The 222795-nt window shown below is 66.5% G+C and carries 214 protein-coding genes, 1 tRNA gene and 4 pseudogenes (2 of these 219 running past the window's edge); 127 read left to right on the top strand and 92 right to left on the bottom strand.

The window, feature by feature from the left end; translation table 11 throughout:
* The 9 genes from WMC41_RS05330 to WMC41_RS05370 form a co-directional block, all read left to right on the top strand.
* A protein-coding gene (locus WMC41_RS05330; protein ID WP_244769930.1) for a Na(+)/H(+) antiporter subunit B crosses the window boundary here: on the top strand, positions 1–291 show its 3' portion. 129 nt of this gene lie to the left of the window's left edge; the window shows 291 of its 420 coding nt (coding positions 130–420); its start codon lies beyond the left edge, outside the window; it ends in the stop codon at positions 289–291.
* Entirely contained in the window at positions 291–668 is a 378-nt protein-coding gene (locus tag WMC41_RS05335) for a Na+/H+ antiporter subunit C (RefSeq protein WP_133033142.1), read from the top strand. The genes WMC41_RS05330 and WMC41_RS05335 overlap by 1 nt, the downstream gene beginning before the upstream one ends.
* Positions 669–685: 17 nt before the next feature.
* Positions 686–2227: a Na+/H+ antiporter subunit D gene (locus WMC41_RS05340; protein WP_432347241.1), complete on the top strand. Its 1542-nt coding sequence runs from the start codon at positions 686–688 to the stop codon at positions 2225–2227.
* Between the two features lies 1 nt (position 2228).
* A complete protein-coding gene (locus WMC41_RS05345; protein ID WP_432347242.1) occupies positions 2229–2702 on the top strand; it encodes a Na+/H+ antiporter subunit E in 474 nt (157 codons plus the stop codon).
* Entirely contained in the window at positions 2702–3067 is a 366-nt protein-coding gene (locus WMC41_RS05350; RefSeq protein ID WP_432347243.1) for a cation:proton antiporter, read from the top strand. The genes WMC41_RS05345 and WMC41_RS05350 overlap by 1 nt, the downstream gene beginning before the upstream one ends.
* Positions 3067–3423: a monovalent cation/H(+) antiporter subunit G gene (gene mnhG / locus WMC41_RS05355; protein ID WP_432347244.1), complete on the top strand. Its 357-nt coding sequence runs from the start codon at positions 3067–3069 to the stop codon at positions 3421–3423. Before WMC41_RS05350 ends, mnhG begins: the two co-directional genes overlap by 1 nt.
* A gap of 411 nt (positions 3424–3834) precedes the next feature.
* Positions 3835–4269: a MucR family transcriptional regulator gene (locus tag WMC41_RS05360; RefSeq protein ID WP_244769936.1), complete on the top strand. Its 435-nt coding sequence runs from the start codon at positions 3835–3837 to the stop codon at positions 4267–4269.
* A gap of 230 nt (positions 4270–4499) precedes the next feature.
* Positions 4500–4943: a helix-turn-helix domain-containing protein gene (locus WMC41_RS05365; RefSeq protein WP_432347245.1), complete on the top strand. Its 444-nt coding sequence runs from the start codon at positions 4500–4502 to the stop codon at positions 4941–4943.
* Positions 4936–5733 carry a DUF6456 domain-containing protein gene (locus WMC41_RS05370; protein ID WP_432347246.1) on the top strand — a complete coding sequence of 266 codons (798 nt, stop codon included), beginning with the start codon at positions 4936–4938 and terminating at the stop codon, positions 5731–5733. The genes WMC41_RS05365 and WMC41_RS05370 overlap by 8 nt, the downstream gene beginning before the upstream one ends.
* 301 nt (positions 5734–6034) lie before the next feature.
* Here the strand turns inward: WMC41_RS05370 and WMC41_RS05375 are convergent, their stop codons facing one another.
* Together WMC41_RS05375 and WMC41_RS05380 are read right to left on the bottom strand one after the other, a co-directional pair.
* Positions 6035–6454 (bottom strand): SufE family protein, encoded by a 420-nt coding sequence (locus WMC41_RS05375; protein ID WP_432347247.1) that lies wholly within the window; start codon positions 6452–6454, stop codon positions 6035–6037.
* 153 nt (positions 6455–6607) lie between these two features.
* Positions 6608–7033 (bottom strand): DUF5330 domain-containing protein, encoded by a 426-nt coding sequence (locus WMC41_RS05380; protein WP_272804867.1) that lies wholly within the window; start codon positions 7031–7033, stop codon positions 6608–6610.
* 512 nt (positions 7034–7545) lie between these two features.
* On the opposite strand from WMC41_RS05380, the gene WMC41_RS05385 reads away from it, so the two are divergent.
* From WMC41_RS05385 to WMC41_RS05410, 6 genes are all read left to right on the top strand, one after another.
* Positions 7546–9087: a sensor histidine kinase gene (locus tag WMC41_RS05385; RefSeq protein ID WP_432347248.1), complete on the top strand. Its 1542-nt coding sequence runs from the start codon at positions 7546–7548 to the stop codon at positions 9085–9087.
* On the top strand, positions 9059–9772 hold the full coding sequence (locus tag WMC41_RS05390; RefSeq protein ID WP_432347249.1) for a peptidoglycan-binding domain-containing protein: 714 nt from the start codon (positions 9059–9061) through the stop codon (positions 9770–9772). Before WMC41_RS05385 ends, WMC41_RS05390 begins: the two co-directional genes overlap by 29 nt.
* Positions 9773–9894: 122 nt before the next feature.
* A complete protein-coding gene (locus WMC41_RS05395; protein WP_288083617.1) occupies positions 9895–11346 on the top strand; it encodes a methyl-accepting chemotaxis protein in 1452 nt (483 codons plus the stop codon).
* Positions 11347–11590: 244 nt separating this feature from the next.
* On the top strand, positions 11591–11962 hold the full coding sequence (locus WMC41_RS05400) for a DUF1491 family protein (RefSeq protein ID WP_432347251.1): 372 nt from the start codon (positions 11591–11593) through the stop codon (positions 11960–11962).
* Positions 11963–12160: 198 nt separating this feature from the next.
* Positions 12161–13813 (top strand): beta strand repeat-containing protein, encoded by a 1653-nt coding sequence (locus WMC41_RS05405; RefSeq protein WP_432347252.1) that lies wholly within the window; start codon positions 12161–12163, stop codon positions 13811–13813.
* A 94-nt stretch (positions 13814–13907) separates the two neighbouring features.
* Positions 13908–14039 (top strand): hypothetical protein, encoded by a 132-nt coding sequence (locus WMC41_RS05410; RefSeq protein WP_256388502.1) that lies wholly within the window; start codon positions 13908–13910, stop codon positions 14037–14039.
* A gap of 9 nt (positions 14040–14048) precedes the next feature.
* Here WMC41_RS05410 and WMC41_RS05415 read toward each other — a convergent pair whose 3' ends face one another.
* Entirely contained in the window at positions 14049–15026 is a 978-nt protein-coding gene (locus WMC41_RS05415) for a DUF2336 domain-containing protein (protein WP_432347253.1), read from the bottom strand.
* A gap of 603 nt (positions 15027–15629) precedes the next feature.
* On the opposite strand from WMC41_RS05415, the gene WMC41_RS05420 reads away from it, so the two are divergent.
* Positions 15630–15818, top strand: a complete 189-nt coding sequence (locus WMC41_RS05420; RefSeq protein ID WP_272804874.1) for a hypothetical protein — start codon at positions 15630–15632, stop codon at positions 15816–15818.
* 174 nt (positions 15819–15992) lie between these two features.
* Here the strand turns inward: WMC41_RS05420 and WMC41_RS05425 are convergent, their stop codons facing one another.
* From WMC41_RS05425 to WMC41_RS05435, 3 genes are read right to left on the bottom strand one after another with little or no spacing between them, the layout of a single operon-like run.
* Complete coding sequence (locus WMC41_RS05425; protein WP_272804875.1) at positions 15993–16544, bottom strand: DUF1254 domain-containing protein; 552 nt, start codon at positions 16542–16544, stop codon at positions 15993–15995.
* Positions 16537–17130 (bottom strand): DUF1214 domain-containing protein, encoded by a 594-nt coding sequence (locus tag WMC41_RS05430; protein WP_272804876.1) that lies wholly within the window; start codon positions 17128–17130, stop codon positions 16537–16539. Before WMC41_RS05430 ends, WMC41_RS05425 begins: the two co-directional genes overlap by 8 nt.
* A gap of 29 nt (positions 17131–17159) precedes the next feature.
* Positions 17160–19343 carry a transglycosylase domain-containing protein gene (locus WMC41_RS05435; RefSeq protein WP_432347254.1) on the bottom strand — a complete coding sequence of 728 codons (2184 nt, stop codon included), beginning with the start codon at positions 19341–19343 and terminating at the stop codon, positions 17160–17162.
* A 178-nt stretch (positions 19344–19521) separates the two neighbouring features.
* Between WMC41_RS05435 and WMC41_RS05440 the strand changes: the two genes are divergently transcribed.
* On the top strand, positions 19522–20007 hold the full coding sequence (locus WMC41_RS05440) for a YcgN family cysteine cluster protein (protein WP_432347255.1): 486 nt from the start codon (positions 19522–19524) through the stop codon (positions 20005–20007).
* A 7-nt stretch (positions 20008–20014) separates the two neighbouring features.
* Here WMC41_RS05440 and WMC41_RS05445 read toward each other — a convergent pair whose 3' ends face one another.
* A complete protein-coding gene (locus tag WMC41_RS05445) occupies positions 20015–20347 on the bottom strand; it encodes an MmcQ/YjbR family DNA-binding protein (protein ID WP_244769952.1) in 333 nt (110 codons plus the stop codon).
* A 262-nt stretch (positions 20348–20609) separates the two neighbouring features.
* Here WMC41_RS05445 and WMC41_RS05450 point away from each other — a divergent pair, with 262 nt between their 5' ends.
* The 31 genes from WMC41_RS05450 (at position 20610) to WMC41_RS05600 (ending at position 51458) form a co-directional block, all read left to right on the top strand.
* Positions 20610–21152, top strand: coding sequence for a hypothetical protein (locus tag WMC41_RS05450; RefSeq protein WP_432347256.1), 543 nt, complete (start codon positions 20610–20612; stop codon positions 21150–21152).
* 403 nt (positions 21153–21555) lie between these two features.
* Positions 21556–22758: a DNA-packaging protein gene (locus WMC41_RS05455; protein WP_432348272.1), complete on the top strand. Its 1203-nt coding sequence runs from the start codon at positions 21556–21558 to the stop codon at positions 22756–22758.
* 1 nt (position 22759) lies between these two features.
* Entirely contained in the window at positions 22760–23368 is a 609-nt protein-coding gene (locus WMC41_RS05460) for a glycoside hydrolase family 19 protein (RefSeq protein ID WP_432347257.1), read from the top strand.
* 215 nt (positions 23369–23583) lie between these two features.
* Positions 23584–24720 (top strand): phage portal protein, encoded by a 1137-nt coding sequence (locus WMC41_RS05465; protein ID WP_432347258.1) that lies wholly within the window; start codon positions 23584–23586, stop codon positions 24718–24720.
* A 382-nt stretch (positions 24721–25102) separates the two neighbouring features.
* Positions 25103–25411, top strand: coding sequence for a DUF6107 family protein (locus tag WMC41_RS05470; RefSeq protein ID WP_244769956.1), 309 nt, complete (start codon positions 25103–25105; stop codon positions 25409–25411).
* Positions 25412–25559: 148 nt separating this feature from the next.
* Entirely contained in the window at positions 25560–26117 is a 558-nt protein-coding gene (locus WMC41_RS05475; RefSeq protein WP_244769957.1) for an HK97 family phage prohead protease, read from the top strand.
* A 72-nt stretch (positions 26118–26189) separates the two neighbouring features.
* On the top strand, positions 26190–27434 hold the full coding sequence (locus tag WMC41_RS05480) for a phage major capsid protein (RefSeq protein ID WP_432347259.1): 1245 nt from the start codon (positions 26190–26192) through the stop codon (positions 27432–27434).
* Positions 27435–27630: 196 nt separating this feature from the next.
* A complete protein-coding gene (locus WMC41_RS05485; RefSeq protein WP_432347260.1) occupies positions 27631–28200 on the top strand; it encodes a head-tail connector protein in 570 nt (189 codons plus the stop codon).
* Positions 28200–28538 carry a phage head closure protein gene (locus tag WMC41_RS05490; RefSeq protein ID WP_272804885.1) on the top strand — a complete coding sequence of 113 codons (339 nt, stop codon included), beginning with the start codon at positions 28200–28202 and terminating at the stop codon, positions 28536–28538. The genes WMC41_RS05485 and WMC41_RS05490 overlap by 1 nt, the downstream gene beginning before the upstream one ends.
* Positions 28535–28942 (top strand): DUF3168 domain-containing protein, encoded by a 408-nt coding sequence (locus tag WMC41_RS05495; protein ID WP_432347261.1) that lies wholly within the window; start codon positions 28535–28537, stop codon positions 28940–28942. Before WMC41_RS05490 ends, WMC41_RS05495 begins: the two co-directional genes overlap by 4 nt.
* Before the next feature lie 27 nt (positions 28943–28969).
* Positions 28970–29377: a phage major tail protein, TP901-1 family gene (locus tag WMC41_RS05500; RefSeq protein ID WP_272804887.1), complete on the top strand. Its 408-nt coding sequence runs from the start codon at positions 28970–28972 to the stop codon at positions 29375–29377.
* Entirely contained in the window at positions 29377–29739 is a 363-nt protein-coding gene (locus WMC41_RS05505) for a gene transfer agent family protein (protein WP_272804888.1), read from the top strand. Before WMC41_RS05500 ends, WMC41_RS05505 begins: the two co-directional genes overlap by 1 nt.
* A 56-nt stretch (positions 29740–29795) precedes the next feature.
* Positions 29796–29939, top strand: coding sequence for a phage tail assembly chaperone (locus WMC41_RS05510; RefSeq protein WP_432347262.1), 144 nt, complete (start codon positions 29796–29798; stop codon positions 29937–29939).
* A gap of 3 nt (positions 29940–29942) precedes the next feature.
* Positions 29943–30476 (top strand): phage tail tape measure protein, encoded by a 534-nt coding sequence (locus WMC41_RS05515; protein ID WP_432347263.1) that lies wholly within the window; start codon positions 29943–29945, stop codon positions 30474–30476.
* A 402-nt stretch (positions 30477–30878) separates the two neighbouring features.
* The gene (locus WMC41_RS05520) at positions 30879–31514 is read left to right on the top strand and encodes a phage distal tail protein, Rcc01695 family (RefSeq protein ID WP_432347264.1); all 636 of its coding nucleotides are present in this window, start codon (positions 30879–30881) and stop codon (positions 31512–31514) included.
* The gene (locus WMC41_RS05525; protein WP_432347265.1) at positions 31511–32401 is read left to right on the top strand and encodes a DUF2163 domain-containing protein; all 891 of its coding nucleotides are present in this window, start codon (positions 31511–31513) and stop codon (positions 32399–32401) included. The genes WMC41_RS05520 and WMC41_RS05525 overlap by 4 nt, the downstream gene beginning before the upstream one ends.
* A 208-nt stretch (positions 32402–32609) precedes the next feature.
* The gene (locus WMC41_RS05530) at positions 32610–33017 is read left to right on the top strand and encodes an NlpC/P60 family protein (RefSeq protein ID WP_432348273.1); all 408 of its coding nucleotides are present in this window, start codon (positions 32610–32612) and stop codon (positions 33015–33017) included.
* A gap of 3 nt (positions 33018–33020) precedes the next feature.
* A complete protein-coding gene (locus tag WMC41_RS05535) occupies positions 33021–36854 on the top strand; it encodes a baseplate multidomain protein megatron (RefSeq protein WP_432347266.1) in 3834 nt (1277 codons plus the stop codon).
* A 15-nt stretch (positions 36855–36869) separates the two neighbouring features.
* The gene (locus WMC41_RS05540; protein WP_432347267.1) at positions 36870–37079 is read left to right on the top strand and encodes a hypothetical protein; all 210 of its coding nucleotides are present in this window, start codon (positions 36870–36872) and stop codon (positions 37077–37079) included.
* A 92-nt stretch (positions 37080–37171) separates the two neighbouring features.
* The gene (locus tag WMC41_RS05545) at positions 37172–37423 is read left to right on the top strand and encodes a hypothetical protein (RefSeq protein WP_244769969.1); all 252 of its coding nucleotides are present in this window, start codon (positions 37172–37174) and stop codon (positions 37421–37423) included.
* A 48-nt stretch (positions 37424–37471) separates the two neighbouring features.
* On the top strand, positions 37472–38143 hold the full coding sequence (locus WMC41_RS05550) for a response regulator transcription factor (protein WP_244769970.1): 672 nt from the start codon (positions 37472–37474) through the stop codon (positions 38141–38143).
* Positions 38133–39551 (top strand): ATP-binding protein, encoded by a 1419-nt coding sequence (locus WMC41_RS05555; RefSeq protein ID WP_432347268.1) that lies wholly within the window; start codon positions 38133–38135, stop codon positions 39549–39551. Before WMC41_RS05550 ends, WMC41_RS05555 begins: the two co-directional genes overlap by 11 nt.
* A gap of 268 nt (positions 39552–39819) precedes the next feature.
* Positions 39820–40251, top strand: coding sequence for a hypothetical protein (locus tag WMC41_RS05560; protein ID WP_244769972.1), 432 nt, complete (start codon positions 39820–39822; stop codon positions 40249–40251).
* 156 nt (positions 40252–40407) lie between these two features.
* Positions 40408–41544, top strand: a complete 1137-nt coding sequence (gene ccmI / locus WMC41_RS05565; protein ID WP_432347269.1) for a c-type cytochrome biogenesis protein CcmI — start codon at positions 40408–40410, stop codon at positions 41542–41544.
* Positions 41541–41990 carry a cytochrome c maturation protein CcmE gene (gene ccmE, locus WMC41_RS05570; protein ID WP_244769974.1) on the top strand — a complete coding sequence of 150 codons (450 nt, stop codon included), beginning with the start codon at positions 41541–41543 and terminating at the stop codon, positions 41988–41990. The genes ccmI and ccmE overlap by 4 nt, the downstream gene beginning before the upstream one ends.
* Positions 41987–43972 carry a heme lyase CcmF/NrfE family subunit gene (locus WMC41_RS05575; protein WP_272804896.1) on the top strand — a complete coding sequence of 662 codons (1986 nt, stop codon included), beginning with the start codon at positions 41987–41989 and terminating at the stop codon, positions 43970–43972. Before ccmE ends, WMC41_RS05575 begins: the two co-directional genes overlap by 4 nt.
* Positions 43969–44421: a cytochrome c-type biogenesis protein gene (locus WMC41_RS05580; RefSeq protein ID WP_244769976.1), complete on the top strand. Its 453-nt coding sequence runs from the start codon at positions 43969–43971 to the stop codon at positions 44419–44421. Before WMC41_RS05575 ends, WMC41_RS05580 begins: the two co-directional genes overlap by 4 nt.
* Positions 44422–44653: 232 nt before the next feature.
* Positions 44654–46228 carry a Do family serine endopeptidase gene (locus tag WMC41_RS05585; RefSeq protein WP_244769977.1) on the top strand — a complete coding sequence of 525 codons (1575 nt, stop codon included), beginning with the start codon at positions 44654–44656 and terminating at the stop codon, positions 46226–46228.
* A 114-nt stretch (positions 46229–46342) separates the two neighbouring features.
* On the top strand, positions 46343–47026 hold the full coding sequence (locus WMC41_RS05590) for a response regulator transcription factor (protein WP_064329523.1): 684 nt from the start codon (positions 46343–46345) through the stop codon (positions 47024–47026).
* Positions 47027–47039: 13 nt separating this feature from the next.
* Positions 47040–48455 (top strand): ATP-binding protein, encoded by a 1416-nt coding sequence (locus WMC41_RS05595; RefSeq protein ID WP_432348275.1) that lies wholly within the window; start codon positions 47040–47042, stop codon positions 48453–48455.
* A 51-nt stretch (positions 48456–48506) separates the two neighbouring features.
* Complete coding sequence (locus tag WMC41_RS05600; protein ID WP_432347270.1) at positions 48507–51458, top strand: bifunctional [glutamine synthetase] adenylyltransferase/[glutamine synthetase]-adenylyl-L-tyrosine phosphorylase; 2952 nt, start codon at positions 48507–48509, stop codon at positions 51456–51458.
* Between the two features lie 294 nt (positions 51459–51752).
* Here the strand turns inward: WMC41_RS05600 and WMC41_RS05605 are convergent, their stop codons facing one another.
* Both WMC41_RS05605 and pepN read right to left on the bottom strand, forming a co-directional pair.
* The gene (locus WMC41_RS05605; protein ID WP_432347271.1) at positions 51753–54101 is read right to left on the bottom strand and encodes a PAS domain-containing sensor histidine kinase; all 2349 of its coding nucleotides are present in this window, start codon (positions 54099–54101) and stop codon (positions 51753–51755) included.
* A 333-nt stretch (positions 54102–54434) separates the two neighbouring features.
* Positions 54435–57083 (bottom strand): aminopeptidase N, encoded by a 2649-nt coding sequence (gene pepN, locus WMC41_RS05610; RefSeq protein WP_432347272.1) that lies wholly within the window; start codon positions 57081–57083, stop codon positions 54435–54437.
* Positions 57084–57406: 323 nt separating this feature from the next.
* Between pepN and WMC41_RS05615 the strand changes: the two genes are divergently transcribed.
* Positions 57407–58345, top strand: coding sequence for a DMT family transporter (locus tag WMC41_RS05615; protein WP_432347273.1), 939 nt, complete (start codon positions 57407–57409; stop codon positions 58343–58345).
* Positions 58346–58348: 3 nt separating this feature from the next.
* Here WMC41_RS05615 and WMC41_RS05620 read toward each other — a convergent pair whose 3' ends face one another.
* The 7 genes from WMC41_RS05620 to WMC41_RS05650 form a co-directional block, all read right to left on the bottom strand.
* Positions 58349–59629, bottom strand: a complete 1281-nt coding sequence (locus tag WMC41_RS05620) for an MFS transporter (RefSeq protein WP_244769982.1) — start codon at positions 59627–59629, stop codon at positions 58349–58351.
* Positions 59630–59999: 370 nt separating this feature from the next.
* A complete protein-coding gene (locus tag WMC41_RS05625) occupies positions 60000–60143 on the bottom strand; it encodes a hypothetical protein (RefSeq protein ID WP_244769983.1) in 144 nt (47 codons plus the stop codon).
* Between the two features lie 58 nt (positions 60144–60201).
* On the bottom strand, positions 60202–60378 hold the full coding sequence (locus tag WMC41_RS05630) for a hypothetical protein (protein ID WP_023517454.1): 177 nt from the start codon (positions 60376–60378) through the stop codon (positions 60202–60204).
* Positions 60379–60590: 212 nt separating this feature from the next.
* On the bottom strand, positions 60591–61463 hold the full coding sequence (locus tag WMC41_RS05635) for a uracil-DNA glycosylase (RefSeq protein ID WP_432347274.1): 873 nt from the start codon (positions 61461–61463) through the stop codon (positions 60591–60593).
* 50 nt (positions 61464–61513) lie between these two features.
* The gene (locus WMC41_RS05640) at positions 61514–62806 is read right to left on the bottom strand and encodes an Hsp70 family protein (protein ID WP_432347275.1); all 1293 of its coding nucleotides are present in this window, start codon (positions 62804–62806) and stop codon (positions 61514–61516) included.
* A gap of 395 nt (positions 62807–63201) precedes the next feature.
* Complete coding sequence (locus WMC41_RS05645; protein WP_432347276.1) at positions 63202–63990, bottom strand: SDR family oxidoreductase; 789 nt, start codon at positions 63988–63990, stop codon at positions 63202–63204.
* Between the two features lie 11 nt (positions 63991–64001).
* Positions 64002–65417 (bottom strand): FAD-binding oxidoreductase, encoded by a 1416-nt coding sequence (locus WMC41_RS05650; protein ID WP_432347277.1) that lies wholly within the window; start codon positions 65415–65417, stop codon positions 64002–64004.
* Between the two features lie 263 nt (positions 65418–65680).
* Here WMC41_RS05650 and WMC41_RS05655 point away from each other — a divergent pair, with 263 nt between their 5' ends.
* From WMC41_RS05655 to WMC41_RS05690, 8 genes and pseudogenes are all read left to right on the top strand, one after another.
* Entirely contained in the window at positions 65681–67345 is a 1665-nt protein-coding gene (locus WMC41_RS05655) for an electron transfer flavoprotein-ubiquinone oxidoreductase (RefSeq protein ID WP_432347278.1), read from the top strand.
* A gap of 438 nt (positions 67346–67783) precedes the next feature.
* Positions 67784–68266, top strand: coding sequence for a DUF3592 domain-containing protein (locus WMC41_RS05660; RefSeq protein ID WP_432347279.1), 483 nt, complete (start codon positions 67784–67786; stop codon positions 68264–68266).
* Between the two features lie 78 nt (positions 68267–68344).
* Positions 68345–68974, top strand: coding sequence for a L,D-transpeptidase (locus tag WMC41_RS05665; RefSeq protein ID WP_288081512.1), 630 nt, complete (start codon positions 68345–68347; stop codon positions 68972–68974).
* Positions 68975–69346: 372 nt separating this feature from the next.
* A pseudogene (locus WMC41_RS05670) lies at positions 69347–69856 on the top strand (glycine betaine ABC transporter substrate-binding protein); the annotation flags it as partial.
* Positions 69857–69951: 95 nt separating this feature from the next.
* The gene (locus WMC41_RS05675) at positions 69952–71307 is read left to right on the top strand and encodes an IS1380-like element ISPme1 family transposase (protein WP_012112698.1); all 1356 of its coding nucleotides are present in this window, start codon (positions 69952–69954) and stop codon (positions 71305–71307) included.
* A gap of 246 nt (positions 71308–71553) precedes the next feature.
* Positions 71554–72021: pseudogene (locus WMC41_RS05680) on the top strand (glycine betaine ABC transporter substrate-binding protein); the annotation flags it as partial.
* 145 nt (positions 72022–72166) lie between these two features.
* Positions 72167–73054: an ABC transporter permease gene (locus tag WMC41_RS05685; RefSeq protein ID WP_244769992.1), complete on the top strand. Its 888-nt coding sequence runs from the start codon at positions 72167–72169 to the stop codon at positions 73052–73054.
* A 76-nt stretch (positions 73055–73130) separates the two neighbouring features.
* Positions 73131–73715 (top strand): methyltransferase domain-containing protein, encoded by a 585-nt coding sequence (locus tag WMC41_RS05690; protein ID WP_432347280.1) that lies wholly within the window; start codon positions 73131–73133, stop codon positions 73713–73715.
* A gap of 3 nt (positions 73716–73718) precedes the next feature.
* Here WMC41_RS05690 and WMC41_RS05695 read toward each other — a convergent pair whose 3' ends face one another.
* The gene (locus tag WMC41_RS05695; protein ID WP_432347281.1) at positions 73719–74627 is read right to left on the bottom strand and encodes a DMT family transporter; all 909 of its coding nucleotides are present in this window, start codon (positions 74625–74627) and stop codon (positions 73719–73721) included.
* A 140-nt stretch (positions 74628–74767) separates the two neighbouring features.
* On the opposite strand from WMC41_RS05695, the gene WMC41_RS05700 reads away from it, so the two are divergent.
* Positions 74768–75238, top strand: a complete 471-nt coding sequence (locus tag WMC41_RS05700) for an Lrp/AsnC family transcriptional regulator (protein ID WP_244769995.1) — start codon at positions 74768–74770, stop codon at positions 75236–75238.
* A 108-nt stretch (positions 75239–75346) separates the two neighbouring features.
* Here WMC41_RS05700 and WMC41_RS05705 read toward each other — a convergent pair whose 3' ends face one another.
* A complete protein-coding gene (locus WMC41_RS05705; protein ID WP_432347282.1) occupies positions 75347–75763 on the bottom strand; it encodes a DoxX family protein in 417 nt (138 codons plus the stop codon).
* Positions 75764–75974: 211 nt separating this feature from the next.
* Complete coding sequence (locus tag WMC41_RS05710; protein ID WP_244769997.1) at positions 75975–77213, bottom strand: MFS transporter; 1239 nt, start codon at positions 77211–77213, stop codon at positions 75975–75977.
* 354 nt (positions 77214–77567) lie between these two features.
* Here WMC41_RS05710 and WMC41_RS05715 point away from each other — a divergent pair, with 354 nt between their 5' ends.
* Complete coding sequence (locus tag WMC41_RS05715; protein ID WP_244769998.1) at positions 77568–78506, top strand: diacylglycerol/lipid kinase family protein; 939 nt, start codon at positions 77568–77570, stop codon at positions 78504–78506.
* Positions 78507–78677: 171 nt separating this feature from the next.
* Here WMC41_RS05715 and WMC41_RS05720 read toward each other — a convergent pair whose 3' ends face one another.
* The gene (locus WMC41_RS05720) at positions 78678–80036 is read right to left on the bottom strand and encodes a glutamine synthetase family protein (RefSeq protein ID WP_244769999.1); all 1359 of its coding nucleotides are present in this window, start codon (positions 80034–80036) and stop codon (positions 78678–78680) included.
* Between the two features lie 147 nt (positions 80037–80183).
* On the opposite strand from WMC41_RS05720, the gene WMC41_RS05725 reads away from it, so the two are divergent.
* The gene (locus WMC41_RS05725) at positions 80184–81557 is read left to right on the top strand and encodes an aspartate aminotransferase family protein (protein WP_432347283.1); all 1374 of its coding nucleotides are present in this window, start codon (positions 80184–80186) and stop codon (positions 81555–81557) included.
* A gap of 5 nt (positions 81558–81562) precedes the next feature.
* Here the strand turns inward: WMC41_RS05725 and vapC are convergent, their stop codons facing one another.
* From vapC to WMC41_RS05760, 7 genes are all read right to left on the bottom strand, one after another.
* Positions 81563–81952, bottom strand: a complete 390-nt coding sequence (vapC, locus tag WMC41_RS05730; protein ID WP_244770001.1) for a type II toxin-antitoxin system VapC family toxin — start codon at positions 81950–81952, stop codon at positions 81563–81565.
* On the bottom strand, positions 81949–82179 hold the full coding sequence (locus tag WMC41_RS05735; RefSeq protein ID WP_244770002.1) for a type II toxin-antitoxin system VapB family antitoxin: 231 nt from the start codon (positions 82177–82179) through the stop codon (positions 81949–81951). The genes vapC and WMC41_RS05735 overlap by 4 nt, the downstream gene beginning before the upstream one ends.
* Before the next feature lie 64 nt (positions 82180–82243).
* Complete coding sequence (locus tag WMC41_RS05740) at positions 82244–83746, bottom strand: AMP nucleosidase (RefSeq protein ID WP_244770003.1); 1503 nt, start codon at positions 83744–83746, stop codon at positions 82244–82246.
* Between the two features lie 114 nt (positions 83747–83860).
* Complete coding sequence (locus WMC41_RS05745) at positions 83861–84181, bottom strand: YnfA family protein (RefSeq protein WP_244770004.1); 321 nt, start codon at positions 84179–84181, stop codon at positions 83861–83863.
* 121 nt (positions 84182–84302) lie between these two features.
* Positions 84303–84479 (bottom strand): hypothetical protein, encoded by a 177-nt coding sequence (locus WMC41_RS05750; protein WP_244770005.1) that lies wholly within the window; start codon positions 84477–84479, stop codon positions 84303–84305.
* A gap of 31 nt (positions 84480–84510) precedes the next feature.
* A complete protein-coding gene (locus WMC41_RS05755) occupies positions 84511–84675 on the bottom strand; it encodes a hypothetical protein (RefSeq protein ID WP_244770006.1) in 165 nt (54 codons plus the stop codon).
* 349 nt (positions 84676–85024) lie between these two features.
* Entirely contained in the window at positions 85025–85363 is a 339-nt protein-coding gene (locus WMC41_RS05760; protein ID WP_244770007.1) for a DUF2147 domain-containing protein, read from the bottom strand.
* A 466-nt stretch (positions 85364–85829) separates the two neighbouring features.
* Here WMC41_RS05760 and WMC41_RS05765 point away from each other — a divergent pair, with 466 nt between their 5' ends.
* Complete coding sequence (locus WMC41_RS05765) at positions 85830–86099, top strand: SEL1-like repeat protein (protein WP_432347284.1); 270 nt, start codon at positions 85830–85832, stop codon at positions 86097–86099.
* A 76-nt stretch (positions 86100–86175) separates the two neighbouring features.
* Here WMC41_RS05765 and WMC41_RS05770 read toward each other — a convergent pair whose 3' ends face one another.
* The 4 genes from WMC41_RS05770 to WMC41_RS05785 form a co-directional block, all read right to left on the bottom strand.
* Positions 86176–87297, bottom strand: a complete 1122-nt coding sequence (locus WMC41_RS05770; RefSeq protein ID WP_432347285.1) for a pyridoxal phosphate-dependent aminotransferase — start codon at positions 87295–87297, stop codon at positions 86176–86178.
* A gap of 125 nt (positions 87298–87422) precedes the next feature.
* Positions 87423–87851, bottom strand: a complete 429-nt coding sequence (locus WMC41_RS05775) for a PilZ domain-containing protein (RefSeq protein WP_272804915.1) — start codon at positions 87849–87851, stop codon at positions 87423–87425.
* A gap of 126 nt (positions 87852–87977) precedes the next feature.
* A complete protein-coding gene (locus tag WMC41_RS05780) occupies positions 87978–88334 on the bottom strand; it encodes a hypothetical protein (protein WP_432347286.1) in 357 nt (118 codons plus the stop codon).
* Between the two features lie 116 nt (positions 88335–88450).
* Positions 88451–89674, bottom strand: coding sequence for an acyl-CoA dehydrogenase (locus WMC41_RS05785; protein WP_064329552.1), 1224 nt, complete (start codon positions 89672–89674; stop codon positions 88451–88453).
* 229 nt (positions 89675–89903) lie between these two features.
* On the opposite strand from WMC41_RS05785, the gene WMC41_RS05790 reads away from it, so the two are divergent.
* The gene (locus tag WMC41_RS05790; RefSeq protein WP_432347287.1) at positions 89904–90932 is read left to right on the top strand and encodes an extracellular catalytic domain type 1 short-chain-length polyhydroxyalkanoate depolymerase; all 1029 of its coding nucleotides are present in this window, start codon (positions 89904–89906) and stop codon (positions 90930–90932) included.
* A gap of 7 nt (positions 90933–90939) precedes the next feature.
* Here the strand turns inward: WMC41_RS05790 and iolB are convergent, their stop codons facing one another.
* The 5 genes from iolB to WMC41_RS05815 form a co-directional block, all read right to left on the bottom strand.
* The gene (iolB, locus tag WMC41_RS05795) at positions 90940–91734 is read right to left on the bottom strand and encodes a 5-deoxy-glucuronate isomerase (RefSeq protein WP_432347288.1); all 795 of its coding nucleotides are present in this window, start codon (positions 91732–91734) and stop codon (positions 90940–90942) included.
* A 34-nt stretch (positions 91735–91768) separates the two neighbouring features.
* Entirely contained in the window at positions 91769–92686 is a 918-nt protein-coding gene (iolE, locus tag WMC41_RS05800) for a myo-inosose-2 dehydratase (RefSeq protein WP_432347289.1), read from the bottom strand.
* Between the two features lie 216 nt (positions 92687–92902).
* Complete coding sequence (iolD, locus tag WMC41_RS05805; RefSeq protein WP_432347290.1) at positions 92903–94753, bottom strand: 3D-(3,5/4)-trihydroxycyclohexane-1,2-dione acylhydrolase (decyclizing); 1851 nt, start codon at positions 94751–94753, stop codon at positions 92903–92905.
* Positions 94754–94834: 81 nt separating this feature from the next.
* Positions 94835–96769 carry a bifunctional 5-dehydro-2-deoxygluconokinase/5-dehydro-2-deoxyphosphogluconate aldolase gene (locus WMC41_RS05810; RefSeq protein WP_432347291.1) on the bottom strand — a complete coding sequence of 645 codons (1935 nt, stop codon included), beginning with the start codon at positions 96767–96769 and terminating at the stop codon, positions 94835–94837.
* A gap of 121 nt (positions 96770–96890) precedes the next feature.
* The gene (locus WMC41_RS05815) at positions 96891–97748 is read right to left on the bottom strand and encodes a MurR/RpiR family transcriptional regulator (RefSeq protein ID WP_244770017.1); all 858 of its coding nucleotides are present in this window, start codon (positions 97746–97748) and stop codon (positions 96891–96893) included.
* A gap of 213 nt (positions 97749–97961) precedes the next feature.
* Between WMC41_RS05815 and WMC41_RS05820 the strand changes: the two genes are divergently transcribed.
* Both WMC41_RS05820 and WMC41_RS05825 read left to right on the top strand, forming a co-directional pair.
* Entirely contained in the window at positions 97962–99083 is a 1122-nt protein-coding gene (locus WMC41_RS05820; protein WP_432347292.1) for a Gfo/Idh/MocA family protein, read from the top strand.
* Positions 99084–99181: 98 nt separating this feature from the next.
* The gene (locus WMC41_RS05825) at positions 99182–102535 is read left to right on the top strand and encodes a caspase family protein (RefSeq protein WP_244770019.1); all 3354 of its coding nucleotides are present in this window, start codon (positions 99182–99184) and stop codon (positions 102533–102535) included.
* Between the two features lie 372 nt (positions 102536–102907).
* On the opposite strand, the gene WMC41_RS05830 is transcribed toward WMC41_RS05825, so the two are convergent.
* The gene (locus tag WMC41_RS05830; RefSeq protein WP_432347293.1) at positions 102908–104020 is read right to left on the bottom strand and encodes a calcium-binding protein; all 1113 of its coding nucleotides are present in this window, start codon (positions 104018–104020) and stop codon (positions 102908–102910) included.
* A gap of 246 nt (positions 104021–104266) precedes the next feature.
* On the opposite strand from WMC41_RS05830, the gene WMC41_RS05835 reads away from it, so the two are divergent.
* Positions 104267–104356: transfer RNA gene (locus WMC41_RS05835), tRNA-Ser, on the top strand.
* 45 nt (positions 104357–104401) lie between these two features.
* Here the strand turns inward: WMC41_RS05835 and WMC41_RS05840 are convergent.
* Together WMC41_RS05840 and WMC41_RS05845 are read right to left on the bottom strand one after the other, a co-directional pair.
* Positions 104402–105340 (bottom strand): tyrosine-type recombinase/integrase, encoded by a 939-nt coding sequence (locus tag WMC41_RS05840; protein WP_432348277.1) that lies wholly within the window; start codon positions 105338–105340, stop codon positions 104402–104404.
* 113 nt (positions 105341–105453) lie between these two features.
* Complete coding sequence (locus WMC41_RS05845) at positions 105454–106521, bottom strand: porin (protein WP_432347294.1); 1068 nt, start codon at positions 106519–106521, stop codon at positions 105454–105456.
* 659 nt (positions 106522–107180) lie between these two features.
* Here WMC41_RS05845 and WMC41_RS05850 point away from each other — a divergent pair.
* Positions 107181–108221 (top strand): porin, encoded by a 1041-nt coding sequence (locus tag WMC41_RS05850; protein WP_244770060.1) that lies wholly within the window; start codon positions 107181–107183, stop codon positions 108219–108221.
* 123 nt (positions 108222–108344) lie between these two features.
* Here the strand turns inward: WMC41_RS05850 and WMC41_RS05855 are convergent, their stop codons facing one another.
* Both WMC41_RS05855 and WMC41_RS05860 read right to left on the bottom strand, forming a co-directional pair.
* On the bottom strand, positions 108345–109223 hold the full coding sequence (locus WMC41_RS05855) for an alpha/beta fold hydrolase (RefSeq protein ID WP_432347295.1): 879 nt from the start codon (positions 109221–109223) through the stop codon (positions 108345–108347).
* A gap of 198 nt (positions 109224–109421) precedes the next feature.
* The gene (locus WMC41_RS05860; protein ID WP_432348278.1) at positions 109422–111488 is read right to left on the bottom strand and encodes a transglycosylase SLT domain-containing protein; all 2067 of its coding nucleotides are present in this window, start codon (positions 111486–111488) and stop codon (positions 109422–109424) included.
* A 327-nt stretch (positions 111489–111815) separates the two neighbouring features.
* Here WMC41_RS05860 and dapA point away from each other — a divergent pair, with 327 nt between their 5' ends.
* Positions 111816–112700, top strand: a complete 885-nt coding sequence (dapA, locus tag WMC41_RS05865) for a 4-hydroxy-tetrahydrodipicolinate synthase (RefSeq protein WP_432347296.1) — start codon at positions 111816–111818, stop codon at positions 112698–112700.
* A gap of 1 nt (position 112701) precedes the next feature.
* The gene (smpB, locus tag WMC41_RS05870; protein ID WP_244770064.1) at positions 112702–113181 is read left to right on the top strand and encodes an SsrA-binding protein SmpB; all 480 of its coding nucleotides are present in this window, start codon (positions 112702–112704) and stop codon (positions 113179–113181) included.
* Positions 113182–113208: 27 nt separating this feature from the next.
* On the opposite strand, the gene WMC41_RS05875 is transcribed toward smpB, so the two are convergent.
* On the bottom strand, positions 113209–113679 hold the full coding sequence (locus tag WMC41_RS05875) for a hypothetical protein (protein ID WP_432347297.1): 471 nt from the start codon (positions 113677–113679) through the stop codon (positions 113209–113211).
* Positions 113680–113900: 221 nt separating this feature from the next.
* Positions 113901–114476 (bottom strand): NYN domain-containing protein, encoded by a 576-nt coding sequence (locus WMC41_RS05880; protein ID WP_244770066.1) that lies wholly within the window; start codon positions 114474–114476, stop codon positions 113901–113903.
* Positions 114477–114887: 411 nt separating this feature from the next.
* On the opposite strand from WMC41_RS05880, the gene rpoZ reads away from it, so the two are divergent.
* The 8 genes from rpoZ (at position 114888) to era (ending at position 121809) form a co-directional block, all read left to right on the top strand.
* The gene (rpoZ, locus tag WMC41_RS05885; RefSeq protein ID WP_432347298.1) at positions 114888–115292 is read left to right on the top strand and encodes a DNA-directed RNA polymerase subunit omega; all 405 of its coding nucleotides are present in this window, start codon (positions 114888–114890) and stop codon (positions 115290–115292) included.
* Between the two features lie 189 nt (positions 115293–115481).
* Positions 115482–117713, top strand: coding sequence for a RelA/SpoT family protein (locus WMC41_RS05890; RefSeq protein ID WP_432347299.1), 2232 nt, complete (start codon positions 115482–115484; stop codon positions 117711–117713).
* 171 nt (positions 117714–117884) lie between these two features.
* The gene (locus tag WMC41_RS05895; protein ID WP_244770069.1) at positions 117885–118037 is read left to right on the top strand and encodes a DUF3563 family protein; all 153 of its coding nucleotides are present in this window, start codon (positions 117885–117887) and stop codon (positions 118035–118037) included.
* 105 nt (positions 118038–118142) lie between these two features.
* On the top strand, positions 118143–118736 hold the full coding sequence (locus WMC41_RS05900; protein WP_244770070.1) for a DUF2062 domain-containing protein: 594 nt from the start codon (positions 118143–118145) through the stop codon (positions 118734–118736).
* Complete coding sequence (gene acpS / locus WMC41_RS05905; RefSeq protein WP_244770071.1) at positions 118733–119143, top strand: holo-ACP synthase; 411 nt, start codon at positions 118733–118735, stop codon at positions 119141–119143. The genes WMC41_RS05900 and acpS overlap by 4 nt, the downstream gene beginning before the upstream one ends.
* Before the next feature lie 226 nt (positions 119144–119369).
* Entirely contained in the window at positions 119370–120140 is a 771-nt protein-coding gene (gene lepB / locus WMC41_RS05910) for a signal peptidase I (protein WP_280531173.1), read from the top strand.
* Positions 120137–120856 carry a ribonuclease III gene (rnc, locus tag WMC41_RS05915; protein WP_244770073.1) on the top strand — a complete coding sequence of 240 codons (720 nt, stop codon included), beginning with the start codon at positions 120137–120139 and terminating at the stop codon, positions 120854–120856. The genes lepB and rnc overlap by 4 nt, the downstream gene beginning before the upstream one ends.
* Before the next feature lie 8 nt (positions 120857–120864).
* Positions 120865–121809 carry a GTPase Era gene (era, locus tag WMC41_RS05920; protein WP_244770074.1) on the top strand — a complete coding sequence of 315 codons (945 nt, stop codon included), beginning with the start codon at positions 120865–120867 and terminating at the stop codon, positions 121807–121809.
* Positions 121810–121813: 4 nt separating this feature from the next.
* On the opposite strand, the gene WMC41_RS05925 is transcribed toward era, so the two are convergent.
* The 3 genes from WMC41_RS05925 to WMC41_RS05935 form a co-directional block, all read right to left on the bottom strand.
* On the bottom strand, positions 121814–122779 hold the full coding sequence (locus WMC41_RS05925) for a glycerophosphodiester phosphodiesterase family protein (protein WP_432347300.1): 966 nt from the start codon (positions 122777–122779) through the stop codon (positions 121814–121816).
* Between the two features lie 69 nt (positions 122780–122848).
* Positions 122849–125212: a putative bifunctional diguanylate cyclase/phosphodiesterase gene (locus tag WMC41_RS05930; RefSeq protein WP_244770076.1), complete on the bottom strand. Its 2364-nt coding sequence runs from the start codon at positions 125210–125212 to the stop codon at positions 122849–122851.
* Positions 125199–126248: a polyamine ABC transporter substrate-binding protein gene (locus WMC41_RS05935; protein WP_244770077.1), complete on the bottom strand. Its 1050-nt coding sequence runs from the start codon at positions 126246–126248 to the stop codon at positions 125199–125201. Before WMC41_RS05935 ends, WMC41_RS05930 begins: the two co-directional genes overlap by 14 nt.
* A gap of 228 nt (positions 126249–126476) precedes the next feature.
* Here WMC41_RS05935 and WMC41_RS05940 point away from each other — a divergent pair, with 228 nt between their 5' ends.
* Together WMC41_RS05940 and bla are read left to right on the top strand one after the other, a co-directional pair.
* Positions 126477–128786 carry a Tex family protein gene (locus WMC41_RS05940; protein WP_432347301.1) on the top strand — a complete coding sequence of 770 codons (2310 nt, stop codon included), beginning with the start codon at positions 126477–126479 and terminating at the stop codon, positions 128784–128786.
* 146 nt (positions 128787–128932) lie between these two features.
* Positions 128933–129826, top strand: a complete 894-nt coding sequence (gene bla, locus WMC41_RS05945) for a BKC/GPC family carbapenem-hydrolyzing class A beta-lactamase (RefSeq protein ID WP_432347302.1) — start codon at positions 128933–128935, stop codon at positions 129824–129826.
* Between the two features lie 26 nt (positions 129827–129852).
* Here the strand turns inward: bla and WMC41_RS05950 are convergent, their stop codons facing one another.
* Positions 129853–130176 carry an ArsR/SmtB family transcription factor gene (locus WMC41_RS05950; RefSeq protein ID WP_272804938.1) on the bottom strand — a complete coding sequence of 108 codons (324 nt, stop codon included), beginning with the start codon at positions 130174–130176 and terminating at the stop codon, positions 129853–129855.
* A 71-nt stretch (positions 130177–130247) separates the two neighbouring features.
* Between WMC41_RS05950 and WMC41_RS05955 the strand changes: the two genes are divergently transcribed.
* Together WMC41_RS05955 and WMC41_RS05960 are read left to right on the top strand one after the other, a co-directional pair.
* Positions 130248–130736, top strand: coding sequence for an SRPBCC domain-containing protein (locus tag WMC41_RS05955; RefSeq protein ID WP_288081569.1), 489 nt, complete (start codon positions 130248–130250; stop codon positions 130734–130736).
* A gap of 14 nt (positions 130737–130750) precedes the next feature.
* Positions 130751–131113 (top strand): hypothetical protein, encoded by a 363-nt coding sequence (locus WMC41_RS05960; protein WP_432347303.1) that lies wholly within the window; start codon positions 130751–130753, stop codon positions 131111–131113.
* A gap of 46 nt (positions 131114–131159) precedes the next feature.
* On the opposite strand, the gene WMC41_RS05965 is transcribed toward WMC41_RS05960, so the two are convergent.
* On the bottom strand, positions 131160–131891 hold the full coding sequence (locus WMC41_RS05965; RefSeq protein WP_432347304.1) for a L,D-transpeptidase: 732 nt from the start codon (positions 131889–131891) through the stop codon (positions 131160–131162).
* A gap of 204 nt (positions 131892–132095) precedes the next feature.
* On the opposite strand from WMC41_RS05965, the gene recO reads away from it, so the two are divergent.
* Both recO and WMC41_RS05975 read left to right on the top strand, forming a co-directional pair.
* Positions 132096–132860, top strand: coding sequence for a DNA repair protein RecO (gene recO / locus WMC41_RS05970; protein WP_244770084.1), 765 nt, complete (start codon positions 132096–132098; stop codon positions 132858–132860).
* Positions 132857–133366 (top strand): PaaI family thioesterase, encoded by a 510-nt coding sequence (locus WMC41_RS05975; protein ID WP_244770085.1) that lies wholly within the window; start codon positions 132857–132859, stop codon positions 133364–133366. The genes recO and WMC41_RS05975 overlap by 4 nt, the downstream gene beginning before the upstream one ends.
* Before the next feature lie 101 nt (positions 133367–133467).
* On the opposite strand, the gene WMC41_RS05980 is transcribed toward WMC41_RS05975, so the two are convergent.
* Positions 133468–134373 carry a PhoX family protein gene (locus WMC41_RS05980; RefSeq protein WP_432347305.1) on the bottom strand — a complete coding sequence of 302 codons (906 nt, stop codon included), beginning with the start codon at positions 134371–134373 and terminating at the stop codon, positions 133468–133470.
* Between the two features lie 163 nt (positions 134374–134536).
* On the opposite strand from WMC41_RS05980, the gene WMC41_RS05985 reads away from it, so the two are divergent.
* The 3 genes from WMC41_RS05985 (at position 134537) to WMC41_RS05995 (ending at position 139004) form a co-directional block, all read left to right on the top strand.
* Positions 134537–137389 (top strand): DUF2339 domain-containing protein, encoded by a 2853-nt coding sequence (locus WMC41_RS05985; protein WP_432347306.1) that lies wholly within the window; start codon positions 134537–134539, stop codon positions 137387–137389.
* 36 nt (positions 137390–137425) lie between these two features.
* Entirely contained in the window at positions 137426–138079 is a 654-nt protein-coding gene (locus WMC41_RS05990; RefSeq protein ID WP_432347307.1) for an HD domain-containing protein, read from the top strand.
* 79 nt (positions 138080–138158) lie between these two features.
* Positions 138159–139004 carry an MOSC domain-containing protein gene (locus WMC41_RS05995; protein ID WP_432347308.1) on the top strand — a complete coding sequence of 282 codons (846 nt, stop codon included), beginning with the start codon at positions 138159–138161 and terminating at the stop codon, positions 139002–139004.
* Here the strand turns inward: WMC41_RS05995 and WMC41_RS06000 are convergent.
* The gene (locus WMC41_RS06000; RefSeq protein WP_432347309.1) at positions 139001–139993 is read right to left on the bottom strand and encodes a magnesium transporter CorA family protein; all 993 of its coding nucleotides are present in this window, start codon (positions 139991–139993) and stop codon (positions 139001–139003) included. The two genes, WMC41_RS05995 and WMC41_RS06000, sit on opposite strands and share 4 nt — an antisense overlap.
* Positions 139994–140294: 301 nt before the next feature.
* On the opposite strand from WMC41_RS06000, the gene WMC41_RS06005 reads away from it, so the two are divergent.
* The 3 genes from WMC41_RS06005 (at position 140295) to WMC41_RS06015 (ending at position 144594) form a co-directional block, all read left to right on the top strand.
* Positions 140295–141530, top strand: a complete 1236-nt coding sequence (locus WMC41_RS06005; protein ID WP_244770091.1) for an MFS transporter — start codon at positions 140295–140297, stop codon at positions 141528–141530.
* A 165-nt stretch (positions 141531–141695) separates the two neighbouring features.
* Positions 141696–142775 (top strand): quinolinate synthase NadA, encoded by a 1080-nt coding sequence (nadA, locus tag WMC41_RS06010; protein ID WP_432347310.1) that lies wholly within the window; start codon positions 141696–141698, stop codon positions 142773–142775.
* Between the two features lie 220 nt (positions 142776–142995).
* Positions 142996–144594, top strand: coding sequence for an L-aspartate oxidase (locus WMC41_RS06015; protein WP_432347311.1), 1599 nt, complete (start codon positions 142996–142998; stop codon positions 144592–144594).
* A gap of 5 nt (positions 144595–144599) precedes the next feature.
* Here the strand turns inward: WMC41_RS06015 and WMC41_RS06020 are convergent.
* Positions 144600–144754, bottom strand: a pseudogene (locus tag WMC41_RS06020) (bifunctional diaminohydroxyphosphoribosylaminopyrimidine deaminase/5-amino-6-(5-phosphoribosylamino)uracil reductase RibD); the annotation flags it as partial.
* A gap of 26 nt (positions 144755–144780) precedes the next feature.
* Between WMC41_RS06020 and WMC41_RS06025 the strand changes: the two are divergent.
* From WMC41_RS06025 to WMC41_RS06035, 3 genes are all read left to right on the top strand, one after another.
* Positions 144781–145185 carry an endonuclease domain-containing protein gene (locus tag WMC41_RS06025; RefSeq protein WP_244770094.1) on the top strand — a complete coding sequence of 135 codons (405 nt, stop codon included), beginning with the start codon at positions 144781–144783 and terminating at the stop codon, positions 145183–145185.
* Positions 145182–146087, top strand: a complete 906-nt coding sequence (gene nadC, locus WMC41_RS06030) for a carboxylating nicotinate-nucleotide diphosphorylase (protein ID WP_432347312.1) — start codon at positions 145182–145184, stop codon at positions 146085–146087. The genes WMC41_RS06025 and nadC overlap by 4 nt, the downstream gene beginning before the upstream one ends.
* 69 nt (positions 146088–146156) lie before the next feature.
* Complete coding sequence (locus tag WMC41_RS06035; RefSeq protein ID WP_133033221.1) at positions 146157–146672, top strand: superoxide dismutase family protein; 516 nt, start codon at positions 146157–146159, stop codon at positions 146670–146672.
* Positions 146673–146675: 3 nt separating this feature from the next.
* Here the strand turns inward: WMC41_RS06035 and WMC41_RS06040 are convergent, their stop codons facing one another.
* The 5 genes from WMC41_RS06040 to WMC41_RS06060 all read right to left on the bottom strand — a co-directional run bounded on the left by WMC41_RS06040 (position 146676) and on the right by WMC41_RS06060 (position 150554).
* Positions 146676–147506 carry a mechanosensitive ion channel family protein gene (locus WMC41_RS06040; protein WP_432347313.1) on the bottom strand — a complete coding sequence of 277 codons (831 nt, stop codon included), beginning with the start codon at positions 147504–147506 and terminating at the stop codon, positions 146676–146678.
* A gap of 67 nt (positions 147507–147573) precedes the next feature.
* Positions 147574–148548, bottom strand: coding sequence for an NUDIX hydrolase (locus WMC41_RS06045; RefSeq protein WP_432347314.1), 975 nt, complete (start codon positions 148546–148548; stop codon positions 147574–147576).
* Positions 148545–149078: a tyrosine phosphatase family protein gene (locus tag WMC41_RS06050; protein ID WP_432347315.1), complete on the bottom strand. Its 534-nt coding sequence runs from the start codon at positions 149076–149078 to the stop codon at positions 148545–148547. The genes WMC41_RS06045 and WMC41_RS06050 overlap by 4 nt, the downstream gene beginning before the upstream one ends.
* A 4-nt stretch (positions 149079–149082) precedes the next feature.
* Positions 149083–149712: a YfbR-like 5'-deoxynucleotidase gene (locus WMC41_RS06055; RefSeq protein WP_133033223.1), complete on the bottom strand. Its 630-nt coding sequence runs from the start codon at positions 149710–149712 to the stop codon at positions 149083–149085.
* Positions 149709–150554, bottom strand: a complete 846-nt coding sequence (locus tag WMC41_RS06060) for a YgfZ/GcvT domain-containing protein (protein ID WP_432347316.1) — start codon at positions 150552–150554, stop codon at positions 149709–149711. Before WMC41_RS06060 ends, WMC41_RS06055 begins: the two co-directional genes overlap by 4 nt.
* Before the next feature lie 171 nt (positions 150555–150725).
* Between WMC41_RS06060 and WMC41_RS06065 the strand changes: the two genes are divergently transcribed.
* A complete protein-coding gene (locus WMC41_RS06065; protein WP_432347317.1) occupies positions 150726–151331 on the top strand; it encodes a nucleotidyltransferase domain-containing protein in 606 nt (201 codons plus the stop codon).
* Between the two features lie 3 nt (positions 151332–151334).
* On the opposite strand, the gene WMC41_RS06070 is transcribed toward WMC41_RS06065, so the two are convergent.
* From WMC41_RS06070 to WMC41_RS06085, 4 genes are all read right to left on the bottom strand, one after another.
* On the bottom strand, positions 151335–152117 hold the full coding sequence (locus WMC41_RS06070; RefSeq protein ID WP_245082705.1) for a hypothetical protein: 783 nt from the start codon (positions 152115–152117) through the stop codon (positions 151335–151337).
* 16 nt (positions 152118–152133) lie between these two features.
* Entirely contained in the window at positions 152134–152403 is a 270-nt protein-coding gene (locus tag WMC41_RS06075; protein WP_245082708.1) for a hypothetical protein, read from the bottom strand.
* Positions 152404–152495: 92 nt separating this feature from the next.
* Positions 152496–152918 carry a TIGR02301 family protein gene (locus WMC41_RS06080; protein ID WP_432348280.1) on the bottom strand — a complete coding sequence of 141 codons (423 nt, stop codon included), beginning with the start codon at positions 152916–152918 and terminating at the stop codon, positions 152496–152498.
* On the bottom strand, positions 152915–153349 hold the full coding sequence (locus tag WMC41_RS06085) for an NUDIX hydrolase (RefSeq protein ID WP_432347318.1): 435 nt from the start codon (positions 153347–153349) through the stop codon (positions 152915–152917). Before WMC41_RS06085 ends, WMC41_RS06080 begins: the two co-directional genes overlap by 4 nt.
* Before the next feature lie 60 nt (positions 153350–153409).
* Between WMC41_RS06085 and WMC41_RS06090 the strand changes: the two genes are divergently transcribed.
* Positions 153410–154189: an SOS response-associated peptidase gene (locus WMC41_RS06090; protein ID WP_432347319.1), complete on the top strand. Its 780-nt coding sequence runs from the start codon at positions 153410–153412 to the stop codon at positions 154187–154189.
* A 31-nt stretch (positions 154190–154220) separates the two neighbouring features.
* Here the strand turns inward: WMC41_RS06090 and WMC41_RS06095 are convergent, their stop codons facing one another.
* Together WMC41_RS06095 and WMC41_RS06100 are read right to left on the bottom strand one after the other, a co-directional pair.
* Entirely contained in the window at positions 154221–154403 is a 183-nt protein-coding gene (locus WMC41_RS06095; RefSeq protein ID WP_245082718.1) for a hypothetical protein, read from the bottom strand.
* A gap of 175 nt (positions 154404–154578) precedes the next feature.
* Positions 154579–154704, bottom strand: a complete 126-nt coding sequence (locus WMC41_RS06100; RefSeq protein WP_432347320.1) for a hypothetical protein — start codon at positions 154702–154704, stop codon at positions 154579–154581.
* Positions 154705–155007: 303 nt separating this feature from the next.
* Here WMC41_RS06100 and cysS point away from each other — a divergent pair, with 303 nt between their 5' ends.
* The 9 genes from cysS (at position 155008) to WMC41_RS06145 (ending at position 162932) form a co-directional block, all read left to right on the top strand.
* Positions 155008–156441, top strand: a complete 1434-nt coding sequence (gene cysS / locus WMC41_RS06105) for a cysteine--tRNA ligase (protein ID WP_432347321.1) — start codon at positions 155008–155010, stop codon at positions 156439–156441.
* A gap of 224 nt (positions 156442–156665) precedes the next feature.
* Positions 156666–157004 (top strand): endonuclease domain-containing protein, encoded by a 339-nt coding sequence (locus WMC41_RS06110; RefSeq protein ID WP_432347322.1) that lies wholly within the window; start codon positions 156666–156668, stop codon positions 157002–157004.
* Positions 157001–157483, top strand: a complete 483-nt coding sequence (locus WMC41_RS06115; RefSeq protein ID WP_432347323.1) for a GFA family protein — start codon at positions 157001–157003, stop codon at positions 157481–157483. Before WMC41_RS06110 ends, WMC41_RS06115 begins: the two co-directional genes overlap by 4 nt.
* Positions 157480–157977: a GFA family protein gene (locus WMC41_RS06120; RefSeq protein ID WP_432347324.1), complete on the top strand. Its 498-nt coding sequence runs from the start codon at positions 157480–157482 to the stop codon at positions 157975–157977. Before WMC41_RS06115 ends, WMC41_RS06120 begins: the two co-directional genes overlap by 4 nt.
* 126 nt (positions 157978–158103) lie before the next feature.
* Complete coding sequence (locus WMC41_RS06125; protein WP_245082733.1) at positions 158104–158586, top strand: GFA family protein; 483 nt, start codon at positions 158104–158106, stop codon at positions 158584–158586.
* Positions 158583–159542 carry a prolyl aminopeptidase gene (gene pip, locus WMC41_RS06130; protein WP_432347325.1) on the top strand — a complete coding sequence of 320 codons (960 nt, stop codon included), beginning with the start codon at positions 158583–158585 and terminating at the stop codon, positions 159540–159542. Before WMC41_RS06125 ends, pip begins: the two co-directional genes overlap by 4 nt.
* Before the next feature lie 183 nt (positions 159543–159725).
* Positions 159726–161342 (top strand): citramalate synthase, encoded by a 1617-nt coding sequence (cimA, locus tag WMC41_RS06135; RefSeq protein ID WP_432347326.1) that lies wholly within the window; start codon positions 159726–159728, stop codon positions 161340–161342.
* 108 nt (positions 161343–161450) lie between these two features.
* Positions 161451–162395, top strand: a complete 945-nt coding sequence (rarD, locus tag WMC41_RS06140) for an EamA family transporter RarD (protein WP_432347327.1) — start codon at positions 161451–161453, stop codon at positions 162393–162395.
* Positions 162396–162398: 3 nt separating this feature from the next.
* Positions 162399–162932 (top strand): GNAT family N-acetyltransferase, encoded by a 534-nt coding sequence (locus tag WMC41_RS06145; protein ID WP_432347328.1) that lies wholly within the window; start codon positions 162399–162401, stop codon positions 162930–162932.
* Between the two features lie 36 nt (positions 162933–162968).
* Here the strand turns inward: WMC41_RS06145 and WMC41_RS06150 are convergent, their stop codons facing one another.
* Positions 162969–163589 (bottom strand): TIGR00730 family Rossman fold protein, encoded by a 621-nt coding sequence (locus WMC41_RS06150; protein WP_432347329.1) that lies wholly within the window; start codon positions 163587–163589, stop codon positions 162969–162971.
* A gap of 159 nt (positions 163590–163748) precedes the next feature.
* Here WMC41_RS06150 and WMC41_RS06155 point away from each other — a divergent pair, with 159 nt between their 5' ends.
* Together WMC41_RS06155 and WMC41_RS06160 are read left to right on the top strand one after the other, a co-directional pair.
* A complete protein-coding gene (locus tag WMC41_RS06155; RefSeq protein ID WP_432347330.1) occupies positions 163749–166163 on the top strand; it encodes a LysM peptidoglycan-binding domain-containing protein in 2415 nt (804 codons plus the stop codon).
* 190 nt (positions 166164–166353) lie between these two features.
* Positions 166354–168249, top strand: a complete 1896-nt coding sequence (locus tag WMC41_RS06160; protein ID WP_288081621.1) for an ABCB family ABC transporter ATP-binding protein/permease — start codon at positions 166354–166356, stop codon at positions 168247–168249.
* On the opposite strand, the gene WMC41_RS06165 is transcribed toward WMC41_RS06160, so the two are convergent.
* Positions 168250–168897, bottom strand: coding sequence for a VOC family protein (locus WMC41_RS06165; protein WP_432348282.1), 648 nt, complete (start codon positions 168895–168897; stop codon positions 168250–168252).
* A 274-nt stretch (positions 168898–169171) separates the two neighbouring features.
* On the opposite strand from WMC41_RS06165, the gene WMC41_RS06170 reads away from it, so the two are divergent.
* The 5 genes from WMC41_RS06170 (at position 169172) to WMC41_RS06190 (ending at position 174159) form a co-directional block, all read left to right on the top strand.
* A complete protein-coding gene (locus WMC41_RS06170) occupies positions 169172–169870 on the top strand; it encodes a phosphatidylserine decarboxylase (RefSeq protein ID WP_245082755.1) in 699 nt (232 codons plus the stop codon).
* 100 nt (positions 169871–169970) lie between these two features.
* Positions 169971–170822, top strand: a complete 852-nt coding sequence (pssA, locus tag WMC41_RS06175) for a CDP-diacylglycerol--serine O-phosphatidyltransferase (protein WP_245082758.1) — start codon at positions 169971–169973, stop codon at positions 170820–170822.
* A 138-nt stretch (positions 170823–170960) separates the two neighbouring features.
* Positions 170961–171416, top strand: coding sequence for a MarR family winged helix-turn-helix transcriptional regulator (locus WMC41_RS06180; protein WP_245082762.1), 456 nt, complete (start codon positions 170961–170963; stop codon positions 171414–171416).
* Positions 171417–171541: 125 nt separating this feature from the next.
* Positions 171542–173116, top strand: coding sequence for an MFS transporter (locus WMC41_RS06185; protein WP_432348284.1), 1575 nt, complete (start codon positions 171542–171544; stop codon positions 173114–173116).
* Positions 173117–173121: 5 nt separating this feature from the next.
* The gene (locus WMC41_RS06190; protein ID WP_432347331.1) at positions 173122–174159 is read left to right on the top strand and encodes an HlyD family secretion protein; all 1038 of its coding nucleotides are present in this window, start codon (positions 173122–173124) and stop codon (positions 174157–174159) included.
* A gap of 188 nt (positions 174160–174347) precedes the next feature.
* Here WMC41_RS06190 and WMC41_RS06195 read toward each other — a convergent pair whose 3' ends face one another.
* The 5 genes from WMC41_RS06195 to alr all read right to left on the bottom strand — a co-directional run bounded on the left by WMC41_RS06195 (position 174348) and on the right by alr (position 180235).
* Positions 174348–175088, bottom strand: a complete 741-nt coding sequence (locus WMC41_RS06195; RefSeq protein ID WP_245082768.1) for an SDR family NAD(P)-dependent oxidoreductase — start codon at positions 175086–175088, stop codon at positions 174348–174350.
* An 11-nt stretch (positions 175089–175099) separates the two neighbouring features.
* Entirely contained in the window at positions 175100–176593 is a 1494-nt protein-coding gene (gene purF / locus WMC41_RS06200; RefSeq protein ID WP_245082771.1) for an amidophosphoribosyltransferase, read from the bottom strand.
* 194 nt (positions 176594–176787) lie between these two features.
* On the bottom strand, positions 176788–177396 hold the full coding sequence (locus WMC41_RS06205; protein WP_245082774.1) for a CvpA family protein: 609 nt from the start codon (positions 177394–177396) through the stop codon (positions 176788–176790).
* 143 nt (positions 177397–177539) lie between these two features.
* Positions 177540–178943, bottom strand: a complete 1404-nt coding sequence (gene radA / locus WMC41_RS06210) for a DNA repair protein RadA (protein WP_245082781.1) — start codon at positions 178941–178943, stop codon at positions 177540–177542.
* Between the two features lie 122 nt (positions 178944–179065).
* Entirely contained in the window at positions 179066–180235 is a 1170-nt protein-coding gene (alr, locus tag WMC41_RS06215; protein WP_432348285.1) for an alanine racemase, read from the bottom strand.
* A 104-nt stretch (positions 180236–180339) separates the two neighbouring features.
* On the opposite strand from alr, the gene WMC41_RS06220 reads away from it, so the two are divergent.
* Positions 180340–180942, top strand: a complete 603-nt coding sequence (locus tag WMC41_RS06220; RefSeq protein ID WP_432347332.1) for a hypothetical protein — start codon at positions 180340–180342, stop codon at positions 180940–180942.
* 158 nt (positions 180943–181100) lie between these two features.
* On the opposite strand, the gene WMC41_RS06225 is transcribed toward WMC41_RS06220, so the two are convergent.
* From WMC41_RS06225 to rpsF, 6 genes are all read right to left on the bottom strand, one after another.
* Positions 181101–182600, bottom strand: a complete 1500-nt coding sequence (locus WMC41_RS06225) for a replicative DNA helicase (RefSeq protein WP_245082787.1) — start codon at positions 182598–182600, stop codon at positions 181101–181103.
* A gap of 187 nt (positions 182601–182787) precedes the next feature.
* Complete coding sequence (locus WMC41_RS06230) at positions 182788–184074, bottom strand: SAM-dependent methyltransferase (RefSeq protein ID WP_245082789.1); 1287 nt, start codon at positions 184072–184074, stop codon at positions 182788–182790.
* A gap of 224 nt (positions 184075–184298) precedes the next feature.
* On the bottom strand, positions 184299–184874 hold the full coding sequence (gene rplI, locus WMC41_RS06235) for a 50S ribosomal protein L9 (protein WP_245082791.1): 576 nt from the start codon (positions 184872–184874) through the stop codon (positions 184299–184301).
* 20 nt (positions 184875–184894) lie between these two features.
* A complete protein-coding gene (locus WMC41_RS06240) occupies positions 184895–185869 on the bottom strand; it encodes a YybS family protein (RefSeq protein WP_245082793.1) in 975 nt (324 codons plus the stop codon).
* A gap of 212 nt (positions 185870–186081) precedes the next feature.
* Positions 186082–186330 carry a 30S ribosomal protein S18 gene (gene rpsR / locus WMC41_RS06245; protein WP_023515801.1) on the bottom strand — a complete coding sequence of 83 codons (249 nt, stop codon included), beginning with the start codon at positions 186328–186330 and terminating at the stop codon, positions 186082–186084.
* 24 nt (positions 186331–186354) lie between these two features.
* Complete coding sequence (rpsF, locus tag WMC41_RS06250) at positions 186355–186807, bottom strand: 30S ribosomal protein S6 (protein ID WP_023515802.1); 453 nt, start codon at positions 186805–186807, stop codon at positions 186355–186357.
* 424 nt (positions 186808–187231) lie between these two features.
* On the opposite strand from rpsF, the gene WMC41_RS06255 reads away from it, so the two are divergent.
* On the top strand, positions 187232–187534 hold the full coding sequence (locus WMC41_RS06255) for a hypothetical protein (protein WP_432347333.1): 303 nt from the start codon (positions 187232–187234) through the stop codon (positions 187532–187534).
* Positions 187535–187651: 117 nt separating this feature from the next.
* On the opposite strand, the gene WMC41_RS06260 is transcribed toward WMC41_RS06255, so the two are convergent.
* Complete coding sequence (locus WMC41_RS06260) at positions 187652–188695, bottom strand: aldo/keto reductase (RefSeq protein ID WP_432347334.1); 1044 nt, start codon at positions 188693–188695, stop codon at positions 187652–187654.
* A 193-nt stretch (positions 188696–188888) separates the two neighbouring features.
* Between WMC41_RS06260 and fabD the strand changes: the two genes are divergently transcribed.
* The 7 genes from fabD (at position 188889) to gmk (ending at position 195800) form a co-directional block, all read left to right on the top strand.
* A complete protein-coding gene (fabD, locus tag WMC41_RS06265; RefSeq protein WP_432347335.1) occupies positions 188889–189833 on the top strand; it encodes an ACP S-malonyltransferase in 945 nt (314 codons plus the stop codon).
* Between the two features lie 112 nt (positions 189834–189945).
* Positions 189946–190683 (top strand): 3-oxoacyl-[acyl-carrier-protein] reductase, encoded by a 738-nt coding sequence (fabG, locus tag WMC41_RS06270; protein ID WP_244765977.1) that lies wholly within the window; start codon positions 189946–189948, stop codon positions 190681–190683.
* Positions 190684–190990: 307 nt separating this feature from the next.
* Entirely contained in the window at positions 190991–191227 is a 237-nt protein-coding gene (locus tag WMC41_RS06275; RefSeq protein ID WP_003531676.1) for an acyl carrier protein, read from the top strand.
* A 106-nt stretch (positions 191228–191333) separates the two neighbouring features.
* Positions 191334–192593: a beta-ketoacyl-ACP synthase II gene (gene fabF / locus WMC41_RS06280; protein ID WP_432347336.1), complete on the top strand. Its 1260-nt coding sequence runs from the start codon at positions 191334–191336 to the stop codon at positions 192591–192593.
* Between the two features lie 234 nt (positions 192594–192827).
* Entirely contained in the window at positions 192828–194009 is a 1182-nt protein-coding gene (gene mltG / locus WMC41_RS06285; protein ID WP_244765975.1) for an endolytic transglycosylase MltG, read from the top strand.
* Between the two features lie 240 nt (positions 194010–194249).
* Entirely contained in the window at positions 194250–195137 is an 888-nt protein-coding gene (locus WMC41_RS06290; protein WP_432347337.1) for a YicC/YloC family endoribonuclease, read from the top strand.
* A 3-nt stretch (positions 195138–195140) separates the two neighbouring features.
* A complete protein-coding gene (gmk, locus tag WMC41_RS06295; protein WP_244765973.1) occupies positions 195141–195800 on the top strand; it encodes a guanylate kinase in 660 nt (219 codons plus the stop codon).
* 183 nt (positions 195801–195983) lie between these two features.
* Here the strand turns inward: gmk and rsmA are convergent, their stop codons facing one another.
* The 6 genes from rsmA to lptF all read right to left on the bottom strand — a co-directional run bounded on the left by rsmA (position 195984) and on the right by lptF (position 203611).
* Positions 195984–196811 carry a 16S rRNA (adenine(1518)-N(6)/adenine(1519)-N(6))-dimethyltransferase RsmA gene (gene rsmA / locus WMC41_RS06300; RefSeq protein WP_432347338.1) on the bottom strand — a complete coding sequence of 276 codons (828 nt, stop codon included), beginning with the start codon at positions 196809–196811 and terminating at the stop codon, positions 195984–195986.
* The gene (gene pdxA, locus WMC41_RS06305) at positions 196811–197845 is read right to left on the bottom strand and encodes a 4-hydroxythreonine-4-phosphate dehydrogenase PdxA (RefSeq protein ID WP_432347339.1); all 1035 of its coding nucleotides are present in this window, start codon (positions 197843–197845) and stop codon (positions 196811–196813) included. Before pdxA ends, rsmA begins: the two co-directional genes overlap by 1 nt.
* Positions 197846–197927: 82 nt before the next feature.
* Positions 197928–198866 (bottom strand): SurA N-terminal domain-containing protein, encoded by a 939-nt coding sequence (locus tag WMC41_RS06310; RefSeq protein WP_432347340.1) that lies wholly within the window; start codon positions 198864–198866, stop codon positions 197928–197930.
* A gap of 145 nt (positions 198867–199011) precedes the next feature.
* Positions 199012–201348, bottom strand: coding sequence for an LPS-assembly protein LptD (locus WMC41_RS06315; protein ID WP_432347342.1), 2337 nt, complete (start codon positions 201346–201348; stop codon positions 199012–199014).
* Complete coding sequence (gene lptG / locus WMC41_RS06320) at positions 201348–202430, bottom strand: LPS export ABC transporter permease LptG (protein ID WP_272804985.1); 1083 nt, start codon at positions 202428–202430, stop codon at positions 201348–201350. Before lptG ends, WMC41_RS06315 begins: the two co-directional genes overlap by 1 nt.
* The gene (lptF, locus tag WMC41_RS06325) at positions 202427–203611 is read right to left on the bottom strand and encodes an LPS export ABC transporter permease LptF (RefSeq protein ID WP_244765967.1); all 1185 of its coding nucleotides are present in this window, start codon (positions 203609–203611) and stop codon (positions 202427–202429) included. The genes lptG and lptF overlap by 4 nt, the downstream gene beginning before the upstream one ends.
* 267 nt (positions 203612–203878) lie before the next feature.
* Here lptF and WMC41_RS06330 point away from each other — a divergent pair, with 267 nt between their 5' ends.
* On the top strand, positions 203879–205369 hold the full coding sequence (locus WMC41_RS06330) for a leucyl aminopeptidase (RefSeq protein WP_432347343.1): 1491 nt from the start codon (positions 203879–203881) through the stop codon (positions 205367–205369).
* A 7-nt stretch (positions 205370–205376) separates the two neighbouring features.
* Positions 205377–205826, top strand: coding sequence for a DNA polymerase III subunit chi (locus WMC41_RS06335; RefSeq protein ID WP_288081741.1), 450 nt, complete (start codon positions 205377–205379; stop codon positions 205824–205826).
* Between the two features lie 161 nt (positions 205827–205987).
* Here WMC41_RS06335 and WMC41_RS06340 read toward each other — a convergent pair whose 3' ends face one another.
* Positions 205988–206914 (bottom strand): Gfo/Idh/MocA family protein, encoded by a 927-nt coding sequence (locus tag WMC41_RS06340; RefSeq protein WP_432347344.1) that lies wholly within the window; start codon positions 206912–206914, stop codon positions 205988–205990.
* 247 nt (positions 206915–207161) lie between these two features.
* Between WMC41_RS06340 and WMC41_RS06345 the strand changes: the two genes are divergently transcribed.
* From WMC41_RS06345 to WMC41_RS06360, 4 genes and pseudogenes are all read left to right on the top strand, one after another.
* A complete protein-coding gene (locus WMC41_RS06345) occupies positions 207162–207737 on the top strand; it encodes a TRAP transporter small permease subunit (RefSeq protein WP_272804990.1) in 576 nt (191 codons plus the stop codon).
* Between the two features lie 134 nt (positions 207738–207871).
* Positions 207872–209227 carry an IS1380-like element ISPme1 family transposase gene (locus WMC41_RS06350; protein WP_012112698.1) on the top strand — a complete coding sequence of 452 codons (1356 nt, stop codon included), beginning with the start codon at positions 207872–207874 and terminating at the stop codon, positions 209225–209227.
* Positions 209228–209473: 246 nt separating this feature from the next.
* A pseudogene (locus WMC41_RS06355) lies at positions 209474–209773 on the top strand (glycine betaine ABC transporter substrate-binding protein); the annotation flags it as partial.
* 5 nt (positions 209774–209778) lie between these two features.
* Positions 209779–211509, top strand: coding sequence for a TRAP transporter large permease (locus WMC41_RS06360; protein WP_432347345.1), 1731 nt, complete (start codon positions 209779–209781; stop codon positions 211507–211509).
* 241 nt (positions 211510–211750) lie between these two features.
* Here WMC41_RS06360 and WMC41_RS06365 read toward each other — a convergent pair whose 3' ends face one another.
* Complete coding sequence (locus WMC41_RS06365; protein ID WP_244765961.1) at positions 211751–212857, bottom strand: TRAP transporter substrate-binding protein; 1107 nt, start codon at positions 212855–212857, stop codon at positions 211751–211753.
* Positions 212858–213106: 249 nt separating this feature from the next.
* Here WMC41_RS06365 and WMC41_RS06370 point away from each other — a divergent pair, with 249 nt between their 5' ends.
* Positions 213107–213949 (top strand): GNAT family N-acetyltransferase, encoded by an 843-nt coding sequence (locus tag WMC41_RS06370; RefSeq protein WP_244765960.1) that lies wholly within the window; start codon positions 213107–213109, stop codon positions 213947–213949.
* Positions 213950–213955: 6 nt separating this feature from the next.
* Here the strand turns inward: WMC41_RS06370 and WMC41_RS06375 are convergent, their stop codons facing one another.
* The 5 genes from WMC41_RS06375 to WMC41_RS06395 all read right to left on the bottom strand — a co-directional run bounded on the left by WMC41_RS06375 (position 213956) and on the right by WMC41_RS06395 (position 219112).
* A complete protein-coding gene (locus WMC41_RS06375; protein ID WP_288081747.1) occupies positions 213956–214783 on the bottom strand; it encodes a polysaccharide deacetylase family protein in 828 nt (275 codons plus the stop codon).
* 88 nt (positions 214784–214871) lie between these two features.
* Positions 214872–216758, bottom strand: a complete 1887-nt coding sequence (locus WMC41_RS06380) for an ABC-F family ATP-binding cassette domain-containing protein (RefSeq protein WP_432347348.1) — start codon at positions 216756–216758, stop codon at positions 214872–214874.
* A gap of 89 nt (positions 216759–216847) precedes the next feature.
* Complete coding sequence (locus tag WMC41_RS06385) at positions 216848–217930, bottom strand: GGDEF domain-containing protein (protein WP_244765957.1); 1083 nt, start codon at positions 217928–217930, stop codon at positions 216848–216850.
* A 189-nt stretch (positions 217931–218119) separates the two neighbouring features.
* Complete coding sequence (locus WMC41_RS06390; protein WP_244765956.1) at positions 218120–218404, bottom strand: hypothetical protein; 285 nt, start codon at positions 218402–218404, stop codon at positions 218120–218122.
* 198 nt (positions 218405–218602) lie between these two features.
* A complete protein-coding gene (locus WMC41_RS06395) occupies positions 218603–219112 on the bottom strand; it encodes a DinB family protein (protein ID WP_432347349.1) in 510 nt (169 codons plus the stop codon).
* A 132-nt stretch (positions 219113–219244) separates the two neighbouring features.
* On the opposite strand from WMC41_RS06395, the gene WMC41_RS06400 reads away from it, so the two are divergent.
* Complete coding sequence (locus WMC41_RS06400; protein ID WP_432347351.1) at positions 219245–219934, top strand: glutathione S-transferase family protein; 690 nt, start codon at positions 219245–219247, stop codon at positions 219932–219934.
* A gap of 105 nt (positions 219935–220039) precedes the next feature.
* Positions 220040–220462, top strand: coding sequence for a nucleoside-diphosphate kinase (gene ndk / locus WMC41_RS06405; protein ID WP_064329673.1), 423 nt, complete (start codon positions 220040–220042; stop codon positions 220460–220462).
* 70 nt (positions 220463–220532) lie between these two features.
* Here the strand turns inward: ndk and WMC41_RS06410 are convergent, their stop codons facing one another.
* The 3 genes in view from WMC41_RS06410 to WMC41_RS06420 are tightly spaced (at most 58 nt apart) and all read right to left on the bottom strand, a layout consistent with a single transcriptional unit that may run on beyond the window.
* Positions 220533–221942: a hypothetical protein gene (locus WMC41_RS06410; protein WP_432347353.1), complete on the bottom strand. Its 1410-nt coding sequence runs from the start codon at positions 221940–221942 to the stop codon at positions 220533–220535.
* A 58-nt stretch (positions 221943–222000) separates the two neighbouring features.
* The gene (locus WMC41_RS06415) at positions 222001–222507 is read right to left on the bottom strand and encodes a hypothetical protein (RefSeq protein WP_244765952.1); all 507 of its coding nucleotides are present in this window, start codon (positions 222505–222507) and stop codon (positions 222001–222003) included.
* On the bottom strand, positions 222504–222795 hold the 3' portion of the coding sequence (locus WMC41_RS06420) for a CGNR zinc finger domain-containing protein (RefSeq protein ID WP_272804999.1). Its footprint extends 263 nt past the window's final position; 292 of the gene's 555 nt are visible here — the last part of the coding sequence; its start codon lies off the right edge, out of view — the gene reads right to left on this strand; it ends in the stop codon at positions 222504–222506. The genes WMC41_RS06415 and WMC41_RS06420 overlap by 4 nt, the downstream gene beginning before the upstream one ends.

Genomic DNA, 222795 nt, shown 5'->3' on the forward strand with positions numbered 1-222795 from the left:
TCGGCCTTCGCGATCTACGGCATCGCCAACGGCATTGCCGCCGTGCGCAGGGCGCTGTGGTTCCATCCGATGGCGATCTCGGCCTTCGGGCTCTTCATCGCGGCGATCGCCGGCCTGATGTCGATCTTTTTCGCCGTGCCCTTCATGACGGGGCTCTGGGTCTATCCGGTCATCCTCGGCGTCGAGATTCCGCTTTCCAGCGTCATGCTGTTCGATACCGGCGTCTATCTCGTGGTGGTGGGCGCGATCACCTCGATCGCCCTGGCGCTGGAAGCAGAGGAGGACGCCTGATGGAAGTGCCCTTCGTCCTCCTCATCGGCCTGTTCTTTTCCGCAGCCGTCTATCTGATGCTGTCGAAGTTCCTGGTGCGCGTGCTGCTCGGCGTCGTGCTGCTCGGCAATGCGGTGAACCTCCTCATCTTCACCAACGGCCGCATCCTGCGCGAGGTGCCGCCGATCATCCCGGCCGGCCATGACGTGCCGCAGGCGCTCACCGCCAATCCGCTGCCGCAGGCGCTCATCCTGACGGCGATCGTGATTTCCTTCTCCTTCTTCGCCTTCCTGCTGGTGCTCGTCTACCGCGCCTACCAGGACCTCGGCACCGACAACGGCAACGAGATGCGCCTGGCGGAGCCGGAAAACGACCCCCTTCCGCCGACCGGCTACTGACAGGAACCGACCCGCCAATGGCCGCAACGCCGACCGATCTTACCGCAGCCCTCGTCATGACCCCGGTCGCCCCTGCCGACTGGCTGGTCGTGCTGCCGCCCGCCTGGTGCATCCTGGCCGGCGCGGTGCTCCTGATGGCCCGCAAGTCGCTGCACCTGCAGGGCGTCCTCGCGGTCCCCGCGCTCGCCGTGCTGGTGCTGCTCGATGCGCTGCTGCTTGCCCACGTCGCGGCAAACGGCCCCATGACGATGGTCATGGGCCGCTGGCTGCCGCCCTTCGGCATCGCGTTCACGGCGGACCTGACGGGCGTGCTCTTCGCCCTTGCGGGCGCCGTCGTGGCGCTTGCCGGCGCCGTGCACGCGCTCACCGATATCGACGGCAGCGGCCGGCGCTACGGCTTCTATCCGTTCCTGCTGCTGCTGATGGCCGGCGTTTCCGGCGCCTTCCTGACGGGCGACATCTTCAACCTCTATGTCTGGTTCGAGGTGTTGCTGATCTCGTCCTTCGGCCTCATCACGCTCGGCTCGGAGCCGCGGCAGATCGACGGCGCCATCAAGTATGCCTTCCTCAACCTCATCGCGACCACGCTGTTCCTGATCACGACCGGCTATCTCTACGGCATCTTCGGCACGCTCAACATGGCCGACATCGCCACGAAGGCGGCGGCGGGCCGCGCCGAGCTGCCGCTGATGACGCTCGCCATGCTCTACCTCACCGCCTTCGGCATGAAGGCCGCGGCCTTCCCGGTGAATTTCTGGCTGCCGGCCTCCTACCACACGCCGCGCATCGTGGTGTCCGCGCTGTTCGCGGGCCTCCTCACCAAGGTCGGCATCTATGCGCTGCTGCGCACGCTGATCATGCTCTTCCCGGTCGAGCGGGAGGAGCTGAGCTTCGTCATCGCGCTCACGGGCGCGGCCACCATGCTCCTCGGCGCGCTCGGCGCGCTCGGGCAGAACGACATCCGCCGGCTGCTCGGCTATCTCGTCATCTCGGGCATCGGCATCATGCTGGCCGGCCTGTCGCTCGGCAGCCCGGGCGGCACCGGTGGGGCGATCTTCTATGCGCTGCATTCCATGGTCGTGATGACGGGGCTCTACATGGCGGCGGGGCTTGCCGGGCGGCTTTCCGGCACGTTCGATCTTTCCCGCCTCGGCGGGCTCTATGCGCGCTCGGCGCTGTTCTCCGCACTGTCGCTGGTGCTGTTCTTCGCCGTCTCCGGCCTGCCGCCGTTCTCCGGCTTCTGGCCGAAGGTCATGGTGGCCAAGGCGGCCATGGATATCGGCGCCTGGTGGCTGGCGGCGGTGGTCTTCCTCAGCGGCTTCCTGACGACCATCGCGGTCGGCCGGGTGTTCCTCTTGGCCTACTGGCGCCCGGCGGACGGGGCCCTTGCGGCAGAGGCCATTCCGGCAAGCGCGCTGCTGCCGCTTGCCGTGCTCACCGTGCTGACGGTGGTCTTCGGCCTCTTTCCGGATGCGCTGCTCTCGACCATCCAGCTCGCCGCGCAGGGGCTGGCCGATCCGCGGGCCTATGTCGGCTCCGTCTTTCCGGGAGGCAACTGACATGCGGCCCGCCTTCACCGTCGCCCTGTTCGCGCTCGCCTGGCTTGCCGTCTCCGGCAGCTTCACCATTCCCAACCTCTTGCTCGGCATCGTCGCGGGTGCCCTGTCGCTCGCGCTGATCCGCGATCACATCCGGCCGGACGGAAGGCGCATCCGGCCGCTGAAGCTGCTGTCGCTGCTCCTGCTGTTCATCAAGGAACTGGCGCTCTCCGCCTGGAAGGTGGCGGTGCTGGTGGCGAGCCCGAAAATGGCGCTGAAGCCCGGCATCTTCGCCTTTCCGCTGACGGTCGACCGGGATTTCGAGATCACGCTGCTCGCCAATCTCATCACGCTGACGCCGGGCACGCTCTCCGTCGACGTCTCCGCCGACCGCAAGGTGCTCTACGTGCACGCGCTCGACTGCTCCGATGCCGTCGGCACGCGACGGGAGATCGCGAACGGCTTCGAGAAGAAGATTCTGGAGGCCTTCCGCTGATGGATGCCGAAACCGTCATCTCCGCCGCCGCCGCGATCGCGCTCTTCCTGATGTGCGCAGCCTTCTTCCTGACGGCCTACCGGGTCGTCAAGGGGCCGACGCTGCCGGACCGCATCGTCGCGCTCGACATGCTGGTGGCCATCGCCATCGGCTTCATCGCCGTCCTCGCCATCAGGACCGGCTTCAACCTCTATATCGACATCGCCATCGCGCTCGGCCTCGTCGGCTTCCTCGCCACCGTCGCCTTCGCGCGTTTCGTGCTGCGCCAGGGCATGGAGGCGGACGAACCGGCGGCAGGCGGCGAAAGCCCCGTCCGCAAGGGCGTGCGGCAGGGCAAAACGGCCAAGGCAAGGAGGCGGCGCTGATGCTGGATCTCGTTCTCGCGGTCATCGTCGCCGTCATGCTGGTCGCCGGCGGCATCTTCACCTTCCTGGCGGCCCTCGGCATTGTGCGCCTGCCGGATGTCTATACCCGCATGCACGCCGCCTCGAAGGCCGGCACGGTCGGCTCCGGCCTCATGCTCTTTGCCGCCGGCTTCCATTCGCTCGATGCGGCGATCTTCACGCGGGCGCTCGCCGGCTTCGTCTTCTTCGTGCTGACGGCGCCGATCGCCGCCCATCTCGTCGCCAGGGCGGCCCACGAGGCCGGCTATCGCCTCTCGCGCCATACTGTGCTTGACGAGATGCGCGATGCGCGCGAACGCGGCAACAAGAAGCGTTGATAAAGGGTTGAACGCCCAGTCCTCAGAAATTGTAGTATCCACTAACTTTTAGTGGCTTGCCTTTTCTATTGAAAGCTTCCGCTTTGTCTTCACAAAATAATACTGGACAATGAATTGTGGAATGGTATTTCAGACGAAGTAAAGCATCCGGGTTGAATAGGCTTGTATGCGGTTTTCCTGTTTAAGTTGAGTTCGAGCCGTATCTATGCCCATGAGGTATATGCCGGCAGGAGCTGGCGCATGACACGGCGGCCGCTATAGTGGAAGTTATATTGACGAAAATGTCTGCATTTCGACGGGCGAGCATTATTCTGCCACAGGATCACCCGACAAGGACGCTTTACGCCGAATTCATTGTCCAGGTCGATGGGTAGGGCCATCGACCTGCGTGTTGTCCGACAGGAGAAAGAAATGACCGAAACAAACCCTGCCGCCGGCTCCAATCTGCTTGTGGAATTGACCGCCGATATCGTCGCCGCCTATGTGGGCAATCACGTCGTTCCCGTCGCGGAGCTGCCGGGCCTGATCGCCGACGTGCATGCCGCGCTCAACAACACGACGCAGCCTGCCGCCGCCGTCGAGGCCCCCGTCGTCGCCGAAAAGCCGAAGCCGCCGGTGCCGGTGAAGAAATCCGTGCAGAACGACTACATCATCTGCCTGGAAGACGGCCAGAAGTTCAAGTCGCTGAAGCGCCACCTGATGACCCATTACGGCATGACCCCGGAAGAATACCGCGAGAAGTGGGACCTGCCGGCCGACTACCCGATGGTCGCGCCCGCCTATGCGGAAGCCCGCTCGCGCCTCGCCAAGGAAATGGGCCTCGGCCAGCGCCGCAAGGGCAAGTAAGCCCCGCATTCCGCTTGCATTTCGAAGGCCGGTCCCGCAAGGGGCCGGCCTTTTGCGTGCCGGCGGTTCGGGCGCATATCAGCAAGGGATTAAGGAATAAAAACCTATATGGGGATGTTCGTCATAAATTTATGAAGAAATTCAAGGAAAGGTTGCGGTGATACGCTTCATTCGTCCCCACTCATCCTCTAGGGTGTATGAATAAATTCCTATCAACGGAGTGGCCAGTCATGCACCAGTTCATCGTTCCCCACCGGCGGTCGTCGCTCGAAATCCCGTCCTGCCCCGGTCCGGCGCCGGAAACCAAGGGGGCCGTGCCGGGTGGGGCGGCGCCGCCGGTGCCGGTCGTGCCGGCCGGCGTCGCCTGCCGCATCGTGCGCCAGCTGGTGCTGGAAATGACGGCGATGGCGGGCGAGCGGCCGCTCTGGCGGCGCGACGGCCGGCGCACCACCTGCCATGTGCGCCAGATCGCCATGTATGTCTGCCATGTCGTGCTGCGCCTGTCGCAGTCCGATATCGGCGCCGCCTTCGGGCGCGACCGCACGACGGTCGGCCATGCCTGCAACGTGGTGGAGGACCGCCGCGACGATGCCGCCTTCGACGCCTTCGTCTCGGCGATCGAGCGTGTCGTGCTTTCGGTCTTCGGCCCGGCGGGGATCGGCAGCCATGGGTGAGGGCGGGGACACGACGAACGATGCGGCGCTTGCGAAGGTCCTGCGCCTCCTGCTGGCGGCCGGCGAGGCGAGGGTAGCCGGGGAGGCGGCGCTTGCGGCCGACGGGCGCCGGCAGCCGCTTGCCCCGGCGCTTCTCGCCGCGGCGCTGCGCCGCGGGCTCGTCAGGCGCGAGGGCGACCGGCTCTTTGCGACGGCGGAGGCGCGGGCCTATCTGAAGCGCAGGCTCTGCACGGCAGAGACGCCCTTCGCCGACCAGCACCGGGACCTCGCCGAGGTGACGGTGCTGCGCGACGGGGCGCGGGAGCGGGCGCTCGCCAACCGGCTGGAATCGCCGCTGGCGAGCCTGACCCGGCTGAAGGAGAAGACGGGCGAGGCCTTCCTGCCGGACACCGCCCTTGCCGCCGGCGAGCGGCTGCATGCGGATTTCACCCGCGGCGGCCTGCAGCCGCGTTTGACCATGTCCTGGGAGCCGCGCATCGCCGGCCGCCAGAAGGGCGAGGCGGGCGCGGCGCGCGAGCTTACCGACACCGCGCTTGCCGCCCGCCTGCGCGTGGCGCGGGCCATCACGGCGATCGGGCCGGAACTGTCGGGCGTCGCGCTCGATGTCTGCTGCTTCATGAAGGGGCTGGAGACGGTGGAGCGCGAGCGGCAATGGCCCGCCCGCTCGGCCAAGCTGATGCTGCGCGCCGCCCTGATGGCGCTCGCCCGCCACTATGCCCCGCCGGTCCCGGCCGGCCGGCAGGCCCATGCCTGGGGCGCGGAGGGCTATCGGCCGGAATGGACGGGGTGAGGGGGAAAGGGCGCGTTGCCGCGATTGGCTATGACCCTCTCCGCCTGCCGGTATCTATCCTTCATAAGCGGCGAGACCATCGCCTATGGCGTTCGACGTTGCTCCATCCCCTTCTCCCCCGCGGGGAGAAGGTGCCGGCAGGCGGATGAGGGGGATGGTGAAAACGCAAACGATCCGTCCGAGCCACCCCCTCATCCGACCCTTCGGGCCACCTTCTCCCCGCGGGGGAGAAGGGGAAACGGCACCGTCGAACGCCATAGGCGATGGTCTCGCCGCTTGTGGGGAAAGGCCTTCCGGCCCCCTACGCCGCCACCCGCATCGCCGCCTCTTCCCGTATGCGCCGCACCATCGAGCGCAGGCCGTTGGCGCGCTGGGAGGAGAGGTGCTCGACGAGGCCGATGGCGTTGAAGGTGTCGATGGCGTCGAGGGCGGCGATCTCGGAGGCGCGCTTGCCGGAATAGATGGCGAGCACGATGGCGACGAGGCCGCGCACGATATGCGCGTCCGAATCGCCCTCGAAGGTCATCACCGGATCGGCGCCCGCGCCGGCCTTGCTGACGAGCCAGACCTGGCTGGCGCAGCCCTGTACCTTGTTGGCGGCCGTGCGCTGTTCCTCCGGCAGGTCCGGCAGCGCCTTGCCGAGCTCGATGACGTAGCGGTAACGGTCCTCCCACTCGTCGAGGAAGGCGAAGTCGTCGATGATCTCTTGCAGCGTGGCCATGGTTCTTCCGTGTGCGGGGACTGCCTTCATATAGGCGAGGCCGGCCGGAATTTGAACCGCAAAGCGTGCGGGCAAAAAGAAACGCCGCAGGGAACGGGTCCATGCGGCGGTTGCAGGGCAACGAGTGAGGCAGGCAGAAAATCGGGGGCGGTCTCAGCCCTTGTGGTCGGGACGGCGGGTCGGGATGGCGACGGTGCCGGTGATGACCTCGTCGTCGGCATCGATCGTGGCGACGGCCGGAAGCGGCTGGTCGAGCGCTTCCTTGGCGGCCGGATCGGCCTTGGCGACGGCGGTGCCCTCTTCGGCGAACTGGGTGTCGAGGAACTGGTAGGCGATGCGGGCGCCTTCGCGGGCCCGGTGGCCGAGGGCGACGAAGGTCTCCGCGCCCTTCTCGCAGACGTCGGGCTTTTCCAGGCACATGGCGGTGACGTAATGCAGCGCTTCACTGGCGGCGGTGAACGTGTCGCCGATCTCGACCGCCGGGCCCTTCTCCAGCTTGGCGGAGGATTCCGCGTCCAGGAAGGGGAGCAGGACGAGAACCAGTGAGAACCAGAACGTTCCCTTGATCAGAAACCACATCGCTTGCCATCCTCGTTGTCGCCTCGGCTCTTTGCGGCCTTCGGCTCGTTTGGTCCTTGGCGAACCGTTGATGCGAGAATAGGGGCGGGAAGGAAATTCCCCTTTGCAGGAATCATTCGGGTTTTGCCCAGTTTTGATTAAAATGCGACCTATCGGCCCTCCGACGGCACTTTAAACGCATTTGAGGCAGATTTTAGCGATCGCCGTTAAGGATCGTGGCGGGCCGCGCCGCGGCAAGGCGCCGGAATGCCGGGAGCGTCTCTTCCGGCCCCTTGCCCCAGAAGTTAATATGAACAGAAAAATGCCGCAAAATGAGGCGCTTACGCCCCGTTAACCACGCCGGACGAATGGCCGTTGGATTGCCCCGAAATGGGACTTTTGGGCCTTTTTGCCCCGCTTTCCGCCCCCGCCGTTTATTCTTTCCTTAAGTCGCCGATGCGATTTTGGGCGCACCAAAAGAAGATAAATGGCAGGGTATCGCGTTGCGCCAATTGACCACCATCGCTGACAGAATGGCAGCCCGCCTGGGCGCCGTTGCTGGCGTTGCTGGCGCGTCCGCTACCGATCAGCGCCCGTCCGCGTCCCTGCGCGCCACCACGCTGGCGCTGCTGGCGGCCGTTCCCGGCCTGCCGCTCGTCCTTTCCGCCGTCATGCCCGCCTCCGCCGCGCTGCCGGCCGGCGTGGCGCTTGCCGGCGCCGGCGCGCTGCTGGCGGCCGCGGCCTCCTCCACCCTCGAGGCGAGGCCCGCGCCGCAGAAGACCTTCGCCGAGGAACTGGCCGCCGCAACCCCGCCGGCCGCCTCGCCCTACGATCTCTTCGCCGGCCTCGTGACGCTGCACGATGCGCGCGGCTTCGTCACCGCCGTGCATGGCCGCGACCGCGCCGACATGCTCGCCTGGATGCGCGATCCTGCCGGCCGCGGCTATCTCGACCAGATCCATGTGTCCGACCGGCTCGGCTTTCTTGCCGCGATCGACCGCCTGCGCCAGGGCGGCACGCGCGAGACCGTCGAGATCCGCATCGACCGCCCGCGCACCGAGGCCGATGCCGAGCAGTTCACCCATATGCGCGTGGAGATGACGGCGCTTGCCGGCCCGGACGGCGCGCTTGCCGCCGTCGTCGCCCAGTCGCGCGACATGTCCGACGAGGCGAAGCTGCGCGGCGAGAGCGCGCGCAAGGCGGCCGAGGCCGAATCGGCCAACGACGCCAAGACGCGGTTCCTGGCCGCCGTCAGCCACGAGCTGCGCACGCCGCTGAACGCCATCCTCGGCTTTTCCGACATCCTCGCCGGCGAATATTTCGGCAGGCTGGAGAACGACCGGCAGCGCGAATATGTCACGCTGATCCACCAGTCGGGCTCGCATCTCCTGTCGGTCGTCAACACGATGCTCGACGTCTCGAAGATCGAGGCCGGCCGCTACGAGCTCCTGACCGAGCCGTTCCCCGTCGCCGACAGCGTCCGGGCCTGCGAGCAGATGCTCGGCCTCCAGGCGCGCGAGAAGGGCATCAAGCTGACGAGCCGCGTGCCGCGCGCCATTGGCGAGGCCATCGCCGACCAGCGGGCGATCCAGCAGGTGCTCATCAACCTCGTCGGCAATGCGATCAAGTTCACCGACCGCGGCGGCATCGTCACCATCGATGCGGCGCGCGAGGGGCGGGACCTCGTCCTGACCGTCAGCGACACCGGCATCGGCATTCCCGCCGACAAGCTGGCGCTGATCGGCCAGCCCTTCATGCAGGTGCAGAACGAATATACCCGCAAATACGAGGGCACCGGCCTCGGCCTGTCGCTGGTCAAGGGGCTCGTGGCGCTGCATGGCGGCAGCTTCGTCATCCAGAGCCGGCCGGGCGAGGGTACGGTCATCACCGTGCGCGTGCCGGCGGACGGCTCCGGCGTCGCGCCGGACAGCGAGCTGCGGCCCGGCTGCGCGCCCAACGCCGCATCCACCGTCGAATTCCCGCCGCGCCTTGCGGCCATGGTCGAGACCGTTTACGAGCCGTCGCAGGATGGCAAGGACACGAACGATGAACGCGCACGTCAGAAGACAGCCTGAGCGGCGGCCCCAGGGCCAGGCCCGCAAGGGCCGGTCCGGCACCCGCGTGGAGCCGCGCCGGCCGAATATCGTGATCGCCGGGCTGATGGCGCTCGGCCGCCTTGCCGCGCGCCACCCGACCGCGCTCGGCGGCACCTGCGCCTTCGTCGTGGTCTTCTCCTTCGTCGCCACCAATGCGCTGTGGTACCAGCCGGGCGGCCATCCGGCGCCCTTCCTGAAGATGCGCTCGGCCGACAATTCCCTCGGCTTCACCGCCACGAAGCCCGAGCCGCATGACGTGACGACCTTCGTCATCGAGCGCATGGAGGAGGGCGAGCCCCTGCCCGAGGTCACCGACGTGACGCCGGCCGAGCGGCCCTTCGACGAGGTGGCCAAGGTCATCGAGGGCAAGCCGGCCAGGACGCATGCGGCCGTCGAGGAGGACCCTGTCGCGGCGGCCATCCTGCAGGCCGAGGCCGACCCGGCCGTGACCTCCGCCGTCGCGCGGCCGGTGCCGAGCGAACTGGTGATGAAGATCCAGAAGGGCCTCAGCAACATCGCCTATACGGATATCGCCGTCGACGGGCTGATCGGCGAGAAGACCCGCACGGCGATCCGCCATTTCGAAAAGCACTATCGCCTGCCGGTCACCGGCGAGCCGAACGAGCAGGTGCTCGCCAAGCTGAAGGACATCGGCGCGCTCTGAGGCGCGCCGTCCATGCGACGAAAGTCGTATGCCGCAACTGGCACATCTACCGGTTGCTTCTAAAGGATGCGTTAACCATGTCTGCCGGATGATCCATCGATCATCTGGAGGATCGACGAACCATGTCCAACGCTGCCTTGCGTGAGACTGCGCATACCCGGGAAGAGGACGAGGGGCGGGCGCCGGCCGATGGCGCGGCGTTGCGCCGGGTCGTCGGGGCGCTGGCCGTCGAGGCGTCGGATCTCGGCCTCCATCTCGTCGACATCGCCGGCTCCATCCAGGACACGGCCGCCCAGTCGCGCGAGCACGCGGCGCTCTTCACCCGGCTGACCCGGTCGGCGACCGCGATCGCCAGCGCCAACGGCGACATCGCCCGCGCGCTCGGCGAGACGGATCAGCTGGCCGCGAGCGCCCGCCAGGTGCTCGGCGAGCAGGCGGTGCAGCTCGACGGCTCGATTGCCGCGATCGACCACATGGTGACGGCCTCCAACGAGATCGGCACCGAAATCTCGGCCTTTTCCGGGGCGCTCGCCGATGTCGGCCGGCTGGCCGACGCCATCGGCACCATCGCCCGGCAGACGAATCTCCTGGCGCTGAACGCGGCCATCGAGGCGGCGCGCGCGGGCGAGGCGGGCAAGGGCTTCGCGGTCGTGGCGGCGGAGGTGCGGGCGCTGTCGCTCGAGACCTCCAGCACGACGGCCTCCATCCAGAAGACGCTGCAGGCGCTGCGCGCCCGCATCGACCGGCTGGAGGCGGCGGGCGAGGGCGCGCGCGTCTCCGCCGAGGGCGTCAAGGCGACGGCCTCGGCGGTGCAGGGCTCGTTTGCCGGCGTCGAGCAGGTGATGTCGAAGATCCTCGACAGCGCCTCGGCGCTTGCCGCGACGACGGGCGCGGTGGACCGGGAATGCAGCGACTTCGCGCGCGCGATCGGCGCGGCCTCGGCGGAGATCATCCGCTCGAACGAGGTGCTGCAGGGCGCCTCCGGCAAGGTCGGCGAGGTGGTGGCCATTTCCGAGCGCATCATCCAGGCGACGGCGAGCGCGGGGATCGAGACGCCGGACAGCCCCTATATCCGCCTCGTGCAGCGGCTGGCCGGCGAGGTCTCGGCACGCTTCTCGGCGGCCGTCGGCAGCGGCGAGATGGGCATGGAGGCGCTGTTCGACCGGCAGTACCGGCCGATCCCGGGCACCGATCCGGTGCAGATGACGACGCGCTTCACCGATTTCACCGACCGCGTGCTGCCGGCGATCCAGGAGCCGGTACTGGCCGCCGACGCGCGCATCGCCTTCTGCGCGGCGATCGACGACCAGGGCTACCTGCCGACGCACAACCGCAAATTCTCCGAGCCGCAGCGTCCGGGCGATCCGGCCTGGAACACCGCCAACTGCCGCAACCGCCGGATCTTCGATGACCGGGTGGGGCTGGCCGCCGGGCGCAGCACCGAACCCTTCCTCGTGCAGACCTATCGCCGCGACATGGGCGGCGGCCAGTTCGTGCTGATGAAGGACATCTCCGCCCCCATCACCGTCAACGGCCGTCACTGGGGCGGGCTGCGGCTGGCGATCCGGGTGTGAGGCGGGGGGCCTGGCCGCGGTGATGGCGGCGCTGCCCCTCATCCCGCTGCCGCGACCTTCTCCCCGCTTGCGGGGAGAAGGGGAATGGTGAACCGGTTTCCCCAGACAATGACCGTGATGGACTCGGGAAAACGCTGCATCCTCGCCTTCGCCCCGCCTGCGGGGAGAAGGTCGCGGCAGCGGGATGAGGGGGTCGCCAGGCTTCGCCATTGCCCGATCGCGCCGCGCCGTGTATGCCGCCGCCATGCGCCTTCGTTCCGATATCTTCGTGTCCGCCCTGATGCGCCGCGTCTTCGCCCGCGGCGATTTTGCGGCCGTCGAGGTGAAGGGCGCGGAGGAGGCGGGGGCGGTGTTCGTGCGGCAGGTGTTCCGCGACGGGTCGGAAAGCCTCCATGCGCCGGCGCCGCAGAGTGTCTTCGAGGCGGAGGAGAGCGGGCTCAGGCGCTTCGAGACGCGGCTGGAGCGGGCAAGGGCGGAGGCGGTGGCCGATGCGCTCGCCCGGGAGCGACGTTTCGATGGCGACCTCTGGGTGGTGTCGATCGAGATGGACGATCTTGGCGATCTCATCGACTTCGCCGCGGCCGAACCGAAGGACGACGGGTTCTTCCGGCGTTAACCCTGCCGACCGAAACCCGCAGCATCGATCCGGCCGGAACGGATTTCTGCCGGAAAGGCACCATAGCCAATCCGGCGGCACGGCGTGGCGGCCCGCGTCGGGCGCCGCGGGGAAACAGGGATATGGGCATTCTGCCGTTCGACGTGAAGCGGAAATGCTCCGGAATGTGGCAACGTCGATGATGGACGCCGGAAAGACATGAGCAAATACGACATTCTCACGGACCGGGCATCGACGCTCGTCGCCCGCGAGGCGGACAGCCAGTGGATCGTCGCGCCCGGCATTTCCATCGCCACGACGGGCCTTGCCGTCGATGCGGGCGGGGCCATTGCCGGCCGCACGCTTGTCGTCGACGGGACGATCCGGTCTTCGGCCGGAAATGCGGTCGTGCTCGGCGCGGGCACGCTCGGCAGCAATGCGGGAACGGTCGCGATCAAGCCGGACGGGGTGATCTCCGCCGCGCTGACCGGCCTTTCCGCCAGCGGCGGCGGACTGGTCCTCTCCAACCAGGGCACGCTTTCGGGCGATGCGGCGGCCGGCAATTTCAGCGGCGCGGGCGCAAACATCACCAACCGCGGCTCGGTGCTGTCCTCCGGCGGGACGGGGCTCAAGGTGACCGGCGGCGACGCGCTGGTGACGAACCACGGCACGGTGAAGAGCGCGGGCGATGCCGTCACGGTATCGGGCGCCAAGGCGATCATCACCAATTACGGCATGATCCAGTCGACGGCCGATGACGGCATCAGGAGCGCCGGCCGGGCGGCGATCGTGACCAACAGCGGCACGGTGGATGCGCAGCGCGACGGGCTGACCGTGACCGGTGCCGGCGCCATCGTCACCAACAACGGCAAGATCGTCTCGCGTGCCGACGAGGGCGTCGTGATCACCGGCGGCGGCGCGGTGATGGCCAACAACGGCACGATCACCGCGGCGAAGGACGGCGTGCGGCTCGACGGGGCGAAGGTCAATTTCGCCAATCACAAGACGATCACCGCGACGACCGGCGAGGCCATCGATATCGGCGGCACCCAGGCGCAGGTGACGAACAACGGCACGCTGAAGGGGGCTGCCGGCATCCTCAGCGACGGGGCCGGCGCGACGGTGACGAACAACGGCGCGATAACGGCGACGAAGGGCATCGCGGTGGCGCTGCTCGGCAAGGGGCTCAACACCTTTTCCAACAACGGCTCGCTGAAGGCGGAGGGCCTGGCGCTGAAGGGCGGCAGCGGCAGCGAGATCGTCACCAACAACGGCACGATCCGCGGCAATGTCGATCTCGGCGCGGGCAACGACACGTTCGACACGCGCGGCGGCAAGGTGACCGGCACCGTGGCGGGCGGCAAGGGGAACGATACCTATATCGTCGGCGATGCCCGCCTGAAGCTTGTCGAGAAGGCGGGCGGCGGCACCGACACGGTGCAGTCCACGGTCAGCTATACGCTCGGTGCGAATCTCGAAAAGCTGGTCCTGCTCGGCAAGGCCGGCATGAGCGGCACGGGCAACGAGCTCGCCAACGTGCTCATCGGCAACAGCGGCGGCAACACGCTCTCGGGCGGCGGCGGCAACGACATTCTCGACGGCGGCAAGGGCAATGACAGGCTGATCGGCGGCAGCGGGGCGGATGTCTTCCTGTTCGCCAAGGGCTCCGGGCGCGACACGGTGGCGGATTTCACGCCGGGCACGGACCGGGTCGACCTTTCCGGCCATGCCGACATTACCGGCTTTACCGACCTCATGGCGAACCATGCCGTTCAACGCGGCGACGACGTGGTGATCCGCGCCGGCAACGACATGCTGACGCTGGAGCATGTCACGCTCCGCGCGCTCGACAAGGGCGATTTCCTCTTCTGAGACCCTGTTCCCGCGGGAACATCACGGCGGCGTCCGGCATGGCAAAAGGGAGGCACGCAGGCATCGGCCTGCGTCGAACCCTCGGAGAAACGCCATGTTCATCGTGCTGCCCGCTCTTGCACTGCTGATTTCGGGAATGTTCGTCGTGACCACGCTCGCCGCGCTCTCGGCCGAGCGGAACGAAGGCGCGACGATTCGCGTACCGGCCAGGCGCCGGATTTTCTAATAGAAACGATCAGCCGGCGGCGCGGTGCCGTGCGGCTTCGGAGGACCTGTCGTGGTTATCCTGCCCATTCGACTTCGCGTCGTCGCCGTTGGCCGCCTTCGGCAGGCCATTGCCATTCGTGTAGCTGTCCGCCCGCTGCCAGCTTTCGACACGGTCGATCGCCTCGGCCGGGTCTAGCGCCGAAAGCAGCGCCGCAGCGCCCCCTTCGGCCAGATGGGGATAGATCTTCGTCAGCACGAACAGGCTGTCCGCGTCCGGAACGTCGAGCGCCAGCAGCGTCTCGGCGAGCTGCCGCCCGGACACATCGAGAAGGATGCGCTCGGACAGCCACTGGCTGGAACCGAGCGCGTCGGCGAGCGTGACGGCCAGCATGCCGGCCTCGCCCGCGCGGGCAAACCGCACGAACAGCGCCTGGTGGGCCTCCGTTGCCGGTTCGAGCCCGGGGGGCGCTTGGACGGCGGGCGTTGCGGCGCGCACCAGGGCGCGCAACTCCTCGCGGATCTGTTCTTCCCGCTCCAGCCTTGCCGCTTCCTTCAGCGACGCCTCGCGATCCTCGCCGGCCCTGCGGCTGGCATGGTCCTGATGGCTTGCGACCAGCGCCTCGACCATGGCGGGCGAGAGGTCGTCCCGCCGGCCGATGGCGCGGGCATGCTCCGGGCCGGCGGCGCGCAGCACGTGCATCAGCGTGTGCTCGGCAATGGCCTTCGAGCCCATGAGGAAGATGGCGGCGATGCCGATCGGCTGGGTGGCGATGAAGAGGGCGGTTTCGTCCGGCACCTGCGGGCAGCGCGAGAGCGCGGCGACGGCCTGCCGGCGGGCTTCCTCGGTGGAGGCGTTATAGAGCGGCTCGAAGAGCTCACCGAACTGGTGCAGGTCCGAGCGCGAGGGAAAACGCAGGCTCTCGAAGCTGGAGACCGTGGCCATCAGCACGATGTCCTTCGGCCGCCCTGCCTGCGGTCTCTCCAGTTCGCGAAACCTGTCCGCCACAAAACACCTGCTCAGTCCCCGGAACGGCAGCCCCCCGCCGCTTCCCAATCGTTCACGAAAAGTAGAGGAAAAGCGTTAGCAAGGCGTTAACCCTGCTCGCGCGGAAACCGCAATGTTTACAAGGCGGTGCCGCAAGGGTTGCGGCGGCAGGGCCGGCGGATGCGGACCGTATCGGCACAGGCCCCGCCGGCCCCGGCGGGCGCTCCCGCCTGTACCGCAGGGAACAGCGAACACGCGCGCTTCACGCTAGTGTTAACAGCATGTTAACCCGATAGTCGCTAGTTTTAGGGGCAAGGATCGGCTCGTCTATTGCGATGGACGTGTTATGATTCGATCATGTGAGCGGTGGATCTGCCGAAAGGCACCCGCCGTTCCGCGAGGGAAAGGTGCGATGTTCCGGATGCCGGACGGTCGCCAGACACATTCCCGTGAATGGGAAACTTCTGGTCCCGTATCGCCGTTTTCCACCCGTATGCGACTGGGGAGACATCGATCTCATGTCGCGTCCGGGGGTGACGGAACCGGATGCACCGGCCCGTTGAAACGGGCAGGGTGAGATTGTAGGAGTGCTTCATCCGTCTCGATTCTTCTTTGGAGGCGAGAATGGCAGACGTGGTACGATTGAAGGAATGGCTCGCGCGAACGCCGCGCCGCGACACCCTGCGCCGGGAGGCTCCGGCCCAGGTTCTTCTTTTCACCGGCGTGAGATATGAACGCCTGACGCCCGCCATGCTGGCGGCCCGCGGCAAGGCGGCAAAGCAGGGCGCGCAGGACACCGCCCGCCGGCCCTGAAGCGTTTTTGATCGCCGCGCGCAGTGCGGCGACCTCTCCTCCGTCATGGTCGGGCTTGACCCGACCATCCACAGCAGCGCGTGCCGCGTGGACCCTCGGGTCAAAGCCCGAGGATGACGACGAAGGGAGAGGCGGAGTTGTCGTCAAGCAAGGCTCCTTTCGGAGCGATCCTTCCTATTGTTCCGCCGTGAAGGGCTCGCAGCTTGCATCCGCCAGAAAGGCGGTTGCCGCTTCCTCGCGGCTTTGCGTCGGCACGAAGGTGCGCAGCACGGCGTAGCCTTCCTCCCCGCGCATTTCCACGAGGATCGACTGTTCCAGCTCCGCCGGCACGGCCTTGCGGATGCCGATGAGCTGGATGGGCGTGGCGACCAGCGTGTCGAGCGCGCCGCTGACCGAGGTGCGGTCGTTCATGCTGAACACCTCGTTGGACGCGCTGTCATAGACGGCGAGCGACCAGAACGGTACCTCGCCCTCGGCAAACAGCCGGATCGGGCCGTTCTCCACGGAAAAGGCGCAGACCGCCGTCTTCATCGCCGGGTCGTCGTTGATCGGCACCAGCGTATCGCCGGCATCGGCCAGGGGGAAGAAGCGGTTCGTCTCGCCGAAGGCCTGCACGCGCGTATAGGCGTCGCGGCCGGTGAAACTCGGCAGCGAGAGGATGATGACGATGTGCAGCAGCGCCGCGCCGACAAGGCCGACGGCGATGGCGTAGAGGAAGCTACGCATCGGCACAGTCCAGCCTGACGATGCCGGGCATGGCAAGGTCGATGACGCCGGAGCTGCCGGCGGTCGGCGTATCGAGCAGCGTCATGACCAGCAGGAACGGCGCCCTGCCTTCCGGCACGGCCAGCCAGTTGCCGGGCGTCGCCGAAGAGGCGATGCGGATGGAGAAATTGCTGTCGGTGCCGCGCAGCACCGACCAGGCGTTGAGGCCCGTCGGCAGGCCGGCGCGGGCGCCCTCCAGCGGATTGCCGTTACGGTCCGCCGCATGCAGCGTCCACAGGCGGGCGGGGGGCGTGATGCCGCGGATCTCGTAGCGGCAGTTTTCCACGAGCGTGCGGTTCGCGCTGTCCGTGGCGGCGGTGAAGGTGAGGCCTTCCGCGCCGCCGAGCAGCAGCTTGCCGTCGCGGGCGCGGTGGGCCTTGGCGTAGGGGTCGGCGTCGATCGTCTGGGCGGTCGGGAAGGCGGTCCAGGGCCCGAGCGCGATGGCGCCGAAGCCGACCGTCGCGCGCAGCGCATAGATCGAGCTCAGGATGCCGAGGCCGAAGGCGACGGCGAGCGCTGTGGCGATGACGAGGGGCGTACGGAGCAAGGCGATCGACCGTTGGAATCAGGTTGCCGTCACTCTGTCCGCTTCGCGCGAGCAAGGTCAAGCGCCCCGTCGAGCGCGGCGACCCGGCCATCGGCCTTCAGCGCCGGCGCCGCGCCGAGCTCACGGGCGACGTCCTTCAGGAGCTTCGTCACGTCCGCCGAGAGCGAGCGCGGGCGCACGAGCGCGGGCAGCGCGCTCTCGTCGCTCGATGTCGCGGCCACCTCGTTCGCCTTCTTGCCGTCGGGCAGGGGGTTCTCGATGCCGGGGATGGGGCGCAGCTCGATGCCCTGATGGGCATAGTCCATCAGGCGCTTGAAGGTCATGGCGGGCAGCGAGCCGCCGGTCATGTTGTTGGTCGAGGTATAGTCGTCGTTGCCGAACCAGACGGCGGTCGTGTAGTTGCCGGTGAAGCCGACATACCAGGCGTCGCGATAGGCCTGGGTGGTGCCCGTCTTGCCGCCCGACACGATGCCGCGGTCGAGTGCACCGCGCCGCGCCGTGCCGCTCACCGGGATGGTGACGAGGATGCGGTTCATCGAGGACATGGCCTGCTCGGACAGCACCTCCTTCGCCGGCGGCTCGTCGCGGCCGAAATCGTAGAGGATGTCGCCGTCGTAGTTGAGGATCTGGCTGATGCCGTGGCGGCGCGCCGAGACGCCGCCGGCGGGGAAGACGGCATAGGCCGTCGCCTGGTCGAGCACGGTGACCTCGGAGGTGCCGAGCGGCATGGTCTTGTCGGTGCGGATCGGCGTCTCGACGCCCATGGCCTTGGCCATCTCGGCGATGCGCTTGGTGCCGAGCTTGTCCTTGGCAAGGCGCACGGGCACGGTGTTGATGGACTTGGCGAGCGCCGTCATCAGCGTCATGCGGCCGGCATAGCTGCGGCCGTAGTTCTGCGGCGACCAGCCGCTCCAGCTGATCGGCGCGTCGACGATGGTCGTCTCCGGCGTCATGCCGGATTCCATCGCGGCCGAATAGGTATAGACCTTGAAGGAGGAGCCCGGCTGGCGCAGCGCGCGCGTGGCGCGGTTGAACTGGCTTTCGCCATAGTCGCGCCCGCCGACCATGGCGCGCACGGCGCCGCCGTTCTCCACCATGACCAGCGCGCCCTGCCGGACGCGATAGCTCTCGCCGTACTGGCGAAGGCTGCTTTCCACCGCCTCCTCGGCGGCGGCCTGCAGGCCCATGTCGATGGTCGTGCGCACGACGAGGGAATGCTGGGCGAAGGGCCTGGCGATGCGCTGCACCTCCTCGAAGGCCCAGTCGAGGAAGAAGTCGGGCGCCGCCTTCTCGTTGCGGTCGATGACGGTGGCGGGGTTGCGCCGCGCGGCGATCACCTGGCCCTCGGTCATCAGCCCGCCCTGCACGAGGTTGGTCAGCACCTCGTTGGCGCGGGCGCGGGCGGCGGGCAGGTTGACGTGCGGGGCGTAGCGGGCGGGGGCCTTGAAGAGGCCGGCGAGCATGGCGGATTCGGCAAGGTTCACGTCGGTGACGTTCTTGCCGAAATAGAACTGCGCCGCCGCGGCCGCGCCGAACGTGCCGCCGCCCATATAGGCGCGGTCGAGATAGAGGCGCAGGATCTCCTTCTTGGAGAGGTTGGCTTCCAGCCAGAGGGCGAGGAAGGCCTCCTTGATCTTGCGCTCGATGGTGCGCTCGTTGGACAGGAACAGGTTCTTGGCGAGCTGCTGGGTGAGCGTCGAGCCGCCCTGCACGACGCCGCCGGCCCGGGCGTTCTCGTTCATGGCGCGGGCAAGGCCGAGGAAATCGATGCCGAAATGGCTGAAGAAACGGCGATCCTCCGTCGCCAGCACCGCCTTGATCAGGTGGTCGGGCAGTTCGTCGATCGGCGCGGAATCCTCGTGGATGATGCCGCGATGGCCGATCTCGTTGCCGTAGCGATCGAGGAAGGTGACGGCGAAATCGCTCTGGGCGCGCCAGTTGCCCTTGGTCTCCTCGAAGGCGGGGAGCGCGAGGGCGAGCAGCAGCACGAAGCCGGCGGCGCCGAGGTTCATGCCCTCGCCGGCGACCTCGAAGACCGCCTTCTTCCAGCCTTTGACGTGGAAGCGGCGGGAGAAGATGGTGATCTCCTCCCAGATCTCGGCCGCGCGAAAACCGGCGTTCCAGACCGTGGAATCGATCCAGGAATCGATGCGCAGGAGGATGTGCCGCTTGCGGCGGCGGGGTTTTGTCGGCGTCTGGCTGTCGTCTTCCACGGTTCGCATACCTTTGGCGGGGGCGGGTCGCAGCCTGCCTGCGTTGGGTTAACGTCCTCTCACCACCGGTTTATTCAGTGAGGATATCAGTCTTTTGAAGGCAACAGAACGGATTTCGCCGATTGGTCCTGGCAGCCGGCCCCTTGACCTTTGCGCCCAAGGGGTTCAGGGGTCGGAGATGACGATCAAGAGTGCCGAAAAGCCGGACGACCTGCCGTTCTGGAAGACCAAGACTCTCGCCGAGATGACCAATCCGGAATGGGAGAGCCTGTGCGACGGCTGCGGGCTCTGTTGCCTCAACAAGCTGGAGGACTGGGACACGGGCGAGATCGCCTGGACCTCGATCCGCTGCGTGCTGCTCGACGGGGAAAGCTGTCGGTGCTCCGACTACGAGAACCGGCAGGCGACCGTGCCGGACTGCATCCGCCTGACGGTGGAGAGTGTGGAAAAGATCTCCTGGCTGCCGCCGACCTGCGGCTATCGCCTCATCCGCGACGGCGAGGACCTCTACTGGTGGCATCCGCTGGTGTCCGGCGATCCCGACACCGTGCACCAGGCCGGCATTTCCGCGCGCGGCCGCACGGTGAGCGAGGAGGGCCTCGATGTCGACGACTACGAGGACTATCTGGTGACCTGGCCGCTGGAAGTGGGAAAGGGCAAGTAGCGGCGCTTCAGGGGAGGCTTGCCGCGACGAGCTTCTTCGGCGCCACGTTGCGCCAGGCGGTATCGATGAGTTCGCGCACCCGCGCGGCGTCCGCGCCGTCGAAATAAAGCGACGTCCAGCCCTTCGACCCCCAGCCGCCCGGTACCGGCGCGCACAGGCCCGGATCGGTCTCCAGGACCAGCGCCTGCTGGTCCGGCGTGAACTTCAGGACGGCACGGCCGGCCTCCGGCAGGGTCATGAAAACCTTCTCGCCCACCCGGAAGTCGCGCTTGCCGAAATGAGCACTTTCCCGCGCCCCCGGCATGCCGAGCGCAATGGTCACGAGATCGTCGGATATCATGGGCGGAAAGGTAGCACCCTTTCCTGCGGCCGAAAAGTTTTTGCAGAAAATAGGAAAATAGTCCTTGACGGCGTCACGGTCGTCTGGTAGGGTCATGGCATAGTCGGAAAGGTGCGGGTGGAGGGAGCCAGCCCGGTTTTCCCGGAGGCCGGGACAGGGGCGGCCTTCGCCCGCGGCCGGCTTTCCGCATCTGGACGCAGGAATTTATTGACAGGCGCTCGTTCCCTTCGGACCGGGCGCCTTTTCATTTGGAGGACCGAGAATGGATGCGATCGATCTCGATCTTTTCGGCGTCTCGCCGACGCCGGCGGTCTATGACGGGCTGGCGGGGCGGCCGGCGCTCTTCGAGGGCGGCGCGGCGCCGCTGCTCGACATCAAGGCGCAGGCGCCGCTCGATCCGTTTCTCGACATGCAGGCGATGCTTCTGGAGATGACCAAGGAACTGCGCGAGCGCTTCCAGCGCTTCCAGAGCCAGAAGGCGCTGGCCGAGGAGGATGCGGATGCCGCACAGGACGAGGCCTTCCGCAAGCAGGCGCAGGCGGACGCCAAGGCGGCCATCGAGGCCGTCTCGCTGATCGTGCGCACGCTGGAGAAGATCGACAGCCTGCAGCGCACGCTTCTCAATGCACGGGCCGAGGCGGACGCGGCCGCCGACGGCGCCGAGGACGAGGCGGCGCTGGCGGCGGAGTTCGACCGGCTTGTCGAGGATCGCGTGAAGGAACGGCTGAATGCGGCGAAGGAAGACTGGATGCGCGGGCTCGGGCCTGGCGGCGATGCTGCCGCGCGCGCGGAAAGCGGGCCGTAGAGAGCGGCGCGCCTGCCGGGCGATCGGGAAGACAATCGATGCGGATATGCGGACGGCGGCTGCGGGCTTGAGGATGATCGAGGAAGAACGGGGGCGGACGGCGTTTAGCGTTGAAGCCGATGCGCTGGAGGCGGGGATGTCGCGGCGGAGGAGCGGTGAAGCCTGCCTCTCGTCTGAGGCTTGCCCCTCATCCCCCTGCCGGGACCTTCTCCCCGCAAGCGGGGAGAAGGGGATGAGGCCCGGGTCTCCTTCCCATCGGGAGCAAGAGGACTGGAACAATCGAGCGCCTGTTCCCCCTTCTCCCCGCAGCCAAGGAGAAGGTCCCGGCAGCGGGATGAGGGGCCAGGCCGAAGGAATCGAGCCTGCCCGCACGACACCGATAACGCCGACCAGCCTGCGCCAGATGCGCGGCTGGCACTTCCACCACCGCCTTGCCCAGATGCCGCCCGACGGCGACTGGCGGGTGTGGCTGCTGATGGGCGGGCGCGGCTCGGGCAAGACGCGGGCTGGCGCCGAATGGGTGCATGCGATCGCCAGCCTGAAGGCGGACCTGCGCATCGCGCTGGTGGCCGAGACGCTGGGCGATGCGCGCGAGGTGATGATCGACGGCGTATCGGGCATCTGCCGGATCGCCGGGCGGGCGCGGCCGGACTTCGAGGCCTCGCGCCGCCGGCTCGTCTGGCCGAACGGCTCGATCGCGCAGATCTTCTCCTCCGAGGACCCGGAGAGCCTGCGCGGGCCGCAGTTCCACCTCGCCTGGTGCGACGAGCTCGGCAAGTGGAAACATGCGCAGGAGACCTGGGACATGCTGCAATTCGGCCTGCGCCTCGGGGACGATCCGCGCGTGCTGGTGACGACGACGCCCCGGCCGGTGCCGCTCTTGCGGGCGCTGGCGGGCGATCCGAAGACCGCGGTGCGGCGCATCCGCACCGACGACAATGCCGGCAACCTGGCGCCGGGCTTCCTTGCGGCGATGGCCGAGCGCTATGGCGGCACGCGGCTGGGGCGGCAGGAGCTGGACGGCGAGCTGATCGCCGACCGCGAGGATGCGCTGTGGAACCGGGCGCGGCTGGAGGGGATCCGCCAGCGCAATCCCGGGCCGCTCTCGCGCATCGTCGTGGCGGTCGATCCGCCGGCGACGGCCTCGGCGGCCTCCGTCTGCGGCATCGTCGTGGCGGGGCTGGACGGGGCGGGGCGGGCGGTGGTGCTCGCCGACTGCTCGGTGACGGGCGCAAGCCCTGCGGGCTGGGCGGGCGCCGTGGTGCGCGCCTTCCGGCGCTTCGACGCGGACCGGGTGGTCGCCGAGGTGAACCAGGGCGGCGACATGGTGACGGCGATGCTGAAAAGCGTCGACGCGAACCTGCCGGTCGCGACCGTGCGGGCGACGCGCGGAAAATTCCTGCGCGCCGAGCCGGTGGCCGCACTTTACGAGCAGGGGCGGGTGGTCCATGCGGCCGCCTTTGCCGAGCTGGAGGACCAGATGTGCGATTTCGGGCCGGACGGGCTCTCCTCCGGCCGCTCGCCGGACCGGCTCGATGCGCTGGTCTGGGCGCTGACGGCGCTGGTGCTGGAGCGGGCGGGCGAACCGCGGGTTAGGGGGATTTGAGATGGCAATCGATCGCAAGGCGTTTTTCGATGCGGTGCGCGGCACGCTGTATGGCGGCCGGCTGGCAAGCGCACAGGTCGCGGGGCTGGCGGCGCTGCTCGACCGCTTCGAGCGCGGCGAGGTCGAGGACCGGCGTTTCCTCGCCTACATGCTGGCGACGGCCCATCACGAGACGGGCGGGCGCCTGCAGCCGGTGCGCGAGACCTTCGCGGCGACGGATGCGGCGGCGATCGCCCGGCTCGACCGGGCCTTCGCGGCCGGACGGCTGCCGCAGGTTTCCGCGCCCTACTGGCGGCGCGATGCGGCGGGGAAGAGCTGGCTCGGGCGCGGGCTCGTGCAGATCACCCACCGGCGCAACTATGCGCGGCTGGCCGGGCTGACGGGCATCGATCTCGTCGGCCGGCCGGAGCTTGCGATGGAGATGGCGGTGTCGGTCGAGATCCTCTTCACCGGCATGCTGCGCGGCGCCTTCACCGGACGGCGGCTGGCCGATCATTTCTCCGGCACGCGGGCCGACTGGGTCGGCGCGCGGCGGATCATCAACGGGCTCGACCGGGCGGAAAAGGTGGCGGGCTACGGGCGGGCGTTTTTCGCCGCGCTGGGCGGGTAGCGGGCGGCGTGCCGTGCGGGTGGATCCTCGGGTCGAGCCCGAGGATGACGGAGGGGAGGATCGGGTTTCCATCCCATGGAACGATGCGGCATGCGGATCCGGTGCGGTGGCCCTTCATGCTTTTCTTCTGTCGTCATCCTCGGGCTCGACCCGAGGATCCACCCGCACGGCACACCGCCCGGACCATCGGCGAATCGATACAATCGGAGGGCACCATGAAATTACCATCCTTCCTCGCGCGGCAGCGCCGGGCGGCCGAGACCAAGGCGTCGGGCTTCTTCGCGCTGACGGCCGAGGGGCGGGCGCACTGGTCGTCCCGCTCCTATGCCTCGCTGTCGCGCGAGGGGTTCATGAAGAACCCGGTGGCGCACCGTGCGGTGCGCATGATCGCGGAAGCGGCGGCCTCCGTGCCCTGGCTTGCCTATCAGGGCGAGGCGGAGCGGCCGGACGACCCCTTGCTTTCGCTCTTGTCGCGGCCGAACGCGCGCCAGGCAGGCGCGGATTTCTTCGAGACGCTCTACGGGCATCTTCTGCTTTCCGGCAATGCCTTCGTGGAGGGGGTGCGGGTGGGCGACGACCTGCGCGAACTCCATCTGCTGAGGCCCGACCGGGTGCGCATCGTCGAGGGGCGGGACGGCTGGGCGGAGGCCTATGAATATCGCGTCGGCGGCCATGTGCGCCGGCACCCCGCGGGCGAGGGGCAGGCGATCCTGCATCTGCGCCTCTTTCATCCGCTCGACGACCAGCTCGGTTTCGCGCCGCTGGAGGCGGCGTCCATGGCGCTCGACCTCTCCAATGCGGCCGCCATCTGGAACAAGGCGCTGCTCGACAATTCGGCGCGGCCCTCCGGCGCGCTCGTCTACCAGCCGAAGGAGGGCGGCAACCTGACGCCCGACCAGTACGGCCGGCTGAAATCGGAGCTGGAGGAGGGCTATTCCGGACCGGCGCGGGCCGGGCGGCCGATGCTGCTGGAAGGCGGGCTCGACTGGAAGGCGATGGGGCTTTCCCCGCGCGAGATGGATTTCGTCGAGGCCAAGAACGGCGCGGCGCGCGACATCGCGCTCGCCTTCGGCGTGCCGCCGATGCTGATCGGCATTCCGGGCGATGCCACCTATGCCAATTACCAGGAGGCCAACCGGGCCTTCTGGCGGCTCACCGTGCTGCCGCTGGTGCAGCGCACGGCGGCGGCCTTCGCGGGGTGGTTTTCCGAAGGGTCGGATGACGGGCTGCGGCTGGTGCCGGATCTCGACCAGGTGAGCGGGCTGGCGGACGAGCGCTCGGAGCTCTGGGCCCGGGTGGGCGCGGCGGGGTTCTTGACGGACGAGGAGAAGCGGCGGGCGGTGGGGTATTGAGGGGGCGGGGATGCCTGCCCCTCATCCCGCTGCCGCGACCTTCTCCCCGTAAACGGGGAGAAGGGATATGCCGTGGCGGTTTCCCCAATCACTACCGTTCGTGAGGCAAGTCCCCTCTCCCCGCTTGCGGGGAGAGGGTTAGGGTGAGGGGCCGGGATTGCTGCTTTCTCCAGGAAAATTAACTGGTTGCGCTGCACATGTGAATCACTTTGCAGAGTACCGCACCCGACTTGTGAAAACCTTGAATCGGTTTTCCAGCAAAGCGCCGCAAGGGATTCAAAAGACTCGCTGATCGGCCCGGCTTCCTTGGCGGAAAGCCGGCGCTTTCGGCCGCGTGCGGCCCGCTATCTCAGATTTCCATAATAATCTGAAAGGCTTAACAATGGCTGACTTCGGAAACGACAGCGGGCTTTGGACGGCCCGGCTGATCGGCGCGTCGGCGGGCGCGGCCGTCTCGCTCATCTATCTCCTGCCGAGGAGCCGCCGCGAGGCGGCGTGCCGGTTCCTCACGGGGCTTGCCTGCGGCCTCGTCTTCGGCGGGCCGGCGGGGCTGTGGATCGCGGTGCGGCTCGGCATTGCCGGCTATCTCGGGCCGGCGGAGATGCTCCTGACCGGCTCGGCGGCGGCCAGCCTTTCGGCCTGGTGGGGGCTGGGGGTGCTGGCGCGGCTGGCGGAGCGGATGAGGGAATAGGCGGTAGGCAATAGCCAATAGGCAGTAGGGAATAGGGAATTGGTGGTTGGGGCTGCGCTGCGCCGATCCCTACTGCCTACTGCCTACTGCCTATTGGCTACCGCCTATTGGCTACCGCCTATCCCCCTTCACATCATCGGAGAAGACCATGATCACCGACGACCTGCCGGTCTGGCGGACGAAGAAATATGCCGATCTGACGCTTTCGGGCGTTTCCGGCGACGGGCTGTTTTCCGGCTATGCGAGCCTCTTCGGCGAGGTGGACCTTGGCAAGGACACGATCGCGCCGGGCGCCTTTTCCCGCTCGCTGGAAAAGCGCGGGGCCTCCGGCGTGCGCATGCTGTTTCAGCACGATCCGGCCGAGCCGCTCGGGCGCTGGCGGACGATCCGCGAGGACGGGCGGGGGCTCTATGTCGAGGGCGTGCTTTCGCCCGGCGTGGCGCGGGCCCGCGAGGTGCTGAACCTCATGAAGTCGGGCGCGCTCGACGGGCTTTCCATCGGCTTCCAGACCGTGCGCTCGAAGACCGACCGGACGAGCGGCGTGCGCCGCATCCTGGAGGCCGACCTCTGGGAGATCTCGATCGTCACCTTTCCCATGCTGCCCTCGGCGCGGGTGTCGAACGTGAAGAATGCGCGGTGGTTCCGCGACCGGGAGACCGAGCTCGTGCGCCTCATGCGCCGGGCGGCCCGGATGATGAAACGCTAGGCTTTTGTTTTACCCGACGCCGAAGCGGTTTCGCTTCGGCTGGAAATGCCAACCGAAGAAGAGGAAGACAGCATGGAGAGCCACAAGACCGCGCCGGAAATCAAGGCCGTGCCGGAAACGATGACCGCCGCCTTCGACGATTTCATGGAGGCCTTCGAGGCCTTCAAGGAGACGAACGACCGCCGGCTCGGCGAGATCGAGCAGAAGCTGACCGCCGACGTGGTGACGCGCGACAAGATGGAACGCATCAACCGCGCGATGGACGAGCACAAGCGCGTCATCGACCAGCTGGCGCTGAAGAAGGCGCGCCCGGCGCTCGGCGGCGGCGAGGGCGGCTTCGAGGCGGCCGAGCACAAGGCGGCCTTCTCCGCCTATATGCGCCGCGGCGACGAGAGCGCGCTGCGGGCGCTGGAGGGCAAGGCCATGTCGGTCGGCTCGGCGGCGGATGGCGGCTATCTCGTGCCGCCGGAGACCGACACGGAGATCGGCCGCCGGCTTTCCGCCGTCTCGCCGATCCGGGCGCTGGCGACCGTGCGCCAGGTCTCCGGCACGGTGCTGAAGAAGCCGTTCGCGACGGGCGGCATGGCGGCGGGCTGGGTGGCGGAAACCGCCGCGCGGCCGCAGACGGGCAATGCGCAGCTTGCCGAACTCTCCTTCCCGACCATGGAGCTCTACGCCATGCCGGCGGCGACGGCCGCGCTGCTCGACGACGCGGCGGTGGACGTGGAGGGCTGGATCGCCTCGGAGATCGACATGGTCTTCGCCGAGCAGGAGGGCACCGCCTTCGTCTCTGGCGACGGCACCAACAAGCCGAAGGGCTTCCTCGGCTACACGGCCGTCGCCGACGCGAGCTGGAGCTGGGGCAATATCGGCTATATCGCGACGGGCGCGGCCGGGGCCTTCAAGGCCGCAAGCCCCTCCGACACGCTGTTCGACACGGTCTATTCGCTGAAGGCGGGGCACCGGCAGAACGGCACCTTCGTGATGAACCGCAAGACGCAGGGGCAGATCCGCAAGTTCAAGGATGCGGACGGCAACTATCTCTGGCGCCCGCCGGCCTCGGCGGGGCAGGCGGCCTCGCTGCTCGGCTTCGCCATCGCGGAGGCCGAGGACATGCCGGACGTGGCGGCCGACAGCTTCTCCATCGCCTTCGGCGACTTCCGCTCCGGCTACCTCGTCGTCGACCGCACGGGCGTGCGCGTGCTGCGCGATCCCTATTCGGCCAAGCCCTATGTGCTGTTCTACACGACCAAGCGCGTCGGCGGCGGGGTGCAGAATTTCGAGGCGATCAAGCTGGTGAAGTTCGCGGCGAGCTGAGCGACCCCGTCCAACAGCGCCGTCATGGTCGGGCTTGACCCGACCATCCACCCGCCGTCGCGCGGCTGTGGAACCTCGGGTCAAGCCCGAGGATGACGCAAAGTGTGCACCCGCGGCGTTCCCTGGCGCCGGTGCCGGCGGGCGCGGTTTCCTCCCGGCCGCGCCCGCATTCCTTTCTCCATCGCGAAGGACGATCATGACCATTGCGGAACTGTTGCCGCCGGCCGTGGAGCCGGTGACGCTTGCCGAGGCGAAGGCGCATCTGCGCCTCGATGCGGCCGACGAGGATGCGCTGCTGTCTGCGCTGGTCCGCGTGGCGCGCGAACATCTGGAGGCCGCGACGGGGCTTTGCCTGATCACGCGCCCCTTGCGCCTCTATCTCGACGACTGGCCCGAAACGCGGGTGATTCAGATTGCCAGGGGGCCGGTGCAAACCATTGAGATGGTGACGGTTTATGACGCCGCCGGACTGCCGGTCGCGGTCGATGCGAGTGGCTATCTGCTCGACGGCACGGCGCGGCCGGCCCGGCTGCTGCTTCCGGCGCGCCCGGCGAGCGGGCGGGCGCTCAACGGCATCGAGATCGATTTCACCGCCGGCTTCGGCGAGAGCGGCGCGGATGTGCCGGACGGGCTGAAGCGGGCGCTGCTCTTGCATGTGGCGGCCATGTTCGAGCTGCGCGGGGTGCTTTCGCCTCAGGACCAGCCGGGCACGGTGCCGGCGGGCTACGACCGGCTGGTGGCGCCCTACCGGCTGCGGAGGCTGTGATGGCGAAGGCGAGGATCATCGATCCCGGCGCATTCTCCGCGCGGCTGACGCTGGAAGGGCCGGTCGAGACGCCGGACGGGCAGGGCGGCGTGGAGCGCGGCTTTGCGGCGCTGGCAACGCTCTGGGCGGCGATCGAGCCGGTGGCGGCGCGGGCGGACGAGGCGGCGGGCACGCTGCCGGTGACGGTGACGCACCGCATCTGGCTGCGGCGGCGGGGCGACCTTGCCGGCGGCATGCGGCTGCGCAAGGGCGCGCGGATCTTCGCCATCCGCGCCTTTCGCGATCCGGACGAGACGGGGCGCTATACGCTCTGCGACTGCGAGGAGATCCAGCCATGAGCGCGGCATCGGCCCTGCAGAAGGCGATCTTCGCCAGGCTTTCGGGCGATGCGGCGCTGACGGCGCTGGTCGGCGCGAACGGCATCACCGACCGAAGGCCCGACGGGCCGGCGGCGCCGCTGCTCGTGATCGCGGGCATCGACAGTATCGACCATTCGACGGCGAGCGAGACGGGCGAGGAACATGTGGTGACGCTGGAGGCCTGGTCCGAGGCGGCGGGGCACCGGCAGGTGCAGGCGATGGCCGTCGCCGTGCGCGCGGCGCTCGACGACGCGGCGCTGGTGCTGGCCGGGCACCATCTCGTCCTGCTCTTCCATCGCGACACGCGGCTTCGCCGCGACGGCAAGTCCCGCTTCCACCGCGCGGAAATGCGCTTCCGGGCGGTGACGGAGCCGCATGCCTGACACCTCTCTTTCGGAAAGGACCTTGCCATGGTGGCACAGAAGGGGCGCGAGCTCCTCATCAAGATCGACAACGGGGCGGGTTTCGTCACCGTTGCGGGGCTGCGTTCGAAGCGGCTGTCGTTCAATGCGCAGCTCGTCGATGTGACGGATGCGGAATCGGCGGGGCGCTGGCGCGAACTGCTGGGTGGGGCGGGCGTGCAGCGCGCGGCGGTGTCCGGCGCCGGCATCTTCAAGGACCAGGCGTCGGACGCGCTGGTGCGCTCGCTGTTCTTCGCCGGCACGATCCTCGCCTGGCAGATCGTGATCCCGGATTTCGGCACGGTCGCGGGGCCGTTCCAGATTGCAGCGCTGGACTATTCCGGCGCGCATGACGGCGAGGTGGTCTTCGAGATCGCGCTGGAATCGGCCGGGCTGCTCACCTTCGGGGCGCTCTGATGGGCGCGCGGGCGAACCGGCACCGCGGCGAGATCGAGGCGGTCCTCGACGGCGAGCGGCGGGTGCTGTGCCTGACGCTCGGGGCGCTGGCGGAGCTGGAGACGGCCTTTGCCGTCGACAGCCTGACGGGGCTTGCCGAGCGCTTCTCCTCCGGGCGGCTGAAGGCGGGCGATCTCATCCGCATCATCGGCGCGGGGCTGCGCGGCGGCGGCAACCTCTTTTCCGACGAGGACGTGGCGGCGATGGCGGTGGCGGACGGCCTCTCCGGCTTTGCGCGCATTGCGGCGGAGCTGTTGCAGGCGACCTTCGGGCCGGGCGCGGAGGCGCGGCCGGAAAACCCTCCGGGGCCGCATCCGGGCTGAACGGGAGGAGGGCGGCCTTTCCCTGGGAGGCGGCGCTTCATGCCGGGCTCTGCCGGATGCGGCTTTCGGCGACGGATTTCTGGGCGATGACGCCGCGCGAGCTGGCCTTCGCGCTCGGCGTGCTGCGGCCTGTGCCGCCGGCGCCCGGGCGCGATGCGCTTGCCGCGCTGATGCGCGCCTTTCCCGACCACAAGGAGTGAACGATGGCGGATACGGATGACAGACCGCTTGCCGGCACGCTCGACGATGCCGGGCAGCTTTCGGCGATCTTCGACGACCTGGAGGCGCGCTCGCGCTCCTTCGGCGCGGCGTTGACGAACGCGCTGAAGGGTGCGGTCGTCGACGGCAAGGGGCTGGAGAGCGTGTTGCGCGGGCTGGCGCTGCGCATGAGCGACATTGCGCTTTCCGTTGGGCTGAAGCCGCTGGAAGGGTTTTTGTCGTCGGGCTTTTCCGGCCTGCTCGGCGGCGCCACGCCCTTCGCCAAGGGCGGGGTCGTGGCCTCGCCGACCTATTTCGGGACCGGCGGCGGGCTCGGGCTGATGGGCGAAGCGGGGGCGGAGGCGATCCTGCCCCTGAAGCGCGGGCCGGATGGGGCGCTGGGTGTCGCCGGCGAGGGCGGCGGGACGCGCATCGTCTTCAACGTGACGGCGCAGGATGCGGCGAGTTTCCGCAAGTCCGAGGGGCAGATCGCGGCCATGCTGACGCGCGCCGTGGGGCGCGGGCAGCGCAGTTTGTGAGGGCGAACGCTCCTCATCCCGCTGCTGCGACCCTCACCCCGAGGCGCAGGAGTATCGCTTGTGGAAGGAAACCGTTGCCCCATCCCCTTCTCCCCCGCGGGGAGAAGGTGCCGGCAGGCGGATGAGGGGGATGGCGACGGTGCAAAGGCTCGATCCGAGCCACCCCCTCATCCGACCCTTCGGGCCACCTTCTCCCCGCGGGGGAGAAGGGGAGAGCGGCACCGTCGAACGCCGTAGGCGATCGCCCTGCCGCGGGCGGGGAGAAGGGAATCGGGGTGAGGGTTTCGCGATAAGTGGCTCGGGCGATTCGGGAAAACCGCGCTCCATGTTCCTTCTCCCCGCTTGCGGGGAGAAGGTCGCGGCAGCGGGATGAGGGGCCGGAGCATTTTCGGAGAGATGGGCATGGCAGGATTTCATGAGGTGCGGTTTCCGCTGCGTGTCGCGCTCGGCACCAGCGGCGGGCCGGTGCGGCGGACGGATATCGTCAGCCTTTCCAACGGGCGGGAGAACCGCAATCGCCGCTGGCACGATGCGCGGCGGCGCTACGATGCGGGTTCGGGCGTGCGATCGGTCGAGGATCTCTATGCGGTGCTCGCCTTCTTCGAGGCGCGGGCCGGGCAGTTTTACGGCTTCCGCTTCCATGATCCGGTGGACCACAAGTCCTGTGCGCCGGGCGGGGCGGTCAGCGCCACGGACCAGCAGATCGGCACGGGGGACGGTGCGACGGCGGCCTTCCAACTCGTCAAGCGCTATGCGGATGCCGGCGGGGAGACCGTGCGCACCATCGAAAAGCCGGTCATGGGCACGGTGGTCGTCTCGGTGGCGGGCAGCACGCGGCCGGCGGCGGACTATACGGTGGACCATGCGACGGGTGTCGTCACCTTCAAGCCGGGCAAGATACCGGCTTCGGGCGCGATCCGGGCGGGCTACGCGTTCGACGTGCCGGTGCGCTTCGACACGGACCGCATCGACATCGACCTCGCGCAGTTCGATGCCGGGCGCATTCCCTCCATTCCGCTGGTGGAGATTCGGCCATGAGGACGATCCCGGGCGGATTGCAGGCGCATCTCGACGGCGAGGCGACGACGCTGTGCCATGCCTGGCGGGTGACGCGGCGCGACGGCGCGGTGATGGGCTTTACCGACCACGACCGCGACCTTTCCTTCGGTGGGCTCGCCTACCTGGCGGCGAGCGGCTTCGAAGCGAGCGAGACGGAGGACGGCAACGGGCTTTCGGCCGAGGGCGGCGATCTCGCGGGCGGGTTTTCGGCGGAGGCGATCCGCACCGAGGACCTTTCGGCGGGGCGCTACGACGGGGCGAAGGTCGAGGTCTATCGGGTCAACTGGCAGAACCCCGCGCAGCGTCTGCTGCTGCGCACGGCCGAGCTTGGCGAGGTGCGCCGCGAGGGCGGGCTTTTTCGCGCCGAGCTGCGGCGGCTGACGCACCGGCTCGACCAGGTGCGCGGGCGTATCTACGGACATCGCTGCGATGCGGTGCTGGGCGACGGCCGGTGCGGCGTGAACGCGGCGGCGCCGGCCTTCCGGGCGACGGCGACGGTAGGCGCGGTGCTGGACGACATGCGGCTGCGGGTGAGCGGGCTCTCCGGCTTTGCCGAGCGGTTCTTCCGCTATGGCGTGCTCACCTTCACGAGCGGCGCGGCGGAGGGGCTGGCGGCGGATATCGAGGACCAGCGCAAGGTGGCGGGCGGCGACGAGCTGACCTTCTGGCTGCCGGTGCCGGCAGGGGTGGCCGCGGGCGATGCGATGCAGGTGACGGCAGGGTGCGACAAGCGCTTTGCGACCTGCAAGGCCAAGTTCTCCAACGGGCTGAATTTCCGCGGTTTTCCGCACATGCCGGGCAGCGACTTCACCTATGGCTATGCCGACGGCGAGACGGTGCATGACGGGAGGCCGCTCTATGAGTGAGATGCTGCGGGGTGCCCCTCATCCGGCCTGCCGGCCACCTTCTCCCCGTGAACGAGGAGAAGGGGACATGCCGAACCGCCTTCTTCCACCGCGGCAATGTCATGCGGGAAACCTTGGCGGCAAATCCCTTCTCCCCGCAGCCAAGGAGAAGGTGGCCGGCAGGCCGGATGAGGGGCCGGGACAGGATACCGGCGGCCGGGTCGTCGCGATCGCCCGCAGTTTCATCGGCACGCCCTACCGGCATCAGGGCGCGCTGAAGGGCGTCGGGTGCGATTGCCTCGGGCTGGTGCGCGGCGTGTGGCGGGAGCTTTACGGGGCGGAGCCGGAGATGCCGGGCGCCTACGCCGCGGACTGGGCGGAGCGGGCGGGCGCGGAGCGGCTGCTGGAGGCGGCGGCGCGGCATTGCGGCGCGGCGCTGCCGGTCGCGGCGCTGCGGCCGGGCGATATCCTCATCTTTCGCTGGCGGGCGGGGGTGGCGGCGAAACATGCCGGCATCGCGGCGCCAGACGCGCATTTCATCCATGCCTATGAGCAGGCGGCGGTGACCGAATCGCCGCTCGTGCCCGCATGGCGCCGGCGGATCGCCGGCGTCTTCCGTTTTCCGGAGATTTCCTGAGCCATGGCGACACTTCTCTTCCAGGCGGCGGGTGCGACGCTCGGCGGCCTCTTCGGGCCGTTCGGCGCCATGCTCGGCCGGGCCGTCGGGGCGCTGGCGGGCTCGGCGGTCGACCGTTCGCTGATCAACGGCATGACGAAGATTCCCGGCGCGCGGCTCAATGACGGGCGCGTGCCGGGGGCGGAGGAAGGCACGGCGATGAGCCGCGTCTACGGCACGGCGCGTGTCGGCGGCACGCTGATCTGGGCGACGCGCTTCGAGGAGGACGTCTCCGTCGAGCGCAGCGGCGGCAAGGCGAGCGGGCCGCGGGTCGAGACCTTCAGCTATTTCGCCAACTTCGCCGTCGGCGTGTGCGAAGGGCCGATCGCCGGCATCAGGCGCGTCTTCGCGGACGGGCGGGAGATCGACCTGACCGGCATCGAGATGCGCGTCCATCGCGGCACTGCCGACCAGGCGCCCGATCCGCTGATCCTCGCCAAGCAGGGAGCGGGCAACGCGCCGGCCTATCGCGGGCTTGCCTATGTCGTCTTCGAGCGGCTGCCGCTCGACACGTTCGGCAACCGCATCCCCATCCTGCAGTTCGAGGTGCTGAAGCCGGTCGGCTCGCTGGAGGGCAAGGTCCGGGCGGTGACGGTCATTCCGGGATCGAGCGAGCATGGCTATGACCCCGAACTGGTGACGGAGAAGATCTCCGAAGGCAAGGCGCGCAACCTGAACCGCAACACGCTGGTGGCGGCAACGGACTGGGTGGCCTCGATCGACGAATTGCAGGCGCTGTGCCCCGGCCTCGAACGGGTGGGGCTGGTGGTCGCCTGGTTCGGCACGGACCTTCGGGCGGGCCAGTGCCGTATCCTGCCGGGGGTGGAGGTGTCCGAGCGGCTGGAGGAGAGCCGGCCGTGGAAGGTCTGCGGCATCGCGCGCGCGGACGCCTATGTGGTGAGCCGCGTCGAGGGCCGGCCGGCCTATGGCGGCACGCCCTCGGACGCGAGCGTGATCGCGGCCATCCGCGACCTGAGGGCGCGCGGGATCGAGGTCTATCTCTACCCTTTCCTGATGATGGACGTGCCGGCCGACAACGCGCTGCCGGACCCCTATGGCGACGTGCGGCAGGCGCCCTATCCCTGGCGCGGGCGCATCACCTGCCATCCACAATCCGCCGAGGGAACCGCTTCGGCGCGCGGCCAGGTGAACGCCTTTGTCGGCGCGGCCGGGGCGGGGAGCTTTTCCGTTTCGGGCGAGGAGATCGCCGGCCCCGCCGGCGACGAGGGGTTCCGGCGGCTGATCCTGCATTATGCGCTGCTGGCGAAGGCGGCGGGCGGGGTGGACGGCTTCCTGATCGGCTCGGAAATGCGCGGGCTGACCTGGCTGCGCGACGGGAGCGGGGCCTTTCCCTTCGTCGAGGCGCTTGGCGCGCTTGCGGGCGACGTGCGGGCGATCCTCGGGCCGGGCACGAAGATCACCTACGGGGCCGACTGGAGCGAATATTTCGGCTACCAGCCGCCCGGCGGCAGCGGCGAGGTGCGCTATCATCTCGACCCGCTCTGGGCCTCCCCGGCGATCGATGCGGTGGGCATCGACAATTACATGCCGCTCTCCGACTGGCAGAATGCCGATACGCTGGCCGGCAATCCGGACGCGTTTCGCCATTCCGAGGACATGGCGGCCATGCGCGCCATGATCACCGGCGGCGAGGGGTTCGACTGGTATTATCCCGACGCGGCGGCGCGGGTGGCGCGCGAGCGCGTGCCCATCACCGACGGCATGGCGGGAAAGCCCTGGGTGTTCCGCTACAAGGACCTCGAGAACTGGTGGGGCAATCGCCACTACGAGCGCGGGCCGGGCGGGGCGGAGCTTTCCGGCCACACCGCCTGGGTGCCGCGCTCCAAGCCGATCTGGTTCACCGAACTCGGCTGCCCGGCGGTCGACAAGGGGGCGAACCAGCCGAACGTCTTCGTCGATCCGAAAAGCTCGGAGAACGCGCTGCCCTATCATTCCGGCGGGGCGCGCAACGATGCGGTGCAGCGGCGCTTCCTCGACGCGCACCACGGCTGGTGGCAGGGCAGCGGGCCGGAGGCCGGCATGGTCGATCCGGGCCATGTCTTCCTCTGGACCTGGGATGCGCGGCCCTATCCGGCCTTTCCCGAGGATACCGCGCTCTGGTCGGACGGGCTCAACTGGCAGCGCGGGCACTGGCTGAACGCGCGGCTCGGGGCCGGGACGGTGGCGGATGTCATCGCGGCGATCCTGAAGGATCACGGGTTCCACGATTTCGACGTCTCGGGCGTTGCCGGCGATCTCTCCGGTTTCGTGCAGGCGGACCAGACCTCGGCGCGTGCGCTGATCGAGCCGCTGATGGAAGCCTTCCAGATCGATGCGCTGGAGGCGAACGGCAGGCTCGTCTTCCGATCGCGGCTGAAATCCGCGCTGCCGCCGGCGGAGATCGGCCTTCTTGCCGAGCGGCCGGAGGAGGCGCTGTTCGAGGAGAGCCGCGGGCATATCAGCGATCTCGCGGGCGAGGCGATCCTCGACCATTTCGACGATTCGGGCACCTATTCGCGCGTTACGGCGCGCTCGCGCCGCATGGCAGGGGAGAACGACCGCGTGCTGCGGCTGGCGCTGCCGGCGGTGCTGCATGCGGGGGCGGCCGCGGCGAGCGTCGAGACGGCGCTGCGCGACCAGCGGGCGGGGCAGCGCCGGCTCACCTTCCGCCTGCCGCCGACCGCGATGGGCGTGACGCCGGGCGACATCGTGCGGCTGGCCGACGGGCCGGAGGGGCGCTTTCTCATCACCGGCATCACCGACGGGCTGGTGCGGGAGGTGGAGGCGCGGGCGATCGCGGCGGGGGACAGCCCGGCGCCGTTGCTGCCGGACGGCCGGCCGCGGCCGGCGAGCGGGGTGGGCGACGCCTTTGCGCCGGACGTCGTTTTCCTCGACCTGCCGGTCCTCGGGTCGGGCGGGGCGCAGGATTTTGCGCGTGTCGCGGCCTATGCGCATCCCTGGCGCTCCATGATCGTGTCGAGTTCGGAGGGCAGCGAAGGTTATCGCAGCCGCGTGCGGCTCGACCGGCCGGCGCGGATCGGCACGCTGGTCGAGCCGCTGGAGGCGGGCGTCGCCGGGCGGTTCGATCCGGGGCGGGCGATCGTGCTCGACCTGCCCTTCGGCGGGCTTTCCGCGGTGGACACGCTGGCCATGCTGAACGGCGCCAACCGCCTTGCGCTCAGAGCCGGCAGCGGGGCCTGGGAAATCGTCGGTTTTGCCGGGGCGAGCGAGATCGCGCCGGGACGCTGGCGGCTCACCCGGCTGCTGCGCGCCCTGCATGGCACCGAGGATGCCATGGCGTCCGGCCATGCGGCCGGGACGCGGGCGGTGGTGCTTGACGATGCGGTGCTGCCGCTCGGTCTCGACGTGGAGGAGGTGGGGCGGCTCTCCAACTGGCTCGTCGAGCCTGTCGGCATGACGCCGGGACAGGCGGGTCCCTTCGCCTTTGCCGGCGGCGAGCGGGCGCTGACGCCCCTGGCGCCGGTGCATCTGCGCGGCCGGCGGGACGTCGACGGCGCCGTGCGCTTGTCGTGGATCCGGCGGGGGCGGATCGATTCGGACAGCTGGCTTGCCGCCGAGATCCCGCTCGACGAGCCGGCGGAGGCCTATCGCCTCGACATCCTCTCCGGCGCGGTGCCGGTGCGCAGCGTCGAGACCGCGGCGCCGGCCTTCACCTATCCCGCCGACCAGGAGCTTGCCGATTTCGGCGCGCCGCAGGCCGCGCTCTCCATCCGCGTGCGCCAGCTCGGCCGGGCCATCCCGCTCGGCCTGCCGGCGCGGGCGACGATCCTTCTCTGACAGAAAGGAAAACCGATGAATGACGAAACGAAAGCCTGGTACCGGTCGCGCACCGTCTGGGGCGCGCTGGTCGCGATCCTCGCCTCGCTCGCCAATGCGGCGGGCGTCGAGGTGACGGCGGGTGACGAAGGGGAACTGGCCGATCTCCTCGTGGCGGCGGTGGGCACGCTGGGCGGGTTCGTCGCGCTTTACGGGCGGATTTCCGCGTGCCGGCGGGTGCGGTGAGGCGGCTTGACGATCCACAAGGCATTCATTTGCCATTCAGCGTGGATCGTTTATTGCTTGCATCACACTGATCCGCACCTGAAAGTACATTCATGGCCTCGCCACTTCTCATAACCGCGCTTGCGGCCAGCCTGATCCTGCCGGGGCCCGTCGAGACGGGCACCGCGCGGGATGTCGTCGCGGTCGCCGGCGACTGCAGCGACGCGGCTGCGCAGGTGGTTGCCCAGACGGGGGGCGAACTGCTCTCGGCGCAGCCGAAGGGCGATACCTGCGTGGTGACGGTGCTCGTGCCCGGCAAGGGCAATGCCCGGCCGCGCAAGGTGACCGTGCGCGTGCCGATGTAGGGCCGCCGGCCGTTCGTGATGGGACGAGAGAGATAGGAAAGAGGGCGAATGCGTATCCTGGTGGTCGAGGACGACGTCAATCTGAGCCGGCAGCTCAGCGAGGCCTTGAAGGAATCAGGCTATGTTGTGGACCAGGCCTTCGATGGCGAGGAAGGCCACTATCTCGGCGACACCGAGCCCTATGACGCCATCATCCTCGACATCGGCCTGCCGGAAATGGACGGCATCACCGTCCTCGAAAAATGGCGCGCCGACGGCAAGGCCATGCCCGTCCTCATCCTGACCGCCCGCGACCGCTGGAGCGACAAGGTGGCCGGCATCGACGCCGGCGCCGACGACTATGTGGCAAAGCCCTTCCATGTCGAGGAGGTGCTGGCGCGCATCCGGGCGCTGATCCGCCGCGCGGCGGGCCATGCGAGCCCCGACATCGTCTGCGGGCCGGTGCGGCTCGACACGAAGGGCTCCAAGGCGACGGTCAACGGCGAGACGCTGAAGCTGACCTCGCACGAATACCGGCTGCTTTCCTACCTGATGCATCACATGGGCGAGGTGGTCTCGCGCACCGAGCTGGTCGAACATATGTACGATCAGGATTTCGACCGCGATTCCAACACGATCGAGGTTTTCGTCGGGCGCCTGCGCAAGAAGATCGGCGTCGACCTGATCGAGACCGTGCGCGGCCTCGGCTACCGGATGCAAGCCCCCGCCAATGGCAAATAACGCCAGGCACTCCCGCTCGCTCACCTTTCGCGTTCTTCTTCTCGCCTCGCTCTGGGCGGCGGTCGCGCTCATCGTCATCGCCGTCGTCATCTCGACGCTCTACCGCCAGAGCGCGGAGAAGAGCTTTCGCGATCTCCTGCGCGCGCAGCTCTACAACGTCATCAACTCCGTTTCGGCGGACGAGGAGACGCGGCTGACCGGCACGCCGCAGCTCGGGGACCTGCGCTTCTTCCAGCCGCAATCGGGCTGGTACTGGGTGGTCGAGCCGATCGGCGGGGCGCTGGCAAGCGAGACGCTGACCTCGTCCTCGCTCGGAACGGGGAGCATTCCGATCCCCGATACCGACAGCATTCCCTTCGACACGCGCTACGAGCGCTTCTACACGACCATCGATTCCTTCGGCAACGAGGTGGAGGTGGGCGAGACGGAAGTGGTGCTCGACGACGAGGGACGCACGGCGCGTTTTCGCGTCGTCGGCAACCGCGACGTGCTGGAGGGCGATATCGACGACTTTTCCGGCAGCCTCTATCTGGCGCTGGCCGGCTTCGGCGTCGGCAGCCTGCTTCTCAACGCGGCGGCGATCCTCATCGGCCTGAAGCCGCTCGACCGGGCGCGCAAGGCGCTGGAGAAGATCCGCGCGGGGGAGAGCGAGCAGCTCGACGGCGATTTTCCAAGGGAAATCCTGCCTTTGGCGAGCGAAGTGAATGCGCTGATCGACAGCAACCGGCGCATCGTCGAGCGGGCGCGCATGCAGGTCGGCAACCTTGCGCACTCCCTGAAGACGCCGATCGCGGTTCTCCTCAACGAATCGCGGCTGCTCGCCGCCCCGCAGGGCGATCTCGTGCGCACGCAGGCCGAAGCCATGCAGAGCCAGGTGCAATCCTATCTCAACCGTGCCCGCATCGCCGCCCAGCGCGAATCCGTACTCGCACGCACCGAGGCGCAGGCCGTGCTGGAGCGGCTGGTGCGCGTGATGCGGCGGCTCAACGCCGAATGCCAGTTTCCGCTGACCGTCGATCCGCCGGGTCTCGTGCTGGCGATGGAGCAGCAGGATGTCGAGGAGACGGTCGGCAACCTCCTGGAAAACGCCGCGCGTTATGCCCGCACGACCGTGGCCGTACGCGCCCTGATGGCGCCGGCCGAGGTGCGTGGCAATGACGATGCGCGCAAGAACTGGATCGTCATCGAGGTGGAGGACGACGGGCCGGGGCTGGAGCCGGACGAGATCCGCGAGGCGATGAAGCGCGGCAAGCGGCTCGACGAGAGCAAGCCGGGCACCGGGCTCGGCCTTTCCATCGTCAGCGAGATCGCCTCGGAATACCAGGGAACCTTCGGGCTTTCGCGCGGGCCGCGCGGCGGGCTGCTGGCCCGGCTCGTCCTGCCGGCCGTCACAAAGGATGTTGCCTGAGACGGCGGACAATGCAACAAGGGAGGGGCTCGCGACGATGAGGATCGCGGGATGGACGACGTGCCGGGCGGGCGTATCGCTTCCGGGACGAGACCAACAGGAGCGCGAGGCGGTTTTGCAGCCGCAGTCGCGTGGAAACGGAAAGCGAGAGCAGTTCCGGCAAAAGCGCGAAGCGGTTTTGCACCCGGAATTGCGGCAGAACACAAGATCAGAGCGTTTTCGCCGGCGGGTGAAAGCGCTCTCTCATGAAGAGAGACGGTCCCAGCGGATGAAGACGGGTTTGCGCGGCGCCTTTTTCCCCCTCCTTCTGGCAACAGCGACGGTTTCGGGATGCACGACCACATCGGGCGGCGCTGCCGGGACCGCCGGCACGGCCGTTCCGACCGGAGCGGGCGTCTATATCACCGCGCTGCAGGGCGGGCTCGTCAGCCGCAATGCCGGCGGCGCGCAGCTCTCCAAGGCGGACATGCAGCGGGCGCTGGAAGCCGAGTACCGTGCGCTGGAAGCCGCGCCCGGCGGCCAGCCGGTCGTCTGGCAGGGCAGGGGCGTCAGCGGATCGGTGGTGGCGGCCGCGCCCTACCAGGTCGGCTCGCAGAACTGCCGGCAGTACAGCCACACGCTGACCGTGGACGGCCGGGACACCGCAACGCGCGGGGCGGCCTGCCGCAACGCGGACGGGGCCTGGGCGCCGCTGTCCTAGCATTGTTGTTTCCGGCGCCATCCGGTTCACCGAAAAGGGGCGGGCATGCGTTGGCGCAAGCCTGACCGTTCGACGGTTGCGGCGAAACGCCTCAAATTCACGTCATTGTTCCCTGGGGAATTGGAAACGGTCGCGCGTTCCAGTATTTGAACGGTCATGTTCTTCTGGATTCTCGTCGCCATCCTGACGGCCGCCGTTGCCGCCGTTCTGTTTCTCCCCCTGCTGCGCCGCCCTCCGGCGGCAGCGGGTGACGCCGGTCATGACGTCGAGGTCTACCGCGACCAGCTCGAGGAGTTGAAGCGCGACGAGGCGAGCGGCCTCATCGGCGCGAACGAGGCCGAGCTTGCTAGGGCGGAGGTCGCGCGCCGGCTGATCGCGGCCAGCAAGGCCGAGGCGAAGGGCGGGGCGGGCCCGGCCGGGCGCCGCAACCGGCTGGCGCAGGTCTTCGTGATCGTGCTGCTGCCGACCATCGGCCTCTGTCTTTACGTCGCGACCGGCCGGCCGGATCTTCCGGCCCAGCCGCTCGCAGAGCGCCTTGCCAATCCCGGAAACGACATCTCCATCCTCATTGCCAAGGCGGAGAACCATCTGGCGCGCAATCCGGACGACGGCGCGGGCTGGGACCTCCTGGCGCCGATCTACTATCGCAGCGGCCGGGTGGAGGATGCGGCGAACGCCTTCTCCCAAGCGATCCGCCTGCTCGGGCCGACGCCGGAGCGGCTGGACGGCTATGCGGAAACGCTGATCGCCCAGTCGAACGGCATCGTGACCGCCGAGGCGCGCGCCCGGCTGGAACAGTCGCTGGCGCTGAAGGCGGACAATCCGCGCGCCGAATACTATCTGGCGCTGGCGCTGGAGCAGGAAGGCAAGCGCGCCGAGGCGCGCGCAGCCTTCGAGGCCCTGGCGAAGCAAGCGCCGGCCGATGCGCCCTGGCTGCCGCTCGTCAACCGGCATATTGCCGGGCTTGCCGAAGGGCAGGGCGGCGGCGGTGGCGCGCTCGGCAATCCGACGGCGGACGACATGGCGGCCGCCCAGGACATGTCGGCGGACGACCGCCAGCAGATGATATCGGGCATGGTCGAGAGCCTTGCGGCGAAGCTTGAGGAAAATCCCGACAATATCGAAGGATGGATGCGCATCATCCGTTCCTATGTTGTGCTGGATCAAAGGCCGAAGGCCGAAGCCGCGCTAGAGACGGCGCTGAAGACCTTCCCGGCCGACAGCGACAACGGCAAACAGCTTCTGGCGCTTGCCCGGGACCTATCGATTTCGGCTGAGGGCAGCGGACCATGACACGCAAGCAGAAACGTCTGGCAGTGATCGGCGGCGGCATCGCCTTCCTGGTGGCGGCGGTGCTGCTCGTCATGTTCGCCTTCAGCCAGTCGATCGCCTATTTCTACGTTCCGGGCGATCTCGCCAAGGCCGACGTGCCGCCGGGAACGCGCATCCGCCTCGGCGGGCTCGTGGAGTCCGGCACGGTCAAGCGCGGCGAGGGCTCGACCATCACCTTCACGGTGACGGACACGCTTGCGACGGTGCCGGTGACCTATACCGGCATCCTGCCCGACCTCTTCCGGGAGGGGCAGGGCGTGGTGGCGGAAGGCGCGTTCGGCACGGACGGGCTGTTCCTGGCCGACACGGTGCTCGCCAAGCACGACGAGACCTATATGCCCAAGGACGTCGCGGATCGCCTGAAGGCGCAGGGCGTCGAACTATCCGGCAAGGAAACGATCAAATGATCATCGAGCTCGGACACTATGCCCTGATCCTGGCGCTGGCGACCGTCATCGTCCAGTCGATCCTGCCGCTGGTCGGCACGATCCGGGGCGACCGCGCGCTGATGGCCGTGGCGCCCGCCGCGGCGCTGGCCGGTTTCCTGCTCGTGCTCTTCTCCTTCTCGGTGCTGACCTTCGCCTATGTCGTCTCCGATTTCTCGGTGGGCAATGTCTGGCAGAACTCGCATTCGCTGAAGCCGATGATCTACAAGATCACCGGGGTCTGGGGGAACCATGAGGGCTCGATGCTGCTCTGGCTCCTCATCCTCGTCTTCTTCAGCGCGCTCGTCGCCACCTTCGGCGCCAACCTGCCCGAGCGGCTGCGCGCCAACGTGCTGGCCGTGCAGGGCTTCATCTCGACGGCCTTCGCGCTGTTCATCCTGCTCACCTCCAATCCATTCCTGCGGCTCCAGCCGGCGCCGGCCGAGGGTCAGGACCTCAATCCCGTTCTGCAGGACATCGGCCTCGCGATCCATCCGCCGCTGCTCTATCTCGGTTATGTCGGCTTCTCCGTCAGTTTCTCCTTCGCCATCGCGGCGCTGATCGACGGGCGGATCGATGCGGCCTGGGCGCGCTGGGTGCGGCCGTGGACGCTGGCGGCCTGGAGCTTCCTCACCGCCGGCATCGCCATGGGCTCCTACTGGGCCTATTACGAACTCGGCTGGGGCGGCTGGTGGTTCTGGGATCCGGTGGAGAACGCCTCCTTCATTCCCTGGCTCGCCGGCACGGCGCTGCTGCATTCGGCGCTCGTCATGGAAAAGCGCGAGGCGCTGAAGATCTGGACGGTGCTGCTCGCGATCCTCACCTTCTCCATGTCGCTGCTCGGCACCTTCCTGGTGCGCTCGGGCGTGCTGACCTCGGTGCATGCGTTTGCCACCGACCCGACGCGCGGCGTCTTCATCCTCGCCATCCTTGTCTTCTTCATCGGCGGCGCGCTGTCGCTCTTCGCCTTCCGGGCGGCGACGCTGAAAGCCGGCGGGCTTTTCGCGCCGATCTCGCGCGAGGGCGCGCTCGTCCTCAACAACCTGATCCTGACGACGGCGGCCGCCACGGTGCTGACCGGCACGCTCTATCCGCTGGTCCTGGAAGCGCTGACGGGCGAGAAGATCTCCGTCGGCCCGCCCTTCTTCAACCTCACCTTCGGCCTCTTGATGCTGCCGCTGCTGCTGGCGGTGCCGTTCGGCCCGCTGCTCGCCTGGAAGCGGGGTGATGTGCTCGCCGCCGGCCAGCGCCTCTTTGCGGCGGCGGGCATCGGCCTCGTTTGCGCGGCGGTGGTCCTCTACATCCAGAACGGCGGGCCGGTGCTCGCCTATTTCGGCCTTGCCATCGGCTTCTACATGATCGCGGGCGCGATCACCGACCTGTGGCTGCGCGCCGGCATCGGCAAGGTGGCGCGCAACGTCGCCGTCCGCCGCTTCATCGGCCTGCCGGGCTCGGCCTTCGGCACGGCGCTCGCCCATATCGGCATCGGCGTGACGGTGATCGGCGTCATCGCGGTGACGGCGTTCGAGACCGAGCATGTCGTCGAAATGAAGCCCGGCATGCAGGTGGAGGCCGGCGGCTACACGCTGACCTTCGACGGCATGCGCCGCGGGCAGGGGCCGAACTATTCCGAGGAATCCGGCCACTTCACCGTGGCGCGCGGCGGCGTGATCGTCACCGACGTCTGGTCCTCCAAGCGGCTCTATTCCGCCCGCCGCATGCCGACGACGGAGGCGGGCATCCGCACCTTCGGGCTCAGCCAGCTCTATGTCTCGCTCGGCGATGCAATGGCCGACGGCGGCATCGTCGTGCGCGTCTGGTGGAAGCCGATGATCCTCTGTATCTGGATCGGCACGCTGATCATGATGGCGGGCGGCATCGTGTCGCTGTGCGACCGGCGGCTGCGCGTCGGGGCGCCGCAGAAGGTTCGCAAGGTCAAGCCGGCGCTGGAGGCGGCGGAATGATGCGCCGCCTGCTCCTCGCCTCGGCCTTCCTGCTTGCCGCTTTTCCGGCCTTCGCGGTCAATCCGGACGAGGTGCTGGCCGATCCGGCGCTGGAGGCGCGGGCGCGGGCGCTGTCGGCCGAGCTGCGTTGCATGGTCTGCCAGAACCAGTCGATCGACGATTCCAATGCCGAGCTTGCCCGCGACCTCAGGCTTCTCGTGCGCGAGCGGCTGAAGAACGGCGACAGCGACGAGGCGGTGATCGAATACGTCGTCTCGCGCTATGGCGAATTCGTGCTGCTGAACCCGCGCCTGCGCGGCGAGACGCTGCTCCTGTGGGGCGCGCCGATCGTGCTCTTCCTCGCGGGCGCGGCGGCGATGGTGCTTTTCGTGCGCAAGCGCAGCGGCAAGCCGACGGGAACGCCGCTTTCGGAGGCGGAGAAGGCCGAGCTGGAAAAGGCTCTGGAGTGAGGAAATGGGGATGAGGAATTAGGCAGTAGCCAATAGGCAGTAGGGAAGGAGATATTTCTACTGCCTACTGCCTACTGCCTACTGCCTACTGCCTACTGCCTACTGCCTAATTCCTTCTTCCCAACATTACCAAAAATTCATGCCGCGGATAGTGCGCTGTAATGTGCACGCGCCTATCTCTTGCTCATCGGCTGCCGCACGCAGCCATGAAGTGAGAGAAAAGGTGCAAAGAATGTCCAAGATTTCAGCATTCCGTCCAGGCCTCAAGACCGTCCTGAAGACGACCACCGTCGCCGGGCTTGCGGCCGTCATGCTTGCGACCGGCATTCCCGCGCGCGTCACCGAGAGTTTTGCAGAAGCCGTGTCGGTGCAGGGCCCGCAGGTTGCGAGCTTTGCCGACGTCGTGGAGGCCGTCTCGCCGGCCGTCGTTTCCGTTCGCGTCCAGTCCGATGTCAAGCCGGCCAATGACGAGAGCAACTTCAGCTTCAACTTCGGCGGCCGCGGCTTCGACGAGCTTCCCGACGATCATCCGCTGAAGCGCTTCTTCCGTGAGTTCGGCGGCCCCGACCAGTTCCGGGGCGACCGCGGGCCGGATCGCCGCTTCGGTGAACGCGGCGATCGCCGCGGTCGTGACCGCAAGCCGCATCTGCGCCCGACCTCGCAGGGTTCCGGCTTCTTCATCTCGGAAGACGGCTACATCGTCACCAACAACCACGTCGTCAATGACGGCACCGCCTTCACGGTCGTGATGAACGACGGCACGGAGCTCGACGCCAAGCTCGTCGGCAAGGACAGCCGCACGGACCTCGCCGTCCTGAAGGTCGAGGAGAAGGACAAGCGCAAGTTCACCTATGTGAGCTTCGCCGATGACAGCCAGATCCGCGTCGGTGACTGGGTCGTCGCCGTCGGCAACCCGTTCGGCCTCGGCGGCACGGTGACGGCTGGCATCATCTCGGCCCGCGGCCGCGACATCGGCTCCGGCCCCTATGACGACTACCTGCAGGTGGATGCCGCCGTGAACCGCGGCAATTCCGGTGGCCCGACCTTCAACCTCAACGGCCAGGTCGTCGGCATCAACACCGCGATCTTCTCGCCGTCCGGCGGCAATGTCGGCATCGCCTTCGCGATTCCCGCCTCCGTCGCCAAGGGCGTCGTCGCCGACCTGATGAAGGACGGCAAGGTCGACCGCGGCTGGCTCGGCGTGCAGATCCAGCCGGTGAGCCGCGACATCGCCGATTCGCTCGGCCTGGCGGACGCCGCCGGTGCCCTCGTCGTCGAACCGCAGGCCGATTCGCCCGGTGCCAAGGCCGGCATCAAGAAGGGCGACGTGATCACGGCGCTCGATGGCGAGCCGATCAAGAACCCGCGTGACCTTGCCCGCCGCGTGGCCGACATCGCACCCGGCAAGACGGTGGAGCTTTCGGTCTGGCGTGACGGCAAGTCCGAGACGATCGCGGTCGAGATCGGCACGCTTGCCGGCGAGCAGATCCAGGCCGCGACGGGCACGGACGAAGTCGAGCCGGAAGCGCCCGCCAGCGAGCAGGCGCTTGCCGATCTCGGCATCTCGGTCACGCCGGGCGACGACGGCCTGACGGTCTCTTCCGTCGATCCGGACTCCGACGCCAGCGATCGCGGCCTCAAGGAAGGCGACCGCATCACCTCCGTCAACAACCAGGCCGTGAAGTCTGCCGACGACGTGGTGAAGGTCATCAACAATGCCCGCAAGGACGGCCGCTCCAAGGCGCTGTTCCAGATCGAGACCAATGACGGCAGCCGCTTCCTGGCCCTGCCGATCGACCAGGGCTGAGCGGCTCCGTAATCCGCTTTTCGGCGCCGCGAAATCGCAAGGTTTCGCGGCGCTGCCATATCGGGACACGGCACTCTGGCCAAGTCCCGCCGAACATGCTGTAAGGTCCGCACGATGAAGATATTGATTGTGGAAGACGATCTGGAGGCGGCCGCCTATCTCTCGAAGGCCTTTCGCGAGGCGGGCATCGTGCTCGACCATGCGAGCGACGGCGAAAGCGGCCTCTTCCTCGCCACCGAGAACAGCTACGACGTCCTGGTCATCGACCGCATGCTGCCGCGCCGCGACGGCCTGTCGCTGATCTCGGAGCTGCGCCGCCGCAACATCCACACCCCCGTGCTCATCCTCTCCGCGCTCGGCCAGGTCGACGACCGCGTGACGGGGCTTCGCGCCGGCGGCGACGACTACCTGCCGAAACCCTATGCCTTCAGCGAGCTGCTGGCGCGCGTGGAGGTGCTCGGGCGGCGCAAGGGCACGCCGGAGCAGGACATGGTCTACCGCGTCGGCGACCTCGAGCTCGATCGGCTGTCCCACACGGTCAAGCGCGCCGGCAAGGAGATCCTGCTTCAGCCGCGCGAGTTCCGCCTGCTCGAATATCTGATGAAGAATGCCGGCCAGGTCGTGACGCGCACCATGCTGCTGGAGAATGTCTGGGACTATCATTTCGACCCGCAGACCAATGTCATCGACGTCCATGTCTCGCGGCTGCGCTCGAAGATCGAGAAGGACTTCGACCAGCCTTTGCTGCGCACCGTGCGCGGCGCGGGATACATGATGAAGGACGAGGCGGCGGGCTGACCCCATGCATCGAATGCTCGGCAGGCTGACCGCCCTCTATCGCACGACCGCGGTGCGGCTTTCCGCCGTCTATCTGCTGCTGTTCGCCCTGTGCGCGGCCTTCCTCGTCTTCTACGTCTCCTCCATGTCGGAACGGCTGCTGCGCCAGCAGATGCGCGAGGCGGTGGCGCAGGAGGTCGAGCAGATCGAGCGCGTCTTCGAAGGCAACGGCATGAACGGCCTCCTGCGCACGCTGGAACGGCGCTCGCGCCAGCCGGGCGCCAATCTCTACATCATCGCAAGCCCGACGGGCGAGGTGCTGGCCGGCAACGTGGCGTCGCTGCAGCCCGGCGTGCTCGATACCGAGGGCTGGACGGAGACGCCCTTCCGCTACCAGCGCTTCCAGGAGGAGGCGCGCGGCAACAGTCGCCCCATGGCCTATGCGCAGGTCATCGTGCTCTCCAACGGCCTGCGCGTGCTTGTCGGCCGCGATCTCGGCGAGCCGGAGAATTTCCGCTATCTGGTGCGCCAGGCGCTGATGGTGGCGCTGGGCGTCATGGGCTTCGGCGCGCTCGCCATCTGGTACCTGATCGGGCGCAATGCGCTGAAACGCATGGACCGCATGTCCGGCGCCAGCCAGCGCATCATGGCGGGCGACCTCTCGCAGCGCCTGCCGACCAGCGGCTCCGGCGACGAGTTCGACCGCCTGTCGGAATCGCTCAACACCATGCTCGGCCGCATCGAGAAGCTCGACGAGGGCCTGAAGCAGGTCTCCGACAATATCGCGCATGACCTCAAGACGCCGCTCACCCGGCTGCGCAACAAGGCGGAGGCGGCGCTTGCCGGCGGCGATAGGGCCGACTACCGCACGGCGCTGGAGGAGATGATCGGGGAATCCGACCAGCTCATCCGCACCTTCAACGCGCTCCTGATGATTTCCCGCGTCGAGGCGGGACAAGCGCCGGCCGAGATGAGCGCGATCGACATCAGCGGCATCGCCCAGGACAGCGCCGAGCTCTACGAGCCGGTGGCCGAGGACAGCGGCCTCACGCTGGTGACCGCCATCGCCGACGGCGTCGAGGTCAAGGGCAACCGCGAGCTCGTCGGCCAGGCGCTCGGCAACCTCATCGACAATGCGATCAAATATGCCGAGGGCAGCGGGGGCGAACCCGAGATCCGCATTTCCCTCGAACGGCGGGAGGGCGAGGTCGTGCTTTCGGTCGCCGACAGCGGCCCGGGCGTGCCCGACGACAAGCGCGAGGACGTGGTGAAGCGCTTCGTGCGGCTCGATGCCAGCCGCTCCAAGCCCGGCACGGGCCTAGGCCTCTCGCTGGCCGGCGCCGTCATGGAAATGCATCACGGCCGCCTGGAGATCGACGCGACCCATCCGGAGCGGGAAAACAATCGGGGGCTGACGGTCAGGATGGTTTTCCCCGTCGTTGCGGACTGATACACCTTTTCGCGCCGGCCTTTCATCGGCCGGATGCGGTGAGGAGGCATCATGAGCGCAGCGGAAACGACGCGGTTTTCCGATCTTTCGGCAAGCCCCGTACGGGCTCTCAGCCAGGCGGAGGTCAAGTCTGTCCTGTCCGATCTCAAGGACTGGGGCAGGGAGCACGCCGCCATCGCCCGGCTCCTCGGCGAGGAGGGGCCGCTCAAGGATTTCATCGTCGCCACCCTGTCGCTCTCGCCCTATCTGCGCGACACGGCCCGCATCGATCCCGGCCTGCTCGCCCGCGCGCTCGAAGAGCCGATCCTGCCCGCGGTGCAAGCCGCTATCGACGGCGCCCGCAAGGCCTGGCGGACGGAGGACGGCGAGGTGACGGAGGCCGTGCTGATGACGCGGCTGCGCCGCGCCAAGCGCGAGGTCGCCTTCTTCACCGCCCTTGCCGACCTTGCCCGCATTTTCGACGCGCGGCGCACCACGGCGCTGCTGACGGATCTCGCCGAGGCGACGACGTCCGCGGCCATCGACCACCTGCTTTTATCGGCGCATGAGAGCGGCAAGCTGACGCTGCCCGATCCCGCCCGCCCGAGCGAGGGCTCCGGCCTCATCGTGCTCGGCATGGGCAAGCTGGGCGCGGCGGAGCTCAACTATTCCTCCGATATCGACCTCGTCGTCTTCTTCGATCCGATGGCCGGCATCGCCGTCGATCCGAGCGAGGCCGTCGAGACCTTTTCCCGCCTCGTGCGCCGGCTGATCCGCATCATGCAGGAGCGGACGGCGGACGGCTATGTCTTCCGCACGGACCTGCGGCTGCGGCCCGATCCCGGCGCCACGCCGCTCGCCATCTCGGTCGATTCGGCGATGCTCTATTACGAGGGCAGGGGGCAGAACTGGGAGCGGGCCGCCTTCATCAAGGCAAAGCCCATTGCCGGCGACCTCAGGGCCGGCGAGGCCTTCCTCAAGGAGCTCACGCCCTTCGTCTTCCGCAAGTACCTCGATTATGCGGCCATCGCCGACATCCATTCGATCAAGCGGCAGATCCATGTGCACAAGGGCCATGGCGAGATCGCGGTGAAGGGCCACAACGTCAAGCTCGGCCGCGGCGGCATCCGCGAGATCGAGTTCTTCGTGCAGACCCAGCAGCTGATCGCCGGCGGGCGCGTCCCGGCGCTGCGCCTGCGCGCCACCGAGCCGATGCTGGCGGAACTTGCCAGGGCGAGCTGGATCGACGCGGCGACGGCCGAGGAACTGACGCAGGCCTACTGGTTCCTGCGCGATGTCGAGCATCGCATCCAGATGGTGCGCGACGAGCAGACCCATGTGCTGCCGGAAACCGAGGCCGAACTGAAGCGCATCGCCTACATGCTGGGCTTTGCGGATACGGCTGCCTTTTCCGCCCGGCTGGTCGAGGTGCTGAAGACCGTGGAGCGGCGCTATGCGGCGCTCTTCGAGCAGGAGGCGAAGCTCTCCTCGGAGACCGGCAATCTCGTCTTCACCGGCCAGAAGGACGATCCGGACACGCTGGAGACGCTGAAGCGCCTGGGCTTCGAGCGCCCCGCCGACATTTCCCGCACCATCCGCACCTGGCACTACGGCCGCTACCGCGCCACGCAGTCCGTCGAGGCGCGCGAGCGGCTGACGGAGCTGACGCCGGAGCTGCTGCGCGTCTTCGGCGAGAGCAAGCGGGCGGACGAGGCGCTGTTGCGCTTCGACAATTTCATCTCCGGCCTGCCGGCGGGCATCCAGCTCTTCTCGCTGCTCGGCAACAATCCGGCGCTGCTTTCCCTCATCGTCAACATCATGTCGTCGGCGCCGCGCCTTGCCGAGGTGATCGCGGCAAAGCCCCACGTCTTCGACGGCATGCTCGATCCGGGGCTTCTCGCCGAACTGCCGACCCGCGCCTATCTCTCCGAGCGCATCGACGGCTTCGTCTCCGGCGCGCGGCATTACGAGGAGATCCTCGACCGCCTGCGCATCATCGCCGCCGAACAGCGCTTCCTCATCGGCATCCGCCTTCTGACCGGCGCGATCACCGGAAAGCAGGCCGCCCGCGCCTTCACCCATGTCGCCGATCTCATCGTCCGTGCGGCCTTCAAGGCGGTGCTGGAGGAGGTCGAGGCGGCGCATGGCAGGTTTCCCGGCGGGCGCGTCGCGCTGGTCGGCATGGGCAAGCTCGGCAGTTTCGAGCTGACGGCGGGCTCGGACATCGACCTCATCCTGCTCTACGACCACGACGGCGACGCCTTCGAATCGGACGGCGCCAAGCCGCTGGACAACGTCAAGTATTTCACCCGCATCACGCAGCGGCTGATCGCGGCGCTCTCCGCCCCGACGGCCGAAGGCGTGCTCTACGAGGTCGACATGCGGCTCCGCCCCTCCGGCAACAAGGGGCCGGTCGCCACCCGCATCACCGCCTTCGCCAAGTACCAGGCGGAGGAGGCCTGGACCTGGGAGCACATGGCGCTGACCCGTGCCCGCGTGCTCTGCGGCGACGAGAGCCTGATGCGGCAGGCGGAGGAGATCTTCCGCGCGGTGCTCGCCCGCAAGCGCGATGCGGGCAAGATCGCCAAGGATGTGCTCGAGATGCGGACGCTGATCGACGAGGAGAAGCCGCCGAAGGACATCTGGGACCTGAAGCTGATTGCCGGCGGGCTGATCGACATCGAGTTCATCGCCCAGTTCCTCGCGCTGGTGGCGCCGGCGCGGGGCGCCGCGCAGCCGGAAAGGGCGCTGCCGACGGGCGATGCGCTGGCGCTGTTCGGACAGAGCATGATGGACCCGAACGATCTCGACACGGTGCAGCGGGCACTCACCCTCTATACGGAGATCTCCCAGATCGTGCGCCTCAGCGTCGATGGCGGCTTCGACCCGAAGGAGGCCCCCGCCGGCCTCGTCGACCTCGTCTGCCGCGCCGGCGACTGCCCGGATGTGCGCGCGCTGGAGGCGGATATAAGGCGCGTCTCCAAGGCGGTGCGGAAGATCTTTCAGGGGGTGGTGAAAGGATAAGCGCTACCTCCCTCTGCCCTGCCCGGCATTTCCGCCACAAGGACGGGGCAATCGTCTATGGAGTTCGACGGTGCCACTCTTCCCTTCTCCCCCGCGGGGAGAAGGTGGCCCGAAGGGTCGGATGAGGGGGGGGCTCGGACGGATCGGTTACGCCTTCGCCATCCCCCTCATCCGCCTGGCGGCACCTTCTCCCCGCGGGGGAGAAGGGGATGGGGCGACGGTTTCCTTCCATAGGTGATGGTTCTGCGGTCAGGGGACGGCTTGGCAGAGAGGAGCGTCCTCGCGCCGTCGCCCTCAGGCCGCCGCCAGATGCAGCGCCGCCAGCCGTTCCCGGTCGGGGATGCGCACGGAGATGATCGTGCCCTTGCCCTCGACGGAGTGGATGCGCATGGCCCCGCCATGCAGGTGGGCGAGCGAGCGGGAGATGGCGAGGCCGAGGCCGGAGCCGCCCTTGCTCTTGGCATACTGGCTCTGCACCTGCTCGAAGGGCTGGCCGATCTTCTGCAGCGCGGATTTCGGGATGCCGATGCCGGTGTCGGCGATCGTCAGCGTGACGGCGCCGTCCACCCTGCGTGCCCGCACCTCCACCCTGCCGCCGGGATTGGTGAACTTCATGGCGTTCGACAGGAGGTTCAGCAGGATCTGCTTCATGGCACGGCGGTCGGCAACCGTCAGCAGGTTGCCCGGGCAGGCCTGCCGCACCTCGATGTGCTTCTTCTCCGCCTGCAGCATGGTAAGGCGCAGCGTCTCCTCGATCAGCGGCGACAGGTCGACCGTCTCGCAGCTGATGCGCATGTGGCCGGCCTCGATCTTCGACATGTCGAGGATATCGCTGATGACGTTGAGCAGGTGCTTGCCGCTCTCGTGGATGTCGCGGGAATATTCGCGGTACTTGTCGGAGCCGAGCGGGCCGAACATCTGATTCTGCAGGATCTCGGAAAAGCCGAGGATGGCGTTGAGCGGCGTGCGCAGCTCATGCGACATGTTGGCGAGGAATTCGGACTTGGCCCGGTTGGCCGCCTCCGCACGGTCCTTTTCCGCCTGGTAGTTGGCATTGGCGAGCGAAAGCTCGGCCTTCTGCCGCTCCAGCTTGGCGCGGGAGGCGGAGAGGTCGCCGATCGTCGCCATCAGGCGGCGTTCGGATTCGCGCAGGCGCACCTGGTGGCGCTTCATCATGGTGATGTCGGTGCCGACGGAGACGAGGCCGCCGTCGCGGGTGCGCCGCTCGTTGATCTGCAGCCAGCGCTCGTCGGCAAGCTGTACCTCGCTGGTCTGCGAGACGCCCGCGCCGTCCGCATCCGCGATGCGCCGCTCGATGACCGGCCGGGCCGCGGCGGCATGCACCGTCGCCCGGTCCGTGCCCGGAACGAGCACGTCGTCGGGAAGGCCGTAGGCCTGCTGGTAGTGCGCATTGCACATGACGAGCCGGTCGCTCTTGTCCCACAGCACGAAGGCCTCGGAGGTGCATTCGATGGCGTCGGCGAGCCGCTGGTCGGCTTCCTGGTAGCGCTGGGCGAGCCGGTGCTGCTCGGTCACGTCCATGGCGATGCCGATCATGTGCATGCGGCCGGAGGCCATGCGGATGAGCTGGGCGCGGGCGCGCAGCCACACATAGTGGCCTTCGGCATGGCGCATGCGGAACACCTGGTCCACCTGCCTGGCCTCGCTGCGCGCGACGGCGCGGGCGACCTGGTAGATGCCGTCGTCGTCGGGGTGCATCAGCCGGGCGGCATCGCCGAAGGAGAGCACGCTGTCGCGCGCCGGCATGCCGAGCATTTCATACATGGAGCGCGACCAGAACAGCCGCCGGCTCGAGAGGTCGAAATCCCAGAGGCCGCAGCGGCCGCGGGCGAGCGCCGTCTCCACGCGCAGGTTCGATTCGGCGAAGATCGCGTCCGCGTCGCGCGCCCGCTTCGCCTGGATGTAGTAGGCATAGAGGATGACGAGCAGGATCGCCGAAATGCCGGAAAACAGCGTGACGTTCAGCGCCACCTCGTCGCGCCAGAATGTCGCGAGCTGCCCGAGCGGGTTGGCGACGATGATGAAGCCGCCCTTCTTCGGCATCTGCACGAGCGAGGCGTAGTAGTCCTCATCGCCGATGCGGGCGCGGAAGACGCCGGCCGGATCGCCGAAATACTGGATCGCCGCCAGCTCCGGAGAGAACCGCGCGAGCGACAGGCCGACATAGCGCGCCGCGCCCAGCGAGGCGCCGAAGACCTGGCCCTTCTCCGCCACGAAGAGAACAAGCCCGCCCGGCTGCATGCGATCCTGCGGCAGATGCAGGGAAAGCGCCGCCTCGACCGCCATGCGGTCGGATTTCGCCAGGCTCTCGGCCATCGGGCCGGAGAACACCGCCTCGGCGGCCATTGCCGTCAGCGACGTCGTGTCCTTGACGCTGGTCTCCATCCGGTCGTGCTCGACCAGGATGCCGGCCATGCGCGAGATGGCCACAACGAACAGAAAGGCGATGATCAGGATCGGTATCGACCGCTTCAGCACGGGCTCGGCCCGTGTCAGATGCCGCGCGGCAGGCCCGGCGAAAATCTTCGCCTGTCCCGTCAGCTCGCTTTCCCAGGCCGCCATTCCCGGAAAATTGAGGTGAGTCCACCCGCCGGCTGCGCGTCCTCGTTGCGCGTCCGTCATAGTCTTAAACCTTGTACCCTCTCGTGATTCGGCGCGCCGCTCGCCCGAATCTGCCTTAATGAATCAATTGTGATTCGGCTTGTCCAGCGGAAAAGGTAACCAAGTCTTAACCATTTCTTATGGTTGGGAAATTGGGGGGGGCGGTCCGGCGTGGTGCCGCTACCCCCCTCTGCCCTGCCGGGCATCTCCCCCTCAAGGGGGGAGATTGGATGGGGCGACGTTTCGCTCATCATAAACGTCGCGGCTTGAGCAATGTCCCAGCGTCCTGCTGATCTCCCCCCTTGAGGGGGAGATGCCCGGCAGGGCAGAGGGGGGAAGCCATCCGCGCGCCACTTAGCCCTTCAGCATGCGCTCCACGATGTCCGAAACGTCGGAAGACAGCTTTTCGCCCGCCGCGATCGTGCGCAGCGCGTTGCGCGCATGGTCCGAACGGCCGTCCTCGAGCGCCCGCCAGGAGCGCATGGAGGTGAGGATACGGGCGGCGAGCTGCGGGTTCTTCGGGTCGATCTCAAGAATCTGCTCGGCGAGGAAGCGGTAGCCGGCGCCGTCCGCCCGGTTGAAGCCGGTCGGGTTCGAGAAGGCGAAGGTGCCGACGAGCGCGCGCACGCGGTTCGGGTTCGCCCTGTTGAAGTGCGGGCTTTCCATCAGCGCCCTGACGCGGTCCAGCGCGCCGTCGCCCGGAATGGTCGACTGGATGGAGAACCACTTGTCGATGACCAGCGCATTGTCGGCAAAGCGGGCGCGGAAGGTTTCGAGCGCGGCCGACGCCTCCGGCGCGTCCGGGAAGCGATGGGCGAGCACGGTGAGCGCGGCGCTGAGATCGGTCATGTTGTCGGCGGCCGCGAAGGCCTCCGCGGCGCGGGCCGGCGTGCCGTCGGCGACGGCGAGATAGGCGAGTGCCGCATTGCGCAGCGCCCGCCGGCCGGCGCTCATCGCATCCGGCGTGAAGGTGCCGGCGGTGCGGTGACCTTCGAAGAGCGCGGCGAAGACGGCGGGGTCGCGGTTCGCCACGAAGGCGAGCACGGCTTCGCGGCCGGCGCGGATGGCGTCCGGATCGTTGTTGCTGCCGAGTTCGCGGGCGATGTCGGATTCGGAGGGGAGCGCCAGCGCCTGCGCGCGGAAGGCCGGCTCCAGCGTCTCGTCGCCAGCAATGGCGATCAGCGTGTCGGCGAGCACCGCATTGGTCTCGACCGGCTCGCCGGCCCGCGCCTTTTGCGCGGCCTCGACGAGGTTCGGCAGGGCGAGGTCGTTCAGCGCCTGCCAGCGGGCGAAGAGATCGCTGTCGTGGCGGGCGATATGGGCAAGGTCGGCGGGCGCCTGCTCGAAATGCAGGTTGATCGGCGCGGAGAAGCCGCGGTTGAGCGAGACGACCGGGCGCGAGGCGATACCGGAGAAGGTCACCGTCTGGCGGCGCTCCCGGAGATGCAGCACGTCGCCGGTCACGTCGGCGCCGCTGACGGCGCTCGGCAGCGCTTCCGTGCCATCGGCGGAGAGGAGGCCGAAGCGCAGCGGAATATGCATCGGTTCCTTCGCGGCCTGGCCAGGCGTCGGCGGGATCATCTGCTCCAGCGACAGCGTGAACGCACCCTTCGCCTGGTCGTAGCTCGACGAGACGCTGACGAGCGGCGTGCCGGCCTGATGGTACCAGAGCGAGAACTGCGAGAGGTCGACGTCGTTCGCCGCCTCGAAGCATTTGACGAAATCCTCGATCGTCGCGGCATCGCCGTCGTGCCGCTCGAAATAGAGGTCCATGCCCTTCTTGAAGCCGTCCTTGCCGACGATGGTCGCGATCATGCGCGTCACCTCGGAGCCTTTTTCATAGACGGTCGTCGTGTAGAAATTGTTGATCTCGCGGTATTTCGTCGGGCGCACCGGATGGGCGAGGGGGCCGGCATCCTCCGGGAACTGCTCGGACTTCAGGTGCCGTACCTCGGCGATGCGCTTGACCGCGCGCGAGCGCTGGTCGGCGGAGAATTCGTGGTCGCGATAGACCGTCAGGCCTTCCTTGAGGCAGAGCTGGAACCAGTCGCGGCAGGTGACGCGGTTGCCGGTCCAGTTGTGGAAATATTCGTGGGCGATGATCGCCTCGATATTCGCATAGTCCTGGTCGGTGGCGCTCTCGGGGTCGGCGAGCACGTATTTGTCGTTGAAGACGTTGAGCCCCTTGTTCTCCATGGCGCCCATGTTGAAGTCGGAGACGGCGACGATCATGAAGATGTCGAGGTCGTATTCGCGGCCGAACACCTCCTCGTCCCACTTCATCGAGCGCTTCAGCGCGTCCATGGCATAGGCCGCGCGCGGCTCCTTGCCGTGCTCGACATAGATCTTCAGCGTCACCTCGCGGCCGGACATGGTGGTGAACGTGTCCTCCACGACGCCGAGATCGCCGGCAACCAGCGCGAAGAGATAGGAGGGCTTCGGATGCGGGTCGAACCAGGCGGCGAAATGCCTGCCTTCGCCGTAGCCGGCGCCGCCCAAAAAGTTGCCGTTGGACAGCAGCAGCGGGCAGCTCGCCTTGTCGGCGATGATGTTGACCGTATAGACGGCGAGCACGTCCGGCCGGTCGGGGAAATAGGTGATGCGGCGGAAGCCTTCGGCCTCGCACTGGGTGCAGTAGACGCCGTTGGTGCGGTAGAGGCCCATCAGCTGGGTGTTGGCCTCCGGGTTGATCATCGTGGTGATGGTGATCTCGAAGGGGTCCGTCGCTGGCAGCTCGCGGATCGTCAGGCTGTCGGGCGTGGCGTCGTAGCGCGCCTTGTCCATCTCCATCTGGTCGAAGAGCAGGCTGGTCATGACCAGTTCGTCGCCGTCGAGCACCAGCGGCGCGGCGGGATCGGCGCCTTCGCGGCGGTGGAAGATCAGCCGCGCCTCGACCTTGGTTTCCGTCGGGTCCAGTTCGAAGGTCAGGTCGACGCGCTCGAGAACGAAGTCGGTCTGGCGATAGTCTGCCAGATGGATGATCCGGCCGTTCTCTGTCCGCATGATATGTCCTGCTCCTTGCCGTCCGGGCCGTATCGTTTTGGTGCAACGCTACGGGCGATACCGACGGTCTGCCCCCGAATTCCCTGGATTGATAGGCTTATTGGCTTAACATCTCATTTCCACGCTCCTCCGAAAACCGTAAATTTGCGTTTTGCCGGGACGGCATCCCTCCCGCGGATCCGATCAAAATTATCCGTGACGCATCACCAGAATTGATCCCATCCGCCGGCCGATCCGGATAGACTTGCCGCCAGCCTGAATCGGTTCTCCGGTCTCTCCTCAACCGCCTGATGCCACGGCCCGCCGGCCGTGACGAGTTCTCCATGGACATGCCGTACCCCAACCCCATGCGGGGCATTTCACTCAAGGTCTTCTCGGTGGTGATCTTCCTCTGCATGTCCGCGCTCATCAAGGCGGCCGGCAAGGATATTCCGGCGGGACAGATCACGTTTTTGCGTTCGGCCTTCGCCATGGTGCCGATCATCTTCTTCCTCGCCGTGCAGGGCCAGCTGCGCGACGCCTTCCGCACCAACGACATCTTCGGCCATTTCAAGCGGGGTTTTGTCGGTATCCTCTCCATGGGCTTCGGCTTCTACGGCCTCGTGCACCTGCCGCTGCCGGAATCGATCGCACTCGGTTACGCGCTGCCGCTCGTCACCGTCGTCGTCGCCGCGGTGTTCCTCAAGGAGAGGGTCGGCATCTATCGCTGGACGGCGGTGCTGGTGGGGCTTCTCGGCGTCGCCATCATCAGCTGGCCGCGCCTGACGCTGTTCCGGGAAGGCGGATTCGGTTCCTCGGAGGCGATGGGCGCGCTCGCCATGCTGGCCTTCGCCGTGCTCGGCTCCTTTGCCATGGTTCTGGTGCGCAAGCTGGTGCAGACGGAGCGCACGCCGACCATCGTGCTCTATTTCTCGCTGTTCGCCTCGGTCTTCTCGCTGGGTACGCTGCCTTTCGGCTGGATCGCGCTCGGCTGGCCCTCGCTCGCCCTGATGGCGCTGGCCGGCTTCTGCGGCGGCATCGCGCAACTGCTGCTGACGGCGAGCTATCGCTACGCCGACGTCTCCACCATCGCGCCGTTCGAGTATATCTCGATCGTGCTCGGCCTCATCATCGGCTATGTCGTGTTCGGCGATGTGCCGACTGAGACCATGCTCGTGGGTACGGCCATCGTCGTCGCCGCCGGCATCTTCGTCATCCTGCGCGAGCACCAGCTCGAATTGAAGCGCCGGGCGGCCATGCGCCACCAGACCCTCCAGGGGTAGGCGTCAACGCCATTCCGGCGTCGTCGTGTCCTCGATGCGCTCATCCGTCGCCGCATCGGGCTGGAGCGCGGCCGCGGCGACATCGGCGCCCAGCGGCTGCACCGCCATTGCCTGGTAATCGGTCTTGACCACGAGGCCGTCGTTCTCCTCGCGCCGGCTGATGCGCCAAGCGGCATAGGCGCCGTAGAGCACGAAATAGGCGGCCAGCACGACGAAGAGCGAACCCGGCCCGAACCGGTCCATGATCGGGCCGACCATGATAGGGCCGGAAATGGTGCCGACGCCGTAGACGATCATCATGCCGGAGGAGACCTCGACATATTCGTCGGGCTGCGCGCGGTCGTTGGCATGGGCGACGTTCAGCGCATAGATCGGGAAGATGACCGAGCCGACGAAGGCGGCGACGACATAGAGCAGCACCGGCGGCCCGCCGGCGACGGCGGCCATGGCAAGGCACGAGAGCGTGCCGACCGCGCCGCAGGCCACCATGACGAGGCGGCGGTCCATCCGGTCGGAGGCCCGGCCGATCGGGATCTGCGAGAGCGCGCTGCCGAGGAGCACGCAGGCAAGCAGCGTCGCACCTTCCGCCGTGGAAAGCCCGCTGCGCTGCGTGAACACGCCGCCGAGGTTCAGCCAGGCGCCGGACATCGCCCCGGCGAGGAAGGCGCCGACGACGGCGACCGGCGAGCGCCGGTAGAGTTTGGCGACATCGAAGCGCGCCTGCGTCGGCGGGGCCGGCAGCGGCGAGGAGGTCAGCGCCGTCGGCAGCAGGGCGACGGAGAAGATGATGCCGCAGAGAATGAAGAGCGAGGTGTTGGACGGGTCGCCGAGCGGCACGAGATATTGCCCGCCGATCGTGCCGACCATGGTGGTGATCAGGTAGACGGAGAAGATCGAGCCGCGGTTCTCGTTGGTCACGCGCTCGTTCAGCCAGCTTTCGATGATGAGGTAGCTGCCGGAAATGGCAAAACCCGACATGGCGCGAAACGCCATCCAGGCGCGCCAGTCGACGACGAGGGCGCAGAGCAGGATGCCGATGGCGAGCAGAGTGATCAGCGCCACGAAGACGCGCACATGCCCGACCAGCAGCACGAATTTCGGCGTGACGATGCAGGAGAGCGTGAAGCCGATCGTATAGCCAGTCGCGATCATCGAGATCGTCTGCGTCGACCAGCCCTCCGCGACCGCGCGCACCGGCACGACATAACTCTGCAGCCCGAAGGCGACCATCATCAGGAGGGTGGACAGCATCAGGCTGAGAATGGAGACGAGGCTCGCCAGCATGGGGGCTCCGGGGAAGGCGCGTTCGGTGTCGGAGTGTCGCTCTATTGCGGCGGCCGCGCGCTGTCCACTGCGACAATGGCTGGCGTAAAACAAGAAGATTATCTGGGGAGTTCGGGAGGTGAGGGAATTCCCGACAAGGTTGTGCTGGAGAGAATTGCCGGGGTGAACCTTGGCATCATGAAAGGAGGTGAGACGTTTGCGAATCCGGCTTACGCTGACGATCAGGTTCAGGACTTGGCGGTTCACCCTGACGATCAGCTAAGAAACGGGATCGGGCTTCGGCCCGGTCTCCACCGGAAGAAAGGGCGTCTCACCTCCTCACGATGAAGACAATAGCACAGCGCCGGCCGGCTTCAAGGCCAGGGTCGGCTCAGTTCGGCAGGAAGGCCTTGAGCGGGTCGCGGCGCTGCGCGGCGTCGCGCGGCAGGGAAGCCAGCACGGAATATTCCCGGGCGGCGTTCACGGCGGCGCGGATATCGGCGATGTCGGACATCAGCTTGCGAAAGGTAGCCATGGTCTGCTCCTGGGGTCGGTCTGCATCGGAAGGCGCCGGCCGGGCGCCTTGCATCGGCTCAGCGCTGGATGAACTCGGCGAAGAGCTGGACGGGGCGGTTGATACGGGCGAAACCGGAGGCGGTGAGCTGCTCGTTGGCCGGGGCCGCGATGCCGCCGAAGCCGCGGCCGGTGCGCAGACCGGAATGGCGGAGCGTCTCGAAGCTCGAATGGATGGGCCGAAAGCGGGCGGTCATGGGTCGATTCCTTAAATCCTGTCCCTCCCGTCCTGTTATATTGCGCCGCAACATTGATTTTGCAATGCGACATTCTGCCCGGCAGATATGTTCAAATCGCATGACTGATGAAACATTTTGTTCATGCTTGCGGCAGTTTTTCGGCAGGCACGCAGATGATTCACAGGTCTCGAAGGCCAAGCCATTGAAAACTATGAAGGTAGCCTTTGTGATCAGGCTTTGAGCCCTGCACGAAAAGCAAGCAAATCCTGCCAGACGAGCCGCTTGCTGACCGGCGCCGTCACCAGATCCTGCGGGTGCAGCGTCGCAAAAGCCGGGATGGTGCGGCCGGAAATCGCAACCTCCCGCCATTCTCCCCGCAACTGGTGGATCGTGTCGTTCGAACGCAGCAGGAATCGCGCGGCGAAATTGCCGAGGATCAGCAGGTGATTCGGCTCGGCGAGCGCGATCTGCCGCTCGATGAACGGCCGGCAGATATCGGCCTCGCGCTGTGAGGGCGGGCGGTTGCCGGGCGGCCGCCACGGCACGACATTGCTCAGCAGAAGATCGGCCCGGTCGAGCCCGATGCCGGCCAGCATGCGGTCGAGCATCGCGCCCTGCCGGCCGGAGAAGGGCTGGCCGTCGCGGTCGTCGTCGGCATTCGGCATGGCGCCGATCACCATGACCGGCGGCTTCGCATTGCCCGCGGCAAAGACGAGGCAGCGGGCGCTGGTCTTCAGGTTGCAGCCGTTGAAGGCCTCCATCGCCGTGCGCAATTCCTCCAGCGAACGGGCGCTGCCCGCCGTGAACTCGGCCTCGGCCACCGCCTGGCTGTCCGGTATCGCGACATTGGGCAGGACGTTCGGCTGGGGCGCAGCGGCCGCGGCGCGCGGTTGCTCCTGCCGGGCCGGTGCCGGGCGGGCGGCCTGCTGCGGGGCAGGGGCGGTTTCCCGCGGCGCCCGCATGCCGCGCGCCGCGCGCATCGCCTCGAATTCGGCGATGCGATCGACGGCCTCTTCCTCCAGCAGCCATTCGACGCCGGCATCCGCATAGAAATGCAGGAGCGATCGGAGCTGTGCGGGATTGAGGTCGTTCGCGGCGTTCATGGCTGCACCTTAGCGAAGCGGCTTGCCGGAGGAAAGCGCCGCCGTCATCGTCACGCCGCCCATTGCGCCACGTCGTCGCCTTCGCCGATCAGCGCGAGACCGTGGGCGATCGACAGCAGCTCGCCGCCGCTCTCGATGCGGTCCGCATCGAAGCGGCGGGTGAAGATGCGCCTGACGGCCGGCACGAAGGAGGTGCCGCCGGTCAGGAACACCTTGTCGATGGCGCCGGGCGCGGTGCCGGTCTTCTCCAGCACCTCGTCCAGCGCGCCCTCGATGCGCGCAAGGTCCGGCGCGATCCAGTCCTCGAAATCGGAGCGCCTGACCATCCTGCGGCCCGCGGCGCCGAGCGGGGCGAAGTGGAATTCGGCCTCGTCCGCCGCCGACAGCGCCATCTTGGTGGTCGAGATCGCCTGGTAGAGCGGATAGCCCTCGTCATGCTCGACGAGATCGATGAACAGTTCGAGCTTTTCCGGCTCGAGCGACGAACGGACCAGCGACTTGAGGTCGGCGAATTCGCGCGTCGTCTTGAAGATCGAGAGCTGGTTCCAGCGGGCGAAGTTGGCATAATAGCCGGACGGTACCTCCAGGACCTTGTCGAAGCTCTTGAAGAAGCTGCCCTTGCCGATCTCCGGCGCGACGAGGCGCTCGATCATGCGGGCATCGAAATGGTCGCCCGCGATGCCGACGCCCGAATGGCCGATCGGCTGTGCCGCCAGCCGGCCGGCCTGCCGCTCGAAGCGGATCAGCGAATAGTCCGTCGTGCCGCCGCCGAAATCGGCGACCAGCACGGTGGCGTCGCTCTTCAGCGTCTGGGCGAAGTAGTAGGCCGCCGCGACGGGCTCGTAGACATAGTGGATCTCCGGGAAGCCGAGCCGCGTCAGCGCCGCGTTGTAGCGTTCGAGCGCGAGCGCCGGGTCGGGGCTTGCACCGGCGAACTGCACCGGCCGGCCCGCGATGACGCGCGAGACGTCCGCTGGCCACCCGTCGCCCGCATAGGCCTTCAGGCGGCGCAGGAACACCTCCATCAGGTCGTCGAAGGCATGGCGGCGGGCAAAGACCAGCGTGCCCTGGAAGAGGGCGCTTGCAGCAAAGGTCTTGATCGACTGCAGGAAGCGGCTATCGCCGGGATTGTCGATGAACTGGCGGATCGCGGCCTGTCCGGCCTCCACCTTCAGCGCCTGCGCACCGACGACCGGATCCTTCATGAAGGACAGCGCCGTGCGCATCGTGTCGGTGACGCCGACGCTGCTGTTGAAGGTCATGGACCGTGTCGCGCCGGCCCCTTCGGAAAGCGCCAGAACCGTGTTCGTCGTGCCGAAATCAAGCCCGAGTGCCCGTGCCATCGCCGTGCCCCTTCGATCGTCGAAAATGTGTTGGAGCGGAGCGAAAGCCCCGCGCGAAAGGCGCGTCGGCGCGCCCGGAAATGGGAGAGCGCGCCAGATGGCACAGGCGGGCTGGGAAGGCAAGGGGGGGAGGTATGATTGCCCCTCAGCCTGATCTTCTCCCCGAGGTGGGAGGCCTATTGCCTATGCAGTTCGGCGTTGCCCCATCCCCTTCTCCCCCGCGGGGAGAAGGTGCCGGCAGGCGGATGAGGGGGATGGCGAAGGCGCAAACGATACGTCCGAGCCACCCCCTCATCCGACCCTTCGGGCCACCTTCTCCCCGCGGGGGAGAAGGGGAGAGCGGCAACGGTTTCCTTCCATGTGCGGTGGGCTGCCGGATGAGGGGCCCCGACGCCTCAGACCGAACGTGCCGCGCCGCCGTCGCAGCGGATGAGGCTGCCGGTGACGTAGCTGGCCGGCGCGCTGCACAGGAAGGCGGCGGTCGCCGCGAATTCCTCCACGGCGCCGTAGCGCCGGGCCGGGATCGCCCGTTCGGAGGCCGCGCGCACCTCGGCGACGCTCCTGCCGCTGCGCTCGGCGGCGGCGGCGTCGAGGCTCTTCAGCCGGTCGGTCAGGATGCTGCCGGGCAGGAGCATGTTGCTGGTGATGCCGTATTCGGCGACCTCGCTCGCCAGCGTCTTGGACCAGCCGGCCAGCGCCGGGCGCAGCGTGTTGGACAGCGCCAGGCCCGGGATCGGCTCGATGACGCCGGAGGAGGCGACCGTCAGGATGCGGCCCCAGCGCTGTTCCTTCATGACGGGCAGCAGCCGGTTGGTGAGCGTGATGATCCGCAGCACCATGGACTGGAAATAGGTGGCCAGCTTTTCCTCGCTCATGTCCTCGGTGGAGCCGGGCGTCGGCCCGCCGGAATTGTTGACGAGGATATCGACCCCGCCGAGCTTTTCCCGCGTCGCCTTCACGAGCGTCTCGACGACGTCCTCGTCGCCGAGATCGGCCTGCACCCAGTCGGCGCGGCCGGGGCCTGCCGCGTTGATGGCCGCGCAATTGGCCGCAAGCGTCTCGGTGCTGCGCCCGCACAGGAGGACATGCGCTCCCTCGCGGGCGAGCGCTTCGGCAATGCCCTTGCCGAGGCCGCGGGAGGAGGCGAGGACGAGGGCGCGCTTGCCAGCAATTCCAAGATCCATCGTGGTCTGTCCTATGTTCGGGGCGCGTCGGCGCTATAGGGCACCTTGCCCGGATTGAAGAGGTTTTTCGGGTCGAGCGCGGCCTTGATGGCCTGCGCCACGGCGCGGCGCGATGCATTGCCGTAGCTGAGATAGGCGCGGCGCTTCTCCGTTCCCACCCCGTGCTCGGCGGAAAAGCTGCCGCCGAGCTCCGCGACGCCGGTATAGACGGCGTCCTCGATCGGTTCCTTGACGCCCGGGGCCGCCACGCCGTTGCCGATGACGGAAATATGCAGGTTGCCGTCCGCGACATGGCCGTAGACATAGGCGTCGAAACCCGGATCGACGGCCTTCAGCCGCTGCCGCAGGCCGTCGACATATCCGTCGAGCGCGCCCGGCGGCACGGAGACGTCGAAGGAGGGCGCGGCGGGGAAATGCCGGTACATGAAGTCGCCGTCCTCGCGCAGCGCCCAGAAGCGCCGGGCCTGGTCGAGCGAGGCGGCGACGATGCCGCTGGTCAGACCGTGCTCCTCCCAGAGGGCGGCAAGGCCCTCTTCCAGCGCCTCGCGGGCCTCCGCCTCGCTGCCGGCGGACACTTCCATCAGGAGGATCGCGGGCGTATCGGCCTCCAGCCAGCCGAAGTCGAAACCCTTGTCCGCCGCGCTGTCGCGCAGATAGCGCTGCCACATCAATTCGGCGCCCTCCAGCTGCAGGGCCGGCCGGCTGCGGAAATGGGCGATGAGCGCGAGGGCGGCCCTGGCGTCGGGCACGCCGACGAGCGCGGTGGCGCGCATCGGGTTGAAGCTTTCGAGCTTCAGCACGGCGCGGGTGACGAAACCGTAGGCGCCTTCCGAGCCGATGAGCAGCTGCTTGATGTCCGGCCCGGCGCTGACCTTCAGCACGCGCGTCAGGTCGCTGACGAGGCTGCCGTCCGGCATCACCGCCTCGATGCCGAGCACCTGGTGGCGCATCACGCCGTTGCGGAAGGCGAGGATGCCGCCGGCATTGGTGGCGACCATGCCGCCGATGGTGGCGCTGCCGCGCGCGGCAAGGTCGATGCCGGGAATGAGGCCGACCCCTGCCGTTGCCTCCTGCAGGGCCTGCAGCGTGACGCCGGCGCCGACCGTGACGGTGCGGGCGAGGGGATCGATGGCCTCGATGCGGTCGAGACGGGCGGTGGAGAGAATGAGCTCGCCCGGCCGGCTGATGCCGCCGCCGACAAGGCCGGTGCGCCCGCCCTGCGGCACGATGGGCACGTCGTTTTCGAAGCACCAGCGCACCACGGCGGCCGCCGCCTCGGGCGTCGCCGGCTCGGCCATGGCGCCCGCGCCGAAATTGCCGGCATGTTCGCCGGGATGCCGGTTCGCCAGCCGGTCGCCTCCGATAAGGTGGAGCGTGTCGCCGAAATCGTGCAAGTCGCGTTCGAGCGATTGGATAATCTCGGACATGTTCCTGTTTCCTCTGCCGATGGGCCGGCTCGAATGCGTAGTGCGGCGGAGAGGCGGAATCAAGCGCGCACCGGCTGATACGGGCGGCAATCGGTTGACGTTTACGTTAAAGTCAATAAACTTTCGACCCTGTCATGATGTCATGCGCAAATGCAGGGAAAGTCTGTCGCAGAACGGCTCGACAAGGCTTTCGGCATTTGCCATGACAGGCTAACCAGAGGGAATTGCCGCGGCTTTTGAGGGGTTGCGGGGTGGAGAGGCGAATGAGCGACGAAATGGAACTCCCCGAACGCGAGAGCATGGAATTCGACGTTGTGATCGTGGGTGCGGGTCCGGCGGGCCTTTCCGCGGCGATCCGGCTGAAGCAGGTGAACCCGGAGCTTTCCGTCGTCGTGCTGGAGAAGGGCGCGGAAGTCGGCGCGCATATCCTGTCGGGCGCCGTCGTCGATCCCATCGGCATCGACCGCTTGCTGCCCGGCTGGCGCGGGGATGCCGGCCATCCCTTCAAGACCGAGGTGACCGACGACCACTTCCTCTTCCTCGGCCCGGCCGGCTCGATCCGCCTGCCGAACGCCTTCATGCCGCCGCTGATGAACAACCACGGCAACTACATCGTCTCGCTCGGAAACGTCTGTCGGTGGCTGGCGACCAAGGCGGAAGAACTCGGCGTCGAGATCTATCCCGGCTTTGCCGCAACGGAAGTGCTCTACAACGACGAGGGCGCCGTCATCGGCGTCGCCACCGGCGACATGGGCATCGAGCGCAGCGGCGAGCCCGGCCCGAACTATACCCGCGGCATGGCCCTTCTCGGCAAGTACACGCTGATCTCGGAAGGCGTGCGCGGCTCGCTCGCCAAGCAGCTGATCCAGAAATTCGATCTCCAGAAGGACCGCGAGCCGCAGAAATTCGGCATCGGCCTCAAGGAGCTCTGGCAGGTGAAGCCGGAGAACCACAGGCCCGGCCTCGTGCAGCACTCCTTCGGCTGGCCGCTCGGCATGAAGACCGGCGGCGGTTCCTTCCTCTATCACCTGGAGGACAACCTCGTCGCCGTCGGCTTCGTGGTGCATCTCAACTACAAGAACCCCTATCTCTATCCCTTCGAGGAATTCCAGCGCTTCAAGACGCACCCTGCCATCAGGGGCACCTTCGAGGGCGGCAAGCGCCTCTCCTACGGCGCGCGTGCCATCACCGAAGGCGGCTGGCAGTCGGTGCCGAAGCTGTCGTTCCCGGGCGGCGCGCTGATCGGCTGCTCGGCCGGCTTCGTCAACGTGCCGCGTATCAAGGGCAGCCACAATGCGGTGCTCTCCGGCATCCTCGCCGCCGAGAAGCTGGCGGATGCCATCGCGGCCGGCCGGGCCAATGACGAGCCCATTGAAATAGAACAGGGCTGGCGCGACAGCGCCATCGGCTCGGACCTGAAGAAGGTGCGAAACGTCAAGCCGCTGTGGTCGCAGTTCGGCACGGCGATCGGCGTCGCCCTCGGCGGCCTCGACATGTGGACGAACACCCTGTTCGGCTTCTCCGTCTTCGGCACGCTGAAGCACGGCAAGACGGACGCGCAGAGCCTGGAGCCGGCGGCAAAGCACAACAAGATCGACTACCCGAAGCCGGACGGGGTGCTCACCTTCGACCGCCTCTCCTCGGTGTTCCTGTCGAACACCAACCACGAGGAGGACCAGCCGATCCACCTCCAGCTCAAGAACCCGGAGCTGCAGAAGACCTCCGAGCTCGACGTCTATGCCGGCCCGTCCACCCGCTACTGTCCCGCCGGCGTCTACGAATGGGTCGAGAAGGACGGCAAGGACGTCTTCGTCATCAACGCGCAGAACTGCGTCCACTGCAAGACATGCGACATCAAGGACCCAAACCAGAACATCAACTGGGTCCCACCCCAAGGCGGAGAGGGGCCTGTCTATCCGAATATGTGAGGCGTGGAGAGGCCGGGCCGCACGAAAGAGCGCGGCAAGGGCCGGTCTGTCCTGTTATGTGATCTTCGGTCGGCCGCAAGGGTGCGCGCCGGAGGCATCGGCGAAGGTCCGGTCCATCCGGCCGGGGGGCAGGGCAACCGCATGTGGAGTGCGACGATGCCGCTCCTCCCTTCTCCCCCGCGGGGAGAAGGTGGCCCGAAGGGTCGGATGAGGGGGGCGGCTCGGACGGATCGTTTGCGTCTTCACCATCCCCCTCATCCGCCTGCCGGCACCTTCTCCCCGCGGGGGAGAAGGGGGATGTGGCAGCGGTTTCGTTCCATAGGCGATTACCCTGCGGCCGGGAGCGGCGCTGAGGCGCCTGCCTGTCCCTTTCCGGCAGCTTCAAGTTGCCGGGCCGGCCCTGTATAGTCCCACCCGAACGGGGGAGGGATCGGCGACATGCAGGCCGGGCCGGTATTCGCAAGGGCTGGGCGCGGGTGGCGAACCGGCATCACGGCCATCATTGGCGCCGTGCTCGTCGTCGTCGGGCTGCTGGCGGCCTGGGGGCTGTGGTCGGTGCATGGCATCTACCGGGATCTCGCCTCGTCCGGCCACACCGTCGAGGCGGAGATGACGGGCTTCGAGGCCGCCTGGGTGGGAAGCCGCGGCAGCCGCCGCGAGGTCTATTACCCGATCCTCGAATTCACGACGGCCGAGGGACAGCGGGTCCGCACCACCTCCTACACCGCCATCGACCCCGCCGATTACACGCCGGCCGCCCGGGTGACGGCCGTATATTCGGCAGCGGATCCGGCGCTTGCCATGCCGGTCTCGGCCCTTTCGGCCTGGCCCGATGGCACGGCCTGGGCGATCGGTGCTTTCAGCTTGTTGTGCCTCCTGGTGGGCGGCATCCTGCTGAGGGCCGGCCTGATGCGGCCGTGAATGCCCGCGCTTAACCTGCCATTAACCATAAACGCATAATTTTCAGCCCCATAGACGAAGTGTTAGGGGCTTTTGAACATGTCGATTTCCCGCCGCGGATTCCTGCTCGGCGCATCCGCATTGCTTGCCGGCTGCGCGACGAACGGCACCAGCGACCGTGCCAATTACGGCGACAGGCTGGACGAGAAATTTCCGCTGAAGGCGATCCCGCTCGACAAGATCAAGCCCGAGCTGCGCCGCCAGGAAGTCGCCTATGACACGGGCCATGCCGCCGGCACCATCGTGGTCGACACGCCGGCCCGCCGGCTCTACTACGTGCTCGGCAACGGCCGGGCGATGCGCTACGGCATCGGCGTCGGCCGCCAGGGCTATTCGCTGGCCGGCAGCGCCTATATCGGCCGCAAGGCGGAATGGCCGAGCTGGACGCCGACGCCGAACATGATCCGTCGCGATCCCGGGAAGAACCTGAAATATGCTGGCGGCGTGCCCGGCGGCCTCAACAACCCGCTCGGCGCCCGCGCCATCTACCTCTACCAGAACGGCAACGACACGATGTTCCGCATCCATGGCACCAACCAGCCGTGGTCGATCGGCGAGGCCATGTCGAGCGGCTGCGTGCGCATGCTCAACCAGGACGTGATCGACCTCTACGACCGGGTGAAGACCGGCGGGCGCGTCCATGTCATCCAGGGCCGGCGCATGGCCTGACGGCGGCACAGTCGCGACATCGCGCCGGTGGCGCGCGGCAGGAGGGTCGGCTTTCGCCGACCCTTTTGGCGTTTTCATTCTTTGAAAAAACTGAATTGCATCATAACATTGCCATTGCGACGCCAAGCTTGGACAAAGTCGGGGCAGTCTTGCGAATTTGGCCTTTCCATGACGCATAGGGGTCAATGGCAGACGCATTCGTGCCGGCATTCGACTCCGTAGCTGCAAAAGTCGAGGCTGCGGCATCGTGGAAAGAGAAGGCCCCCGACTGGCCCTGTCCAAGATGGATCCGCAGAGGGATCACGGGCCCGGCGCCGGCGGTGCAGCGGGTTCCTGTCGGCACAATGACACCGCCGAAATGAGGGAACGGATATGAAACATCTTCTAGCTTCCACCTGCCTCGTCGCCGGCCTTCTGGCCATGACGGGCGCGGCACGCGCCGAATGCGGCGACGTGACCATTGCCAGCATGAACTGGCAGAGCGCCGAGGTTCTCGCCGCGCTCGACAAGTTCATCCTGACCGAGGGCTATGGCTGCAATGCCGAGGTCATCGTCGGCGACACGGTTCCGACCATCACCTCGATGATCGAGAAGGGCGCGCCGGACCTGGCGCCCGAAGGCTGGGTCGACCTCCTGCCGGACGTCGTCAACCGCGGCATCGAGGAAGGCAAGCTGATCGGCGCCGCCGTCGCCCTTTCCGACGCCGCCGTGCAGGGCTGGTGGATTCCGAAATACATCGCCGACGCCAACCCCGACATCAAGACGATCGACGACGCGCTGAAGCACCCCGAACTGTTCCCGGATCCGGAGGACAAGTCGAAGGGCGCCGTGCACAACGGCCCGCAGGGCTGGGGCGGTACGGTCGTGACCAGCCAGCTCTACACCCACATTCTCCAAGTAAGTCGCTGATTTCGCTGTCGTAATCGTGATATTTCGCATATAAATCATGGCGTTGACGGCTGCGAGGGGCGCGTTTCATGGATCACCTGGAGGGTGCGGGCTTGGCGCGGGGAGATCGGGTTGATTTCGACCGCCGTGTGCGTCTGGAGTTCCGTGGTGCGCAGATCAGTTCAGACGGTGGCCTGCTGGTGATGCGCGAGCTTGATGACGTGCTCGGCCTGTCCAATCTGGCGTCGGAGGCGCTGCGAGACAGCCGCACCGGGAAGAACACGCTCCATCGGCTTGACGGATTGTTCCGGCAATCGGTGTTCGGACGACTGGCCGGATACGAGGATGTGAACGATGCCGACCGCTTGGCCCTCGATCCCGTGATGCGTCAGGTCGTTGGCGGCAGGGCCGTCGAGGCGCAAGCTGCTTCGGCATCGCAGATGGGACGGTTCGAGACCGAGACGCTGGCTCTGGCCGCGAACCGGGCGGCGCTGGCCGATCTGAACGGCCAATGGATCGACCGGTTTCATGACCGCAACGGGTTGAAATACATCGTGCTGGACATGGACAGCTCGGTCAGCCCCACCCACGGCGATCAGGAAGGTGCTGCCTGGAACGGGCATTTCGACTGCACCTGCTATCACCCCATCTTCTTGTTCAACCAGTTTGGCATGCTGGAGCGCTGCGCCCTGCGTAACGGCAATGTCCACAGCGCCGATGGCTGGCGGGATGTCCTTGATCCCGTCATTGCCCGATATGCTGGCCGCGACCTTGGTGGACGCTTCTTCCGGGCCGACGCTGCCTACGCGATCCCCGCGATCTATATGCGGCTGGAAGAAGCCAGGTTCTTCTACGCCATCCGTCTGCCCGCCAACGCCGTCTTGCGCGAGAAGATCGCGCATCGGCTGACACGGCCCGTGGGACGGCCTTCGCTGACCAAGGTCAAACGGTTCTTCGAGGACTTCGAGTATCAGGCGGCGTCCTGGGACAAGCCGCGCCGCGTCATCGCCAAGATCGAATGGCATCCGGGCGAGCTGTTCCCCAAAGTCGGCTTCATCGTCACCAACCTGCCGATGGAGCCAGACTGGGTGGTGAGGTTCTACAACCAGCGCGGCACCGCAGAGCAGCACATCAAGGAAGGCAAATATGCCTTTCGCTGGACGCGGCTGTCATGCCGGAAGTTCCGGCACAACGAGGTGCGGCTGCAACTGCACGCGCTGGCCTACAACCTGGCAACCTTCCTGCGCTGCATCGAACTGCCCGAGGCCATGGCGGACTGGTCGTTGACCAGCCTGCAACTCAAGCTGATCAAGATCGGCGCCCGCGTCGTCCGCCACGCCCGCGCCATTACCTTCCAGTTGGCCGAGGTCGCCGTCACCGGCCCGATGGTGCGGGCCGTCCTTGCCGCCATCCGCCGTCTTCGAACGCCTCCGTCATGCGCATGACCACGATCCATGCCCAAGCTGAACGAAAGCGGCAGGACAGGTCCGTCTGCCGCGCGGAAAAGCGGCTCTGCCGGGCCAGAATGCTGCGGGTTCGAGGCTTGATCCACCCGACTTCGGCCGTTTGCGCGACGACAGACACCGCTCGGGGCGAAAAACGCTTGCCCAGCGAGCAAAATCAGGCGATCTTGAAGTCAAGCGGCAGGCCACTTGGGGAATGTCGGCTACAAGGCCTATGGCGGGGAAGCGGCGAACTTCACGCTGGTCGACACCGGCTCGGCCGCCGGCCTCGACGGCTCGATCGCGAAGGCCTACGAGCGCAAGGAAGGCTGGGTCGGCTACTACTGGGCGCCGACGGCCCTTCTCGGCAAGTACGAGATGGTGAAGCTCGAGCACGGCGTGCCCTATGACGCCGCCGAGTGGAAGCGCTGCAACACGGTCGCCGATTGCCCGGACCCGAAGAAGAACGACTGGCCGAAGGACAAGGTCCAGACGCTGGTGACCAAGACCTTCTCCGACCGCGCCGGCGCCGATGTCATGGGCTATCTCAACAAGCGCGCCTGGTCGAACGACACGGTCAACAAGCTGATGGCGTGGATGACCGACAACCAGGCGAGCGGCGACGATGGCGCCAAGCATTTCCTGGAGGAGAACGAAGCCCTCTGGAAGGAATGGGTCTCGCCGGAAGCGGCCGAGAAGATCAAGGCCGCGCTCTGACCGGCTGATCAAACCGGGCGGCGCGTCCTCGGGCGCGCCGCTCCATCTTCGTTTCATCACATGCCGCCGGCGCCTGTTCGGGCGGCATCTATCAGGGTTGGCTTGAAGACCGACGCAGATCGGTCGGAGCCGGAAGGGGATCGACATGGAATGGTTCACGAAATTTCCGACGATGGACGCGAATACCCTGCGCGATCTCAAGAAGACGATCGATGAGGGCTTCCGCACCTTCACCCGCGCCTACGGCGACGGCATCGAATCGATCTTCGAGCCGCTGCAGCACTTTCTGATCTGGTCCGAGCGCTTCATGACGCGCACGCCCTGGCCGATCATCCTGCTATTGATCGCGCTCGTCGCCTGGTTCGCCAGCCGCAACTGGAAGATCGTCGCCGGCGCGGTCGGCACGCTGCTGGTCATCGGCTATTTCGACATGTGGGACGACACGATGAAGACGGTCTCGATGATCTTCGTCTGTACCGTGCTTTCCATCGTCATCGGCATCCCGATCGGCATCCTCATGTCGCGCTCGGACCGGGTGCAGAACGTCATCAACCCGGTCCTCGACGTCATGCAGACCATGCCGAGCTTCGTTTATCTCATCCCGGTCGTCATGCTGCTCGGCATCGGCAAGGTGCCGGGGCTCATCGCGGTGGTCATCTACGCCATCCCGCCGATGATTCGCCTCACCAATCTCGGCATCCGCCTCGTCGACAAGGACGTCCTGGAGGCGGCGGACGCCTTCGGTTCGTCGAGCTGGCAGAAGCTGAAGAACGTGCAGATGCCGCTGGCGCTGCCCACCATCATGGCCGGCATCAACCAGACGATCATGATGGCGCTCGCCATGGTGGTCATCGCCTCGATGATCGGCGTGCAGGGCCTCGGCCAGCCGGTGCTGAAGGCGATCTCCAACCAGTATTTCACGCTCGGCATCTTCAACGGCCTCGCCATCGTCGGCATCGCGATCATCTTCGACCGCGTCAGCCAGGCCTTCGGCAAGCGCCTGCAGAAGCACCGCGAGATCATTCACGGTTGATCGCACGCGCGATGTCGCAATATCCTGCGGCCCGGTGGCCGCAGGATTCTCCGGCCGGAACAGCGAGCGCCGGTCGATGCAAGGCAGCACCCTCGACTTCTACAACTCCCATGCGGCCGCCTTTGCCGCGGATGGGAACAGGCCAAACCCGAAACTCTTCCCGTTCCTGCAGCGCTGCAAGGCCGGCGGCAGGATCCTCGAACTGGGCACCGGCGGCGGCGTCGATGCCGCGGCCATCCTTGCCGCGGGCTTTGCGCTGGATGCGACGGATGGATCGGCGGAACTCGCCGCCATCGCCTCGCGGCGGCTCGGCCAGCCGGTCCGCACCATGCTGTTCCAGGAACTGGACGTGGAGGAGGTCTATAACGGGGTCTATGCCTGTGCATCCCTGACTCATGTTGCCCGCGACGAGCTTGCCGGCGTGATCGGCAAGGTGCACACGGCCCTCGTGAAAGGCGGCGTCGCCTGGGCCAGCTTCAAGGCGGGATCCGCCGAAAGCGCCGACGCCCTCGGCCGCCACTACAACTATCTGTCGGTGAAGGAACTGACGGCCTGCTGGCGGGACAGCGGTCCGTGGGCTTCGCTGGAAGTGGAAAGCTGGAGCGGCGGTGCCTATGACCGCCGCCCCACCGACTGGATCGCCGTTACCGCGATCCGCTAGATGTCAGCGTTTCGGCGAGAGGACGCCGGTGGAGAGGGCGACGCCTGCCCCGACGACCAGCGCCGCCGTGATCTCCGCCGCGCCGAAGCTCTCGCCGAGGAACACCGCGCCGCCGAGCGTCGCCAGCACCGGCGTGATGGCGGTGAAGGCGGCGGCCTGGCTGCCGCCAAGCGTGCGGATGGCGGTGCCATAGGCGAAGGTGGCGATGAGGCCGGACAGGATGCCCTGGCTGGTGACCTGCAGCGCGAGGTCGGGCAGGGAGGCCTCGCCAAGATGCGTGCCGAAGAGCGCGGCCAAGACGAGATGGATCAGGAAGGACCAGACGGCGATGAGGGCCGCGCCTTCGAGGGCGGAAAGGCCCGAGCGGCGGAAGGCATGGGTGAAGCCGGCCCAGAGCACGGCGCCGAGCGGCAGCAGCAGGAAGCCGGTCATGGTCATGCCGCTCTTCTGCAGGCTGGCGGCAAGCAGGATGACGACGCCGGCGACGATGGCCGCAAGCCCGGCAAGCCGCATGCGATCCGGCCGCTCGCCGAACAGCGTGATGCCGATGAGGGCCGTCGCGAGCGGCATGGACCCGCCGAGCAGGATGCCGCCGGGCGCGGCGGGCGTGGTGTGCAGTGCCGCCGCCGTCACCTGGAAGAACAGGGCGCCGGCGCCCGCCACCATCACGACGACGAGCCTTGCCGGCACAGGATTCGGCAGCAGCCCGGTCCTTAGCCAGACCGGCGCGAGGAGGAGGGCGGGCACGCCGTAGCGGATGAGGCCGATATCGATCGTGCCGAGCGGGGTCGCCGCCGTGTGGCGCGTCGCGAGCACCCAGGTCGCCCAGATCAGGACCGTGACGACCGCGCCGGCATAACCGGCGACGAGGGGATTGGTCTTCCCCTCGGAAGAAAGCGAGACCATGGCCATGGCGATGTCCTTTCTGCGCTGTGGCTCAATTCATGGTCAGACTCTAGCGCCGAAGGCCGGGGCATGTCCTTGCGTGTTGTGCCTTCAGAAATGTAGGATGCGCACGATCATGCCAAAAACTATCGAAAAAGTTCTCGAATATGCCAAATCTTGATAAATTCGACATCGCCATCCTCAAGGTGCTGCAGGAGGATGCGCGCGCGACCAATGTGGAGATCGCCGAGCGGGTGAACCTGTCGCCGTCGCCCTGCCTGCGCCGCATCCGCAACCTGGAGAAATCCGGCGTGCTGCGCGGCTATCGCGCCGATATCGACCGCAAGGAGGTCGGCCTCGGCCTCACCGTCTTCGTGGAGATCAAGGTGGGGCAGCACAGCCGGGAGAATGCGGCCGCCCAGCAGCAGGCGCTGCTCGCCATTCCCGAGGTCGTCTCCTGCTTCCTCATTTCCGGCAATGCGGATTTTCTGGCGGAAGTGGTGGTGGAGGACCTGTCGGCCTATGAGACGCTGCTGACCGAAACCCTGCTCGCTTTGCCCGGCGTCACCGACATCCGCTCCAATTTCGCGATCCGCAGCATCAAGACGGGCGGCCCGCTGAAGCTGCCGACGCTGTGATACGGAAAACCGCCCCGACGAGCGGCGTCGGGGCGGTTGGGACGGCCGGAGAGGCAGGGCCGTCCAGGGCGTGCCCCCGGAGAGAGGGGGGCGCCGCCCGGCCTGTCGTCACTGCGCAGGGACGACAGGCGCTTTCGAGGATTTCCAGGCGACGACCATCAGCGCGCCGATGACGGTGATGTGCTCCATGACGACATGGAATTCGATCGTGCGCATCGGCTCCTGCATGGTCCAGAACGTGTGCGCGATCGGGATGGTGAGGGCGGTGAAGACGGCGAGCATGCCGGCGCCGAGCCAGGTCCAGCGGTTGGCGATGATCAGCACCGATCCGACGATCTGGGTGACGGCGGTGGCGATGTTGAAGAGGGCGGGGGGCTCCAGCCCGAAATGCGCCATTTCGGCGATGCCGGCGTTGAAATCGGCGAGTTTCGCGATGCCCGAGAGCCAGAACATCGAGGTGAGGATCGTGCGGGCAAGCAAGCCGAAGGCGCGGCTGCCGGTGATGCTGTCGATAAGGGCGGACATGCAATGTCTCCAGGGGCGTTCATGGGCCTGCGGAGTGTCTTTCGACCGTTCTCCGATTGCAACCCGCCGTTTCATTCGAGGCGTTCGGCGGGTTGCGATGACCTATGTCTACCAGAGTTCCGGCCCGGCCCTGTCACCCTGGTAACAGGACGCACAAACGAAAGCGGCGCCCGAAGCGGGCGCCGCGCAGATCGTTTCCGGTCGTGGCGGATCACTCGGCCGGGCAGGCCGGCGTTGCCGCCCGCTCGGTCTTTTCAAGCGCCAGGGAGACGAGGAAGACCCCGAAGCCGACGACGGCGGTCGCCGCCCCCACGAAGCCCATCGCGCCGTAGCCGTAGCCGGCGCTGATCGCCATGCCGCCGAAGAGCGCGCCGAGCGCGTTGGCGACGTTGAAGGCGGAGTGGTTGAGCGCGGCGGCGAGGGTCTGCGCATCGCCGGCCACATCCATAAGCCGCGTCTGCAGCGCCGGGCCGACGACGAAGCTGCAGCCGATGAGGAAGCAGCAGATGCCGAGCAGGACCGGGTTCTCCGCCGTCAGCGACAGGCTGACCAGCACGAAGAAATAGAGCGCCAGCGACCAGCCGATGGTGCGCATCAGCGAGAGGTCGGCCAGCTTGGCGCCGAAAATGTTGCCGACGATCATGCCGCAGCCGAAGATCGCCATGATGACCGGCACCATGCCGACATGGAGCCCCGCGACCTCGGTGACGATCGGCGAGATGTAGGAGAAGACCGCGAACATGCCGCAGAAGCCGCTCGCGGCGATGCCGAGCGTCAGCCAGACCTGCTTGCGCTTCAGCGCGCCGAGCTCGGTGAGCGCGTTGATGCCCTTCGGTGCCTTGTCGCGCGGCAGGAAGATGGCGATGAGCGCGACCGTCAGCAGGCCGGTGATGCCGACGGCGACGAACATGAACTGCCAGTCGAATACCTGGCCGAAGAAGGCGGCGAGCGGCGTACCGATCAGCGTGGCGACGGTGAGCCCCAGCATGACCTTGCCGACTGCCTGCGTGCGCCTGTTGACCGGCACCATGGAGGCGGCGACGAGCGCGGCGACGCCGAAATAGGCGCCGTGCGGCAGGCCGGAAAGGAAACGGAAGAGGATGAAGCTCTCGAAGGTGGGCGCGACGGCGCTGGCAAGGTTGCCGGCGGCAAACAGGCCCATCAGCACGAGCAGCAGGTCGCGCCGGCGGAACCGCGCGCCGACGACGGCGATGACCGGCGCGCCGACCACCACGCCGAAGGCATAGGCGCTGATGACATAACCGGCCTCGGCCGTCGTCACGCCGAAAGTGGTGCCGACATCCGGCAGGAGGCCCATGATGGCGAATTCGCCGGTGCCGATGCCGAAGCTGCCGACGGCGAGCGCCAGGATGATGAGGGTGACGGTGAGCGCCGAAAGCGGCGGCTGCCCGGAGGAGAGGGCGGCATGGGGCAAGGCATGTTCGGACACGGGATGGCTCCGCAGGGATTGCCCAGGCGCGACAAACCGGTGACAGACCCTGCACGGGCGGCCACTCCTCCTGGCTGCTGATGCGGTATGGTCCGGCCGGAAGGGCCACGATGGGGAAGGTACAGTCCGGCCGGCATGCGTACTCCCGACGCAGGCGACCGGCCGGCAATATATCAGAGCCGGGCGTGCTGCCTACTGCGATTTTTCACCCGTCCCGCATTTGGCCGGGGCATGCGCGCTCACGAATTATTGCACCCTGTTGCGCGATCGCCTGTTAATCGCCGCTTTCTCGCTTATCTAATGGGATCCACAATCACCCATCAGGCGTTCTCGGCCAAGACGCGGAGTATGCGAATGAGAGTACAGGCGATATTCAACAGGGACGGGGGGACGTTCCGCACCACCGACATGGAGGCCTATGCGCGCCACGCGGAGAAGGTCTTCTACGAGGCGGGGCACCACCTCGACTGCGATATCGTCGAGGGAGCCGATATCGAGATGGCGCTGCGCCGCTGCTCGGACCGCACGGATCTCGACGCGATGCTGGCCGGCGGCGGCGACGGCACGGTTTCGGCCGCGGCCGGCCTTGCCTGGCAGAACAGGATGCCGCTCGGCATCATCCCGGCCGGCACCATGAACCTCTTTGCCCGCTCGCTGAACATCCCGCTCGACATCTGGCAGGCGATCGACGCGCTTGCGGACGGCGACATCGCGGCGGCCGACATCGGCACGGCGGACGACCGGGCCTTCGTGCACCAGTTCTCCGCCGGGCTGCACGCCCGCATGGTGCGCCTGCGCAACGCCATGACCTACCGCTCGCGCATGGGCAAGATCGCCGCCAACACCCGTGCTGCCGTCGGCGTCATCTTCGACCCGCCGGAATTCGAGGTGCAGTTCACCGTCGATGGCGCCGAGGAGCACCGCAAGGTCTCCGCCATCAACGTCTCGAACAACCGCTTCGGCGAGAACGGCCTGCTCTATGCCGATGACCTCACCGGCGGCCATCTCGGCTTCTACACGACGAATCCGCTGAAGCCGGCGGGTGTCGCCAAGCTCGCCTTCGACATCCTGCGCGGCAAGCTGCGGGAGAATGCCGACGTCACCGAGATGACCGGCACCGCCGTCGACCTGCATTTCCCCAAGGTCGACCGGGCGATCAACTGCGTCATCGACGGCGAACTGCTGCCGATGGACCGTGACGTCTCGATCCGGCTGCATCCGGGCGAACTGAAGGTCATGGTGCCGAAGGTGCAGGCGAAGAACATGGCGACGACCGAGCCGGCCGCGGCTTGAGGCCGTGTCACGGGCTGCCCCTTATCCTAACCCTCTCCCCGCAAGCGGGGAGAGGGGACTTGCCTCACGAACGGTCATTGGCCGGGGAAACCGGCGCGGCATATCCCCTTCGCCCCGCTTGCGGGGAGAAGGTGGCCGGCAGGCCGGATGAGGGGCGGGGTGCCGCCTTCGTCAAATCCGCGGCAGATAGGTCTGGTAGTCGAAATCCGAGACCGTGCGCAGATAGACGATCGCCTCCTTGCGCTTCGTATCGCCGTAGAGCTTCTGGTATTCGGCGCCAAAGGCATCCCGGATGAAGGGCGAGGCTGAAAATTCCTCGACCGCCGTCAGGAAATCGTGCGTCAGGCGCTTGGCGTCCGGCGCGTCCTTGCCCGGCTCCGTCACGGGGCCCGGATCGAGATTCTCATCGAGGCCGAGCAGGATGCCGCCGAGGATCGCGGTCAAGAGCAGGTACGGGTTGACGTCGGCGCCCGCCACGCGATGCTCGACGCGCGCCGCCGGGCCGTCCTTGTCCGGAATGCGGATGGCGGTGCCGCGATGGCCGAACCCCCAGGTGAGATCGACCGGCGCGAAGGAGCCGGGCTGGAAGCGCCGGTAGGAATTGGCGAAGGGCGCGAAGACGAGCTGCGCATCGCGCATCGTCTGCAGCATGCCGGCGCAGACGGATTTCAGCTTCGCCGGTTCGCCGCCCCTGGCGTCGAGGATGTTCTTGCCGTCCCGGTCGATGACGCTGCAATGCACATGCAGGCCGGAACCCGCCTGGTCGGCATAGGGCTTCGCCATGCAGGTGGATTTGAGGCCGAAGCGGCGCGCGGCCTGCTCGGCGATGCGCTTCAGGTAGATGCAGTCGTCGGCGGCGGCAAGCGCGTCCGGCCGGTGCAGGAGGTTGATCTCGAACTGGCCGGGGCCGAATTCCGCCGTCGTCGCATCGGCGGGCAGGTCCATGGCCTTGGCCCAGGCCCGCACCGTCTGGAGATAGTCGTCGAGCGCATCCGTCGCGCGCATGTCGTAGAGCTGGAAACCGTTCGGCTGGTCGCGGTACATCAGCGCCGCCGGCGGGCGGGGCTTGCCGGTCACGCGAAAATCGTCCTCCACCACGTAGAATTCCAGCTCCGTCGCGACGACGGGCGTCAAACCCCTGTCGTCGAAGCGCTTCAGCATGCGGGCGAGGATGGCGCGCGGGTCCATGAAGGAGGGCGAGCCGTCGAATTCGTGCATGGTGGCGAGCACCTGCCGGGAGCCTTCCGGGGCCCAGGGCATGGCCGTCAGCGAGCGGCGGTCGGGAATGCACACACCGTCCGGGTCGCCGACGGAAAGGGACAAGCCCGTGATGTCGTCATTGTCGTCGCCCCAGATGTCGAGCGACTGGGTGGAGGAGGGCAGGCGCACCGAACCGTCCCAGATCTTCTTCTCGCCTTCCGGCGGAACCTGCTTGCCGCGCAGGTCCCCGTTCATGCCGACGAGGAGGATTTCGATACGGGGCGGGGTATTGGCGGGCGGCGAACCGGCTGCCTTGGTGTCGTTTGTCATGGTGCCTGCTTCGGTTTGGCGGGAAGCATGGACAAGAAATTTGCTTTCGCTCGATCTCTTGCCAAATGCCTGTTGTATGGGCATTTTCGTAACCCATTCTGTCCCGCCGTTCAATAAGGCGGGATCTACCCCCAAGGATGTAGTCAAATGTCGAACAGCAGTGCAGCAGCCGTTTCCAACCTCGGTGCCCTCGATGCCGCCCATCATCTTCATCCCTTCTCGGACATGAAGAAGCTGAACGCGGCCGGCACGCGCATCATCGAGCGCGGCGAAGGGTGCTACATCTTCGACAACCACGGCAAGCGCTATCTCGACGGCTTCGCCGGCCTCTGGTGCGTGAACATCGGCTATGGCCGCAAGGAGATCGCCGAGGCCGTCATGCGCCAGATGAACGAGCTGCCCTACTACAACACCTTCTTCGGCACGACGACGCCGCCGGCCGTGCTGCTCGCCCAGAAGATCACCTCCCATGCCGGCCCGAACATCAACCGCGTCTTCTTCACGGGCTCCGGCTCGGAGGCCAACGACACCTGGTTCCGCATGGCCCGCGTCTATTGGGGCGCCATGGGCAAGCCGACCAAGAAGGCGATCATCGCCCGCAAGAACGGCTATCACGGCTCCACCGTCGCCGGCGCCTCGCTCGGCGGCATGAAGTGGATGCACGAGCAGGGCGACCTGCCGATCGAGGGCATCCACCACATCGACCAGCCCTTCTGGTACGCCGAGGGCGGCGACCTCTCGCCGGAGGAATTCGGCCTGAAGATGGCCCGCCAGCTGGAGGAGAAGATCGACGAGCTCGGCGAGGACAATGTCGCCGCCTTCGTCGCCGAGCCGATCCAGGGCGCGGGCGGCGTCATCGTGCCGCCGGCCACCTACTGGCCGGAGATCGCCCGCATCTGCAAGGCGAAGAACATCCTGCTCGTCGCCGACGAGGTGATCTGCGGCTTCGGCCGCACCGGCCACTGGTTCGGCCACCAGCATTTCGGCGTGGAGCCTGACCTCGCGCCGATCGCCAAGGGCCTTTCCTCCGGATATCTGCCGATCGGCGGCGTCATGGTGTCCGACCGCGTCGGCAATGTGCTGGTGGAAGAAGTCGGCGATTTCAACCACGGCTTCACCTATTCCGGCCACCCGGTCTGCGCCGCCGCGGCGCTGGAGAACCTGCGCATCATCGAGGACGAAAAGCTCGTCGAGCGCGTGCACGACGACATCGGCCCCTATCTCGCCGCAGGCCTCAAATCGCTGGAGAACCTGCCGATCGTCGGTCAGGTCCAGCAGGTCGGCCTGATGGCCGCCGTCCAGCTCGCCGAGGACAAGGCGACACGCAAACGCTTCGAGGACAAGGAAAAGGCCGGCGTCACCGTGCGCAACCATTGCCTGGAAAACGGCCTCGTGCTGCGCGCCACCGGCGACCGCATGCTCTTCTCCCCGCCGCTCGTCATCACCCACGCGGAAGTCGACCAGATGATCGACATCACCCGCAAGGGGCTGGAGCATGCGTGGAAAGTGCTGACGGCCTGAGAAGTTCAGGCGATCCGAAGGCCGAGATGCTCGGCCATCGGATCGAAATCCCTGTCTGCATGGAGCAGGCTGTAGCCATGCTCCATGCAATAGGTGCCGATGATGAGGTCGGCGGTCTTGCGGATGGTGATGCCCTTTGAACGGAGAAGGCGGAAATTCGCGGCGGCTTTTACTGCAATTTCTGGCGAAAGCATCGCGGCTTGCGCGAAGGCCGCCAACTCTTTCTGCAGGTCGGTCGCATGCTTATCGCTACGAGCGCCGCGCAGAACTTCCAATAAGACGATATCGCCAACGATGATTTGTGCCGGGTTCGAAATTGCCCTGAGCCGCATGACCTCGGGCGTATCGCGGTCGTGGATCAGCGCGATCCAGACAGAACTATCGACAGCGATCATTCCGCAGCGTCTGGAAGCAATTCTTCGTCCGGATCGATATCCGTGCGCATCTCGTCGAGGTCGCCCTCCCAGCCCATGCCGCGAAGGTTTTCGAGAGCTTCGCGGCGCTGGCAATTTTGCACGAGTTCACGAAGCGCCAGATCCACGATAGCCTTCTTCGTGGGCAGGCCGGTGAATTCTTTTGCTTTCGCAATCAAATCGTCATCGAGATCGATGTTTGTGCGCATGGCAACCTCGCATGTGTATGAAACAGGAAGATCATACACCAAGGCGAGGTCCCTTACAACAAAGTCACTGAAACGCCGTCTCGAAGAAGCTCCTCAGCTTGCGCGAATGCAGCTTCTCCGTCGGCATGCCCGCGAGCTTTTCCAGCGCCCGGATCCCGATCCGCAGATGCTGGTTCACCTGCGTCCGGTAGAAGGCCGTCGCCATGCCCGGCAGCTTCAATTCGCCGTGCAGCGGCTTGTCGGAAACGCACAGCAGCGTGCCGTAAGGCACGCGGAAGCGGAAGCCGTTGGCGGCGATGGTGGCCGATTCCATGTCGAGCGCGATGGCGCGGGACTGGGAGAGGCGTTTGACGGGGCCGCGCTGGTCGCGCAGTTCCCAGTTGCGGTTGTCGATCGTCGCCACGGTGCCGGTGCGCATGATGCGTTTCAGGTCATAACCTTCGAGGCCCGTCACCTCCTCGACGGCGCTTTCCAGCGCCACCTGCACCTCGGCGAGCGCCGGAATCGGCACCCAGACCGGCAGGTCGTCGTCGAGCACATGGTCCTCGCGTACATAGGCGTGGGCCAGCACGTAGTCGCCGAGCGTCTGGCTGTTCCTGAGGCCCGCGCAATGGCCGAGCATCAGCCAGGCATGCGGACGCAGCACGGCGATATGGTCGGTGATCGTCTTGGCATTGGAGGGGCCGACGCCGATATTGACCAGCGTGATGCCGCCATGGCCCTTCTTCTTGATGTGGTAGGCCGGCATCTGCGGCAGGCGGGCGAGCGTCAGGTCGGTCTCCGGCATGTCGGCGCCGGCGGGTGTGATGATGTTGCCGGGCTCGACGAAGGCCGTATAGCCGTTGCCTCCCTCGGCCATCTGCAGGCGCGCCCAGGCGCAGAATTCGTCGACATAGAACTGGTAGTTCGTAAAGAGCACAAAATTCTGGAAATGGTTGGCGCTCGTCGCCGTGTAGTGGCTGAGGCGGGCGAGCGAATAATCGATGCGCTGCGCGGTGAAGGGCGCGAGCGGCGAGGGTTCGCCGGGACCGGGCTCATAGGCGCCGTTGGCGATCTCGTCGTCGGTGGTGGTGAGGTCCGGCGCATCGAAGAGATCGCGCAGCGGAAGCTCGATGCCCTCGGCGATCTCCGCCTCCACATAGGCGCCTTCGCCGAAGGCGAAGTGCAGCGGGATCGGCGTCGTCGATTCCGACACGATGACGCGAACGCCGTGGTTGCGCATCAAAAGGCCGAGCTGTTCCTTGAGATAGTGCCGGAAGAGTTTCGGCCGCGTGATGGTGGTCGTGTAGACGCCGGGCGAGGCGACGTAACCGTAGGACAGGCGGGAATCGACATGGCCGAAGCTGGTCGTCTCGATGGAGACCTGGGGGTAGCAGGCGCGGAAGCGCTTGTCCGGCGTGCCGTTCCTGCCGAGCGAAACGAAGGCGTCGGTCAGGAAGGTCGTGTTGCGGTCGTAGAGGGCCTGCAGGGCATCGACGGCGGCCGTGGAATCCTCGAAGGATTGCGGCTCGTAGGGCTCGGGTGTCGCGAAGGAAAGAGGCTTGGGGGAGAAGATTCGTTTGCTCATGAATCACTATAGGTGTTGTTTTTTGACAAGCAAACGACAAGTTCGGCGCGCCCGCAAGCCCCGGGACCAATCGCCCTTCAGCCGAGGCCGGACGGGGCTGAAGGGCGATTGATCCTAGCGCGGGGCCGCGAGGACGACGCCGGCACCGACGAGCGCCAGCGCCGCGCCGGCCACGTCGAAGCGGTCGGGGCGAAGCCCTTCGGCAAACCAGAGCCAGAGGAGGGAGGCGGCGATATAGACCCCGCCATAGGCCGCATAGGCGCGCCCGGCAAAGGCGCTGTCGACCTGCGCCAGCAGCCAGCCGAAAAGCGCGAGCGAGGCCATGCCGGGAACGAGCCACAGGATGGACTTGTCGAGCCGCCACCAGGCCCAGAAGGCAAAGCACCCGGCGATCTCGGCAAGGGCCGCGAGGGAAAAGACAAGGAGGGATTTCATCCGCGGCTCCGGGCTCAGGCGTGTCGACTTGCGCCTGCCCGTTTCGGATCGGTGACGACGGGAAAGGGGAAGCGCTGGCCTGACCCGTTTAGCACGGATGGCGGGAGGGCAAAGCGTATTCTCAGCTCATCGACTGGCGCTGGAGCGTGACGAAGAGGACGAGGCCCGCCCCCTGCTTCTCGATGCCGAGGCCGCCGGCATTGCTCCAGGCGAGCGCACCGACCGGGGCGATCATCATCGCCGAGAGGGCGAGGATGCGCATGGCGGTGGCGCAGGTATGGGCAAGGGCGGTCGTCATCTCGGCGTGTCCAGGTGTCTTGGAAGAAGTGTCAGAGCGAGGCGCGGCACATGTCCGGCGTCGCGCAGGCGACGAACTTGCCGGTCGTGTTGTGCGTGCTGCGGCGGTAGTCGGTCTCGACGGCGGCGGCGAGCATGATCGCGAAAATGGCCATCAGCAGGGTGATGATCGTCAGACGGCGTGCGAGGATGTCCATGGTGTCGTCCCTCATTGACATGTTTCAGTGTGACCCTTGTCGCATTGCGGGACTGAACGCTCCCTGAGAGGCCGGTTCATCTCCCGTTCAGGAAAGCTGTGATCGGCCCTCGGGAGGGCGTTGAGCGGGGGCAGGCGGGCATGCCGGGAGCGGCCCTGATCGGGGGGCGGGGGAATTGGCCAGCCCGGGCGGCTGTGAGCCCGGCATGCGGCCGGGGAGCCGGTACTTTCATGTGGAGATGCGGATTGGCCCGGGCAAGGGCAGGCAGGCCCTGACGGCGCGCTGAAAGTCGCGCGGACAGCCGAATGCCGGCGCCCGGGCGCCGGCCGGTTTCCTCAATCCTTGCCGTTCAAAGCCGCGACCAGGTCTGCGACTTGCAGAGCACCTTCAGGACGCAGCCCTTCATCTTCAGCGAATTGCCGCTCACCGAGCCGGAGCCGCTATAGGTCTTGTCGGCCGCCGGATCGGTGATCGAACCGGTATAGTCCGCGCCGGCGCCCTCCAGCTTGCCGATGCGCTTGCCGGCGAATTTCCCGGTTTTCAGCGTGATGCAGAAGCTGCCGCCGCATTTGGCGATCGCCGCGGTCTCGCCGCTGGCGGTCTTCCAGGTGCCCTCGATCGGCTCGGCGGCAAGGGCCGCGCCCGGGACAATGAGCAGGGCGGCGGCGATCCATGTCTTCAGGTTCATTCTCTTCCTCCTCCAGAATGCGCGCCGACAATATCTTACGCGAACGTAAAGGTAAATATGCGCGGAGAATGGATCTGCATGCGTTTTTCCGGCGTCGGCGACCCGAAGAATTGCATTGCGGAAAAACCCGACCGGTTTGCGTGGTTAGCGAAAGGTTGAAATCGCCGGTTGAACAATCGGTAAATTTTGAAGCGAATGCGGCGGTTTCCAGCGCCTCTGATGTTTAACGAAAACCCAATTTTACCAAGCGTTTGGACTTTGTTTGTCTCAAATTAAGCATGCATTTTAAGCGCATTTTGAAAGGCCCGCGGCATAGTGGAGCCATAAGACGAGCAGGGAAAACCCGCCGGCAAAACTCCGAAGGAAGACCAAGGCCGCTGAAGACGGCAGGCGCCCAAGGAGGCCCGAAAGGGCAGGTAAAACAGGACAATACGAGCAGAAAACCAGGTAGACAGGGACAATCGAAATGGCACGCTTTGACTTTCAGAACACCGAAACGGCCGCCATGACGGGCGGCGAGAACCGCGCCGAGATCTTCTGCGACATGGGCCTCATGTATGCCACCGGCCGCGGCTGCGCCGTCGACGTGGTGCAGGCGCACAAATGGCTCAACATCGCCGCCATCAAGGGTTGCGAACGCGCCGCGGAGCTGCGCGCCGACCTTGCCGCGACGATGACGAAGACCGACCTCGTCCTGGCGCTGCGTGCAGCGCGCGAGTGGATGACGGTTCATTGATGGGCGAATGGCGAATGGGGAGTAGCGAATAGGGAAGCGTAAAGAAGACCGTGGAGACGGCACCGCCCCCAATTCGCTATTCACTATTCGCTATTCGCTTCAAAACCAGCGGCAACGCCTCCTCCAGCAACGCCATATCGTCATCCGGCCCGACGCTGATGCGGATGCATCGGCTGAGGGGGGCGACGCCCGGCATGCGGATGAAGACGCCATGTTCCATCAGGCCGTCGACAATGGCGCGGGCGTGGGTGCCGTCCCGGCCGCAATCGATGGTGACGAAATTGGTGGCGGAGGCGAGGGGAGCAAGGCCGTTGGACCGCGCGATCTGCGAGATGCGCTCGCGGGAGGCGCCGATACGGGCGATGACGTCCGCAAGATAAGCCTGGTCCTTCAGCGCGGCGAGCGCCGCCTGGACCGAGATCCGGGCCATGCCGAAATGATTTCGGATCTTGTCGAAGGCCTGCGCATTGCCGAGCGTGCCGATCGCATAGCCGATCCGCGCGCCGGCAAGGCCGTAGGCCTTCGAGAAGGTGCGCATGCGCAGGATGTTCGGCTGGCCGATCAGCGCGCCGATCGGGGGGATGGTGCCCGCCGGCGCCGTCTCGCCATAGGCCTCGTCGAGAATGAGCAGCGTCGTTTCCGGCAGCGCCCGCGCGAAGGAGACGACGCTGTCGGCATCCCACCAGCTCCCCATCGGATTGTCCGGGTTGGCGAAATAGACGAGCGGCGCATTCTCCCGCCGCACGGCGTCGAGAAGGCCGTCGAGGTCCTCCCGGTCCTTGACATAGGGCACGGTGACGAGCCGGCCGCCGAACCCGTTCACATGGTAGTTGAAGGTCGGATAGCCGCCGAGCGAGGTGACGACCGGCGTGCCCGGCTCGATGACCAGCCGCGCGATTTCGCCGAGCAGCCCGTCGATGCCGCCGCCGATGGCGATGTTGTCGCGCGAAATGCCGTGATGGAGGGCAAGCGCCTCCCGCAGGTCGAAATTCTCCGGATCGGCATACATCCAGGTCGTGCCGGCGGCAGCGCTGATCGCCGCCAGGACGGACGGCGCCGGGCCGAAGCCGCTCTCGTTCGCGCCGATGCGGGCGCGCACGGCAAGGCCGCGGTTGCGCTCGATGGCTTCCGGCCCGACGAAGGGCACCGTTGCGGGCAGGGACTGGGCGAGGGCGGTGAAGCGGGAAAATGCGGACATGGGGCCTGCCTGGGATCGATCGACACGGATGCGGGACGCCGCCGCGGCCGATGCGCCGGGAAGGCGCGGCGCCGGAATCGGTTCCCGGCGGGCAGCCTAGCCAATAATGTCGTGGCGCGAAACGATCAGTTGGTGGCCGAGCCGACGCCGCCCTTCTCGATGCCCACCATGTAGCGCCGTTCCGGCTGTTTGAGGCGGCCGGTGATGCCGCCGGTGAAATAATCGGACCGTACGATCATGCGCAGGAGCTCCTCGTCGATCTCCTTGATGAACTGGACGCCGATACGGTTGTCGTTGCGATAGACCTCCGCACAGCCGATGCGCGAGGCGACGCCGACGATGGAGAGGTAATAGTGCAGCGGCAGGCCGATCGTCGTGCCGACGGTGAAACTCGCGCCGCCGAGCGATATGTCGATCAGCTTGCAGTGGCGCGTCTTGGGCGCCATCAGGTCGAAACCGACGGTCATCAGCATGCCCTGCCGGTTGACAGCGAACCGCTCCCATTTCCGCTCGTAGAGGCCTGCGCCGGAGCGCTTCTTGGCGTCGTCACTCATTGCCGCTTTCTCCCAAAGGGGACGTCATGTCCGACAGAGACGGGCAGAGTGTCGCAGGCGAGTATTTTGTTTCATTAAAACAAATACTTAAAAGTTTAGGCGTTCGATCTTCCGCAAGGGCGCCGCTCAGGCGTGGTGGTCCTGGGGCGCACGGCCGAGCACGAGGTCGAGGAAGTCCGTGTCGAGGAACATGTTGAAGCGCACCACCAGCTCCTCGCCGTCGCGCTTGAATTCCGTGCAGGGGATTTCGTCGCGGATGCCGTGGATCTCCAGGTAGAAGTTTTCCGGCAGGGTTAGCGTCTTGTTGATGGAGAGCACCGCGCCGGCGCTGGAAATGCTGCGGATGAGGCAGGTATAGCGCATCGCAGTGCTGAGATGGTGGCCGATCGGCGTGACGAAGCCCGGCCTGTCGATGCGATACTGGACGAAACTGCGCTTGGGGTGGCGCAGGCGAAGCTGGTCGTGGACGTGTTCGAGGGGCATGGCTCCCTCCCGCTCCTGTGGCTCGCTGCCGATTGTATCGAAACGGGATGGAGGAAAGGTGAAGACGGCCGCTCGCATTTGAACGAGCGGCCGTCGGACGGGTATGGGGCTGCGGCTTACTGGAAGGCCTGGAGGCCCGTCTGGGCGCGGCCGAGGATGAGGGCGTGGATGTCGTGCGTGCCCTCGTAGGTGTTGACCGCCTCGAGGTTCATGACGTGGCGGATGACGCCGTATTCGTCGGACACGCCGTTGCCGCCATGCATGTCGCGCGAGACGCGGGCGATGTCGAGCGCCTTGCCGCAATTGTTGCGCTTCATCAGCGAGATGAGCTCGGCCGGGGCGCGGTGCTCGTCGAAGAGGCGGCCGAGGCGCAGCGCCCCCTGCAGGCCGAGGGCGATCTCGGTCTCCATGTCGGCGAGCTTCTTCTGGATGAGCTGCGTGGCGGCGAGCGGCTTGCCGAACTGCTTGCGGTCGAGCGTGTACTGGCGGGCGGCATGCCAGCAGAACTCGGCGGCGCCCATGGCGCCCCAGGCGATGCCGTAGCGGGCGCGGTTGAGGCAGCCGAAGGGACCGGCAAGGCCGGCGACCTCGGGCAGCAGGTTCTCCTCGGGCACGAAGACGTCCTGCATCATGATCATGCCCGTCACCGAGGCGCGCAGCGAGAACTTGCCCTCGATCTTCGGCGTCTCAAAGCCCTTCATGCCGCGTTCCAGCACGAAGCCCTTGATCTTGTTGTCATGCGCGTCGGATTTCGCCCAGACGACGGCGACATCGGCGATCGGCGAATTGGTGATCCAGTTCTTCGCGCCGGAGACGAGGTAGCCGCCGTCGACCTTCTTGGCGCGGGTGATCATGGAGGAGGGGTCCGAGCCGTGGTCGGGTTCGGTGAGACCGAAGCAGCCGACCCATTCGCCGGAGGCGAGCTTGGGCAAGTACTTCTTGCGGGTCTCTTCCGTGCCGTAGGCGAAGATCGGGTGCATGACGAGCGAGGACTGCACGGACATGGCCGAGCGGTAGCCCGAATCGACGCGCTCGACTTCGCGGGCGACGAGGCCGTAGGAGACGTAGTTGGCACCGACGCCGCCATATTCTTCCGGGATCGTCGGGCCGAGCAGGCCGAGTTCGCCCATCTCGCTCATGATCTCGCGGTGGAAGATCTCGTGGCGGTTGGCCTCGGTGACGCGCGCGGCGAGCTTGTCCTGGCAATAGGCGCGGGCCGTGTCGCGGATCATGCGCTCTTCGTCGGTGAGCTGGTCTTCCAGGAGGAAGGGGTCTGCCCAGTCGAAGGGCGCCATCTTGGCGCGGGCCTGCTGCGGGGTGGCGCTGTGATGCTCGCTCATGGATTTCCTCCTGTCGCGGTTTTGTCGTTGCAGAAGTGCTACATCAGCTCGCCCCTCTTCGAAAGGCCGGGAACGAAAGGGATGACCAAACCCTTTGGCTATTTGTGAATGCCCTCATGAGCCTGGAGAATGAGCCATCCCCCGCATTTTTCCCGTTCCGCCTTGATCCTGCCGTGCCGGATGAGCAAATAACCTGACGATGAGCAATTCCACGAAAGAGAGGCCAAGCATGCGGGACCGTTTCAAGCGATCGGTCGAACGGCTGTTGCCGACCGACGCGCGCCTGGGTGACCTGTTCTGGCCGTTTCACCGCAACCCGAAACGCAAGGCGCCCACCGCCCGGCGGCGCCCGGCCGGCGCCTCCAGGCTTGCCGAAGTCGCCGGCTTCGGCAGCAATCCGGGCTGCCTTCTGATGTTCGAGCATATTCCGGAGGACCTTCCGGCCGGCCGGCCGCTCGTTCTGGTGCTGCACGGCTGCCGGCAGGATGCCGAAAGCTATGATCGTGGGGCCGGCTGGGCGTCGCTGGCGGAAGAGCGCGGCTTTTCGGTCGTCTATGCCCAGCAGCGCGAGGCGAACAATCCGCGGCGCTGTTTCACCTGGTTCCGGCCGAGCGAGGTGACGCGCGACCGGGGCGAGTTGATGTCGATCCGCCAGATGGTGGCCCATACGGCCGAGCGTGCGGCAAGCGACCCGGAGCGCGTGTTCATCACCGGCCTTTCGGCGGGCGGCGCGATGACGGCGGCGATGCTTGCCAACTATCCCGAGCTCTTTGCCGGCGGCGCGATCATTGCGGGCCTGCCCTTCGGCGCCGCGCGCGACGCCACCCGCGCCTTCGACGCGATGGGCGAGGCGCCGGAGAAGAGCCCGCGCGAATGGAGCGAGCTGGTGCGCACCGTCTCCCCGCGCATCTCGCGCAAGCCGGCCATCTCCATCTGGCACGGCACGGCGGATGAAACCGTCGCCCTGTCGAACGGCCTCGCCCTGGTCGAGCAATGGCGCGACCTCTATCGCCTGCCGCAGGAGGCCTTCGTGGAAAAGCGCATGAAGGGCCGCCGCACGCGCATCTGGCCGGACAGGGAGGGCAAGCCCCTCGTCACCTTCCATGAAATCGACGGCATGGGCCACGGCACGCCGGTGGAGCGCGGCGAGGGCGGCGGATACGCCGCCACCGTCGAGCCCTTCATGCTGGAGGCCGGCTTTTCCTCGACGCTGGAGATCGCCAGGACCTGGGGCCTGACGCGCAGGTGGAAGCGGTAGCCGGCGCTCACGCCAGCAGCCACTCGTGCTCCTTGGCGTTGTGGAACTTCCACACGCGCTTCGGCCCGGCCATCACGTTGAGATAATAGAGATCGTAGCCGTGGATGGTGGCGCAGGGGTGGTAGCCCTTCGGCACCAGCGTCACGTCGCCGTCCTCCACCGCCATCGCCACGTCGAGCGCACGGTCGTCCGTATAGACGCGCTGGAAGGCGAAGCCCTGCGGCGGGTTGAGACGGTGGTAGTAGGTCTCCTCCAGGAAACTTTCGTGCGGCAGGTTGTCCTGGTCGTGCTTGTGCGAGGGATAGGACGAGGTGTTGCCGCTCGGCGTGATCACCTCCACGACGAGCAGCGAATGGGCCGAACTGTCGTCTTCCGGCATGATGTTGTGGACATGCCGGACATTCGAGCCCTTGCCGCGGCTGATCTTCGGATGCGTGCCCGGCGGAATGGCCTTGGCCCTGTAGTCGCCGCCGCCCGGGGCCGAGCAGACGGCGAGCTCCAGGTCCGTCTCCGCCGTCACCGACCAGTTGGAATCGGCCGGGATGTAAAGCGCATGCGGGGCGCCGTCGAAGGGGCTCATGCGCTCGCCGAGGATGCCGAAATCCTTGCCCGCCGCCGTCGCCTTGCCCTTGCCGGAGATCCACACGAGGCAGACCTCGCGGCTTCCCGTCTCGGCCGCCAGGATCTCGCCCGGCTTCATGCGGTGCAGGTCGAAGCCGACATAGGTCCAGCCGGCGCTTTCGGGTGTCACATGGCTGACGCGGCCATGGTTGCCTTCGGGTTTGATGATGAGGGTCGACATGGGCTTCTTCCTTTCAGTCGGCATCGGGGGAGGATTATCCTTTCGGAAACCCTTCCGTCTCCACGGTATAGCCCGCCGCCGTCATGACGCGCATCAATTCCGCATGACCGACCTCGGCCATCTTCTGCGGCGGCGCTTCACGCGGATCCTGCTCGGCCTCGACGACGAACCAGCCTTCATAGCCATGATCGGCGAAACGCTGCACGATGGCGCCGAAATCGAGCGAGCCGTCGCCCGGAACGGTGAAGGCGCCGAGCGCCACGGCGTCGAGGAAGGACTGTTTCGTGCGGTCGAGCCCGTCGACCACGGACCGGCGGATGTCCTTGACGTGCACATGGTTGATGCGGGCGTGGTGGTTGTCGATGGCGCGCAGCACGTCGCCGCCGGCAAAGGCGAGATGGCCGGCATCGAGCAGCAGCGGAATGCCTTCGCCCGAATTCTTCATGAAGGCGTCGAGCTCCGGTTCGGTCTCCACGACGGCGGCCATGTGGTGGTGATAGGACAGCGGCATGCCCTGGTCCGCGCACCATTCGCCGAATTCGGTGAGGCGGCGGCCATAGGCCTTCATCTCGTCGTCGGAAAGGCGCGGCTTGGTGGCGAGCGGCCTGGAGCGGTCACCCTGGATGGACCGGCCGACTTCGCCATAGACGATGCAGGGCGCGTTGACCGCCTTGAACAGCTCGATCATCGGGAGGATGCGGTCCTTGTTGACCGTAAGCTCCTCGTCGACCAGCGTGCCGGAGAACCAGCCGCCGCACAGCGTCACGTCGGCCGCGCGCAGGATGGGCAGCATGACCGCCGGATCCTCGGGGAAGCGGCGGCCCTTTTCCATGCCGGTGAAGCCGGCGCTGCGGGATTGCCGCAGGCATTCCTCCAGGGACACGTCGTCGCTGAGTTCCGGAAGGTCGTCGTTCCACCACGCGATGGGCGACATGCCGAGTTTGGCTTTCATCGAAAAATCTCCTTGGAAGGAAGAGCTAAATATTTGGTTGGGATACCCCCCTCTGCCCTGCCGGGCATCTCCCCCTCAAGGGGGGAGATTTGGATGGGGTAACCGTTTCGCCGATCATTGACGTCTAAGTTTGAGCGATGCTTCTCCCCTTGCCGATCTCCCCCCCTTGAGGGGGAGATGCCCGGCAGGGCAGAGGGGGGTGTTCCACGGCATTGCCTAGCCGATCCGCTGGGCTTCGAGCGCCTTCACATAGGCCTCGCGCGCCGTGTTGACCTCGTCGCGCGCGCTGACTTCCGGAACCGCGACATCCCACCAGTGACCGCCGTCCTTCGTGGTGATCAGCGGGTCCGTGTCGATGACGATGACAGAGGTGCGGTCGTTGCCCTTGCTTCTCTCGATAGCGGTTTCGAGGTCGGCGATCGACGACACCTTCACCGCGACCGCGCCCATGCTCTCGGCATGCGCCCTGAAGTCGATGTCCGGCATCGTCTCGATCATCGAGTCCTTCAGCAGGTTGTTGAAGTTCGCGCCGCCGGTCGCCATCTGCAGCCGGTTGATGCAGCCGTAGCCGCGGTTGTCGAGCACGACGATCGTCAGCTTCTGGCCGAGCATGATGGAGGTCGACAACTCGGAGTTCATCATCATGTAGGAGCCGTCGCCGACCATGACGACGACATCGGCCTCCGGCCGCGCCAGCTTGACGCCGAGGCCGCCGGCGATCTCGTAGCCCATGCAGGAGAAGCCGTATTCCATGTGGTAGCCGCCGGGCCTGTTGGCCCGCCACAGCTTGTGCAGCTCGCCCGGCAGGCCGCCGGCGGCGCAGACGAGAACCGAATTGTCGCCGCCGATCGCGCGCTGCACCGCGCCGATGACCTGCGCATCGGAGGGCAGGGCCGCATTGGTGGCGGCGGTCGCCCGGTTGGCGGCGGCCATCCATTCGTCCTTGCGGGACTTTGCGGCCGCCTCCACCGCGGCCGGCGCCTTCCAGCCGCCGAGCGCCTCGGAAAGCAGCGTCAGGCCCTCGCGCGCATCGGCGACGAGCGGCTGGCTGTTGTGCTTGGCGGCATCGAAGGCGGCGGTGTTGAGGCCGATCATCGTTACGGCGTCATTCTTGAAGAGCGACCAGGAGCCGGTGGTGAAGTCCTGCATGCGGGTGCCGACGGCGAGGATGACGTCCGCCTCCTCGGCAAACGCATTGGCGGCCGAGGTGCCGGTGACGCCGATCGAGCCCATGCAGAGCGGATGGTCGTCCGGCAGCGCCGATTTGCCGGCCTGGGTGACGGCGACCGGAATGCCGTGCATGCCGGCAAAGGCCTTCAGCTCGGCGGTCGCCTGCGAATAGAGCACGCCGCCGCCGGCGATGATCAGCGGCTTTTCCGCCTTGCGCAGCGTGGCGATGGCGGCGGCGAGCTCGTCGCTGTCCGGGCGCGGCCGGCGGTGCGTCCAGACCTTCTCTTCGAAGAGGCTCGCCGGATAGTCATAGGCTTCGGCCTGCACGTCCTGGCAGAGCGAGAGCGTCACCGGCCCGCAATCGACCGGATCGGTCAGCACCTGCATGGTGCGCTTCAGCGCGGGGATGATCTGCTCCGGCCGGGTGATGCGGTCGAAATAGCGCGAGACGCAGCGGAAGGCGTCGTTGACGGAGACGGTGCCGTCGCCGAAATTCTCGATCTGCTGGAGGACCGGGTCGGGAATGCGGTTGGCGAAGACGTCGCCGGGCAGGAACAGTACGGGCAGGCGGTTGACATGGGCGACGCCCGCCGCGGTGATCATGTTCAGCGCGCCGGGGCCGATCGAGGTCGTGCAGGCCATGAAGCGCTGGCGGAAGCTCGCCTTGGCGAAGGCGACGGCGGCATGCGCCATGCCCTGCTCGTTGTGGGCGCGCAGCGTCGGCAGATCCTCGCGCACCTGGTAGAGCGCCTCGCCCATGCCGGCGACGTTGCCGTGGCCGAAAATGCCCCAGACGCCCGCGAAGATCGGCACCTTCCTGCCGCCCTCGACCGTCATCTGCGCCTTCAGGAAATGCGCGACGGCCTGCGCCATCGTCAGCCGGATCGTCTTTGCCATGGTCTTCCTCCCGAATTCTCTTGCTTGCCGCAATCCCTGACCGGGCGAACCGCCTCACGTCTTGCGGGATTGCCCTGTCCCTTAAAGGCCGCGCGTCCGCAGCCAGGCGTCGGTCAGCGCGCGGAAGCGGCCGGCCATGTCCGATATCGCCGCCTCGTCGTCCATCTTTCCGGCCATCCAGGCACGGGCGGCGTCGACGAAGATCGTGCGGCCGACGGCAAAGCCCTTGACGGCCGGCGCCACCCTGGTCGCCTCGAAGGCTTTCACCAGCTCCTCGGTCGGCGCTTCGAGGCCGAGCAGCACGATGCCGCGGCAATAGGCGTCGTTCCTCGCGATGACGGCCTCGATGTTCTCCCACGCGCCGCTGGAGGCCTGCGGCTCCAGCTTCCACCAGTCCGGCTTGATGCCGAGGTCGTAGAGCTCCTGCAGCGCCATCGACACCGTATCATCCTTGAGCGGCCCGTTCTTGCCCGCGATGATCTCGATCAACAGTTCGCGTCCGACGCGGCGCGCGGCTTCGAAGAGCGCGCGCAGCTTCTCCTGCTGCTCCGTCTTGAGCGCGGCCGGATCGTCGGGATGATAGAAGCACAGGCACTTGATGCAATGGTCGAGCGGCCATTCGACGAGCTGCGAGCCGATATCCTGGCTGAACTCGAAGCGCAGCGGCCTGGAGCCCGGCAGCTCGACCGGCCGGCCGAGCCAGGAGAAATTCTGTGTCGCGGCGTCGAAGAAGGCGTCGCGGCCGAAGCGCTCGTCGATCAGCATGCCATAGCCGGGGCGGCCGTCCGCGACCCGCGCGGCGGCCTTGACGGTCAGGCGCTTGAATTCGGAAATCTTCTCGTGCGGTACCTTCAGCTCGTCGGCGACGTCGACGAGCTGCATGCGGTGGTCGCAGGCAAGCGCCATCAGCAGCGGTATGTCGTCCTGCTTGCGGTTAGTCGCCCAGTGGATGTGGTTGATCGCCTCGTCCTTGCGCAGCGCCCGGTGCTTGCTGCCGTTCGCGAGGAAGAAGGCGAGTTCGTCCCAGCTCGGATATTCCGGCGAGCAGAGCAGGCGGGAGACGGCGAAGGCGCCGCAGGCATTGGCCCAGGTGGCGGAGGTCCTGTGGTCCTCGCCCTTCAGCCAGCCGCGCAGGAAGCCCGACATGAAGGCGTCGCCCGCGCCGAGCACGTTGTAGACCTCGATGGGGAAACCCTGCCCGACGACGCCGTCCTCCAGGTCGTCGGAGATCGGGCCGTCATAGACGATGCAGCCCATGGCGCCGCGCTTCAGCACGATCGTCGCCGCCGAGACGGCGCGGATCGCCTTCAGCGAGGAGAGCACGTCGTCGGCGCCCGAGGCGATCATGATCTCCTCCTCGGTGCCGACGATGAGGTCGCAATCCGGCAGCACGGATTTCATGATGGCGGAGACGCGGTCGGATTTCACGTAGCGCTCGAACCCTTCCGCATGGCCGGCAAGACCCCAGAGGTTCGGGCGGTAGTCGATGTCGAAGATGACCTTGCCGCCGCTCTCCCTGGCGATGCGGATCGCCTTGCGCTGGGCGGCCTCGGTGTTGGGGCGGGAAAAATGCGTGCCGGAAACGAGCACGGCGCGGGAGGAGCGCACGAAGGCCTCGTCCACGTCGCCCTCGTCGAGCGCCATGTCGGCGCAGTCGGTGCGCACGAAGATCATCGGCGAGACGCCTTCGGATTCGATGGCGAGCAGCACGAGCGCCGTCAGCCGCTCCCTGTCGGTCCTGATGCCCTCCACATTCACGCCTTCGCGGGCGCATTGCTCGCGGATGAAGCGGCCCATCTGCTCGTCGCCGACGCGGGTGATCAGCGCGGACCTGAGGCCGAGGCGGGCGGTGCCGATGGCGATGTTGGCCGGGCAGCCGCCGACGGATTTGGCGAAGGAGGCGGTATCTTCCAGCCGCGTGCCGAGCTGCTGGCCGTAGAGATCGACGGATGAGCGGCCGATCGTGATGACGTCGAGCGTCTTGTCCTGGCTCTGGCCCTGGTCAGTGTGCGGCATGTCTTCCTCCCGGTCTCGCGGCGCCGTCATTCAAGGTGCGGCGGTCCCTGCGGAAAATGAAACATGAATTCCATTATTATGTCAATTCGGAATATACATTCCGTTTTTATTCCACAGCATTTCACTTCGCGGCGCGCTTGAGGCTGCGTCGCTTTTCGGCGATGGCGACCGGCAGCGCCATGGCGAGCGCCATGGAGGCCGAGAGCGAGCGGAAGCCGGCATAGTCCGCCTCGGAAACCTCGAACCAGTGGGTGGCGGAGGCGGCCAGCGGCGAGAAGACCGAGTCGGTGATGGCGACGATCGGCACGCCGCGGGCGGCCAGTTCCTGCGCCTGCGTCAGGCTTTCGGCGGCATAGGGGGCGAAGCTGGCGGCGATCACCGCATCCTTGGCGGTGGCGAACTGCGTCATCTCGGCGTCGATGCCGTTCGGCGAGGCGATGATCTGGTGGCGGATGCCGAGCTTGCCGAGGGCATAGGCCATGTGCGCCGTCAGCGGATAGGAGCGGCGCTTGGCGACGAGATAGATCGTCTCGGCCCGCGCCAGAAGCTCGACGGACCTGGAGAAGGTCTCGCCGTCGATGGTGCTGGCAAGCCGCGCGACGGACTGGCTGGCGGCGGTGAGAAAGCCGGAAAGCAGCTCCGTGTCGCTGTTGGACGCCGGCCCGGCCTCGAGGGAGAGCAGGCGCTCCTCATAGGAGAGCGTGCGGTCGCGCAGCCGGGCGCGAAAAACGTTCTGCAGGTCGGAAAAGCCTTCATAGCCGAGGTGGTGGGCAAGGCGCACCAATGTCGAGGGCTGCACGTCGGCGGCCGTCGCGATGCTCGCCGCCGTGCCGAAGGCCATCTCGTCCGGATTGGAAAGCGCATAGGCCGCCACCTGCGCCAGGCGCTTCGGCATGCTCACCTTGCGCTCGATGATGACGCTGCGCAGGCTGTCGAAATCACGGGGCACGCGTGTAAGGGCCGCTTCGGTGCTGTTCATGGTTCTGTCCTCCCTCGTGCGGCCATTCTGCGACAAACGAAATAAATATTCCATATTCTAAGAAAAGATAGTTTTCGTTCCAAATCTTTCCCGCTATGCATGGTGCCGAAGACGCATATACGGCGAGGTATAGAGCAAATCCGGCGCGAATGCGTAGCGGTTTTGCGGCTGCATGCGCATGGAAATGGAACCCCGGCAGATGGAGGAGGCGGCATGAAGGCCTTGGGAATAGGACTGATCGGTACCGGCTACATGGGCAAGTGCCATGCGCTTGCCTGGAACAATGTCAGCGCGGTCTTCGGCGACGTGGAGCGTCCGCGCCTCGTGCATCTGGCCGAGGCCAATGCGGAGCTTGCCGCCAGCCGCGCCCGCGAATTCGGCTTTGCCCGATCGACCGCGGACTGGCGCGATCTCCTCGCCGATCCCGAGGTCGACGTGATCTCGGTGACGACGCCGAACCAGTTCCACGCCGAGATGGCGATTGCCGCGCTGGAAGCGGGAAAACACGTCTGGTGCGAAAAGCCGATGGCGCCGGCGCTGGCCGATGCCGAGCGCATGCTCGCCGCCCAGCGCTCCTCCGGCAAGGTCGCGGTCATGGGCTACAACTATATCCAGAACCCGGTCATGCGGCACATCCGTTCCCTCATCGACGAGGGCGCGATCGGCACGGTCAACCATGTCCGCGTCGAGATGGACGAGGATTTCATGGCCGATCCGGAAGCGCCGTTCTACTGGAAGAGCGAGGCCGCTTCCGGTTACGGCGCGCTCGACGATTTCTCCGTTCACCCGCTCTCGCTGCTCTGGAGCCTGTTCGGCCATGTCGAGGCGGTGATCGCCTCGCTGGCAAAGCCCTATGCCGACCGCCCGCTGAAGGAGGGCGGCCGCCGCGCCGTGGAGAACCACGACATCGCCAGCGTGCTGATGCGCCTTCCCGGCGGCATTTCCGGCGTGCTGATGGCCAACCGTTCCGCCTGGGGCCGCAAGGGCCGCATCGCGCTGCAGATCTACGGCTCGAAGGGCTCGATCCTCTTCGACCAGGAGCGCATGAACGAGTTCCAGCTCTATACGGTGGCGGGCCGTGCGAGCGAGCAGGGCTTTTCCACAATTCTGACGGCCCCGCATCACAAGCCCTATGACCGGTTCATTCCCGCCCCCGGCCACGGCCTCGGCTTCAACGATCTCAAGGTCATCGAATGCCGCGAGCTGATCGCCGCCATCGCCGGCATGGCCTCGCATTCCATCGATTTCAACCATGGCCTGCGCATCGAGAAATCGGTGCACGCCATGGCGCAATCTTTCCGCGAGGGCCGCTGGGTCGAGATCGCCCCCGCATGACGTTCTCGCCGGCCGGGTCAAAAAAATCCGGCCGGCCGCACATTGAAACGGCAGGGGCCATACGTAATACTCTCGGCAATAATGCCGGAGGGAAGGGCATGATCAAGCAAATGCAGAGACGCTGGGCGCCGGTCCTCTTCGTCTCGGTTGCCGTCGTCGTGTTCAATGCGGGCGCCGCAGAGGCGAAACGCGTTGCACTGCTGATAGGCAATCAGAAATACGAAGAGACCGCCCAGCTCAACAACCCTGCGAACGATGTCGAGCTGATGCGCGCCTCGTTCGAAAACGCAGGTTTCGATTCCGTCAAGACCGTCCACGATCTCGACCGCGCCGCCATGGTGAAGGCGCTGCGCGAGTTCGAGGACGATTCGATGGATGCCGAAATGGCGGTGGTCTACTATTCCGGCCACGCCATGGAGATGAACGGGGTCAACTACCTCATCCCCGTCGACGCGGCGCTGAGGAGCGACCGCGACGTCGAGGACGAGAGCGTCGCCATCGACCGTGTGCAGCGCTCGCTGGAAGGCGCCAAGAGGCTGAAGCTCTTCATCCTCGATGCCTGCCGCAACAATCCGTTCTCCGCCTCGATGACGCGGTCGATCGGCACGCGCGCCGTCACGCGCGGCCTTGCCCGCGTCGAGCCGGAATCGGCCGACACGCTGATCGCCTTCGCCTCGAAGGCCGGCACCGTGGCGCTGGACGGCGAGGGCAGGAACAGCCCGTTCGCCTCCGCCCTCTCGAAATACCTGACGGAGCCCGGCCTCGACGTGCGCATCGCGCTCGGCAAGGTGCGCGACGAGGTGGTGGAAGTCACCAACCGCGAGCAGGAGCCCTTCGTTTACGGTTCGCTCGGCGGCGCGCAGATCTTCCTGAACATCAAGGAAGTGAACATCAACGTCAACAACAGCGGCAACACGCAGGAAATCTCGCCGAACGGCCAGTCGGAAGCGGCCGCCGACTGGCAGAACATCCGCGACCTCGCCGACGAGGACCTGATCAACGCCTTCATCGAGAAGCACGGCAAGGATCCGGTCTACAAGATGCTGGCGGAAAAGAAGCTCGCCAGCCTCAAGGAAGCCACCCAGAACGACGGGCAGGATGCAGCCGGCATCGCATGGGAGGCCCTGAAGGGCTCGACCGACGCGGCCGCGCTCCAGCGCTTCATCGAGCGCTATCCGGACAGCCAGCACCGCAGCGATGCCGAACAGCTCATCGCCGCGCTGGAGCCCAAGAAGGGCCTCAGCGTCGACGTCACCGGCAAGGAGACGCCGGCCTCGCGCGACTGCTTCCTGCTCGCCGGCGAGCCGCAGTCGCTGCCCGGCTTCATGGGCGTCAACTTCCTGAAGATCGATGCCAAGCGGGCGCTCACCGCCTGCGCGCAGGCCGTCAACGAGAACCCGTCCGACGGCATGCTCGTCAACCTGCTCGGCCGCGCGCACGACGCCGACCGCAACTATGTCGAAGCCCGCCGCAACTACGAGAAGGCGATCGAGCTCGGCAACATGTACGCCCTGACGAACCTTGCCTGGTTCTCCGTCTACGGCACGGATGGCCCGGTCGATGTCGCCAAGGGCCTGTCGATGTTCGAGAAGGCCTCGATCGCCGGCAACTCCTATGCCCAGGCCTCGCTCGGCTGGCTCTACCGCGAAGGCTACGGCGGCACGCGCCAGGACTACAACGAGGCGGTGAAGTGGTACCAGCAGTCGGCCAACCAGGGCTATGCCAACGCCATGGCGACCATGGGCTGGTTCTACCGCGAAGGCCTCGGCGTCTCGCAGGATTACGTCCAGTCGCTCAACTGGTACCGCAAGGCGGCCGATGCCGGCGACGCCAACGCCATGTCCTCGCTCGGCTGGGCCTACCAGAACGGCCTCGGCACGGCGCAGAACTATGCGGAGGCCAAGGTCTGGTACGAGAAGGCCGCCAATATCGGCGATTCCTACTCGATGGCCTCGCTCGCCTGGCTCTATGACGTCGGCAACGGCGTGAAGCAGGACTATGTCGAAGCCCGCTACTGGTACGAGAAGGCCGCCAATGCCGGCAGCGCCTATGCCATGGGCAACCTGTCGCGCCTCTACGACCAGGGTCTCGGCACGCCGGCCGACGCCAAGGAAGCCGTCCGCTGGGCGGCCGCCTCGGTCGAAAGCGGCGATGCCAACAAGCTGAAGGAGCTCAAGGACAATCCGGGCAACTTCACGGTCGCCTTCCGCAAGGAGATGCAGAACCTCCTGAAGGAACGCGGCTACTACAGCGGTTCGGCCGATGGCGAATTCGGCGCGGCGACGCTCGCCGCCATCGACAAGCTCGCAACGGGCCGCAACGACAGCACCACCACCTCGCTGACGAACAGCAACACGACCACCACCGACAACAGCCAGTCGACGGTGACCCTCGGCGGTTCGGATGCCGACCAGTGCTACGAGCTTGCCGGCGAACCGAACCTGCGCCCGGGCTTCCTCGGCAAGCTCTTCGCGCAGATCGACTACGGCCGCGCGATCCCGGTCTGCGAGGCGGCGCTCAACGCCAATCCGTCGGACAACTCGATCCGCAACATGCTGGGCCGCGCCCACGACGCGGCACGCAACTTCCCGAAGGCGCGCGAGCTGTACCAGAAGGCCGCCGACGAGGGGAACCTCTACGCGCTGACCAACCTTGCCTGGTACTCGATCTACGGCACGGATGGCCCGGTCGACATGGCCAAGGGCACCCGCATGTTCGAGCAGGCCTCGAATGCCGGCAATCCCTATGCCCAGGCCTCGCTCGGCTGGCTCTACCGCGAAGGCTACAACGGCACGCGCAAGGACTATGACGAGGCCATCAAGTGGTATCGCAAGGCCGCCGAGCAGGGCTATGCCAATGCGCAGGCCACGATGGGCTGGTTCTACCGCGAGGGCCTCGGCACGGCACGCGACTACAATGCCTCGCTCGACTGGTACCTCAAGGGTGCCGAGGGCGGCGACGTCAACGCCATGTCCTCCGTCGGCTATGCCTACCAGTCCGGCCTCGGCGTCGCGGTCGATTATGTCGAGGCGCGCAAGTGGTACGAGAAGGCCGCGGCCTTCAACGACTACTATTCGATGGCCTCGATCGGCTGGCTCTACGACGTCGGCAACGGCGTGAAGCAGGACTATGCCGAAGCCCGCAACTGGTACGAGAAGGCGGCGAACGGTGGCAACACCTATGCCATGGGCAATCTCTCCCGCCTCTACGACCAGGGCCTCGGCACGCGCGCCAACGCCAAGGAGGCCGCCCGCTGGGCCGCCGCCAGCGTCGAGGGCGGCGACCAGGGCAAGCTGCAGGAGCTCAAGGGCTCGCCGGCGAACTTCACGCCGCAGTTCCGCAAGGAGTTCCAGCAGATCCTCAAGGATCGTGGCTACTATAGCGGCCCGATCGACGGCGACTTCGGCACCTCGACGCAGAACGCGATCGACCGCCTGGCTGCCCGCACCTGAGGCATGTCCCGCCGAAGCGGCAACGCTTCGGCGGCGGACGGACAAGGTGCCAGCGCAATTCCGGTGGACCGGATTTCAGAACCGCCAGCGACCAGAAGGGTCGCTGGCGGTTCTCGTTTTGTGGGGAAAAGTCCATGAAGGCCGAAACGGCGCGTCGGATTGCGCTGTCCCGGGGTGAAGGCCGGGTTGCCGCAGGGCGCCATGTCGTCGCCTGTCCGCAGGCCTGATTCGGCGGGCCTGGCCGTGGCTGACCCTTCCCGAACGGCGCGCCGCGCGCTTTTTCACAAGGATTACAACGAGAAATGCCGCACGCGTTGCTGGCGCGTGCGGCATGACAAGCTCGGAGGCGCCCCCTGGTGCCGGGGGCGGAGCTTAGAGCAGGAAGTCGCTCGAATAGTAGCGCGTGAGGCCGGCGTCAATCTCGAAATCGGCACGGCCGTCGCCGTTGACGTCGCCGGAGATGATCGTGCCCGAGTAGCGCAGTTCCCCGGCGGTGCCGGAGAAGGCGTCCTTGCCGATGAAGGTGAAGGCGTTGTTGCCGCCCCGGCCCGTATCGGCGTCGATGTCGCGCAGGTCGATGACGTCGCCCTGGCTCTCCGGCTTGAAGTCGTCGATCACGTCGCGCTGCGAGCCGACCTTGCTGTCGGAGGTGCGCACGAAGCGGAACGTATCGGCACCGGAGCCGCCGACAAGGAAGTCGTTGCCGCTGCCGCCGACCAGGAGGTCGTTGCCCGCGCCGCCGACGAGGTCGTCATTGCCGGAGCCGCCGTAGAGCCGGTCGTTGCCGCCGCCGCCGTAAAGGTCGTCATTGCCGTTGTCGCCGTAGAGGACGTCCTTGCCGGAGCCGCCATAGAGCTTGTCGTTGCCGCCGAGCCCTTCCAGCTGGTCGTTGCCGTTGCCGCCGCGCAGCGTGTTGTTGCCGCCGGTGCCGATCAGCGTGTCGTTGGCGCGGGTGCCCGTGGCATTCTCGATGCTGCTCAGCTTCTCGGTGCGCCCTTCGACGGCCTTCGCAAAGCCCTTGTCAAGGTCGACATAGATGCCGCGGCCCCTCTCGCTGGAGGAATCCTGCAGCGAGTAGTTGATTGTGTCGTTGCCGGAGCCGCCGTTGAACGAGTTGCGGTAGCCGACCGAATAGAAGGTGTCGTTGCCGCTGTCGCCCTTGTAGACGCTGGCGAGCGTCTTCACCTCGAACCGGTCATTGCCGTCGCCGCCGCGGACGATGTCGTATTCGCCGCTGGCCTTGGCCGAGCCGTCGTGCTTGTAGACGTCGTTGCCGGAGCCCAGGAAGATGTCGTTGCCGCCCTCGAAACTGTTGCGCACGAGATCGTTGCCGCTGCCGGCTTCGACATAGTTGAGGCCGCCCCGGCTGTCGGTCCGGTTCAGAACGATTTCGTCATCGCCGCCATAGGTGTAGATCTCGACCTCGGTGCGCGAGTTCTGGACGACGTAGTCGTCTCCGTTCGTGCCCTTGTATACATAGGCCATGTCCTCGTTCCTTTCTGCAACCATGTGCTGTTGTCCGACTTCTAGCGCCGGCAAGCTGAACCGCTGTTGAACAAAGTGGGGAGACAGAAGGCATTTTCGAGGCCGGCCGGCAAAAATTCCGCAGGCGGAAGCGGGGAGGGCGCAGTCGCGGTTCCGGCCCGAAGGCGCGGCACCGTCATCAAAATGTGGGTGAAAACCAAAAAAGCCTTGCAATCGCAAGCGCTGCCGCATAGTGAGACCGCGAGCGGAGAGGTGGCCGAGTGGTCGAAGGCGCTCCCCTGCTAAGGGAGTATACCGGAAACGGTATCGAGGGTTCGAATCCCTTCTTCTCCGCCAGTTCCTCGTGCTTCGGCAAGGCTCCCAGAAACGTCCGGAAAATCGTCAGCCTGCCTTGCGGCGCGCCGCGCGTTCCAGAATGGGCACGCAGATGTCCAGGTCGCTGGAGGCGAGATGCGCGTAGCGCATGGTCATCTGCAGGGTCTGGTGGCCCAGCCAGGTCTGGACGCGTCGGATATCGATGCCGCCCTGGACAAGCCGGGAAGCGCAGGTGTGGCGCAGGATATGCGGTACGACGTCGGGATCCGAGCCCAGCCCCACCGTCTGCTTCGCCTCGTTCCAGGCCGCGCGGAATTTTGGCTGGGCGATGCCCGCGAAGGGGCCGCGTTTTCGCCTGTCCGAAGCGTGGATGGCGGCGGCCGCGCGTTCGGTAAGCGGCACGGAACGGCTTTTGCCGCTCTTGGTCAGCCAGAAGGTGACGCGCTCGCCCTGGATGTCCTGCCATCGAAGGCCGATGCCTTCGCCGAGCCGCGCGCCGGTATCGACGAGGAAGATGCAGAGGCGACCGTAAAGATCGGATATTTCAAGGATCCTTGCAAAAAGCCGCGCCTCCTCGTCGGGATCGAGAAAGCGGATACGGCCAGCCTTTTCCCGCTGGCGCTTGAATTCCGGGAGGCTCTCGATGTCGCCCATCCGGTATGCCTTGCGCAGGAGCTTGCTGAGCGCAGCCATCTTCCGGTTGATCGTGGCATTGCTGTTGCCGCGCTTGCGCAACGCCGCGATCAGGCTGTCCACCATCTCGTCGGTGAAGTCCGTAAAGGTTGTGCCGAGAAGGATTTCGTCGAGCTCCCCGACGAAGGACAGGACATTATATTTGTGAGATCCCGGCTCCCAAAGCACGTCGCTATAGCGATCAAGCAGCCAGCGCAATGTAACACGCTTTGATAATTTTGGCTGAATTAATGAAGAAAAATTATAGTTCAGGTTGTAGTTGCCAAAATTTGGGGCAACTTTTTGCATTTGGGGACCCCGCGGCGCATGCATCGCGCAGTGGTTGCACAAAATGATTGCTGGATTCCTGCTAAAACATCCCCTAAATTAGCAGAAAACAAAAACCCGGCTTGCAGCCGGGTTTTCTATTTTCGGTCGCTATTCTATCAGAACGAGCGCTCCAAGCGGACGAAGCCGGACCAGTCGTCCATGCCGCTCTTCTTGCCATCGAAGCGCGGGCCGTCGACGTCGGTGTACTGCAGGCTGACCTTGGCGGTCAGGTCGGTCACGATCGTGTAGTCGAGCGTGACGCCGGCGCGCCATGCATCGCGGTCGCCGACATAGTCGCCGCTCAGATCGTAGTCGATCGTGCCCCAGTACTGGAAGCCAGGGGTGATGGCCAGCTTGTCGGTCAGGTTGGCCTTGTACGAGGCAGCGACCGACCATTCGGAAGCGTCCCAGTAACGGTTTGCGCCCGACGACCAGACGGCTGCGCCCTGCAGGGTGCCCGGGCCGACGTCAGCGGAGATGAGGCCGCGGATGTTGCCGTTTTCAGCGTCGAAGTCGTAGGAGCCGAGCAGGTCAGCGCTGACAGCGCCGAACGAGCCGGTGACAACGCCCGAGATGCCGAGGTTGTCGGAGAACTCCGACCAGGTGTTGGTTGCGAAGGTCTCGAGCGAAGCCGTGGCGGAGAAGGCGCCGCCTTCGTACTTGTACGAGATGGCGTTCAGCAGCGTGTTGCCGCCGATGACGTTCAGGAAGCCGCCGTCGAGAGCGTCGGTTTCGCCGTTGATGCCCTTATCCCACTCCGTGTAGAAGTAGCCGGCCTTGAAGCCGCCGAGCTGGATCCATGCGCCGTCCAGGAAGGTGTCGGCACCAGAGTCGCTCTGGAGGTCGATGTGGCCGGTCAGCGTGCCGAGCTCGGTGTCGCTCTTGGCGTCGATGGAGAGATAACCACGGGTATTGGTCTTGTAAGCAGCGTCATTCGTCAGCCAGGCACCGGTGGAGCCGCTGCGGCCATGCTCAGCGAAGTCAACCTGGAAACGGACATAGCCGCTGATCCGCAGGCAGGTTTCGGTGCCCGGAATGTAGAAGTAACCCGTGCCGAATGCGTCGCAAACGCGAACGTATTCCATCGGCTCCGGCTCGGCGGCAACGATAGCGTCGGCGGCCTGAGCGCCGGAGACTGCTGCGAGAGCAGCAGCGGAGCCGATGAGAAGGCTCTTGATGTTCATTTTCTGACCTCCAGTCAGAAAAAGCACCATCGCGCGCCGCCGGCCCCTGGCGTGCCGGGGGCAGGCCTCTTTTCTGCGTGCTGAAATGCGTCCTGCTCGACATTATATATATGACGGGCGGGCGGCATCCCGTCGCCGGCGTGAACGAACGCCGTTTCGTTCGCTGCGCGCGCCCTGTCCATATCCTCGTAAAGTCCGCCGCCTGATTCTCCCGAACACCCCCCGAAACGGGCCGTGCCGATTCCCGTTTCCGGTCCTGCCGGGGCGCTGACGATGGGGAGCGGCGGCGGGAAAAATGCCCGCCCGCCACGTTAAAGCGCAGGCTTCGCCCTCTTTTTGCCCGGTCTATGGCGGGAGGATTCGGAAAAACCGCCCGGCTAAGTGCCCGCTTCATAAGGCCTTTTGTTAAGGATCCATAAACTTTTAGCGATCTGCCCCGCCATTTTGTGTCCTTTCCGCAACAGCGCGGGGCGAAGGCTGACACAAACCCTGCCTCCTTTCAGTTTGGAGATTGCTTACGGAGGCGCGTCTTGTATTTTCACCTTCGGAAGCAGGGGCGGTTGATCGTCCGCTTCCTGAACTTGGGGATGGGGCAGGGAACGCTGTCCTTCAGCAAAAAACCCAGACCCGTTTGAAACTTTTTGACTGGAGGTCAGAAAATGAACATCAAGAGCCTTCTCATCGGCTCCGCTGCTGCTCTCGCAGCAGTCTCCGGCGCTCAGGCCGCCGACGCTATCGTTGCCGCCGAGCCGGAGCCGATGGAATACGTTCGCGTTTGCGACGCATTCGGCACGGGTTACTTCTACATTCCGGGCACCGAAACCTGCCTGCAGATCAGCGGTTACGTCCGTTTCCAGGTTGACTTCGCTGAAAACGCTGTCGGCAACGACGCTGGCTACCGCGTTGGTACGCGTGGTTACATCTCGCTCGACGCCAAGAGCGACACCGAGCTCGGCACGCTGACCGGCCACATCGACCTTCAGGCTGACTCCCACCAGGACACCTTCCTGGACGGCGCATGGATCCAGCTCGGCGGCTTCAAGGCCGGCTACTTCTACACGGAGTGGGATAAGGGCATCAACGGCGAAACCGACGCTCTCGACGGCGGCTTCCTGAACGTCATCGGCGGCAACACGCTGCTGAACGCCATCTCGTACAAGTACGAAGGCGGCGCCTTCTCCGCCACGGTCGCTCTCGAATCGTTCGCCAACAAGGCTTGGTCGCGCTTCGAAGACAACCTCGGCATCTCGGGCGTTGTAACCGGCTCGTTCGGCGCTGTCAGCGCTGACCTGCTCGGCTCCTACGACTTCGACGCTGAAAACGGCAACATCCGCGGCCTCATCTCCGCTGACGTCGGCCCGGGCACCCTGCAGGGCGCAGCCGTCTGGTCGTCGGGCGCAAACCGTTACTGGGACGCTTCCGAATGGTCGGTCGCTGCCTCGTACAAGGCCAACCTGACCGACAAGCTGGCCATCACCCCCGGCTTCCAGTACTGGGGCACGATCGACTACGATCTGAGCGGCGACTATGTCGGCGACCGCGATGCATGGCGCGCCGGCGTCACGCTCGACTACACGATCGTGACCGACCTGACCGCCAAGGTCAGCCTGCAGTACACCGACGTCGACGGCCCGCGCGGCGGTGCCAAGGGCGGCCAGGACGACTGGTCCGGCTTCGTCCGCCTGCAGCGTTCGTTCTAATCTGATCTGACCTCTGTCAGTGATGGGAGACCCGGCTTTCGAGCCGGGTCTTTTCGTTTTGGAGTACCCATCGGACCGCGCCTTGCGGGAGGCGCGGGCGGAACACCGGGTATGGCGCGGGGTTCAGCCGTCCAGGCCGGCGAGGAACGCCTTGACCGACGGGAAGACGTCGGCATGGTGCAGGAGCGGGGCATGGCCCTGTCCCGGCGCGGTCACCGTGCGGACGGTGGCGGCATGGGCCGCCATGCGGGCGAGCGTCTGCCGGGAAAACAGCCGGGACTGTTCGCCGCGCACCACGAGCAGCGGCTTTTGCGCCAGCAGCTCGAATTGCGGCCAGAGCGTCGGAAGCGGCTTTGAAAAGTCGATGGCCTGCAGCTGGTCCGTCAGCCCGGGATCGAAGTCGGCGACGATCCGGCCGTCCCGCTCGGCATAGATCGCTTCGGCCATGTCGTGCCAGTCGGCGTCCGAAAGGGCAGGGAAGGTGGCGCCGTGCAGCGCCCTCAGCCCCTCGGCCGCCGCCGCGAAACTGGCGGGAAAGGTCGCGCGGGAAAGATAGTCGCGAATCTCCTTGAGGCCGTCCGCCTCGATTTCCGGTCCGATATCGTTGAGGATCGCGCCCGCAATGCAGTCGGGCCGCACGGCCGCCATGACATGCAGGATCAGCCCGCCGCGCGAGGTCCCCGCAAAAAGCGCACGGGAGAGGCCGAAGGCGGACAGGGCGGTGAGGACGTCCCGGCATTCCACCGCGACAGTGTAGTTGGCCGCATTGCCGTCACGGGCCGAAAGCCCGCGCCCGCGGTAATCGAGCGCGATGACGCGGCGCGGCGCGGCGGGATCCTGCGCGAGGCGCAGGGCGAGCGGGTGGAAGTCGCGCCCGTTGCGGCTGAGGCCGGGCAGGCAGACGAGCGGCAGCCGGCCGTCGGCCGCGACTGGTGCGTAATCGCGGGCATGCAGCATCAGTCCGTCTTCGGCTGGGAAGAAGCGGCTTTCGAATCCGTCCATGTCTGTGCATCCGCCTGACTGTTGGGGAAGGACGTTCGGGCCGGGACACACCGAACGGGTAGAGACGGCCAGCCTAGAGCAATTCCGGCAAAAGTGCGAAGCGGTTTTGCGTCCGCACATAGTGTGAAAGGCCGGGCGCGCGATCTGGGGGAAAGCGGAAACGCTCCGGCCGGCCTGCGCACCGGGAGCAGGGCCGTCTCAGCGGCCGACGCTGAGGTCGTGCACGATGTCGGCCTTCTGGCCAAGACGGGTCTTGTAGACCTGGTAGTTCTCCATCACGCGCTGCACGTAGCTGCGGGTTTCGGAGAAGGGGATGCGCTCGATCCAGTCGACGACCTCGTCGATCGGCTTGCCGCGCGGGTCGCCATAGCGCGCGATCCACTGCGGCACGCGGCGGGGACCCGCATTGTAGGCGATGAAGGTCAGCACATAGGAGCCGCCGAAATCGCTGATCTGCTCGCCGAGATAGTGGGCGCCGAGCGTGGCGTTGTAGGCGGCGTCCGTCGTCAGCCGCTCCTTGGAATAGGCAAGGCCATAGCGTTTCGCCACGCCCTGCGCCGTGCCGGGCATGAGCTGCAGCAGGCCCTGCGCATTGGCGGGAGAGACGGCAGCCGGGTTGAAGGCGCTTTCCTGCCGGGCGATGGCATAGGCGAGCGCCTTGCCGGAGCCGGCAATGTCGGCATCGTCGGGAATGACGCCGATCGGGAAGGCCAGCGCCGCCACATCGATGCCGCGCCCGAAGGCGATCTTGCCGATCTGCAGCGAGAGCTGGTGATTGCCACCCTTCTCGGCCTGCGCGGCGAGAAGCGCGAGCTCGCCCGGGCTCATCAGCTCGCCGGCGAGCGCCCGATAGAGGCTGTCGCCGCGCCAGCCGTGCCCGGCCGCCTGCAGGCGGGCGATCGCCTGCACGGCCTCGCGCTGGTTGAAGCGGGCGCGTTCCTCCTCGGTCGGCTTCGGATAGGCGACGTTCAGCGCCGTGCGGCCGAGCCGCGCGGCGGCAAGCTGGCCGTAGAAGGTGCCGGGGAAGTTCGCCGCCTTGGCGAAATAGTCCTTTGCCTCCTCCGGATTGCCCTTTTCCGCCGTCCGTCCCAGCCAGTACCAGGCGCGGGAGACGGAGAGCGGCCGGTCGGAGGCCTGCAGGATGCGCCGGAAATGGCCGGCCGCGGTCTTCGGGTCGTCGAGATCGCGCAGCGCATACCAGCCGGCGTGGAACTCCGCCTCGACGATATCCGTCGGGTCGTCCGCACCGTGGCGGGCCGCGACGCGATAGGCATCGCGAAAGTCGCCGAGATCGGCAAGGCCGCGGCTGACGATGCGCTGCTCGTTCCACCAGGCGCCGGGATTGACCAGCCGCGCCGGATCCTCCGGCATGGCGGAGAAGAGCTTTCCGGCTGCGCGGTATTCCTCGTTGTTGCGCAGATGGCGGATGCGCAGGAACGTATAGGCGGGGTCCTTCTGCCAGCTCGCATCGACGGCCTTGATCAGGGTGCCGGCCGTCTTGTTCTTGCGAATGACCGCCGCCCAGGCGCGATAGAGCGACTGCGCCTTGCCGAGATCGCCGAACCGCTGCGCCTGGTCGACGCGGTCGCGATAGAGCAGCATCTCCATGCGCATCTTGTGGTCGGCGACGGTCAAGAGCGCGCCGAATTCGCCGAGGATCCTGCTTTCGAGTTCCTTGGAAAGCGTTTCCTTCTGCCAGAAGGACCGCAGGACCTCGCCGGCGCGCGCCGCATTGCCGGTCGCAACGAGCGCGCGGCAGAGCGCGACCGCGCCTTCCGCCGTTTCCGGGCGGGTCGTGCCGAAGGCGGCGAGCACATCGGCCGCCGGCGGATTTTCACGGGAAAGCGCCCGCTCGGAGTTGGCACGCAGCGCCTTCAGGCCCGGCCAGCCCTTCAGCTCCTTCTGGGCGGCGGCGATCTCCCAGGACGGAACGCCGCGCTGGCCGGAGACGGCGATCGCCCAGGTCAGGATATGCCGGTCGAGGCTGTCGGGCGGCAGGCGGTTGCGCGCTGCAATGGCAAGGGCCGCATCCCGATTGGAAAGCGCGTCGAGCCCCTCGCGCAGCTCCGCGCTCGCCGGCTGCAGGCTGTCCGTGCGCGGAATGGCACTGGTGATGATGTCCTTCGACGGCATGTCCGCGGCAAAGCCGAGCGGCTTTATCACCGGCACCGTGGTGTTTTCCGCCTCGACCGGCGAAGAGCGCAGCGCAAGGCCGGCCGCACCGGCAAGCAGCAAGGCACAAAGGATGAAACTGTTTCTCGAGATCATGCTACATCCCGGATGCCTGACCGGCGGCGCGTCCAGAACGTCATTTTCCGCCGGAACCTTGACAATCAATTAACCCTTTGTTGCCTTAACGAAGCCTTAACCGCAGCCCTCACTAAGCCGTGAACGGGCCCGCTTTCCAAGCGACGGATCAGGGGGAGCGAATATTCGCGCATCCGCCGCCCTTCCGCCTTGATCATGCATGAAAAACGCCCGTCGCGCCGCTTGCCGCAGGACTGTCACATGATTATTGTGCGGGCGTTTTTAACCACGGAATACGGCCAAAGCATGTAAGCCCAAGGGCGGCTCTGGCCTCAGGAGTTCTCGATGTTCAAGGGATCCATTCCCGCTCTCGTCACCCCGTTCACCGATGCCGGCGCCGTCGATGAAGACGCCTTCGCCGCGCATGTCGAATGGCAGATCGGCGAAGGCAGCCACGGCCTCGTCCCGGTCGGCACCACCGGCGAATCGCCGACGCTGTCGCATGACGAGCACAAACGGGTGGTGGAACTCTGCATCAAGGTCTCGGCCGGCCGCGTGCCGGTGATCGCCGGTGCGGGCTCGAACAACACGAAGGAAGCGATCGACCTCGCCCAGCACGCCGAAAAGGCGGGCGCGGACGCCATCCTCGTCGTCACGCCCTATTACAACAAGCCGACGCAGAAGGGGCTCTTCACGCATTTCGCGGCGATCGCCGAAAGCGTGAAGCTGCCGATCGTCATCTACAACATTCCCGGCCGCTCGGTGGTCGACATGTCGCCCGAGACGATGGGCGCCCTCGCCAAGGCGTATGCCTCGATCGTCGGCGTCAAGGACGCGACCGGCAAGATCGAGCGCGTTTCCGAACAGCGCATCGCCTGCGGCAAGGATTTCGTCCAGCTTTCCGGCGAGGACGCCACCGCGCTCGGCTTCAACGCCCATGGCGGCGTGGGCTGCATTTCGGTGACGGCGAATGTCGCGCCGCGGCTCTGTGCGGAATTCCAGATGGCGACGCTCGCCGGCGACTACGCCAGCGCGCTGGAATACCAGGACAAGCTGATGCCGCTGCACAAGGCGATCTTCCTCGAGCCGGGCCTGTGTGGCGCGAAATACGCGCTGAACCGCACGCGCGGCATGAACCGCACCGTCCGCTCGCCGCTGCTCTCCACCCTGGAGCCGGCCACGGAGGCGGCCATCGACGCGGCGCTGCGCCACGCCGGCCTGCTGAACTGACATGGCGACGAAAGCGCGTCCGACGACGGTCAAGAAGATTGTGGCGGAGAACCGCAAGGCCCGCTTCAACTACGAGATCATCGATACCTACGAGGCCGGTCTCGTCCTGACCGGCACGGAGGTCAAGTCGCTGCGCGAAGGCAAGGCGAACATCGCGGAATCCTATGCTTCGGACGAGGGCGGCGAGATCTGGCTGATCAATTCCTACCTGCCGGAATATCTCCAGGCCAACCGCTTCAACCACGAGACCCGCCGGCGGCGCAAGCTTCTGCTGTCCCGGCGGGAAATCCATCGCCTGCGAAACGCGATCAATCGCGAGGGCATGACGCTGGTGCCGCTCAAGATCTACTTCAACGATGTCGGCCGGGCAAAGCTCGAACTCGCGCTCGCCAAGGGCAAGAAGCTGCACGACAAGCGCGAGACCGAGAAGGAGCGCGACTGGAATCGCCAGAAGGGCCGCCTGCTGCGCGAGCGCGGCTGAGGCGCCCTTCTTCCTCGCTTCTCTTGCTTAGAACTGGCTGTAAAGCTGCGCGATGACCGACTGGCGCGCAAGCTGCTCGCTGCCGGCATCCGCCGGCACGTCCGGCGAGGCGGCCGGGTTGGCGCTCGGGGTGCGGGCCGTCAGGAAGCTCGACATCAGGCTGTTGAGGTCGTTGCTCTCGATGGCGAGGCGGGCGGTCGGGTTGCGGCTGTTGTTGGCGACCTGCTCGTCCGCCGCCGCCTGGGAGGGCGGCACGGCGTAGGCGGGCAGGGCGGAGATGCCCGGCAGCCCGTTCGGCGCATAGAGGAAGCTGAGGTCGCCGATCTCCCCGGCGATGTCGGACGGGGTCGAAACCTGGGTGACCGGCTGCGGCGCGGCAAGCGCGGCGAGGGCGGAGACCGCGGGGCGGGTTTCCGCCGCCATGGCCGGCGCGCGCATGTCGAGCGCGCTCGATGCTGCCCGGTAGCTGTTTGCCGAAAGCGATACTGCGTCCACCATCGTCCCGATGTCCCAATGCGAAATGGCTGTCCGATATCGGGAATAGCAGGGGAGTCTTGAAGAAGCTTGAGACCCCGCAAGGGAATTTGATTCAATGTTTAAGGAAAGCTTGAAAAGGCCGGTTTCCGGCGCTTTTCCCGCATCGGAGCATGCACGAAGTTGGGGAGGGGAGCCTCGCCCCGCCCACTGCCGTCAGTCATCCTCGGTCCGATCCGCTTGCCTCAGTCGCTGACGGTCTCCACCGGTTCGGTGGCGCGCTGCGGGCGTTCGGAAGGGTCGCGGCCGATCTCGGCCTTCAGCGAGCCGAGATCGATGAAGTAGTCGGCCTGGCGGCGCAGGTCGTCGGCGATCATCGGCGGCTGCGTCTGCATGGTCGAGACGACGGAGACCTTGCGGCCCCGGCGCTGCAGCGCCTCGACGAGCGTGGTGAAATCGCCGTCGCCGGAGAAGATGACGAGGTGGTCGACGGTCTCGGACTGCTCCATCGCGTCGATGGCCAGCTCGATGTCCATGTTGCCCTTGATCTTGCGGCGGCCGAGCGAGTCGGTGAATTCCTTGGCCGGCTTGGTGACGACCTTGTAGCCGTTATAGTCGAGCCAGTCGATCAGCGGGCGGATCGAGGAATATTCCTGGTCCTCGATGAGGGCGGTATAGTAATAGGCGCGCAGAAGATAGCCGCGCTTCTGGAAGGCCTTCAGGAGCTTTCTGTAATCGATGTCGAACCCGAGTGTCCTGGAAGCCGCATAGAGATTTGCACCGTCGATGAAGAGGGCGATTTTCTCGCGGGGGTCGAACATACTGCGAAATCCTTTTAAATAGAAGTTGATGTAAACGGTCGCGTTTTGGCCAAGTGCCGAGGTGGCCGGATGCACTATCCGGTTGAATTAACTGTTTTTCATATAATCTTCATTTAGGGCAGAGGGCCCGGCTTTCCAAGCAAATCTAGGTTGCGAAGGCGATTTTTCCGGCCGGTATCGTTTCAGCAAATTCAAGGGCTTCGGAATTGGGGAATAGTTCCCGCACTTTACCTCATTTGTCCGATCTTTCAGCTTTTTACTTCCCGTAACGTGAGGCACCAATCAGAAGTTATATGGGCTGCCTTACGACACGCGCGCCAGCGGCAAGGGGAAGGAAAAACTTGAATTTGCCTTCCATTGCCTGTATCGGGCATGCAAACTCCTGAAATTCATGACCGCAAAGGACAGGCAATGGCCCGTGTCACCGTTGAAGATTGCATTGACAAGGTAGACAACCGCTTCGAGCTGGTTCTTCTTGCAAGCCATCGCGCCCGCCTCATCTCGCAGGGCGCCGCCATCACCATCGACCGCGACCACGACAAGAACCCCGTCGTCGCGCTGCGCGAGATCGCCGACGAGACGCTTTCGCCCGACGACCTCAAGGAAGACCTGATCCACTCGCTGCAGAAGCATGTGGAAGTGGACGAGCCCGAGCCCGACCCGGCAAGCCTGGTCGCCGATGCCGCGTCCGGCGTCGTCGCGATCGAAGAGGACGAGGACCAGCCGGAGACCATCGCCTTCGACCGCATGTCGGAAGAAGAGCTGCTGGCCGGCATCGAAGGCCTCGTGCCGCCGGAAAAGAGCGACGATTACTGATTTGAAGAGGCAGTAGGGGCGAATAGGGAGTAGCGAATAGCGAATAGAAGATTATCATTATTCGCTACTCCCTATTCGCTATTCGCCCCATTCCTACTGCCTTTTCTGTTGCGGATGCCGGTGCGCCCCTCTTAAGGTCGGGGCGCACTTTTTTTTGCCCCCGCGCGGCGGGGAGGGAGCCGACCGAGGATGATGCGTCAATATGAACTCGTCGAACGGGTTCAGAAATACAAGCCGGATGCCAACGAGGCCCTGCTGAACAAGGCCTATGTCTATGCCATGCAGAAGCACGGGCAGCAGAAGCGGGCGAGCGGCGATCCCTACATTTCGCATCCCCTCGAAGTCGCGGCCATTCTCACCGAGATGCGTCTGGACGAATCGACCATCGCCGTCGCGCTGCTGCACGACACGATCGAGGACACGAGCGCGACGCGCGCCGAGATCGACGAACTGTTCGGCGAGGACATCGGCGCCCTGGTCGAAGGCCTCACCAAGATCAAGAAGCTCGACCTCGTCTCCAAGAAGGCCAAGCAGGCGGAAAACCTGCGCAAGCTCCTGCTCGCCATTTCCGACGACGTGCGCGTGCTCCTGGTCAAGCTCGCCGACCGCCTGCACAACATGCGCACGCTCGATCACATGTCGCCGGAAAAGCGCGCCCGCATCTCCGAGGAGACGATGGACATCTATGCGCCGCTCGCCGGCCGCATGGGCATGCAGGACATGCGCGAGGAGCTGGAAAACCTCTCCTTCCGCCACATCAACCCGGAAGCCTTCGACACCGTCACCCGCAAGCTGGAGGACCTTTCCCGCCGCAACGAGGGGCTGATCCGCAAGATCGAGGACGAACTGCGCGAACTGCTCGTGGTGAACGGCCTGCCGGACGCCCTCGTCAAGGGCCGGCAGAAGACGCCCTATTCAGTCTTCCGCAAGATGCAGTCGAAGTCGCTCTCCTTCGAGCAGCTTTCCGACGTCTATGCCTTCCGCATCCTCGTCGACGACATTCCCGCCTGTTACGCCGCGCTCGGCATCGTGCACACGCGCTGGCGCGTCGTGCCCGGCCGCTTCAAGGACTACATTTCGACGCCGAAGCAGAACGACTACCAGTCGATCCACACGACCATCGTCGGCCCGTCGCGCCAGCGCATCGAGCTGCAGATCCGCACCAAGCGCATGCACGAGATCGCCGAATACGGTATCGCCGCGCACTCGCTCTACAAGGACAAGGAAGTGGTGAACGGCGACGAGCGCACGCGCTCGCCCCGCTCCAACGCCTATGCCCTGCTGCGCCGGACGATCGAATCGCTCGCCGAAGGCGACAACCCGGAGGAATTCCTCGAGCACACCAAGCTCGAGCTCTTCCAGGACCAGGTGTTCACCTTCACCCCGAAGGGCCAGCTCATCACCCTGCCGCGCGGGGCGACGCCGATCGATTTCGCCTATGCGGTCCACACCAATATCGGCGATACCTGTGTCGGCGCCAAGATCAACGGCCGCATCATGCCGCTCGTCACCCGCCTCAGCAACGGCGACGAGGTGGAGATCATCCGCTCGGGCATCCAGGTGCCGCCGCCGGCCTGGGAGGAGATCGTCGTCACCGGCAAGGCGCGCGCCGCCATCCGCCGGGCCACCCGCGCCGCCGTGCGCAAGCAATATTCCGGCCTCGGCTACCGCATCCTGGAGCGCACCTTCGACCGTGCCGGCAAATCCTTCTCGCGCGACGGCCTGAAACCGGTGCTGCACCGTCTCGGCCAGAAGGATGTGGAAGACGCCATCGCCGCCGTCGGCCGCGGCGAGCTCTCCTCGCTCGACGTGCTGCGCGCCGTCTTCCCGGATTACCAGGACGAGCGCGTGACGGTGAAGCCGAGCTCGGACGACGGCTGGTTCAACATGCGCAGCGCCGCCGGCATGGTGTTCAAGCTGCCGGGCAAGGCGAAGACGACGCTGGAAGAGGGGGCGACCGAAACCGGCCCCGAGGCGCTGCCGATCCGCGGCCTCTCCGGCAATGCCGAGGTGCATTTCTCCGCCGGCGGCGCCGTGCCGGGCGATCGCATCGTCGGCATCATGGAGAAGGACAAGGGCATCACCATCTATCCGATCCAGTCGCCGGCCCTGCAGAAGTTCGACGACGAGCCCGAGCGCTGGATCGACGTGCGCTGGGACCTCGACGAGGCCAACAACACGCGCTTCATGGCGCGCATCATGATCAATGCGCTGAACGAGCCGGGCACGCTCGCGGAAGTCACCCAGACGATCGCTACCAGCGACGTCAACATCCGCTCCATGTCGATGGCGCGGGTGGCGGCGGATTTCACCGAGGTGCATATCGATCTGGAGGTCTGGGACCTGCGCCAGCTCAACCAGCTGATGGGCCAGCTCAAGGAACTTCAGTGCGTCTCGACGATCAGTCGGGTCTTCACATGACGGTTCCTATGCAAAAATGTGGCATCCTGCCCTGAATAGGGCAGGTTTGCCCAAGTTTTGACCAGTCATTATGCGCCTTTTGCATGGCTGTATTGGCATAGTGTCGCTGGTGCCTTTGGGGTGAAGATCCTATCTTCTGCGTCGGGAGGTCAAACCGAAAGAGGTTTACCAATGTTGAAGCAGATCAAGAATTTCACCCGCGCCCTGCGCATCCCGACCGCCGAAGACCGCGAACTGGCCTACCTCAACGGCGCCATCGACCGGATCGACCTGGAATACCGCCAGCGTCAGATCGACCGCGGCCTCTTCCGCAAGTCCTACTGAAGACAAGCCGGTACGTGTGGCGCATTCCGTGCGCCACGGCGACCGCCGCGTGGCGCCATACGGGCGCCATTGAAATGCCACTAACGGATCGGCTATGTCTGGGCCATGTTGTTCCGACGCCGAAAGAAGGCCGGCTGGCTTGACCGATTGCGCGAATTCTTCTGGCCGCGCAAGGGGTTCACGCGTCCCGCGCGCTATCTCGCCAAGCGGATCCTCCGCCTGTCCGCCTCGCCGCATGCCGTGGCTGCCGGTGTCGCCGCCGGCACTTTTTCCGCCTTCACGCCGCTCCTCGGCTTTCATGTGATCCTGGCGCTGGCGCTCGCCTATCTGATGGCCGGCAACCTGCTTGCCGCCGCGCTCGCCACCACCATCGCCAATCCGCTGACCATTCCGCTCATCGCGCTTGCGACCTTTCGCGTCGGAGAAGCGCTTCTCGGCATGAAGTCCGCCGAAATGGTGACGGCCGCCGAACTCTTTCACCGGCTGGAGCACCTGGAACTGTCCGAACTGTGGCAGCCGGTGCTGAAGCCCATGCTGGCCGGCGCCGGCCTTCTCGGCATCGCGGCCGCCGCGCTCGCCTATGGCGTCACGCGCCTTGCCGTGCGCTCCTTCAAGGCCCGCCGCCATGCGCGCCTTCTCGAGCGCGCCGGCCTCGCAACGACCCATCCCGCCCTTTCCCGTGGAGACAAATCCCTATGATCATCGGCATCGGCAGCGACCTCATCGACATCCGCCGGGTGGAGAAGTCGCTGGAACGGTTCGGCGAGCGCTTCACCCAGCGCTGCTTCACCGAGATCGAGCGGGCGAAGTCCGACGGGCGCAGGAACCGCGCGGCCTCTTATGCCAAGCGTTTCGCCGCCAAGGAGGCCTGCTCCAAGGCGCTCGGCACGGGGCTGGCGCAGGGGGTGTTCTGGAAGGACATGGGCGTCGTCAACCTGCCGGGCGGCAAGCCGACCATGAAGCTCACCGGCGGCGCGCTGGAGCGGCTGGGGCGGCTTCTTCCCGAGGGCCACGAGGCGCGCATCCACATCACCATCACGGACGATTTTCCCCTGGCGCAAGCTTTCGTGATCATCGAGGCGCTGCCGGCCGGAACGCCGGGATAAGGGGCGCGGTTTGCTGACGAACCTCGCCCCACTCACCGACGTCATCCTCGGGCTTGACCCGGGGATCCGCGCGGCACCCGCGGCCGCGAATGGTCGCGTCAAGCTTGACCATGACGGAGGAGGGGTTGGCGGCTTTTGCCGGCAGCGGGAGCTCGCACAACCGGCGCCAGCGTCTTTTTGACCGACACGATTTCCAACAGGCAACCTTTCCTCTATAGAGGGCCCCATGTTTGCAGATAAGGACAGATCCGGCGTGGCAGAGAAGACTGAGAAGGCCGAAAGCGGCCTGTGGGAAAACGTCAAGGTAATCATCCAGGCGCTGCTGCTCGCCGTCGTGATCCGCACCGTGCTTTTCCAGCCCTTCACCATCCCTTCCGGATCGATGATGCCGACCCTGCTCGTCGGCGATTATCTCTTCGTCAACAAGTTCTCCTACGGCTATTCGAAATATTCGCTGCCGTTCTCGCCGAACCTGTTCTCCGGCCGCATTTTCGCGAGCGAGCCGACGCGCGGCGACATCGTCGTCTTCCGCTTCCCGCCGAACCCCGACATCGACTACATCAAGCGCCTCGTCGGCCTGCCGGGCGACCGCATCCAGGTGCGCGACAGCGAGCTCTTCGTGAACGGCGTGCCGGTCAAGCGCGAGCACAACGGCTTCTTCCGCGCCGACGACCAGTACGACACCGGCGAGGACGTGCCGGTCTTCCGCGAGACCATGGACAACGGCGTCGCCTACGACACGCTGGACACGCGTCCCGGCACGGTCGGCGACAACACGCGCGAGTTCATCGTGCCGGAAGGCCACTATTTCATGATGGGCGACAACCGCGACAACTCGGCCGACAGCCGCTTCGACGTCGGCTTCGTTCCGGCTGAAAACCTGATCGGCCGCGCCAGCCTGATCTTCTTCTCGCTCGGCAACGACACGTCCTTCAGCGAAGTCTGGAAATGGCCGACGAACCTGCGCTGGGATCGCCTGTTCAAGGTCGTTGAATGAAGGGCGCCATTCCGCTGAACGACGTCAACCGCAAGGCTCTCGAAGAGCTGATCGGCTATGTCTTCACCGACAAGGATCGTCTCGACCGGGCGATCACCCATGCCAGCGCGCGCCCCGGCAAGGGCAGCAATTACGAGCGGCTGGAATTCCTCGGCGACCGCGTGCTGGGCCTGTGCGTCGCCGAGATGCTGTTCCGCACGTTTCGCGAGGCGAAGGAGGGCGAGCTTTCGGTCCGCCTGAACCAGCTCGTCAGCGCGGAAAGCTGTGCGGCAGTCTCCGACGATCTCGGCCTGCACCGCTTCATCCGCACCGGCGCGGACGTGAAGAAGCTCACCGGAAAAGCCATGCTGAATGTCAGGGCCGATGTGGTAGAGTCGCTGATCGCCGCGATCTATCTCGACGGCGGGCTGGAGGCGGCGCGCGGCTTCATCCTGTCCAACTGGGAGGGCAGGGCCGCCCGCGCGGAAGGCGCGCGGCGCGACGCCAAGACCGAATTGCAGGAATGGGCGCATGCCAGGTTCGGCGTGACGCCGAACTACCGGGTCGACGAGCGCTCGGGACCGGACCACGATCCCCGCTTCACCGTGACGGTGGAGATCCGGGGCGTCGCGCCGGAAACCGGCATCGACCGCTCGAAACGGGCCGCCGAACAGGTGGCCGCGACAAGGATTTTGGAACGCGAAGGCGTCTGGCCGAAGAGCCAAGCCGCGGATTGACGGATATCATGAGCGAAGAACACGAAAACCCCGCCGAGATGAACACGAACGGTGAGGGCACGACCCGCTCGGGTTTCGTGGCGCTGATCGGCGCGACCAATGCCGGCAAGTCGACGCTGGTCAACCGCCTCGTCGGCGCCAAGGTGACGATCGTCAGCCACAAGGTGCAGACGACGCGCGCCATCGTGCGCGGCATCGCGATCCACGACAATGCCCAGATCGTCTTCATGGACACGCCCGGCATCTTCAAGCCGCGCCGCCGGCTCGACCGCGCCATGGTGACGACCGCCTGGGGCGGGGCGAAGGACGCCGACGTCATCATGTTCCTGATCGACAGCGAGCGAGGGCTCAAGGGCGATGCCGAGACGATCCTGGAGGGGCTGAAAGAGGTCCACCAGCCGAAGATCCTCGTCCTCAACAAGGTCGACCGCGTCAATCCGGAAGACCTGCTGAAGCTCGCCGCCGCCGCGAACGAGGTCGTCAAGTTCGAGCGCACCTTCATGATCTCGGCGCTGAACGGTTCGGGCTGCGAGGACGTGATGAACTATCTTGCCGCCGCGCTCCCCGAAGGCCCGTGGTATTATCCGGAAGACCAGATCTCCGACCTGCCGATGCGCCAGCTTGCGGCCGAAATCACCCGCGAAAAACTCTTCCTGCGCCTGCACCAGGAGCTTCCCTATTCCTCCCATGTCGAGACGGAGAAGTGGGAGGAGCGCAAGGACGGCTCGGTGCGCATCGAGCAGGTGATCTATGTCGAGCGCGACAGCCAGAAGAAGATCGCGCTCGGCAAGAACGGCGAGGCGATCAAGGCGATCTCCATGGCCTCGCGCAAGGAGCTGTCGGAGATCCTCGAACAGCCCGTGCACCTCTTCCTCTTCGTGAAGGTGCGCGAGAACTGGGGCGACGACCCGGCCCGCTTCCGCGAGATGGGCCTCGATTTCCCGACCTCGTGACGGCTTACGGCCGAGCCTTGACGGCGGGGCCGACTTCCAGGATGCGGTTCGTCCAGACATAGCCGGGGAAGTCTTCCGGCAGGTTCTCCACCTCCTCGGCCGTGTCGATGCCGACCGTGCTGCCGCCGGTATAGGGGCCGATGAGGACCACGTCGCTGCCGGCGTCCTTCATGCGCGTCAGGAAGCGGTTCGGCCAGCCCCAGAACAGGAAGGCGTAGTTGCTCGGCACCGGCACCAGCGTGTTGCGGCAGGCCTCCGGCACATAACCGATCCAGCCCGTGCCGAGATAGCGCAGCAGGCAGGCCTTCACCGAGGCCTTCGTGTAGCCCTTGAGGCCTGGCACCGCGGCGAGCGCCGCATCCGTCGGCTCCGCCCCGCCATAGATGCCGAAGATCTTGTCCTTCCAGGCCGGATTGGCCGCCAGCAGCGCGGCCAGCGCCTCGCCTTCCTCCGCCCGCCGGCTCTTGAAGTTGATCAGCAGCTTGCCGGCCGGATTGGCGGCGAACATGTCTTCCAGCATCGGCATCTGCCCGACGCCCTTGCCGCGGAACGGGTAGGTCTTGCCGCCGTCGGACGTATAGCCGTAGCCGATGTCGAGCGTCTTCAGCGTGGCGCTGTCCGTCTCCTCGGTCACGCCCTGGCCGTCCGTCCGGCAGTCGAGCGTCCAGTCGTGGAAGACGGCGAATTTCTTGTCCGGCGTCAGGTGCACGTCGATCTCGACGACCTCGGCGCCCGCGGCAAAGGCCGCCTGCATGCCGGCGACGGTGTTTTCCAGGAAATCGTGGCTGGGCGGGTCGATGAGGCTTGCCGTGCAGGTGTCGTCGTCGATCCCCTCGTGGCTGAAGGTCTGGTGCGCGCCGCGATGGGCCATCAGCTTCGTTGCGCCCTCCGGCGCGCTGGCGATCAGCGAACTGTTGAAGGACCAGATGAGCAGGGCGAGGCCCAGAATGAAGATCGGCGCGTTTCGCATAAAACTCCTCCTGCGGCCCCGCAAACAGGGATAGGGGCTCGCAGGAGAGACGGCAAGTGGCGGAAAGTATCAGGCGCGGGCGCGGCGATCCGGGCTCTGTGCGACCTCGCGGGCCTTTTCGACAAGCCGCTGCATCGCCCAGATGCCGATCTCCTCGAGGGAGAGGGGACGGCTGATGAGATAGCCCTGGTAGAGGTCGCAGCCCGCGGCGGCGAGCAGCGCCATCTTCTCCGTCGTGTCGACGCCTTCGGCGATCACCGACATGTCCTGCGCATGGCAGAGCGCGACGAGCGCGCGCAGCGTCGGCAGCGCGGCGGAGCGGGTGAGGCTTTCGACGAGCTCGCGGTCGAGCTTGATGGTCTCGGCGGGGTATTCGATGATCTGCTGCACGGAGGTATAGCCTGCGCCGAAATCGTCGATGGAGATGCGGAAGCCGCGGGCGCGCAGGATCTCGATGTTGCGGCGCGACTGCTCGCCGAGCTTGACGGCGAAGGTCTCGGTCAGCTCGATCTCGATCATGCGGGCATCGATGCCGTGCCGGTCGGCGCTGTCGCAGAAATGGTCGCTGATCGACTTCGTGTAGAGCTCGGCCGACGAGATGTTGATGCAGAGGATCGTGTCGGCGCCGAAAAGCTTCTTGATCTGCCCGTATTCGGCCATCGCCCGGTCGATCACCCACCAGTCGATCTTGCTGAAGAGGCCGGTCGTCTCGGCGATCGGGATGAATTCGTCGGGCGTCACGCGGCCGAGGACGGGCGAGGTCCAGCGCAGGAGTGCCTCGCAGCCCGTCACCTTGCCGTGTCCGTCGACGATCGGCATGTAGACGAGGTGGAATTCGCGGTCGGGATCGAGGATGCGCAGCTCCTCCTCGATGCGGCGCTGGCGGTTGCGCTTCTCGTGCAGCGAGCGGGAATAGCGGGCCGAGCCGTTCTTGCCCTGGGATTTCGCCTGGTACATGGCCGCATCGGCATTGGCGACCAGCTCCGGCAGGGTGCGGGCGTCTTCCGGATAGACGGCGATGCCGATGCTGGCGGTGACCGGATAGGCCTTGTCCAGCACCGCGAAGCCTTCGGCAAAGAGCGACAGGATTTCGTTCGAGACTTCCGTGATCGTGCCGCTGCCCGGCTGGCAGCGCAGCATGATGGCGAATTCATCGCCGGAGAGGCGGGCGAAGAGGCCGGCCGGCAGGCCGCGCTCGCAGACGATGCGGGCGACGATGGTGGAGATGCGGTCGGCGAGGGTCTTCAGCAGCTCGTCGCCGATCTTGTGGCCGTGCTTGTCGTTGACGAACTTGAAGTTGTCGACGTCGATGAAGAGCAGGGTGCAGCCGGTATCCTCGGCCTCCGCCTCCTCAAGGATCTGCGTGGAGCGGATGTTGAAATATTCGCGGTTGGAAATGCCCGTCAGCGTATCCGTCCAGGAGGCGTTCTGCACGAGGTCGAAGGACTGCAGGGACTGGTCGTGCAGCCGCTTGACGTTCGCCGAGAGGCGGCCGATCTCGCCGATCTCGTTCATCTCGGGCAGGGCGCTGCGGTTGCCGGTCATCACGTCTGTGAGCTGGCGGTCGAGCCGGGCGATCGGATTGGTGATGTAGCGGCGCACCAGGCCGAGCACGAGGATGATCGTGCACAGGCTGAGCGCGATGGCGCCGAGCGCGAGCAGCGACTTCAGCGTCCACAGCCGGTTCTCGATGAAGACCGGATCCGGCGTCAGCCGGGCGAAGAGAGACGGGCTCAGCGTTGCGGTCGCGGAGAGGCTACCCTGCGCCAGGAGCTGGTGCTGGCCGATTTCGATCGTCGTGCCGTACTCCTTCTCCAGCGCCCGCTTCATGTCGAGGAAGAGTTTTGGCCGCACCGCGGTCTGCACGAGGATCGCGCTGCCCTTGGCGCTGGCGACCGGACGGTTGAAGGTCAGCGGATCGATGAACTCCGAATGCACGATCAGCGGTTCGATGCCGGCGGCGTTGAGATAGCTCCAGGAGGAGAGCCGCGGGCTTTCGATCACCTGCCTTGCATGCCGGATCTGCTGCGGCGTGATCTCCGCGAACGGATCGTCGCTGTCCTCGAAATAGTAGTCGACCGTCAGCGGCGGGCGGATGATCGCCACGGAGATGAAGCGCTTGCGGTCGTCGGAGAGCGAGGTGATGCTCTGCTGCAGGCGCACGCCGAGCGCGGTGTTGCGATAGGCGGCATCCGGCTCGTTGACGAAGAGACGCACCGCGCCGCCCTCGACGAGCGAATAGATGAAGCTGCGGTTCTGCGTCACCTCGTTCTGGAAGACGGCGGTGAGCAGGCCCATCTGCTGCCACAGGCGCGCGCGTTCCAGCGCGAGGATGGAGGAGCTCTGCACATAGTAGATCAGCGAGGCGGCGAGCACGTAGCCAGCAAGCACGACCGGGAAGATGAGGGAGAGGGCGCGTTTACCGAGCGTCACTGATCTGGGCCAGACTGCTGATGATGCGGCGGCGGGCCTGGACCGATTGCACGGTCAGTTCCTCCTGGAACTGGCTCTTGGCCAGGATTTCCGGTGCGGCATAGATTTCGGGATTGGAGCGCATGTCTTCCGGCAGCAGGGCGAGGGCGGCGGAGCTGGCGGTCGGCATGTTGAGCTTGATGGCGTTGCGGGCGCCGTTCTCGGCATTGCTGATATAATCGACCAGTTGCAGCGCCAGCGCCTTGTTGTGCGAGCGCTCGCTGACGGAGATGCAGTCGAGCCAGGAGAGCGTGCCCTCCTTCGGCACCACGTAGCGCCAGAGGCCGGGCGAGGCGACCTTGTCGTTCAGCGTGTACTGGTCGCCGCTATAGCCGAGCGCCATGTGGATGTCCGGGCCCTTGTCGGGGTTCTGCACCGAGGTGACCACATAGTCGTAGGTGAGCACATAGGGCGCCTGTGCCTTCATCAGCTCGTAGGCCGCCTTCAGCGTCTCGTTGTCGTTGGCGTTCACCGACTTGCCGAGCAGGACGAGCGGGGCGACGAAGGCCTCGGCGTGGTCGTCGTACATGGCGATATGGCCGCGCAGGCTTTCGGCCGGCTTCATCATGTCCGCCCAGGAGGTCGGCGGCGTCGTGATCTTGTCGGAGCGGTAGAGGATGCCCATCGTGCCCCACAGATAGGGCACGCCGTAGCCGCCGCAGCGGCTCGCCCAGCTCTTCGCATAGTCCTTCAGCGACGGCACGTTGTTCTGGTCCAGCGCGGCGATGACGCCGCGCTTGCCGTAGAGCCGGGCGCCGTTCTCGTTGGTCACGACGACATCGACATTGCTGTTCGGATCGGCGAGGATCTCGTCGCGCACGTCGCCGCTGTCATAGAAGGTCTGGCGCACCTTGATGCCGGTTTCGGCGGTCCAGTCGGCAAGGATCTGCTCGTCGATATAGGCTTCCCAGATCAGCAGGTTGAGGGTTGCCGCATGCGCGGGACCTTCCGCGGGGAGGGCCGCCAGTGAGACTGCTGCAAGAAAAGCGCCGCGCATGCCGAAGGCCCCGTTGCCGTTACGTGCGGTGAGGATAGACGGCAAGACTTTATGAAGCGTTACAACCTCTAAGCCTGTATTAACGGGTGTTCAACCGTGGCACAGTCCTGCCGTCCTTTCCGGCGGTGATATATATTGTGGACGTGGTCGCGGGCTCATGGGCCTGCGGTTGGCCTGCCGCCGGCCGCGCACTATGGTCGCCGACCGCGCCAACCAGAGGAATCCGACATGGCCCCGACACCGCTCAAGATCGAGAACCTGATCGCCGCCGAGATCAAGGCGACCTCCGCGCAGGTTTCCGCCGCCGTGGAACTCATCGACGAGGGGGCGACGGTGCCCTTCATCGCGCGCTACCGCAAGGAAGTGACCGGCGGCCTCGACGACACGCAGCTGCGCACGCTGTCCGAGCGGCTGACCTATCTGCGGGAGCTGGAGGCGCGCCGCGCCTCGATCCTCGAATCGATTTCGGGGCAGGGCAAGCTGACGGACGAGCTGGCCGCGAAGATCGCCACTGTTTCGACCAAGGCGGAGCTCGAGGACATCTATCTGCCCTACAAGCCCAAGCGCCGCACCAAGGCGGAGATCGCCCGCGAGCGCGGCCTCGGCCCGCTCGCCGAGCAGATCCTGGCCGATCGTGCGCAGGTGCCGGCGGCGCTGGCCGAAAGATTCCTCTCGGCCGAGGTGCCGGACGTCAAGGCGGCGCTGGAGGGCGCGCGCGACATCGTCGCCGAGCAGTTCACGGAAAATGCCGATCTCCTCAAGCGCCTGCGCGACTACATGAAGGACAATGCCTTCCTGCGCTCGCGCGTCGTCGAGGGCAAGAAGGAGGCCGGCGCGAAGTTCTCCGACTATTTCGACCATACCGAACGCTGGGCGACGGTGCCCGGCCACCGGGCGCTCGCCATGCTGCGCGGCTGGAACGAGGAGTTCCTGTCGGTCGACATCGTCGTCGACCAGGACAGCACCGAGGCCGTCAAGCCGGTGGAGCGCATCATCGCCTCCTTCTATGCCATCGGCATGAAGCCTGGCGACAAGTGGCTGGCCGAGGTGATCGGCTGGACCTGGCGGGTGAAACTCTCCATGTCGCTCTCGCTCGACCTGATGCGCGAGATGCGCGAACGGTCCGAGGAGGAAGCGATCCGCGTCTTCGCCCGCAACCTCAAGGACCTCTTGCTCGCAGCCCCCGCCGGCACGCGCGCCACGATGGGCCTCGATCCGGGCATCCGCACCGGCGTCAAGGTCGCCGTCATCGACAATACCGGCAAGGTGCTGGAGACGACGACCGTCTATCCCTTCCCGCCGAAGAACGACGTGCGCGGCACGCAGGCCGAGCTCGCCAGCCTCGTCCGCAAGCACAGGATCGAGTTGATCGCCATCGGCAACGGCACCGGCAGCCGCGAGACGGAGAAGCTGGTGGCCGACATGCTGGCCCAGCTGCCTGCGCCCAAGCCCACCAAGGTCATCGTCTCGGAGGCCGGCGCCTCGGTCTATTCCGCCTCGGAAACGGCGGCCGCCGAATTCCCGAACCTCGATGTCTCGTTGCGCGGTGCTGTCTCCATCGCCCGCCGCCTGCAGGATCCGCTTGCCGAACTGGTGAAGATCGAGCCGAAGTCGATCGGCGTCGGCCAGTACCAGCACGACGTCGACCAGGGGAAGCTCTCCCGCTCGCTGGATGCGGTGGTGGAAGACGCGGTGAACGCCGTCGGCGTCGACCTCAACACCGCCTCCGCGCCGCTGCTCGCGCGCGTCTCCGGCCTTGGAAAGTCCTCGGCCGAGGCGATCGTCGCGCATCGCGATGCCAACGGTCCGTTCGAAAGCCGCAAGGAGCTGATGAAGGTCCCGCGCCTCGGCGCGCGCACCTTCGAGCAGTGCGCCGGGTTCCTGCGCATCCCGAACGGCAAGGAGCCGCTGGACGCCTCCTCGGTGCACCCGGAAGCCTATGGCGTCGCCAAGAAGATCGTCGCGGCCTGCGGGCGGGACGTGCGCACGCTGATGGGCGACAGCGCGGCGCTGAAGAGGCTCGACCCGAAGGTGTTCGTCGACGAGCGCTTCGGCCTGCCGACGGTGAAGGACATCCTCGCCGAACTGGAAAAGCCCGGCCGCGACCCGCGCCCGGAATTCCGGACCGCGACCTTCGCCGACGGCGTCGACGACATCAAGGACCTCAAGGTCGGCATGCTGCTGGAGGGCACGGTGACGAACGTCGCCGCCTTCGGCGCCTTCGTCGATATCGGCGTGCACCAGGACGGGCTCGTGCACGTTTCCCAGCTCGCCGACCGCTTCGTCAAGGATCCGCACGAGGTGGTGAAGGCCGGCGACGTGGTGAAGGTGCGCGTCACCGAGGTGGACGTGCCGCGCAAGCGCATCGGCCTCACCATGCGCAAGGACGGCGGCGCGCCCGCCGCCCGCGACAATGCCCCGCGGGGCGACAGGAACGCCCAGATGAAGCCGAAATTCAACCAGGCGGCGCCCAAGCAGCAGGCGCCCGCGCAGGGCGCCTTCGGCGCGGCGCTGGCCGAGGCGATGAAGCGAAAATAAGGCATGCCCTAGTTTTCCTAATGGCTGTCGGCAGAAATCGTCGTTTGTCCTGAACCGCCCCGCCGTCCATAGTCGCGGCGTGGGCGGGCTCAAGCGGGCCGGGCGCTGCAAAGCGTGCCAAGTGTCCGACAGACAGGAAACCAGACATGACGATCACGATTTCCCGCCGGCAGGCCATGGCCGGCGCTCTTCTTGCCATTCCCGCGGTTTCGGCGCTGACGGCCGGCACCGGCCTTGCCGCCGGCGGGGACCGCGCGCAGCGGCTTGCCGCGCTGGAGGCGCGTCACGGCGGGCGCATCGGCGTTGCCATACTAAATCTTGCGACGGGCGCACGGCTCGGCCATCGCACGGAGGAACGCTTCCTGATGTGCAGCACCTTCAAGGCGCTGCTGGCGGGCCACATCCTCGCTCGGGTGGACCGGGGCGAGGAGACGCTGGACCGGCGCATCGTCGTGAAGGAAGCGGACCTCGTGGACTGGTCGCCGGTGGTGGAGAAACGTGTCGGCGGAGAGGGCATCTCGATTGCCGAACTCTGCGAGGCGACAATCACGCTCAGCGACAATGCCGCCGCCAACCTGCTGCTCGCCGCATCGGGCGGGCCGAAGGCCGTCACGGCGTTCCTGTGCGGCTTCGGCGACGAAGTGACGCGGCTCGACCGCACGGAGCCGACGCTCAACTACCATGAGGCGCCGGACGACGAGCGCGACACGACGACGCCGACCGCCATGGTGGAGACGCTGCGCAGGCTGCTCTTCGCCGAAGTGCTGTCGGCCCGTTCGAAGGCGCAGCTCGCCGCCTGGCTGGTGATGAACAAGACGGGCGACACGCGGCTGCGCGCCGGTTTCCCGGCCGGCTGGATGACCGGCGACAAGACCGGCACGAACGGCGACAAGGCCGGCAATGCCAACGATGTGGCCGTCGCCTGGTCGCCGGACCGCGGCGCCGTCATCGTCGCCGCCTTCTGTGAAATCCCCGGAATTTCCGGCGACGAGCGCAATGCCGTCATCGCCGAGATCGGGCGCATCGCGGCCGAGGTCTGAGGCTCCGTCCTCGCGGCGGCGGCGCCTCAACCCTCCAGCTCGCCCTTGAGCGCCGAAAGAACGCTCATCGCGTGGCCGGCATACCGGCTGATCCAGCGGTCGTGGATCGCCTGGATCGGCAGGGCATTGAGGTGGTTCCAGCGTTCGCGCCCCTCGCGGCGGGCGACGATCAGGTCCGCCTCTTCCAGCACCTTCAGGTGCTGCATGACCGTGCAGCGGTCCATCTCCGCGAAACGCTCGCACAGCGCGCCCGTCGTCAGCGGCGCATCCTTGATCGCATCCAGCATCTGCCGCCGTTTGCCGTTGGCCAGCGCCTTGAAAACGGCGTCCTCTTTCGATTCGCTTGACATGTTATGTTTTTATAACATATTTTGGCGGCAGACAAGATCGAGAGGGGCCGTGTGCCCCGGAGGAGGACGGCATGACGCTGGAATTTCGTGTGAACGGGCGCATCGGCAAGCCGGTCGCCGAGGTCTTCGACGCGGTGGTCAATCCGAAGAAGCTGAGCGGCTACTTCACGACCATCGGCGGGGCGAGCGCCCCGCTGGTCGAGGGCACGACGGTCACCTGGTGGGGCATGGCCCCGGTCATCGTCGACAGGGTGGAGGAGAACGCGCTGATCGTCTTCCGCTGGGATGCCATGGTGGACGAGGGGGAGGCGCCCTACAAGACGCGCGTCGAGATGCGCTTTGCGCCGCTGGAGGACGGCGGCACGATGGTGACCATCGCCGAGACCGGCTGGCGCGACAACGCCCGCGGCCAGAAATCGTCCTACATGAACTGCGAGGGCTGGTCGCAGATGCTGGCCTGCATGAAGGCCTATGTCGAATACGGCATCAACCTGCGCGAGGGCTATTACCCGAGCGAGCTCAAGGGCGTCGTCGCCTCCGAGCAGCAGGATTTCACGTGAGGCGGGAGGTTGCCATGACGGCTGAAATCAAGGGCGGCATCAACATCGCCATGAAGGTCCCCTCGCACCAGTACGAGGCGACGCTCGCCTTCTACCGCGACGTCGTCGGGCTGGAGCCCTTCGACGACAAGGCTCCGGCACGGGGCTTCCTGCTCGGCCCGAACCGGCTGTGGATCGACGAGGCACCGGGCTACAGCCAGGCGGAGGTGTGGCTGGAGCTCTTCACGCCCGACCACAAGCTCGCCCTCGGCCATCTGGAGCGGAGCGGCGTCGTGCGCTGCGATCCCATCGAGGATCTGGGCGCGGGCTTTCGCGGCGGCTGGGTGATGAACCCGGCCAACATCGTGCACATGGTGCGCGAGCCCGACGCCTGGTGATGAAACCGGTCCGGGGACGGGCGCAGGGCTGCCCCCGGAAAATGCCTCAGATGGCGGCGGGCGGCGTCAGCCCGTCGGCGGCGGCCATCGGAACAGGCTGGTCGGCCGGCGCCTGGTGCTGCAGCACGACGACGCGGCTGCCGGTCGGCACGCGGCCGTAGAGGTCGATGATGTCCTGGTTGAACAGGCGGATGCAGCCGCTCGACACCGCCTTGCCGATCGACCACGGCTCGGACGTGCCGTGGATGCGGAAGAGCGTATCCTTGCCGTCCTTGTGCAGGTAGAGCGCGCGCGGCCCGAGCGGGTTGGTGAGCCCCGGCTCCATGCCGCCGGCCCATTTCAGGTTCCGCTCCGGCTCGCGCGCGATCATGTTCTGGGTGGGCGTCCAGCGCGGCCATTCCGCCTTGCGGCCGATGCGCGCGCCGCCCTCGAACTCCAGCCCCGCCTTGCCGACGCCGATGCCGTAGCGCATCGCCATGCCGTCGTCCTGCACGAGGTAGAGGAAGCGGTTCTGCGTGTCGATGACGATGGTGCCGGCCGGCTCCGCCGTCTGGTAGGCGACCTGCTGGCGGAAATATTTCGGATCCACCTTGCTGATATCCATCGCCGGCAGCGGGAAGCGTTCGTCCGGATGCGGCCCGTACATGGCGACATGCATCGGGTCCGGCCCCTTCTTCACCGGCTTGGCGGTGGTGGCGCAGCTTGCGAGCGTCGCCGCAAGGGCAAGGAGGGCGAGGGGGCGGAGAGCCGCGAAAGCGCGGGCGCGGGACACACACATGAAGGGGGCACCTGTCGTTCTTCAATTCCGGAATCTGGCTTGAAAGCCTTGCGCGGGTTCTTTGTCGGCAAAGCGGGCATCGGCGCGGCGAGAAAAAAGCGAAACTGTGGCAATGGCTTGGGTGTGTCCCTGCGGCCACGCGTCGTTCCGCCGCATGCTGCGGCCCGCTTGCCCCCGTGCCGGCGAGGGCGTAAGGCTTTGACCATGCAATGGAGTGAGGAAGCCATCGTTCTCGGCGTGCGGCGCCATGGCGAAAGCTCGGTGATCGCCGAGGTGATGACGCGCAGCCGTGGCCGGCATCTCGGCATGGTGCGCGGCGGGCGCTCGCGGACCATGCAGCCGGTGCTCCAGCCCGGCAATTCCGTCGACGTCACCTGGCGCGCGCGGCTCGACGAGCATCTCGGCGAGTTCCGCATCGAGCCGCTGGAGCTGCGCGCCGGGCGGCTGATGGAGACGGCGACCGCCGTCTACGGCGTGCAGGCCATGGCGGCGCTGCTGCGCTTCCTGCCGGAGCGCGATCCGCATCCCCATCTCTACGAGGCCCTTTCCGTCATCCTCGACCACCTGCACGAGCCGGCCGATGCCGGCGAGCTCTTCGTGCGCTTCGAGCTTGCCGTGCTCAACGACCTCGGCTTCGGCCTCGACCTCCTCGAATGTGCCGCCACCGGCACGCGCGAGGATCTCTGCTACGTCTCGCCGAAATCCGGCCGTGCCGTCTCGCGCGCGGCCGGCGCGCCCTGGGCGGGCAAGATGCTGGCGCTGCCGGCCTTCCTCGGCGACGAGAGCCGGCACGCCGCCGATGCCGCCGCCCTTGCCGACGGCTTCCGGCTGACGGCCTTCTTCCTCAACCGCCATGTCTGCGAGCCGCGCGGGCTGGAACTCGCCAGCGCCCGCGACGGCTTCATCCAGGCGGCCCTGAAGGCGCTCGGCACGCCGCGACACGACCAACCCGAAAAGGCGCATGCATGACGGTCGAAATCTATCCGGGGCTGACGGTCGCCGGCATCGGCACGCTGCCGCTCGACGTGGTGAAGCGCGACGGTGGGCTGAAGGTGTTGCAGGCGATGCTGGCAGGCGACCTGCCCGCTCCGCCGATGGCCAAGACGCTCGCCTTCAGCCTGACGGAAGTGGAGGACGGCCGCGTCGTCTTTTCCGGCCTGCCGTCGGCCGACCATCTCAATCCGCTCGGCACGGTGCACGGCGGCTGGACGGCGACGGTGATGGATTCGGCGCTCGGCTGCGCCGTCTTCTCCGTCGTCAGGCCGGGCGAGGCCTACACGACGATCGAGTTCAAGCTGAACCTCGTGCGCCCCGTCCTGCCCGGCATGGGCGAGGTGTTCTGCGAGGGCAGGATCGTGCATCGCGGCCGCACTATCGCCACGTCCGAGGCCTGGCTGCGCGATGGGAGCGGCAAGCTGCTGGCCCACGGCACGGAAACCTGCGCGCTCTTCCCGATCGAGAACCTGATGCGCTAGAGCATTTCAAGCCGAAGCGAGATTGCTTCGGCGTCGGGTGAACTCCGGTCCACCGGAAATGCTCTAGGCAGTGCCCGGGCCTCGGCCCCGCCGTCGAGGGGTCAATGGCCGCTGCGGGTCGAAAGCACTTCCCAGTGCGCGCGCAGCGCGGCGGCGTCGCCGCCGGCCTCGGTGATCTCGATGACGTGGTTGAACCGGCTGCGGGCGTCCGTCTGCCTGCCGGCCAGCCGGAGGCGGGCCGTGCCGGCCTCAGGATCCGCCGTCACATCCGTGATGCCGTCCATGCGGGTGGCGCGCAGGAGCGCGGCGGCGCGGCGCGTTTCTGTCCGCACGCCGGCCGGGCCGGCATAGCCGTAGGCGGCGGTCAGCGGGCGTTTCCCGGCAACGACCGGCATCCATGCCAGCGTGCCGTGCTCCATCACCAGCGGTGCCGCGTCGAACACGACGGGCATCCCGTCCTCTTCGCCATCGGCGGCAAAATGCGCGACGAAGAGCGTGCCGTCGTCGAGGAGGTCCCGGCCGGCGGTGCGGTCCCCAGGCTGCCAGGTGCCGTGCGTGATGAATTTGTAGAGGTGCCCGGAACCTCCGCCATCGCCGCAATAGACGACCACGCGGCCATCCCCGTTGACGAGGCAGGAGAGGCCGCGATGCCCGAGACGGCCGAGCGCGGTCCGCCTCTTCGGGGCGGCGTCCGGATCCTGCGGATCGACCTCGACGATCCAGCCGGCAGGGGCGCCGGAAGGGCCGGCGGCGTCATCATGAAGATCGACCTCCGCCATCAGCCGCGTCCCCCACGGCGTGAGGCAGCCGGCAGCGGCGGCACGCCGGTGCGAAGCTGCACGGTCCGCCGTGGAGGCCGGAGCCTTCTCCGGGGCCTGGCCGGCAGCCGCGGAGCGGCGGCCGAGAAGATTGCCGAGGCCGCGAACGATGGCGTGCGCATAGCCGAGGCCGCCCCGGGGGTGCCGTTCCGCATGCATGGCGGCGGCGTTGCGAAGGGTCTCGGTCATGGCGGGCTCCCAGGCTGACGTGGAGAGGCACCATTCTGCCCGCCTTGCATGAAAACCATGCGACAATCCCGAAGAGAACGCCGGCCTCAAACGTAACCCCGTTTAGTCTTTGGAAAAAACCGGGTAGTCTCCGCGCCCGGACAATGCCCGCGTTGGAGTCGCAATGCTCGAAATCCTCTCCCTGGTCGCGATCGGCCTGGCGCTCTATACCCTCAATGCTTCGCGAAACAGCGCGCAGAAACTCGGCGAAGAGGTGATGCAGCTGAAGCGCGAGGTCGAGGCGCTGAAGGCCGAAGGGGTAACGGCCCCGGTGGGGACGGCGGCCGCGGAAACCGCCGAAGCCGCCCCCGAAGAGGCGGCGGAGGAACCGGCGCCCGCCGATTTCGCAAGCCCCTGGGCCACGGCGCAGGCAACGGGGACGGACGAGGCCGGGAAGGGCCGCTCCATCTTCGGCGGCGGGCCTGCCGTTCCGGCCGAAGCGGTGGTTGCAAGCGAGGGCGCGGACGAAGCCGTCGCGACGGCCTCCGCCGTTCCCGCAGCCGCGGCAAAGCCGAAGGAGAGCTTCGAAAGCCGCATCGGCGCGCGCTGGGCCGTCTGGGTGGGCGGCATCGCGCTGGCGCTCGGCGGCATCTTCATGGTCAAGTATTCCATCGAGGCGGGGCTGCTCAGCCCGGCCGTGCGGCTGTCGCTAGCCGCCGTCTTCGGCCTCGTGCTCATGGCGGTCGGCGAGTTCGTGCGCCGCCGCACCCTGCCGGTCATCGCCAACGCCTTCCAGAACGCCATGATTCCCGGCGTGCTGACGGCCGCCGGCGCAATCACGCTCTTTGCCGTCACCTACGTCTCCTACGAATTCTACGGCTATTTCGGTCCGCTGACCGCCTTCGTGCTGCTCGCCGCCGTTTCCTTCGCGACGATCGGCCTGTCGCTTCTGCACGGGCAGGCGCTCGCCGGCCTCGGCCTCCTCGCCTCCCTGGTGACGCCCGCGCTGGTCGCGACCGAGGAGCCGAGCGCCTGGGGCCTCTTCGGCTTCCTCTCCGTCGCCTGGCTTGCCACCTTCGCCGTCGCGCGCATCCGCCGCTGGCAGGTCGTGCCGGCGCTCGCCAATGCCGGCATGGCGCTCTGGGCGGTGCTCTATCTTTCGGAGGCGAGCACGGTCGCGGTCGTGCCGCTGCTCTTCGCCATGCTCGTGCTGGCGCTTGGCCACGGCCTCATCTGGCCGGGCAGCATCACGGCGGAAGACGTGCCGCCCGCGACGGGCGCCGCCTCCGCCGATCCGCTCGATCGCCTGCTTGCCCCGCCCGCCGTCGCCGTGTCGCTGACCGGCGCGCTGGCGCTGACCTTCCCGGCGCTGGTTCTGGCCAATGCGGTACCGGCGCTTTCCCGGGCGGACTACGGTTTTGCCGCGATCGTGATGGCGCTTGCCGTGCTCGGCGCGCTGCGCGGCTGGGCGGTCTACCCGGCGCTCTTTTCCGCCATCGCGGCCGTGGTCGGCGTCGGTGCGATGGTGGTCGGGCCGGGCGGCCTGCTGTTCGACGATGTCTCCATCCTGGCCCCGCCGGCGCTTGACGACACCGCGGCGCTGCCATTGCCGGTGCCGGTGATCGCCGTCGTGCCGGTCGACCTGCTGCTCCTCCTCGCCGTCGCCTATGCGGCGGTCGGCCTTGCGGCGGTGCGCCTGCGCATGGCGGGGTCGTCGGCCTTTGCCGCGCTCTGGAGCCTCATCGCCCCGGCCGTGCCCCTCGCCATCCTCGCCCTGAGCTTCCTCAATTTCGGCAACCTCTCCTTCGACCTCAAGCATGGTCTTCTCGCCGTGGCGCTCGGGCTCGCCTTCCTTGCGGCTGCCGAAGTCTTTTCGCGCGGGCGGGCGGAGGAGGGCGGTCCGTTCATTCCGCAATGGGCGCTCGCCGCCGGCGGCTTCGCCTTCCTCGTGCTGGCGCTGCATGCCATGACGGACGGCCTTGCCACGACGCTCGGCATCGCGTTCCTCGGCACGGCCGCCGTCTTCGCGACGCGCCTTCGCCGCTGGCCGGTCCTGCCCTGGCTGATGGCCGGGGCGGCCGCGATCGTCGCCGGTCGCATCGGCTGGGAGCCGACCATCGTCGGCGCGGCGAACCTTTCCAAGACGCCGGTCTTCAACCAGCTTCTCGCCGGCTACGGCATTCCGGCCGCTCTGCTCGCGCTCTCGGCCTTCGAGCTGCGCCGCTGGCCGGGCACGCAAATCCGCAATCTCCTGCAGGCGCTGGCCAGCCTCTTCCTTCTGCTGACGGCGGCGATCCTCGTGCGGCACGGCATGAATGGCGGCGTGCTCGACAGTTCCGTGCCGACGCTCGGCGAGCAGTCGATCTACACGCTGCTGGTCATCGGCGCTTCGGCGATCCTGATGTCGCTCGACCTGAAGTCGCCGAGCCCGGTCTTCCGTTACGGCTCCATGGTGGTCGGCGGGCTTTCGGTCCTGTCGATCCTCAGCGCCCATTTCGTCGGCCTCAACCCCTATTTCACCGGCGAACTGCTCGGCAAGTGGCCGTTCCTGGATCTTCTCTTCGTCGGCTACCTGCTGCCCGGCATCGCCTATGGCGGCCTTGCCTTCCATGCGCGGGGCCGGCGGCCGATGCCCTATGTGATCATGCTGGCGCTGACCGGGGTGGCGCTCGCCTTCGCCTGGGTCACGCTCAGCGTGCGCCGCTACTGGCATGGCGAGGGCATCGCCGACTGGAAGGGGTTCCTCCAGCCGGAGACCTACACCTATTCGGTCGTCTGGCTGCTGCTCGGCGTGCTGCTGCTGGCGGTCGGCTCGAAGTTCGATTCCAAGAGCATCCGCCTTGCCTCCGCCGGCCTCGTGCTGATCGCGGTCATCAAGGTCTTCCTGGTCGACATGGCCAATCTCGAAGGCATCCTCCGGGCACTCTCCTTCATCGGGCTCGGCGCGGTGCTGATCGGCATCGGCCTGTTCTACCAGAAGATCCTCTCGGGAAAGTCCGGGACCGGCGAAAAGGCGGAATTGAACGCCGAGGCGTGACAGGCTAGGTCATGGGCAACCACTTGCGGATCGCCCATGACCTTCGCCTGCCTCGCCGCCGCCTTCTCGCCCCTCGGCCCCCTTGCCGAGCGCCTGCTGCCGCAGGCCTTTTCCGCCGATGACGGCTCGCACGACGCCGCGCATCTCATCCGCGTCTGGAAGAGCGCGCGTCGTATTCAAGCGGAGGAGGGCGGCGACCCGCGGCGGCTGGCGGCCGCCGTGCTGCTGCATGATTGCGTGGCGGTGGAGAAGAATTCGCCGCTGCGCGCCGAGGCCTCGCGCCTTGCCGCCGAGAAGGCGGCCCGCCTGCTTGCCGCCGAAGGCTGGAGCAAGGAGGACGTGGCCGCCGTCGCCCATGCCATCCTCACGCACAGCTTCTCCGCCAATCTTCCGCCGGAAACCCTGGAGGCAAAAATCCTGCAGGATGCCGACCGGCTCGATGCGATCGGCATGATCGGCGCCGCGCGCTGCTTCTACATTGCCGGCCGCATGGGCAGCGGCCTCTACGATCCCCTGGATCCGCTCGGCGAAAACCGCCCGCTCGACGACAAGGCCTTCGCCATCGATCATTTCGAGGTCAAGCTGTTCAAGCTGGCGGAGGGGTTCCAGACGGCGGCGGGCGCGCGCATGGCGGGGGAGCGGACGGAGCGCCTGCGGGCGATCCGCGCCATGCTCCTGGATGAAATCTGAAGAAAAACATGCTTTTGTGCCGCCGTATTGAATCTCTCCGGCAGGCCGTTGAATCAACGTTTCAGGAAAGGTCGCCCGCATGAAGGTCGAGGGTCTCAACATTCACCCGCTGAAGAGCGGCCGGGCCATCCCCGTCGAAAGCGCCGCCGTGCGCCTCGACGGCCTTGCCGGCGACCGGCGTTTCATGGTCGTCGAGCCGGACGGCCGCTTCATCACCCAGCGCGAGCTGCAGGCGCTGGCCCGCGTCGAGGCGACGGCGGTCGGCGACAGCCTGCATCTCGAAATGGAAGGTCGCCAGCTCTTCGCCAGCTTCGATCCCGAGGACCGTCTCGACGTGACCGTCTGGGACAGCCCGGTCAACGCCGCCGTCGCCGACGAGGCCGTCAACGACGTCCTGTCGGACTGGCTCGCGCGCCCGGTCAAGCTCGTGCACATGGATGCGCGGGCCGAACGGCTGGAGGGCGAGGACTGGGCCGGCAGCCCGGCACCGGTCGCCTTCGCCGATGGCTTCCCGGTTCTCGTCACGACCACCGGCTCGCTCGCCGACCTTAACCGCACCCTTCTCGCCAAGGGGCAGGAGCCCGTCGGCATGGACCGCTTCCGCACCAACATCCTCGTCTCCTGCGACGAGCCCTGGGCGGAGGACCTGTGGGAATCGATCGAGATCAACGGCATCGCCTTCGATTTCGTCAAACCCTGCGCCCGCTGCATCATGACCACGCAGGACCAGATGACCGGCGAGCGCATCGGCGGCAACCCGATCCAGGGCCTTGCCGAAAAGCGCATGTCCGCCGACCGCCGCGTGCCTGGCGTGCTCTTCGGCTGGAACGCCGTGCCGCGCGGTGAGGGTGAGGTCCGTCTCGGCGATACGGTGCGCGTGACGCGGACGCGCAGCGAACGCTGGCCGATGAAGGTGCGGGCTTAAACCCACCCGCGTCGCTTGAAGTAGAGAAACGGCATCAGGGCGGAAAAGATCATCAGGCCGATCGCATAAGGATAGCCGAAGGTCCATTGCAGCTCCGGCATCAGCTCGAAATTCATGCCGTAGGCCGAGGCGACCAGTGTCGGCGGCAGGAAGACGACCGAGGCGACGGTGAAGATCTTGATGATCTGGTTCTGCTCCAGGTTGATGAGGCCGAGCGTCGCGTCGAGCAGGAAGTTGATCTTGCCCGACAGGAAGGCGGCGTGGTCGCCGAGCGAGGCGGCATCGCGCTGCACCAGCTTGACGAGCTGGCGGATGTCCTTCGACGGCCGGCGGGCCGAGCTCTCCACCGCCGCATGATAAGCGACGAGGCGCGAGATGCTGACGAGGCTTTCGCGCACGCCGCTGAGGAAATCGCCCTTGCGGCCGAGCTGCTCGATCAGCGCTTCCAGGTCCCGCGTCTTCTTGGTGGAGGAACCCGTCTTGCTGCGGAAGACCCCGCGCGAAATGCCGTCGATCTCGTTGCCGAGCCGTTCCAGCACGTCCGCCATGCGGTCGATGACCGCCTCGATGACACCGAGCATCACGTCCTCGCCGGTCTCGTAGCTGTGGCCGTTGCTGCGCAGTGCCCGGTTGCAGAAGGTCGTGAAGGGCTTTGCGTCGGCATGGCGCACCGTCACCAGCGTCGGGCCCTTGAGGATGAAGGTGACCGGCATCTTCATCGGTTCGTCGCCGTCGAGATTGGTGAGCGCCGTCATCGTCATGAATTCCGCGCCGTCCTCCTGGTAGAGGCGGGCGGAGAGTTCGATATCCTCCATCTCCTCCCGCGTCGGGATGGAGACATGAAGGGCCGCCTCCACGTCCGTCACCTCTTCGGGCGTCGGGCTGAGGAGGTCGTACCAGAGGGCAGGGGCGATCGCCTGCTCGATGGCCGGGTTGGAAATTTCGCGCAGGCAGAAGCGGTCCGCCCTGCGGGCATAGATTTGCAGCATGCTTCACTCCTTGAGGCATTCTCGCCGTCCGGAGCAAAGCCTTTTCGGGGCTCCTACCGGATCGGTCGCTCGATTGCTCTCGATAGTCGACTGTCGGGGTCCATGATCTTATCCGGGTTCGGTTGGCGCCATGTGACGCCGGACGGGGGCATGCGCCCAAAATGCCGTGGCGTCAAGCACATCCGGTAGAGCGCGGCGCATCGGGCTTTCATCAATCCGGCTGATCGTCCGGTCAATTAAATTCGCTTTTGTTAATGCATGGTGCGGCGTAGGGTCCGGGCCTGATTTCCGGAGACGCACCATGTCCACCCCATCCGTCGTTGCGGCACCTGCCGCCAGCCGGCCCATGCCGTGGCTCATCATTCTCGCCGGCTCGCTGATCGCGGTGCTCACCTTCGGCCCGCGCTCGGCGATGGGCTTCTTCCAGCTGCCCATGCTGCAGGATACCGGCTGGGACCGCACCACCTTCGGCCTTGCGATGGCGCTGCAGAACCTTGCCTGGGGCGTCAGTCAGCCGTTCTTCGGCGCCATCGCCGACAAGTTCGGCACCTGGCGCGTGCTGCTCGTCTCCGGCCTCGTCTATGCGCTCGGCCTGTTCCTGATGTCGCTCGGCACCTCGCCGCTCTGGCTGCATGTCGGCGGCGGCGTGCTGGTCGGCCTCGGCGTCGGGGCCGGCTCCTTCGGCATCCTGCTCTCGGCCTTCGCGCGCAACGTGACGCCGGACCAGCGCTCCATGGCCTTCGGCATCTGCACGGCCGCGGGCTCGGCGGGCATGTTCCTCTTCGCGCCGCTGTCGCAGGGCCTCATCAGCGCCTATGGCTGGTCGGACAGCCTCGTCTATCTCGGCATCCTGATGCTCGCCGTCCCGCTCATCGCCATTCCGCTGCGCGGCAACTCCTCTTCCGGCATCACCGCGGCGAGCGAATACAAGCAGACCATCGGCGAGGCGCTGCGCGAGGCGCTCGGCCATCGCAGCTACCTGCTGCTGGTCGCCGGCTTCTTCGTCTGCGGCTACCAGGTCGCCTTCATCACCGCGCATTTCCCGGCCTATCTCGGCGATATCGGCATCGATGCGCGTTATGCCGTCATCGCGCTGGCGCTGATCGGCTTCTTCAACATCATCGGCTCGCTCGCCGCCGGCTTCATCGGCCAGCGCTATTCGAAGCCCTATTTCCTCGCCTATATCTACCTTGCCCGCTCGGTCGCGGTGGCGGCCTTCATCCTCCTGCCGAAGTCGCCGGCCTCGGTCATCGTCTTCGCCATCGTCATGGGCCTGCTCTGGCTCTCCACCGTGCCGCCGACCAACGGCCTCGTCGCCATCATGTTCGGCACGAAGCATCTCGGCCTGCTCGGCGGCATCGTCTTCTTCTCGCACCAGGTCGGCTCGTTCCTCGGCGTGTGGATGGGCGGCTATCTCTACGACCATTTCGGCACCTACGATCCGGTCTGGTGGCTCGGCGCGGCGCTCGGCATCTTCGCGGCGATCGTGCACTGGCCGATCGAGGAGAGGGGCGTCGTGCGCCCGGCCGCCGCCTGATCCGGAATCCCGCCCGAAGGAATTCGGACGGGGCTTCTTGCAAACCGTCACAAAAGTTTCTAAATCTGAACCACCGGCAATGCCGGTTTTGTTTTGAAGCTATTATGCTCAAATTGAGCAAAATAGCCTTTCCGCCGGAGGGCGGCGGAAGAAAGGGAGGGTTCCATGACCGTTCTGGCCCAGCATGCGGGGATGGCCGAAGCCGCTCGTCCGCTCACTGCCGCGGAGCGCTTCGGCGTCGCCGAGAAACCGGACCTCACCTTCACGCCCGAGATCGCCCGCGAGACGGAACACCTTTACGAGAAGGTGAAGCAGTTCATCCCCGCCTTCGAATGGCCGGTCTATGCGCCCTATGTCGCCGCTATCAACCGGCTGAAGAAGGAGCGCGGCGCGGTCATCCTCGCGCACAATTACCAGACGCCGGAGATCTTCCACTGCGTCGCCGACATCGTCGGCGATTCGCTGCAGCTCGCGCGCGACGCCACCAAGGTGGATGCCGAGATCATCATCCAGTGCGGCGTGCACTTCATGGCCGAGACCTCCAAGCTGCTGAACCCGGAAAAGACGGTGCTCATCCCCGACGCCAGGGCCGGCTGCTCGCTGTCGGATTCGATCACCGGCGAGGACGTGCGCCTGCTCAAGCAGCGTTATCCCGGCGTGCCGGTCGTCACCTACGTCAACACCTCGGCCGACGTGAAGGCGGAGACGGACATCTGCTGCACCTCCTCCAACGTGCTCGCCGTCGTCGAGAGCCTGGAGAGCGATACGGTGCTCTGCATCCCGGATGAGTACCTGGCGATGAATGTCGCCAAGCAGACGAACAAGAAGATCCTTACCTGGAAGGGCCACTGCGAGGTGCACGAGCGCTTCACCGCGGCCGAGCTGCTCTCCTACAAGGAGGCCCATCCCGGCATCGAGATCATCGGCCACCCCGAATGCCATCCCGACGTCATCGCCGTCTGCGATTTCGCCGGCTCCACCTCGGGCATGATCAACTATGTGAAGGACCACCGTCCCTCGCGCGTGCTGCTCGTCACCGAATGCTCCATGGCCTCCAACATCCAGGCCGAGCTGCCGGGCGTCGATTTCGTCAAGCCGTGCAATCTCTGTCCGCACATGAAGCGCATCACGCTGCCGAAGATCCTCGACAGCCTGGTGCACATGACGGAAGAGGTCGTGGTCGACCCGGCGATCGCCGATCGCGCCCGCCTTGCCGTCGAGCGGATGGTGAACCTGAAGCAGTAGAGTAGCGCGTCAGCGCGAAATTTCGAGAAAGGCAGCGCCGAAGAGCCATTACGCCGATCCGTTGCCGCTGCCCCTCATCCTCCTGCCGGGACCTTCTCCCTGCAAGCGGGGAGAAGGCGGAAAGCGGCGAGCCCAGCGCTCCTCGCCCCGCTTGCGGGGAGAGGATGCCGGCAGGCAGGAGAGGGGCATACTGGCGGACCGAAGCGTCGGAGGAAAGAACATGCCCATTGATAGTTTCCGCCCGCAATCCTGGAACGGCATCGACGATATCGTCATCGTCGGCGGCGGCCTGGCTGGCCTCTTCTGCGCGCTGAAACTCGCGCCGCGTCCCGTCACCATCCTCGCCGCCGCGCCGATCGGCCAGGGGGCGTCCTCCGCCTGGGCGCAGGGCGGCATCGCGGCGGCGATGAGCCCCGGCGACACGTTCGAAAAGCACGTTGCCGACACGCTCGAGGCCGGTGCCGGCATCGTCGACGAGAAGATGGCGCGCTTCATGGTCTCCGAAGGCCCGGCGCGCATCCACGACCTTCTCGAATATGGCGTGCCCTTCGACCGCGACCTCGAAGGCAAGCTGCTGCTCTCCCGCGAGGCCGCCCATTCGGAGCGCCGCATCGTGCGCGTCAAGGGCGATATGGCCGGCAAGGCCATCATGGAGGCGCTGATATCCGCCGTGCGGAAGACGCCGTCGATCCGGGTTCTCGAAGGTTATGTCGTCGAGGAGCTGGTGCGCGAGGGCCGCTTCATCTCCGGCGTCGTCGCACGGCCGGATGCCGGCCAGTCGAAGAACCGCGTGCATTTCCCGGCCCGCGCCGTGGTGCTCTGCTCGGGCGGCGTCGGCCATCTCTATGCCGTCACCACCAATCCGTGGGAGGCCTGCGGCCAGGGCGTCGGCATGGCCGCGCGCGCAGGCGCCATCATCGCCGATCCGGAATTCGTGCAGTTCCACCCGACGGCCATCAATATCGGCCGCGACCCGGCGCCGCTCGCCACCGAGGCGCTGCGCGGCGACGGCGCGCACCTCGTCAACGCCGACGGCCGCCGCTTCATGCTGGATATCCACGAGGACGGCGAGCTCGCCCCGCGCGACATCGTCTCCCGCGGTGTCTTTGCGGAAGTGCAGGCCGGGCGCGGCGCCTTCCTCGATTGCACCAAGGCGGTCGGCGCCCATTTCCCCGACATGTTCCCGACGGTCTACGCCTCCTGCATCGCCGCCGGCATCGATCCCATAACCCAGCCGATCCCCGTCGTGCCCGCCGTGCACTACCACATGGGCGGCGTGCTGACGGATGCGGAGGGGCGCACCTCGATCGACGGCCTGTGGGCTGCCGGCGAGGTCACTTCCACCGGCGTGCACGGCGCGAACCGCCTTGCCTCGAACTCGCTGCTCGAAGCCGTGGTCTTCGCCGCGCGCATCGCGGAAAACATCAAGGGCATGCTCCCGGAGCCGAAGATCAACGACTGGGGCAAGAATGCCGGCGAGAGCGACGACCTCGTCACCATCGAGGACAGCCCGGCGCTGAAGCGCCTGCGCCGCGTCATGAGCGACCATGTCGGCGTCATCCGCAGCCGCGACGGCCTTGCGACGGCGATCCGCGAGATCGCCGCGCTGGAGCGCGAAAACAGCCGCATGCGCTTCCACAACATCGTCACCACCGCAAAGCTCATCGCGACGGGCGCCTATCTGCGCGAGGAAAGCCGCGGCGGCCACTTCCGCTCCGATTTCACCGAGCAGAAGGCGGACTGGAAGCACCGCACCTTCCTCACCCTCGCCGATGCCGAGAAGGTGGCAGCGGACCTTTCGGAAACGGCGGTGGCGTGAGGTTAACCCCCCTCTGCCCTGCCGGGCATCTCCCCCTCAAGGGGGGAGATCGGGTGTGGAAAGCGTTTTGCCCCTTACAGGCGCCGCTATGTAAGTAGTGCCCGTAAGTCTTGCCGATCTCCCCCCTTGAGGGGGAGATGCCCGGCAGGGCAGAGGGGGGAGTCCCACAAGCACAGGGAGTGCAGTATGTCTCGCCACGAAGTCAAACCTGCCTTGCGAAAGAACGCCCGCACAATGCGCAAGGCTATGACAGAGGCGGAGCTGAGGTTTTGGAATGCGGTTCGTGCACATCGTTTGATGGAGCTGCACTTTCGCAGACAGATGCCAATAGCAGGTTACATCGTTGATTTCGCTTGCCCTGAGCATAAGATCATAGTCGAAATCGATGGCTCTGGACACGGAAGGACGGAAACGTTGATCGCCGATGCGCAGCGCGGTGAAAGGCTTGCGACACTGGGTTGGGCTGTTCTTCGCTTTTGGAATGATGATGTGCTGAAGGATATCGATGGCGTTTGCACTCACATTCTTCGGGTCATTGGTTTTGATGCATTAGAGGAAAAGTCTCCTCAGAAACTTAGGATAGTCCCATGACCACCCCCTATCTCCCCGTTCTCTCGCCCCTGATGGTGGAGGACCAGGTGCGCGCGGCGCTGTCGGAAGACCTCGGGCGCGCCGGCGACATCACCAGCCAGGCGACCATCGCGCCGGAACGCTCGGCGCGGGCGGAGCTGAATGCGCGCGAGGAGGGGGTTGTCGCCGGCCTCGATCTCGCCCGGGCGGCCTTCCGGCTGATGGATCCCGAAATCCGCTTCGAGGCCTTCGTGAAGGACGGCGACCGGCTTGCGCCCGGCACGGTGATCGCGCGGGTTTCCGGCCCCGCCCGCGCCGTGCTTTCGGCCGAGCGGGTGGCGCTCAATTTCCTCATGCACCTTAGCGGCGTGGCGAGCTACACGGCGCGTTTCGCCGCCGAGATCGCCCATACGCCGGCCAGGGTCTGCTGCACGCGAAAGACCATCCCGGGCCTGCGCGCGCTCGAAAAATATGCCGTGCGCATGGGCGGCGGCTCGTCGCACCGTTATGGCCTCGACGACGCGATCCTCATCAAGGACAACCACATCGCCGTCTCCGGCGGGGTTGCCGGCGCCATCCGTGCCGCCCGCGCCTTCGCCGGCCATCTCGTCAAGGTGGAGATCGAGGTGACGACGCTGGAGGAGCTGGAGGAGGCGCTGGAGGCGCAACCGGACGTCATCCTGCTCGACAATATGGGGCCGGAGCTGCTGCGCCGCGCCGTCGAGATCAATCGTGACTGCGCGGGGCTGAGCGAGGCGACCTATGCCGCCGATCCGCGCCGCGTGAAGCTGGAAGCCTCCGGCAACGTGAACATCAAGACCGTCCGCGCCATCGCCGAAACCGGCGTCGACTACATCTCGACCTCCAAGATCACCATGGCCGCGCCGACGCTCGACATCGGCCTCGACGTCGTCGTGAGCTGACCCGTCCGGAACACGCCGGCGGACGATGCGTTCCGGTTCCATGGACAATGGCAATCGGAAGGATGCATCATGTGGAAGATCGTTGCAGGCGCGGTGCTGGCCGCCCCGCTCATGAGCCTGCCCGCCGCCGCCCAGCAGGCGACGGATACGGCACGGGCGAATTTCGTCGATCGTGACGGCAAGGAGACCGGCCGCGCCCAGGTGACCGCCGGGCGCGACGGCGTGCTGTTCGAGGTGGAGGTCTCCGGCCTCGAGCCGCGCAAATGGGTGGCGCTGCATATCCACGAGAACGGAACCTGCGAACATGCGGGCGGCCACGAATCGGCTGGCGGCCATTTCAACCCGGATGAAAAGAGTCACGGCTTCGTCTCGGCGGACGGCCCTCATGCCGGCGACCTGCCGAACCAGTATGTCGCCGAGGATGGCGTGCTGCGGGCCCAGGTCTATTCGACGATGGTGCGCCTCGACGATGCCGAGCGCGGCATCCGCGGCCGTGCGCTCGTCGTGCATGCCGGCTCGGACGACTACCGCACCGATCCGGCAGGCGGCGCGGGCGACCGTCTCGCCTGCGCCGTGATCGAATAGAGCCTATTCGGCCGGGGCCGCATCCGGCTCCGGCCCGCCAAGTTTCTGCCCGAAGGCGATGCGCACGCGGCGGTTCATCTCCCGCGTCGTCCTGAACCATTGCGGCGTCGACACCCAGTAGCGCAGCGTCAGGGTGGCCGCGCTCTCCTCCAGGCTGTCGACGAAGACCTGCGGCGGCGGCACGGATTCGATCATGGGATCTTGCTTTGCGATCGACAGCAGCCGGTCGATCTCGTTGTCGATGTCGCGATCGTTCGGCACTTTCACCTGGAGATCGTGCTTGCGGGTACGTTCGCGGCTGTAATTGGTGACGGGCGTGTTCCAGAGCGTCGAATTCGGCGCCAGGCGATAGAGGCCGTCGCTCGTCTTGAGTTCGGTGGCGAAGAGCCCGACTTCGGTGATCGTGCCGGAAACGTCCTTCGTCTCGATATATTCGCCCACCCGGAAGGGGCGCAGCACCAGAAGCATGATGCCGGCGGCGATGTTCTGCAGCGTGCCCTGGAGGGCGAGGCCGATGGCGAGGCCTGCGGCACCGAGAGCGGCGATGATCGAGGCCGTCTGCACGCCGAACTGGCCGAGCACCGTCACGAAGACGAGCACGAGGACCGCATAGCGCAGGATGTTCGCGAAGAAATGCGCGAGCGTCGCATCGATGCCGCGCACATGCGAAAGCCCGGTGAGCGCCCAGCGGTGCAGGATGCGGGAGAGAAACCAGCCGAGCACGAGCAGCACGATCGCGCCGAGGATGGAGAAGGAATATTGCACGGCAAGCGCGCTCGCCTGCGCCAGCGCCGCCCGCGTCGCAACGATGATGTCGGTTGCCTGTTGTTCCATGAACCTTTCCCCGTTGATATCGAAGGGGGAATGGCAGGATGCAGGATAAGTTCCGGCTGGAATTGCTCTAGCGCATGCCGACCTTGAGCCCCGGCGCGGGACGCTCCTCGAGAATGCGGCGGCGGAAGCGGAAGAGCGCGGCGGGGCGCCCGCCGGTGGCGGCGGTGGACCCGCCCGTCGCCTCGACCAGTTCGGCGCCCTCGACCAGCCGGCGGAAGTTCTGCTTGTGCAGGTGCCGTCCGGAGATCGCCTCCACCGTCGCCTGCAGCTCCGTAAGCGTGAATTCCGGCGCCATCAGCTCGAAGATCACCGGGCGGTACTTGATCTTGCCGCGCAGCCGCGCCATCGCGGTCGCAAGGATCCGGCGGTGGTCGTGGCGCATGGCGATGCCGGGCGCGGGATGGCACGATCCGGTGCGCCCGTCCGTCACCGCCTCCTCGGCAAGGCCGGCCTCGTAGAGAAGCTCGTAGCGTTCCAGCACACGCTCCTCGTCCCAGGGGAAATCGTCGAGGCCGAAGGCGAGGCGCAGGCGCGTGCGCATCGAGGGCAGCGCGCTTGCCCGTTCCTCGCGCGTGTTGTCGGCCGCAAAGGCCTTCAGGGCGGGCAGGATGAGCTGGTCGATCAGCGCCGGCCGTCCCTGCCGCCAGTCCTCCCAGGGAAGGTAGGTGTACCAGTCGCGCCAGGCGGCGCCGGCTTCCGCCAGCCGCTCGTTCGCCTCCGCATCGGTGCGGGTAAGCGCGATATAGCCGACGGAGACCATGTGCGTGCCGGCCTCGTCCGGCAGCTTCTGGCGGCCGCGGTCGCCGAAGGTGTAGAGCTGCTCGATATAGCCGAGCTTCAGCGCCGTCTGCGCCTCGACGCTGGCGCGCAGGCTCGTCTCGAAGGTGCGGTGCTGGTGCGGGTCGAAGGGGCCGAAGGGCAGGGCGTCTCGGCCGCCCGCGCCCCCGCCGATGGCGAGGATGCAGGGGCTGCGGCCGGAAATCGCGACGACCGCCGCGTTGAGGCCGATCTCGACCGGCGGGCGGGCGCGGCTCTCCGTCATGGCTGCAGCGTCTGCGGCGCGGCGGAAAAGAAGAAGGGGCTGTCGCCGACATAGTCGGCCCCGCGGCCGATGGCCCGGACGGCGGCGACGAGCCGCCCGCCGCGCGACAGCACATGATCGCCGATCTCGACCAGCCGGGCATTCGGCGTCGCCTGCACGGAGGCGCGGCGAAGGCGCATTGCGAGGTCGTGCTCGTCCTGGTCCGGTTCCACGGCGAGCGCGGCGATCAGCGCGGCGGCGGGGGAGCGGGAAACGCCCATCATGCAATGGACGAGCAGCGGCGCCTGCCGGTCCCAGCCGCGCGCAAAGCCGATGATCGCGGCCACATGTTCCTCGCCGGGCGCGACGAGGCTGCCGGTGCCGGCAAAGGCGATGTCGTTGACGCCGACGATCAGGTGGCGATCGGCGGCGATGATGGCCGGGCGGTGAAAATTCTGCTTCGGCGCGACAAGGCTCAGCATGTCGCGGCAGCGGTGGCGCACGGCCAGCTCCGCGATCTTTCCGAGCGGCGCGACGACGATCGTACCCATCGCGTCACACCGCCGCGGCGAGCGGGCCGCGCTCCCGCTCCAGCGCTTCGAAGCGATCGGCGAAGCGCTGCTGCGCGAGGGTGGCGGGCAGCGGCGCGATCTCGATCATCTCCAGCGTGATGCCGCGCGGCGCGCCGAAGAACTTGACCGCCTCGGCATGGGAGAAGCCGGCAAGCTCCGTCGCCTCGAAGAAGGCGGCGACCTGGTCGGCCTTCTTGATCTTCGCCTTCAGGCTCGCGGGGGTGGCGGGCGGCAGGCCGAAGCGCAGGTGCACGGCCGCCTCCAGCCGCTTCTCCACCGTCTTGTAGCCGCCGCCGACCACCGCCTTGAAGGGCGAGATCATGTCGCCGATCACGTATTCCGGCGCGTCGTGCAGCAGCGCCATCAGGCAGTCGTCGGCATTGCAGCGGTTCTGCTGGCGGAAGATCGCCTCGACGACCAGCGAATGCTGCGCGACCGAAAAGGCATGGTCGCCGTTGGTCTGGCCGTTCCAGCGCGCGACGCGGGCGAGCCCGTGCGCGATGTCGGACAGCTCGACGTCGAGCGGCGAGGGATTGAGCAGGTCGAGGCGGCGGCCGGACAGCATGCGCTGCCAGGCCCGCGGCTCCGTCTTGGCGCGGGCGGCTCCGCTCATTGCGCCGGCACCTCGGCGGTTTCCTGCGGGAAGGCAAGGCCCGTCCACTGCGGCAGGGCGACGGTGACGGGCATGCCGTCTGCGGTGATCGGCGTGCCGCCATGGATGGCGTCGGCCGCGCGGTCGATGCGCACGATGGCAAGGCCGCGCGTGCCGGACACGCTGCCGAGCGTGCCGATCGGCTTGCCGCCGGCCAGAAGCTCGGTGCCCGTGGCGGGAAGGGCGGTCTCGCCGCTGACGATGACGGGGCGGCGGCGCGCTGTGCCGCGGTGCTGCATGCGGGAGACGACCTCCTGGCCGACATAGCAGCCCTGGCGGAAGGAAAGGCCGCCGGTGAGGTCGAGCAGCACGTCGTGCGGGAAGGCATCGCCGAGCGCATAGTCGCGGCCGGCTTCGACAAGCCCGGCGCCGATGCGCAGGGTTTCGTAAAGCGCCGGGTCGTCGCTGCCGCCCGCGCCTGGGCGGCGGGAGACGGCAAGGCCTGCCTTCGCGAAGCGGCCGTCCTGCGGGGCGTCCGCCTCGGCGGCGTCCCAGCTTGTCGTCACCGCGTTCCCCTCGACGGCGGCGAGATCGACCGCGGCGCGCAGCTTGTACATGGTCAGCCGCTTCAGCAGCGCATCGCGCTGCTCGTCCGCCGTCTCGACCAGGAAGGCGCCGTCGCCGTCGCGGCTTATCAGGAAGTCGAACAGGATCTTGCCCTGCGGCGTCAAAAGGGCGCCGGGACGGATCTCGCCGGCCGGGAGGTCGGGCAGGTTGGTGGTGATGAGCGATTGCAGGAAGGTTTCGGCATCGGCACCGGAAATGCGGAGGAAGGCGCGGCCGGAAAGCGTGACGGAAGGCATGATTCGATCCAGGGTTTGCGCCCGCCGGCACCATGCGGCAGCGGGCGGTGCATGATCGCACCCGTTGAAACAGAGGTAGAACGACCGGGCGCCTTTCGCAAGGTCGCGCCGTCTTGCCCTCTGCTTCCGGATGGGGGAGAAGGACGGCCACGAGAGGACAGGAGCTCCGCCATGACCGCCGCAACGACACTTCCCCACGATGCATGGGCTGCCTGGCATCCGCGGGAGCTCGCCCGCCGGCTTGCCGGCGTCGCGCGGCCCTGGTGCGTCGCGGGCGGCTGGGCGCTCGATCTCTGGCACGGGGAGGAGACGCGGCCGCACGAGGACCTCGAATTCACCATCCTGCGCGCCGACTTCATCCATTTCCGCGCGGCCTTGCCGGGCCTGCGTCTTCATGCGGCCGGCGATGGCCATGTCGAGCCGCTCGGTCCGGACGAGATGCCGCCGTCAGGCATCGCGCAGGTCTGGTGCGAGGATGTGGCGGCGGGCTGCTGGCGTGTCGACATGATGCTGGAGGACGGCACGCCGGAGACCTGGGTCTACAAGCGCGACCCGTCGATCCGCCGGCCGCGCGCCGAGGCCGTGCGCAGGACCGCCGATGGCATCGCCTATCTCGCGCCCGAGATCATCCTGCTCTTCAAGGCGAAGTACCGGCGCGGCAAGGACGAGGCGGATTTCGCAAGGGCGCTGCCGCGGCTTGACGCGGCCGAGCGGCGCTGGCTGAAGGCCGGCCTCGCGCTGGCCCATCCCGATCATGCCTGGAGCAAGGCCCTGTAAGGCTCAGTCGCCGGTGACGAAGAACTTCCACTGGCCATCCGGCGTGATGCCGACGCGGTAGAAATTGTAGCTGCCGAATTCCTTCATGTCGGCGAAATCGCCGGCGGTCACGATGCGCAGCAGATCCACCTTTTCCGGTGGCGTCAGCGTTGCGAGCGGCTTTTCGGCGAAGTAGGGCCAGACATAAAGCTCGTCCGCCGTGCCCTTGCCGACATGCACGAAGCCGGTCGCCAGCACGTCGAGCAGGATCGCCAGCACCTCGATGCCTTCGTCGTCGCCCGACTGGCCCTTGAGGGTCTCGACGGGGCCTTCGTCGGTCTCGACGATGGAGACCTGCGTTTCCGTCATGCCCTTGCCGAGCAGGGGGCGCAGGCGCTCGATATCGCCGGAGGCGGCGGCCTCCACGATGAGCTCGCGCATGCGGCGCACGGGCTCCGGCGCCTTGGCGATGTCGGAAAGGAACTCGACCGGAACCTCGGGCTCGTCGGCGGCCTTGTCGTCCGCGGCGGGCGTGCCGTCCGAGGGTTCGGTCACGGCTTCGTTGCGGCGAATCAGCGGGTCGGGCATCGGCAGTTCGAGGGGGCCGGTTTCTTCCTGCTCCTCCTCCACGGGCGGTGTCTCGCTGCCCTCGGCCGGCTTCTGCTGCACCTGGCCCTGCTCGTTCTTCAGCTCGCTGAGGGCGAAGGCGGGGCGGGCGGGCGCCACCAGCGCCGTCGTCGTGAAAAGCACCGACAATACGATGAGGCTGCTGCGAAACAGCGTTTTGCCGCCAGTCGACGTCTGCATGACCTGTCTTTCCAGCCTATTGCAGGATGCGCTCGGGGGAGAATTCTCCGGCCAGCATGCGCTCGCGCAGCGATTCGAGCATCGCCTCCGCGCCACGTTCGCCATGGATGCGGATCGTTTCGCGCATGGCAAGCGCGATCGCGGCATCGGCGATGATTTCCGGTTCGATGCCATCAGCCATGCCGTCGGCCCAAGCCTCGTTCTGGTGTTCCAGAGCGGCCTGCATCTTCTCGTGCACGATCATCTCGTCGATATCGTTGAGAGTAGGTTCCATTGATCGGTCCATGCGAGGCATTCAGTTCTTACTTGACTGTTAACGACCTTAGCAGCCTTTTCCCAAAACGGCACTGGGTCCTGTAAAAAGAGGTTAATTAACCGCTAATTTCCGAAGCGCGCGGTAATTTCTGTGGCAAGTGTTGCACCTTCGTTACGGTATCTCTCTTCTGCGACAACAGCCGAGTCGGTGCAAGCGGTATAGATGGCGGCGAAGGAACGATATCCACGGTTGAATGCCGCGGTCAGTTTTTCCTGTCTTTTCGGCTCGTTGGCAGCTTCCAGCTCGATGAGGCGCTGCATGGAGGCCCGCCAGCCGTCCTCCGGCTTGCCCATGCACAGATTGCGCAGGTAGTGCACGGCGCCGAGGATTTCCGAGAGCCGCTCCAGCCGTTCGTCATAGGGCGCCGGCTTTTCCTCGACGGCCGCTGCCGGCGGCGTTTCCTTCGCGTCGCCCTTCGCCTGCTGGGCAAAGGCGGGCGCGGCAAGCGCCAGGCCGAGGAGGAGGGCGAGCCGAATCACCGTCATGCGTTCTGCCCCGTCCGTTCCGCCTCGAGCCGCCGGATGCATTCGCGCACGCTGTCCGGCGCCGGCAGCGTCCTTATCTCCTCGGCCGTATACCAGCCGACCGCCGCCGCATCGTCCGAGGCGACGGCGATGGCCGTGGCATCCGCCTTCACCTTGAAGACCGAGAGGCGGAACGACGGGCTGCCGGGGCCGTCCTCGCGGCCGGGCAGGTCGTAGGTCGCGAAAAGCTTGGGTTTTTCGGCGCGGATGCCGGTTTCCTCGAAGAGTTCGCGCAGCGCCGTCTCGGCCGGCGTCTCGCCCTCTTCGCCGCGTCCGCCGGGAAAGGCGTACATGTCGGCCGAGGGCGGGTTGCTGCGCAGGACCAGGAGATAGCGTCCGTCGCGCTCGATGATGGCGGAGGAGGCGGGCTGGGGCGTCTTGGATATCTTCATCGCGGTCCGGTCCGGTTGCGCTCGATTGACCCCTTATAGGCAAAGTGCGATGACGATGCCATGTGTGGACGATTTGCATTGCTGGCCAAGCGGGATCTTGCGCGCGACTATTTCGACCTTGCCGAACTGGACGACCTGCCCGAGCGCTACAACATCGCCCCGACGCAGCCGATCCTGGTCATCGTCGCGGGCGAACGGCAACAGCCCGGCAGCAACCTGCCGGAGCGCAAGGCCATGCTGGTGCGTTGGGGCTTCATGCCCGGCTGGGTGAAGGACCCGCGCGACTTCCCGCTGCTCATCAATGCGCGTGCCGAGACGGCGATCGGCAAGGCCTCCTTTCGCGCCGCCATGCGCCATCGCCGCGTCCTCGTGCCGGCCTCCGGTTTCTTCGAATGGCGCCGGCCGGAGAGCAAGGGCGCCAAGGCGCAGGCCTACTGGATCCGCCCGAAGAAGGGCGAGATCCTCGCCTTTGCCGGGCTGGTGGAGACATGGTCGTCCGCCGACGGCTCGGAGGTCGATACCGGCGCGATCCTGACGACGGCGGCGAACAACGACATCGCCCGCATCCACGACCGCATGCCCGTCGTCATCCGCCGGGAGGATTTTTCGCGCTGGCTCGACTGCAAGACGCAGGAGCCGCGCGACGTGACCGACCTGATGAAGCCGATCGACGACGGCTTCTTCGAGGCGATCCCGGTGTCCGACAAGGTGGGCAAGGTCGCCAATATGGGGCCGGATATCCTGGAGCCGGTGGAAGAGCGGGCCGAAGAGGCGCCTGCGGAAAAGAAAAAGGGCGCGGACGCGCCCCCATCGTCATCCGACCAGCTTTCGCTGTTCTGATTTCATACCGGCGAAGTGGCCTCGAAGCGGCTCAGTCGTAGAGCGGCTGAAGCACGGCCGGGATATCGCGCTTGGGACGCTTGACCTCGGTCTTCGCTTCGGGCTTGCAGCGCGTGGCAGCCACCACGGCAGGCAGGCCGAGCGGCTTGTAGCGCGCCTGCAGGTTTTCGTTTGCTGCAGGGTTCTGCAGCGGCTGCTTCCTTACGGTCGACATCGTCTTTCTCCTGAAGTGTCAGGCAGCCCCGTCTGTTTCCCCCGGTTGCTACCCCCAATGCGCTATGCATTTACGCGACCCATTCGGCCAAATTCTGCTCAAACTTTGATCGCTCTGCGGCAAGCGACTGAAAAGACAGCTTTTCACGATCAAATATTGTGACGGCTGCAAACATTCATTTCCTTGGGGCCGGCCGGCCCCTTGCCATCAGGGTGGCTGCGGCGACGGCGCGGATGCCGATCGGATTGTAGCGGGTGGCAAGGTCTGTCTCGGGGCGCGTGTCTGTCTTTCGGGTCTTCATGGTCCTGTCCCTTCTGTTCGCCGGCGGGTTCTGCCGGCCTCGTCCTTCTTTTCCCATGCCGGCAGGGGCGGGTGTGTCACCGCGGGAACAGGGAGCCTCGGCGAGAATTTCGTCCCGGAAGGCGCCGCGCCCGCTTGACCGGACGCACGCGCGGCGCGATAAAGCAGGCCATGAAAACGGTACTCTGCATTCGCCGGAGCATTATTCGCTAGCGCACGCGCTGGCCCGGCCGTTTTCGTCCCTCAAAATCCCCGGATGACAACGCCCCCGGCCAGCCGGGTCTACGCCTTTGGGGAGATTTCCATGGCCGAAAAGCCGGTCCTGACGCTGTACAACACGCTCACGCGCTCGAAGGAGCCCTTCGCTCCCATCGATCCCGACAATGTGCGCATGTATGTCTGCGGCCCGACGGTCTACGACTTCGCCCATATCGGCAATGCGCGGCCGGTCATCGTCTTCGACGTGCTGTTCCGCCTCCTGCGCCATGTCTACGGCGAGGACCACGTCACCTATGCCCGCAACATCACCGACGTCGACGACAAGATCAACGCCCGGGCGCTGCGCGATTTCGGAAAGGAGATCGAGGACGGCAGGCTCCCGCTCAACGAGGCGATCCGCCGGGTGACGGAGAAGACGGCGAACCAGTTCCACGCGGACATTGCCGCGCTCGGCGCCATGCAGCCGACGCACGAGCCGCGCGCCACCGAGTTCGTCCAGCCGCGCGGCGACGGCAAGGTGGACATGATCACGCTGATCGAGCGCCTCATCGAGCGCGGCCACGCCTACCAGGCGGGCGGCGAGGTGCTGTTCGACACGCAATCCATGGCCGACTACGGCCAGCTCTCCAAGCGCAATCTCGACGAACAGCAGGCGGGCGCGCGCGTCGCCGTCGACGCGCACAAGAGGAATCCCGGCGATTTCGTGCTCTGGAAGCTCTCCTCGCCGGAGGAGCCCGGCTGGGAAAGCCCCTGGGGCCGCGGCCGCCCGGGCTGGCACATCGAGTGCTCCGCCATGTCCGCCGCCTATCTCGGCGAGACCTTCGACATCCACGGCGGCGGCCTCGATCTCATCTTCCCGCATCACGAGAACGAGATTGCCCAGTCGCGCTGCGCGCACGGCACGCCGGTCATGTCGAATGTCTGGATGCACAACGGCTTCCTGCAGGTCGAGGGCCGCAAGATGTCGAAGTCCGAGGGCAATTTCTTCACGATCTCGGAACTCTTGCACGAGGAGAAGTTCGGCGGCCGCAAGTGGCCCGGCGAGGTGCTGCGCCTTGCCATGCTGATGACGCACTACCGCGAGCCGATCGACTTCAGCGTCAAGCGGCTGGAGGAGGCCGAACGCCTGCTCGCCAAATGGCCCGCCGGCGGCAATCCGGCCGAGGGCCGCGTGGACGAAAGCGTGCGCGCGCCGCTCCTCGACGATCTCAACACCGTCGCGGCCGTGCAGGCGCTGCACGCGCTCGCCCAGTGCGCCAATGCCGATCCGCTGATGCTGCCGGTCTTCGCCGCCAGCGCCGAGCTGCTCGGCGTCCTGCCGAAGAAGGCCGAGGTTTCCAAGGCGCTTGAAGACAGTATCGAAACGCTCATCCAGCTCCGCCTCGAAATGCTGAAGGCGAAGAACTTCGCCGAAGCCGACAAGATCCGCGACGACCTCGCCGAAAAGGGCATCCAGCTGAAGGACGGCAAGGATCCCGGGACGGGCGAGCGTGTGACGACGTGGGAGGTGAAGCGGTGAACCAGACCACCCCCCTCTGTCACTTCGTGACATCTCCCCCACAAGGGGGGAGATCGGAAGTGCGCGGGGTTGGTGTTGGAAAGCCATTCTTGGTTGCGGTTGCGTGGCCGGTTTATGATGTCGCCCAATCTCCCCCCTTGTGGGGGAGATGTCACGAAGTGACAGAGGGGGGTATCGTGCCACACGGGAAGGTATCGACCATCAATCGCGTTCGCGCGCGTCGCATGCGCAAGGTTTTGACCGAAGCCGAGCTTGCTCTTTGGAACGAACTTCGCGCCCATCGACTGATGGGGCTCGGCTTTCGGCGACAGATGCCGATTGCCGGCTACATTGTCGATTTTGCGTGCCCGGCGCACCGCCTCATCGTCGAGGTCGATGGTTCTCAACACGCGCTGAGTGCCTCGCTCGACTATGATGCCAATCGGACGACGCGCCTCGAAGAGGACGGCTGGCTTGTTCTACGATTCTGGAATGACGAAATCTTGAACGATATCGACGGTGTCTGCCGTCATATTCTCGCAACGCTCGAAGAGGACCGTCGGGCAAGGGAGGGGCAATCATGACCACACCCTTCTACACAGGCGGATGCCAGTGCGGTGCCGTGCGCTTTCATGTCGAGGGGGCGCTTGGCGATGCGTCGGTCTGCCATTGCCGCATGTGCCAGAAGGCGAGCGGCAATTTCTATCTGCCGCTGGTCTCGGTGCGGCAGGCGAAGCTCACCTGGACGCGGGGGGAGCCGAAGCGGTTCCGGTCGTCGAACCACGGCTATCGCGGCTTCTGCGGCGATTGCGGCACGCCGCTGACCTACGAGGCGCCGGACGGCATGGCGCTGACCATCGCCGCCTTCGACGACCCGGCCGGGATCGCCCCGCGCATCCAGTGGGGCATCGAGGCCAAGCTGCCCTATGTGGACGCGATCTCCGGCCTGCCGGGCGAGGAGACGATGGCGGACCAGGATGCGGCGTCCTTCCTCGCCGACCTCGTCTCCTACCAGCACCCGGACCATGACACGGACGCATGGCCGCCGGAGCGCGAGCCATGAGCATTTCACGCATCTATACCGGCGGCTGCCAGTGCGGCGCGGTGCGCTACCGGGTCGAGGGCACGCTCGGCGATCCGCATCTTTGCCATTGCCGCATGTGCCAGAAGGCGGCCGGCAACTATTTCCTGCCGCTCGCCAACGCGCCGCGCGACCGCTTTTCCATGACGCGCGGCGAAGCCGGCTGGTTCCAGTCCTCGGAGATCGTGCGCCGCGGCTTCTGTCGCGATTGCGGCACGCCGCTGTTCTACGATGCGCTCGCCGCCGACCATATCAACGTGACGCTCGGCTCGCTCGACGACCCGGACGACGTGCGTCCGATCGCCCAGGCGGGCGTCGAATCGCGCCTCGTCTGGTTCGCGCAACTAGCGAAGCTGCCCGAAAGCGAGAGCGAGGACGGGGAGTTCGGCGCTGCGCGCCATGTCGTGGTCCGCGCGTCCAACCGCCAGCATCCCGACTATGACACGGACCATTGGCCGCCGGAGGACATTCCATGACCGCGCCCCGGCCGGAACTCGGCTTTCCCCGCAAGTGGCTCTATCTCATCGCCGGCAAGCTGATCCTGATCACCGCCGTGGTGGTCGCCGTCGTCGTCTATTCCGCCTATCGCTGAAGGAGCCGTCATGAGCGTCGAACAGGAAGAGACAAGAACCGGGGGCTGCCAGTGCGGCGCCGTGCGTTTCCGCATCAAGGGCGGGCTCGGCCGCCCGTCGATCTGCCATTGCCGCATGTGCCAGAAGCAGTTCGGCGGCTTCTTCGGCCCGCTCGTTACCGTCAAGGGCGAGGTGGAATGGCCGCGCGACGAGCCGGCCTATTTCCAGTCCTCGATCAACATCGACCGCGGCTTCTGCAGGCAATGCGGCACGCCTCTCACCTACAGACATCCCGGCGGGCTGGAAATCGCCATCGGCGCCTTCGACAAGCGCGACGACCTCGCCCCGCAGATCCAGGTGAATTTCGACGCACGCCTTGCCTGGGTCGACACGATCTTTTCCGCGCCCGTTCACCAGGACCCGGACTATTACAGCCAGCAGGAGAAGATCATCTCCTTCCAGCACCCCGACCATGAAACCGAAAACTGGCCTGCCCACGGAATGAAATTATGAACGAGACCCTGCGTAGCCTCTATCCCGAAATCGAACCCTATGCCTGCGGCCATCTCGATGTCGGCGACGGGCACAGCATTTACTGGGAACGCGTCGGAACGCCCGGCGCCAAGCCGGCCGTCTTCCTGCATGGTGGCCCGGGCGGCACGATCTCGCCGAGCCACCGCCGCCTGTTCGATCCCACGCTCTACGACGTGACGCTGTTCGACCAGCGCGGCTGCGGCAAGTCCACGCCGCATGCGGAACTGGAGGCCAACACGACCTGGCATCTCGTTTCCGATATCGAGCGGCTGCGCGTCATGGCCGGGGCGGAGAAGTGGCTGGTCTTCGGCGGCTCTTGGGGCTCGACGCTGGCGCTCGCCTATGCGGAAAAATACCCGGAGCGGGTGTCCGAGCTCGTGGTGCGCGGCATCTATACCCTCACCAGGGCCGAGCTCGACTGGTACTACCAGTTCGGCGTCTCGGAAATGTTCCCGGACAAGTGGGAGCGCTTCATCGCGCCCATCCCGCCGGAAGAGCGGCACGAGATGATGCATGCCTATCATCGCCGCCTGACGAGCGACGACAAGGCGACGCGCATCGCCGCCGCCAGGGCCTGGAGCCTGTGGGAAGGCGAAACCATCACGCTGCTGCCGGAGCCTTCGACGAGCGACAAGTTCGGCGAGGACGAGTTCGCCCATGCCTTCGCCCGCATCGAGAACCACTTCTTCGTCAATGCCGGCTGGCTGGAGGAGGGGCAGCTCCTGCGCGATGCGCACAGGCTGCAGGGCATTCCCGGCCTCATCGTGCACGGGCGCTACGACATGCCATGCCCGGCAAAGCAGGCCTGGGCCTTACACAAGGCCTGGCCGAAGGCGGAATTCTACCTCATCGAGGGGGCAGGCCACGCCTATTCGGAGCCCGGCATCCTCGACCGGCTGATCTACGCGACGGACAAGTTCGCGGGGAAGATCTGAGAGGTTGCCCCTCACCCTGGCCCTCTCCCCGCAGGCGGGGAGAGGGGACGTGCCGAACGCGAGGTCCAGGCTGGAGGAAACCGGTGCGGCATATCCCTTCTCCCCGCTTGCGGGGAGAAGGTGGCGGCAGCCGGATGAGGGGGCGGACCTGACATGTTCAATGGGTTCCCAGGGAGGGAACAGATGAAAAAAGACCGTATCTACCTTTTCGACACCACGCTTCGTGACGGCCAGCAGACGCCCGGCATCGACTTTTCCGTCGAGGACAAGATCGCCATTGCCGGCCTGCTGGATGCGTTCGGCCTGGACTATGTCGAGGGCGGTTATCCGGGCGCCAACCCGACGGATACGGCTTTCTTCGCCAAGAAGCGCACCGGCCGCGCGAAATTCGTCGCCTTCGGCATGACGAAGCGTGCCGGTATCTCGGCCTCCAACGATCCGGGCCTTGCCGCGCTCCTCGATTCGAAGAGCGACGCGATCTGTCTTGTCGCCAAGAGCTGGGACTATCATGTGCGCGTGGCGCTCGGCTGTTCCAACGAGGAGAACCTGACGAGCATCGCCGAATCGGTGAAGGCCGTCGTCGCCTCCGGCCGCGAGGCCATGGTCGACTGCGAACATTTCTTCGACGGCTACAAGGCCAACCCGGACTATGCGCTGGCCTGTGCCACCACGGCCTATGCCTCCGGCGCCCGCTGGGTGGTGCTGTGCGACACCAATGGCGGCACGCAGCCCTCCGAGGTGCAGGCGATCGTCGGGGCGGTGATCGCCGCCGGCGTGCCGGGCGAGAACCTCGGCATCCACGCCCACAACGACACGGGACAGGCCGTCGCCAATTCGCTGGCCGCCGTCGGGGCCGGCGTGCGCCAGATCCAGGGCACGCTGAACGGCATCGGCGAGCGCTGCGGCAATGCCAATCTGGTGACGCTCATCCCGACGCTGGCGCTGAAGGAGGCCTATGCGGAGCGCTTTTCGATCGGCATCGACACGGAGGACCTCACCGGCCTCACCAAGCTGGCGCATACCTTCGACGAGCTGCTGAACCGTTCACCGGACCATCAGGCGCCCTATGTCGGGGCGTCCGCCTTCGCCACCAAGGCCGGCATCCACGCCTCGGCGCTCCTGAAGGATCCGCGCACCTACGAGCATGTGACGCCGGAAAGCGTCGGCAACCTGCGCAAGGTCATGGTGTCCGACCAGGGCGGCAAGGCGAATTTCATCAATGCGCTGAAACTGCGCGGCATCACCGTCGGCAAGGACGATCCGAAGCTCGACCGCCTCATCCAGATCGTCAAGGAGCGCGAGGCGACGGGCTATGCCTATGAGGGCGCGGATGCGAGCTTCGCGCTGCTCGCCTACCGCACGCTCGGCACGGTGCCGGATTTCTTCCACGTCGAGAGCTTCCGCGTGATGGTCGAGCGCCGCTACGACGCCAACGGCCAGCTCAAGACCGTGTCGGAGGCGGTCGTGCGCGTCATCGTCGACGGCGAGACGATGATGTCGGTCGCGGAAGGGCATGGCCCGGTCAACGCGCTCGACCTTGCGCTGCGCAAGGACCTCGGCAAGTTCCAGGCCGAGATCGCCGATCTTGAACTGGCGGACTACAAGGTGCGCATCCTCAATGGCGGCACCGAGGCCATCACCCGCGTGCTGATCGAATCGACCGATGCGACGGGTGCACGCTGGTGGACGGTCGGCGTTTCCGACAACATCATCGACGCCTCCTTCCAGGCGCTGATGGATTCCATCGTCTACAAGCTCATGAAGAACCGTGGCGAGGCGGGGCGTGCGGCGGCGGAGTAGGGGCAAGGTTCAGCGGCACTCATCGTCCCTTCACCGGAATGAATTGGTGCATAACCGTCCTTTGGAGTATCCCGACGGAAAATCCATAAAATAACGGGATGCCACACCATGGCCGATGCAAAATCCACCAGCGGCCTCAAGACCGGCGATTCGCCGCGCGGTTTCGCCTTCGCCTTGACGGCCTATGTGCTCTGGGGGTTCCTGCCCTTCTTCATGAAGGCCGTCGCCCACATTCCCGCCTCCGAGGTGGTGGCGCACCGCATCGTCTGGTCCGTGCCGCTTGCCGGCCTGGTGCTCGTCTGGCTCGGCCGCACCGCCGATATCAAGGCGGCGCTGCGCTCGCCGCGCATGCTGGCCATGGCGACGCTGACGGCGACGCTCATCACCTTCAACTGGGGCATCTACGTCTGGGCCATCGGCGCCGGCCGCGCGATCGAGACGGCGCTCGGCTACTATATCAACCCGCTCTTCTCGATCTTCCTCGGCGCCGTCCTCCTGAAGGAGAAGCTCGACCGTGCGCAGATGGTGGCGATCGGGCTTGCCGCCTTGGCGGTGGCGATCCTCGCGTTCGATGCCGGCGGCCTGCCGTGGGTGTCCATCGGTCTCTGCATCTCCTGGGGGTTCTACGCCTTCTTCCGCAAGACGCTGCCGGTCGGCCCGAACCAGGGTTTCTTCCTGGAGGTGCTGCTGCTGAGCGTCCCCGCGATCGGCTATATCCTCTGGCTCGAATCCTCGGGGCAGGGCCATTTCGGCGATACGGGCGTTGCGGACGTGCTCTGGCTTCTGGCCTCAGGGGTCGTCACCGCCGTCCCGCTGATGATCTATGCCAATGGCGCGAAACTGCTGCGCCTTTCCACCATCGGCATCATGCAGTACATCGCGCCGACGATGATCTTCATCATCGCCGTCTTCGCCTTCGACGAACCCTTCGGCACGACGAAGCTCATCGCCTTCGCCTTCATCTGGGCCGCGCTCATCCTCTATTCCAGCTCCATGCTGCGCACGGCGCGGGCAAGGCGCCTTGCGGCGGCTGAGCTCAAGCCGGCGGAGTAGACGATGGCCGTCTTGCAGACGACGCGCCTGACGCTCCGTCCCTGCCGTCCTGGCGACCGCGCGGATTTCATCGATCTGGAGCGTGATCCGCAGGTCATGCGCTTTCTGAACGGAGGATATGCCGTCGATCGTGAGACGGCCGACCCGAACGCGACCTTCCTCATGCCGACGGGCACGGAACCCTATGTCTGGACGGCGCGCCGGACGGCTGACGGCGTCTTTGTCGGGTGGTTCTGCCTGTGGCCGGAAAGCGAGACGCTGGCGGAGCTCGGCTATCGCCTGCGCCGGGCGGAATGGGGCCAGGGGCTGGCCTCGGAAGGGGCGTCCGCGCTCGTTTCCTGGGGCTTTGCCCATGCCAGCTATCAAAAGATCGTGGCGACCACGATGGCGGTGAACCATGCCTCGCGCCGCGTCATGGAAAAGATCGGCATGCGGCACGCCCGAACGGTTTCCGGCGACTTTCCCGATCCGATCCCGGGCAGCGAGCATGGCGAGGTATGGTACGAGATCGAGGGCTCGCAGCAGCGCGGCGACTGACCGCCCGCCGCGCGGGCTTTCACGGCTCTCGATAAATCAGAGGCGGGCGATGATGTCCGCTTCGCCCTCGCGGTCGACATGGCCCGCCCAATGGTCGACGAGGGCGGCGACGATCTCCTCCGGCTCGTCGATCACCATCGGCTGGACGAGATGGGCGGTGTGGATGAAGCCTTCGTCCGCCATATGCCGGATGAGTTTCAGCATCGGGTCCCAGAAGCCGCCGATATTGGCGAAGATCATCGGCTTGCGGTGGCGGCCGAGCTGCGCCCAGGTCATCACCTCGACGATCTCCTCCAGCGTGCCGATGCCGCCCGGCAGCGCCACGAAGGCGTCCGCGCGCTCGAACATCTTGTGTTTGCGCTCGTGCATGTCGGGCGTGACGATCAGCTCGCTGAGCTGGCCGAGCGAATGGCGGGTGGCCTCCATATCCACGAGGAATTGCGGTATGATGCCGGTGACGCGGCCGCCATGCGAAAGCACGCCGCTGGCGACCGCCCCCATGATGCCCTTCGTGCCGCCGCCGTAGACGAGGCGGAGATGGTTTTCCGCCATCACCTGGCCTAGGCGGCGCCCGGCGGCGACATAGGCGGTTTCGCGGCCCGGCTGGGAGCCGCAGTAGACGCAGACGGATCGAATCGGCAGGGTTTGTTCGCTCATGACGGGATTCAGCCATCCGGCCGGCAGCCCGTCAAGGATAATGACGAAAAAGCACGGGGCACACGCCCCGGAACGTCCCGGGAACCTTGTGCAGAACATTGGGAATCGATAGCAATTTCAGGAGGGGACCCCCGGGAAACCGGGACAGAGAGAGAGTTGATGATGAAGAACAAGACCGGTCTGGTGGCCTTGATCGTGCTGGCGGCGGCAACGCTGCTCATGGTCTTCTTCGTGCTGCCCAACATGAACAAGGACAAGCCGGCGGAAACCCCGGTCGCAACCCTTACCACGACGACGACGCAAGGCGGCGGCGAGACCACGACGGCCGACGGCAAGCAGGCCCGCTCGACGACTGCAACCGGCGAGGCGGCGACGGGTGACGGGGCGACGGGCGATGCGGCCGCCGGCACCGAGGCGGGTACCGAGGGCGAGAAGCCGGCCGACGCCACGGCGGGCGAGGCGGCAACGGCGACCCAAGAGATCGCCAAGGCGGAAACGACGCCGGCCGATCCGGCCGCCGGCTGGGTCACGCCCGCCTTCGATCTGCTGCGTGTCGAGCCGGACGGCTCCACCGTGATCGCCGGCCGCGGCCAGCCGAACACCACACTGGAGATCAAGAACGGCGAGACCGTCGTCGCAACGGCCGACATCGGCCCGTCCGGCGATTTCGCCGCCGTCTTCGAGCAGCCGCTTGCTGCCGGCGACTACCAGCTCACCTTGAGCACGAAGGACGACAAGGGCGCCTCGAAGACCTCGGAAGAGGTGGCGACCGTCTCCGTGCCGAAGGACGCCGGCGGCGACCTCCTTGCCATGGTCTCCAGGCCCGGCGAGGCGAGCCGCCTGATCACGGTGCCGGAAGCCGCGGAGAAGGCGGCCGGCGAGACTGCCGGCGCGGCGGAAAAGACGATCGACCAGCCCGCCGGCGACACCGCGGCGGCCAGTGACACGGGCGCCGCCGGTGCCGTGGCGGACGAGAAGCCGGCCGCGAGCGAAACGGCGGAAGCCGCCGGCGAGACTGCCGCGACCACCGGCGAGGCGGCAACTGCCGGTGCCGCCGCGACGGAGACCGCGAACGGCACGGCCGGCACCGCGGCGACGGAAACGGCGGCCAAGCCCCAGGCGCGCGTTTCGGCCGTCGAGCTGGAAGGCGAGCGCATGTTCATCGCCGGCACCGCCAAGCCGGGCGCGCTGGTGCGCATCTATGCCGACGACAAGCTCGTCGGCGAGGCGAAGGCGGATGGCGAAGGCCGCTACGTGGCCGACGGCACGATCGACCTTTCGGTCGGCCGCCACACGATCCGCGCCGATGTGATGAGCCCCGACGGCGGCAAGGTCGAATTTCGCGCCTCCGTTCCGTTCGATCGGCCGGAAGGCGAGCAGGTCGCCGTGGTGGCGCAGGAGGATGCCGCGGGCGATACCGGCCCGGCGCTCGGCCTCATCGGCGGCGGCACGTTCGACAGGCTGCGTGCCGAGGCCGACAAGGCGGTGGCCCTGCTCAAGGGCCTTTATGCCGACGGCCGCGTGCCGACCGCCGAGGAACTGGCGGCTGCCCGTTCCGCGACGGAGATCGCGCTGAAATCGCTGGCCGAGTTCAAGCCCGGCCTCGAAGAGGGCGAGGCGGCCCGCGACATGGCGGCCAGGGCGTCGGCCGCCGCCGCTTCGGCGCTGGCCCGTCTCCAGGCCCTGCCGAAGGATGCCGCCGCCGTCGGCGGTGCCCTCGCGTCGATCGAGACGGCCGTCGCCGATGCGCTGGCACCGGCCATCGAGAAGGCGGAGGCCGTGGTGGGCGCTGCCTCGGCTGCGGCGGACAGCTCCATCGAGGCGCTGGCCGGCCAGGCGACCGCGCTCCAGCAGCAGTTCGTGGCGCTGTTCTCCGATGGCCGCAATGCGACGACGGCGGAGATCCAGACTGCCCGCACCGCGCTTGAAGGGGCCCTCAAGGGCATTACCGGCTTCACGCCGCCGGCCGGCACGGCCGCGGATGTGACGGCGGCGATCGAGAAGCTGAAGGGCTGGGCCTCGACCGCGCTCGACCGCCTTGCCGCGGTTCCGGCCGGCGCCGGCAAGGAGGCCTACCAGCAGGCACTCGTGGCGCTCGAGGGCATGCCCTCGCTGACCGCCGCGGCCAGTGCCGTGGCGGCTGCGGGCGAAGGCGCCGCCTCGGCAACCGGTGCCGCATCGACGGCCGAAACCGCGACAGCGGACAGCGGTACGGCCAGCGCCGAAGGCACGCCGGCGGCGACCGGCGGGGAGAGCGGCACCGCCGCCTCGGGCGAAGCCGCCGCGACGGGCAGCGGCCAGGCGGTGGCCGAGGAGCCGGAAACGGTGGAGCAGGCCCCGCTGCAGCAGAGCAAGACCTCGGTCATCATCCGCCGCGGCGATACGCTCTGGCAGATCTCCCGCCGCATCTACGGCAAGGGCGTGCGCTACACGACGATCTACCTCGCCAACGAGGACCAGATCACCGATCCGGACCGCATCATCCCCGGCCAGGTCTTCGGCGTGCCGGACAAGACCGTGGAAAGCGACGCGGAGGCGGAGGAACTGCACCGCAAGCGCGTTCGCGGCGATTGATCCTCGGCAAGTCCGGCGCCGAAGCGGTTTTGCCGGAATTGCGCAAGGACAATTTCCGGCCGGCTGTTGCGAAGCGGCCGGCAAGGACCTATCTCCCCCCATGCGGCGCCCCACCGGGCGCCGCATTTTCATTCGGCAGTCCAGGACAAAACGAAGGCCGGGGCGTGACGGCGATCCGGCGGAGGCCAGCGTGGCGACGACCAGAAAGAAGACGGTTTCGGCCGACAGCAGCAATCCCCTCCACACGCTGGTGAACCTCTGGCCCTATATGTGGCCCTCCGATCGGCCGGACCTGAAGATGCGCGTCGTCTGGGCCTCGGTCTTCCTGCTTCTCTCCAAGATCGTGCTGCTGCTGGTGCCCTATTTCTTCAAATGGGCGACCGATGCGCTGAACGGCAAGGCGGATGCCGTCTCGCTTCTGCCCGCTTTCCTGCTCGGCGCGGTCATGCTGGTGCTCGCCTATAACGGCGCGCGCATCCTGCAGGCCGGCCTCAACCAGTTGCGCGACGCGCTCTTTGCCAGCGTCGGGCAATATGCCGTGCGCCAGCTCGCCTACCGCACCTTCGTGCACCTGCACCGCCTGTCGCTGCGCTTCCATCTGGAGCGGCGCACCGGAGGGCTTTCGCGCGTCATCGAGCGCGGCACCAAGGGCATCGAGACGATCGTGCGCTTCACGATCCTCAACAGCGTGCCGACCTTCATCGAGTTCCTGCTCACCGCCGCCGTCTTCTGGTGGGGCTACGGGCTGCAATATCTCCTCGTCACCGCCGCCACCGTCTGGCTCTACATCTGGTTCACGGTCAGGGCGAGCGACTGGCGCATCTCCATCCGCCGCTCGATGAACGACAGCGACACCGAGGCCAACACCAAGGCGATCGATTCGCTGCTGAACTTCGAGACGGTCAAGTATTTCGGCAACGAGGAGATGGAGGCCCGCCGCTTCGACCAGTCCATGGCGCGCTACGAGAAGGCGGCGACGCAGGTCTGGACCTCGCTCGGCTGGCTCAACTTCGGCCAGGCGCTGATCTTCGGCGTCGGCATGGCGGTGATGATGGCGATGTCGGCGCTTGCCGTGCAGCGCGGCGAGCAGACGGTCGGCGATTTCGTTTTCATCAACGCCATGCTGATCCAGCTCGCCATCCCGCTCAACTTCATCGGCTTCGTCTACCGCGAAATCCGCCAGGGCCTGACGGATATCGAGCAGATGTTCGACCTGCTCGAGGTGGAGGAGGAGGTGCAGGACAAGCCCGGCGCCGCCGACCTAGTCGTCGCCGACGGCGCGATCTCCTTCAAGGACGTGCACTTCGCCTATGACCCGGCCCGGCCGATCCTCAAGGGCGTCTCCTTCGACGTGCCGGCCGGCAAGACCGTCGCCGTCGTCGGCCCGTCCGGCGCGGGGAAATCGACGCTCTCGCGGCTGCTCTACCGCTTCTACGACGTGCAGGAGGGGGCGATCACCATCGACGGGCAGGATGTGCGCGACGTCACGCAGAAGAGCCTGCGCGCGGTGATCGGCATGGTGCCGCAGGATACCGTGCTGTTCAACGACACGATCGCCTACAACATCCGCTACGGCCGGCCGGACGCGAGCGATGCGGACGTGGCTGCCGCTGCCGAGGCGGCGCAGATCGGCCCCTTCATCCGCCACCTGCCGGAAGGCTTCAAGGCGATGGTCGGCGAGCGCGGGCTGAAGCTTTCCGGCGGCGAGAAGCAGCGCGTCGCCATCGCCCGCACCATCCTGAAGAGCCCGCCGATCCTCATCCTCGACGAGGCGACCTCGGCGCTCGACACCCGCACGGAGCAGGAGATCCAGGCCGCACTCGACGTCGTGTCGAAGAACCGCACCACGCTCGTCATCGCCCACCGCCTCTCCACCGTCATTTCGGCGGACGAGATCATCGTGCTGAAGGACGGCGGCATCGCCGAGCGGGGCACGCACAGCGAGCTGATGCAGCGCGACGACGGCCTCTATGCCTCCATGTGGAACCGCCAGCGCGAGGCCGTGCAGGCCGAGGAGCGCCTGAAGCAGGTGCGCGAGAGCGACGAGCTCGGCGTCATCCTGCGCGGCGCGCCGGCGGCCGAGTGATCAGTCGCCGGGCGCGGCAAAGAGGATCAGGTTGCCGTCGGGGTCGAGCAGGATGAAGGTGCGCGTGCCCCAGGGCTGCGTCATCAGCGTGCTGTGGAAGGTCACGCCGGCCGTCTGATAGTCGAGGAAAAGCGTCTTGATCGCCGCCGCGCTGTCGAGCGTGATCGAGGCTGACAGCAGGTCCTCCCGTCGGCGGACATCGCCGAGGAAGACGGGCTCGCGCACCAGCCGCAGGCAGAGCCGTGCCCGGTCGCGCGCGACGACCCCGTAGAACGGCGGATCGCCATAGGTAAAATCGACGGAAAAGCCGAGTTTTTCCGTGAAGAAGGCGAGGGAGGCGGCGAAATCGGTCACGTAGAGCACCGGCTCCGCTCCGCTGAGGATCGGGCCTTGCGGCATGTTTTCAGTCGTGCTGCGCACGGTGGGGGCTCCTGTCCTGAGCGCCGGCCAATCCGGAAACCCGTTCTGGCGGGCGACGAGCGCCTGCGCATCGGCAAGCGAGAACGGGGCATCCAGTACCTCCCGATCCGTCAGATGCCGGAAGCGGGGCAGGGTGGCGCGGATGACCGCCGCCACCGGATGGTGTCGCTCGCGATGCCAGCGCAGATATTGCTTGGCCTGCTTGCGGAGGTTTTCGAGGTTCGGCATGGCGCGGCTACGGTTTCGGTCGTAGGTGGGCATTGCCCCTTCGGCTCCCGCCGATGCGCCCTACAGCAGCGGTGAAAGTGTGCCCGCAGCGGCTGGCGCTTGTCAACCGCAGGGCAGGGGACCGGGCATCGGGGCTGCCGCGGAACCTTTTCCGCGCCCGCCGGGTTGAGCCCGGGGAAGGGCCGCCTGCTGGGGGCCAATCGCCACGCCGCATTGCCCCCATCGCCATTTCACGCTAGGTCGATGGCGTGAAATCATCAGGAGATGTCGGAAGATGAGTTTGGTCGATACGATACGCAGCACCCTGGTGCCGATCCATCGGGAGGGCTGGAAGTTCGTGGCCGGCTTCTTCGTCGCCTCGCTGCTGCTCGGCGCGGCCTGGGAACCGCTGATGTGGATCGGCTTCGTGCTCACCGCCTGGTGCGCCTATTTCTTCCGCGATCCCGAGCGCCTGACGCCGCAGGATGACGATCTTGTGATCAGCCCGGCCGATGGCCGCGTCTCTGCCGTCGCCATGGTGACGCCGCCGGCCGAACTGGAGCTCGGCGACCAGCCGATGCTGCGCATCTCGGTCTTCATGAACGTCTTCAACTGCCATGTGAACCGCGCGCCGATGCGCGGCCGCGTTGCGCGCGTCGCCTATCGCGCCGGCAAGTTCCTGAATGCCGACCTCGACAAGGCGAGCCAGGAGAACGAGCGCAACGGCCTCGTCATCGAGAGCGCGCACGGGCCGATCGGCGTCGTGCAGATCGCCGGTCTCGTCGCCCGCCGCATCCTGTGCTGGACCAACATGAACGACAGCCTTGAGGCCGGCGAGCGTTTCGGCCTCATCCGCTTCGGCTCGCGCCTCGACGTCTTCCTGCCGGCCGGCGCCCAGCCGCGCGTCAGCGTCGGCCAGACGGCGATCGCCGGCGAGACGGTGCTGGCGGAATTCGGCTCGGCCAAGGGGCCGGTGGTCAGCCGCAGGGGATGAGGAAACGAGGATGTAGGCAGTAGGCAATAGGGTTCGAGAAACTATCTTCTACTGCCTACTGCCTACTGCCTACTGCCTGAAAACAGCGAAGCGAAAAGCGATGGACACACCCTTTCCGCCCTATGAGCCGAATGGACCGAACGACGAGGCGCGGGGCCCGCGCCTGCGGGAGATCCCGCTGCGCGTCATCATCCCGAACGTCATCACGGTGCTTGCCATCTGCGCGGGCCTCACGGGCATCAGGCTCGCCTTCGAGAACCGCTATGAGCTCGCCGTCGGCATGGTGCTGCTCGCGGCCTTTCTCGATGGCATCGACGGGCGTGTCGCGCGCCTCCTGAAGGCTACCTCGAAATTCGGCGGCCAGATGGATTCGCTCGCCGACATCATCAATTTCGGCGTTGCCCCGGCGCTCGTGCTCTATGTCTTCATCCTCGACCAGGCGCGCTCCTTCGGCTGGATCGCGGCGTTGATCTACACTATCGCCGCGGGCCTGCGCCTCGCGCGCTTCAACGTCATGGCCGAGCGCGAGACCAAGGCCAAATGGCAAACGGAATATTTCGTCGGCGTGCCGGCCCCCGCGGGCGGCATGCTGGTGCTGCTGCCGGTCTATCTCGGCTTCCTCGGCCTTGCGCCGAGCCCGCTCTTCGCCTACCTCGCCTCCGGCTACACGGTGCTGATCGGCTTCCTGCTGGTCAGCCGCCTGCCGGTCTGGTCCGGCAAGTCGGAAGGCAGCCGCATCCGCCGCGATCTCGTGCTGCCGGGCATCCTGCTCGTCGTGCTCTATGTCGCGACCCTGATGAGCTTCACCTGGGAGACCATGGTGGTGACGGTCGTCGCCTACCTGGCGACCCTGCCGTTCGGCGCCCGTTCCTGGCAGCGCAAATATGGCGGCTGGACCGCGCCGGTGACGCACGGCGCCAGCGAGTTCCCCGAGGAGCCCGACGGGCAATAGTCCTCGCCCGTCCGTCACATCCGCGTGAGCCTTGCCCAAGCCCTGTCCGCTCGTCGCGGGCGGGGCTTGATTTCCTTCTGCAGGTCGACTAACTAGCCTTCAAATAGATAGCAAGCTAATTGTTTTTGGGCTACCGAGATGAGCATATCCGATCCGCACGAGCGTATCCTCGACGACCTTTCCCGCGTGCAGCGCAAGATGCGCGCCCTGTTCGATGCCCGCGTGAAGGAGCGGGGGCTGACGCTGCCGCGCGCCCGCGCGCTTCTGATCCTCGGCCGCGGCGTCAATCTCAACCAGCGCGAGCTGGCCGACGAGCTCGACATCGAGACGCCGACGCTCGTGCGCCTGCTCGACGGCATGGAGAAGCAGGGCTTCATCGAGCGCCAGTCGGTGGAAGGCGATCGCCGTGCCAAGCAGATCGTCATGACGCCGCGCGGCGCCAAGGTCGCCGAGGAGGTGCTGGATCTTGCCCGCTCGCTGCGCGCCGACGTGCTGAGGAGCATCTCGGCCCATGACATGTCGACCACCGTCAAGGTCTTCGCCGCGATGTCCGACAATATCGCGAAGAGCTGTCGGGAGAGCGTCGAGGCATGAGCACCGGTCCCGCCCAAGGCGGGCGCGAGGGAGAGGGCGAACCGCCGCAATCCGGCGCGGAGGAGCCGGCCGGCGAGAAACCGGCCGGGGAGACGCCTGCCGCCGCTCCGCCCCCGCCAGCGCCCATGGCGCCGCCGCGCGCCGCCGCCTACATGGCCGCCTCCACCCTGCTTGCCATGACGCAGGGCTTCGGCATGAACCTCGTGGCCGCCAACATCCCGCAGCTCCAGGGACCGTTCGGCGCCACCACCGCCGAGGCGACCTGGCTGATGGCCGCCTACATGGCCCCGAACGCCTCGCTCTCGCTGGCGCTCATCAAGATCCGAAACCAGTACGGCCTGCGTCCCTTCGCCGAGCTCGGCATCGCCGTCTTCCTCCTCGTGTCGGTGGCGCATATCTTCATCACGGACCTGCACTCCGCCCTCGTGCTGCGCTTCTTCGCCGGCATCGCGGCCGCGCCGCTCTCCTCGCTCGGCTTCCTCTACATGCTGGAGGCCTTCAGCCCGGCGCGCAAGCTGACGATCGGCATCTCGCTCGCGCTGACCAATATCGGCCTCGCCGCCCCGCTCACCCGCTTCATCTCGCCGGCGCTTATCGATCTCGGCGGCGTGCGGGCGCTGCTGCATTTCGAGCTGGCGCTCGCCATGCTCTCCTTCGCGGCGATCTATCTCCTGCCGCTGACGCCGCCGCCGCGGGTGAAGGTCATCGAGAAGATCGATATCGTCAGCTACCTGTTCATCGCCGTCGGCTTCGGCGCGGGCGCCGTCGTGCTCGTGCTCGGCCGGCAATATTGGTGGCTGGAGGCCCGCTGGATCGGCGAACTGCTCATCGTCATGATCGGCGCGCTCACCATCGCCGCCGTCATCGAGCTCAACCGGGAGAGGCCGCTGATCGACCTGCGCTGGCTGCTCAGCCGCGAGATGCTGCACTTCGCCGCCGTGCTGGTGCTGTTCCGGCTGATGCTCGCCGAGCAGACCGCCGTCGCCGGCAATTTCTTCCAGATCACCGGCTTGCAGAACGACCAGCTCACCGGGCTCTACGGCATGGTGGCGCTCGCCACCGCCGCGGGCGGGCTTCTCTGCGCGGCCATCCTGAAGCCCGGCCGGGAGCCCGGCATCCACATGGCGGCGCTTCTCCTGATCGGTATCGGTGCCTTTCTCGACAGCCGGGCGACGAACCTGACACGGCCGGAGCAGATGTATCTGAGCCAGGCGATGATCGCCGCCGGCGGCAGCCTGTTCCTGCCGCCGGCCATCGCCTCAGGCTTCACGCTGGCGCTGCGCAAGGGGCCGCAATACATCCTCAGCTTCATCGTTGTCTTCCTGGTGACGCAGAGCCTCGGCGGCCTTGCCGGCTCGGCGCTGTTCGGCTCCTTCATCACGCTGCGCGAGAAGTTCCATTCGAACATCCTCGCCGAGGCGATGACGCTGGCCGATCCGCTGGTCTCAGGTCGCGTGGCGCAGCTTTCCGCGGCCTATGGCCACACGATCACCGATCCGGCCGTGCTGAAGGCGGAGGGCGTCGCGCTGCTCGGCCAGCAGGTGACGCGGGAGGCCAATGTGCTCGCCCATAACGATGCCTTCCTCGTCATCGCGCTGCTCGCCGTCGGTGCCGCGACGGCGCTCGCCATCCACATGCTTTACATCCTTATCAGAGAGGCCGGCGCCCGCAGCAGCGGACCGGCGGCCGTTGAAGGTTGACCGAAATGAAGACTTACATCCGCAACACCGCCACCGCGCTCGCCCTTGTCCTCGGCGTGGCCGGCATCGGCGCGGTGCTCTACGCCTGGCAGCTGCCGCCCTTTGCCAGCGAGGTCCAGACGACGGACAACGCCTATGTGCGCGGCTACGTGACGCTGATCAGCCCGCAGCTCGCTGGCTATGTCACGGAGGTGTCCGTGAAGGACTACGAGACGGTCAAGGCCGGCGCCGTGCTCGCCTGTCTCGACGACCGCATCTTCCGCCAGAAGGTCGAGCAGGCCAATGCCACGCTCGCCAGCCAGAAGGCGGCGCTCGCCAATTCCGAGCAGCAGGAGAACGCCGCCAGGGCCCGCATCGGCGCCAGCGAGGCGGCGCTCGACAGCGCGACCTACGCCAAGCGCCGGGCGGAGGAAAGCTGGAACCGCATCGAGGAATTGTCGAACAAGGGCATCGCCACCCAGAGCGACCGCGAGCAGAGCCGCACCACGCTCGACCAGGCGGAGGCCGCCATCGCGCAGGCGCAGGCGAACCTTGAGGTCTCCCGGCAGGACCTGCAGACGATCATCGTCGGCCGCGATTCCCTGCGTGCCGCGGTGGCGGGCGCGGAAGCCTCGGTGGAGCTTGCCAAGATCGACCTCTCCAACACCGTCATCACCGCTCCGCGCGACGGTGCAGTGGGCGAGGTGGGCGTCAAGCTCGGCCAGTATGTTGCCGCCGGCACGCAGCTCATGGCCGTCGTTCCACACGACACCTGGGTCATCGCCAATTTCAAGGAAACGCAGCTCGCCTATATCAAGCCGGGCCAGAAGGTCGAGGTCAGCGTCGATGCGCTGAAGCACGCCACGCTGACCGGCCGTGTCGAGCGCTTCTCGCCCGCCACCGGCTCGGAGTTCAGCGTGATCAAGCCGGACAACGCCACCGGCAATTTCACGAAGGTCGCCCAGCGCGTGCCCGTGCGCATCGCCATCGACGAGGGGCAGGCGTTGGCGAAATACCTTGCGCCGGGGCTTTCGGTGGTGGTGACGACGGTGGTGGAGGAATAGGAAAATTTCAGCGCGCGCGGCCGGGCTCTGCGGCGATTGCCCCTCACCCTAACCCTCTCCCCGCAAGCGGGGAGAGGGGACTTGTCCCGCAAACGGTCAGTGTCTGAAGAAACGGCGCGGCATATCTCCTTCTCCCCGCTTGCGGGGAGAAGGTGGCCGGCAGGCCGGATGAGGGGCAATTCCCGGAATCACTCCGGCAAACGATAATCCAGCAGGCGCCCCTGGCGCATGTCGAACAACTTCCCCGTCTCGGCATAATCCGGCGCGACCAGCGGCAGGATGGCCCTGGCGACCTCCGAGGGATGCTGCACGGTCGAGGGATCCTCGCCGGGGATCGCCTGGGCGCGCATGGCGGTGCGGGTGGCGCCGGGATCGAGCGCGGTGATGCGGAGCGCCGTGCGCTGCGTCTCGCCGGCCCAGGTGCGCGCCAGCGCCTCGACGGCGGCCTTGGAGGCCGAGTAGGGCCCCCAGAAGGGCTTGCACTTGTGCGCGGCGCTGGACGAGAGGATGACGGCGCGGCCGGCGTCCGACTTCAAGAGCAGCGGCTCGACCGAGCGGATGAGCCGCCAGGTGGACGTGACGTTGATCGTCATCACCCTCTCGAACACCTTCGCCTCGACATGGCCGATCGGCGAGATCGTGCCGAGCACGCCGGCATTCGCCACGAGGATGTCGAGCTTGCCCCAGCGCTCGAAGATCGAGCCGCCGAGCTTGTCGATCGCCGGCATGTCGGCGAGGTCGAAGGGCACCAGCGTCGCCGCGCCGCCGGCGGCCTTGATCGCATCGTCCAGTTCTTCCAGGCCGCCGACCGTGCGGGCGCAGGCGATGACATGCGCACCGGCCTTCGCGAGTTCGAGGGCGGTGAAATAGCCGATGCCGCGCGACGCGCCGGTGACCAGCGCGAGGCGGCCTTTCAGGTCGATGCTCATGATGTCTTCAATTATCCGTTGCTTGCCAGAACCGAGACCTTCCGTCCCATCGTCTCGCCTTCCTTGTCAAGGAGGCGCGTCGGATAGTCGCCGGTGAAGTAGTGGTCGGTGAACTGCGGACGGGCCGGGTTGCGGTCCTCGCCGCCGACGGCGCGGTAGAGCCCGTCGATGGAGAGGAATTCCAGCGAATCCGCGCCTATATACTTCGCCATCGCCTTGACGTCGTTGTACTGGTTGGCGAGCAGCTTGTCCCGGTCGGGCGTGTCGATGCCGTAGAAGTCGGGGTAGAAGATCATCGGGCTGGCGACGCGGATATGCACTTCCTTCGCGCCCGCATCGCGGATCATCTGCACGATCTTCAGCGACGTCGTGCCGCGCACGATCGAATCGTCGACGAGGATGACGCGCTTGCCGGCGATCATCGCGCGGTTGGCCGAATGCTTCAGCTTGACGCCGAAGGCGCGGATCTGCTGTGTCGGCTCGATGAAGGTGCGGCCGACATAGTGGTTGCGGATGATGCCGTATTCGAACGGGATGCCGCTCTCCTGCGCATAGCCGAGCGCGGCGGGCGTGCCGCCGTCCGGCACCGGCACGACGACGTCGCCCTCGACCGGGTGCTCCTTGGCAAGGTTCATGCCCATGTTCTTGCGCGCGACATAGACCGAGCGGCCGCCGACGACGGAATCGGGGCGGGCGAAATAGACATATTCGAAGAGGCAGAGGCGCTCCGGCTGCGGATTGCCCGATTTCTTGGCCTCGATGGTGATCGAGCCGTCCGGCTGGATCTCGCAGACGATGATCTCGCCGTTCTCGACGTCACGGATGTATTTCGCGCCGATGATGTCGAGCGCGCAGGTTTCCGAGGCGAAGATCGGCTTGCCGTCGAGCTCGCCCATGACGAGCGGGCGGATGCCCGTGGGGTCGCGCGCGGCGATCAGCTTGGTGCGGGTGATGCCGAGCATCGAATAGCCGCCTTCCATCTGGCGGATGGCGTCGATGAAGCGGTCCGTCGTGGAGGTGTAGCGCGAGCGGGCGATGAGGTGGAGCACGACCTCCGTGTCCGAGGTCGACTGACAGATCGCGCCGCCGGCGATGATCTGCCGGCGCAGCGTCAGGCCGTTGGTGAAGTTGCCGTTATGGGCGACGGCGATGCCGCCGACTTCCAGTTCCGCAAAGAGCGGCTGCACGTTGCGCAGCGCCACTTCCCCGGTGGTGGAATAGCGGGTGTGGCCGATCGCCATGTTGCCGGGGAGCTTTGCGAGCGTCACCGGGTTCGTATAGTGGTCGCCGACGAGGCCCATATGCTTTTCCGTGTGGAACTGCTTGCCGTCGAAGGAGACGATGCCGGCGGCTTCCTGGCCACGGTGCTGCAGCGCGTGCAGGCCGAGCGCCGTCAGCGTCGCGGCTTCCGGATGGCCGAGAATGCCGAAGACGCCGCACTCCTCGTGAAGCGTATCGCCGTCGAGATCGTCGTCGTGGCGGCCGGGAAACTGGAAGTCGCTCATTGCTGCAAGCCTTTGCTCGGGACCGTAAGAGGTTGCACGGGGTTCTGGGTCGTTCGGCAAGGCCCATATGGGCATTGCCGAAAGCATTTGCCACCGAGGCCCGGAAGCGTCAGTGGCTGATGATCTATCCTACCAAAAAATCGGGGAGCCTGCCTTCGCCATTTCTCGCGAGTGTCGGCTCCCCTGATCGCTTGTCATCCGTTCGTGGCGGGCGTCTCTTCGGCGGGCGCCTGGTTCGTGCCGCCGGTGGCGCCGTCCGGGTCCTCCGTGCCGCCTTCGCCCTCGGCCGGCTTGCCGCGCAGGCGGTCGAGAATCGTCGCGTCGGCGTCCTCCGGCAGGAGCGCCACGAGGCGCGAGCCGAGATTGTCGAGCAGCGGCTTGGACTTCGCCGTGGTGACCCAGGAGGGCTGCTGCTGCGGGGCGACCAGCCAGTTGAAGAACAGCATGGCGACGACGACGAGCAGGATACCGCGGGCCGCGCCGAACAGGAAGCCGAGCGTGCGGTCGAGCGCGCCGATGCGGCTGTCGATGATGAAATCGGCAATCCGCATGGTGATGAAGGAGATCACGATGAGCGCGACGAGGAAGACGGCGGCGGCCGAGCCGACCATCGCGACCGTGTCGCTCGTCGTATAGTCCTTCGCATAGGGCAGGAGGACCGGATAGAGGAAATAGGCGGCTGCCGCGGCACCCACCCAGCTGGCGACGGAAAGCACCTCGCGCGAGAAGCCGCGCACCATCGCCAGCACGGCGGAGAACAGCGCGACGCCGATGACGATACCGTCGAGAATTGTGATGGGCATGTTCGTCCTACTCCAAACCCGAAATGTCGTCGGGCCCCGTACCGCTCAAGCGGGGGGCACCTTAGCGGAAGGCGTGTCCGTCGTCTCAGTTCGGCACGATGCCGCCCCATGTTTCCCACAAGGCTTTGTCGACCGCCGGGGCGTCAAACGTCCTCGTCCTCCCGCTTCAGGGCGCTTTTCGATCCGGCAATGCGCGCCACCAGGTCCGGCAGGCTGTCTATCTCGTTCCAGCGGCCGCCGGCGCCCTTGGGCAGATCGGCGGAGCCGGCAGGGAGCACGGCCTGCGAAAAACCCAGCTTTTCCGCCTCCTTGAGGCGCTGGGCGGTGTGCGCAACCGGGCGAATGGCGCCCGACAGGCTGACTTCGCCGAAATAGACGCAATCGGCCGGAAGGGCAAGACCGGCAAGCGAGGAAACCAGCGCCGAGGCGACCGCAAGATCCGCCGCCGGTTCCGAGATGCGATAGCCGCCCGCCACGTTGAGGTAGACGTCGTGCTGCCCGAGCCGGACGCCGCAATGGGCCTCCAGCACGGCGAGGATCATCGAGAGCCGCGCCGAATCCCAGCCGACGACCGCCCGGCGCGGCGTGCCGAGGGAGGTGGGGGCGACGAGCGCCTGCACCTCGACCAGCACCGGCCGCGTGCCTTCCATGCCGGCGAAGACCGCCGCGCCCGGCGATTTGGCATTGCGCTCGCCGAGGAAGAGCTCGGAGGGGTTGGAGACCTCGCGCAGGCCCTTGTCGGACATTTCGAAGACGCCGATCTCGTCCGTCGGGCCGAAGCGGTTCTTGACGGTGCGCAGGATGCGGTAGTGGTGGCCGCGGTCGCCCTCGAAATAGAGCACGGCATCGACCATGTGCTCGACGACGCGCGGGCCGGCGATCTGGCCTTCCTTGGTGACATGGCCGACCAGCACCATGGCGGCGCCGGTCTGCTTGGCGAAGCGGATCATCGCCTGCACGCCGGTGCGCACCTGCGTCACTGTCCCGGGCGCGGCCTCGGCTGTATCGCTCCACAGCGTCTGGATCGAATCGATGATGACGAGATCCGGCCGCTTGCCTTCGCCGACGGTGGCGAGGATGTCCTCGACATTGGTCTCGGCGGCAAGCAGCACGTCGGTCTCGGCGGCCTGCAGGCGCTGGGCGCGCAGGCGCACCTGCGCCACGGCCTCCTCGCCCGAGACGTAGATGATGCGGTGGCCGCGGCGGGAGAGGGCGGCGGCGGCCTGCATCAAGAGCGTCGACTTGCCGATGCCGGGATCGCCGCCGATCAGGACGGCCGAGCCGCGCACGAAACCGCCGCCGGTCGCCCGGTCGAGTTCGCCGATGCCGGTGTGGATGCGCGGCGCCTCCTCGATCTCGCCCGAAAGCGCCGTCAGCGCGACGGGGCGGCCCTTCTTCGGCACCTTGCCGGGGCCGGAGCCGATGCCGCCCATCGGGTCTTCCTCGACGACGGTGTTCCACTCGCCGCAGCCCTCGCATTTCCCGACCCAGCGGGAATGCGCGGTGCCGCAGTTCTGGCAGACGAATTGGGTGCGGGCTTTCGCCATCGGGTCTCGCTTTGCGAAATGCTGTATCTGACGCAATCCCGGACGGAAAACCGCTTCGCCCTCTTCCTGGAACTGCTTTGGGAATCGCTCCGCAAGCCATTAGCACAAAACAGGAACGTGTCCTATTTTTTCGCGGCCTCGTAGCGCCGTTCGTAGCGGCTGCCGAGGCTGGTCAGGAGTTCGTAGTCGATCGTGCCGCCGGCGCGGGCCACGTCCTCGATGGGCATGTTGCGGCCGAAGAGCTCGATGAAGTCGCCGGCCCGGACGCTGCCCTGCGGCAGGTCCGTCACGTCGAAATGCGTGAGGTCCATGGTGACACGGCCGATCAGCGGCACCATGCGGCCGTGCAGGACGCCGCTGGCGCCCGGGATGTTCGTCTTGCGCAGCGGCACGCCGGAGCCGGAAAGCGCCCGCATGTAGCCGTCCGCATAGCCGACCGCGGCGACGGCGATGCGCGTGTCGCGGGAAAAGACGGTGGTGGCGCCGTAGCTGACGCTTTCGCCGGCCTTCGCCTCGCGCACCTGCAGGATGCGCGCCTCGGCGGTAACGACGGGTTTCATCGGGTTCGGCACGTCGTTAACGGCCGCCCCGCCATAGAGCGAAATGCCGGGGCGGGTGAGGGTGAAGTGATAGTCCTCGCCGAGGAAGATGCCGGCCGAGTTGGCGAGCGTTGCATCGATGCCGTCGAAGGCGTCGACGGCGGTGCGGAAACGCTGGAGCTGCTGGCGGTTGAGCGGATGGTTCGGGTCATCCGCGCAGGCGAGGTGGCTGAGCAGCATGATCGGCGAAAAGCTCGCCGGCCGCGCGACGTCGCCGGCAAGCGCCAGCGCATCCTCAACACGCAGGCCGAGCCGGCTCATGCCGGTATCGACATGCAGCACGCAGGGATGGTCGCGTCCGTCGGAAACGGCGGCCATGAAGACGGCGAGCTGTTCCTCCGAGGCGATGACGGGCACGAGGTCGAATTCGAAGAACAGCCGCTCGGAACCGGCCCACATGCCCGACAGCACATAGAGGCGCGCATCCGGCAATACGGCGCGCAGCGCCGCGCCTTCCGCAGGCGTGGCGACGAAGAAGTCGCGCGCGCCCGCCATGTGAAAGGTCCTGGCGGCCGGCTCCAGCCCGATGCCGTAGGCGTCGGCCTTCAGCACCGCGGCGGTGCGGGCGGCGCCCGAGCGCCGCGCCATCGCGCGCCAGTTGTCGGCAAGGGCCGAAAGGTCGATGGTCAGGCGGGCATGGTCCTCGCCGGCGACGGGCAGGGTGGATCGGGCGTGCGTGTGGTGCGTGCTCATCTTCCTGAAATACAGCCTGTGGACCATGGCGGCAATACGCTCGCCTGCCGCATTGCCGCCGGGCGGGGCCGCCTCTATGGTGCCGCGCCGAAAGGGAGAACATCATGCGGGGAGGGATGAAGGCGGCCTTGGGAGCGATGGCGACCGTCCTTGCGGGCCAGGCCCCGGCGGCGGCGCAGGACGCTCCCACGGATGCCGGGATGCGCGAGGCGCATGCCGTGCTGCTCGGCCTTGCCCAGGACGGCGTGGCGCCGGTGCGCGAGGCCGGCGCGGACATCTACTATTCGATCGTCGACAATCCCAACGCGCCGCGGCTGGTGACGCGGCTGGAAGTCTCCGGCGCGCCCTGCCGCGCCCGCACGATCTCCGCCCTGCAGTTCCCGGAAAGATGGGCGACGCTGACGATCGGCCTCATCGACCTCAGCCGCGTAACGATGGCCATCGCCTATGCCTCCGTCGACGACATGATCGCGGAGGCCAAGCCTGTTCCGCTCGCTTCGCCCGAAGCGGAGCAGGTCGTGCTGACCGGAGCGGGACTTTACTGTTCGAGCCGCCTGTCGCTCTCCGGCAGGAGCGATGCCGCGGACGAAACCTGCACGGACAGGCTGGACCTGCCGATGATGGACGAGGAGCAGAAGGCACGCGGCCGGCAGGTGCTGGCCATCGTGGCGGACTTCTGCAAGGCCCCGGCCTTCGGAGGGAAGTGACGGGCGACAGGGAAACGCCCTCATCCGGCCTGCCGGCCACGTTCTCCCCGTAAACGGGGAGAAGGGGATGTGCCTGTGCCGGTTTCCCCGATCAATGACCGCTCGCGGGGCAGGTCCCCTCTCCCCGCTTGCGGGGTGAGGGGCACGCGCCCCGTCCGTCAGTGCTCGTACTGGCTGAAGGACGGGTCGGCGAGGTCGGTGAAGCGGGTGTATTCCGACTGGAAGGCGAGTTTCACCGTGCCGGTCGGTCCGTGGCGCTGCTTGGCGATGATGACATCCGCCGTGCCCTTCACCTTCTCGAACTGCATCTTCCATTCTTCGTATTTCGGGTCGAACTCGTCGCGCGGCTCCAGGTTCTTCACGTAATATTCCTCGCGGAACACGAAGAGCACCACGTCGGCGTCCTGCTCGATCGAGCCCGATTCGCGCAGGTCGGAGAGCTGCGGGCGCTTGTCCTCGCGGCTTTCCACCTGACGGGAAAGCTGGGAGAGAGCGATGATCGGCACGTTCAGCTCCTTGCCGAGCGCTTTCAGGCCCGTGGTGATCTGGGTGATCTCCTGCACGCGGTTGTCGCTTGATTTGCCGGAGCCGGTCATCAGCTGGATATAGTCCACCACAAGGCAATCGAGGCCGCGCTGGCGCTTCAGGCGGCGCGCGCGGGCGGAAAGCTGGGCGATGGAGATGCCGCCGGTCTGGTCGATATAGAGCGGGACCTTCTGCATCATTTGGCTGCAGGCGACGAGCTTTTCGAAGTCGGCCTCGGAAATGTCGCCGCGGCGGATCTTCGAGGACGAAACTTCCGTCTGCTCGGAGATGATGCGGGTGGCGAGCTGCTCGGAGGACATTTCGAGCGAGTAGAAGCCGACGACGCCGCCGTTCTTCGCCTTGAACGAGCCGTCCGCCTGGACTTCCGGCTCATAGGCGGCGGCGATGTTGTAGGCGATGTTGGTGGCAAGCGAGGTCTTGCCCATGCCGGGACGGCCGGCAAGCACGATGAGGTCCGAACGCTGCAGGCCGCCCATGCGGGCGTCGAGCGAGTGGATGCCGGTCGAGATGCCCGACAGCGAGCCGTCGCGCTCGAAGGCGGCGCCGGCCATGTCGATCGCCAGCGCGACGGCATCGTTGAAGGACTGGAAGCCGCCGTCGTAGCGGCCCGTCTCGGCCAGCTCGAACAGGCGCCGTTCGGCATCCTCGATCTGGGTCTGCGGCGGCATGTCGAGCGGCGCGTCATAGGCGATGTTGACCATGTCCTCGCCGATATTGATCAGCGAGCGGCGCAGCGCCAGGTCGTAGATCGCCCGGCCGTAGTCCTCCGCGTTGATGATCGTCACGGCCTCGGCGGCAAGGCGCGCGAGATATTGCGGGATCGTGAGATCCCCCACCTTGCCGTCGGCCGGCAGGTGCGTCTTCAGCGTGATCGTCGTCGCGATCTTGCCCATGCGGATCGTGTCGCCGGCGAGCTCGTAGATCTTGCGGTGCAGCGGCTCGTTGAAGTGCATGGGCTTCAGGAAGTCCGAGACGCGGTAATAGGCGTCGTTGTTGACGAGGATCGCGCCGAGCAGCGCCTGCTCCGCCTCGATGTTGCTGGGTGCCTCGCGGTGATGCAGCTCCGCATTGTCGCGGCCGGCCTGGCTGAGCTTGCGCACGGCGTCGTTCATCGTCCCGAATCTCCCCATCCCTGTTTGCGAAGGCCGCTGGTTTGGTTGCTTTGCCGCCGGGGGTCAAGCGCTTCCGACTCACCCCGTCCATTAAGCCCGGTCTTAGACTTTTCCACAGGCGGCAGGGACACAGCAAGCCCGGATTCCGCCGGGCCTGCTGGCTTTCGGTTGACACCGCTTCCGAATCTCAGAGCGAGGCCTCCTGGGGGAATTGCCGCGCGCCGCGCCGTTCGCCCTTCGGATTGCCTTCATGCGCCTTGAGGCAATCCTCGCCGCGCCCGATATATTCGCGCGTCAGCGGCACGGCCTGCTGGTCGTGCGCCAGCTGGAGCTGGAAGACGACGAGGTTCTGCCAGCGGAAGGCGCTCTCGGAGGCGGCGAGATAGAACTCCCAGATCCGGCAGAATTTCTCGTCGTAAAGCGCCTTTGCCTCCTCGCGCCGGGCCATGAAGCGTTCCCGCCAATGGCGCAGCGTCTCGGCATAGTGCAGGCGCAGGATCTCCACGTCCGTCACGGCAAGGCCGCTCTTTTCCACAGCCTGCATGACCTCCGAGAGGGCCGGGATATAGCCGCCGGGGAAGATGTACTTCTCGATGAACGGATTGTTGGCCGAGGGGCGGTCCGTGCGGCCGATCGTGTGCAGCAGCATCACGCCGTCCCGCTTCAGGAGCGCGGCGCTCTTCCTGAAGAAGGTGAGATAGTTCGGCCGGCCGACATGCTCGAACATGCCCACGGAGACGATGCGGTCGAACGGACCTTCCGTGTTGCGGTAATCCTGCAGCAGGAAGTTCACCTCGCCCGTCAATCCGGCCTCGCGCGCCCGCTTTTCGGAAAGGGCGTGCTGCTCGTCGGAGAGCGTCACGCCCGTCACCTTGGCGCCGAGCTGGCGGGCGAGGTAGAGCGCCATGCCGCCCCAGCCGCTGCCGATGTCGAGCACGCTCTGGCCCGGGCGGTTGATGTTGAGCTTGGCCGCGATGTGGCGCTTCTTGGCGAGCTGCGCCTCGTCGAGCGTCTGGTCCGGCCGCTCGAAATAGGCGCAGGAATATTGCCGGTCCTGATCGAGGAAGAGGTCGTAGAGCGCGCCGGTGAGGTCATAGTGGTGCTGGACGTTCCTGCGCGAGCGCACGATGCTGTTCTTCTCCCGCGCCCAGCGGAAGAGATAGCGCACCCGCTCCAGGAGACGGTTCCAGCGGCTGTCGTAATATTTGAAGTCGGGATTGCCGGTAAAGACGGTCTTCAGGAGGCCGTAGATGTCGCCCTCCACGATGTCGATATCGCCGGTGCCATAATGGTGCCCGAGATAATAGGCAGGGTCGAAGGCAAGGCCCCAGACCGCTTTCTTCGTGTTGAGACGCATATGGACGGGGTTTCCGGTGCCGTCGCCGAAGCGCTGGCGGGTGCCGTCCGGATAGGTGATCGTCAGATTTCCAGTCTCGACGAGGCGGGAAACGAGGGCCTGTACAATGAATTTCATTCGCTAAACTCCGTCGCGCTTAAAAAATCTGGCGGAACGGGTCTGGTCGGAAACCGGCCTGGGAAGCGGCCCGACCGCCAATCCAGTCTAACGACCTATAAATATTGATGTGAAAAGCCGGATTTCAAGCCGTGCTTTTTGGCCATCGAAAAAACAACGGGCCGGCAGAGCCGGCCCGTCAGGCTGTCAATTGGGGAGCCGGCAGGGCCGGCCCACGTCCGATATCAGGCTTCGTCGTCTTCGCCGTCGGCTTCCGGATCGAAGAAGTCTTCCGGCTTCAGGGCGTCCTCGTCCACGCCGTAGATGGCGTCGGCGGAGGTCAGGCTTTCGCCCTTTGCCTGGCGCTCGGCTTCGTCGGCGGAGCGGGCGACGTTGATTTCGATGGTGATCTCGACTTCGGCATGCAGGTGCAGGACGACCTTGTGCAGGCCGATCGCCTTGATCGGGGTGTTGAGCTCGACCTGGTTGCGGCCGACGTTGAAGCCTTCGGCAGCCAGCGCCTCGATGATGTCGCGGGCAGCGACCGAGCCGTAGAGCTGGCCGGTTTCGCCGGCGGAGCGGACGATGACGAAGGACTTGCCGTCGAGCTTCTCGGCGACCGACTGGGCTTCCGACTTGCGCTCGAGGTTGCGGGCTTCGAGCGTCGCACGCTCGGATTCGAAGCGCTTCTTGTTGGCTTCGTTGGCGCGCAGCGCCTTGCCGAGCGGCAGCAGGTAGTTACGGGCGAAGCCGTCGCGAACCTTCACGGTTTCGCCCATCTGGCCGAGCTTGGCGATGCGTTCGAGGAGAATGACGTCCATTTCGAGTTCCTTTCTGAATGTCAGGTGTTCTGGTTTTTCTTCTCTGCCGGGCCGGCGGGCGTCAGCGCGATGGTGCGCCGCGTGTCCATCAGGCCCAGAATGAGGATGGCGAAGACCGGTATCGTGAAGAGCAATACCGAGAGATAGGCGAACCACAGGGCAAACAGCCGCCACGGCTTGCCGCGCGTCCTGAAGTGCAGGCTCGCGAAGCCGGCAAGCACGAAACCGGCCCCGAAGGTGCCGCACACGAGCGCGCCGATGATCGCCGGCACGCCGCCCATGAAGGCGAGGACGAGGCCGGCGAGGAAGAAGAAGATCGCGTTGCGGTGCATGCGCAGCGTCGAGGGCATGTCCTCGCGCGGGCGAAGGCCCCGGCCGGAGACGCGCACGATGAAGGTCGCGATGTAATAGGCCGCAAACAGCAGGAAGACCCAGAGCGCGCCCTGCACCAGCGGCAGGGCCAGCGCGAAGATGGCCTTCAGCTGCGCGACGGCGGCGGCATCGGGGTTGTAGAGCGGCTCCTGCGCCTTCAGCGTCTGGATGACGATGTCGACGAGCTGGCTCGCCATGGCGCTGTCGTAGCCGACGATCGCGCCGACGGCGATCATGCCGAGCGTGACCATGACGGCGAGATGCGCGAGGATGTTGGACAGCGGATACCAGGCGAGCGCGTCTTCCGGGCCGCCGAGTTCGGAGGCGGGACGGGCGAGGTTGGCGAGGTTGGAAAGCCAGCCGGCCGGGATCAGCGTAATGATGACGATCAGAAGCGCGAAATGCGAGGAGACCAGCATGGAGGCGGTCGCACCGCCGGCAAGGACGGCGATCAGCGCGCTGGCATTGCCCCAGCCGAGGCCGGCAATGAGAATGGGAAGAGCGGACGCGGCGTAAAGCACGATCGCGAGAGTCGACTGCGCATTCGCGCTCAGCGAAAGCAGAGCGGCGGTCACACCGGCAATCAGGCCGGTCGCAATCGATGTCGGCGTCAGGGTCTTCACGGCTTCGCTGTCCTGTCCGGTCAGACAGTTAGAGGAGTTTCCTGACAAACCTGTTCAGGACCGTCTCCCCAACATGGGATTTTGACCTCTTTCAAGGTCGGCGGCTCCGATCCGCGCCCAACGCGGAAGGGAAATGGGGAAGGCGGCGGACCGTCTTCCCCTTGAGTCAAGCATCCCGGCCCGACGTCGAGTCAGGCCGCAGAGTCACATCCTTACGCTACGACGTAGGGCAGCAGGCCGAGGAAGCGGGCGCGCTTGATCGCCTTGGCGAGTTCGCGCTGCTTCTTCTGGGAAACGGCCGTGATACGGGACGGGACGATCTTGCCGCGCTCGGAAATGTAGCGCGACAGGAGACGGACGTCCTTGTAGTCGATCTTCGGAGCGTTCGCGCCCGAGAAGGGGCAGGTCTTGCGGCGGCGGTGGAACGGACGGCGTGCCGGAGCGGAAGAAACATCAGCCATAGTCAAAATCTCCTTCTGCTTCGATTACGCGCGGTCTTCGCGGGCCGGACGGTCGCCACGCGGCGGGCGGTCGCCGAAGTCGCGGCGCGGACGGTCGCCGAAATCGCGGCGCGGGCCGCGGTCGTCGCCATCACGACGCGGACGGTCGTCGCGGTCGCGCTTCTGCATCATGGCCGACGGGCCTTCCTCGTGGGCTTCCACGGCGATGGTCATGTAACGAAGAACGTCTTCGTTGATGCGCATCTGGCGTTCCATCTCGTGGATGGCGGCGGCCGGAGCGTCGATGTCCATCAGCGCGTAGTGCGCCTTGCGGTTCTTCTTGATGCGGTAGGTGAGGGACTTGAGGCCCCAGTTCTCGACCCGGCCGACCTTGCCGCCGAGCGATTCGATCACGCCCTTGTACTGTTCGACGAGAGCGTCGACCTGCTGGGCGGACACGTCCTGGCGGGCCAGGAAGACATGTTCGTAAAGAGCCATGTGGCTTTGCCTTTCTTGCGTTTACACCCGAAACCGGCGCCAAGCCTCAACGACAGTTCCCAAGGGCTTCAAGAAGCCGAAGCAAGAAAAGCGTTAATCCAGACGGTCGAGAGCGGAGACACGGGAGGCCGGAGCCCTTGGCTCCAAACGGCGGTCTTTCGGATCGCCGGCCCTCCGTTCAGCCACCAGCCGATTGATCGGGTGTGTTGAACAGCGCGCCTTATACGGATTTTCCGGCCGAAAGCAAGACCCAGGGCCAAATACAGGATCCCGGGCCGGAAATGCGCGCTGCCTCGTTTTGCGACAGGGCGGGAACCAAAATCGAGACGCCGCGTTGTTCATCCCGATCCAACCAGATGGAGTGACCGAAATGCAAGACCCGAACCTTGTCAATCGTCCCCCGGAAGATCGTGCGACGCGTCCGGTGGATGACCGCGGACCGACCGTCGTGAACCAGAGCGGCGGGAGCGGTACGGGCGGCTGGGCCGTCGCCGTGATCCTCGCAGTCCTCGTCGCGGTGGGCATCTTCTATTTCGTCGGCAGCGGAACGCCGGGTGACGGCGTCGACCCGAACGCCAACACGTCGGCCATCGGCACGACGGATACGGCGCCGGCCGGCGGCACGGCCACGGATGGCCAGGCGGGCGGTGCCACCGGCACGCAGCCGCTGGAAAGCCAGCCGGACGCTGGCGGTGCCGAGGGTGGTGCAACCACCACAAACCCGTAACGTCACCCGCATGGGGCAAACGAAAAACCCGCCGGAAACGGCGGGTTTTTTGATCTTTGGTCGAGCCTGCCGGGTAGGTGCTCGGCACTCCCGTGCTTTACGGGGCAGGCGCTCGCGTCACATCGGCGCGGGATAGAGCCGGTGGATGCGGCGGATGCCGTTCAGCACGTCGGGCGGGAGCGTGACCTCCGCCGCGCCGATATCCGTCTCCAACTGCTCCATCGTCGTCGCGCCGATGATGACGGAGGCCATGAAGGGCCGCGTCAGGCAGAAGGCGAGCGCCATCTGGGCGGGGTCGAGCCCGTGCTCCTTCGCAAGGTCCACGTAGGCGCGCACGGCCGGCTCCTGCAGCGGCTGGTAGCGGCCGCCGAGGTCGCCGTTCTTCGTCAGGCGCGAGCCTTCCGGCCGAGCGCCGTCGAGATATTTGCCGGTCAGGAGCCCCGCGGCGAGCGGCGAATAGGCGAGAAGGCCGATATCCTCGTGGTGCGAGACCTCGGCAAGGTCGAGGTCGTAGGCCCGGTAGAGCAGGTTGTATTCGTTCTGGATCGAGGCGACGCGGGGCAGGCCCTTTTCCTCGGCGCGCTTCAGGAACTGCATCGTGCCCCAGGCCGTCTCGTTGGAAAGCCCGAGTGCCCGCACCTTGCCGGCTTTGACGAGCTCACCGACGGTGTCGAGGGCCTCCGTCAGTTCGGCAGCGGCCTTCTCGCGATCCTGCTTCGACGGGTCGTAGCTCCAGGCATTGCGGAAATGATAGTGCCCGCGGTTCGGCCAGTGCAGCTGATAGAGGTCGACATAGTCGGTCTTCAGGCGCTGGAGGCTGCCGTCGATCGCCGAAAGGATGCCGGCGCGGCTCATCGGCGCGCCGCCGCGGATATAGGGGCGGCCGGGGCCGGCGACCTTGGTGGCGAGGACGACCCGGTCGCGGTTGCCGCGCGCCTGCAGCCAGGTCCCGATGAAGCGTTCGGTATCGCCGTAGGTCTCGGCGGAAAGCGGGGTCGTCGGGTAGAGTTCGGCCGTATCGATAAAGTTCACGCCCTGGGCGAACGCGTAGTCGAGCTGGTCGTGCGCGTCCTTCTCGCTGTTCTGCGAACCCCAGGTCATCGTGCCGAGGCAGATCTCCGACACGCTGATGCCGGTCCGGCCAAGCGGATTGTATTTCATGGGAGGAGAAATCCTGTTGTGGAAACGGCGCGACTGTAGGCGGCTTCCCGCGAAGCGCAAGACGGAAAGCGCCTTTTCCCTGTGCGAAGGCCTTGGAAATGCCGGCTTCGGGACGGCGGAGGCCCGGCGCACGCCTTGACTCGCCGTGCCGGAATGTGAATGGAAAAGAAAACATGAGACGGGAGAGACCTCTATGAGCGTAGCATTCACCTTCCCCGGCCAGGGCAGCCAGGCCGTCGGCATGGGCAAGGATCTCGCCGAAACCTTTCCGGAGGCGCGCGCCGTTTTCGCGGAGGTCGACGAGGCCCTCGGCCAGAAGCTTTCCGCCATCATGTTCGAGGGGCCGGAAGAGACGCTGACGCTGACGGCGAACGCCCAGCCGGCGCTGATGGCCGTGTCGATCGCCGTCATGCGCGTGCTCGAGGCGCGCGGCCTGTCGCTGAAGGACCAGGTCTCCTATGTTGCCGGCCATTCGCTCGGCGAATATTCGGCGCTCTGTGCCGCCGGGACCTTCTCGCTGGCCGATACCGCGCGGCTCCTGCGCATCCGCGGCAACGCCATGCAGTCCGCCGTGCCGGTGGGCGAGGGCGCCATGGCCGCCATCATCGGCCTGGAACAGGCGGATGTCGAAGCCATCTGCAAGGAAGCCTCCACCGGCGGCAGCTGCCAGATCGCCAACGACAATGGCGGCGGCCAGCTCGTCATCTCCGGCTCCAAGCCGGCCGTCGAGGTCGCCGCGCGGCTCGCCACGGAAAAGGGCGCCAAGCGCGCGCTGATGCTCACCGTCTCCGCTCCCTTCCATTCCGCCCTGATGGGCCCGGCCGCCGACGCCATGCGCGAGGCGCTGGCAGGCGTTTCGGCGAAGGCGCCGGTCGTGCCGGTCGTTGCCAATGTCCGCGCCGCGCCGGTGAGCGACCCCGACGAGATCGTCCGCCTGCTCGTCGAGCAGGTCACCGGCCAGGTGCGCTGGCGCGAGACGGTCGAATGGTTCGCCGCAAACAACGTCACCACGCTCTATGAAGTCGGCTCCGGCAAGGTGCTGACCGGCCTTGCCCGCCGCATCGACAAGTCCGTCACCGGCATCGCCATCAACACGCCCGCCGATATCGACAGCGCGCTTGCGGCGCTGATCGGCTGATCTGGGGGCGAATAGGGAGTAGCGAATAGCGAATAGAAAAAGCTGACGCTACGATTGCTCTTCCCTATTCGCTACTCCCTATTCGCTATTTGCTCCAGAAGAGGACCACCCCATGTTTGATCTTTCCGGCCGCAAGGCTCTCGTTACCGGCGCTTCCGGCGGCATCGGCGAGGAGATCGCCCGCATCCTCCATGCCCAGGGCGCCACCGTCGGCCTGCACGGCACGCGCGTCGAGAAGCTGGAAACGCTGGCCAATGAACTCGGCGAGCGCGTCCATATCTTCCCGGCCAACCTTTCCGACCGCGCCGAGGTCAAGGCGCTCGGCGAGAAGGCCGAGGCCGAGCTCGGCGGCGTCGACATCCTCGTCAACAATGCCGGCATCACCAAGGACGGCCTGTTCGTGCGCATGAGCGACGACGACTGGGATGCGGTTCTGGAAGTCAACCTCACGGCCGTCTTCCGCCTGACGCGCGAGCTCACCCACCCGATGATGCGCCGCCGCTACGGCCGCATCATCAACATCACCTCCGTCGTCGGCGTCACCGGCAATCCGGGCCAGGCGAACTACTGCGCCTCCAAGGCCGGCATGATCGGCTTCACCAAGTCGCTGGCACAGGAGATCGCGACGCGCAACGTCACCGTCAACTGCGTCGCCCCCGGTTTCATCGAAAGCGCCATGACCGGCAAGCTGAACGACAAGCAGAAGGAGGCGATCATGGGCGCCATCCCGATGAAGCGCATGGGCACCGGCGCGGAAGTCGCCTCCGCCGTCGCCTATCTCGCCTCGTCGGAAGCCTCCTACATGACGGGCCAGACGCTGCATGTGAACGGCGGCATGGCGATGATCTGACGAAGGCCAGGTGCCCGGCCCAAGTGTCCGGCGTTGCAGCATGAATAGCATGTTGACCGCTGGCGTACCGGGCATTTTCGGACTTTGCGGCAGACTTAAACCGTGTTAATCGGGCCATGACTGTCAGCAGTCGACCGGTAAATGCCAGAGCGATCGGGCGGTATGCAACAATATCGCCGATGCCGCATTGCCAGTTGAATGGCCCGGTTGAAGGGATTGCCGGATGTGTTCTTGAGGCACATCGGGCGTGTTGAGTGTCCGGTGCCGTGACAGGCGCCGATCAAAAACAAAGGTCGAGGAATCCGACATGAGCGATATCGCAGAACGCGTAAAGAAAATTGTCATTGATCATCTGGGCGTTGACGCCGAAAAGGTCAGCGAAGGCGCAAGCTTCATCGATGATCTTGGCGCGGACTCGCTCGACACCGTCGAACTGGTCATGGCGTTCGAAGAAGAATTCGGCGTCGAGATCCCGGACGATGCCGCCGACTCGATCCTGACGGTCGGCGACGCCGTCAAGTTCATCGAGAAGGCCCAGGCCTGATCTGATTTCCGGCGGGCCGCCTTCGGGCGGCCCGTCCCGGTCCCGGCGGGACCACACCTCCTCCTGGAGCAATAGACATAGAATACATAAGGGTGGATCACGGACGATGAGGCGTGTCGTTATCACGGGTACCGGCATGGTATCCCCGCTTGGCTGTGGCACCGAAGTTACCTGGAGCCGGCTTCTCGAAGGCCGCAGCGGTGCCGCCAGGGTAACCACCTTCGAGGTCGAGGACCTTCCCGCAAAGATCGCCTGCTCCATTCCGCTCGGCGATGGTTCCGACGGCACATACAATGCCGACCAGTGGATGGAGCCCAAGGAACAGCGCAAGGTCGATCCCTTCATCGTCTATGCCGTCGCCGCGGCCGACATGGCGCTGGCCGATGCCGGCTGGCACCCGAAGACCGACGAGGACCAGATCGCCACCGGCGTGCTCATCGGCTCCGGCATCGGCGGTTTGGAGGGCATCGTCGAAGCCGGCTATACGCTGCGCGACAAGGGCCCGCGCCGCGTTTCGCCCTTCTTCATTCCCGGCCGCCTGATCAACCTCGCCTCCGGCCAGGTCTCCATCAAGCACAAGCTGCGCGGCCCGAACCATTCCGTCGTCACGGCCTGTTCGACGGGCGCGCACGCCATCGGCGATGCCAGCCGTCTGATCGCGCTCGGCGATGCCGACGTCATGGTGGCGGGCGGCGCCGAATCGCCGATCTGCCGCATCGCGCTTGCCGGCTTCTCCGCCTGCAAGGCGCTCTCCACCGCCCGCAACGACGACCCGACCGCCGCCTCGCGCCCCTATGATCGCGACCGCGACGGCTTCGTCATGGGCGAGGGCGCCGGCATCGTCATCCTGGAGGAGCTGGAGCACGCCAAGGCGCGCGGCGCGAAGATCTATGCGGAAGTGGTCGGCTACGGCCTTTCCGGCGACGCCTATCACATCACCGCCCCGTCCGAGGACGGCGACGGCGCCTATCGCTGCATGCAGATGGCGCTGAAGCGCGCCGGCATCCCGGCGAGCGAACTCGACTACATCAACGCGCACGGCACCTCCACCATGGCCGATACGATCGAGCTCGGCGCGGTGGAGCGTCTTGTCGGCAATGCCGCCCCGCGCATTTCCATGTCGTCCACCAAGTCGGCGATCGGCCATCTCCTGGGGGCGGCCGGTGCGGTCGAGGCGATCTTCACCGCGCTGGCGATCCGTGACAATATCGCCCCGCCGACGCTGAACCTCGACAATCCCGACGTCGAGACGGCGATCGACCTGGTGCCGCACAAGGCCCGCAAGCGCGAGATCAACGTGGCGCTGTCCAATTCGTTCGGCTTCGGCGGAACGAACGCATCGCTGGTTCTCAAGCGCTACGCCTGACCATCCTGCCGCCGGCAAGCCCCCTCATCCGCCTGCCGGCACCTTCTCCCCGCGGGGAGAAGGGGAGAACCGAAACGTCGCATCCTCCCTCCCTTCTCCCCCGCGGGGAGACGGTGGCCCGAAGGGCCGGATGAGGGGGGAGGCCCGGATCATCGATATGCAGCGGGTCATCCCGCTTTTGCCGTATTGCTCTGATCGATAGCATCGAGCAATGCCCGAACATGAGGACAGTCCGTGAGCGACACGAACGAACCCGGCGAGACGCAGTTTGGCCGCGGCGAGGCCTCCGGCCAGTCGCGCATCATCCCCAAATCCGCCAGCGAGGCCCTTCGGCCGGAGCAGGTGCCGCAGCCGCCGAGCCGCAGGCGCTCGCGCAAGGCGCGCAGCCAGATCGTCATCTTCCTGAATTTCGTCATGACCGTGGTCGTCTTCGCGACGATCATCGGCATCGGCATCTTCTACTACGGCGTGAAGAGCTATGAGGAGCCCGGCCCGCTGACGGCCAACACGAACTTCATCGTGCGCGCCGGCGCCGGCACGAACGAGATCGCCGCCAATCTCGAGCGCAACAACATCATCACCGACAGCCGCGTCTTCCGCGTGCTCTCGCGCATCTATCTCGACGGCGAGACGCTGAAGGCCGGCGAATACGAGATCAAGGCCGGCGCGACGATGCGCGAGATCGTCGAGCTCCTGAAATCCGGCAAGTCGATCCTCTACAGCGTCTCCGTGCCGGAGGGGCTGACGGTCAAGCAGGTCTTCAAGCGCCTGCAGGACGATCCCGTGCTCGAAGGCGACCTGCCGGCGGACCTGCCGGTCGAGGGCTCGCTGATGCCCGATACCTACAAGTTCTCGCGCGGCACCAAGCGCGCCGATATCCTCCACCAGATGCAGGACGCGCAGAAGGCGCTGATCGACCAGATATGGGAGCGCCGCGACGACGATCTGCCGATCGCCACGCGCGAGGAATTCGTCACGCTCGCCTCGATCGTCGAGAAGGAGACGGGCCGGGCCGACGAGCGGCCGCGCGTCGCCTCGGTCTTCCTCAACCGCCTGGACAAGGGCATGCGCCTGCAATCCGACCCGACGATCATCTACGGCATCTTCGGTGGCGACGGCAAACCGGCCAACCGCCCGATTTTCCAGTCGGATCTGGAAAAGCAGACGCCGTTCAACACCTATATCATCAAGGGCCTGCCGCCGACGCCGATCGCCAATCCGGGCCGGGCCGCCCTGGAGGCGGTCGCCAACCCCTCGCGCACGCCGGACCTCTACTTCGTCGCCGACGGCACCGGCGGCCATGTCTTCGCCGAGACGCTCGAGGAGCACAACCAGAACGTCCGCCGCTGGCGCAAGCTGGAGGCGGAGAAGGCGGCCGAGGCCGCGAAAGAGGCGGAAGCCGCGGGGTCGCAGTAGGAACGCCCGCCATTCCCTGCAAAAGGCCCCGGCATTTCCGGGGCCTTTTGCTTTTCAAGAGGCTTCTGCCCGGCTTATCCTCACCTTTGATGTGGATCGCGCACCGTTCCAGGCGCTGCCCCGTTCCCAACCCCGTGAAACTGCTCCACTTTGGGGGACGGTTTTGCGCGCCTGCCGCGCGTTTCGGCTGCCCCGCCTTCCGGTTCGACCTGCCGTCGCCGGGCGCCACTGGAGGACGACATGACATTGCAATCGATGACCGGTTTTGCGCGGGTCGAGGGAACCAGCGGGCGTACGCGCTGGGCGTGGGAGCTGCGCTCGGTCAACGGCAAGGGCCTGGACATCAGGCTGCGGCTGCCGCCCGGCTTCGAGGCGCTGGAGGGCGACGTGCGGCGCCTTGCCGGCGAAACGCTTGCGCGCGGCAATCTCCAGATCGGGCTTTCCGTGAGTGTCAGCGAGGCGCAGGTCGAGGCGGTGGTGAACCAGGGCGCGCTTGCTGCCGTGCTGGCGCTGCGCGAACAGCTGGCCGGCATGGTCGATCCGGCGCCGCTCAAGCTCGACACGCTGCTTGCCGTGCGCGGCGTCGTCGATTTCCGCGAGGCGGACGAGAGCGAGGCCGAGCGCGCGGCGCGCGACGCCGATATCCGCGCGGGGCTGTCCGAGGCGATCCGCTGTCTTGCCGAGATGCGCCGCAAGGAGGGGGTGGCGCTCGCCGGGGTGCTGCTCGGCCAGGTCGCCCGCATCGAGGCGCTGACGGCAACCGTCGAGGCCGATCCCTCACGCAGCGTCTTCGCCATTGCCGAGCGGCTTTCCGCGCAGGTCGCCATGCTCCTGCAGGGAACGACGGCGCTCGACCGCGACCGCCTGCACCAGGAAGCGGCGCTGATCGCCACCAAGGCGGATCTGCGCGAGGAGATCGACCGGCTGAAGGCGCATGTCACGGCGGCGCGCGAGCTGATCGCCGAAGGCGGGCCGATCGGCCGCAAGCTCGATTTTCTCGCACAGGAATTTAACCGGGAATCGAATACGATCTGTTCCAAGTCGAACGCCGCTGCTGTAACGGCTGCGGGTATCGAATTGAAGGTCGTCATCGACCAGTTCAGGGAACAGGTCCAGAATCTGGAGTAGGCCATGGCCGAGCCGTCGAAGCATATCCATATCGAACGCCGCGGGCTCATGCTCGTCATCTCCTCGCCGTCGGGCGCCGGCAAGTCGACCATCGCCCGCAACCTCCTGGAGGCCGATCCCGGCCTCAGCCTGTCGGTCAGCGTCACCACGCGCCAGCGCCGGGCGAGCGAGATCGCCGGCCGCCACTACCACTTCATCAACCACAAGGAATTCGAGCGGCTGCGCGACAGCGAAGCGCTGCTCGAGTGGGCCGAGGTGCACGGCAATTTCTACGGCACGCCGCGCGAGCCGGTGGAAGAGGCGATGTCCGCCGGCCGCGACATGCTGTTCGACATCGACTGGCAGGGCGCCCAGCAGCTGCAGGAGAAGATGCCGGCCGACGTCGTCTCGATCTTCATCCTGCCGCCGTCGATGACCGAATTGCAGTCGCGCCTGCATCGCCGCGCCGAGGATACGGAGGAGGTCATCCAGACGCGCCTTGCCAATTCCCGCGCCGAGATCGAGCACTGGCGGGAATACGACTATGTCATCCTCAACGACGACCTCTCCGTCGCCTTCGACGCCGTGCAGAGCATCGTCAAGGCCGAACGCCTGCGCCGCGACCGGCGGCACGGGCTGTTCGAGTTCGTGACGAAGCTGGTGACGGAGAAGCCGGTTCTTTAGGCGTTCGTCCGCATCCTCTTTACGTGAAATTGCCCCTCACCCTAACCCTCTCCCCGCAGGCGGGGAGAGGGGACTTGCCCCACGAACGGGTCTTGTTTGGGGAAACTGGAGCGGCATATCTCCTTCGCCCCGCCTGCGGGGAGAAGGTGGCCGGCAGGCCGGATGAGGGGCTGGTCCTAAACCTTACAACGCGTTCGCCAGCCGCACGAACTCTTCCACGCTCAGCGTCTCCGCCCGCCGCTGCGGATCGATCTCCGCGCGCGCCAGCAGCGCCTCGCCGCCGAGCGACTTGACGCTCTGGCGCAGCATCTTGCGGCGCTGGCCGAAGGCGGCGTGGGTAACGCGCTCCAGCGCGGCGACGTCGCAGGGCAAGGGGTTTGCCACCGGCTCCAGATGCACGACGGACGAGGTGACCTTCGGGGGCGGCGTGAAGGCCTGGGGCGGCACGTCGAAGGCCATGCGGGCATGGCTGCGCCAGCCCGCGAGCACGCCGAGCCGGCCGTAGTGGTCGTCATTCTCCTCCGCCACGATGCGCAGGCCCACCTCGCGCTGGAACATCAGCGTCAGCGTGTCCCAGAAGGGCGGCCAGGCCTTCGGCAGCAGCCAGTTGACGAGAAGCTGCGTGCCGACATTGTAGGGCAGGTTGGCGATGATGCGCACCGGCTCGCCCGGTGCCAGCGCCTCGAAATCCGTCTTCAGCGCATCCCCTTCGATAACCGTCAGGCGGCCCGGATAATGCTCCGAAATCTCCGCCAGCGCCGGCAGGCAGCGCGCGTCGCGCTCGATGGCGATCACCCGCTTGGCGCCGAGCGCCAGGATGGCGCGCGTCAGGCCGCCCGGTCCGGGGCCGACCTCGATCACCGTATGGCCCTCGACCGGGCCGGCGGTGCGGGCGATCTTCTGGGTGAGGTTGAGGTCGAGCAGGAAGTTCTGGCCGAGCGCCTTCTTCGCGTCGAGCCCGTGGCGCTGGATGACGTCGCGGAGCGGCGGCAGCCCGTCGAGTGCGGCCATCAGGCGGTCTCCTTTGCGGCCCGCTCATGCCGGGCAAGGTCGTGGGCAAGACGGAGGGCGGCAAGCAGACTGTCGGGCCTGGCGACGCCCTTGCCGGCAAGCGAAAAGGCCGTGCCGTGGTCCGGCGAGGTGCGGATGAAGGGCAGGCCTAGCGTGGCATTGACGGAATCGTCGAAGCCGAGCGCCTTGGCGGGGATCAGCGCCTGGTCGTGATACATGCAGAGCGCCACGTCATAGGTGGCGCGGGCGGCATCGTGGAACATCGTGTCGGCCGGCAGCGGACCGACCGCGTCGATGCCGGCTGCCTTGAGCCGCTCCACGGCCGGGCGCACGACGGCGTCGTCCTCCAGACCCAGCGCACCGCCTTCGCCGGCATGCGGGTTGAGCCCGGCAAGGGCGAGGCGCGGGCGGGCGATGCCGAAGCGCTGGCGCAGGTCCCGTTCGGTGATGGTGGCCGTCTCCACGATCAGCTCTTCCGTCAGCACCTCCGGCACGTCCTTCAAGGGGATGTGAATGGTGACGGGCACGCTGCGCAGCTTCGGCCCGGCCAGCAGCATGACGGGCAAAGCCTGCCTGCCCGTCGCCCGGGCGGCGAGGTCGGCGAGGAACTCCGTGTGGCCGGGAAAGCCGAAGCCGGCATCGTAGAGCACGGCCTTGGCGATCGGGTTCGTCACCACGGCGGCGGTGCGGTCGGCGAATGTCAGCGCGACCGCGGTCTCGATCGCGCCGGTGATGGCGGCGGCGTTGCGGGAATCGGGTGAACCGGCCAAGGTCGGCACGGCGCAATCGCACGAAAGCACCGGCAGGGCGTCCGGGAAGAGGGCGGCCGCCGTCTCCGGCTCCGCTGCCGCGACGGGAACATCGAGCCCGAGGGCGACGGCGCGCGCGCGCAATACTGCGGCATCGCCGATGAAGAGGAAGGGCGGCAGGGAGAGCGTCTTGCGGGCCGACCACAGGGCGAGCGTGATATCCGGCCCGATCCCCGCCGGGTCGCCCATGGTGAGCGCCAGCGGGGGAAAACTTGTCGTCGTCATGGGACCCTGCCGTCAGCGGGTTGGAAGGGGAAAACGTCCCGGCCGCGGTGCCCATGGGCGGGCGCGGGCCGCGGTTCCGGCATCAGCGTTCGGTGATCGTCGCCTTCTTGCGCAGTTCGGCGAGGTACTTCTGGCTGTTCGCGTCGCCCTCGTTGCCCTTGGCCTTGCTGAGGTCCTCGGCGCGGAAGACCATCTCGGCCGCCACGTCGTCGTTGACCTCGCGCTTCTTGCAGATGGCGAGATATTCGACGCCGCGTTCGGTGACGCGCGTGCCCGTCGTCATGCCGTTCGCCTTCTCGATAAGCGGCTTCCAGTCCTCCGGCATTTCCGGCGCCAGCACGCGGCCGAGGTCGCGGATCGAGACGTCGCGCATGGTGGCGGCGAAGACCTTGGCCTGTTCGCAGCCGGGGAACTTCGAGCGCGAGGCCTCCGCCTCCTGCTTGCGCTTGCCGAGAATGGCGTTGCGGCGCTTCTCCGGCACGACGAAAATGACCTGCTTGAGGAAATATTCGGTGGTGACCGGCTTCTTGCCGCCGTTCTCCTGCATGCGCTGGACCAGCGTCTTGCTGTCCTTGGCGGCGCCGTAGCGGGCGTTGACGACGCGCGGCCAGCTCATCTGGATGGCGATGTACTGCTTGAAGTGGTCCGAACCGACGCCGGCGCGGCTCAGGATCTCGCCGAGCTGCTGGGGCGACATCTTGTTGGAGGCGGCAAAGCGGGCATAGGCGGCATCCACCTCGGCGCTGCTGACGGACATCTTGAGGCGCAGGATTTCCCCACGCTTCAGCACTTCGTCGATCATCTGCTCGCGGGCCTTGGCACGCAGGTTGCCGCCGGCGCGCTGCAGGCGAAGGAAGGCGGCGCGGCGCTCGATCTCGCCGGAGGTCACCGGCGTGTTGTTGACGACGGCCACGATCCCGCTTGCGGCCTGGACCGTGCCGGCCGGAGCCGCGATCGTCGCCGCAGCGGCAAGCGCCACGCCCATCATCATGGAGCGAACCAGAGAGTGTCTGCCCGTCATGCCAGTCCCTTTCCCAAACCCATTTCGCGCGCGCCGGTGTCGTTCGTGCGGGAATGCCGTCCCTGCAGGCGGCATTCATCGGCGGGCGTTTCTCCCGGATGTGCATAATACATGCGGCCAAACGATGACAAGAGCGAGGCAGCGCTTACTCGAAGCCGGTCAGCGTCGTGTCGCCGACATTGATGTCGCCGAGCGTGCGGAACATCAGCCGCGCGCCGATCGACCAGTCGTTCGCCGTCGTGCGGGATTTGTCGCGTGTCTGCTCGTAGACGATCGAGAAGACCGTGTCGCGGTCGTCGTAGGAAAAGCCGATGCCGTTGCGCGAGAGGCTCTGGCTGTTGATGTCGTAGGTCAATGACCCGAACACCGACCAGTAGTCTTCGAACTTGAAGGCCGCGGCGCTCTGGATTTCGCTGGCGTCCCTCTCCAGGCCGTAGGCCGGTTGCGCGGCGATGCGGGTATAGGTGATCTCGGTCTCGAAACGGGCGCCGTCGAAGCGCACCGAGGTGTCGGCGCGGCGCAGCGACAGGTCGTCCTTGTCGAGGCGGGCGCTGTGGGCGAGCGACAGGCCGTTCGGCAGGTCGATGCCGGCCATGCCGACATAATCGGAGGAGTCCGTCTCCAGGCCCGAATTGGCGCCGGCATTGACGAGGTCGGGCGTCGCGAAGGAGTTCACGCCGCCGAGATGGAAGGACTGGCCGATGATCGAGCGCAGGCGCAGGCCGTTGTCGAATGTGCCGGTATAGCGCAGGCCCAGATTGGCGCGCGAACCGCCCTCGATCCGGTCGAAGCCGGAGAACTTGTCGCGTTCGAAAAGGTTGGTGGCGTCGAAGACGAAGCTCTGGGCGTCCTCGTTCGGCAGGCCGCCTGCATGGTCCTCGTCCGGGCGCAGGTAGATCTGCGCGATCGGCTCGAAGAGATGGGTGCTGTAGTCGGTCGTCGCGAGGATCGGGTAGCGCGCCTCGAGCCCGGCGGTCAGCATCGCGCGGGTCGTGCTGTTGTCGTCCACGTAGTTGCCGGCATAGCCGGGGCCGGGATTGCTCATGTCGAGGCGGTGGATATCGCCGCGCGCCGCCAGAAGAGGGGTCAACACGAGGCCGCCGGGCACGATGAGCTGGCGCCGCCATTCGACTTCGCTGGTCAGCCGCGTCGTGCCCCCGGCAAGGCCGCGGAACCGCTCGTTGCCGCGCACGCTGTAGACATCGGCAAGGTCGCGCTCGACATTGGTGATGTTCGTGGTGATCGAGAGTTCGCCGCCGAGCACGGGCTGCGGCACGATATATTCGTGGTCGAGCGTCTGGGCGATCGCCTGCTTGCGCTCCAGCCGGTCCTGCGGGTCCGCGTCCTGCACGTCGAAATAGAAGGAGCGCAGGTCGAAGACGTTCCGGTCGCCAAGGCCCGTCAGGTAGATCTGGTTGACATGGATGCGGTCTTCCAGGCCGTCGAGGTCATAGGTGCGCGAGAAGTTGTTGTCGGTCTGCGCCATGACATCCCAGCCGAACGCCCAGCGGGGATTGATCCTGAAGCGGCCCTCGGAGGCGACCATGCCGCGGAAGTCGTCGCGCCGGTCGCTCGTGCCGGCCGTGAAGACGCTCGGGTTCCACTGGTCGATGCCGGCGGCGCGCAGGGTGATCTGGCCGTTGTGGAAGCGTTTGCGGAACTCGCCCTCGACGAGGAAACCCTGGCGGGTCAAGACGGTCGGCGAGAGCGTCGCGTCCATGTCCGGCGCGATCGCGAAATAATAGGGCGTCGTGATGCCGAGGCCGAGCTTCTGCTCGTAGCTGAACTGCGGGAAGAGGAAGCCGCTCTTGCGCTTGACCGTATGGTCCGGCACCTCCAGCACGGGAATGTAGGCGATCGGCCTGCCGAACATCTCGAAGCGGGCGCGTTCGAGGCGGATCGTCTTCGTGCGGCCGTTCTGCACGACGCGCTCGGCCTTGATCTGCCAGAGCGAGCGGTGCGTCGGGTTGGTGGCGCAGGGCGTGCAGGCGGTATAGACGGCGTGGTTGAGGATCATCTCCTCGCCGTTGACGCGCTCGCCGCTGGTCGCCGCCAGCTTGGTGAGGTCCGTGGTCTCGATGCGCAGCGCATTAACGAAACCGTTGGCGAAATCGTCCGACAGGTCCATCTCGTCGGCATAGACGCGGTTGCCCGTCGGCTCGATGAGCTCGATATTGCCATGCGCCGTCAGCCGGCCGGTGTTCTGGTTGTATTCCACCTGGCGGGCGACGAGCTTGTAGCCGCCATAGTTGATCTGCACCGCGCCGCGGGCGATCACCTTCTCCGTGTCATTGTTGTAGATGAGCTCGTTGGCCGCCAGCAGGAGCTTGGCATCGTCCGGGATCTTCGGCTCCATCGACTGGATATCGGGTGCCTGCGCCCGGGCGGGGAGCGTGGAGGCGGACACGATGGCACAGATGGCCGCACCTGCAAGCAGGGCGGCTCTCGACCACCTGTTCATTTTGCGGTCGCCTGCCGCCACTAGCCGTCCTCCTGATGCAGAAGAATCGTCGCACCCAAGGACATTGCGACGACCACGGGGAGCCAGGCCGCAACGAACGGAGGAACAACACCGCTGCTTCCGAATGCCTTCACAAGCACGGTGACGACATAAAGCATGAAGCCCGACAGGATTCCACCCAGAATCACCGCACGCGATTGATTAAACCGGCTAAATTTTAATGATACACAGGCTGCGATCAGCGTCATGGCAACCAGAAGCAGCGGCAGCGACAGCAGGGAATGGAACTGCGTTTCCATCGCATCCGTCGGGAAACCGAAGGATTTTGCCGCCTCGATCTTCCGTCCAAGGCTCAAAAACGGAATGGATTCAGGCTTTTCGAGGCTCTCCTGGACGAATTCCCGTTTCAGGTTGGTACGAAGCTGTACCTCATCGAGACGGACCGGCAGTTCGCCGTTGCGCGTCTCGTGTACGTTCTTAAGCAACCAGTAACCATCTTCCAAGGTTGCCGAATCGGCATCCTGACGCAGCACGATGCGGCCGTCGGGATCGAAGTGGATGACGGTGACGTTCGCAAGGCGCGTGCCGCCGTCGAGAACGGCCTTGGCGCCGATGATCGCCTGGTCGTTGCCGTGGATCTGGCGCAGCCACGGCACGGCGGTCTCGGCGCGCGCGGCATTGCTGGCGCCCCAGCCCGCTTCCAGCTCCCCCGCCTTCTTGGCGCCCCAGGCGGCGATCGGGTTGATGGCGAGCACGGCCATGACGCCGAACAGGAAGGCGCCGATGACGAAGGGGCGCAGGAACTGCCAGACGGAGATGCCGGCTGCGCGCGTGACGACCAGCTCGTAGCGCCGGTTCAGCGAGATCAGCGCCGCCATGCCGGCAAAGAGCGCCACGAAAGGTACGGTCTGCATGAGGATCATCGGTATGCGCAGCGCCGTGACGATGAGGCCGCTCGTCAGCGTGTACCCCGGCAGCACGCCGACCCGGTTCGACATCTCGCTGAAATCGATGATGAAGATCAGCGAGAAGATGCCGAGCAGGAACCAGATGGTGGTGGTGATGTAGCGGCGGAAGAAATAGAAGCCGAGCGTGGGGATCATGGCTGGCCGCTCCCGCCGGTGGAGGTCGAGCCCATCCGGGTGAGGCGCGCGAGCCCGCGCTCGCGCAGGTCCGTCAGCCGCTCGCCCAGCGTCGCGGGAATGTCGAGGCTCTTGTTGCGCCGCAGGTAGCGGATCGCCAGCGCCGCCGTGATGATGGGAATGAGATACATGATCGGGATGTAATAGCCGGAATCTTCCGCATTGTTCGACGCGTAGAAGCTGGCCCAGCGCACGAAGAGCGCGGTCACCAGCGCCGTGATCATCGGATGCACGCGCGCCTCGCGATGCGAGCGGGCATCGCCGCTGACCACGAGCGCGATAAGGCCGAAGACCGCCGGGAAGAGCCATTCGGTGAAGCGGCGGTGGATCTCGGCCGTGAAGGCCCCGGGGTTCTTCTTGTATTGCGGATCGTTGGGGTCTGGATCGAAGAGATAGATGAGGTCGCGATCCTTGGCCCGCACGTTGGATTTGCCGACGCTTTGGGTGAGGTCGGCAAGGTCGAAGGCGTAGGAATCGAACTTGATGATCGAAACGTTGCCGTCCGGCAGCTTGCGGTGCACCTCGCCGTCCTTCATGACGAGCGCCGAGCTGTTCTCGTCCACCGCGCCCTCGCGGGCATAGTAGACGAGCTCGAAGCGCGGATCGCGCGTATCGGCGACGAAGAGGCCGGAGAGCACGCCGCCATTGCGCCGCTCGGCCACCTGCACGTAGAGGCCGTCGGTGATCTTGCGGAAGGTGTTCTCCTGCACGACGGAGGAGAGCATGTCGGCATGGGCCGTCGCGATCATCTTGCGCACGGCGGTGCGCGAATAGGGTTCGATGAAATTGTCGACGGCGAAGGAGACGAGGCTCATCGCCACGGCGAGGATCATCACCGGGCGGATGATCGTCATGCGCGAGGCGCCGGCCGAGTTCAGCACGGTCAGCTCCGAATCGGAGTTCATGACGGTCAGCGTCTGCGATACGCCGATGACGAACGCGAAGGGCAGGATGATCGGGATCACCGAAGGCAGGATCAGCGTTGCGAGCTTCAGGAAGGCGAAGATCGACTGGCCGCTGTCGGTGACGAGGTTGATGCTGCCGAGCGCCTGCGTGACCCAGACGATACCGAGCAGGGGAACGAGCGTGGCGACGAACATGAGCGACGCCCGCCGCAGGATATAGCGCTCGATCAGTTTCATCGTTTCGTCCGCGTTTGCGACAAATGGCTCCGGTCTCGTGCAGGGGCACCCGTCGGAGCGGCCAGGGGCATATAAGGTTTCCGCAGGCCGATGCCATAGGCCGGAGTCTCACCGGCCAAGGAAAATTTATGGCGAACAAGCATGCCCGACCATCTGTAAACAAGGTGTCGCATCTTGCCAAGCGCCGCAAAAGCGACAAGGAATTGATGAGATTGGCGGCCTTCCGGACGGGCGGCAGGCCCGCCGGCATTACATTCGGAGTAGGTCATGGCTTCCAGATTCGACATCGGTTTCGCAAAGACGGCGCGCGCTTCGGGCGGCCTTGCGGTTCTCCTGCAGATTGCCGGCCAGGCGGCGGCCGGTCTTGGCGAGGTCGATCCGGAAGGTGTCGTCGCCCGTGCCGCCGATGTCGCGAAGTTCACCGGCAAGGCCCTGAAGACGCTCGACGTTCTGGCGCCGCACGGGGCGCCGGTCGACCGCATCCTCGTGCTCGGCCTCGGCGAGGCGGAAAAGCTTGGTCCCCACGACTGGCTGAAGGCCGGCGGCGCCGCTGCCGCCAGGATCGGCCGCGCGGAGAAGGCGACGGTCTATCTCGACGCGCCGGGCGTAACGGTGACGGCGAAGAACGCCGCCGACTTCGCCCTCGGCATGCAGCTCGGCGCCTACAGCTTCGACACCTACAAGACGAAGAAGGACGAGGACGACGAGGCGAAGAACGGCAAGGCCGTGAAGGTGACGATCGTCACCGCCGTCGCCAGCGCCGCCAAGAAGGCGAACGAGGTGTCCGATGCCGTCGCCGAGGGCGTGATTCTCGCCCGCAACCTCGTCAACGAGCCGGCCAACGTGCTCGGCCCGGTCGAATTCGCCGACAAGGCCAAGGCGCTCGAAAAGCTCGGCGTCGAGGTGGACATCCTCACCGAGCGCGAGATGAAGAAGCTCGGCATGGCCGCGCTGCTCGGCGTCGCGCAGGGTTCGGTGCGCCCGCCGCGCCTGGCGGTCATGCACTGGAAGGGCGGCAAGGACAAGGACCGGCCGATCGCCTTCATCGGCAAGGGCGTCGTCTTCGATACGGGCGGCATCTCCATCAAGCCGGCCGCCGGCATGGAGGACATGAAGGGCGACATGGGCGGGGCGGCCGCCGTCATCGGCCTGATGCACACGCTCGCCGCCCGCAAGGCGAAGGCGAATGTCGTCGGCATCCTCGGCCTTGTGGAAAACATGCCCGACGGCAACGCCCAGCGTCCCGGCGATATCGTCAAGTCGATGTCCGGCCAGACGATCGAGGTCATCAACACCGATGCCGAAGGCCGCCTCGTGCTGTGCGACGCGCTCTGGTACTGCAACGAGACGTTCAAGCCGCAGTTCATGGTGAACCTCGCGACGCTGACCGGCGCGATCATGGTCGCGCTCGGCAGCCATCATGCCGGCCTCTTCTCCAACGACGACACGCTTGCCGCGCGCCTCACCGCCGCCGGCCTTTCGACGAACGAGCGCCTGTGGCGCATGCCGCTCGGCCGCGAATACGACAAGATGATCGACAGCAAGTTCGCCGACATGAAGAACACCGGCGGACGCTATGCCGGCTCGATCACCGCCGCGCAGTTCCTGCACCGCTTCGTCAAGGACACGCCCTGGGCGCATCTCGACATCGCCGGCACGGCCATGGGCTCGCCGACGGACGAGATCAACCAGTCCTGGGGTTCCGGCTTCGGCGTGCGCCTGCTGGATGAGCTGGTGCGCGCGAACTATGAAGGGTGAGGAGAGGGTGAGCGAGGTCCTCTTCTACCACCTGACCGAATCGAAGCTGGAGGACGCGCTGCCGCCGCTCCTCGACAAGAGCCTCGAGCGCGGCTGGCGCGTTGTCGTGCAGGCCGGCGACGCGGAGCGGCGCGATGCGCTCGACACGCATCTGTGGACCTTCCGCGAGGACAGCTTTCTGCCGCACGGCACCGACGAGCAGGCCTTTCCGGCCGAACAGCCGGTGCTGCTGACGACCGCCGCCGACAATGCGAACGGCGCGACGGTGCGCTTCCTCGTCGCCGGCGCCGAGCCGCCGCCGCTCGAGGCCTATGAGCGCGTCATCTTCATGTTCGACGGCTACGACCAGGCCGAGGTGGAGACGGCGCGCGCGCACTGGAAACGCCTGAAAGGCGAGGGGCACCAGCTCACCTACTGGCAGCAGAACAGCGACGGACGCTGGATGAAGAAGGCTTAGGAGTGCCGAGGGGCGCCCCTCACCCTAACCCTCTCCCCGCAAGCGGGGAGAGGGGACTTGCCCCACGAAGCGGCAAGGATTGAGGAAACCGGCACGGCATATCCCTTCTCCCCGCTTGCGGGGAGAAGGTCGCGGCAGCGGGATGAGGGGCGACCTCTGCCTCAATCGTAGAACGCCTCGACGAACTTCCGCCGCCCAAGCATGAAGGCGTCGGCGACGTGGCGCAGCGGCGCGAGGTCGACGTCGGACTTTCCGGCCTTCACCAGATCGGCGAAGTGCTTGTAGAGCATCGGATATTCCTGCTCAGGCTCCTCGTGCACCAGCTTGCCGTCGATGGAGAGCTTCGCACCGCCCTCCGACAGAACCATCTCGCCGGCATCGGTCTCAGCGACGATGTCCCAGCTCTGCTTGCCGGTCTGCCGCCAGTCGAACTCGGCGGCAAGGTCGAGGCCCCTGGCATCGGTGAAGGTCATCGTTGCGGCGATCGGCGCGTCGCGGTTCTCCGGGAATTCCAGCGTGGCGGCGGTGAGGAAGACCGGGCGCGGCAGGATATGGGTGACGATGGACAGCGCGTTGATGCCCGGGTCGAAGACGCCGAGGCCGCCCGCCTGCCAGATCCACTCCTGGTTCGGATGCCAATGGCGCACGTCTTCCTTCCAGATCACCCGCATGGAGCGGATCGTCGTGCCGGCGAGGAAGGCCTTCGCCGCTTCCACCGCCGGGGCATAGCGCGAATGCCAGCTGGCGAAGAGCGTGAGGCCCCTGGCGGCGGCGAGCGATTCGAGGTCGGCGACCTCGGACAGCGTCGCGCCCGGCGGCTTTTCCAGGAAGACGTGCTTGCCGGCCGACAGCGCCTTTTCGGCCGCCTCGTAGCGATATTGCGGCGGCATGCAGAGCGACACGGCCTCGATGGCGGGAACGGCGGCCAGCATCGCGTCGATCGACGTGAAATTGTCGATGCCGTCGACCGTACCGTGGCGGCTCGCCGCGGCGATCAGCCTGTAGTCGCCGTTCTTCGCGACGGCCGGAAGATGCTGGTCGCGCACGATCTTGCCGACGCCGACGATTGCGAGTTTGATCGGGGACATGGCTCCGCCCTCATTTGTATGATGATTTGGCACTGTTGTAGCAGAACCGCCGGTTGGGGCAAGGGTGCCGGCGCGCGCATATCTGCCTATCGATTGTGCAATGCGGCCGAAGCCGTATTCGCCTTTCGTCTAATGCAGGCTCTCAGGCCGGGAAAACCGGGCCGCGGACTTGAAACGAGCCTTGAAATCGGCACTCTGCCTGTGCTTGGCACCAAAGCAATAACATACCAAGCGGGGAGGAGTTCTCATGAAAGCGCTGCTGGCCTTCAGCCGGCTCATCGACGTGATCACGGAAAATATCGGGAAGGCCGTCGGCTGGCTGATCCTGATCGCCGTGCTCGTCAGTGCCGGAAATGCCGTCGTCCGAAAGGTCTTCAACACATCGTCCAACGCCTGGCTCGAGGCACAATGGTATCTGTTCGGCGGCGCCTTCATGCTCGCCGCCGCCTATACGCTGGCGCAGAACGAGCATATCCGCATCGACGTGGTCTACGGCAAGTTCTCGCGCAGGGTGCAGCACTGGATCGACCTCATCGGCCATTGCCTCTTCCTGATGCCCTTCGTGCTGCTGATGGTCTACTTCCTCGTTCCCTATGTCCTGATGTCGTTCCGCTCGGGCGAGGGCTCTTCCAGCGCCGGCGGCCTGATCGTCTGGCCGGCCAAGGCCATCCTGTTGGCCGGCTTCGTCCTTCTGGCCTTCCAAGGCGTTTCCGAGATCATCAAGAAGATCGCCATCATGCGCGGCGATATGGAGGACCCGACGCCCTACGTGCCGACGCACGCGCCGCTCGATTCGGTCATCGCAGAGGAGAAGGGCGCATGATCGAATTCATCGCGGAAAACCTTGCGCCGATCATGTTCATCCCACATTCTCCAAGTAAGTCGCTGATTTCGCTGTCGTAATCGTGATATTTCGCATATAAATCATGGCGTTGACGGCTGCGAGGGGCGCGTTTCATGGATCACCTGGAGGGTGCGGGCTTGGCGCGGGGAGATCGGGTTGATTTCGACCGCCGTGTGCGTCTGGAGTTCCGTGGTGCGCAGATCAGTTCAGACGGTGGCCTGCTGGTGATGCGCGAGCTTGATGACGTGCTCGGCCTGTCCAATCTGGCGTCGGAGGCGCTGCGAGACAGCCGCACCGGGAAGAACACGCTCCATCGGCTTGACGGATTGTTCCGGCAATCGGTGTTCGGACGACTGGCCGGATACGAGGATGTGAACGATGCCGACCGCTTGGCCCTCGATCCCGTGATGCGTCAGGTCGTTGGCGGCAGGGCCGTCGAGGCGCAAGCTGCTTCGGCATCGCAGATGGGACGGTTCGAGACCGAGACGCTGGCTCTGGCCGCGAACCGGGCGGCGCTGGCCGATCTGAACGGCCAATGGATCGACCGGTTTCATGACCGCAACGGGTTGAAATACATCGTGCTGGACATGGACAGCTCGGTCAGCCCCACCCACGGCGATCAGGAAGGTGCTGCCTGGAACGGGCATTTCGACTGCACCTGCTATCACCCCATCTTCTTGTTCAACCAGTTTGGCATGCTGGAGCGCTGCGCCCTGCGTAACGGCAATGTCCACAGCGCCGATGGCTGGCGGGATGTCCTTGATCCCGTCATTGCCCGATATGCTGGCCGCGACCTTGGTGGACGCTTCTTCCGGGCCGACGCTGCCTACGCGATCCCCGCGATCTATATGCGGCTGGAAGAAGCCAGGTTCTTCTACGCCATCCGTCTGCCCGCCAACGCCGTCTTGCGCGAGAAGATCGCGCATCGGCTGACACGGCCCGTGGGACGGCCTTCGCTGACCAAGGTCAAACGGTTCTTCGAGGACTTCGAGTATCAGGCGGCGTCCTGGGACAAGCCGCGCCGCGTCATCGCCAAGATCGAATGGCATCCGGGCGAGCTGTTCCCCAAAGTCGGCTTCATCGTCACCAACCTGCCGATGGAGCCAGACTGGGTGGTGAGGTTCTACAACCAGCGCGGCACCGCAGAGCAGCACATCAAGGAAGGCAAATATGCCTTTCGCTGGACGCGGCTGTCATGCCGGAAGTTCCGGCACAACGAGGTGCGGCTGCAACTGCACGCGCTGGCCTACAACCTGGCAACCTTCCTGCGCTGCATCGAACTGCCCGAGGCCATGGCGGACTGGTCGTTGACCAGCCTGCAACTCAAGCTGATCAAGATCGGCGCCCGCGTCGTCCGCCACGCCCGCGCCATTACCTTCCAGTTGGCCGAGGTCGCCGTCACCGGCCCGATGGTGCGGGCCGTCCTTGCCGCCATCCGCCGTCTTCGAACGCCTCCGTCATGCGCATGACCACGATCCATGCCCAAGCTGAACGAAAGCGGCAGGACAGGTCCGTCTGCCGCGCGGAAAAGCGGCTCTGCCGGGCCAGAATGCTGCGGGTTCGAGGCTTGATCCACCCGACTTCGGCCGTTTGCGCGACGACAGACACCGCTCGGGGCGAAAAACGCTTGCCCAGCGAGCAAAATCAGGCGATCTTGAAGTCAAGCGGCAGGCCACTTGGGGAATGTCGGCTACAAGGCCTATGGCGGGGAAGCGGCGAACTTCACGCTGGTCGACACCGGCTCGGCCGCCGGCCTCGACGGCTCGATCGCGAAGGCCTACGAGCGCAAGGAAGGCTGGGTCGGCTACTACTGGGCGCCGACGGCCCTTCTCGGCAAGTACGAGATGGTGAAGCTCGAGCACGGCGTGCCCTATGACGCCGCCGAGTGGAAGCGCTGCAACACGGTCGCCGATTGCCCGGACCCGAAGAAGAACGACTGGCCGAAGGACAAGGTCCAGACGCTGGTGACCAAGACCTTCTCCGACCGCGCCGGCGCCGATGTCATGGGCTATCTCAATTCATGTCGCTGATCGTGTTCCTGCTGCTGGGCTATCCGGTGGCATTCGCGCTCGCGGCGAACGGCCTGCTCTTCTTCATCATCGGCGTGGAGCTCGCGCCCCTCTCCGATTCGATCAACCTGTCCTGGCCCTTGCTGAACGCGATGCCGGAACGGCTTTGGGGGGTGATGTCGAACGACACATTGCTCGCCATCCCCTTCTTCACCTTCATGGGGATCGTGCTCGAAAAGTCGGGCATGGCCGAGGACCTTCTCGACACGATCGGCCAGCTCTTCGGGCCGATCCGCGGCGGCCTTGCCTATGCGGTCATCTTCGTCGGCGCGCTGCTTGCCGCCACCACCGGCGTCGTCGCCGCGTCGGTCATCGCGATGGGCCTCATCTCGCTGCCGATCATGCTGCGCTACGGCTATGACCGGTCGATCGCCTCGGGCGTCATCGCGGCCTCCGGCACGCTTGCCCAGATCATCCCGCCCTCGCTCGTCCTCATCGTGCTTGCCGACCAGCTCGGCCGCTCGGTCGGCGACATGTATGCCGGCGCGCTCATTCCGGGGCTGGTGCTGACCGGGCTCTACATGCTCTACATCCTGCTGATGACCTTCCTCAGGCGGGACTCCATGCCGGCGCTGCCGCTGGAGGCGCGTTCGCTCGGCTCGGGCGTGACCTCGCTGGCCATCGCGCTCGCCGTCGCGGCCGGCTTTGCCTATGCGGCGCATATCTATCTCTATCCGACGCAGGGCGAGAACGCCGACATCCTCGGCGGCACCGTCGGCGTCCTCTTCATCTACATCGTCGCGGTGGCGGACAAGACGCTCAATATCAACATGATGTCGCGGCTGGCCCAGCAGGTCATCATCGTGTTGATCCCGCCGCTCGCGCTGATCTTCCTCGTGCTCGGCACGATCTTCCTCGGCATCGCGACGCCGACGGAGGGCGGCGCCATGGGCGCGGTCGGCGCGCTCGTCATGGCGGCGGCCAAGGGCCGGCTCACCATGGACGTGGTCCGCTCGGCGCTCACCGCCACCACGCGTCTTTCCTCCTTCGTGCTCTTCATACTCATCGGCGCCCGCGTCTTCTCGCTGACCTTCTACGGCGTGAACGGGCATTTGTGGGTGGAGCATCTGCTGGTTTCCCTGCCGGGCGGCGAGACGGGCTTCCTGATTGCGGTGAACGTGCTGGTCTTCTTCCTGGCGTTCTTCCTCGATTTCTTCGAGCTCGCCTTCATCATCGTGCCGCTGCTCGCGCCGGCCGCCGACAAGCTCGGCATCGACCTCATCTGGTTCGGCGTGCTGCTCGGCATCAACATGCAGACGAGCTTCATGCACCCGCCCTTCGGCTTTGCGCTGTTCTACCTGCGCTCGGTCGCTGCCAAGGTGCCCTATCTCGACAAGGTGACGGGCAAGAAGATGCAGCCCGTGACGACGGGGCAGATCTACTGGGGCGCCGTACCCTTCGTCGGCATCCAGATCGTCATGGTAGGCCTCACCATCCTCTTCCCGGGCATGGTCATGCACTACAAGGGCGAGGGCAGCGGCGTCGATCCGGCGACCATCAAGATCGAGGTGCCCGGTTTCGGCGGCGGCCTGACGCTGCCCGACAATGGCGGCGGCCTCGGCCTGCCGGGCGGCCTGCAGCTTCCCGCCGGCAACCCGCTGGAGGGCAGCGGCGAGCAGAAGCCGGCCGAGGGCGGAGAGAAACCGGCGACCGATCTGTCGAGCCCGCCGTCGTTCAACTGAGGCGGCGGCGGGCTCGCCCCTCATCCGGCCTGCCGGCCACCTTCTTCCCGCAAGCGGGGAGAAGGAAAAGGAGGCGAGGGTTTCCCGAAAATCGCGGGCCAGTGCGGCATATCTCCTTCTCCCCGCTTGCGGGGAGAAGGTCGCGGCAGCGGGATGAGGGGCATTCCACCGGTTCGATCGGCAAGAAAAAACCCCGGGGCATCGCTGCCCCGGGGTTTTTCACGTCGTCCTCCGGCAGGGCTTACAGCTTGTTGCTGCGCTGCTGGATCATCATGAAGGTGTCGTAGTTGTATTCGGCGATCTGGGCGTTGAGGTAGTACTCGCCGCGGAAGGCCTTGATCGAGTCCCAGATCTTCTTGAAGGTCGGGTTCGAGGCTTCCATCTCCGCATAGACCTCGTTGGACGCGTCGAAGCAGGCCGACAGGATTTCCTGGCTGAACGGGCTGAGCTTCGCGCCAGCGGCGACGAGGCGCTTGATGGCCGAGGGGTTCAGGTAGTCGTATTTCTGCAGCATGTTGGCGTCGGTCGCCTGGCAGGCCGTGCGCAGCAGCGACTGGTAGGCCTTCGGCAGGCCGTCGAAGGCTGCCTTGTTGAACATGGCATGCACCGTCGGGCCGCCTTCCCACCAGCCGGGATAGTAGTAGTAGGGCGCGACCTTGTAGAAGCCGAGCTTCTCGTCGTCATAGGGGCCGACCCATTCGGCCGCGTCGATCGTGCCCTTTTCGAGCGAGGGATAGATGTCGCCGCCGGCGATCTGCTGCGGCACGACGCCGAGCTTCTCGACGACCTTTCCGGCAAAGCCCCCGATGCGCATCTTCAGGCCCTGCAGGTCGGCGACGGTCTTGATCTCCTTGCGGAACCAGCCGCCCATCTGCACGCCGGTATTGCCGCCCGGGAAGCCGACGAGGCCCTGGGTGGCGAGGAATTCGTTGAAGAGGTCGATGCCGCCGCCATGGTACTGCCAGGCGTTCATGCCGCGGGCGTTAAGCGCGAAGGGCACGGCTGCGCCGAGGGCCCAGACCGGGTCCTTGCCCCAGTAGTAGTAGGAAACGGTATGTGCGGCCTCGACCGTGCCGGCGGATGCGGCATCGGCGGCCTGCAGGCCGGGCACGATTTCACCGGCGGCGAAAACCTGGATCTGGAAATTGCCGTCCGTTGCTTCGGACACGTATTTCGACAGGACTTCCGCGCCGCCATAGATCGTGTCGAGCGACTTGGGGAACGAGGAGGCGAGGCGCCAGTTGATCTTCGGATTGCTCTGCGCGAGGGCCGGGGCCGCAAGCACGGTGGCGGCCGCACCGCCCACGCCGGCGACACCGGCCTTCTTCATGAATGAACGACGATCCATAGTTTTCCTCCCAATGGCGGGCGGTGGTTTTCCGCCCTTTGTCATCGGCGGAAACCTAACCATGTCGGCAAGGGGGTTTCAAGCCGAGGCGGCAAGGAAGGTGAAAGCCTCTGCTACGACTTTCGTCTTAGGTGGGGTTTTGTCGCTATCTGCCTGTTTTTTGAGCTTTTCCGGCGGTTGTCCGCGAGGTTGACAGCCCTTGCTGCGGTTGAAAGATTGGATGTGGAACGGCACGGGCAAGGGCACGCCATGGATATCGAGATTCGCAAGGCCTATCGCGACGAACTGGTCGACATTCTGGATTGGGCGGCGGCGGAAGGGTGGAATCCGGGTCTCGGCGACGCCGCGCCGTTCTGGGCGGCCGATCCCGAGGGCTATCTCGTGGCAGAGGCGGACAAGCGCCTCGTGGGGGCGGTCTCGCTCGTGCGCTACGGCGCGGACTACGCGTTCCTCGGCTTCTACATCGTGCATCCGCAGGTGCGCGGGCAGGGCGTCGGCCTGCGCCTGTGGAACGCGGCGATGGATCTGGCGGAAGGACGCCTCGTCGGGCTCGACGGCGTCGTCACCCAGCAGGAGAACTATCGCCGCTCCGGCTTCGCCTATGCCCATGCCAATATCCGCCATGGCGGCCGGGTGCAGAGCCCGATGCCGGCCGATTCGCGGCTGACGCCGGTTTCCCCGGTCCACATGCCGCTGATCGTCGACTACGATGCGCGTTTCAATCCGGCACGCCGCGAGGCGTTCCTGCGCGAATGGCTGAAGGAGCAGGAGACGCGCCAGAGCGTGGCGCTTCTGCATGGCACCGGCATTTCCGGCTACGGCACGATCCGCGCCTGCCGGGAAGGCTTCAAGATCGGACCGCTGTTCTCCGACACCGATGTCGGCGCCGAGCTGATCTTCCGGGCGCTGGTCGCCACCGTCGGCGGCGGGGAGATCTTTCTCGACATTCCCGCGCCGAACGCCGAGGCCAAGGCGCTGTGCGTGCGCCACGGTCTCTCGCCGGTCTTCGAGACGGCGCGCATGTACCGGGGCACGGCGCCGGACCTGCCGCTCGGCCATATCTACGGCATCACGACCTTCGAGCTCGGCTGAGCCGCCTTATCGGCCGGCCATGGCGAGCAGCTGCGGCCCGGCGTCGCCCGTGTGGCGCAGCGTCACCACCGAATAGCCTTCCGCCTTCAGCTGCGCGAGCAGCGAGGGCAGCACGGTGGCGGTGCGCTTGTGGATGTCGTGCATCAGGATGATGCCGCGACCGCGCTTGCGCAGGCCCTGCATGGTGCGGCTCGCGACGGAGGCGGGCGTCACCTTGAAGTAGTCCTTCGAATCGACGTCCATGTCCATGATGATGGTGCCGCGCCGGGCGACGGCGCTGCGCAGCGCCGACGTATCCGCCAGATAGGGGAAGCGGAAGAAATCCGGCCGGCGGGCGGTGGCGCGTTCCACGGCCTTTTCGCCCTTGCGGATTTCCGCCATCGCCGCCTCGAAGGCGAGGTAGCGCAGGTTGGCGTGGCGATAGGTGTGGCTGCCGACGGTATGGCCGCGCGCGACGACCTTGCGGGCGATCGCCGGATAGGCGTCCGCCATCTGGCCGACCATCAGGAAGGTCGCCTTCACGCCGTAGCGGTCGAGCGTGTCGAGGATCGCCTCGGTGCGGCCGGGCACGGGGCCGTCGTCGAAGGTCAGCACGACCTCCTTGTGCTTCAGCTTCAGGTCGCCGAGCGAGGCGACGGCAAGGGTCCGCCCCGCAAGCCCCGTATGCCCGGCCCAGCGGGCCGGCGACATCGGCACGGGATCGTCCGCGTCGAGCTTCTTCGTCGTCCCGGTCTCGGCAAAGGCGGTCTGGGCGGAAGGGCGCGGCTTGGTCGTGTTGCAGCCGGCAAGAACGGAGAGGGCCGCCAACGCGGCAAGAAGCAGACGGCAACGCATCGGGTGCACTCGCAAGGCAATGATCTTGCGAGAACTTTTGTCAAATCATGGTTAACGAAGCGTTGCGGCGGTTGAGGAGGAAGGCGCGTTACCCGGCCATCGCCTCCTCGTATTCCGCCGAAAGCTCCAGCCACTGTTCCTCGGCATCGTTCAATTTGTCGACCGCCATGGAGCGCAGCTTGGCCTTCTCCGCCGCCTTGGCCGGGCTCTTCTCGTAGAGCGCCGGATCTGCAAGCTCCGTGTCAAGAAGCTGAATCTGCTTCTGCAGCTTCGCCGTCAGGGATTCGATTTCATTGATCTTTTTCTTCAGCGGGGCGAGCTGGGCGCGCCGGTCGGCATTCGCCTTGCGCAGGTCCGCCTTGCTGGCCTCGCCGCTGTTGGAGGCGGACTTCTCCCGGTCGTCCTTCTTGCCGGACTGGACGATGAGGCTGCGATATTCCTCCATGTCGCCGTCGAAGGTCTTCACCGTGCCGTTGTTGACCAGCCAGAGCCGGTCGACGGTCGCCTCGATGAGGTGCCGGTCGTGCGAGATGAGGATGACGGCGCCCTCGTAGTCGTTCAGCGCCTCGATCAGCGCGCGGCGGCTGTCGATGTCGAGATGGTTGGTCGGCTCGTCGAGGATGAGCAGGTTCGGTGCGTCGAAGGCCGCAAGGCCCATCAGGAGGCGCGCCTTCTCGCCGCCGGAAAGATCCTTGGCGGGTGTCGACATCTTCTCCGTCGCAAGCCCCATCTGCGCCACGCGGGCGCGCACCTTCGCTTCCGGCGCCTCCGGCATCAGCCTGCGCACATGCTCGACCGGCGATTGCTCGGGAACGAGGTCGTCGAGCTGGTGCTGGGCGAAGAAGCCGATCTTGAGGCCCGGCGCGCGCTTCACCACGCCCGATTCGGCCTCCAGCCGGCCGGAGATGAACTTGGCGAAGGTCGACTTGCCGTTGCCATTCGAGCCGAGCAGGGCGATGCGGTCGTCATTGTCGATGCGAAGGTTGATCTGCCTGAGGATCGGCTTGCCCGGCACATAGCCGACCGCGCCGCCCTCGATGGCGACGATCGGCGAGGCCGGCTGTTTCTCCGGCTCCGGGAAGGTGATCGGCTGGACATGCGTCTCGACGACGGCGGCGACCGTGCCCATGCGCTCCAGCGCCTTGACGCGGCTCTGCGCCTGCTTGGCCTTGGTGGCCTTGGCCTTGAAACGGTCGATGAAGCTTTGCAGGTGTTTTCGCGCAGCCTCGTTCTTGGCTTTCGCCTTCATCTGCAATTCGTCGGCCTCGGCCTTCTGGCGCTCGAACTGGTCGTAGGAGCCGCGATAGAAGGTCAGCTTCTGCTGGTCGAGATGCACGATGGCGTTGACGGCGGTGTTGAGGAGATCCCGGTCGTGGCTGATGATGATGACCGTGTGCGGATAGCGCCGCACATAGTCTTCCAGCCATAGCGTGCCTTCGAGGTCGAGATAGTTGGTCGGCTCGTCGAGCAGCAGGAGGTCCGGCTCGGAGAACAGCACCGCCGCCAGCGCCACGCGCATGCGCCAGCCGCCGGAAAAGCTCTTTGCCGGGCGCTGCTGCGCCTCGTGGTCGAAGCCGAGGCCGGCAAGGATGCTCGCCGCGCGGGCTTCCGCCGAATGGGCGCCGATATCGCCGAGGCGCGTCTGGATTTCGGCGATGCGGTGCGGATCGGTCGCCGTTTCCGCTTCCTTCAGGAGGCTGGCGCGCTCCTTGTCGGCGGCCAGCACGATCTCGATCAGCGGGTCGTCCGTGCCCGGCGCCTCCTGCGCCACCTGGCCGATGCGCGCGTTCTTCGGCAGCGAGATGCTGCCGGCTTCGGCGGCAAGCTGGCCGGTGATGACGCGGAACAGCGTGGACTTGCCGGTGCCGTTGCGGCCGACAAGACCCACCTTCACCCCGCTCGGCAGCGAAAGGGAGGCGTTATCGATGAGGAGACGCCCGGCAACGCGGGCGGTGAGGCCGGAAATCGTGATCATGCCGGGTCTATAGAGCAATTCCAGCGAAAGTGCGAAGCGGTTTTGCGCCCGAAATGGTGTCAAAACAGAAAGCGGGGAAGGCGGCGGCGTCAGGCCGCCGCGCCACCGCGATAGGCCCGGCCGGCCCGATCGGCGACTTCCGCCGAATAGATGCGCAGCGCAATGCCGGCGTCGCCCGCATAGGCGAGCGCCTGTTCCGCCTGGTCGTAGAACGTGGCCGGCGTCCTGGCCGCGTCGCTCATGGAGACGCCGGCCGTCAAGGTCAGGAAGCCGGCCGGCAGTTCCCGGTCCATGAAGGGGAAGGGCTTTTCCGCAACCCGCACGGCGATGCGGCGGGCGATCGTCACGGCGATCTCGCGGCTGACATTGGAGAGCAGCAGGCAGAAGACGTCCGGCCCGGTGCGCGCGACGAAATCCTCCTTCTTGACCGACCGGCGGAAGATGGCGGCAAGCCGCTTCAGCGTCTTTTCCGCAGCGCCCGCCGGATGGCTCTCGGCGAATTCCCTAAGCTGTTCGACGCGGAACATCAAAAGGGCCGAGGTCGCGTTCGCCGCCTCCGCCTGGAAGAAGGCCTTCAGCCGGCCGAGCAGCGCTGCATGGTTGCCAAGGCCGGTCACCGGGTCATGGGTCAGTGCTTCCCGGCTGACGGAAAGGCCCGAGCGCAGGCCATCGAGATGGGCCTGCAGGTCTTCCAGCCGTGCGGTGGACGCGCGGTCGGCCCCAAGGATGTCGCGCAGGATCGACAGCAGCCGGACCGTGTCGTTGGAAAAGTCGGAAATGCCGAGCACCGGGTCCTTGCGCATGCGGGCGGCGATTTCCTCCAGTTCCTGCAGGGCGGCCGCGCGATTGCGCCGGCTGGTTTCCGCTGCGCTCGAGATTTCGGCGAGCACGCGCACCGCTTCGCCCGCCGCCTGGCCTGCCGCCAGCACATTGTGGCTGGGCAGGGAATGGCGCAGCGCGATCGAATCGAGCGCTGCCTGCTCCGGTGCCTTGCCGAGCGCCGCGATCTCGCGCGCCACGCTCGCATTGCCGTTCAGCGCTTCGAAAAGCAGTTCGTAGTTGCGCGGCAGGCCGGCAATGCCGAGATTGGCCATCACATGCGCGATGCGCGCCGTAATCGGCGGAACGGCGGGCTGCGTGTCTTTCGGGGTGGTGCTGTCTTTGCTGCTCATGAAACGCCGTCAGGTGGTGCGCGGGTGGGGCCAGCGCTCGGGGAAGGTCGGCGTAACTATCGGATTGCACGGTTAATTTTACGTGTGCTGAAGAAAGATTCAGGTCAAAGTTGACGATGCGCAAGCCCGCTTGCGCGGGGTGCAGCGGCATCACGCGGACGCCGCCGCACGGGGATATGGTTCAGGACCTCACGCCGTCCGCCGGGCGAGCGGGATCACCCGCATCACCTGCCCGATCACGGTCGAACGGGCCGGTTCCTTGCTGCGGGGCGCGCGATTTTGCTGGAGTTCGCGCATCGCTGCCGCGTAACCCTCCGCGCGGGCTTCCTTCAGCGCCACTTCGAAGGTCTTCTCGATTACCGGATAGCACTCCTCCGGCAGGTAGGCATTCGGGGCATCGGTACCGTAAACCCGTGCCATCTTGCAAAGCGTACTGCCGAGCAGGGCTGCCCACTCTTCGGTCGTTCTTGCCATTGTTCTTCCCTCTTTCAGGAGAGGCCTGTGCCGTCCCGCACCAGCCCCGATGGCAGCGACTATCCCATTACCGATCGCCCGTGCCTGTCACTTGGGTGACAGGACGGAGCAGCCCCCAAAATCGATGCCGAGCGCTCCCATACCGTGCAACTGTATCACCACTATTGCAGGAACAGGAAGGGTCACTCACCCTAAAATTTATAGGAATTTCGATCCCTCGGTGCGCACGAAGGAGATGAGGTCCAGCGTGATGCTCGGTCCGCCCACCATGGTCAGCATGGCGTGGCACTGGCCGCGATGGTGGGTCTGGTGGTTGAACATGTGGGTGAGGGCGGGGCCGAGCGGGTGGGTGATGACCGCCGGATTGGTGAGCGGGCTATAGGTGAAATCGGTGGCGATCGCCGCTTCCGAGAGCGATTCGGTATAGGCGATCAGGCGTGCGTCTTCCGCCTGCCGCGCCGCCGCAAGGCCGGCAAGATCCTCGTGAAGGATCGCATCGAGGCGTGCCGGCGCATCGCCGCTGCCCGTGAAGCGCTTCATCCAGATCCGGTCGGCGGCGAGCAGATGGTTCAGCGTGCCGTGCAGCGAGCCGAAGAAGGCGCCGAGGTTCCGGCGAAAGGCCTCGTCGTCGAGCTTGCCGACCTCGGCGTAAAGCGTGCGGTTGGCCCAGGCATTGTAGGCGGCGAACATGCGGTAGTGGTCGAGCATCGTTGTCTCCGTGATCTGCCGCAACTATAGCCGAAGCGCGCATCGGCCGCGTGAATGTCACCCATGAAATTATCTGATTTGCGTACGGCGCCGTCCTGCGCTCCAATGGCGGCAAACCGAAACGAGGCTTTGATGACCCGATTGCTCTACGCGCTTTCCGGCGCCGACCGGACCCGCCAGTTCTCGCCCCATGTGTGGAAGACGGTGATGTCGCTCGCCCACAAGGGCCTTGCCTACGAGACGGTCCCGGTCGGCTTTACCGAGATCCCGGCCATCGAGGGCGGCAGCACGACGACGGTGCCGCTCCTGCGCGACGGCGACCGGCTGGTGCGCGACAGTTTCGACATCGCCCTCTATCTCGACGAGGCCTATCCCGACCGGCCGTCGCTGTTCGGCGGGGAGGGCGGCAGGGCGATGGCCCGCTTCATCGAGAACTGGTCGCAATCCACCCTGCACATGGCCGTCACCCGTATCGCCATCCTCGACATCCATAACCTGCTGGAGCCCGCCGACCAGGTCTATTTCCGCCGCAGCCGCGAGGAGCGCCTCGGCGCCTCGCTGGAGGACATCGCGGCGGCCGGCAAGACGGAGGTGGAGGGCTTCGCCAAGAAGCTCCAGCCGCTGCGCAACATGCTGAAGGTCCAGCCCTTCATCGGCGGTGAAGGCCCGCTTTTCCCCGATTACATCGTCTTCGGCGCGCTGCAGTGGCTGCGCACGACGGCAGGCACGAAAGTGCTGGAGGAGGGCGATCCCGTCGCCGGCTGGTTCGCCCGCTGCCTCGACCTGCACGGCGGCGTCGGCCACCGTGTGACGGCGGCGTGAAACTTTGCCGCTGACGGCGCCAATCGCGGCGCCCCTCTTGTTTTGCGGGGCGTTGGCGGCTATGGAACCGGCCACTTTCACCGGAAAACCAAGGGAAACGGGAAAATGGCGATTGAACGCACCTTTTCGATGATCAAGCCGGACGCGACGAAGCGCAACCTGACCGGCGCGATCACCAAGATGCTCGAAGACGCGGGCCTGCGCGTCGTTGCTTCCAAGCGCGTCTGGATGAGCAAGCGCGAAGCCGAAGGCTTCTACGCCGTTCACAAGGAGCGTCCGTTCTTCGGCGAGCTCGTTGAAGGCATGACCTCCGGCCCGACGGTCGTCCAGGTCCTGGAAGGCGAGAACGCCATCCTGAAGAACCGCGAAGTCATGGGCGCCACCAACCCGGCCAACGCCGACGAGGGCACGATCCGCAAGACGCATGCCCTGTCGATCGGCGAGAACTCGGTTCACGGCTCGGACGCGCCGGAAACCGCTGCCCAGGAAATCAAGTACTGGTTCTCCGACACCGAAATCGTCGGCTGAATCGGTTGTCCGGCTCCGGCCGGAAGCCTTTGACAGAATTTGGAAACCGGAGCCGGAAGGCTCCGGTTTTTCATTGTGCCGGATCGAACTTGAAGAGCGGCTGGCCGGCCAGGAGCAGCGCTTCGGCCGGGTGGCGCAGATAGCTCCGGCAGCCGCGATCGAGGCGAATTGCAAGATCCGTGGCAAGGGCAAGCCTTGTTTCGACCGGCTCGACGGCAAGGACGAAATCGGCAAGGCGCGCATGGTCGCCGCCGGCAAACAGCAGTTCCGCGACGATCGGCGCCTTGATCGGGTCTTTGGCGAGCGGTGTCAGCGGCACGGATTTCAGGGATTTGGAAAGCTCCACCCACAAGGGCCATTCCGCCTGGAATTTCCGGCTGATGTCCGTCGGCATGTCCGGAGGGACATCGGATTTGCCGGCGAGGTAGGGAGCGAGCGTGTCGATCGCCACGACCCGGTCGATGAGGTCCCGTACCGAGACATTGCCGGTCCGGGGCACGACGCGGCGCGTATTGATGGGTATGCTTTCGAGCGTCGAGTCGACCACGGCGGGATCGGGCCCTGCGGCGCGAAGAGCCCTGTAGGCCACCAGCCATGCCGGATCGAGAAGACCCTCCGGCCTGACCCGCCCGGCCGTGATCTCGGCCAGAACCACCTCTGCCACCTTTGCTGTCGAGGCGATATCGCCGGTCTGGTTCACATAGGTCATCAGGAAATCGCGTTCCGGCTCCTTCGCCGCCGCGATCCAGACGGTGTGCAGGCTTTTCTGCGTCGCCTGGGCCGCGGCGTCAGGCACCGGAAGCCGCGGCAGGGCCGGACTGCCGACGAGCGCCGGCGCCCAGCTCCAGAGCTGCGTCAGGTCCGCAAGCCTGGTCGTGTCGGGAAAGCCGGCAACGAAGACCGGCCAGGCATTCGGGTCGCGCTGGCTCGCAACGAGCCCTGCCTGAAGGAAGAACAGCTTGTGGCGGCCCGCCGACGCGGCGAGTTTGGCCTTCTCCTCATCGGGCCGGTCCGCGATGGCGGGCACGATCCGCCCGCTGAGCGAGACTTGCCGCTCCGGCGGCAGGCTGGCGATCGCGGCCAGCAACCTGTCGCCATCCCCATGCAGCAGGATCGCACGCACGGTGGAAATCAGCCCGTTGAGCTGAACCGGATCGGCATCGCCCAGCGCATCGAACCCGTCGCGCGTCGCATCGAGGGCGCCGGCAAGATCGATCGCCTCGCGCACGCCGGCATCGCGCAGTCCGTGGGCGAGGGCTGTCGCCTCGTCCATGGAAAGGCTGCCGTAGCGGATTTTCAGATAGGCCGCTTCCGCCCCGAAACCGCGCGCCTTCAAGCGCGGCAGTTTCTCCCGGTCCGCCAGCACCGTATCCGAAAAGGCAAGGATTACGGGCTTTGCCGGACAGTCCGCTGCCTCCTCGGCATGGGCCGCAGGGGAGAACACTAAAAAGCCGAAAGCCAGGGCAGGCAGGAATCGCATGTGTCCGATCCTCCGGGAGCAGCTTTGGATGGAACGCGCGATCCCTGGCGAATATTCGTCAGCTGGCGGGACACGTCGCCGTTTCGAAATGCGCGGGTGTCTTGCCGTCCTTGAACACCTCCGGGTTCCTGTCGTAGCCGGGGCCGACGACCAGGGCCTTTGCCGGCAGGATGCTCTGGTCGGCACTGGAGGTGACCTGGGTTTCCAGGCTTTGCAGCACCGCGCCGTCGGGCCCGACGACCTGGATGGCCACCTTGTAGGGCACGCCCTTCTTCACGCAGGAAATGTCCGGGCTCTCCAGCGCGACGCGGGTGAGATTGGCGAACAGCTTGCGCTCCAGCGTCAGCGGCGCGCCGCCCGCCGGATTCTCGAACTCGGCCCGCACCACGGAACCTTCCGGCACCGGCGCGGTGCGGTCGAGCGTCACCATGTAGGTGGCATAGGCGAGGCGGTAGTTGAAGACGAACATCTTGCCCGTCAGCTTCAGCGGATCGGTTCCCGCCTCGCGCTGGCAGGCGGCAAGGACGAGCAGGAGCGGCAGCAGGATCAGCCAGGATTTTTTCATGGCCGTGTCTCCTCGCGGTTGCGGTGGTAATGGCGGCTGGCCTTTGCCCGGTTGCCGCAGACGGCCATGTCGCACCAGGCGCGCGAGCGGTTGCGGCTGCGGTCGAGGAAGAGCCAATGGCAGTTCGGGCAAATCTTCAGCCGCTCCGGCTCCGGATGTGCCAGCAGCAGGAGGGCGGAGCGCGCCGTCGCGGTATCGAGCGCCCGCGGCCGGTTGCCCGAGCGGCGCAGCGTGGCGGCGATGGTCTCCAGGAGGTCGGCAAGCAGCGCCGGCGTGCCATGGCCCCGC

The organism is Shinella yambaruensis (assembly GCF_050859155.1).
GTDB lineage: Bacteria > Pseudomonadota > Alphaproteobacteria > Rhizobiales > Rhizobiaceae > Shinella > Shinella yambaruensis.

Excerpts from the sequence above, each read along its gene's own strand:
- WMC41_RS05335 (WP_133033142.1), top strand. The coding sequence starts at position 291 with ATGGAAGTGCCCTTCGTCCTCCTCATCGGCCTGTTCTTTTCCGCAGCC.
- WMC41_RS05340 (WP_432347241.1), top strand. The coding sequence starts at position 686 with ATGGCCGCAACGCCGACCGATCTTACCGCAGCCCTCGTCATGACCCCG.
- WMC41_RS05345 (WP_432347242.1), top strand. The coding sequence starts at position 2,229 with ATGCGGCCCGCCTTCACCGTCGCCCTGTTCGCGCTCGCCTGGCTTGCC.
- WMC41_RS05350 (WP_432347243.1), top strand. The coding sequence starts at position 2,702 with ATGGATGCCGAAACCGTCATCTCCGCCGCCGCCGCGATCGCGCTCTTC.
- mnhG (WP_432347244.1), top strand. The coding sequence starts at position 3,067 with ATGCTGGATCTCGTTCTCGCGGTCATCGTCGCCGTCATGCTGGTCGCC.
- WMC41_RS05360 (WP_244769936.1), top strand. The coding sequence starts at position 3,835 with ATGACCGAAACAAACCCTGCCGCCGGCTCCAATCTGCTTGTGGAATTG.
- WMC41_RS05365 (WP_432347245.1), top strand. The coding sequence starts at position 4,500 with ATGCACCAGTTCATCGTTCCCCACCGGCGGTCGTCGCTCGAAATCCCG.
- WMC41_RS05370 (WP_432347246.1), top strand. The coding sequence starts at position 4,936 with ATGGGTGAGGGCGGGGACACGACGAACGATGCGGCGCTTGCGAAGGTC.
- WMC41_RS05375 (WP_432347247.1), bottom strand. The coding sequence starts at position 6,454 with ATGGCCACGCTGCAAGAGATCATCGACGACTTCGCCTTCCTCGACGAG.
- WMC41_RS05380 (WP_272804867.1), bottom strand. The coding sequence starts at position 7,033 with ATGTGGTTTCTGATCAAGGGAACGTTCTGGTTCTCACTGGTTCTCGTC.
- WMC41_RS05385 (WP_432347248.1), top strand. The coding sequence starts at position 7,546 with ATGGCAGCCCGCCTGGGCGCCGTTGCTGGCGTTGCTGGCGCGTCCGCT.
- WMC41_RS05390 (WP_432347249.1), top strand. The coding sequence starts at position 9,059 with ATGAACGCGCACGTCAGAAGACAGCCTGAGCGGCGGCCCCAGGGCCAG.
- WMC41_RS05395 (WP_288083617.1), top strand. The coding sequence starts at position 9,895 with ATGTCCAACGCTGCCTTGCGTGAGACTGCGCATACCCGGGAAGAGGAC.
- WMC41_RS05400 (WP_432347251.1), top strand. The coding sequence starts at position 11,591 with ATGCGCCTTCGTTCCGATATCTTCGTGTCCGCCCTGATGCGCCGCGTC.
- WMC41_RS05405 (WP_432347252.1), top strand. The coding sequence starts at position 12,161 with ATGAGCAAATACGACATTCTCACGGACCGGGCATCGACGCTCGTCGCC.
- WMC41_RS05410 (WP_256388502.1), top strand. The coding sequence starts at position 13,908 with ATGTTCATCGTGCTGCCCGCTCTTGCACTGCTGATTTCGGGAATGTTC.
- WMC41_RS05420 (WP_272804874.1), top strand. The coding sequence starts at position 15,630 with ATGGCAGACGTGGTACGATTGAAGGAATGGCTCGCGCGAACGCCGCGC.
- WMC41_RS05425 (WP_272804875.1), bottom strand. The coding sequence starts at position 16,544 with ATGCGTAGCTTCCTCTACGCCATCGCCGTCGGCCTTGTCGGCGCGGCG.
- WMC41_RS05440 (WP_432347255.1), top strand. The coding sequence starts at position 19,522 with ATGACGATCAAGAGTGCCGAAAAGCCGGACGACCTGCCGTTCTGGAAG.
- WMC41_RS05445 (WP_244769952.1), bottom strand. The coding sequence starts at position 20,347 with ATGATATCCGACGATCTCGTGACCATTGCGCTCGGCATGCCGGGGGCG.
- WMC41_RS05450 (WP_432347256.1), top strand. The coding sequence starts at position 20,610 with ATGGATGCGATCGATCTCGATCTTTTCGGCGTCTCGCCGACGCCGGCG.
- WMC41_RS05455 (WP_432348272.1), top strand. The coding sequence starts at position 21,556 with ATGCGCGGCTGGCACTTCCACCACCGCCTTGCCCAGATGCCGCCCGAC.
- WMC41_RS05460 (WP_432347257.1), top strand. The coding sequence starts at position 22,760 with ATGGCAATCGATCGCAAGGCGTTTTTCGATGCGGTGCGCGGCACGCTG.
- WMC41_RS05465 (WP_432347258.1), top strand. The coding sequence starts at position 23,584 with ATGAAATTACCATCCTTCCTCGCGCGGCAGCGCCGGGCGGCCGAGACC.
- WMC41_RS05470 (WP_244769956.1), top strand. The coding sequence starts at position 25,103 with ATGGCTGACTTCGGAAACGACAGCGGGCTTTGGACGGCCCGGCTGATC.
- WMC41_RS05475 (WP_244769957.1), top strand. The coding sequence starts at position 25,560 with ATGATCACCGACGACCTGCCGGTCTGGCGGACGAAGAAATATGCCGAT.
- WMC41_RS05480 (WP_432347259.1), top strand. The coding sequence starts at position 26,190 with ATGGAGAGCCACAAGACCGCGCCGGAAATCAAGGCCGTGCCGGAAACG.
- WMC41_RS05485 (WP_432347260.1), top strand. The coding sequence starts at position 27,631 with ATGACCATTGCGGAACTGTTGCCGCCGGCCGTGGAGCCGGTGACGCTT.
- WMC41_RS05490 (WP_272804885.1), top strand. The coding sequence starts at position 28,200 with ATGGCGAAGGCGAGGATCATCGATCCCGGCGCATTCTCCGCGCGGCTG.
- WMC41_RS05495 (WP_432347261.1), top strand. The coding sequence starts at position 28,535 with ATGAGCGCGGCATCGGCCCTGCAGAAGGCGATCTTCGCCAGGCTTTCG.
- WMC41_RS05500 (WP_272804887.1), top strand. The coding sequence starts at position 28,970 with ATGGTGGCACAGAAGGGGCGCGAGCTCCTCATCAAGATCGACAACGGG.
- WMC41_RS05505 (WP_272804888.1), top strand. The coding sequence starts at position 29,377 with ATGGGCGCGCGGGCGAACCGGCACCGCGGCGAGATCGAGGCGGTCCTC.
- WMC41_RS05510 (WP_432347262.1), top strand. The coding sequence starts at position 29,796 with ATGCGGCTTTCGGCGACGGATTTCTGGGCGATGACGCCGCGCGAGCTG.
- WMC41_RS05515 (WP_432347263.1), top strand. The coding sequence starts at position 29,943 with ATGGCGGATACGGATGACAGACCGCTTGCCGGCACGCTCGACGATGCC.
- WMC41_RS05520 (WP_432347264.1), top strand. The coding sequence starts at position 30,879 with ATGGCAGGATTTCATGAGGTGCGGTTTCCGCTGCGTGTCGCGCTCGGC.
- WMC41_RS05525 (WP_432347265.1), top strand. The coding sequence starts at position 31,511 with ATGAGGACGATCCCGGGCGGATTGCAGGCGCATCTCGACGGCGAGGCG.
- WMC41_RS05535 (WP_432347266.1), top strand. The coding sequence starts at position 33,021 with ATGGCGACACTTCTCTTCCAGGCGGCGGGTGCGACGCTCGGCGGCCTC.
- WMC41_RS05540 (WP_432347267.1), top strand. The coding sequence starts at position 36,870 with ATGAATGACGAAACGAAAGCCTGGTACCGGTCGCGCACCGTCTGGGGC.
- WMC41_RS05545 (WP_244769969.1), top strand. The coding sequence starts at position 37,172 with ATGGCCTCGCCACTTCTCATAACCGCGCTTGCGGCCAGCCTGATCCTG.
- WMC41_RS05550 (WP_244769970.1), top strand. The coding sequence starts at position 37,472 with ATGCGTATCCTGGTGGTCGAGGACGACGTCAATCTGAGCCGGCAGCTC.
- WMC41_RS05555 (WP_432347268.1), top strand. The coding sequence starts at position 38,133 with ATGGCAAATAACGCCAGGCACTCCCGCTCGCTCACCTTTCGCGTTCTT.
- WMC41_RS05560 (WP_244769972.1), top strand. The coding sequence starts at position 39,820 with ATGAAGACGGGTTTGCGCGGCGCCTTTTTCCCCCTCCTTCTGGCAACA.
- ccmI (WP_432347269.1), top strand. The coding sequence starts at position 40,408 with ATGTTCTTCTGGATTCTCGTCGCCATCCTGACGGCCGCCGTTGCCGCC.
- ccmE (WP_244769974.1), top strand. The coding sequence starts at position 41,541 with ATGACACGCAAGCAGAAACGTCTGGCAGTGATCGGCGGCGGCATCGCC.
- WMC41_RS05575 (WP_272804896.1), top strand. The coding sequence starts at position 41,987 with ATGATCATCGAGCTCGGACACTATGCCCTGATCCTGGCGCTGGCGACC.
- WMC41_RS05580 (WP_244769976.1), top strand. The coding sequence starts at position 43,969 with ATGATGCGCCGCCTGCTCCTCGCCTCGGCCTTCCTGCTTGCCGCTTTT.
- WMC41_RS05585 (WP_244769977.1), top strand. The coding sequence starts at position 44,654 with ATGTCCAAGATTTCAGCATTCCGTCCAGGCCTCAAGACCGTCCTGAAG.
- WMC41_RS05590 (WP_064329523.1), top strand. The coding sequence starts at position 46,343 with ATGAAGATATTGATTGTGGAAGACGATCTGGAGGCGGCCGCCTATCTC.
- WMC41_RS05595 (WP_432348275.1), top strand. The coding sequence starts at position 47,040 with ATGCTCGGCAGGCTGACCGCCCTCTATCGCACGACCGCGGTGCGGCTT.
- WMC41_RS05600 (WP_432347270.1), top strand. The coding sequence starts at position 48,507 with ATGAGCGCAGCGGAAACGACGCGGTTTTCCGATCTTTCGGCAAGCCCC.
- WMC41_RS05605 (WP_432347271.1), bottom strand. The coding sequence starts at position 54,101 with ATGACGGACGCGCAACGAGGACGCGCAGCCGGCGGGTGGACTCACCTC.
- pepN (WP_432347272.1), bottom strand. The coding sequence starts at position 57,083 with ATGCGGACAGAGAACGGCCGGATCATCCATCTGGCAGACTATCGCCAG.
- WMC41_RS05615 (WP_432347273.1), top strand. The coding sequence starts at position 57,407 with ATGGACATGCCGTACCCCAACCCCATGCGGGGCATTTCACTCAAGGTC.
- WMC41_RS05620 (WP_244769982.1), bottom strand. The coding sequence starts at position 59,629 with ATGCTGGCGAGCCTCGTCTCCATTCTCAGCCTGATGCTGTCCACCCTC.
- WMC41_RS05625 (WP_244769983.1), bottom strand. The coding sequence starts at position 60,143 with ATGGCTACCTTTCGCAAGCTGATGTCCGACATCGCCGATATCCGCGCC.
- WMC41_RS05630 (WP_023517454.1), bottom strand. The coding sequence starts at position 60,378 with ATGACCGCCCGCTTTCGGCCCATCCATTCGAGCTTCGAGACGCTCCGC.
- WMC41_RS05635 (WP_432347274.1), bottom strand. The coding sequence starts at position 61,463 with ATGAACGCCGCGAACGACCTCAATCCCGCACAGCTCCGATCGCTCCTG.
- WMC41_RS05640 (WP_432347275.1), bottom strand. The coding sequence starts at position 62,806 with ATGGCACGGGCACTCGGGCTTGATTTCGGCACGACGAACACGGTTCTG.
- WMC41_RS05645 (WP_432347276.1), bottom strand. The coding sequence starts at position 63,990 with ATGGATCTTGGAATTGCTGGCAAGCGCGCCCTCGTCCTCGCCTCCTCC.
- WMC41_RS05650 (WP_432347277.1), bottom strand. The coding sequence starts at position 65,417 with ATGTCCGAGATTATCCAATCGCTCGAACGCGACTTGCACGATTTCGGC.
- WMC41_RS05655 (WP_432347278.1), top strand. The coding sequence starts at position 65,681 with ATGAGCGACGAAATGGAACTCCCCGAACGCGAGAGCATGGAATTCGAC.
- WMC41_RS05660 (WP_432347279.1), top strand. The coding sequence starts at position 67,784 with ATGCAGGCCGGGCCGGTATTCGCAAGGGCTGGGCGCGGGTGGCGAACC.
- WMC41_RS05665 (WP_288081512.1), top strand. The coding sequence starts at position 68,345 with ATGTCGATTTCCCGCCGCGGATTCCTGCTCGGCGCATCCGCATTGCTT.
- WMC41_RS05675 (WP_012112698.1), top strand. The coding sequence starts at position 69,952 with ATGGATCACCTGGAGGGTGCGGGCTTGGCGCGGGGAGATCGGGTTGAT.
- WMC41_RS05685 (WP_244769992.1), top strand. The coding sequence starts at position 72,167 with ATGGAATGGTTCACGAAATTTCCGACGATGGACGCGAATACCCTGCGC.
- WMC41_RS05690 (WP_432347280.1), top strand. The coding sequence starts at position 73,131 with ATGCAAGGCAGCACCCTCGACTTCTACAACTCCCATGCGGCCGCCTTT.
- WMC41_RS05695 (WP_432347281.1), bottom strand. The coding sequence starts at position 74,627 with ATGGCCATGGTCTCGCTTTCTTCCGAGGGGAAGACCAATCCCCTCGTC.
- WMC41_RS05700 (WP_244769995.1), top strand. The coding sequence starts at position 74,768 with ATGCCAAATCTTGATAAATTCGACATCGCCATCCTCAAGGTGCTGCAG.
- WMC41_RS05705 (WP_432347282.1), bottom strand. The coding sequence starts at position 75,763 with ATGTCCGCCCTTATCGACAGCATCACCGGCAGCCGCGCCTTCGGCTTG.
- WMC41_RS05715 (WP_244769998.1), top strand. The coding sequence starts at position 77,568 with ATGAGAGTACAGGCGATATTCAACAGGGACGGGGGGACGTTCCGCACC.
- WMC41_RS05720 (WP_244769999.1), bottom strand. The coding sequence starts at position 80,036 with ATGACAAACGACACCAAGGCAGCCGGTTCGCCGCCCGCCAATACCCCG.
- WMC41_RS05725 (WP_432347283.1), top strand. The coding sequence starts at position 80,184 with ATGTCGAACAGCAGTGCAGCAGCCGTTTCCAACCTCGGTGCCCTCGAT.
- vapC (WP_244770001.1), bottom strand. The coding sequence starts at position 81,952 with ATGATCGCTGTCGATAGTTCTGTCTGGATCGCGCTGATCCACGACCGC.
- WMC41_RS05735 (WP_244770002.1), bottom strand. The coding sequence starts at position 82,179 with ATGCGCACAAACATCGATCTCGATGACGATTTGATTGCGAAAGCAAAA.
- WMC41_RS05740 (WP_244770003.1), bottom strand. The coding sequence starts at position 83,746 with ATGAGCAAACGAATCTTCTCCCCCAAGCCTCTTTCCTTCGCGACACCC.
- WMC41_RS05745 (WP_244770004.1), bottom strand. The coding sequence starts at position 84,181 with ATGAAATCCCTCCTTGTCTTTTCCCTCGCGGCCCTTGCCGAGATCGCC.
- WMC41_RS05750 (WP_244770005.1), bottom strand. The coding sequence starts at position 84,479 with ATGACGACCGCCCTTGCCCATACCTGCGCCACCGCCATGCGCATCCTC.
- WMC41_RS05755 (WP_244770006.1), bottom strand. The coding sequence starts at position 84,675 with ATGGACATCCTCGCACGCCGTCTGACGATCATCACCCTGCTGATGGCC.
- WMC41_RS05760 (WP_244770007.1), bottom strand. The coding sequence starts at position 85,363 with ATGAACCTGAAGACATGGATCGCCGCCGCCCTGCTCATTGTCCCGGGC.
- WMC41_RS05765 (WP_432347284.1), top strand. The coding sequence starts at position 85,830 with ATGGCACGCTTTGACTTTCAGAACACCGAAACGGCCGCCATGACGGGC.
- WMC41_RS05770 (WP_432347285.1), bottom strand. The coding sequence starts at position 87,297 with ATGTCCGCATTTTCCCGCTTCACCGCCCTCGCCCAGTCCCTGCCCGCA.
- WMC41_RS05775 (WP_272804915.1), bottom strand. The coding sequence starts at position 87,851 with ATGAGTGACGACGCCAAGAAGCGCTCCGGCGCAGGCCTCTACGAGCGG.
- WMC41_RS05780 (WP_432347286.1), bottom strand. The coding sequence starts at position 88,334 with ATGCCCCTCGAACACGTCCACGACCAGCTTCGCCTGCGCCACCCCAAG.
- WMC41_RS05785 (WP_064329552.1), bottom strand. The coding sequence starts at position 89,674 with ATGAGCGAGCATCACAGCGCCACCCCGCAGCAGGCCCGCGCCAAGATG.
- WMC41_RS05790 (WP_432347287.1), top strand. The coding sequence starts at position 89,904 with ATGCGGGACCGTTTCAAGCGATCGGTCGAACGGCTGTTGCCGACCGAC.
- iolB (WP_432347288.1), bottom strand. The coding sequence starts at position 91,734 with ATGTCGACCCTCATCATCAAACCCGAAGGCAACCATGGCCGCGTCAGC.
- iolE (WP_432347289.1), bottom strand. The coding sequence starts at position 92,686 with ATGAAAGCCAAACTCGGCATGTCGCCCATCGCGTGGTGGAACGACGAC.
- iolD (WP_432347290.1), bottom strand. The coding sequence starts at position 94,753 with ATGGCAAAGACGATCCGGCTGACGATGGCGCAGGCCGTCGCGCATTTC.
- WMC41_RS05810 (WP_432347291.1), bottom strand. The coding sequence starts at position 96,769 with ATGCCGCACACTGACCAGGGCCAGAGCCAGGACAAGACGCTCGACGTC.
- WMC41_RS05815 (WP_244770017.1), bottom strand. The coding sequence starts at position 97,748 with ATGAACAGCACCGAAGCGGCCCTTACACGCGTGCCCCGTGATTTCGAC.
- WMC41_RS05820 (WP_432347292.1), top strand. The coding sequence starts at position 97,962 with ATGAAGGCCTTGGGAATAGGACTGATCGGTACCGGCTACATGGGCAAG.
- WMC41_RS05825 (WP_244770019.1), top strand. The coding sequence starts at position 99,182 with ATGATCAAGCAAATGCAGAGACGCTGGGCGCCGGTCCTCTTCGTCTCG.
- WMC41_RS05830 (WP_432347293.1), bottom strand. The coding sequence starts at position 104,020 with ATGGCCTATGTATACAAGGGCACGAACGGAGACGACTACGTCGTCCAG.
- WMC41_RS05840 (WP_432348277.1), bottom strand. The coding sequence starts at position 105,340 with ATGCATGCGCCGCGGGGTCCCCAAATGCAAAAAGTTGCCCCAAATTTT.
- WMC41_RS05845 (WP_432347294.1), bottom strand. The coding sequence starts at position 106,521 with ATGAACATCAAGAGCCTTCTCATCGGCTCCGCTGCTGCTCTCGCAGCA.
- WMC41_RS05850 (WP_244770060.1), top strand. The coding sequence starts at position 107,181 with ATGAACATCAAGAGCCTTCTCATCGGCTCCGCTGCTGCTCTCGCAGCA.
- WMC41_RS05855 (WP_432347295.1), bottom strand. The coding sequence starts at position 109,223 with ATGGACGGATTCGAAAGCCGCTTCTTCCCAGCCGAAGACGGACTGATG.
- dapA (WP_432347296.1), top strand. The coding sequence starts at position 111,816 with ATGTTCAAGGGATCCATTCCCGCTCTCGTCACCCCGTTCACCGATGCC.
- smpB (WP_244770064.1), top strand. The coding sequence starts at position 112,702 with ATGGCGACGAAAGCGCGTCCGACGACGGTCAAGAAGATTGTGGCGGAG.
- WMC41_RS05875 (WP_432347297.1), bottom strand. The coding sequence starts at position 113,679 with ATGGTGGACGCAGTATCGCTTTCGGCAAACAGCTACCGGGCAGCATCG.
- WMC41_RS05880 (WP_244770066.1), bottom strand. The coding sequence starts at position 114,476 with ATGTTCGACCCCCGCGAGAAAATCGCCCTCTTCATCGACGGTGCAAAT.
- rpoZ (WP_432347298.1), top strand. The coding sequence starts at position 114,888 with ATGGCCCGTGTCACCGTTGAAGATTGCATTGACAAGGTAGACAACCGC.
- WMC41_RS05890 (WP_432347299.1), top strand. The coding sequence starts at position 115,482 with ATGATGCGTCAATATGAACTCGTCGAACGGGTTCAGAAATACAAGCCG.
- WMC41_RS05895 (WP_244770069.1), top strand. The coding sequence starts at position 117,885 with ATGTTGAAGCAGATCAAGAATTTCACCCGCGCCCTGCGCATCCCGACC.
- WMC41_RS05900 (WP_244770070.1), top strand. The coding sequence starts at position 118,143 with ATGTTGTTCCGACGCCGAAAGAAGGCCGGCTGGCTTGACCGATTGCGC.
- acpS (WP_244770071.1), top strand. The coding sequence starts at position 118,733 with ATGATCATCGGCATCGGCAGCGACCTCATCGACATCCGCCGGGTGGAG.
- lepB (WP_280531173.1), top strand. The coding sequence starts at position 119,370 with ATGTTTGCAGATAAGGACAGATCCGGCGTGGCAGAGAAGACTGAGAAG.
- rnc (WP_244770073.1), top strand. The coding sequence starts at position 120,137 with ATGAAGGGCGCCATTCCGCTGAACGACGTCAACCGCAAGGCTCTCGAA.
- era (WP_244770074.1), top strand. The coding sequence starts at position 120,865 with ATGAGCGAAGAACACGAAAACCCCGCCGAGATGAACACGAACGGTGAG.
- WMC41_RS05925 (WP_432347300.1), bottom strand. The coding sequence starts at position 122,779 with ATGCGAAACGCGCCGATCTTCATTCTGGGCCTCGCCCTGCTCATCTGG.
- WMC41_RS05935 (WP_244770077.1), bottom strand. The coding sequence starts at position 126,248 with ATGCGCGGCGCTTTTCTTGCAGCAGTCTCACTGGCGGCCCTCCCCGCG.
- WMC41_RS05940 (WP_432347301.1), top strand. The coding sequence starts at position 126,477 with ATGGCCCCGACACCGCTCAAGATCGAGAACCTGATCGCCGCCGAGATC.
- bla (WP_432347302.1), top strand. The coding sequence starts at position 128,933 with ATGACGATCACGATTTCCCGCCGGCAGGCCATGGCCGGCGCTCTTCTT.
- WMC41_RS05950 (WP_272804938.1), bottom strand. The coding sequence starts at position 130,176 with ATGTCAAGCGAATCGAAAGAGGACGCCGTTTTCAAGGCGCTGGCCAAC.
- WMC41_RS05955 (WP_288081569.1), top strand. The coding sequence starts at position 130,248 with ATGACGCTGGAATTTCGTGTGAACGGGCGCATCGGCAAGCCGGTCGCC.
- WMC41_RS05960 (WP_432347303.1), top strand. The coding sequence starts at position 130,751 with ATGACGGCTGAAATCAAGGGCGGCATCAACATCGCCATGAAGGTCCCC.
- WMC41_RS05965 (WP_432347304.1), bottom strand. The coding sequence starts at position 131,891 with ATGTGTGTGTCCCGCGCCCGCGCTTTCGCGGCTCTCCGCCCCCTCGCC.
- recO (WP_244770084.1), top strand. The coding sequence starts at position 132,096 with ATGCAATGGAGTGAGGAAGCCATCGTTCTCGGCGTGCGGCGCCATGGC.
- WMC41_RS05975 (WP_244770085.1), top strand. The coding sequence starts at position 132,857 with ATGACGGTCGAAATCTATCCGGGGCTGACGGTCGCCGGCATCGGCACG.
- WMC41_RS05980 (WP_432347305.1), bottom strand. The coding sequence starts at position 134,373 with ATGACCGAGACCCTTCGCAACGCCGCCGCCATGCATGCGGAACGGCAC.
- WMC41_RS05985 (WP_432347306.1), top strand. The coding sequence starts at position 134,537 with ATGCTCGAAATCCTCTCCCTGGTCGCGATCGGCCTGGCGCTCTATACC.
- WMC41_RS05990 (WP_432347307.1), top strand. The coding sequence starts at position 137,426 with ATGACCTTCGCCTGCCTCGCCGCCGCCTTCTCGCCCCTCGGCCCCCTT.
- WMC41_RS05995 (WP_432347308.1), top strand. The coding sequence starts at position 138,159 with ATGAAGGTCGAGGGTCTCAACATTCACCCGCTGAAGAGCGGCCGGGCC.
- WMC41_RS06000 (WP_432347309.1), bottom strand. The coding sequence starts at position 139,993 with ATGCTGCAAATCTATGCCCGCAGGGCGGACCGCTTCTGCCTGCGCGAA.
- WMC41_RS06005 (WP_244770091.1), top strand. The coding sequence starts at position 140,295 with ATGTCCACCCCATCCGTCGTTGCGGCACCTGCCGCCAGCCGGCCCATG.
- nadA (WP_432347310.1), top strand. The coding sequence starts at position 141,696 with ATGACCGTTCTGGCCCAGCATGCGGGGATGGCCGAAGCCGCTCGTCCG.
- WMC41_RS06015 (WP_432347311.1), top strand. The coding sequence starts at position 142,996 with ATGCCCATTGATAGTTTCCGCCCGCAATCCTGGAACGGCATCGACGAT.
- WMC41_RS06025 (WP_244770094.1), top strand. The coding sequence starts at position 144,781 with ATGTCTCGCCACGAAGTCAAACCTGCCTTGCGAAAGAACGCCCGCACA.
- nadC (WP_432347312.1), top strand. The coding sequence starts at position 145,182 with ATGACCACCCCCTATCTCCCCGTTCTCTCGCCCCTGATGGTGGAGGAC.
- WMC41_RS06035 (WP_133033221.1), top strand. The coding sequence starts at position 146,157 with ATGTGGAAGATCGTTGCAGGCGCGGTGCTGGCCGCCCCGCTCATGAGC.
- WMC41_RS06040 (WP_432347313.1), bottom strand. The coding sequence starts at position 147,506 with ATGGAACAACAGGCAACCGACATCATCGTTGCGACGCGGGCGGCGCTG.
- WMC41_RS06045 (WP_432347314.1), bottom strand. The coding sequence starts at position 148,548 with ATGACGGAGAGCCGCGCCCGCCCGCCGGTCGAGATCGGCCTCAACGCG.
- WMC41_RS06050 (WP_432347315.1), bottom strand. The coding sequence starts at position 149,078 with ATGGGTACGATCGTCGTCGCGCCGCTCGGAAAGATCGCGGAGCTGGCC.
- WMC41_RS06055 (WP_133033223.1), bottom strand. The coding sequence starts at position 149,712 with ATGAGCGGAGCCGCCCGCGCCAAGACGGAGCCGCGGGCCTGGCAGCGC.
- WMC41_RS06060 (WP_432347316.1), bottom strand. The coding sequence starts at position 150,554 with ATGCCTTCCGTCACGCTTTCCGGCCGCGCCTTCCTCCGCATTTCCGGT.
- WMC41_RS06065 (WP_432347317.1), top strand. The coding sequence starts at position 150,726 with ATGACCGCCGCAACGACACTTCCCCACGATGCATGGGCTGCCTGGCAT.
- WMC41_RS06070 (WP_245082705.1), bottom strand. The coding sequence starts at position 152,117 with ATGCAGACGTCGACTGGCGGCAAAACGCTGTTTCGCAGCAGCCTCATC.
- WMC41_RS06075 (WP_245082708.1), bottom strand. The coding sequence starts at position 152,403 with ATGGACCGATCAATGGAACCTACTCTCAACGATATCGACGAGATGATC.
- WMC41_RS06080 (WP_432348280.1), bottom strand. The coding sequence starts at position 152,918 with ATGACGGTGATTCGGCTCGCCCTCCTCCTCGGCCTGGCGCTTGCCGCG.
- WMC41_RS06085 (WP_432347318.1), bottom strand. The coding sequence starts at position 153,349 with ATGAAGATATCCAAGACGCCCCAGCCCGCCTCCTCCGCCATCATCGAG.
- WMC41_RS06090 (WP_432347319.1), top strand. The coding sequence starts at position 153,410 with ATGTGTGGACGATTTGCATTGCTGGCCAAGCGGGATCTTGCGCGCGAC.
- WMC41_RS06095 (WP_245082718.1), bottom strand. The coding sequence starts at position 154,403 with ATGTCGACCGTAAGGAAGCAGCCGCTGCAGAACCCTGCAGCAAACGAA.
- WMC41_RS06100 (WP_432347320.1), bottom strand. The coding sequence starts at position 154,704 with ATGAAGACCCGAAAGACAGACACGCGCCCCGAGACAGACCTTGCCACC.
- cysS (WP_432347321.1), top strand. The coding sequence starts at position 155,008 with ATGGCCGAAAAGCCGGTCCTGACGCTGTACAACACGCTCACGCGCTCG.
- WMC41_RS06110 (WP_432347322.1), top strand. The coding sequence starts at position 156,666 with ATGCGCAAGGTTTTGACCGAAGCCGAGCTTGCTCTTTGGAACGAACTT.
- WMC41_RS06115 (WP_432347323.1), top strand. The coding sequence starts at position 157,001 with ATGACCACACCCTTCTACACAGGCGGATGCCAGTGCGGTGCCGTGCGC.
- WMC41_RS06120 (WP_432347324.1), top strand. The coding sequence starts at position 157,480 with ATGAGCATTTCACGCATCTATACCGGCGGCTGCCAGTGCGGCGCGGTG.
- WMC41_RS06125 (WP_245082733.1), top strand. The coding sequence starts at position 158,104 with ATGAGCGTCGAACAGGAAGAGACAAGAACCGGGGGCTGCCAGTGCGGC.
- pip (WP_432347325.1), top strand. The coding sequence starts at position 158,583 with ATGAACGAGACCCTGCGTAGCCTCTATCCCGAAATCGAACCCTATGCC.
- cimA (WP_432347326.1), top strand. The coding sequence starts at position 159,726 with ATGAAAAAAGACCGTATCTACCTTTTCGACACCACGCTTCGTGACGGC.
- rarD (WP_432347327.1), top strand. The coding sequence starts at position 161,451 with ATGGCCGATGCAAAATCCACCAGCGGCCTCAAGACCGGCGATTCGCCG.
- WMC41_RS06145 (WP_432347328.1), top strand. The coding sequence starts at position 162,399 with ATGGCCGTCTTGCAGACGACGCGCCTGACGCTCCGTCCCTGCCGTCCT.
- WMC41_RS06150 (WP_432347329.1), bottom strand. The coding sequence starts at position 163,589 with ATGAGCGAACAAACCCTGCCGATTCGATCCGTCTGCGTCTACTGCGGC.
- WMC41_RS06155 (WP_432347330.1), top strand. The coding sequence starts at position 163,749 with ATGATGAAGAACAAGACCGGTCTGGTGGCCTTGATCGTGCTGGCGGCG.
- WMC41_RS06165 (WP_432348282.1), bottom strand. The coding sequence starts at position 168,897 with ATGCCGAACCTCGAAAACCTCCGCAAGCAGGCCAAGCAATATCTGCGC.
- WMC41_RS06170 (WP_245082755.1), top strand. The coding sequence starts at position 169,172 with ATGAGTTTGGTCGATACGATACGCAGCACCCTGGTGCCGATCCATCGG.
- pssA (WP_245082758.1), top strand. The coding sequence starts at position 169,971 with ATGGACACACCCTTTCCGCCCTATGAGCCGAATGGACCGAACGACGAG.
- WMC41_RS06180 (WP_245082762.1), top strand. The coding sequence starts at position 170,961 with ATGAGCATATCCGATCCGCACGAGCGTATCCTCGACGACCTTTCCCGC.
- WMC41_RS06185 (WP_432348284.1), top strand. The coding sequence starts at position 171,542 with ATGGCGCCGCCGCGCGCCGCCGCCTACATGGCCGCCTCCACCCTGCTT.
- WMC41_RS06190 (WP_432347331.1), top strand. The coding sequence starts at position 173,122 with ATGAAGACTTACATCCGCAACACCGCCACCGCGCTCGCCCTTGTCCTC.
- WMC41_RS06195 (WP_245082768.1), bottom strand. The coding sequence starts at position 175,088 with ATGAGCATCGACCTGAAAGGCCGCCTCGCGCTGGTCACCGGCGCGTCG.
- purF (WP_245082771.1), bottom strand. The coding sequence starts at position 176,593 with ATGAGCGACTTCCAGTTTCCCGGCCGCCACGACGACGATCTCGACGGC.
- WMC41_RS06205 (WP_245082774.1), bottom strand. The coding sequence starts at position 177,396 with ATGCCCATCACAATTCTCGACGGTATCGTCATCGGCGTCGCGCTGTTC.
- radA (WP_245082781.1), bottom strand. The coding sequence starts at position 178,943 with ATGGCGAAAGCCCGCACCCAATTCGTCTGCCAGAACTGCGGCACCGCG.
- alr (WP_432348285.1), bottom strand. The coding sequence starts at position 180,235 with ATGAGCACGCACCACACGCACGCCCGATCCACCCTGCCCGTCGCCGGC.
- WMC41_RS06220 (WP_432347332.1), top strand. The coding sequence starts at position 180,340 with ATGCGGGGAGGGATGAAGGCGGCCTTGGGAGCGATGGCGACCGTCCTT.
- WMC41_RS06225 (WP_245082787.1), bottom strand. The coding sequence starts at position 182,600 with ATGAACGACGCCGTGCGCAAGCTCAGCCAGGCCGGCCGCGACAATGCG.
- WMC41_RS06230 (WP_245082789.1), bottom strand. The coding sequence starts at position 184,074 with ATGAAATTCATTGTACAGGCCCTCGTTTCCCGCCTCGTCGAGACTGGA.
- rplI (WP_245082791.1), bottom strand. The coding sequence starts at position 184,874 with ATGGACGTCATTCTCCTCGAACGCATCGCCAAGCTCGGCCAGATGGGC.
- rpsR (WP_023515801.1), bottom strand. The coding sequence starts at position 186,330 with ATGGCTGATGTTTCTTCCGCTCCGGCACGCCGTCCGTTCCACCGCCGC.
- rpsF (WP_023515802.1), bottom strand. The coding sequence starts at position 186,807 with ATGGCTCTTTACGAACATGTCTTCCTGGCCCGCCAGGACGTGTCCGCC.
- WMC41_RS06260 (WP_432347334.1), bottom strand. The coding sequence starts at position 188,695 with ATGAAATACAATCCGCTTGGCCGGACCGGCATCAGCGTGTCGGAGATC.
- fabD (WP_432347335.1), top strand. The coding sequence starts at position 188,889 with ATGAGCGTAGCATTCACCTTCCCCGGCCAGGGCAGCCAGGCCGTCGGC.
- fabG (WP_244765977.1), top strand. The coding sequence starts at position 189,946 with ATGTTTGATCTTTCCGGCCGCAAGGCTCTCGTTACCGGCGCTTCCGGC.
- WMC41_RS06275 (WP_003531676.1), top strand. The coding sequence starts at position 190,991 with ATGAGCGATATCGCAGAACGCGTAAAGAAAATTGTCATTGATCATCTG.
- fabF (WP_432347336.1), top strand. The coding sequence starts at position 191,334 with ATGAGGCGTGTCGTTATCACGGGTACCGGCATGGTATCCCCGCTTGGC.
- WMC41_RS06290 (WP_432347337.1), top strand. The coding sequence starts at position 194,250 with ATGACATTGCAATCGATGACCGGTTTTGCGCGGGTCGAGGGAACCAGC.
- gmk (WP_244765973.1), top strand. The coding sequence starts at position 195,141 with ATGGCCGAGCCGTCGAAGCATATCCATATCGAACGCCGCGGGCTCATG.
- rsmA (WP_432347338.1), bottom strand. The coding sequence starts at position 196,811 with ATGGCCGCACTCGACGGGCTGCCGCCGCTCCGCGACGTCATCCAGCGC.
- pdxA (WP_432347339.1), bottom strand. The coding sequence starts at position 197,845 with ATGACGACGACAAGTTTTCCCCCGCTGGCGCTCACCATGGGCGACCCG.
- WMC41_RS06310 (WP_432347340.1), bottom strand. The coding sequence starts at position 198,866 with ATGACGGGCAGACACTCTCTGGTTCGCTCCATGATGATGGGCGTGGCG.
- lptG (WP_272804985.1), bottom strand. The coding sequence starts at position 202,430 with ATGATCCCCACGCTCGGCTTCTATTTCTTCCGCCGCTACATCACCACC.
- lptF (WP_244765967.1), bottom strand. The coding sequence starts at position 203,611 with ATGAAACTGATCGAGCGCTATATCCTGCGGCGGGCGTCGCTCATGTTC.
- WMC41_RS06330 (WP_432347343.1), top strand. The coding sequence starts at position 203,879 with ATGGCTTCCAGATTCGACATCGGTTTCGCAAAGACGGCGCGCGCTTCG.
- WMC41_RS06340 (WP_432347344.1), bottom strand. The coding sequence starts at position 206,914 with ATGTCCCCGATCAAACTCGCAATCGTCGGCGTCGGCAAGATCGTGCGC.
- WMC41_RS06345 (WP_272804990.1), top strand. The coding sequence starts at position 207,162 with ATGAAAGCGCTGCTGGCCTTCAGCCGGCTCATCGACGTGATCACGGAA.
- WMC41_RS06350 (WP_012112698.1), top strand. The coding sequence starts at position 207,872 with ATGGATCACCTGGAGGGTGCGGGCTTGGCGCGGGGAGATCGGGTTGAT.
- WMC41_RS06360 (WP_432347345.1), top strand. The coding sequence starts at position 209,779 with ATGTCGCTGATCGTGTTCCTGCTGCTGGGCTATCCGGTGGCATTCGCG.
- WMC41_RS06365 (WP_244765961.1), bottom strand. The coding sequence starts at position 212,857 with ATGGATCGTCGTTCATTCATGAAGAAGGCCGGTGTCGCCGGCGTGGGC.
- WMC41_RS06370 (WP_244765960.1), top strand. The coding sequence starts at position 213,107 with ATGGATATCGAGATTCGCAAGGCCTATCGCGACGAACTGGTCGACATT.
- WMC41_RS06375 (WP_288081747.1), bottom strand. The coding sequence starts at position 214,783 with ATGCGTTGCCGTCTGCTTCTTGCCGCGTTGGCGGCCCTCTCCGTTCTT.
- WMC41_RS06380 (WP_432347348.1), bottom strand. The coding sequence starts at position 216,758 with ATGATCACGATTTCCGGCCTCACCGCCCGCGTTGCCGGGCGTCTCCTC.
- WMC41_RS06385 (WP_244765957.1), bottom strand. The coding sequence starts at position 217,930 with ATGAGCAGCAAAGACAGCACCACCCCGAAAGACACGCAGCCCGCCGTT.
- WMC41_RS06390 (WP_244765956.1), bottom strand. The coding sequence starts at position 218,404 with ATGGCAAGAACGACCGAAGAGTGGGCAGCCCTGCTCGGCAGTACGCTT.
- WMC41_RS06395 (WP_432347349.1), bottom strand. The coding sequence starts at position 219,112 with ATGCTCGACCACTACCGCATGTTCGCCGCCTACAATGCCTGGGCCAAC.
- WMC41_RS06400 (WP_432347351.1), top strand. The coding sequence starts at position 219,245 with ATGACCCGATTGCTCTACGCGCTTTCCGGCGCCGACCGGACCCGCCAG.
- ndk (WP_064329673.1), top strand. The coding sequence starts at position 220,040 with ATGGCGATTGAACGCACCTTTTCGATGATCAAGCCGGACGCGACGAAG.
- WMC41_RS06410 (WP_432347353.1), bottom strand. The coding sequence starts at position 221,942 with ATGCGATTCCTGCCTGCCCTGGCTTTCGGCTTTTTAGTGTTCTCCCCT.
- WMC41_RS06415 (WP_244765952.1), bottom strand. The coding sequence starts at position 222,507 with ATGAAAAAATCCTGGCTGATCCTGCTGCCGCTCCTGCTCGTCCTTGCC.